This window comes from Candidatus Pantoea symbiotica (assembly GCF_056491525.1).
In genome coordinates, this window is record NZ_JBSZHR010000002.1 from 288,358 (window position 1) to 519,043 (window position 230,686).

Sequence of the window (230,686 nt, forward strand, 5' to 3'; positions counted from 1 at the left end):
TACTCGTCCACCACTTCGCTAAACGGAATAAACGGCGTCGGTTCAGCGGCTTGCTGCTGTACGGCTGCGGTATAGAGATTGGCGATGCGGCGCGTCAACGCGGTAAAGCTGAAGCCATCCACTACCAAATGGTGATAGCGCTGATACCAGAACCAATGCTGATCGTCGAGACGGAACAGGCGGTGATGCCACAGTTTTGCGCCGCTTAATACGCGCAGATCGCCATTCATGTCGTCACGCATCAGTGCACGCGCTGTGGCGGGCGCATCGGCCTCAGCACGCAAATCGACAATCTGCGGCAGGCTAAAGGAGTGTGGCTGCGGCCACTGCAACGCTTCGCCTTCCACTTCGCCAAATGCCATGTTCAGCGTGTCGGCTTCCTGCATGCCCGCCACGATCGACTGGGCCAACAGGGCGCTATCAATCTCACCGCGCAGTTCGACAAAGTGCGCCACTGCGTAAGCGTTGTGGTGCGGTGACAGCTGATCGGCAATCCAGATGCCGGGCTGTGCCGCGACTAACGGCAAGGTTTTTTGGTCGGTCATAGGCATGTTCATCAGAGATTCGGACATGGATGCTCCGGTTTGCTCCACAGCGCTTGCAGGCCATTCAGCAGGCCGCCGCGCCAACAGAGCGCGTCATGGCCGCCTTCCACCGGCTGGTAATTTACCTGATAGCCGGCAGCGCTAAGCTGCTGTTGAAGTTGTTGATTAGCTTGGAGAATCAAGCCTTCGCGTTTGCCGGCTTCGAGCCAGAAACGCAGCGGTTGGCGCGGCGCGAGACCGCTATCCAGCGCCTGCAGCAGCCAGCCGTGCGGATTGCCGCGTTCCGGCCACCAGAAGGACCCGGACAAGCTGAGCGCGTTGCCGAAAGTTTCCGGCCAGTGCAGCGCGGCAAACACCGACGCCAGGCCGCCAAAGCTTTGTCCGGCGACGATGGTGCTGTCCGCCTGCTGGCGATAAGGCGTTGATTGTGCGATTTGCGGTAACAGTTCTTGCTGCATGGCTTGCCAAAACTGCGCGTTGCACGGCAGCTCGCGGCTGCGGTGTTCACTGTCGATGATGTCGATAAACAGATACACCGCCGGCGGCAAAGAACCGGCATCGGTGAGCTGCTGCAGCGGTCCGGCAATCGGCATGCTGTGCGCCCAGAATTGCCCGTCGAGCATGATGGCCAGTGGACGCTGTGCAGGATTGGCCTCGCCGGTGGTGTAAATCCATACCTTGCGACTGTTGCCTAATAGTGCGCTATCCCATTGCTGCTGTTGCAGTTCAATGGCTGGCGCTGTGCCGTGATCCACCGCTTGCCACAGTTGTTGATTGGGCGCGTGCGGCAGATGCAGCGGCGATACGACCATGCCGCGACCACCGGACCAGCCACGTAAGTGATTCAAAGGATCGGCCTGCGCCGTCGGGAATTTGTCGCGCCACCAGTTGCGCAGTGTGGACATCTCGGCAACGCCGGTGAAGTCGGTGGCCTGTTCATCGGGCATCAAACAGTAACTGCCGCGCCAGTTGGCGGGCAGCGAAGTCTGCCAATACCAGACGTTAGTGCCACTCACACGCATTAACGACTGCGGCGGGCGGCGCTGGTGGTGATCGGTCACGCCGGTGATGTTGATCCACACGCGCTGGGTCGACGATTGCGTTTCATCGCCTTGCGGGTCACGCCAGAAGAAGGTGACCTGGCATTGGCCATCGTCTGCTAACTCAATGCGGGGAATGCCTTGGGATTGTTGCGCCTGCCACCAGGCTTCACTGCCGGTTACATCATTTCGCCAGGTCATAGGGCTGCCAGTCGGTGTTTACGCGGAGATTTACATAAGCTTGATGAATAATACTATTGATAATAATTTGCATTTGCAATAGGGTGACTGCGCTCAAAAATGAGCACGCCTGTTCCGCCTGATGCTTACCGTTCGGTAAGGTTGCGCTACGGATGGTTTGAAGGGTCTGGAACTGGGCGCGATATGGACAGGGATCTTCTCACCGGCTCGCCAGTTAAGCATCCAACGGCTTTTCGCTGGCCATCCAGGAACGTATAAAATGAAAAATTACTCACGGTTATCATTAGCCATTCTGATTGAACTGGGGCTCAGCGCCTCACTGCTTTCCAGCAGCGCCTGGGCAGCAGAGACTTCTTCCAGCAAAACCTCAGCCAGCACCACTGACGCACAATCAATGGACGGCGGCACCTTGATGGTCACCGCGCAGCAGCAGAACCTGCAAGCGCCGGGCGTTTCAACCATTACCGCCGACGAGATCAAAAAACATCCGCCAGCACGCGATGTATCCGAAATTATCCGTACCATGCCTGGCGTTAACCTGACCGGCAACTCCACCAGCGGCCAGCGCGGAAACAATCGCCAGATCGATATTCGCGGCATGGGCCCGGAAAACACCCTGATCATGGTGGATGGCATGCCGATCACCAGCCGCAATTCGGTGCGCCTTGGCTGGCGTGGTGAACGTGATACGCGTGGCGATACCAACTGGGTGCCGCCGGAGATGATCGATCACATCGACGTGATTCGCGGACCGGCAGCGGTGCGTTACGGCAACGGTGCAGCGGGCGGCGTGGTGAATATCATCACCAAAAAACAGACCGATCAGCAGTGGCACGGTTCCTGGAACACCTATTTCAACGTGCCGGAACATAAAGCGGAAGGCGCGACCAAGCGCACCAACTTCAGTCTCGAAGGGCCGCTGGGCGATGATTTCAACTTCCGTTTGTACGGCGGTTTAGCCAAAACCCAGGCCGATGCCTATGACATCAACGAAGGGCATGCGGCTGCACGTACCGGAACCTATGCGGGCAGCTATCCGGCGGGTCGTGAAGGCTCGGTTAATAAAGATATCAATGCATTGCTGAGTTGGGCGTTTGCGCCGATGCAGACGCTGGAGCTGCAGGGCGGTTTCAGCCGTCAGGGCAACCTGTATGCGGGTGACACGCAGAACACCAACACCAGCGCGCTGGTGAAAAGCATGTACGGCGACGAAACTAACCGCCTGTATCGCCAGAACATTTCATTGAAATGGACCGGCGCATGGGATAACGGCGTCAGCACCAATACCTACGCGCGCTACGAGAAAACCCGCAACTCGCGCATTAACGAAGGTTTGGCGGGCGGCACCGAAGGCATCTTCTCCAACAGCGGTTTCAGCACTATTCAGCTGGATGACGTGCTGCTGCATAGCGAAGTCAGCATTCCGTTTGAGCTGCTGTTTAACCAAACCGCGACGCTGGGTACCGAATGGAACCAGCAGCGCATGAAAGACGGTTCTTCCAACACGCAGGCGGCGAACTACGGTTCGGTGCCGGGCATCGATAACACCGGCCGCAGCCCGTATTCCCAGGCAGAGATTTTCTCGCTGTTTGCGGAAGACAACATGGAGCTGACCGACAGCACCATGCTGACGCCAAGCCTGCGTTTCGATCATCACTCAATTGTTGGCAATAACTGGAGCCCGTCGCTCAACCTGTCGCAAGGTTTGGGCGATGACTTCACGCTGAAGATGGGGATTGGACGCGCTTACAAAGCGCCGAGCCTGTATCAAACCAACCCGAACTATCTGTTGTACAGCAATGGTCAGGGTTGTGCGGCCAGCACCGGCGCGTGTTATCTGCAAGGCAACAGCGATCTGAAAGCAGAAAACAGCATCAACAAAGAGATCGGGCTGGAGTGGAAACACGAAGGTTATCAGGCCGGTTTGACCTGGTTCCGCAACGATTATCGTAACAAGATCGAAGCCGGTTACTCGCCAGTCAGCAAAGCATCCAATGGCACCACCGATATTTATAAGTGGGAAAACGTACCGAAAGCGGTGGTGGAAGGGCTGGAAGGCACCGTCAACGTGCCGTTCTCCGACAGCGTGACGTGGAACAATAACTTCACTTATATGCTGCAGAGTAAGAACAAAGAGACCGGCGATCGTTTATCGGTGATTCCGGAGTACACGCTGAACTCGACGCTGAGCTGGCAGGCGACGCAGGATCTGTCGCTGCAAACCACGCTGACCTGGTACGGCACGCAGACGCCGAAGAAGTATGATTACAAAGGGAATCTTTCTACCGGCAGCGCAACGGATAAAGTGAGTCCTTACTCAATTATCGGCATGAGCGGTACTTACGATATCAACAAGTACGCCAGCGTCACGGTGGGCATCGATAACCTGTTCGATAAACGTCACTATCGCGAAGGTAATGCGCAAACCACCGGTAACGCCAACACCAACTCTTATCTGTATGGTGCCGGCGCCAATACTTACAACGAATCCGGTCGTACTTACTTTATGAGCCTGAATACCCACTTCTAACGGCGTTTAGCCAATTAGTTGATGCGGTAAATAGCAGCGGGCAATCAGCCCGCTGCGATCTTCACGATTGACCAATTCCAGCCTGCCGCGATGCATCTGCACGATGCGCAGTACGATATTCAGACCCAAACCGCTGCCGCCGTAACGCTGATCGCGACGACGAAACGCCTGCGTGAGCTCTTCCGCCGCGGCGGCTTCAATGCCCGGACCTTGATCCCATACTTCGATAATCACCTGCTGCTTGTCCTGCTGCATCTTCACTGCGACTTCACTGCCTTCCGGGCTATAGCGCGAGGCGTTTTCCAGCAGATTGCGCAGCATCAGGCGCAGCAGCACCGCTTCGCCTTGCTGCGGTACATCGTTATTCTGCGGCCAATGCACAATTTGCTGACGCTGTTGATACATCTCGGCCATTTCTGGTTTCAGCGGTTGCATGATGTCTTGTTGCCACTGCAACTGCTGATAGTGACCGCCCGCCAGCGCTTGTCCGGCGCGCGATAACATTAAAAGCTGTTCCACGGTGTGCATCAGCTGATCGATGCGTTCAATCAGCATCTCGCTCTGCGGCACGTTCTGCTGGTGGAGCAGCTCGAGATGCAGGCGCAATCCGGCCAGCGGCGTACGCAACTCGTGCGCGGCATCGGCGGTAAACAGGCGTTCCTGCTGTAAGGTGTGATCGAGGCGTGAAAACAATTGGTTGATCGAAGTGGTTACCGCCACGATCTCATCCATTTCGGAGTAGATCGGCAATGGCGTTAGATTATCCGCTGAACGATGCGCAAGGCTGTCTTGCAGCGATTTCAGCGGACGGATAATCCAGTTTATCGCCCAAAACGACAGCATCAAAGTGAGGGCGACCATCACTAAGGAAGGCAGCAGCAACGAGGCAATCGCCTCACGAATCTCGTTTTCCACGCGATCGTTTCGCGCCTGCGCCGAGAGCGTTTCGTTGACCAAAAAACTGATCTGCTCGCGGCTTTCATGCCACAGCCAGATGGCGCTCATCACCTGACAGGTGAGGAGAATCAGCGCCAGCATAATCAGTAACCGCTGACGCATGCTGTTCATTCGCGGATTTCCAGACGGTAACCGACGCCGCGCACGGTTTTGATGCGATCTTTCCCGAGCTTGCGACGTAAATTGTGGATGTGAACTTCAAGGGTGTTGGAACCGGGATCGTCATTCCAGCTGTAGAGATCCTGCTGCAGCGTTTCGCGGTGCACGTTTTGCCCCACGCGCATCAGTAAGCGGGTGAGCAACGCGAACTCTTTTGGCGTGATCTCCAGCGGGATCGCTTCCAGCAAGACCTGCTGCGAACTGAGATTGAGCGTCAGATCGCCTTGCTGCAGCAGGTTATCGCTGTGGCCCTGATAACGGCGAATCAGCGCTCGCACGCGTGCCTGTAACTCGACCAGTGCAAACGGCTTCACCAGATAATCATCAGCGCCGGCATCCAGACCATCAACGCGATCCTCCAGCGCATCGCGCGCCGTGAGGATCAGCACCGGCACCGCAATGCCGTCGCGTCGCCATTGACGCAGCAGCGAAGCACCATCGCGATCCGGCAAGCCGAGATCGAGCACGATCAGGCTGTATTGCCCGCTACGCAGCAGCGCATTGCTCTCTGCGGCCGTGCTGGCGCAGTCGATGGCGTAGCCCTGAGAGGTTAGTGCCTGCGCAAGGCCCGATTGCAATAGTGCGTCATCTTCAACAATTAGCAGTTTCATCAGTTGTTCTTGTTGATATCCGTATAGAGGCGGCTCTCAAAACGTACCAGCGGAATGCGGCGCGTTTTCTGATCTTCCGGCGGCACAGCATAGCCGGACAGGAACTGGACAAAGGCGACGCGCGCGCCGCTGGAGGTGGTGATGAATCCTGCCAGATTATAGACGCCCTGCAGCGAACCGGTTTTCGCCGATACTTTGCCATCCAGTCCTGCTTCGTGCAGACCGCCGCGATATTGCAGCGTGCCGTCGTAACCGGCCAGCGGCAACATCGAAATGTAATTCAGCGTTGAATCATTTTTCGCAATGTATTGCAGTACTTGCATCATGGTGTCTGGCGCGATCAGGTCATGACGCGACAGGCCGGAACCATCGACCTGAATGCTGTTGCCGAGATCGACACCGGCTTTTTCGCGCAGAATGCGACGTACCGCATCCGAACCCGCGCGGAAGGTGCCCGGCACGTTGAAGTAGTGATGGCCGATGGTGCGGAACACGGTATCGGCAATCATATTGTCCGACTTCTTCAGCATGGTGTGCAGCAGCGTGTGCAGCGGCGCAGATTGCGTTGAAGCCAACACGGTTCCCGGCGACGTCACTTGCGACTGGCGAACCAGATGCCCGCTGTAATCAATGTCGGCGGCGCGCAATTCGGCTTTAAGAATCTCACCGGCCCACGCAGCACCATCCTGCACGGCAAATGCCAGCGGCAGCGGCTCTGAACGTTGGCGCATGCAGCCGGTTAAGGTGTAGCGATTGAGCTCGCCTGGTACGACATCCAGCTCGCAATATTGTCCGTCACCGCTGTTGCGACCGATGGTGCGCACCTGACTAAACATGTGGGCCGGATAATAGGAAGCGATACGCACAAAGGCGTTTTCGCCCGGCGTATTGGCGCTATACAGCGAAACCGAGAAACAGTTTTTATCGACGATTGCCGCGCCCGGCGGCGCGCTGAAGCACTGTGTCAGATCGTTCCACGGCCAGCCTGGCGCCATATCGTGGCTGGCAAACACCGAGGTGTCGATCACCAGGTTGCCCTTGATATGGGTGATGCCCTGCTTTTTCAGCGCGGCAACCATGTTGCGCAGATCCTGGCGACCCAGCGTGGGATCGCCGCCAAAACGCGCCACTAAATCGCCATTCAAGGTGCCATCGTTAACTGCACCTTTGGTCTCCATGGTGGTCTGGAAACGGAAATCGGGTCCGAGTTCTAACAAAGCCGCCAGCGCTGTCACCACTTTCATGGTGCTGGCCGGTAACGCCATCTGTTTGCCGTGATAATCGATTATTGGGGTGGATGCGCCCACTTTTTGTACCATCAGCGCCAGGTTTGCGCCGTCTGGCAAATACTGCATGTATTCATCAACGGGGGCTGCTTGTGCCTGCAGCATAAACGCACAGGTTAATCCGGTAACAAGTCGTGAAAATCGCATAATCTCGCGGTAACTGACGGGTGAGGGCGTCAATACTACGTCCCCGGACGGTGCAAAGTAAACGATGACCCACAGGGAACTCTGGGGTAAAATACGTATCAAAATGCAAAACCGAACCTGACCCGGAAAGCTTTCCCGGTCAGGCTTCTTTTGCTTGTGAAAAGAGGTAACGCGCCGCAGAAGCAGTTTTCTGCTGTCACCGGTCAGGATGACGCCGTTAACCAGGATAGATGACGAGGAGCCAAAATGAATCAGATTCCGATGACGTTGAAAGGCGCTGAGAAGCTACGCGAAGAGCTGAACGAACTGAAATCCGTGAAGCGTCCGCGCATTATCGCCTCCATCGCCACAGCCCGTGAGCACGGCGATTTGAAAGAGAATGCCGAATATCATGCGGCTCGCGAAGAACAGGGTTTCTGCGAGGGTCGTATTCAGGAGATCGAAGCCAAGCTTTCTAATGCGCAAGTCATTGATGTGACTGCCATGCCGAAAACCGGTCGCGTGATTTTTGGCGCTACTGTGACCATCCTCAATGTAGATACGGATGAAGAGTTCACCTATCGCATCGTGGGTGACGATGAAGCGGACTTCAAACAGAACCTGATTTCGGTGAACTCGCCGATGGCGCGTGGATTGGTTGGAAAATCAGCAGACGATGTCGCGATTGTGAAAACCCCGGGCGGGGATGTGGAATATGAAGTCCTGAAGGTGGAATACCTTTAAGATATTGCTACGCTTTGCAATATGTCGCTGCATTTTGTAAAGAAAGGAAAAAGGCCGCATTGCGGCCTTTTATCACATGCAGGAGCGTGGCACTTTCTTTGCCCGTCGCCGCCTTTAAAGGCATGATTAACGCGGAAGAGTAATTTTACGCTCTTTGGCAGGGCGATACAGCACCAGCGTGTTGCCGATTACCTGTACGTTGCCTGCTTTAGTCTCACGCACGATAGCGTCCACGATCAGCTGCTTAGTTTCACGATCTTCCGAGGCAATTTTTACCTTGATCAATTCGTGATGCTCGAGCGCCAGTTCGATTTCGGCGAGCACGCCTTCGGTCAGGCCATTACCGCCCAGCATGACAACCGGCTTAAGCGGATGGGCAAGGCCTTTCAGGTGCTGTTTTTGTTTGGTACTCAGATTCATCGTATTTTTTGCTTACTCAGGGATTGAAAACGGTTCATTCTACCGCCATCTCGGGTATATCGCCAAATCAACGCGACCATTGCGTGCTGATTTATCGCTACGATGACGATTTAATTGGAAAAATTATGACGGGTAAAAAGCGTTCGGCCAGTTCCAGTCGCTGGCTACAGGAACACTTTAGCGATAAATATGTGCTGCAGGCACAGAAAAAAGGGTTACGTTCGCGTGCCTGGTTTAAACTTGAAGAAATTCAGCAGGGTGACAAGATTTTCAAACCCGGGATGACAGTTGTTGATCTCGGTGCGGCACCCGGCGGTTGGTCGCAATATGTGGTTCAGCTTATCGGATCAAGTGGTCGTATCATCGCCTGCGATCTGTTACCAATGGATCCAATTGTCGGCGTTGATTTTTTGCAGGGCGATTTTCGAGATGAGGCGGTACTTAACGCCTTACTGGAGCGCGTAGGCGACCAAAAGGTGCAGGTGGTGATGTCTGATATGGCACCCAACATGAGCGGTACACCTGCGGTTGATATTCCACGTTCGATGTATTTGGTAGAATTGGCGCTGGAAATGTGTCGGGATATCCTGGCCCCAGGCGGCAGTTTTGTCGTGAAAGTGTTTCAGGGAGATGGCTTCGATGAATACCTGCGGGAAATTCGCTCCCTGTTTACGAAAGTGAAAATTCGTAAGCCGGACGCTTCGCGATTACGTTCGCGCGAAGTGTACATTGTGGCGACGGGGCGCAAACTTTAGCCCGAATTGCCGGAATCAAAGCAAGACGACCAATGCGTTTACTCTGATGTGTAATTCTGAGTTTCAGGGTAAACAAGCAAAATCATCCGCACTGCGATTCCAGGTATGAAGGAACTATAGTACCCTACGCTGTCTGTTAACATCGTTGTAATATGAGGTTAATCCCTTGAGTGACATGGCGAAAAACCTGATTCTCTGGTTAGTCATCGCGGTCGTGCTGATGTCTGTATTCCAGAGCTTTGGGCCCAGCGAGTCGAATGGCCGTAGGGTTGATTATTCAACTTTCCTATCGGAAGTGAACCAAGATCAGGTCCGCGAGGCACGAATTAACGGGCGTGAGATTAACGTTGTCAAAAAAGACAGCAATAAATACACCACCTATATCCCCGTCAACGATCCTAAGTTACTCGATAACCTGTTGACCAAAAACGTCAAAGTAGTTGGCGAACCGCCTGAAGAACCAAGCCTGCTGGCTTCCATCTTCATCTCATGGTTCCCAATGCTGCTGCTGATTGGCGTGTGGATCTTCTTTATGCGGCAGATGCAGGGCGGCGGCGGCAAGGGCGCGATGTCCTTCGGCAAGAGCAAAGCCCGCATGCTGACCGAAGATCAGATCAAAACCACTTTTGCTGACGTGGCCGGTTGTGATGAGGCCAAAGAAGAAGTGGGTGAGCTGGTTGAGTATCTGCGTGAGCCGAGCCGTTTCCAGAAACTGGGCGGTAAAATCCCGAAAGGCGTCCTGATGGTCGGCCCTCCGGGTACCGGTAAAACGCTGCTGGCGAAAGCGATTGCTGGCGAAGCCAAAGTACCGTTCTTTACTATTTCCGGTTCTGACTTCGTTGAAATGTTTGTCGGTGTTGGTGCATCTCGTGTGCGTGACATGTTCGAACAAGCGAAGAAAGCTGCGCCGTGCATCATCTTTATCGATGAAATCGATGCGGTTGGCCGTCAGCGTGGCGCAGGTTTAGGCGGTGGTCACGATGAACGTGAACAAACGCTGAACCAGATGCTGGTTGAGATGGATGGCTTTGAAGGTAATGAAGGCATCATCGTTATCGCGGCAACTAACCGTCCAGACGTACTTGACCCGGCGCTGCTGCGTCCAGGCCGCTTTGACCGTCAGGTTGTCGTCGGTCTGCCAGACGTGCGTGGTCGTGAGCAGATTCTGAAAGTCCATATGCGTCGTGTGCCGCTGGCAACCGATATGGATCCTTCAGTCATCGCACGTGGTACGCCTGGCTTCTCCGGTGCGGATTTGGCTAACCTGGTCAACGAAGCTGCGCTGTTTGCTGCTCGCGGCAACAAGCGTGTGGTTTCGATGGTTGAGTTTGAAAAAGCCAAAGACAAAATCATGATGGGTGCAGAACGTCGCTCCATGGTGATGACCGAAGAGCAGAAAGAATCGACGGCCTATCATGAAGCGGGTCACGCGATCGTCGGTACGCTGGTTCCGGGTTACGATCCGGTGCACAAGGTCACCATCATCCCGCGTGGTCGTGCTCTGGGTGTGGCCTTCTTCTTGCCAGTGGGCGATGAAATCAGCGCCAACCGTCAGAAGCTGGAAAGCCGTATTTCTGTGGCTTACGGCGGACGTCTGGCGGAAGAGATCATTTATGGTCCGGACTATGTTTCTACCGGTGCTTCATCTGACATTAAAATGGCAACCAGCGTAGCGCGCAACATGGTTACGCAGTGGGGCTTCTCTGAGAAGCTGGGTCCATTGCTTTACGCTGAAGAAGAGGGTGAAGTATTCCTCGGTCGTTCAGTGGCGAAAGCAAAACACATGTCAGATGAAACGGCGCGCATTATCGATCAGGAAGTTAAACACCTTATCGATACCAACTATCAGCGTGCACGCCGTATTCTGAATGAAAACATGGACATCCTTCACGCGATGAAAGACGCGCTGATGAAGTATGAGACCATCGATGCACCGCAAATCAGCGATCTGATGGCACGCCGTGAAGTGCGTCCACCAGCAGGTTGGGAAGAGGCGAAAGTTGCTGTGGGTAATGGCGACTCTACGCAGGCTCCACGTCCTGTTGATGACCCGAAAACACCGGGTTCAGACAAGATCATGTGATAGCGTCCTGGCGGGATGCGTTGCTCTGCGCCAGATTTGCAGCCGCAATACTTGTTACAATGCAAACCCCGGCAAGTCCGGGGTTTTTTACATTCTGCGATTCAGTGATTCCTCAAGGAGATTCTCGCCATGAAGTTGTTCGCCCGTGATTCCCATCTCGATCTCTCTTTTCCCCATGTGATGGGCATTTTGAATGTCACGCCGGACTCTTTCTCTGATGGTGGAAGCCACAACACGCTGATCGATGCGCTGACGCACACCAATGAAATGGTGAACGCCGGTGCCACCATCATTGATGTGGGCGGTGAATCAACGCGTCCGGGCGCTGATGAAGTCAGCGTGGAGGAAGAGCTGGCACGCGTCATTCCGGTGGTGGAGGCCATCGCGCAGCGTTTTGAGGTGTGGATTTCCGTCGATACTTCCAAACCAGAAGTGATTCGTGAAGCGGCGCGAGTGGGCGCTCACATCATCAATGACATTCGTTCCCTGTCCGAACCGGGCGCGCTGGCAGCGGCAGCAGAAACCGGTTTGCCGGTGTGTTTGATGCACATGCAAGGTGAACCGCGCACCATGCAGCAGGCACCGGAATATAGCCACATCGTGAGCGAAGTGGACGCTTACTTCGCTGCGCAGATTGCGCGATGTGAAGCAGCCGGTATCAAAAAAGATAATCTGCTGCTCGATCCTGGCTTCGGTTTCGGTAAGAATCTCAGCCACAACTATGAACTGCTGGCCAATCTGAGCCATTTCCACCATTACGGCTTACCGCTGTTGGTCGGGATGTCGCGGAAGTCGATGGTTGGTCAGTTGCTAAATGTCGGTCCGGCGCAGCGCCTGACCGGAAGCCTCAGCTGTGCGGTAATTGCCGCCATGCAAGGGGCGCAAATTATTCGCGTGCATGATGTGAAAGAGACTGTCGAAGCGATGCGCGTCGTCGAAGCGACACGGAGAGCAAAAGGATAAAGGCATGAGTAATCGTAAATATTTCGGTACAGATGGTATTCGCGGCAAAGTCGGTGAAGCACCGATTACCCCTGATTTTGTTCTCAAGTTGGGCTGGGCGGCCGGTAAGGTGCTGGCGCGTCAGGGTTCACGCAAAGTATTGATTGGTAAAGATACGCGTATTTCAGGCTATATGCTGGAATCGGCGCTGGAAGCGGGTCTGGCGGCGGCGGGATTATCTGCAGCCTTCACCGGTCCGATGCCGACACCTGCTATTGCTTATCTGACACGCACTTTCCGCGCTGAAGCCGGCATTGTGATTTCGGCTTCGCATAATCCCTTCGACGACAATGGCATCAAATTCTTCTCTGCTGAAGGCACCAAGCTGCCGGACGAAGTCGAAGAAGCCATTGAGCTGGAGATGGAAAAGCCGATCACCTGCGTGGAGTCAGCTGAACTGGGCCGCGCCAGTCGCATTGTCGATGCTGCAGGTCGTTACATCGAATTCTGCAAAGGGACGTTCCCCAGCGAGCTGAGCCTGAATGGGCTGAAGATTGTGGTTGATTGCGCTAACGGCGCGACTTACCACATTGCGCCGAATGTGCTGCGTGAGCTGGGTGCGACGGTGATTGCTATCGGCGTGCAGCCGGATGGCATGAACATCAACAAAGATTGCGGTGCGACCGATTTGCGTCTGCTGCAGCATCGCGTGTTGGAAGAGAAGGCCGATCTCGGACTGGCTTACGACGGCGATGGCGACCGCATCATGATGGTTGACCATTTAGGTCACAAAGTCGATGGCGATCAGATTCTCTACATCATTGCACGCGAAGGGCTGCGTCAGGGCCAATTGCGCGGCGGCGTGGTCGGCACGCTGATGAGTAACATGGGTCTGGAACTGGCGCTGAAACAGCTGGGTATTCCATTTACCCGTGCGAAAGTGGGCGACCGCTACGTGCTGGAAAAAATGCAGGAGAAGGGCTGGCGTTTAGGCGCGGAAAACTCCGGTCATGTGATTCTGCTGGATAAAACCACCACCGGCGACGGCATCGTGGCAAGTTTGCAAGTGCTCACTGCAATCGTGCGCAACCATATGACGCTTCACGATCTGTGCAGCGGCATGAAAATGCTGCCGCAGATTTTGGTCAATGTGCGTTTCGCTGGCGAGCACGATCCACTGGAAAGCGAGAGCGTGAAAGCCGTGACCGCAGAAGCAGAAAAAACGCTGGCGGGGCGTGGTCGTGTGTTGCTGCGCAAATCCGGCACAGAGCCACTGATTCGTGTGATGGTAGAAGGCGAAGATGAGGCGCAGGTCAGCGCGCTGGCGCACAAAATCGCGGATGCAGTAAAAGCGGTTTAAGGTGTTTCAGGCGGAGAGATTTTGTACTTTCCGCCTGCAAAATCACCGGGGTGGTGCTTTTTTCCGCAATCGAAAGCGATGGTGAAAATTGCACTTGCAGAGGTATGTGCCTTTGGTTAGTATTCACACCCGCTTCTGATGGGTGATGACGAGACTCCCCATCGATATTGGTTGAAGCTTTAACTGTGCAGATAACGCGCAAGGAAACAGGTTGATTATGTACGAAGCTCTGTTAGTTGTTTTCCTTATTGTAGCGATTGGCCTCGTAGGTTTGATCATGCTGCAGCAAGGCAAAGGCGCTGATATGGGAGCCTCATTCGGTGCGGGCGCTTCTGGTACGCTGTTCGGTTCTAATGGGTCTGGCAACTTTATGACTCGCATGACCGCGGTACTGGCTACGTTGTTCTTCATCATCAGCTTGGTTCTGGGTAACCTGAACAGTAATAAAACAGCCAAAGGTAGCGAGTGGGATAACCTCACTGCGCCGGTGCAGTCTGAACAGCAGACTCAGCCAGCTAAACCGGCAACGCCGGGCAATGATATTCCGCAGTAAGATCGTCAACGCTGTAGTGCGATAAAACAACGTCGCAGTCTAGTGATGTACCGAGGTGGTGAAATTGGTAGACACGCTACCTTGAGGTGGTAGTGCTCGAAAGGGCTTACGGGTTCAAGTCCCGTCCTCGGTACCAAATCTCAGTTTAACTTGCATTTTTTGCAAGGTCGGCGTATTATTCGCCACGTTTTCGGACGCGGGGTGGAGCAGCCTGGTAGCTCGTCGGGCTCATAACCCGAAGGTCGTCGGTTCAAATCCGGCCCCCGCAACCACTTTCCCTTAGAGTTCTTTTTCAAATATACTGTATGCATCGACGGACGCAATCTCAGTGATTTTTGAAAAAAATTCTTTTGGATTGTGCTCCGAAGCCGCTATGCGGCGTACAGGGTCCAGTCACAAAAAGCCCCGAATATTCGGGGTTTTTTGTTATCAGGAAATCGAAACACTGGGCTATAGGCCCTTTTTTTATGTCTTGGGGGTGGGCTTGTCCACATTAGAGCAAAAATTGACAGAGTTGATCTCTGCTCCAGTAGAAGCGCTTGGCTACGAATTAGTCGGTATTGAGTTTATTCGTGGTCGCACATCAACCCTGCGCATCTATATTGATAGTGAAGAGGGTATCAATGTTGATGATTGCGCCGATGTTAGCCACCAGGTTAGCGCAGTAATGGATGTGGAAGATCCAATTACCGTGGCTTACAACCTTGAAGTTTCCTCGCCGGGTCTCGAACGTCCTCTTTTCACTGCTGAACACTATGCACGTTTTGCCGGTGACGAGGTGAGCCTGGTACTACGCATGGCCGTACAAAACCGCCGTAAATGGCAGGGTATCATCAAGTCTGTTGAAGGCGAGATGATCACGGTGACCGTTGAGGGTAACGATGAAGTGTTCGCGCTGAGCAACATTCAGAAAGCGAACCTGGTCCCCCACTTTTAAAAGTCCGGATTGAGGCTAACCAGGATGAACAAAGAGATCTTAGCTGTAGTAGAAGCCGTTTCTAACGAAAAAGCCCTGCCGCGTGAGAAAATCTTCGAAGCGCTGGAGAGCGCTTTGGCCACTGCGACCAAAAAGAAGTATGAGCAAGAGATCGAAGTGCGTGTCAGCATCGATCGCCGCAGCGGCGATTTCGACACCTTCCGTCGCTGGCAGATTGTGGAAGAAGTCACGCAGCCGACTCGCGAGATCACGCTGGATGCAGCTCGTTATGAAGACGAAGCGTTCAATCTGGGCGAATTTGTCGAAGATCAGATTGAATCTGTCACCTTCGACCGTATCACCACCCAAACTGCTAAGCAGGTTATCGTACAAAAAGTACGTGAAGCTGAGCGCGCGATGGTGGTTGATCAGTTCCGTCAACACGAAGGTGAAATCATCACCGGCGTGGTGAAGAAAGTGAACCGCGACAACATTTCACTGGACCTCGGCAGCAATGCTGAAGCCGTGATTGTGCGTGAAGACATGCTGCCGCGTGAAAACTTCCGTCCAGGTGACCGTATCCGCGGCGTGCTGTACGCCGTTCGCCCTGAAGCGCGTGGCGCGCAGCTGTTTGTCACCCGTTCTAAGCCAGAGATGCTGATCGAGTTGTTCCGCATTGAGGTGCCAGAAATTGGCGAAGAAGTTATCGAGATCAAAGCGGCAGCGCGCGATCCGGGTTCACGCGCCAAAATCGCGGTGAAGACCAACGATAAACGTATTGATCCAGTGGGCGCTTGCGTCGGTATGCGCGGTGCGCGTGTCCAGGCGGTTTCAAGCGAGCTGGGTGGCGAGCGTATCGACATTGTGCTGTGGGACGACAACCCGGCGCAGTTCGTTATCAACGCTATGGCGCCAGCCGATGTGGCGTCAATTGTGGTGGATGAAGACAATCACACCATGGATATCGCTGTTGAAGCCGGCAATCTGGCTCAGGCGATCGGCCGTAACGGCCAAAACGTGCGTCTGGCTTCCCAACTGAGCGGTTGGGAACTGAACGTGATGACCGTCGATGATCTGCAGGCCAAGCACCAAGCTGAAGCCCATGCAGCGATCGATATGTTCACCAAACATCTCGACATCGACGAAGAGTTCGCCACCATTCTGGTGGAAGAGGGCTTCTCTTCGCTGGAAGAATTGGCTTATGTGCCAATCAACGAGCTGCTGGAAATCGACGGCCTCGATGAAGAGACCATTGAAGCCCTGCGTGAACGAGCAAAAAATGCGTTAACTACCTTGGCATTAGCGAAAGAAGAGAGCCTTGGTAATCAGGAGCCCGCTGAGGATCTTCTGAATCTTGAGGGCTTGGATCGTGCGCTGGCGTATCGCCTGGCGGCGAAAGGCGTTTGCACGCTGGAAGATCTCGCTGAGCAAGGTGTTGACGATCTGACAGATATTGAAGGGCTGGATGACGAGAAAGCCGGTGCGCTGATTATGGCTGCACGTAATATCTGCTGGTTCGGCGATGACGCGTAATAACAGGAAGGAACAGCATGACAGATGTAACCGTAAAATCGCTGGCCGCCGAAATTCAGACCCCGGTCGATCGCCTGGTACAGCAATTTGCTGATGCAGGGATCCGTAAGTCTGAGAACGATGCGGTGTCCCAGCAAGAGAAAGAAACCTTACTGTCTCACCTGAATCGTGAGCACGGTCAGACCGGTTCAAGCAAGCTGACTTTGCAGCGCAAGACGCGCAGCACCTTGAATATTCCCGTCACCGGGGGTAAAAGTAAGTCGGTACAAATTGAAGTCCGCAAAAAGCGCACATACGTGAAAGGCGACGCAGAGTCTGAGCAAGCTCAGGCAGAAGCGGAAGCCGAGGCGCAGCGTGAAGCGGAAGAGCAGGCGCGTCGCGAGGCGGAAGAACAAGCCCGTCGCGAAGCTGAACAGAAAGCGCAACGTGAAGCCGAAGATAAAGCCAAGCGCGAAGCCGCTGACAAGGCCAAACGTGAAGCAGCGGAAAAAGAGAAATTGACTAATCAACCTACCGACGTAGTAGCCAAGGCTGCGCAGTCTGATAAAGCCCGTCGTGAAGCAGAAGCTGCCGAACTGAAACGTAAAGCAGAAGAAGAAGCACGCCGTAAGCTGGAAGAAGATGCGCGCCGCGTGGCTGAAGAAGCCCGCCGCCTGGCTGAAGAAAAAGCTGTTGAATGGGCCAAACCTGAAGAAGAGGATAAAGGCGACTATCACGTCACTACCTCAACTCACGCCCGTCAGGCTGAAGACGAGAACGATCGCCAGGTTGAAGCTGGCCGTGCACGTGCTCGCACCACCAAAGCAGCTCGCCCGGTGAAGAAAGGCAACAAGCATTCTGAAGCCAAAACCGATCGCGAAGAAGCGCGTGCGCAGGTTCGTGGCGGCAAAGGCGGCAAACATCGTAAGCCAAGCACCCTGCAGCAGGGCTTCAACAAGCCAGCTCAGGCTGTTAACCGCGATGTCGTCATCGGTGAAACTATCACCGTTGCTGAACTGGCCAACAAAATGGCGATCAAAGGTTCTCTGGTCGTTAAAGCGATGATGAAGATGGGCGCCATGGCGACCATCAACCAGGTTATCGATCAAGAAACCGCTCAGATGGTCGCGGAAGAGATGGGTCATAAAGTGATCCTGCGCCGCGAGAATGAGCTGGAAGAAGCGGTAATGGACGATCGTGATACCGATGCTGCGCAAGAGTCTCGTGCTCCGGTCGTGACTATCATGGGTCACGTTGACCACGGTAAAACCTCTCTGCTTGACTACATTCGTTCAACGAAGGTGGCATCAGGCGAAGCGGGTGGTATTACCCAGCATATCGGTGCTTACCACGTTGAAACTGACAACGGTATGATCACCTTCCTCGATACCCCGGGCCACGCCGCGTTTACCGCAATGCGTGCTCGTGGTGCGCAGGCCACGGATATCGTTATCCTGGTTGTTGCTGCTGATGATGGCGTGATGCCTCAGACCGTTGAAGCTATCCAGCATGCGAAAGCAGCCGGTGTGCCAGTGGTTGTTGCGGTCAACAAAATCGATAAGCCAGATGCTGATCCAGACCGCGTTAAGAACGAACTGACCCAATACGGAATTCTTCCGGAAGAGTGGGGCGGTGAGAACATGTTCGTTAACGTATCCGCGAAAGCCGGTACCGGTATTGACGACCTGCTGAATGCAATTCTGCTTCAAGCAGAAGTACTGGAACTCTCTGCTATCCGTGAAGGTATGGCGAGCGGCGTGGTCATTGAATCGTTCCTCGACAAAGGTCGTGGTCCGGTTGCTACCGTGCTGGTACGTGAAGGTACGCTGAATAAAGGCGATATCGTGCTGTGCGGCTTCGAATACGGCCGTGTACGTGCGATGCGTGACGAACTGGGTCGTGAAGTGCTGGAAGCGGGTCCATCCATTCCAGTGGAAATCCTGGGTCTGTCCGGTGTGCCGGCCGCAGGTGATGAAGCGACTGTCGTACGTGATGAGAAGAAAGCGCGTGAAGTTGCACTGTATCGTCAGGGCAAATTCCGTGAAGTTAAGCTGGCGCGTCAGCAGAAGTCTAAGTTGGAGAACATGTTCGCCAACATGACTGAAGGCGAAGTGTCTGAGCTCAACATCGTACTGAAATCTGACGTACAGGGTTCTGTTGAAGCCATCTCTGATTCGCTGCTGAAACTCTCTACCGACGAAGTGAAAGTGCGCATCATCGGTTCAGGCGTAGGTGGTATCACCGAAACCGACGCAACGCTGGCTGCAGCATCCAACGCTATCATTCTCGGCTTCAACGTGCGTGCTGATGCTTCTGCTCGCCGCGTGATTGACGCTGAAAACGTTGACCTGCGTTACTACTCCGTCATCTATAATCTGATCGACGAAGTGAAAGCAGCAATGAGCGGTATGCTGGCTCCAGAGTTTAAACAGCAGATTATCGGTCTGGCTGCGGTACGTGACGTGTTCAAATCACCGAAGTTTGGTGCCATCGCGGGCTGTATGGTCACCGAAGGTAACATCAAACGTCACAACCCAATCCGCGTATTGCGTGACAACGTGGTTATCTATGAAGGCGAGCTGGAATCTCTGCGCCGCTTCAAAGATGACGTTAACGAAGTTCGTAACGGCATGGAATGTGGTATCGGCGTGAAGAACTACAACGACGTTCGCGTTGGCGATATGATCGAAGTGTTCGAAGTGATTGAAATTAAACGCACCATCGATTGATCATCATTTGATGTGTTGCAATTTGGGAGGCCTCTGGCCTCCCGAATTATTTGGGAGAAAGAAATAATGGCAAAAGAATTTGGCCGCCCACAGCGCGTTTCTCAGGAGTTGCAGAAAGAGATTGCAATCATCCTGCAGCGCGAAATTAAAGATCCACGTCTTGGTATGATGGTGACAGTTTCGGGCGTCGAAGTGTCGCGCGATCTCGCCTATGCTAAGGTGTTTGTGACCTTTTTGAATGACAAAGATGAAGAAGCGGTACAAAACGGCCTGAAGGCGCTGAAAGAAGCCTCTGGCTATATCCGTACGCTGGTGGGCAAAGCTATGCGTTTGCGTATCGTGCCGGAGCTGACCTTCTTCTACGACAACTCGCTGATCGAAGGTATGCGCATGTCGAACCTGGTCAGCAATGTCATTAAGAGCGATGTTGAGCGTCGTGGCGATAGCCCGGCGGAAGATGACAAGGGGGACTAATGAGTCGTCCTCGTCGTCGCGGTCGCGACGTCCACGGTGTGTTTCTGCTGGATAAGCATCAAGGCGCCTCTTCCAATGATGTGCTGCAGAAAGTAAAGCGTCTGTTCAATGCGAATAAAGCGGGCCACACCGGCGCCCTCGATCCACTGGCGACCGGCATGCTGCCGGTTTGCCTCGGCGAAGCCACCAAGTTTTCGCAGTATCTGCTCGATTCTGACAAGCGTTATCGCGTCATTGCTCGCTTGGGTGAACGCACCGATACGTCTGATGCCGACGGCAATATTGTTGAGACGCGTGCGATTACTTTTGATCAGGCGGCACTGGACGCGGCGCTGGACTATTTTCGTGGCGACACCATGCAGGTGCCGACCATGTTCTCCGCGCTGAAGTACCAGGGACGCAAGCTGTATGAGTACGCACGTGAAGGCATTACCGTGCCGCGTGAAGCGCGCCCGATCAAAGTGTTTGAGCTGCAGTTTATTCGCTGGGAAGGTGATGAGCTTGAGCTGGAGATTCACGTCTCTAAAGGCACTTACATCCGCACTATCATCGATGATCTCGGTGAGCGCCTTGGCTGCGGTGCGCACGTTATCATGCTGCGTCGTCTGCAAGTGGCGCGTTATCCGATCGAAAGAATGGTGACGCTCGAGCAGCTGCAGGACGTGGCGGCCACCGTCAATATGGCAGAAACGCCAGATTACAGCGCGCTCGATGCGTTATTGCTGCCGATGGATAGCCCGGCAGAAGAGTTCCCGATTGTGAATTTGCTGCCTGCGGTGGCGGCTTATTTTAAACAGGGTATGCCGGTTCAGGTGGCGGATGCGCCGGAACAGGGATTGGTGCGCGTGACTGAAGGTAATGAGCACAAATTCATTGGTATGGCCGAAATCGCCGAGGATGGGCGCGTGGCGCCGCGTCGTCTGGTGGTAGAATTTCCTGCGTAATCAATCCTCTCGCATTTGACCTAACGGCGCATTTGCGTTGCTATCAGGCGAAGAGTAGAATGGCGCGGCTTTAAAAGCGGGCTGCTGAATTAGAGATCGGCACCCATACATTCATTATTTACTGGAGTTTATTATGTCTCTAAGCGTAGAAGCTAAAGCAGAGATCGTTGCTAAATACGGTCGTGGTACCAACGACAGCGGTTCAACTGAAGTTCAGGTTGCTCTGCTGACTGCTCAGATTAACCACCTGCAGGGTCACTTCTCTGAGCACAAGAAAGATCACCACAGCCGTCGCGGTCTGCTGCGCATGGTATCTCAGCGTCGTAAGCTGCTGGACTACCTGAAGCGTAAAGACGTTGCTCGCTACACCGGTCTGATCGAAAGCCTGGGTCTGCGTCGCTAAGTCTGAAGAATCTGATCAAGGGTGTAGCGCATGCACTATGCAAAAAAACGCATCTGACGATCAGATTTGTGCGAGTTTCGCGAAAAGGGGGCCTTTATGGCCCCTTTTTTCGAGCAATCCGCAGCAATCCGGACCAAACTCATGTATTGTTGCAGAGAGTGATCTTTGCTTGCAGAGGTTCGCGCGGCTAATGAGAGGCTTTACCGCATGGGCGGTTAAGGTTGTCATTAGTCGCGAGGATGCAACTGAAGATCGGTAATCCCCGGCGCGCCAGAGTGGGCTGCGCCCCTGAATTTAAGGACTTAAATTTTGCTGAACCCGATCGTACGCAAATTCCAATATGGTCAGCATACCGTCACGCTGGAAACCGGCATGATGGCGCGCCAGGCTACCGCTGCAGTAATGGTGAGCATGGATGACACTGCTGTATTCGTTACCGTTGTTGGCCAGAAAAAAACTAAACCAGGTCAGGATTTCTTCCCGCTGACGGTTAACTATCAGGAGCGTACTTACGCTGCTGGTCGTATCCCGGGTAGCTTCTTCCGTCGTGAAGGCCGTCCAAGCGAAGGCGAAACCCTGATCTCACGCCTGATTGACCGTCCAGTTCGTCCGCTGTTCCCGGAAGGCTTCATTAACGAAGTTCAGGTTATTGCGACCGTGGTTTCAGTTAACCCACAGGTTAACCCAGACATTGTTGCGATGATCGGTGCATCTGCTGCACTGGCTCTGTCTGGCCTGCCGTTCAATGGTCCAATCGGTGCAGCGCGCGTCGGTTATATCAATGACCAGTACGTGCTGAACCCAACTGCTGATGAAATCAACGAATCACGTCTGAACCTGGTTGTTGCCGGTACCCAGAACGCGGTGCTGATGGTGGAATCAGAAGCTGACATCCTGACTGAAGAGCAGATGCTGGGTGCTGTGGTATATGGCCACGACCAGCAGCAGATCGTTATCGAAAACATTAATGCGCTGGTTGCCGAAGCCGGTAAACCACGTTGGGATTGGCAGCCACTGCCAACTAACGATGCACTGATCGCACGCGTTACTGCACTGGCAGAAGCGGGCATCAGCGATGCCTATCGCATCACTGATAAGCAAGAGCGTTACACTCAGGTTGGCGCAGTGAAAGACGCAACAATTGCGGCACTGCAGGCTGAAGATGAGACGCTGGACGCTGGCGATATCGCTGACATCGTACACGATCTCGAGAAGAGCGTTGTTCGTAGCCGCATCATCCGTGGCGAACCGCGTATCGATGGCCGTGAGAAAGATATGATTCGTGGTCTGGACGTGCGCACTGGCGTACTGCCACGTACGCACGGTTCATCACTGTTCACCCGTGGTGAAACGCAGGCGCTGGTTACCGCAACGCTGGGTACCGCACGTGATGCGCAGAATCTGGATGAGTTGATGGGCGAGCGTACTGATAGCTTCCTGTTCCACTACAACTTCCCTCCGTATTGCGTGGGAGAAACCGGTATGGTTGGCTCACCGAAGCGTCGTGAGATTGGTCACGGTCGTCTGGCGAAGCGTGGCGTGCTGGCAGTAATGCCTAAGCAAGCTGACTTCCCATACACCGTGCGTGTGGTTTCAGAAATCACCGAATCTAACGGTTCTTCTTCAATGGCTTCCGTGTGTGGTGCTTCTCTGGCACTGATGGACGCTGGCGTACCGATCAAAGCAGCCGTAGCCGGTATTGCGATGGGTCTGGTTAAAGAAGCCGACAACTTTGTGGTTCTGTCTGACATCCTGGGTGACGAAGATCACCTCGGCGACATGGACTTCAAAGTAGCAGGTAGCCGCGATGGTATTACTGCGCTGCAGATGGATATCAAAATCGAAGGCATCACCCGCGAAATTATGCAGGTTGCTCTGAATCAGGCTAAAGGTGCGCGTCTGCACATCCTGAGCGTGATGGAACAGGCAATCAGCACGCCGCGTCAGGAAATCTCTGAGTTCGCGCCGCGCATTTACACCATCAAAATCAGTTCAGACAAGATCAAAGATGTCATCGGTAAAGGCGGCTCGGTTATCCGTGCGCTGACCGAAGAAACCGGCACCACCATCGAAATCGAAGATGACGGCACCGTGAAGATCGCTGCAACTGATAGCCTGAAAGCTAAAGAAGCCATTCGTCGTATCGAAGAGATCACTGCTGAGATCGAAGTTGGCCGCATTTACTCAGGTAAAGTGACACGTATCGTTGATTTCGGTGCCTTCGTGGCAATCGGCGGCGGTAAAGAAGGTTTGGTTCACATTTCTCAGATCGCCGATAAGCGCGTAGAGAAAGTGACCGACTATCTGCAGATGGGCCAGGAAGTTCCAGTGAAAGTAATGGAAGTGGACCGTCAGGGCCGTGTACGCCTGAGCATCAAAGAAGCGACAGAGCAGAAACCAGCGGAAGAAGTTGCTACCGCTGCATCTGATGCATCTGACGCCGAGTAAGCGTTTACCGATTTACCTCTCCCTGCTTTGCGGGGAGAGGTGTTTAGATCATCGCGAGGGCGGGAATCCTTGTGCACAGCAGGAGGATGACAGGATGGTTGTCCCAATGTTTGTATTCGGGAGTGGGAAATGAAGCCTTTTTTGCGCTGGTGTTTTGTTGCGACAGCTATCACGCTGGCAGGATGCAGCAACTCCAATTGGCGTAAGAACGAAGTTCTGGCAGTACCTTTGCAGCCCACACTGCAGCAAGAGGTGATCCTAGCGCGCATGGAACAAATTCTTGCCAGTCGTGCCCTGACCGATGATGAACGCGCACAGCTATTATATGAGCGCGGAGTGTTGTATGATAGTTTGGGTCTGAGGGCACTAGCGCGGAACGATTTTTCGCAAGCGCTGTCTATAAGACCAGATATGCCTGAGGTATTTAACTATCTCGGTATATACTTAACGCAGGCAGGCAACTTTGATGCTGCCTATGAAGCGTTTGATTCTGTACTTGAGCTTGATCCAACTTACAACTATGCGCATTTAAACCGTGGTATCGCCCTCTATTACGGCGGTCGATACAAGTTAGCGCAAGATGATCTGCTGGCGTTTTATCAAGACGATCCTAACGATCCATTCCGCAGCCTTTGGCTCTATCTCGTTGAAAGCGATATGGATGCCGACAAGGCAAAAGTTACGCTGAGACAGCGTCATGACAAAGCGGTTCGCGATCAATGGGGATGGAATATTGTCGAGTTCTACCTTGGCGACATCAGTGAAAAAACGCTGATGGAACGTCTCAAGGCGGACGCAACGGATAACACCTCGCTCGCTGAACATCTCAGTGAAACCAACTTCTATTTAGGTAAGTACTACCTAAGTCTGGGGGAGAAGGACGACGCGAAAGCGTTGTTCAAACTGGCGGTGGCCAACAACGTAAACAACTTTGTTGAGCACCGATACGCATTGTTGGAACTGGCGCAACTCGGCCAGACACAAGACGATTTATCAGAATCTGACCAGCAATAGCTGACGAACTTTTATTGCCTGAATACCTGTAAAGTCATCATCTTCAGAGATGAGGGCTTTTCTGTTCGTCAAAACTTCTAATTTGAGCCGGTTCACACTTTTTGATGAAAATGACTGAAAGTTTTCACGACGAGTTATGTAGACTGGCCGCCGCAATCTAAGAGGCACGTGTACTACATGACTGATATTCAAACCACTTTTGCTGACCTTGGCCTGAACGCCGACATCCTCGAATCACTGAACGGTATGGGCTACGTTAAGCCTTCTCCAATCCAGGCTGAGTGTATTCCTCACCTGCTGGCTGGCCGTGACGTGTTGGGTATGGCGCAGACCGGTAGTGGTAAAACTGCGGCTTTCTCACTGCCGCTGCTAAACAACATTGATCCTACTGTTAAAGCACCGCAAATTTTGGTGCTGGCACCGACCCGCGAATTGGCGGTACAGGTTGCTGAAGCCGTCACAGAATTCTCTAAACACATGCGTGGCATTAACGTTGTAGCCCTGTACGGCGGCCAACGTTATGACGTTCAGCTGCGCGCACTGCGTCAGGGACCACAAGTTGTTGTGGGTACACCTGGTCGTCTGCTGGATCACCTGAAGCGAGGCACGTTAGATCTGTCTAACCTGCGCGGTCTGGTGCTGGACGAAGCTGATGAAATGCTGCGTATGGGCTTCATCGAAGACGTTGAAACCATCATGGCGCAGATTCCAGACGGTCATCAGACCGCGCTGTTCTCAGCAACCATGCCAGAAGCGATTCGTCGTATCACCAAGCGCTTCATGAAAGATCCACAGGAAGTGCGCATCCAGTCAAGCCTGACTACGCGCCCAGACATTTCTCAGTCTTACTGGACCGCTTACGGCCGTAAAACTGACGCACTGGTTCGCTTCCTGGAAGCAGAAGATTTCGATGCAGCCATCATCTTCGTGCGTACCAAAAATGCCACGTTGGAAGTGGCCGAAGCGCTGGAGCGCAGCGGTTATAACAGCGCAGCACTGAACGGTGACATGAACCAGGCACTGCGTGAGCAGACGCTGGAGCGTTTGAAAGATGGTCGTCTTGACATCCTGATCGCGACCGACGTTGCCGCACGTGGTCTGGACGTTGAGCGTATCAGCCTGGTCGTAAACTTTGATATCCCAATGGATGCAGAGTCTTACGTTCACCGTATCGGTCGTACCGGCCGTGCAGGTCGTGCAGGTCGTGCGTTGCTGTTCGTTGAGAACCGCGAGCGTCGTCTGCTGCGCAACATCGAACGCACCATGAAGCTGACCATTCCAGAAGTTGAACTGCCGAATGCAGAACTGCTGGGTGAGCGTCGTCTGGCTAAGTTCGCGGCTAAAGTACAGCAGCAGCTGGAAAGCAGCGATCTGGACCAGTACCGCGCACTGCTGAGCAAAATGCAGCCGGGCGAAGATCTGGATATCGAAACTCTGGCCGCAGCACTGCTGAAAATGGCTCAGGGCGAACGTCCACTGATTCTGCCACCAGAAGCACCACGTCCAGCGCGTCGTGAGTTCAGCGATCGTCCTGACCGTGGTGAGCGTCGCGATTCACGTGATTCTCGTGGTCCACGCGAAAGCCGTGACAGCCGCGATGGCGATCGTCCACGTCGTGAACGTCGTGACGTTGGCGAAATGCAGCTGTACCGCATTGAAGTAGGCCGCGATGATGGTGTTGAAGTTCGTCACATCGTTGGCGCGATCGCTAACGAAGGCGACATCAGCAGCCGTTACATCGGTAACATTAAGCTGTTCGGTACTCACTCAACTATCGAGCTGCCGAAAGGCATGCCGGGCGAAGTACTGCAGCACTTCACTCGTACGCGTATTCTGAACAAGCCGATGAATATGCAGCTGATGGGTGATGCACCGGTGCACGAGCGTAGCGAACGTCGTCCATCTGCTGGCGGCGAACGTCGTGGCAATGGCGCACCGCGCGGTGAGGGTGCTCCACGTGGCGAAGGCGCTCCACGTCGCTTCTCCGAGCGTCGTGAAGGTGGCCGCGAAGGCGGACGCTTCAGCCGTGAAGGTGGTCGTGGCCCGCGTCCAGAAGGCGCAGCTGCACCTCGTCGTCGTGACGCATAAGCGTTAAACGCTAAAAGTAAAAAGGGACGCTGATGCGTCCCTTTTTTTATGCTTGTGGAAAGTAAAGTTTACACGCCGCCAGCAATCAGCACGCGTTCACCGCTAACATATGCCGCCTCTTCCGATGCCAGAAACAGCGCGACTTGCGCCACATCTTCCGGCAAGCCAAAGCGTCCAAGCGGCGTAGCGGCAATCAGCTGTGCCTTCAACTCCGGATGCATCTTCTTCGCCGCCAGCAAACCTTCGGTCAAAATAATGCCGGGTGCTAACGCATTGACGCGAATATTGCGTGGCCCAAGTTCCCGTGCGAGGCCTTGCGTCAAGGTATCGATCGCGCCTTTGGTTGCCGCCCACAGCACCGAACCGGGCGTGCTGCGTTGGCTGTTTAAGGCGCTTAGATTGATGATGGAACCGCCGCGTGCGGGGAAATGTTTTGCCGCCTGCTGACACACCAGCAAGGTGCCCAGCAGATTCACATTCAGCTGCTGCTGCATTTCGCTGATGCTAAGGTCAGTAAAGTCACCGTGGTGAAAAATGCCGGCGTTATTCACCACAATATCGGGTGCGCCAAACTGCTCAATGCTGCTAGCGAACAGGCGCTGCACATCGGCCTCGCGTGAGATATCCGCCTGTACGGCGATGGCGTCGCTACCCAGCGCCTGGATGTCGGTCACCACATCCGCCGCACCCACTTCGTCCTGAAGATAATTCACCACCACCCGAGCACCGGCCGCCGCGAAAGTCATGGCGATGGCGGCACCAATGCCTTTCGAAGCGCCCGTCACCAGCGCAATTTTGCCTTCAAGTGTTTTCATCGTATCTCTCCACCTGAGATTTCGGGGAAGATAAAGCATGCGCTGTCCATACAATCGGGTGGTAGCGCAATCCTGCAAGCTTCTTGCACGATCCTGCAAATCTGCTGCTCAAGGACTAGGCGCAACGCCAGCGACAAGCGAGAATATCAACTCAGTGATTTCTTATCGCGGAGCGCAGAACGCATGATTCATCAGGAACAATGGCAGCAGTTGGTGGCAATCATTGCCCGCCATGCGCCGCAGGATGGTCGTCACTATTGCCCGATCGATTTTCTCTCTTTCGGCCGCAGCTCTCAGCCCACCAGTTTGGCGCATGTGGCGACCTGGGCCAGCTTTGCTCTGATCGCGCAGGGGCAAAAAGCGCTACGCATGGGCGATGAAGTGATGCATTACGGACCGGGCGATTTGCTGCTGGTGACGCTCGATATGCCGGTGCAATCTTGTGTGGTCATGGCGACGCCAGAGAAGCCAAATCTTGGCGTGGGCATCACCATCAACGAAACGCGGCTGATGCGTTATCTGGAACACTTTCCACACCATCATCTCGGCAGCACGGCGGTTAGCGAGCGCGGTATCGCCGTGCATAAAGTTGCGCCACCATTGGTGGATGCAGTGATGCGTTTGGTGGAGTTGCTGGATCATCCGCAGGACATTGCCGCGCTGGCACCGTTAATTGAGCAGGAGATTTTCTATCGTCTGCTGACCGGGCCAGAAGGGCCGCGTATTCTCAACATGGCGTTGACGGAGCGGCCAGGCAACAAAGTGGCGCGTGCTGCACGCTGGCTACGGGAAAACTTTCATCATCCATTGAAAATGGATCATCTGGCGAGCAGCGTGGGAATGAGTATTTCATCGCTGCATCATCACTTTAAAGCGGTAACGGCGATGACGCCGATGCAGTATCAAAAGCAGCTGCGGCTCAACGAGGCGCGTCGTTTGATGTTGATTGAGAAGCTGGATGCCGGTACGGCGGGTTATCGGGTGGGCTATCAAAGTGCTTCGCAGTTCAGTCGCGAATACAGCCGCTTTCACGGCCAGTCACCGGCGCGTGACGCGCGAACCATTGCGGTGGGTCCAGAGTGGGTAAACCCACCGCAATGAGGTTTACAGCGTGCGTGCCGCTTCCATTGCCAGCGCGAAGGAGCGCAGACGCGCCTGCGAATCGTAAATCTGGCCGTTGACCATGATTTCATCCGCCTGGGTTTCACGCATTAGCGCGGCAAGGCCGCTGCGGACTTTATCGCTATCGCCGACAATCGACATGCTCAGCGCCTGCTGCACGCCATATTGCTCGGAAGGTGACCACAGATTATCCATGTTCTCCACCGGCGCGGGCAGTGGACCCGGCTTGCCGCGACGCAGATTAATAAACTGCTGCTGCATCGAGGTGAACAGGAAGCGCGCATCACGCTCGCTATCGGCCGCGACCACGTTGACGCACACCATCGCATACGGCTTCGCCAGACGCGCCGAAGGTTTGAATTTCTCACGATAAACATGCAGCGCCTGGAACAGCAGATCGGGTGCGAAATGCGAGGCAAACGCAAACGGCAAACCAAGCTGAGCGGCCAATTGCGCGCTATACAGGCTGGAACCGAGCAGCCATACCGGAATTTTCAATCCTAAACCCGGAACCGGTTGAACTGGCGGATGTTCACCCTCTTCGGCGTCAAACCAGCGAATCAGTTCAGAAACATCTTCCGGGAAGCTATCTGCCTGGGCGCTGGAAAGATGACGACGCAACGCCAGCATGGTGCGTTGGTCCGAACCGGGCGCGCGGCCCAGTCCCAAATCGATACGGCCAGGATAGAGTGATTCGAGGGTACCAAACTGTTCGGCGATCACCAGCGGCGCGTGGTTGGGCAGCATGATGCCGCCTGAGCCGAGGCGCAGCGTTTCGGTATTGGCGGCTAAATAGCCGATCAAGACTGAGGTCGCGGCGCTGGCAATCCCCGTCATATTATGGTGTTCAGCCAGCCAGTAGCGGTGGAAACCCAGCGCTTCAGATTGACGGGCCAGCGCCAGCGAATTATGGAACGCATCGCGTGCAGCGGAACCTTGTGGAATAGGCGCCAGATCCAACACGGACAGGCGAACAGTTTTTTTCTCAGACATGGGCACTCCAAATAGGGATGGCGCAGGTGTTTAGTCGGACCTGCGCTTGTGAGTATCACTCATCGTTACCCATATTAAAACTGCTAATAACCGCAGGAATATAGCCGGAATGTGCCTTTACCGCTCGCCTTCAAGCGCCATCCCGGCCAGGCGACGCCAATATCCGTTGCAGTCGCTGCCGCGCGCCATCATTAGCGGGGCCTGACCGGCTTCGTTGGCGCGGAAGCGATCCACTTCGGCGAGCGTGCTTTCGCCCTGTGGCGACAGACGCACAATGTCGATCCAGTTATGCATGCCGCTCAAATCATTGCCGAGGTTGTAGCAATAACCGCTCATGGTCTGAATGCCATTGAGGACAAACACCTGCTGGCCTTCCTGTGAAAGCACGCGGCGGCCGGTTGGGTAATTGATGCAGCAGGTTTGGCAATCATCTTTGCCGCGATTCTCGGCGCGTGCGGTGAAGCAGCGGGCCGACAACGCCAGCGGCAGATGGCCATAACCGAGCACTTCCACCTCAAATTGCTCGCGCACGCCCGCCGCATCGCACTGCTGCAGCAGCTGAATTAGCCAGTCGCGAGACATCTCCACCGGAATGCACCAGCGCGTCATGCCTTCTTGCAGCAACAGTTGCAGCGTCTGCGCGTTATATACGTTGAGCGTTGGTCCGGCGACAAACGGCAATTTGCGTTCTGCCGCCATGTTCACGGTGCCGATGTCATTGGCTTCCAGCAGGAACTCACCGTTCTCGACATAGCGTCGCAGCTCCTTAACTTCCGAGGGCGACTGCAGCAGTGCCAGCGTACTCAGCACCACTTGCTTACCCTGCAGCGCCAGCATGCGCGCAATCTCCATCCATTGATTGAACGACGTCGCGCGTCTCTTGCTGCACACTGCTTCGCCGAGATAGATGATTTCGGCACTGCTCTCGGCGGCGCGTTGATAAAAGGTTTCCAGCGTTTCTGTTGGCCAGTACCACAGCACCGGCCCGATGGCGTATTTCATGCGATCTCCTTATTGCCAGTCGCGGTGATAAGCACCGAGCGTGGTTTGGCTGCCTTCTGATAACTCGCCCAGCGCCTGCATCCAGGGTTCCTGCACGACATACTGCTCAGGCGATGCCATGCAGCGATCGATGGCCTGACGCCACACTTTTGCCACCTGCGCCACATATGCCGGGCTGCGCTGACGACCTTCAATTTTCACCGAGGCAATGTTGGCGCGCAGCAGTTCAGGCAGCAGCGACAAGGTGTTCAGACTGGTGGGTTCTTCCAGCACGTGATAGAGCTGGTTATCCACTTCATAACGCCCTTTACACAGCGTGGGATAGCCCGCGCTCTCGTCGGGCGCATAGCGGTCAATTAGCACTTCATTCAGCCGTGATTCCATGCCTTTGGGCGTCTGTTGCCAGCGGACAAATTTCGCTGGCGAGCAGGCACCTGCGCTGTTAGGCGACTCGCCGGTCAGCCAGGATGAGAGATAGCAGCGGCCTTCGGCCATAATGCACAGGCTACCGAAGGCGAATACTTCCAGCGGCACCGGCGTCTCACGCGCCAGCTGTTTGACCTGATGCATCGATAGCACGCGCGGCAGCACAACGCGGCTAAGTTGAAAGTGACGATGATAAAAATGAATGGCCTGCAGATTGGTGGCGGAGGCTTGTACCGAAAGATGACGCTCAACCTGCGGATAGCGTTTTGCCGCGTACTCCAGCGTGGCAATATCCGCCAGAATCAGCGCATCCGCACCGTTCTGGGCGGCAACATCAATCGCGCTTTGCCAGCGATTCATCCCATCAGGATGGGCGAAGGTGTTGATGGCCACATGCAGTTTGCGGCGATGCTGATGCAGATAGCGCGCGGCTTCAGCCAGTTTCTTATCGGTAAAATTGAGGCCAGCAAAGTGGCGGGCATTGGTATCGTCTTTCAGGCCGACATACACCGCGTCAGCACCATGCTCCACCGCCGATTTCAGCGCAGGCAAATTCCCCGCCGGACACAGCAGTTCCATACATTTTCCTCCCCGGATTCTGAAGCCGAAGAGTGTAAATAACTGACCCGACAGCAATGTTGATTTAAGGCAGTGAAAGCGGCATTGATGATCGGGAGTGAAGCTTTTTCGTCCAGCCAGGCGGCGATTTCCTTGATCTCAGTGGAGGCGACGCCGGTCAGATGTGGCAAAATAGATGAAATTTTCTGAAGGGAATGTCGATGATGTTTGCGCGCTTACGCGGTCTGATTGTGGAAAAAGGCCCAGAATTCCTTGCTTTACCCGTTTCCATTACCCCTTTCCCGCTAAAAAAAGCTATTCTGCAACAACTCCTAAACTGGCAATTTCGTCATGCTTTGTCTGAAGGTGAGTTAGACTTTCTGGAAGGGCGTTATCTGGGGATCGAGGTTGCCGATGTGAATCTGCGCTGGATCACCACCCTGCAAGCAGGGCGCCTGACCGTTTCGCGCGACACCGAGGCTGATGTCTGGTTTCGCGGTGAAGCCAACGATCTGTTGCTGGTGGCAGCACGCAAAGCGGATCCCGATATGTTGTTCTTTCAACGCCGTCTGGTGATTGAAGGTGACACGGAGCTGGGACTTGAGGTGAAAAACCTAATGGATGCCATTGAACTGGATGCCATGCCCACGCCATTACGCACGGGATTGCAGCAGCTCGCTGCTTTTATTGAGGCAGGAATGAAACAGGACGCGAAGGCCGCTGAGGCGCGCGCGGGGATCTCATGTTGATTCGTACTGAAATTGGCGTTGATGCAGCAGGCATCGATAGCCTGTTAAAGCGCAGTTTTGCTACCGCTGCCGAAGCGGAACTGATACAGCAACTGCGCGAAGATGGCTTGCTGACTCTTGGTGTCGTTGCCACGGATGATGAAGGTCAGGTGCTGGGTTATGCCGCTTTCAGTCCGGTGACCCTGCAAGGAGAAGACCGCAACTGGGTAGCGTTGGCGCCGCTCGCCGTGGATGAATCGGTGCGCAAACAGGGCCTTGCTAAACAGCTGGTGTATGAAGGATTGGATTCACTTAATGAGTTCAGCTACAGCGCCGTGGTGGTGCTGGGCGATCCTGAGTTTTACAATCCACTCGGCTTTGAACCGGCGGCACGTCATGGTTTGCACTGTCGTTGGCTTGGCAGCGAAGCGGCTTTTCAGGTGTACAAACTGGCAGACGATGCGTTTGTCGGTGCTGAAGGGCTGATCGAATTCGCCGAACCGTTTAATCGTTTCGACTAAACCAGGCCACTAAGCAGGGCGGCTGCTGCGCAACCAGCAGCAGCTTTTGCGCGCGGCTAAGCTGCTTCACCTGATACTCAAGGCGTGACGCCGCCGCGCGATCGCCGGCATCGCAATGAAACACCAGCGTTAAGGGCCCTTTGCCGCGTAGCGAACGCGCGCCGCGTCCCAGCTGATGCTGTTGCAGGCGACGGTTAACATCGGTGGTGATGCCGGTATACAGCATGCCCGCGGCGGTTTGTAGCAGATAAAGCTGCCAGCCTTGTTCCATCATACTCATCTCGAAAATTAGCTGGCAGGCAGTGTAGCGCGCTTCAGGCCGCATCGCTATTCGCCGCACGGAGTCCGATTTTGTCTGACCATGCTCATCTGATTCGCTATTTAAAAAAACAGCATGTGCTGTCGTTATCTGCCAGCCACGGCGACGATCTGTGGTGTGCCAACTGCTTCTATGTGTTTGATGCCGCAAACATGGCGTTCTGGCTGATGACCGAGCCGGATACGCGCCATGGCGCATTAATCCAGGCAAATCCTCGCGTGGCGGGTACCGTGAATGGCCAGCCGAAAAGCGTGTTGTTGATCAAAGGCGTGCAGTATCGCGGCGTGATTCAGCTTCTAAGCGGAGAGCGGGAGGCGCTGGCGCGTCACGCCTATCAGAAGCGTTTTCCGGTGGCGAAGAAAGTCACTGCACCGCTGTGGGAAATCATGCTCGACGAAGTGAAGATGACCGACAATGCGCTGGGCTTTGGCAAAAAGATTGTCTGGCACCGCAGCGACATGTAGGTGCAAGAGGTAAATTTCCGCCCCGGATCAAGTTTGAGCGATTTCCACATGGCGGAATGAAATGACCTGAATAACACTAAGGCCTATCCGCCGCGTATCCCAACGCGGCATCGTTATTCAGTTGAATACGGAATTCTGTGATGACCCAACTCTCTTCTCACGCCCCAGCGACACGCTTCGCCTGGTGGAAACCGCTGCTGTTCCTCGCCGTGGTGGTGATCGGCCTGTGGTATGTCAAATGGCAGCCTTATTACGGCAAAGCCTTTACGGCCGCCGAAACTCACTCGATTGGTAAATCGATTTTGGCCAATGCGGCGGACTCACCGTGGCGCGCAGCGCTTGATTACGCCATGGTCTATTTCCTCGCCGTGTGGAAAGCGGCGGTGCTCGGCGTCATCCTCGGATCGCTGGTGCAGGTGCTGATTCCACGTGCCTGGCTGCTGCGTCTGATGGGCAGCTCGCGCTTTGGCTCGACGCTGATGGGCACTGGATTAGGTTTGCCAGGCATGATGTGCAGCTGCTGTGCAGCGCCGGTGACAGCTGGCTTGCGTCAGTCGCAGGTTTCCAGCGGCGCGGCAATGGCGTTTTGGCTGGCGAATCCGCTACTCAATCCCGCCACGCTGATTTTTATGGGCTTTGTACTTGGCTGGAATTTTGCGGCGATTCGGCTGGTGGCAGGTTTGATGATGGTATTGGGCATCGCGTGGCTGGTGCAGCGCAGCGTGCCGGATCAGGCCGTTGCCGCGCCCGTTATCCCGGCTCGCGATGAGCAGCCGTTTCTGACGCGCTGGCTGCGGGTGATGTGGCGACTGTTCTGCAACACCATTCCGTTGTATATCGTCGCGGTATTGTTGCTCGGTGCCGCCCGCGTTTGGCTGTTCCCGCACGCGGATGGCGCGGTGGGCAATACGTTGTTTTGGGTGATGTTGATGGCGATCGCTGGCTGCCTGTTTGTGATTCCCACCGCTGCGGAAATCCCGATTGTGCAGACCATGATGCTGGCGGGCATGGGCGTTGCGCCCGCGCTGGCGTTGTTAGTCACGCTGCCCGCCGTGAGTGTGCCGTCGTTATTGATGCTGCATCGCGCCTTTCCCGCGCGGGCGCTGTGGATCGCGCTGATCGGCGTGGCAGGCAGCGGCATGCTGCTCGGCGTGCTCGCCTTGTGGCTGGCGTAACCACCAAATCTTCTGATTGCGGCTGCCGCGCCACAGCAGCCGCGCATCTTTTTCCGCTTCGATAAAACGCCCGTCAATCAGCACATCAATTTCATCCACCACTTCGCGCTGCGCCGCACTGAGTTCCGCCATTTCGTAGCCGGTCCACAGCCAGATATCCTTATCCGGACATTCACGTCGCACGCGTTTCACCAGGCGGCGCACATGCGGCACGTTATGCGGATGCAGCGGATCGCCGCCGCTCAGCGACAAGCCCTGACGCGGAATGCGCCGATCGTTAAGATCGGCGATCAGCTGCTCTTCCATCTCCAGCGTAAAAGGCACGCCGGAATCCAGCCGCCACGTGCTTTGGTTATAGCAGCCGCGACATTGATGTTCACAGCCCGCGACAAACAGCGTGCAGCGCGTGCCGGGCCCGTTAACGATATCGACCGGATAATAGCCGTGGATGCGCATCATCCCAGCTTTCCTGTCTCCAGATGTTTAACGCGCCGCTGCACCTCTTCCTGTTTACCGGCGTTAAACGGACGCGCATCCGGGCTGCCGAGATAGCCGCACACGCGGCGCGTTACCGATACGCGCGCCGGATCGTGATTACCGCAGCATGGGCAGGTGAACCCTTTGCTGGTGCAGCTGAACTCGCCGCTAAAGCCGCATTCGTAGCACTCATCGATCGGCGTATTGGTGCCGTAATAGGGCACGCGGTGATAGCTGTAATCCCAAACGTCTTCAAGCGCTTTGAGGTTGTGCTGGATGTTGGGGTATTCGCCGTAACAGATGAATCCGCCGTTAGCGATGGCGGGATAGGGCGCTTCAAAGTCGATCTTGTCGTAGGGATTGACCTTTTTCTCCACGTCGAGATGGAAGCTGTTGGTGTAATACCCTTTGTCGGTCACGCCTGCCACCACGCCAAATTCCGCGGCATCGAGACGACAGAAGCGGTCGCACAGATTCTCGCTCGGCGTGCTGTACAAGCTGAAGCCGTAGCCGGTTTCCTCTTTCCAGGCATCCACCGCGTTACGCAGATGCGTGACAATCGCCACGCCTTTTGCCCGCAGGTATTCGGCGTCATACGGATGCACTTCGTTGCCGCTCAGCGCATTCAGCGTCTCATGCAGGCCGATGTAGCCAAGGGAAATCGAGGCGCGGCCGTTGCGGAAAATGGCGCCCACTTCGTCATCTGCCTTCAAGCGCACGCCGCAGGCACCTTCCATATATAGAATCGGCGCCACGCGCGCTTTGGTTTTTTCCAGCCGGGCGATACGCGTCATTAAGGCACGCTTCGCCAGCGCCAGACGTTCATCCAGCAAGCGCCAGAACTGCACTTCGTCGCCTTTGGCTTGCAGCGCGATACGCGGCAGATTGAGGCTGATGACGCCAATATTGTTGCGGCCTTCATGAATCTGCTCGCCGTTCTCCTCATAGACGCCAAGGAAGCTGCGGCAGCCCATCGGCGTTTTAAACGAGCCGGTGACTTCCACCACTTTTTCGTAGTTAAGGATATCCGGATACATGCGTTTGCTGGCGCACTCCAGCGCCAGCTGTTTGATATCGTAGTTAACTTCGCCAGGCCGACGATTCACCCCTTCACGGATAGCAAACACCAGTTTTGGGAACACCGCCGTTTTATGATTTTTACCCAGTCCGGCAATGCGGTTGCGCAGAATGGATTGCTGGATCAGCCGCGCCGCCCAGTCAGTGCCGAGGCCAAAGCCAAAGGTGACAAACGGCGTCTGGCCATTGGCGGTGTGCAGCGTATTCACTTCATACTCCAGCGACTGAAACGCGTCGTAGCACTCTTTTTCGGTGCGTACGCGCGCATAGGCTTCGGCATCGGGAATCTGCCACTGTTGCGCCACCGCGCGGTGTTTTTCCAGGCTGAGCGTGACGAACGGCGCCAGCACTTCATCAATGCGGTTGATGGTGGTGCCGCCGTAAATATGGCTGGCAACTTGCGCGATGATCTGTGCGGTCACCGCGGTAGCGGTAGCGATCGATTTGGGCGGCTCGATCTCGGCATTACCCATCTTGAAACCGTTAGTCAGCATGCCGTGCAGATCGATCAGCATGCAGTTAAACATCGGGAAGAACGGGGAATAGTCGAGATCGTGATAGTGGATGTCACCGCTCTCATGTGCCAGCACCACATCGCGCGGCAACAGTTGCTGCTGAGCGTAATGTTTAGCGACGATACCGGCCAGCAGGTCGCGCTGGGTTGGGATCACTTTGCTGTCTTTATTGGCGTTTTCGTTGAGCAGCGCCGCGTTGGTTTGCTCCACCAAACCGCGAATGGCGTGATGCAGTTTACCGCGCTGTTCACGCGCTAGATCGCGGTCATGGCGATATTCGATATAGGCGCGTGCCAGTTGCGGCCAGCGTCCGCTCATCAGCGTCTCTTCCACCGCGCACTGAATGTCGCGGATATCCACTTCGGCCTGTTCAGCCAGCTGCTGGCTAACCTGCGCCGCCACTTGCCCGCACCAGGCCGCATCATCGATTTGTGCCGCACGCGCGGCGGCGCTTACTGCCGCCTCGATCCGTTGCGCATCAAACGGCACTCTGCAGCCGTCACGCTTAATCACCACCGTCGCCATTTCTTCTCCATGAAACTATATGTAGATAATTTTAAGGAGTGTAATCGCTATATATGGTGTTTGCGCGCTAATTAATCGCAGGCGGTTTGACCTACAGCAAGGAAGCCACAACCAAGATTGAAAGCCGCGCAATGGTTACTCTAATGCTCGTCAGTTAAGCGTCTTTCGGTCACCATAAATGGCGACCCTACAAAGGATTGGCGCGATTTTCGTAGGGTGCGCATTCATGCGCACCTGCATGCATATGCAAATTAATGTTTAACTGAGCGGCATTACGCAATGGTTACTCTGGTTAAAATACAAAAGTTTTAACCTGCCTTGATTTCAGTCTACGGCCACTTGCTTTGCAAAGCGAAACAGGTTTAATGGGCCTTTTGCCCATTTTGGTCCGCTGTTTCATTTACAAGGATGCCCAGATGCCATTGCAGAGAACTTTGCTTGCCTGTTGTTTATCCATGACTTTTTCCGCCTTAGCCGCGCCCGCCGGAGATTTACCGCTGATGCCGTGGCCACAAAGCGTGGTGCAGCCGAGCGGCGGCGGGGCGTATGCGTTAACACCGCAGCTCACGTTGCATATCTCGGGCGATCATCTGGAAGGTGCTGAATCGCGCTGGCGCGCGCGCATTGCGCGGCAAACCGGCTGGCCGCTGCTGCCAGCCAGCGCATCCAGCGATCATCCCAGCATTCAAGTGCAAATCGCGCAGGCGGTTGATCCGATTCCCCAGCCGGACAGCGACGAAAGTTATCATCTGCTGGTTAACAGCGACGGCGTGTTTCTGAAAGCCAATACGCGCTTTGGTGCGATGCGCGGCATGGAAACCGTGCTGCAGCTGATTGAAAACACCGAAAAAGGCACCGAAATTCCCTACGTCACCATTGACGATAAACCGCGCTTTCCGTGGCGCGGTGTGCTGATTGATTCGGCACGCCACTTCCTGCCGATTGAAACCGTGAAGCGGCAAATCGACGGCATCGCCGCTGCGCGTATGAACGTGTTTCACTGGCACTTAACCGACGACCAAGGTTGGCGTTTTGCCTCCAGCCACTATCCGCAGCTGCAGGAAAAAGCCAGCGACGGCTTGTACTACACGCAGCAGCAGATGCGTGATGTGGTGCACTATGCCACGCAGCGCGGCGTGCGCGTGTTACCGGAAATCGATCTGCCCGGTCATGCCTCAGCGATCGCGGTGGCGATGCCGGAGCTGATGAGCGCGCCGGGCCCGTATCAGATGGAGCGCGGCTGGGGCGTGTTTAAGCCGCTGCTCGATCCCAGCAACGACGCGGTGTTTCGCTTTATCGACACCTTAATGGGCGAAGTAACGGCGATCTTCCCCGATCCCTACATTCACATTGGTGGCGATGAGGTCGATCCAAGCCAGTGGAATGATTCCACGCATATTCAGCAATTTATGCGCGATCACGGCCTGAAGGATACGCATGCGCTGCAAGCCTGGTTTAACCAGCGCGTTGAGAAAATCCTCGAAGCGCATCAGCGCCGCATGATCGGTTGGGATGAGGTTTACCATCCTGATCTGCCAAAAAGCATTCTGATTCAATCGTGGCAAGGACAGGATGCGTTGGGCACCGTGGCGAAAAACGACTTCCGCGGCATTCTCTCCACCGGTTTCTATCTCGATCAGCCGCAAACCGCCGCCTATCACTATCGCAATGAACCCTGGCCGCAAGGGCTTAACGGCGCGGATCAGGTGCAAGCCGGTGAGCAGACGCAGAGCTGGCAATTCACCATGCCGCGTCTTAAAGGCATCGCGCTAAAAGGCAGCTTTACGCTGATTGAGGGGAAAAACGGCTGGCGCGGCTTTATCGATTTCAGCGGCAAAGCACGTCGCATGGTCAGCGATATCCGCTGGCTGTCGCCAACGCAGCTGACCTTCAGCGTCGATACGTGGATGGGGCCGTTCCAGCCGATGGTGACGCTGACGCAAGACAAGCTGACCGGTTATATGCTGGTGGGCAACGTACGTTATCCCACGGAAGGCAGCAAGCTGGCGCAAGTGCCAACCGGCATTGCGCCATCATTGCCGACGCCGGAGCAGATGCAAAACAACCTGATTGGCGGCGAAGCGGCGCTGTGGGCGGAGAACGTCAATAGCCGGGTGATTGATACGCGCCTGTGGCCGCGCGCTTTTGTGGTGGCTGAGCGGTTATGGTCGGCAAAGGATGTCACCGACAGCGATAACATGTATCAACGCCTGAGCGCGGTGGATCGCTGGGGCACCATTTCAGTCGGTTTGCAGCAGCATCAGCAGGCTGAAGTGCAGATGATGCGACTGGCGAACAGCAGCGACATCACGCCGTTACGTATATTGGCCGAAGTGCTGGAACCGGCGCAGTACTACACGCGCCAGCATCTGAAATTCCAGGCGGGACATTACGACTATTTTGAACCGCTCAATCGTTTGGCGGATGTGTTGCCTGCCGAGAGTAACGCGGTGCGTTTGCTGGATAAGCAGGTTGATCGCTTGATCGCCAATCGCGCCGATCACGCGGCGGCGCATGCCATCCGTCAGCAGCTGCAGCGCTGGCAGAACAACAGCGATGCGGTGATGCCGCTGATTCTGGGTAGCTATCAGCTCAAGCCGCTGCAGCAGCAGGTGCAGCAAGTGACAGAACTGAGCCGGATGGGGCTGGATTTGGTCAACGCGATGGAGCGTAATCAGGCGTATGGCGCAGGCGAAGTGGCGCAGATGCATACGCAACTGGATGCGGCAGCGCAGGTGCAGGATGAAACTGTGCTGGCGCTAGTGCGGCCGCTGGAGAAGTTACTGCGATCGTTTAAATAACAGAGGTCGCCATTAATGGCGACCCTACGAAAAGCGTAGGGTGCGCATTTATGCGCACCGCGATCAATCAACGACGAACCGCAATCGCCTCAATCTCAATCTTCACATCTTTCGGCAGACGCGCCACTTCCACGCAAGAACGCGCTGGGAAGCTGGCGTTGTGCTCGGTGAAGAACGCTTCGTAAGTTGCGTTCACCGTGGCGAAGTCATTCAGATCCTTCACAAACACGGTGGTTTTCACGATATCGCCCACTTTCAGGCCTGCGGCTTCGACAATCGCCTTCACATTTTCCAGTGACTGACGTGCCTGTGCAGAAACATCATCGGCAACAGCGCCGGTAGCCGGATCAACCGGGATCTGGCCTGAAGTGATGATCATACTGCCGAGATCCACGCCCTGCACGTAGGGGCCAATCGCTGCGGGTGCGTTTGAAGTACTGATTTCGCGAGACATTGTTTCTCCTTGAAAGTGCGCGGCCGACCGATGTCCGCCGCGAAATGAATCGTCCCATTATAGGGACGACGCAGGCGATTACCAGTGACCGAGCACCACGTGGCGCGCGAACTCTTTCTCGCAATATTTGCACTTCAGATGTACATCATCTTCGCGCTTTTTCACCGCAAAGCTGGTGAACACCGGCTCGTTGCGGCTGATGCAGTTGCTGTTCGGACAGGTCAGCACGCGGTCAATACGATCCGGCAAGGTTGGGGCGATCTTCGCCACCACTTCGTATTCGTCAATGCGGTTCACCGTGGCAAGCGGCGCATACACCGCCAGCTGATTGATCTGATCGTCGGTCAGAAAAGTGTTTTCGATTTTGATCAGATCTTTGCGGCCCATCTCGCCCGATGGCAAGTTGAGGCCGATGGTGATGCGCTGATCGGTTTCGGTCAGACGAAACAGCGACAGTAACTTAAAGCCGACCTGCGCCGGGATATGGTCAATCACCGTGCCGCGTTTAATGGCTTCAACCTGCAATTTATTATCGTGTGTCATCGCTTTGCTCCTTACAGTGCCAGTTCGCGATTCAGTACCAGCGCCAGCAGTGCCTGGCGAGCGAAGATGCCATTTCCAGCCTGCTGGAAATACCAGGCGTGCGGCGTGCTATCCACGTCGGTGGTGATCTCGTCGATACGCGGCAGCGGATGCAGCACTTTCATGTTGTCGCGCGCACCGGCTAAATCGGCGGCGCGCAGGATGAACTGTGCTTTGACGTTGGCATATTCCGACGGATCGAGGCGCTCTTTCTGCACGCGCGTCATATACAGAATGTCGAGTTCTGGCATCACTTCTTCGATGGTGTCGTGGCGCGACCAGGCAATGTTCTGCTCATCCAGCATATCTGTGATGTACGACGGCATCGCCAGCGCATCCGGCGCGATAAAGAAGAAGCGGTTGCCATCAAACTTCGCCAGCGCCTGCGTCAGTGAATGCACGGTGCGGCCATATTTCAGGTCGCCGACCATTGCCACATTCAGGTTATCGAGGCGATTTTGCGTTTCGCGGATGGTAAAGAGATCGAGCAGCGTTTGCGTCGGATGCTGGTTGGCACCGTCACCCGCGTTGAGAATCGGAATGCCGCCGGAGAATTCCGTCGCCAGACGCGCCGCGCCTTCCTGCGGATGACGCATCACGATGGCATCGACGTAAGTACCAATCACCGAAATGGTATCGGCGAGGGTTTCTCCTTTCTTGCCGAGCGAGGTGTTGCTGCCGTCGGCGAAGCCCACCACCGACGCGCCGAGACGATGCATCGCGGTTTCAAACGACAAGCGCGTGCGCGTTGAAGCTTCAAAGAAGCAGCTGGCGATCACGTTGTGTTTCAGCAGCTCCGGTTGGGGATTGGCTTTCAACTGGGCGGCGGTATGCAGCACCAGCTCCAGTTCGTCGCGGTTGAGATCGTTAATGGAAATAATGTGCTTGCGATATAGCGGGTTGGCCATAGCGTTCTCCTCTGCGCTGCCGGATTGCGGACAAAAAAAAGCCCCTGCTTAAGGGGCTTTTTTTACGATCGATTGATGACGGAAAGAAACAGATGCGCCGCCCGCTGTCAGGCGTCGTTGAGCGTCAAATTGTGCGCTGCGCTGTTGCATGTTTCCTCCGGCAAATTGGGCCGCATTATACGCATTCACTGATTTGCATCAAGCAAATATCGCGCACGAGGTAAACGTTTGCGGCGCGACCAATCATAGCTTGCCGAGTGTCGCCACCATCACCGCTTTAATGGTGTGCATGCGGTTTTCAGCCTGATCGAACACGATGCTGTGCGCAGATTCAAACACCTCATTACTCACTTCCATGCCATCCTGCAAACCGTACTGCTCGGCCATTTGCCGGCCCAGCGTGGTTTTGTCGTCATGAAAGGCAGGCAAGCAGTGCAGGAACTTCACCTGCGTATTGCCGGTCAGTGCCAGCATCGCGCTGTTCACCTGATAAGGACGCAGCAGAGCGATGCGATCTTCCCACACCGATTTGGCTTCGCCCATCGACACCCACACATCAGTGTAGATGAAGTCGGCACCTTGCACGCCTTCGGCGATATCTTCGGTCAGGGTGATTTTGCCACCGGTTTGCTGCGCGGCCACGCGGCATTGCTCGACCAGTTCCGCTTCCGGCCAGCAGCCTTTTGGTGCCACCAGACGCAGATCCAGGCCGACCAGTGCAGCGGCTTCCAGCATGCTGTTACCCATGTTGTTACGCGCATCGCCAACGTAAACCAGCGTCATTTCATTCAGCGCTTTACCCGGCAAATGTTCCTGCATCGTCAGCAGATCGGCCAGCAGTTGCGTGGGGTGGAATTCGGTGGTCAGGCCATTCCATACCGGCACGCCAGCGAATTCTGCCAAGGTTTCCACCAGTTCCTGGCCGTAGCCGCGATATTGAATACCGTCATACATGCGTCCCAGCACGCGCGCGGTGTCTTTCATTGACTCTTTATGGCCGATTTGGCTGCCACTTGAGCCGAGATAGGTAACGTTAGCGCCCTGATCGTAAGCGGCAACTTCGAAAGAGCATCGGGTGCGAGTCGAGTCTTTTTCGAAGATGAGCGCGATGTTTTTGCCTTTCAGGTACTGCGTTTCGCTGGCATTTTTCTTTGCGTGTTTTAATTCACCTGCCAGACTCAGCAGAGAATCGATTTCGGCTGGGGTGAAATCCAGCAATCTCAGGAAATGTCTTTGATGTAGCTGACTCATACAGCGCTCCGGGTGCCCACATTAAAATGAATTAAAATTCAATCTAACCGTATGAATATGCATTTTCAACCCCAGCGTTAAGAAACTTGTTGTTTTGTGTAGTGGCGCGCGAGGCAGTGTGGGAAAATAATTGTATTCAGCCGAATATTTGAGGACACACCCATGGCATATGAAGCATTGCTGGAAGAACAGCGCGAAGAGACGCGACTGATCATTGAAGAGTTGCTGGAAGACGGCAGCGATCCAGATGCGCTTTACACTATCGAACATCATCTCTCCTGCAACAACTTTGACTCGCTGGAGAAGGTCGCGGTTGATGCCTTCAAACTGGGCTACGAAGTCAGCGAGCCAGAAGAGCTGGAACTGGAAGACGGCACCACCGTGATGTGTGTGGATATCCTGAGCGAAGGCGCGTTGAAGCCTGAGTTGATTGATGCGCAGGTTGAGCAGTTGGTGAATCTGGCGGGCAGCTACAACGTCGATTACGACGGTTGGGGCACCTACTTTGAAGATCCTGATGCCGAAGATGAAGACGACGATGGCGAGTTCATCGACGACGAAGAAGACAACGGTGTGCGTCACTAAGCATTAATGGGCGGCGCTCGCCGCCCTGAAACCTCTCCCCGTAAGACAAAGACTGCCCATGAATTACGCTCCGCTATTAGAACCGATCTATCAATTCCTGCATTGCCGCACGCCACAAGCGTGGATTGATGAAGCGCGCAAGCCGGAAAATCTGACGTTGCTGCTCACCGATCACATGGTTTGCGAATTGAAAGCCGCGCAAACTGCGGTGTTTATCATCCGTAAATACGTGGCGGATAAGCCGAGTGGTGATGCCATTCTGGCGTGGCTCAAGCCGTATGAAGATTTTATCTATCGCGATGAGCAGGACAGTAACTTCATCAATGCCCACAAGAATCTGACCAAAAGCATTATCGTGCGCAACGAACTGCCTTGGGCCGACGATCTGGTGGAGATGATGGTGCTGCTGGTGAAAGAGGAATTGCATCACTTCTATCAGGTGTGGGAGATCATGCAGTCGCGCGGTTTGCCGTATCGCAAAATCACCGCCAGCCGCTATGCCAAAGGGCTGATTCGCGAAATTCGCACTTACGAGCCGGAAGCGCTGGTGGATAAGCTGATTTGCGGGGCGTACATCGAAGCGCGTTCCTGCGAGCGTTTCGCCAGCCTGGCGCCGTATCTGGATGAGCAGCTGGAGAAGTTCTATATTTCGCTGCTGCGCTCGGAAGCGCGTCACTATCAGGATTACCTGAAGCTGGCACAGCAGATTTCGCCGAAGGACATTGCGCCGCGCGTGCAGGTGTTTGGTGAAACAGAAGCGCGCTTAATCAGCGAACCGGATGGCGAGTTACGCTTTCATAGTGGGGTGCCGGCAGTTTGGTGCGCATGAATGCGCACCCTACAAAAAACCGGCGACTAAACCGTAGGGTCGCCATTCATGGCGACCTCAATCATCACAACACCTTCAACATCCGCACTTCGCAATCCACATGCCCGGTACAACCCATCGCGTTATCAATCAGCTCAAACCCCAACGACTCATACAGCTTAATCGCACGCGTCAAACTGCCGGTGGTTTCCAGATAGCAGCGCTGAAAACCCTGCTGACGGGCAAATTCCATTGCGCGCAGCGCCAGATCGCGCGCCAGGCCTAAACCGCGCACCTGCGGCAGGAAATACATCTTCTGCAGCTCGCAGATATCCGGCGCGCTACACGCCAGCGGAGCAACGCCGCCGCCGCCCACCACCACACCATCATGTTCCACAATCCAGTAGGCGCTATTGGCTTCGCTGTAGAGTTCGAACAGGCGATCGAGATGGGGATCGGACACGGTGTAGCCTTTGTCCGCCGTCAGGCCAAATTCAGCTGACACATCACGGATCACCTGCGCGATCAGCGAGTTATCAGCAGCGGTAATGGGGCGCACCTTTAAATTGATGGAGGCGTCGGTGGTCATCATTATCTTCCGGTATAAAAAAGCCGGGCAGTGCCCGGCTTCGATTAAGCAGTTGGACTGAAGCGCTTACAATGCCGCAATCACGCCCTGCTGTTCAAACAGTTTTGCTTTTGATTGCTCAAGCTCAGCCACGCGCTCACGCTCTTTCGCGACAACCGCTTCCGGCGCACGTGACACAAAGCCTTCGTTCGCCAGCTTGGTCTGGATCTTCTCGATTTCGACATCAAGTTTCACCAGCTCTTTCGCCAGACGCTCCAGCTCGGCTTCTTTGTTGACCAGATCCGCCATCGGGATCAGCAACTCAGCGCCTTCAACAATCTTGGTGACCGAAACCGGACCTTTCTCGCCAGCAGGCAGAATGGTCAGGCTTTCCAGGCGCGCCAGACGCGACAGGAAGGTGCGGTTCTCTTCTACGCGACGCTGAGCGGCGGCAGAGCAGTCACGCAGCAGCACGTCGAGCGGCTTGCTTGGTGCGATGTTCATCTCAGCACGGATATTACGCACCGCGACGATCGCCTGCTTCATCCACTCGATATCGGCCTGCGCCTCGGCATCCTCTTTCGCCGCTTCATACTGCGGGAACGGCTGCAGCATGATGGTATCGTGGTCGATGTTTTTCAGGCCTTTCACACGCTGCCAGATGGTTTCGGTGATGTAAGGAATGATTGGATGCGCCAGACGCAGCAGCGCTTCCAGCACGGTGACCAGCGTATTACGCGTACCGCGCAGTTCCGCTTCGCTACCGCTGGTCATCACCGGCTTGGTCAGTTCCAGATACCAGTCACAGAACTGGTTCCAGGTGAAGTCGTACAGAATGTTGGCCGCGATATCAAAGCGATAGCTATCCAGCGCTTCACGATAGGCTTTCACGCTGCGGTTGAATTCGCTCAGGATCCAGCGATCCGCCAGAGACAGCTTCATTTCGCCGCCGTTTTGGCCGCAATCCTGCTCTTCGGTATTCATCAGCACGAAGCGGCTGGCGTTCCACAGCTTGTTACAGAAGTTGCGGTAACCTTCGAGGCGCTTCATATCCCAGTTGATATCACGACCGGTAGACGCCAGCGCGGCGAGGGTAAAGCGCAGCGCATCGGTACCTGAAGGCACGATGCCGTCCGGGAATTGCTTCTCGGTACGTTTGCGGATCTTCTCAGCCAGCTGCGGCTGCATCATGTTGCCGGTACGCTTCTCCAGCAGATCTTCCAGCGAAATACCGTCAATCATATCCAGTGGATCGATGACGTTGCCTTTCGACTTGGACATCTTCTGGCCTTCTTCATCACGGATCAAACCGGTCATGTAGACAGTTTTGAACGGCACCTGCGGTTTGCCGTTTTCATCTTTGATGAAGTGCATGGTCAGCATGATCATGCGCGCAATCCAGAAGAAGATGATGTCGAAGCCGCTCACCAACACGCTGGTTGGGTGGAAGGTACGCAGCGCTTCGGTGTTCTCTGGCCAGCCCAGCGTCGAGAAGGTCCACAGACCGGACGAGAACCAGGTATCCAGCACGTCGTCGTCCTGGCGCAGCGCCACGTCGGCGGCCAGATTGTTCTCCTGACGCACTTCGTCTTCGGTGCGGCCAACGTAGACGTTGCCGTCGTTGTCGTACCATGCTGGGATGCGATGTCCCCACCACAGCTGACGTGAAATACACCAATCCTGAATGTCGCGCATCCATGAGAAGTACATGTTTTCGTACTGCTTCGGCACGAACTGGATGTCGCCGTTTTCTACCGCTTCCACCGCGACTTTCGCCAGCGGTGCGGTGCGCACATACCATTGGTCGGTCAGCATTGGCTCGATCACCACGCCGCCGCGATCGCCGTAAGGCACGGTCAGGTCGTGCGGTTTGATCTCTTCCAGCAGGCCGATCTCATCAACGGCAGCAACAATCGCTTTACGCGCGGCGAAACGCTCCATCTTCTGGAACTGTGCCGGGATATCGTCGGCGCACTCGTCGCTGACTTCACCATTGGTGTCGAACACTTCCGCGCGCTCGCGGATGTCGCCATCAAAGGTCAGAATGTTGATCATCGGCAGCTTATGACGACGACCCACTTCGTAGTCGTTGAAGTCATGCGCAGGCGTGATCTTCACGCAGCCGGTGCCTTTTTCCATGTCAGCGTGTTCATCGCCAACGATCGGAATGCGACGGTTCACCAGCGGCAGGATCAGCTCTTTGCCGATGAGATCTTTGTAGCGTGGATCTTCCGGGTTAACTGCCACTCCGGTATCGCCCAGCAGGGTTTCCGGACGCGTGGTCGCCACCACCAGATAATCTTTGCCTTCCGCGGTTTTCACGCCATCAGCCAGCGGATAGCGGATGTGCCACATCGAGCCTTTGCTCTCACGGTTTTCCACTTCCAGATCGGAGATGGCGGTACGCAGTTTTGGATCCCAGTTCACCAGGCGCTTGCCACGGTAAATCAGGTTCTCTTTGTACAGGCGGACAAACACTTCGCGCACCGCGTTGGACAGACCTTCATCCATAGTGAAGCGCTCGCGCTCCCAGTCAACCGAGTTACCGAGACGACGCATCTGGCGCGTAATGGTGCCGCCGGATTCCGCTTTCCACTGCCAGATTTTGTCGATGAACGCATCGCGGCCATAATCCTGGCGCGTTTTGCCCTCTTCAGCGGCGATTTTGCGTTCTACCACCATCTGCGTAGCGATACCGGCGTGATCGGTACCGGCCTGCCACAAGGTATTTTTACCCTGCATGCGCTGGTAGCGAATCATGGTATCCATGATGGTCTGCTGGAAAGCGTGACCCATATGCAAGCTGCCGGTGACGTTCGGCGGCGGGATCATGATGCAAAAGCTTTCCTGGCTGGTATCGCCATTCGGTTTAAAGTAGCCCTGCTGTTCCCAGTGCTCGTAGAGCGGCTGCTCGATATCTTGCGGGTTATATGTCTTTTCCATTTCTACACTGTCGTTTGCGGCGAGGGTGGCGTCGCCGTATTCAATTGGAAACCAACGCTGCGATAGGCTTTGTAGCGATCGCGCGCCAGTTGTTTTAGGGATTCTTCATAAGGAACGAAGTCTATCACTTCATGGAAACCAGTAGCAAAATCTGCGAACTGTGGCAGAAGGCTGATCAGTAGATCGCGCGGTGAACTGCCGCGACGCTGTGGCCAGGCCAGCTCAACCGGTGCGCCGTAGCGCGGGCCTTCACCGGCGAGGTTATGCGGCACAAAGGCGTTGGCCGGAAGCTGCCAGAGCGCTTCATCCAGCCGATTGGCTTGTTCTTCGTTTTCGCAGGCAATCAGGATGCGTTTGCCGTCACGCCAGCGTGTTTCGGCAAGAGAGCACACCAATGCTTCGATGGCGGTTAGGCCGTCGCTGGCGCTCTCAGACTCCATCACATAGAAAGTGGCGTTTTTCATGGCGGACTCATTTCCATAAATGACAGTGGGGCGCATTGTGCGTCATCGGGTTTCGTGCGTCCAACAATAAGGTCGCCATAAATGGCGACCCTACGGAGTAAGGTGCGCATTCATGCGCACCGTTTCAATGACCGCATTGCGACAACTTAATCGTCGCCGTTCAACCCTGCGCGATTCAGCAGGAACTGCGACAGCAGCGGTACCGGACGACCGGTTGCGCCTTTGGCTTTACCGGAACGCCATGCGGTACCGGCGATATCCAGGTGGGCCCAGTTAAACTTACGCGCAAAGCGCGCGAGGAAACAGGCCGCAGTAATCGCACCGCCAGGACGGCCGCCAATGTTCGCCATATCAGCAAAATTGGATTCCAGCTGCTCCTGATACTCATCCGCCATCGGCAGACGCCAGGCGCGGTCGCCGGACTGCTCAGACGCGCTAATCAGCTCGTGCGCCAGCGGATTGTGGTTCGACATCAAACCGCTGACATGATGACCCAACGCAATCACGCAGGCGCCGGTCAGCGTGGCGACGTCAATCACCACTTCTGGCTCGAAGCGTTCAACGTAGGTCAGCGCATCGCACAGCACCAGACGGCCTTCGGCATCGGTATTCAGCACTTCAACAGTCTGGCCTGACATGGTGGTCAACACGTCGCCCGGACGCATCGATTTGCCATCTGGCATGTTTTCACAGCCCACCAGCACGCCCACCACGTTCAGCGGCAGATTCAGTTCCGCCACCATGCGCATCACGCCGTACACCGACGCCGCGCCGCACATGTCGTACTTCATCTCATCCATCGCTTCGGCGGGTTTGATCGAGATACCGCCGGAATCGAAGGTTAACCCTTTGCCGACCAATACGATTGGACGTGCTTCGGGATCGTTATTGCCTTTGTACTCAATCACCGACATCAGCGATTCATTGTGGGAACCGGCACCGACCGCCAAATAGGCGTTCATTCCCAATTCTTTCATCTGCTGTTCGCCGATAACGCGGGTAGTTACATTTTTGCTGTACGCATCCGCCAGCTGACGCGCCTGCGACGCCAGATACGCGGCGTTACAAATATTTGGCGGCATATTGCTGAGGTCTTTTGCGGCTTTCACACCGGCAGCCACAGCCAAACCGTGCTGAATAGCACGTTCGCCGCTGGTGAGTTCACGGCGGGTCGGCACGTTGAACACCAGTTTACGCAGCGGACGGCGCGGCTCGACTTTGTTGCTTTTCAGCTGATCAAAGTTGTAGAGCGCTTCTTTCGAGGTTTCGACCGCCTGACGCACTTTCCAGTAAGTATTGCGACCTTTCACGTGCAGTTCAGTCAGGAAGCACACCGCTTCCATCGAGCCGGTGTCATTCAAGGTATTGATTGTTTTCTGAATCACCTGCTTGTACTGGCGCTCATCCAGCTCGCGCTCTTTACCGCAGCCGATCAGCAGGATGCGTTCGGAGAGGATATTCGGCACATGGTGCAGCAGCAGCGTTTGGCCCACTTTTCCTTCCAGTTCACCGCGGCGCAGCAGGGCGCTGATGTAGCCATCGCTGATTTTATCCAGCTGCTCAGCAATGGGTGACAAACGGCGCGGTTCGAAAACGCCAACAACAATGCAGGCGCTACGCTGTTTTTCCGGGCTACCGCTTTTTACACTGAACTCCATGCACTCTCCTGAATCTTAAAGACAACGGCCTAAGCTGTCGTTAGAATGTAGCGCGCTCGTAACTCATTAATTCGTTACGACGCCATGACAATTCAACGCCGGTAGTCATAATGAGTTGTGGTGACAAGTATGTTGTTTTTTCACCACGCTAACGCGTTCGTCATACTATTTTAGCTACGATGACGGCCATTGATGAAGAAAAATGGCTGATAAGCGTTGAAACTAGCGATTTTCCTGCAAAAAGACAAGTTATCACAGGCGTACTAAGCGTGATCATCATTAGATATCTGGTTCGGGAAACGCTCAAAAGCCAGCTGGCTATCCTCTTCATCCTGCTACTTATCTTCTTTTGCCAGAAGTTAGTGCGGATTTTGGGAGCTGCGGTGGATGGCGAAATTCCAACAAACTTAGTTCTGACATTGTTAGGACTTGGCGTGCCTGAAATGGCACAACTTATCCTGCCCCTAAGCCTGTTTCTGGCGATTTTAATGACCCTTGGGCGGCTGTACACCGAAAGTGAAATCACGGTGATGCATGCCTGCGGCCTGGGGAAAAGTGTGCTGATCAAAGCCGCGATGATTCTGATGCTGTTCACATCGATTGTGGCGGCGGTCAACGTCATTTGGTTAGGGCCATGGTCCTCACGTTATCAGCAGGAAGTGACGCAAAACGCCAAAGCGAACCCAGGCGCGGCGGCGCTGGCAGCTGGACAGTTCCAGACCTCCAGCGACGGTAATGCGGTGCTGTTTGTTGAAAATGTGAAGGGCAACCATTTCGGTAACGTGTTCCTGGCGCAGTTGCGTCCGAAAGGCAATGCGCGTCCATCGGTGGTGCTGGCTGATAGCGGTCACATGGAGCAGCATAAAGATGGCTCGCAAGTGGTAACGCTGGATAAAGGCACGCGTTTTGAAGGCACGGCGATGCTGCGTGACTTCCGCATCACCGACTTTGTGAATTATCAGGCGCTGGTGGGCTACAAAGAAGCCACGCTCGATCCGAACGATGCCGATCAGGCGGATATCAGCACGCTGTTCCAGAACAAAACCCCGCAGTTCCAGGCTGAGCTGCACTGGCGCTTAACGCTGGTGTTTGCGGTGCTGATTATGGCGTTGATGGTAGTGCCGCTCAGCGTGGTGAACCCGCGTCAGGGCCGCGTGCTGTCGATGCTGCCTGCCATGCTGCTGTACCTGATCTTCTTCTTGCTGCAGAGTTCGCTGCGTTCCAACGCCGCGAAAGGCCGCTTCGATCCGGCCATCTGGATGTGGGTGGTGAACTTCTCCTATCTGGCGCTGGCGGTGCTGCTGAACCTGTGGGATACCGTGCCGATGCGTCGCATCCGTGCGCGCTTTAGCCGTGGAGGATCGGTCTGATGTTTAAGGTTCTTGACCGCTATATCGGCAAAACCATCTTCAACACCATCATGCTGACGCTGTTCATGCTGGTGTCGCTGTCGGGCATTATCAAGTTCGTTGATCAGCTGCGTAAAACCGGGCAGGGCGCATATACCGCGCTGGACGCCGGTTACTACACGCTGCTCAGCGTGCCGAAAGATATCGAAATCTTCTTCCCGATGGCGGCGCTGCTGGGCGCATTGCTGGGTTTGGGCACGCTGGCGCAGCGTAGCGAACTGGTGGTGATGCAGGCATCGGGCTTCACCCGCATGCAGGTGGCGCTGGCGGTGATGAAAACGGCGATTCCGCTGGTGCTGTTAACCATGGCGGTGGGCGAGTTTGTTGCGCCGCAGGGCGAACAGATGGCGCGTAACTACCGCGCACAGCAGCTTTACGGTGGCTCGCTGGTCTCGACGCAAAACGGTCTGTGGGCGAAGGACGGCAACGACTTCATCTACATCGAGCGCATCAAAGGTGATAACGAAATTGATGGCGTCAGCATCTACAAGTTCAGCGATCAACGCCGTTTGCTGAGTGTTCGCTATGCGGCGAGTGCTACCTGGAATGCGGATAAAAAGCTGTGGGCGCTGTCGCAGGTCGATGAATCGGATCTGCAAGATGCGAAACAGATTACCGGCTCGCAAACGCTGAGCGGCGAATGGAAAACCAACCTTACGCCCGATAAGCTTGGCGTGGTGGCGCTGGATCCGGACGCGCTGTCGATCACTGGCCTGTATAACTACAGCAAATACCTCAAGCAGAGCGGTCAGGTTTCAGGACGCTACCAGCTGAATATGTGGAGCAAAATCTTCCAGCCGCTGTCAGTGGCGGTGATGATGCTGATGGCGCTGTCGTTTATCTTTGGCCCGCTGCGTAGCGTATCAATGGGCGTGCGCGTGGTGACGGGGATTAGCTTTGGCTTCCTGTTCTACGTGCTGGACCAGATCTTTGGTCCGCTGAGTCTGGTGTACGGTTTGCCGCCGATTCTGGGCGCGATTTTGCCAAGCGGCGCGTTCTTCGCCATCAGCTTGTTCCTGCTGATGAAACGCCGATAAGCCTTGTAGGGTCGCCATTTATGGCGACCTTTTTAATGCAACTGCTCGATCAACCCCGGCACCTGCGACAACAAATACAAAATCAGCCCAATTGTCCCGCCAACCAGCGTGCCGTTAATGCGGATAAACTGCAGGTCGCGACCAATATTCAGCTCAATTTGCTGTGACATATCGCGCGCATCCCAGCTTTTCACCGTATCGCTAATGTGGCGCGTCAGGAAGGCAGCAAACTCCGGCGCCACGCTACGTGCAGCGTCTTCGAGATGCTGATTCATAGAAGCGCGCAGCGCTTCGTCGGCCGCCAGAGTTTCGCCCAGCCACAGCGCGGCCAGCCGGACGCGCTCCTGCACCCGCGAATCCTCGCTGTTCAGGTCGTCTTTCAGCCAGCCACGTAAATCCTGCCACAGCTCGCCAATATAGCGATTGAACGACTCATCTTCCTTCAGCCAGCTCTTGATGGTTTCGGCGCGTTCCGCCATCTCGGGATCGCTTTTCAGTCGCTCAATCAGGCGCTGCACCGCGCGGTCAAAGCCGAGACGTAACTCATGTCCCTGATCGAGCGCCACCTGATCGAGTATCGAATCCACCGCATTCGCCACCAAATCGGCGCTGTGCTCGCCAAGCCATTCGGTCGGCAACATTTTGGCTTTAATCGGATGCTCGCGCTTCAGCCAGCGCACAATCTGCGCGGCGATAAACTCGCGCGTACCGGGCTTGTGCAGCAAGCGCAGCAGCTGTTGTACTGCCGCATCCAGCAGCTCCTGATGACGATTATTTTTCGTCAGGCTATCCAGCAGCAGCGCGCTGGATTGGGTGAGATCGACCTTATCCAACGCGCGATGCACTGCACGGCGCAGAAAACGCTGAATGCGTTGATCATCGGTGAGATCGAGAAAACCGCGCATCACCTGCAACAGATGGCGACCAATGCGATCGGCGTTGCCCGGCGTGTTCAGCCACTGCGCCAGCATCTGCGACGGATCGTGGCGGCGAATCAGCGCCAGCAGCGAATCGGTATCGAGGAATTTCTCCTGCACGAAGCGCCCCAGATTCTCGCCAATGCGATCTTTATTGCGCGGAATAATCGCCGTATGACGCGAGATAAACGGCACTGGCACGCGGCGGAACAGCGCCACCACGGCGAACCAGTCGGCTAATGCGCCGACCATCGCCGCTTCGGCAATCGCCTTCAGCCCGAGTACCCAAAAGTTGGGGGGCAAAAACAGCGTTACCACAAAAGTCGCTGCCGCAATCAGCAGCAGCGACAGCGCCAGACGCTTGCTACGTTTGAGTTGTTGATATTTATCCATAAATCCTTTGTAGGGGAGGCATTCATGCCTCCCATTTTAGAGGGTCGCAAAGAGTTTCTAGCGGCGACGTCCGCCTAACAAACTGCCGAGCACACCACGAATGATCTGATTGGTGACCTGACGCGCGGCACTTTTCGCCACGCTCTGCACCACGCCGTCACGCTTGCCGCCGCGCGGACCGGTGCTGCCGAACAAGATGTCCTTCAAGCCGCCGAGAATGCCATCATCGACGGCAACATTGTTGCCTTTGGCTTCCGGCGCATTGGCTTGCTGCGTGGTGGCCTGCACGCCTTTTTGCAGCATTTCGAACGCTGATTCGCGATCCACTTCGGTGTCGTATTTACCGTACAGCGGCGAGTTGTTGATCAGGCCGTTACGTTCATCCTGGCTTACCGGCCCCATGCGCGAGCCGGGCGCAATCACCATCGCCCGCTGCACCATCGATGGACTGCCTTTTTCATCGAGGAAGGAGATCAGTGCTTCGCCAGTGCCGAGCGCCTGAATCGCCTCGACGGTATCAAACGCCGGATTGGCGCGCATGGTTTCGGCGGCGCTTTTTACCGCTTTCTGATCTTTCGGCGTAAAGGCGCGCAGCGCGTGCTGCACGCGGTTGCCGAGCTGGCCCAGCACGTTGTCGGGAATATCGGCGGGATTTTGCGTAACGAAATAGACGCCAACGCCTTTCGAGCGGATCAGGCGAATCACCTGCTCCACTTTCTCCAGCAGCACCGGCGGCGCGTCGGTAAACAGCAGATGCGCTTCGTCGAAAAAGAACACCATTTTCGGCTTATCAAGATCGCCAGCTTCGGGCAAGTGCTCATACAGCTCGGCCAGCAGCCACAGCAGGCTGGTGGCGTAGAGTTTCGGCATTTGATAGAGCTTTTCCGCCGAGAGGATGTTGATAAAGCCTTTGCCGTTGCTGTCGCAGCGCATCCAGTCGCGGATATCCAGCATCGGCTCGCCAAAGAAGTGCTCGGCGCCTTGCTGCTCCAGCGCCAGCAATCCGCGCTGAATCGCCCCAACGGATGCGCTGTTGATGTTGCCATATTGCGTCTGGAAGGCTTTGGCGTTGTCGCCGATGTACTGCGTCATTGCGCGCAGATCTTTGAAATCCAGCAGCAACAAGCCCTGATCGTCGGCGATGCGGAAGATGATTTGCAGCACGCCCGATTGCACCTCGTTGAGGTTGAGCAGACGCGCCAGCAGCAGCGGGCCGAGATCGGATACCGTGGCGCGCACCGGATGGCCTTGCTGACCAAAAATATCCCACACCATCACCGGATTTTTCTGCGCCTGCCAGTCGGTAACGCCAATCTTTGCCAGACGCGCCAGCAGCTTCTCCGAACCTTCACCCGCGGCGGAAATGCCGGTGAGATCGCCTTTCACATCGGCCATAAACACCGGCACGCCGATATCGGAGAAGGATTCCGCCAGCTTTTGCAGCGTGACGGTTTTGCCGGTGCCGGTGGCGCCGGTGATCAAACCGTGGCGGTTGGCCATGTTGGAGAGAAGATGCAGTTGAACGTCAGGCGTTTGGGCAATCAGTAACGGAGTGGTCATGATTTTTTCGCTCTCAGGCAATAGGTTATGCCAGAAAGGATAGCAAGCGGCGCGTGAGGAGGGAGGAGGATTGTGTCGAAAAAGGCGGAATTATGTGCCTGCTGTCCCCCATCCCGGCCTTCCCCCGTAAACGGGGGAAGGAGACGCTGCCACATGCAGCTTCCAAACTCACATTTTGCAGCATCTTCCTCCCCCATTCATGGGGGAGGACCGAGGAGGGGGGATGCGAGCACGCTCTAAATTACTTCTGCACCGTATCAAAAAACAGCAAACTCACGCCGATTCCTTGCTGCACGTGATTCACGTTATTACGCACTGCCACCTGCTGCGCACCTTGCAGCATCACTACGAACGGCGAATTCTGCTGCACGGTTTTTTGCAACTCGGTATACAGCGCGCGACGTTTTACCGCATCGCTTTCACCGGCTGCAGCACGGGTTTTCGCACTCAGATCCGGAATATCCCAGCCGACGCGCCACGCCAGAGTTTTGGAACCGCCCGGCACGTTATACGCAAAGGCGCTGGCGTTGGTGTTTGGATCGACATAGTCCGCGCCCCAATAGATGAAGATCGACTGGAAATCGCGACCGCGCATTTTGCTCCACAACTCGGATTCCGCCACCGGCTGCAACTCAATCTGCACATCAGCTTTGGCGAAGCTGGCCTGCAGCGCCTGTGCTACGTCAATGTAGGGCGGCTGATTGATCACCGTCAGCGCAAACTTCGTCCCCGGCTTGATGCCACCTTTGGCTAAAATCTCTTTGGCTTTCGCCACATCGTAGTGGAACGGTTGATCGTCCAGCGCGCCGTCAAAGCCCTGCGGCAGGAAGCTCTGATGAATGCGGTACTGACCTTTCAACAAATCCTTCGAGATGGAATTGTAATCCACTAGCCAGCGCGCGGCTTGCCACAGCGCCGGGTTGCCTAATGCCGGTTGCGCTTTGTCTTTGGTATTGAAACCGAGGTAGTAAACCAGGCTGGATGGGAAGGCTTCAATGCGCAGGTTTTTGTCGCTCTTCAGCGCATCAATCTGGTCCGGGCCGAGCTGGTACGCCACATCGACATCGCCTTGCTGAATCAGCAAACGACGCGCACCGGCATCCGCCACGCCTTTCAGCAGAATGCGTTTCAGCTTCGGCTGCGGATTAGCTTGTTGGTTAGCGCTCAGCACCAGCGCTTGCTGCGGTACATATTGCTGAATGGTAAAGGCGCCGCTGCCGGCGGAATGGGTATGCAGCCAGCCGTTGCCGAGATCGTTATTGGCGACGTGTTGCTGCACGGTTTTGCTATCTACCACCGAGGCAACCGGCGCCGTCAGCAGACGCAGCGCCAGGTTCTGACCAATCTGCGCCGGCCACTGAATCTCCAACTGATGGTCATTCAGCACTTTAAACTGGCTGGCGATGTTTTCCCTGGTCCAGCCAAATTCGGCGAGGATAAAAGAGGGCGCTTTGTTCAGTTGCACCGCACGCGTCAGTGAGAAGATCACATCCTGCGCCGTCACCGGATTGCCGCTGGAGAAGTGTGCATCGGGTTGGATGTTGAACACTAAGCTGTGCGGCGTGCTGCCTTGTTGCCAACTGGTGGCCAGCAGCGGTGCCAGTTTTTGTGGATCATTACGATCCGCCTCCACTAACGTTTGATAGATGTTGCGCTGTACGCTGTTACTAACGGTTTCGAAGCTTTCAGCGGGATCGAAGCTAATAATGCCGTCGAGCGGGACGGCGACGACAAGGGTATCTTTCGGTGTGGCGGCGTGCAGTGCAAAGCTGCTGCCCCATAAAGCGACGAGCAAAATCAGTGAGCGCATTATTATTGTCCTGAGTGATAGATAAATTCACTCTATCTCTGCCGTCGCGTTGGCAAAATGCCGGTTTGTTCTGAGCTGTGCCGGAAAATAACAATTGATTACCTTGAGGTATTATTACGTTTATTTTGTGCGCGACTTGTCATTTCCACGAAATAGATCGTTCATCTGCTGGTCAATAAAGTAAATAAGATGTTATAAATGAGAATAATTCTCTGGTATGGAAGTATGATTTTTTTTCATTGATTCATCTTTGCGATTATTTCCTTTCGCGATAATACCTGGTCAAATGCCCACTGATTAGTGCCAATATCCCATCAAATGTACGGTTAAAACCGTGTTTTTCGCCTCGAAAGCCTTTTACCAAGCCTTAACCTAAATTCAACATGATGATTGAATTTCATCAAAACACATCCTTAATTGAATTTTTACATTCAGAAATACCTATATCCCTAAGATTGCCAGGTTATTTACCGATTTATAAAGCTATTAACAAAAATAATTATCTTTCTTAGCAAGTGAGAGTCGTCGCGCCATGCTTCTAAATAAACCGACCACCAGACGTAAGTTTTTACTTGGGTCGCTTCTGGCTTTGCCATTAAGTGACCTGGTATTTAAGGGATTGACTGCGGCGCAAGCTGCGGAAATGGCAGCACCTGAGCTCGCCGACTATAAACCGATCTTTTTCAGTGCCGATGAGTGGCAATTTATTCTGGCCGCAGCCGATCGTCTGATCCCCGCCGGCGGCAAAGGTAAAGCGCCAGGTGCACTGGAAACCAACGTACCGATCTTTATCGATCAGCAGTTGCACAGCCCGGAGTTCGGGGCAGAGATCTACATGCAAGGTCCTTTCAACGTGCATGCGCCTGCCACCATGGGTTATCAAATCCCGTTCACGCCACAGCAGATGTACCAAACCGGTATCAAGCTGGTGAATCAATGGACGCAAAGCAACTTCCAGAAACCGTTCCATGAGCTGTCACTGGAAGAGAAAGATGCCGTCCTCACCAAAGTGAACAAAAACGACGGTATCGACTTCGCCGCGCTGGGCGAAGAGAACCTGAAAGCCTCGCAGTTCTTCGGCCAACTGCTTGCAGATACCAAACACGGCTACCTCGCTGACCCGATGTACGGCGGCAACAAAGGCATGAAAGCCTGGATTGCCATCGGCTTCCCGGGCGCACGCGCCAGCTTTACCGAATGGGTGAAGCAGCACAACGTGCCGTACCCGCTGGGACCGGTCAGCCTCTTGGGTGAAAGCGCGTAAGCACACCCCCGTTTTTGGTATGTGAGACAGGATTAACATGGCACAGATTACAAAGAAAGAAGTCGACGTCGTCGTTTGCGGCCTCGGCTGGGCCGGCTCGTTGATGAGTATCGAACTGGCGATGGCGGGACTCGAAGTGCGCGCATTAGAGCGCGGCGGCGAGCGTGATTACCCGGATTTCGCCTATCCGAAACCGGCCGATGAATACGCCTACAACGTGCGTAACAAAGTGTTTGCCACCCCGAAAGAAGTGGCAGTCACGGTGCGTTACAACAGCAGCCAGACGGCGTTGCCCACCCGTAAATGGGGCGCGTTTGCGCCGGGTACCGGCGTGGGCGGCGCGGGCATGCACTGGACGGCGGTGCTGATTCGTCCCACCCCAACCGACCTGAAGCTGAAAACCTACGTCGATGAGGCCTACAAGCCGGGCATCCTGCAGGAAGATATGCGCGTGATGGACTTCCCGTTTACCTGGGAAGAGATCGAGCCGTATTACTACAAGTTTGAGCTGATCTGCGGTCAATCGGGTAACACCGGCAATCTGCGCGGTCAGATTCTGCCGGGCGGCGATCCGTTTGAAGGCCCTCGCTCTGAACCTTATCCGTTGCCTGCGCTGGAAGACACGCTGAACAACGTGATGTTCAAAGAAGCGGCTACCAAGCTGGGTTATCATCCGTTCCCGAACCCTTCTGCCTGCGTATCGCGCGCGTGGAAAAACCCGTACGGCAACCAGATCGCGCCGTGTAACTACTGCGGCTACTGCTCGAAATATCCGTGCCTCAACTACTCAAAAGCCTCACCACAAACTGCGGTGATGGATGCGCTGAAGCGCATGCCAAACTTCTCTTACGAAGTGCATGCCGAAGTGGTGAAAGTGGTGCTGCACGACGACCAGAAAACTGCCAAGGGCGTGATTTATTACGATGTGGACGGCAACGAAGTATTCCAGCCGGCGAAGATCGTGGTGCTTTCCAGCTTCCAGCTCTACAACGTGCGCCTGATGCTGCTCTCCGGTATCGGCAAGCCGTATAACCCAATCACCGAAGAGGGTGTGGTAGGGCGTAACTACGCGTTCCTGTCGAACGGCGGCGCAACCCTGTTCTTCAAAGACAAAAACTTCAATTCTTACGCCACCGCAGGCGCCACCGGCCAGATGTTCAACGACATCTCACCAGGCAACTTCGACGGTCCGGGCCTTGGCTTCCTGGGCGGCGCCAAGATCCACAGTTCGCAGGCCACCGGTACGCCAATGGCCGCTGCGTTGCCGAAAGGCACACCGAGCTGGGGCATGGGTTACAAGGAAGGTCTGGAGGAGTGGTACAACCATTCCATGAAGATCAGCATCACCACCACGTGCCAGTCGTACCGCGATATCTATCTGGATCTGGATCCAAACTACACTGACCATCGCGGTCAGCCGTTGCTGCGTATGACGTTCAACTGGAAAGAGAACGAACTGAAGCTGCAACAGCATCTGAAAGGCATCGTTGGCAACATCGCCAAAGAGCTGAACCCAGACAGCATGAGCATGAGCTTCCTGCCGATGGGCGCGGACTTTGACCTCACCAAATACGTTTCGACCCACAACGTGGGCGGCGCGGTGATGGGCGATAACCCGAAAACCTCTGCACTGAACAAGTACCTGCAGAGCTGGGATGTTCATAACGTGTTTGTGCCGGGCGGCAACGCCTTCCCGCAAAACTTCCAGGCGAACCCGACCGATACCATCGGCGCGATCACCTTGATGGCGGCACAAGCGATTAAAGAACATTATCTGAAAAATCCCGGTCCACTGGTACAGGCATAAGCGCATGAAATTAAAATCATTGTTAATCGCCAACGCCGTGCTGCTGGGCAGCTTTGCATTGCAGGCACACGCGGAAGATGAAGCTCAATTGATCAAGCAGGGTGAATACCTGTCGCGTCTCGGCGACTGTATGGCGTGCCATACGGTTTCTGGTAAAGGGGATTACGCCGGTGGTTTGGCGATTGAGTCGAATCTCGGCACCATTTACTCCACCAACATCACGCCGGACAAAGAGCACGGCATCGGCAACTACAGCGAGCAGCAGTTCTCGGACGCGGTGCGCAAAGGCGTGTTGCCGAACGGGTCGCGTCTCTATCCGGCGATGCCGTATCCGGATTACGCCAAGATTTCCGATGCCGATATGCACGCGCTGTATGTCTACTTCATGAAAGGCGTGAAGCCGAGCAGCGAGCAGCCGCCGGAAACCGATCTGAGCTTCCCGTTCAGCCAGCGCTGGGGCATGCGCTTCTGGAACTGGGCGTTTACCTCTGACAAGCCGTTCCAGCCGATTGGCGGTGCGTCAGAAGAGGTCAATCGCGGCGCTTATATCGTAGAAAGCCTGGGTCACTGCGGCAGCTGCCATACGCCACGCGGCCTCGGCATGAACGAGAAGGCGCTGGATAGCGGCGACGATCAGTTCCTTGCCGGTGGCAGCCTGAACAACTGGGATGTGCCGTCACTGCGTGGCTTGCCGCGCTGGAGCGAGCAGGAGATCGTCGATTACCTGCAAACCGGTCGTAACGACAAAGCAGCGGTGGGCGGTGAGATGAAGTCGGTGATTGAGCACTCGAGCTCGCACATGACAGATGCTGACCTGAAAGCGGTTGCCTCCTACCTGAAGTTCCTTGGCGGCAACCCGGCGCTGCAGGCGTATGACGTGAAGAAACAGCAGGCGACGGAAGCGAAACTGACTGCCGCGAAAGGTTTGTCGGAAGGTGAGCGTCTGTATATCGACAACTGCGGCGCTTGCCACTTTGTCACCGGTAAAGGCGCGCCGGGGATCTTCCCGGAGCTGGATCAGGCGACGATCGTCAATGCCAAAGATCCAAGCGGTTTGATCCACACCATTCTGGCCGGTGCGCAGCAGCCATCGACCGAGAAGGCGCCATCAACGCTGGCGATGCCAGGTTTTGCTAAGCGTCTGGATGATGATCAAGTGGCTAAACTGGCGACCTTTATTCGTCAGGGCTGGAGCAACAATGCGCCAGCGGTGACGAAAGATCAGGTAGCAGAAGTACGTAAAACGTTGAAATAAAACCGTAGGGTCGCCATTCATGGCGACCTTTCTTTATGCCACGACCGAATGATAATTGTGAATCACTTCTAACACGCCGTTAATCACGAACTGCACGCCCATACATACCAGCAAAAAGCCCATCAAACGTGAAATCGCTTCGATCCCGCCCTTACCTACCAGCTTCATGATGGCGCCGGAACTGCGCAGTGAAATCCACAGAATCACCGACACGGTCAGAAATATCAGCACCGGCGCAACGGCAACTACCCACGCCGGGAAGTCCACACCCGATTTAACCGTCGACGCGGAACTGATGATCATCGCGATGGTGCCCGGCCCAGCGGTGCTCGGCATCGCCAGCGGTACAAACGCGATGTTGACGCTTTCGCGGTTGTTATCGGTCGCGTCCAGCTCATCCTGCTTATGCTCGGCTTCGACCGAATGCCCCACCGGTTTCGCCGGAAACAGCATACGAAAACCGATAAACGCCACAATCAATCCGCCCGCCATGCGCAGGCCGGGAATCGAGATACCAAAGGTGTGCAGCACCGCGCTGCCGGCGTACCACGCCACCATCATGATCAGGAACACGTAGATCGAGGCCTGCATTGCCTGGCGATTACGCTCCTGGAAGTTCATCTCACCGGCCAGGCCGAGAAACAGCGCCACGGTAGTCAGCGGATTGGCGAGCGGCAAAAGCACCACCAATCCCAGCCCGATGGCTTTAAACAATTCCAGCATGAAATGTCCTCAGAATTCCAGGTCGCCATAAATGGCGACCCTACAAATGCGGCGATGCCCTCCGTAGGGTCGCCATTTATGGCGACCGTGTCAGACGTCGCACCTACCCGAACATCAATGCTTCGGCGTATCCAGTGCCTCGATCAGCTCGGGGAAGAAATCCTGCAGCAGTTCCGGCGTCATCAGTTCGGGATAGTTGATCAAATGCTCACGAATGCGCTCATTCACATCGGGCAGCAAACGCTGGGCGGCGTCTTGCGCGCTGATCTTCTTCTGCTTCATCAGGCGCAGCACATCATCCGGCAGATTGTCTTCATCTTCGACTTCATCCACACCTTCGAGATCGTCCAGCTCATCCAGCAGATCCATCAAGGCTTCAATCTGCGGCGTGCGTGACTGGTATTCGGATGGCTGCTCATTCTCCAGATAACGCAGCAGCGCGCGCACCGGTGAACCATCGGGTTCGGCGGGCGGTTCGTTGGCGAACCAGGTCAAAAGGTCGTGCTGAGTGACCTGATGGACGTGATAACCGTTATCCACCAACTCATCGGCGAGGATATCGGCGGTATCGTGCTCAATCAGGCAAATGTGGGTGCGATTAGGCGTGAACTGTTCCAGCCACTGATAAATCTCTTCAATTACGCTGTCGTCGTAAATAAAGGTTTGGCTGAGATAGCTGTCATCCTGCTGGTGAACGCAGATGTGAATCTGGTCGGGATCGAAGTAAATCGCAATGTTGATGCCTTTCATGTGCGCTGTCCTGTGTGGTGCAAAATCTCACTATAGCCTCAGGCAGCGCAGATGAACATGGTGGTGCCAGCAGCATCGGCTACTGGCGGTAAAAATTAACGTAAATCAGCACGATCCAACCCATAAGCGCTGTCCAGTGCGCCCGGCGTCATCTGCGACAGCACCATCAGGCGGTTCCAGGTGTTGATCACCGCGATGCAGAATGTCAGCTCGCTGGTCTCCACTTCAGAGAAGTGCGCGCGCACCTCGTTGTACAGCGCTTCGTCGATGCCGTGATCGCCCAGACGCGTCAGCGCTTCGGTCAGCGCCAGCGCCGCTTTCTCTTTGGCATTGAACAGCGGGGATTCGCGCCAGATCGCCACGTGATGCAGACGCAACTCGCGCTCGCCGTGCAGTTTGGCCTCTTTCACATGCATATCGACGCAGAACGCACACTGATTGAGCTGCGAGGCGCGCAGATCGACCAGATGCTTAATGGTGGTGTCGAGTGACGATTTCCCCAGCGCAGCGGTGGCGTCGCCTAAGGTTTTCACCAGCGTGGGAATGTTTTTGAAATGGTTAACGCGTGAAGTCATGGTGTTGTCCTCTCTGTTCAAAATAGACGTTCAATGGATTGCAGGGCATGCGGTAAAGCGGTGGCGCGACTGACGGGATCGTGTGTGCCGTCAACGCGGATAAACGCCACATCGGTGATGCCGATGTATTCGAGCGCCACGCGGATGTAAGGCGTGAACTGGTCATCCTGCACAAACGGACCGTGGGCAAACATGCTGCCGCTGGCGACGACGCTATACACTTTTTTGTCGTTCACTAATCCGACTTTGCAGCCCTCTGGCGTGAAGGCGAAGGTGCGTCCGGCGCGGGTGATATGGTCAAACCAGGCTTTCAGCACTGAAGGCAAACCGAGGTTCCACATCGGCGATGAGATCACCAGCGTGTCGCAGGCAAACAGCTGATCGACTAAACGCTCCGACGTCTGGATGGCGGCACGTTGCGTTTCATCGCGCTGATCCGGCTGAGTAAAGAAAGCGCCAATCGTAAAGGCATCCAGATGCGGCAGCGGATGTTGCGCCAAATCCAGCACCGTCTCTTCGAGGTCGGCATGCTGCGCCCGCAGCTTCTCCACTAAATGTGCCGAAGCGATGCGCGATGCCGAACCCGCCAAATCGGGGCTGACTTTGATGTGCAGCAGTTTCATTCAATTGTTCCTTAAGCGAGATGGCGATGCATTGCGTGGTTGATGCGTGCATCTTAAACTTCTATGTCTGAGTGAAAAGGGTCAAAAACCGTGAAAACAGGTAGGACATGGTGTGGGATATAAAGAGATTTATGCGCGATATCGCCAGCAGATTCTCGCAGGGCAACTGAAGCCGGGTGACCGCGTCCCGGCGATCCGCACGCTGGCGAGTGAGTTGCGGGTGGCGCGAAAAACGGTGGAAGCCGCCTATGAAATCCTGATCGGCGAAGGCTATTTCGTCAGCCAGGGCGCGAAGGGCACGCGCGTTAATCCAGAATTGATTCTGGCGGCAGCGGCCGAGGAAGCAGTGCTGCCAGCGCCGCCAGCCAGTGATGCTTCACTGCGTGAACCAAAAGGCGAGCTGCGGCTTGGCATCCCGGCACTGGATGAGTTTCCGCATAAAAAGTGGCTGCTGATTTCCGGCAAAGCAGCGCGAACCTTGCGTGCGGATGAGATGATTTTGCCGCCGATCATGGGTTATCAGCCGCTGCGCGAAGCCATCGCCAGCTATCTGAACATCTCGCGTGGGCTCAACTGCCAGCCGGAACAGATCTTTATCACCAGCGGCTATCGCGCCAATCTGCGACTCATTCTGGCGGTGCTGGCGCAGCCGAGCGACAAAGTGATGTTTGAAGATCCTGGCTACTTCTTCGGGCAAAAACTGCTGAAGCGCATCGCGCCGAATCTGCATTACGTGCCAGTCGATCGGCAAGGTATGGATGTGGATTATCTGCTGCGCTATCACGCCGATGCGCGTTTCGCCATCGTCACACCTACGCATCACAGCCCGCTGGCGGTAACCTTATCACTGCCGCGCAAGCATCAATTACTCGAGTGGGCGCAGCACAACGATAGCTGGATCATTGAAGATGATTACGACGGCGAGTTTCACTACACGCGCAAAGTGATTCCGGCGCTGAAAAGCCTCGATGTGTACGATCGGGTGATTTACACCGGTACCTTCAGCAAAACCATGATGCCGGCGATGCGCGTGGGTTATCTGGTGATGCCGAAAGAGACCATTGCGCGCTTCAACGAGCTGGGAGAAATCCTCGAAACCGGCATGTCGCTGCTGCCGCAAAAGATTCTGTCACAGTTCCTGAGCGAAGGGCATTTCTATCGCCACATCAAAAAGATGCGCACTCTTTATCAGCAGCGACGCCGCATGATGCTGGATGCCTTACAGGCGTGTTTCCCGGATGTGTTTGATTTTGAACTGACCGATGGCGGCATGCACATTGTCGCCTTCCTGCCACGCGGCACGCAGGACGCGGCGCTGGCGGAGATTTGGCAGCGGCATCAGCTGCGCGTATTACCGCTTTCCGGCTGGTACATGCAGACGCAGAAACGCTATGGCCTGGTGATTGGCTATACCAATATTCGATCTGTGGAGCAGGCGCGGGAGTTGTTGCAGAGAACGGTGCAGGAGACGCGAGCGTTATTGGGTTAAAGAAAAGGCGCGAGGGACAGCTCGCGCCTTGATAGCGGCGCGTCCTTACATGCCGATATATTTTTTGCCTTGCTTCAGAACCACGTCGCAGGCTTTGGTTTTCAGCTTCTCACCCATCGGCGAGTTGCTCAGACTCTGCAAGTTCAGCTGCTGACCGTTGCCGGTGTTCAGCAAGCCTTGCAAACCCTGCTGGTAATCAGTTTTCTGTGCTTGTGCCGTCGGCGTGCTTAAACCGAGTTTGCTCAGCACCTGGTCCTTCACCGATGACACATTGTTATCCACCACGTTGTGCTGCACGCAATACGACATCACGCCTGCGGCGTTGGTCATGCTGTTGGAGCTCACCGCTTTATCGCCGCCGTTCAGCAGGCCGGTGAGCGATGAGAGCGACATGCCGCCGTTCTGCGTGGTGCTGGTGTTGCTGGTGCTGTTGTTCTGCTGCGACAGCTGCGATGCCGCGCTGCTCAGCTGATCCTGCCAGCTTGCCGCCGATGCGCTTCCCGCAACCATGGCTGCCGCGATGCCCCATCCCCAAATCATGCCTTGTAATTTCATCTCAACCTCGTTGTCTTTTATGTTCTGACTGCGTCAGTTTTGGTTAAGAGAGGTTTGGCAGCGGAAAGTTCCAGTTAAGCGGGCGGATTGGGGCAAATTGGGACCGTTCTGGGTTTTGGTTTTTGAACTTTGGTTAGCGTGATTGACGGTATAACAAGCAGTTATCTGCGAAACGCTGTTTTTTTCAACGCTTAGCACACATCCCCAACGATTCCGGTTGCGCACTCTGCTCGTAACGGTATAATCCCCAACGTTTTCCGCATCCTCTTCAGTGCCGAAGTGGCGAAATCGGTAGACGCAGTTGATTCAAAATCAACCGTAGAGATACGTGCCGGTTCGAGTCCGGCCTTCGGCACCATCGATTGATGCAAAATTAAGTCGCTTATGAGCGGCTTTTTTTGTGTCTGAAATCTGGCTTTTTACCTAATCTCGCTTCCTTAGCTACATAAACAAATTATTGCGATCGCGTTCTCATCGTGGACAATGTTCAACCATGGGTTGCGTTAATATCAATTAAATCAATAATTTTATTATATCAAGGGATGGATAATGGACAGGAATACTCAGGGATTCACATCATACTGGCGTAATTCTTTAGCCGATGCCGAATCAGGGAAAGGGGCATTTGAGCGTAAGGATGCGGATAAATTTACTCGTTGGGTGGACATCAGCACGGGACGGCTGGATGAAGAGACTGTTAATGCGTTTTTTGAGGGTGAAGGTGACACGGTAAAAACCGTTGAGGTAGTGCTACGACCTAAAGCCTGGTTACGTTTGCTACAGCACGGCAAAGAGCGAACGGCAGGCGCTCCTGGAATAGTCACACCGCTGGTATCATCTGCGCTACTTAATCGCGAAGGTTTTTTGTTCCCTACTTCATCGGCCACTATCCCCCGTGACCTGTTAGAGCCTCTCCCAAAAGGCACCTTCTCAATTGGCGAGATGGCGCAATATGATAGATACAAAACCACGCATAACTCGACCACCTTTGAAGTGGATTACGAACAGCAATACGAAGAGGAAAATGACGAGCAGCGAGCCCAGCGGTATGAGAAGCATCAGCTGCAGTGGCAAAAGTTTCAGACTGAAATAAGCAATTTGCTGGAATACGTAATCGGACAATGGGTCGCCACCCACGAGCAATATGAACTCGCCGCATATGGTTATGTTATAAAAGCCAACCAGCCCGGCGGTGCCAGCCGCCATATCCTCCCTCTGTATGATCATCTTCGGGTGTGCAAGAAAGAGGTTCCGCTATTAACACGCTTTGCTTCGACTGCCAGGCCGATCCTGGAACCGTTGCTTGCATCTAATGCGAAATTCAGCGAGCGATTAGGCCATTCAGGAAATGAATTCCCGCTTGCTGTGGCGCAGCGCGACGCTCTTAGCCATTATCTCACGCAGCAGTCGGGCGATATCCTTGCCGTCAATGGTCCGCCGGGAACTGGAAAAACTACACTTGTTCTCTCTATCATTGCTACTGAATGGGTTAAAGCGGCATTTAACAAATCTGAACCACCGGTAGTGATTGCCACCTCAACCAACAACCAAGCCGTTACCAATATCATTGAGGCCTTCGGTAAAGACTTTTCCACTGGAACAGGGGCTATGGCAGGGCGCTGGCTACCGGAACTAAAAAGTTACGGTGCTTATTTCCCTTCTCAAATGCGTGAAGCTGAGGCCGCTAAAAAGTACCAGACTGAAGACTTTTTCAACCGTGTGGAATCTACCGAATACGTTGAAGATGCGCTGGTACTTTATCTTGAGAGGGCAAAAGTAGCGTTCCCATCTGCGGAATGCCGTTCTCCAGAACAAGTTGTGAATCTACTACATGAGCGTTTAACCGCGCAGTTAGCTCAGCTTAAACATATTGAGCAGGCCTGGAGGAATTTGATCCGCATTCGCGAGGAGCGGATCCACCTTAGCGAAGACCTCGACCTTTATATTCACGATAAAAGTAAGCTACTGCTCGATAGCATAAAAGACATTGCGTTGTTAACTCAGGGTAAAAAGCAGTGGCAACAGTATCGTGCCAGCGAGTCGATGCTCTATGCGATCTTCTCATGGATTCCCGCGGTTCGTACAAAGCGCCACTATCAGATTAACCTCTTACTCGACACTACGTTTGGTGCAAGGATGGCCGAGTTTAAGGGCTCAGCGCCGGAAGATGTTGATGCTTATATCGACGGGCTTATTGCTCGCGCCCAAAAAGAGCAGGCCGAGTACCAGCAGCAGATTGATTTTGCTCAGGAGGTTTCCAGACGTGAAAGCGAAGCTCTGCGAGTTTGGCATGGTTTTTCGGTTTCCTTGGGACATGCGGGCAAAGATGAGATAACCCTTGCTGTGGCTGATGCGCTCGCCGATACGGCTATCCGATTCCCGGCATTTCTTACTGCATCTCACTACTGGGAGGGGCGATGGCTGATGGACATGGCCGCCATTGGCGATCTTCGAAAGGAAAAAGGTCGTAAGGGGGCGAAAGCTACCCTGGCTCGCTGGCATCGAAGAATGAAGCTCACCCCTTGTGTGGTGATGACCTGTTACATGCTGCCTCGTCATATGGTCATTAGCGAACATGTTGGCGGCGCTAAGAAATTTGAATCCGGATATTTTTATAATTTTGCCGATTTATTAATTGTTGATGAAGCGGGGCAGGTATTGCCGGAGGTAGCCGCAGCCTCCTTCGCATTAGCAAAAAAAGCGTTAGTAATTGGCGATACGGAACAGATCGCACCCATCTGGAACAGTTTGCCGGGCATTGATATTGGCAATATGGTTGAGGAGAACCTCCTCCCTGTCGGCACTCAGGAAGCGCTAGCGGAGGCTTATGCGCTTATATGTGATTCAGGGAAATGCTCGGCATCGGGCAGCGTGATGAAAATCGCCCAATTTAGCTCGCGCTACCAGTATGACCCGGATCTGGCCCGCGGCATGTATCTGTATGAGCATCGTCGCTGTTTCGATAACATCATCGGTTACTGTAACGCGCTCTGCTACCACGGCAAGTTACAGCCAAAACGGGGCGGTGAAAAAGAGACACTTTTTCCAGCGATGGGTTATCTGCATATTGATGGGTTGGGTAAACGGGCAAACGGTGGCAGCCGATACAACACTTGTGAAGCCGAGACAATAGCGGCTTGGCTGGCGACCCATAAAGAAGAAATAGAGCATCATTATGACAAACCACTGCATCAAACGGTGGGAATCGTAACGCCATTTTCGGCGCAGGTGAACGCTATTAGAGCCTCATTGAGTAAGCTGGGTATTAACTGTGGTGGAGATGATGATTCACTGACAGTCGGCACTGTTCACTCCCTGCAAGGTGCAGAAAGAGCAATCGTGATCTTCTCCCCAGTTTATTCCAAACATGAGGATGGTGGATTTATCGACAGCGACAGCAGCATGTTGAACGTCGCGGTCTCCCGCGCTAAAGATAGTTTCCTGGTTTTTGGGGACATGGATTTATTTGAGATCCAACCTGCCTCTTCGCCAAGAGGATTATTGGCAAAATACTTGTTTGCACAAGACAGCAACGCATTAGCGTTTGAATTTCAGGTACGTAAAGACTTGAACGCAGCCCAGATGCCCGTTTCTACGCTACATGGGGTAGATCAGCATGATGCATTTCTGAATCAGACATTGGGTACAATCGAGAAGAGCATTACCATTGTCTCTCCTTGGTTGACCTGGCAAATGCTTGAGCAAACTGGCTTTTTAAACTCAATGATTCAGGCACGTGCTCGCGGTGTTGATATTACTGTGGTGACGGACAAGCATTACAATACCGAACATAGCGATTATGAAAAGCGTCAAGAAAAACAGCGGCGGCTTCACAGCGCACTGGAAAAACTGAATGAGTTTGGTGTTACTACTAAGCTGGTCAATCGCGTTCACAGTAAAATCGTAATTGGGGACGAGCGTTTACTGTGTGTTGGTTCGTTTAATTGGTTTAGCGCCACACGAGAAGATAAGTATCAACGGTACGATACGTCGATGGTGTATCGCGGAGATAACTTAAAAGGTGAAATTAAAACGATTCACACGAGTTTGATTCAACGCCAATTGTGAGACGGAGCCACATCATTTCCGAGGTGAGTTTGGCGTTATGTGTATCAAATTAATAGCGCCAAGCCTTTTTTCGCCGTCAAACGGCAGCTTAATGGAAACGGCTTAGTAAGTTGCTTGCACCTTTAAGATCCTCTTAAGAACTCTTCGTATAATAGCGCCCATCAACTTAAACCTAGAGTTCATCATGAAAAACACCCTGATTTCCCTTTCGATTCTTTTCTCTGCTTTGACTGTGACTTCGGTTCAGGCTGCCAACCCAGCCACCGGCTGTGACGCCAAAAAACAGGATATCCAGCAAGAACTGGCGATGGCGCGTGACCACGGTAATCCAGCGCGCATCGCGGGTTTGGAGAAAGCGTTGCGTGAAGCTAGCGAACATTGCACGGACAGCGGCTTACTCAAAGCGCGCCAGGAAAAAGTGGCCGAGAAGCAGTTGAAAGTGCAGGAGCGTGAGCAGGATTTACAAGAAGCGCAGGACAAAGGCCGCAGCGACAAAATTGAGAAGCAGCAGCGTAAACTGGCCGACGCGCGTGAAGAGTTGAAACAAGCACAGGATGCATTGACGCAATAAACCGGGCGTCCCGCCCAGAAAATTCGCGCTTTGTCTCAAAATTCTCCCGCAGAGATTTTTTTCATCCAACTGTCGGGATTGCATGGCAGAATGGCGCTCCGGTGAAATCAGTGGAGTGCAGAAGCGATGACAGTTGAAATTGAGCAGCGTATCTACGAGCTGGTGCGACGTTACGACGGCGTTTACCTGTTTAAGCAAAAAACGCTGACGCCGCAAATTGATATCGATAGCGATCTCAACTTCGAACGTGAAGAAGCTGCTGCGCTAATGGATGAGTTCTTCGGCGAGTTCAGCGTCGATCGCGGCGGATTTGTCATCGAAACCTACTATCCCGATGAGCCCTCGCTGGCGCAGATTCTCAATCCATTCAATAAGCGTGAAGTGCCGGTGGTACCCGATTTCACGCTGGGAATGTTGATTGAATCGGCGAAAGCGGGGCGCTGGCTGTACGAGTAACAGCAGGCTCAGCGCCGAGCCTGCCGCCTTTCACCGCTTCACGTGCACGCCAAAGCCGCTCTCTTCCGCTACAAACTCCGCTTTCAACGTCAGCTCAGGAATCTCATAGTCGCCGCCGTTCTGCTGACGGTAGGCAATTGGCGCCGTTTCTGCCAACGTATCCAGTCTCGTGGCCAGCGCATCGCACCAACCAGCAAAACGTTCTGATGCCGACTTTTGTACCCGATAGAAAACCAGCGGCGGCAGCACGCTAAAGCCGGGATAAAACAGCATGCCGTGCTGAATCGGGAACAGCAGATCGTTAATCGGGCCGTTAATGCCGCGCGGGCTGTAATGCGATTCCCATCCACCTGTCGTCACCACCAGCATCGCGCGTTTGCCGCTGAGATTGCCTTCGCCGTAGCGATCGCCCCAATGCTGTTCATTGTGCTCGCCCACACCGTAGGCAAAACCGTTAGCGTAAACCCGGTCAAACCAGCCTTTCATGATGGCGGGCATCGAAAACCACCACAGCGGAAACTGGAAAATTACCGTATCGGCCCAGCGTAATTTTTCCTGCTCGGCGGCGATATCGCCAGCCTGCAGCTGATGATCGTAGGCGAAGCGTGAATCCACTGTCGCATCGTAATGGTCACCCACTAATGGGGCGCGCGTGTCATCAGCATCGAGCTGCACTTTCCACTGCATCGCATAGAGATCAGAGACCTGCACCTGATGTCCGGCATGCTGCAAATGCTGCACGGCAAAGTCTTTGAGTGAACCGCTCAGCGAACGCGGTTCCGGATGGGCATACACAATCAATACATTCATGGGCTTAATCCTGTGAGATGAAAACCACTGCAGATTAAGTCGGTGCTGGCTATAGTAGAAATCAATTGCTGATATCTCAGGTATAGACAGAGTGAATATCAACTCACTGGATTTGAATCTGCTGCAGACGCTCAACGTGCTGTTAACCGAACTCAACGTCACGCGCGCGGCGCAGCGCCTGCATCTCTCGCAGCCTTCTGTCAGCGCTCAGTTGGCGCGATTGCGTGGACATTTTGACGATCCGCTGTTGTTGCCCGGACCGCGCGGCATGCTGCCGACGGCGCGTGCAGAAGCGTTGCGTGAGCCGCTGCGTCTGGCGCTTGAGGCGGTAGAACGTGCTGTCGCGCCGCCCGATACCTTTAATCCGGCCAATGCCGAAGTCACCTGGCGCATCGCCGCCACCGATTACACCTCGTCGGCTTTGGTGCTGCCCGCCCTCAACTTGATTCGCGCTGCTGCACCGCAGAGTCGTATGGCGATTCTGGCGCTCAATCCGCCGCTGATAGCGCAGCAGTTGGAAAAAGGTGAGCTGGATGTGGTGTTTCATACCGGCGATAACGCGCCGCCGACGTTGCATCAACGCAAACTGTTCAGCGAGCGCTACGTGCTGGCGGGACGGCGCGATCACCCACAATTGCAACGTCCGCCGACGCTGGATCAATTCTGCCAGCTGGAATTTGTCATGGTGTCGCCGGATGGCGGCGGCTTCAGCGCCGCCACCGATACTGCACTGGCGAAGCTGGGACGTTCACGCCGCGTAGTGTTGTCGGTGCCGCATTTCTTGTTTATGCAGGAAACGCTGGCGAACAGCGATTTGGTGGCAGTGCTGCCCGAGCGGCTGGTGCGTCATGCTTCGCAGCTTAAGGTAATCGATCTGCCGCTGGAGGTGCCGGGCTTTGATATTTTGCTGCTGTGGCATGAACGCCTGCATCGCGACCCGGCTCAGCAGTGGTTGCGGCAGCAGATTGTGGCGGCGCTTTAAATCAGCTTCGCCGCAAAAAATTCACTTCTCCCGCATCACAAAAATCATCACACTAGCCACCTTTACCATTATGGAGAGATGGCATGATTACCCGATTGCTGCTGGCGATATCGCTACTTGCCAGCCTGAGTGCGCCGCTGTTAGCAGATCAAGACGGCGTCTCCTTTAGCCACAAAGACTGGGAATTGGCCTGCGATAACACGCTGACCTGTCGCGCCGCCGGTTACAGCGCCGAAGAGGGCGCGGGCGGCTCGGTGCTGCTGGTGCGTGCCGGTGGCCCCAATGCGGTGACGCACGGTCGCGTGGTGCTGGCCGATACCGGCGATGATGATTCTAAAGTGGTGAACAACTTAGCGCTGTGGATTGATGACCGTGCGCTGGGCGACGTGGCGAAAGCCGACAACGACGAATGGACGCTGACGGATGAACAAACCCAGGCGCTGATCAACGGTATTAAAGGCAGCGGCAAAGTGGAGTTTCGCGGTGGCGAGGAGCCTTTCGATCTCTCCAGCAATGGCGCGTTTGCGGTGCTGCTGAAGATGGATGATGCGCAAGGTCGTCTTAGCACGCCGGGCGCGCTGGTGCGTAAGGGCAATAAACCGGAAAACAGCGTACCGGCAGCGGTGGCGATGCCGGTGATTCAACAGGTGAAAGTGGTGAAGGCTGATGCGCGTCCGTTGACGGCCGATGAGCTGGCGCTGTTGAAGCCGAAGCTGATTGCCTCGCTCACCGATGACGACAGCTGCGACAATCTGGCACCGTCCGACGATCAGCCGGAAGAGGGCGCGGAGCCGCTGACGTTAACGCCGGTCGATGATGCGCACGTGCTGATCGCCGCATTGTGCTGGCGCGGGGCGTATAACGAAGGTTATGGCTATTGGCTGATCGATAAAGCGTTGCAGGGCGCTCCGCAACTGGTGACGGATTCCGGCTCTGATTACAGCGAAGGTGTGATCTCCGAAGCGCAGAAAGGGCGCGGCATCGGTGACTGCTGGAGCACGGCGGCGTGGGTGTGGGATGGCAAAGCGTTTGAGCAGAGCAGCGATGCTACCACCGGCATGTGCCGCGCGATTCGCGCGGGCGGTGCATGGCAGTTGCCAACCTGGGTGACCGAGGTGAAAGCGGCATCGCTGCCGTAGGGTGCGCATTTATGCGCGCCTGGTCGGCATTAATGGCGTAATGCCGCTCAGTTAAGCACCGAGCGACTTTCGTTCGCCCTATACTGAGGCAGTTGCAGTAACTTCGTGCGGCGACCGAGCAAAGGGCGTCTGGCCACGCCCTCTGCACTCCCGGGCCTTGCGCCAGCCCAACCCGCCGCTTCGCGGTACCTTCACTCATTCACGATTCCTGACGGACCGGCGGCGATTCGCTCCTGCTCAGCGCCACCTCTCGCCGCATCCATGCGGCTCGCCCTGGAATCCTTCATTCGCTCAGCGGTTTAGGATGTCGCCTCAACACCCACGCTGCAGCAAAAATGCATTATTGGCACCCACAATTGCTGCAAATCTTGTAGGGGCGCCATTCATGGCGACCTGGTGCGCATGAATGCGCACCCTACGAATAACTAATTCGGCGACCCTACTTGCCGCAGCACTGCTTATATTTTTTACCGCTGCCGCATGGGCAAGGATCGTTGCGGCCGGTTTTCGCGCCAGCAAAGTGCGGCAGCTGAGGTTCTGGATCGGGCTGCGCCATGCGCTGTTCCTGCCAGTATTCATGCAGCTCCAACGCCGCAGGGCGAATCGCCTCAATGCTGGCTTCAAACTCGTCCGGCGTGAAGGCTTCGCGCTTCGCCAGATGATCTTCGCTGCCGTGCAAGGCAATCGCCTCCATCATCGGCTGCAGTGATTCTGGCAGCAGCGACCAATCTGCATCCAGCGCCACGCCGCGCAAATAGCCGTAGCACCAATCTTCCACCACGGTGAATTCCTGGCCTTCCATCTCTTGCGTGCCAAACAGCGGATCAAACTGCTCCGGGAATTCGGCCAGGCGTTCGGCAATGTCGTTGAGATGCTGGAACGTCAGCGTCATAAAGCGATCCATCTCGCGCTCATTCGACCATTTTGGAATGTGCTTTTTGCCGCCCCACATCGCCACCAGCCATTCGCTCGGTTCGATGTCGTTCGGACCCGAGAGCAGCGCCGTCAGCATGCCGTCCAGCTCAGCGGTGTCCACCACCGAGTGTTCGTTGCCGTATTTCTCCAGCATATCTTCAAGCCAGTTCAGCTCTTTTTCAGTTAACGGACCCTGGTTCATACGGCATCTCCTGCTTTCATTGATGGGCAATGCCCAAAGTTAATTGGCGGCGATTATAGCGGGAAGCGGGCGCGATTTATCGCTTTTTGCATATCGATTGCTGAACCTCTCCTAAAAATGATTCGCCATAACTTATCGCGCAACAGTATTGGCTGCTTTTGTCGACAGATGGCAGCGTAAAGGCAGAATTTTTCTGCATAAAGGATGCAAATTATGGCCAGCACATTGCCGGTACTGGATTTAGCCCTGCTGGAACTGCCGGATGCGGAACAGGCGCAATACCTTGCCGAACTGCGCGAAACCGCGCGTGACGTCGGCTTCTTTTATCTGGTGAATCATGGCATCAATCCGCAACTGCTGCAGAACGTGCAAAGCATCACGCGCGCGTTCTTTGCCTTGCCGGATGAAGAGAAGCAGCGCGTTTCGATGATCCATTCGCCGCATTTTCGCGGCTACAACCGCGCGGGCGTGGAATATACCCGTGAGCAGCGCGATCAGCGCGAGCAATTTGATATCGGTGCAGAACGCGCCGCGCTGCCGTTGCAGCCAGACGATCCAGCATGGAAGCAGCTGCAAGGGCCCAATTTGTGGCCGCAGGCGCTGCCGCAGCTGCGTCCGGTGATCCACGCGTGGCAGCAGGCGATGACCGACGTGGCGCTGCGTTTACTGCGCGCCTTCGCCAAATCCCTGGCGCTGCCGCCGGACGCTTTTGATGCGCTGTACGGCACGCATCCCAACGAACATGTGAAGCTGATTCGCTATCCGGGTCAGGATGCCGCTGCCAGCCAGCAAGGTGTCGGCGCGCATAAAGATTCCGGCTTTCTGACCTTTCTATTGCAGGACGATCAGCCTGGATTGCAGGTTGAAGTCACGCCGGATCAATGGGTTGATGCGCTGCCGAAAGCGGGCGCTTTTGTGGTGAACATCGGCGAACTGCTGGAAATCGCCACCAACGGTTATCTGCGCGCCACCGTGCATCGCGTGGTGTCGCCGTCGGCAAATCAGCAGCGCATCTCCATCGCTTTCTTCCTCGGCGCGCAGCTTGATGCCGAAGTGCCGCTCTATCAATTACCGCCGCAGCTGGCGGCAGAAGCGCGCGGCCCGACCAGCGATCCCAGCAATCCGCTGCTGCGTGAAGTGGGCTGGAACTATCTCAAAGGGCGTTTGCGATCGCATCGCGACGTGGCGCAGCGTTATTACGCTGACACTCTCAATAGCGTTAAATCATAAGAAACTAAGGGAAGCAGATGAATAAAAAGGTGATAGCCGCGTTAGCGATGGTTTCGGTGTTCAGCAGTTACGCCTCGGCAGCCGCGCTGCGCGTGGCGGCAGATGCCGTGCCGCACAGCGAAATCCTCAACCACATCAAACAGACCGACAAGAAGCTCGACCTCAAGGTGATTGAACTCAACGGCAACCTCAACGCCAACGAACTGCTGGCGCGCGGTGACGTCGATGCCAACTACTTCCAGCATGTGCCTTATCTGCGCGATCAGGAAAAAGCGCTGGGCGAGAAATTTTCTGTGGTCGCCACCGTGCATATTGAGCCACTTGGCATCTACTCGCACAAAGTGAAATCACTGAAAGATCTGCCTGACGGCGCGCAAGTGGCGGTACCGAATAATGTCACCAATCTGAGCCGCGCACTTTATCTGTTGCAGGCCAATGGGTTGATCAAACTGAAGAGCAGCAGCGCCAATACGCTGGTGACCTCCGCAGACATTACTGACAACCCGCACCATCTGAAGATTATCGAAGTGGAAGCGCCGCAGCTGCCGCGCGCGCTGGATGATGCGCAGTTGGCGATCATCAATGGCAACTACGCGTTGCAGGCTGGTTTAGTGCCGTCGAAAGATGCGCTGGCGCTGGAACAGGCGAAGGATAATCCATATGCGAACGTGCTGGTCACCACGCCGAAACTGGCGCACGATCCGCGCATTCTGGAATTAGCGAAAGATCTGGAGTCAAAGCAAACCGCTGAATTTATTAACCAGCACTACAAAGGATCGGTTATTCCCGTTAATCAATAATCCCCGCCGCCACCTGGTTTTGGCAGGTGGCGCTGACTTTCTTCTGTGTTATATTTCGCCACCAACACCCGTCGCACCCACTATAAAACATAAAAATTCGCTCAATCCATTGCCATGATTATCTTTGCCAGGAATAAACGGGTGCTGTGCCATCGTTTAATAACATGCATCATTCTGCTGGGCATGAGCGTATTGCTCAGCGCCTGCGGCACCTTGTCGCAAACCTCCGCGCCCGTCAGCGATAAAGTCTATCTTTCGCACGCGACCTTTAATGAAAACGTCGATGACATCGTGCGCCATTACATGCAGCAAAAGCAGGTTTCCGGCATCAGCATCGCCATCATCCATCAACGCAGCCATCCTAAATTTTACAGTTTTGGCGTCACCGATGCGGTGCACCGTTATCCCATTACGCCAGACACCTTATTTGCGCTTGGTTCGCTGAGTAAAGGCATCACCGCTGAGGTGATTATTGAGCTGGTGGATCGCGGCGAACTGCACTGGAACGATACGCTCGCGACGCTTTTGCCGCCCAACGTGCCGCTGAGCGCTGATGCCAAACGCATCACGCTGTTGCAGCTGGTGACGCACACCTCGGGCTTGCCGCGTCAGGATATGGATTTGCCGATGTTCATGAAATTTATGGGCTATCTGCGTAGCGGCGAGAACTTTTACGGCAACCTCGACAGCGACGCAGTGCTGGATTATCTGGCCGACTTTGACGCGCCCGCGCATCCCACCGCGCGCTATTCCAATCTCGGCTATGCGCTGTTGGGCTACATCCTCAAACATCGCTTCCATCAGGACATCGAAACGCTGGCGCAGCGCAATCTGTTCCAGCCGCTTGGCATGACCAGCAGCAGCTTCAAGCCGCAGAGTCTGCGCGGTTATCCGTGGCGTGCACTCGGCCATGCGGGCGATCAGCCTAAGCTGATTCCTCGCGGGCAAATCACGCCGGATTGGGCGTTTAACAACAATATGGTGGCGGCCGCCAGCCTCTACAGCAACGCGCGCGATTTGATTCGCTATCTGGATGCGCATCTGCATGACGGCGCGGGGGCTTCGCTCAACGCAGCCTTTGCGCAGGTTAATCACGGCTACGAGCAGCACGGCAATCAGTCTCAAAATATCGCCTGGGTAACCGATACCTACGGCGATCAGCAGATCACCTATCAGGTGGGTTATATCGGCGGCTACTCGAGTTTTATTGGCTTTGATAAGCAGAACGGCAATGCAATTGTGGTGCTGCAGAACGCGTTTAACTGGAGTAACTATCTGGGCATCGCGTTATTGATGGATCTGGCGCAGAAAGCGCACGACAAAAACTAACATGGTTGCTTGCAATTTTACTGCGCCAAAAAACGCGTGAGCTGAGGTATGCTGAGCAGCGAAATTTGACGCGCTAAGCGCGCCGGGGGAACCTTCTGCGTGCTTAACTTGTCAGTTAAATGGACAGTTAATAATTAACCAGAGTGGAAATCACCAATGCGCAGGACACACGTCAATCTTCTTTCTGCAGGAATTTTTCTGGGCGCTTTAAGCCTTACTCCGGCCGCGCTGGCGGAAGGCGAGCAAACAGACGCCGTACCGATGCCGCCACAAGTGCAGCAAACCGCACCCGACGCGCAAACCCAGGCGCCGGCCGCAGACCCGCAAACGCAGGCTCCGGCAGCCGATGCGCCAGCCAGCAATGAACCCGCTGAATCCAGTGGCGATGTCGCGCCAATTCGTCCACCGCAAAGCGGCAATGCGACGGCTCCGAATAACTACGATCTGACTACCATCATCATCGACTACAAAGAGTACAAAGTGGGCGATGTGGTGCCAGATGAGTATCGTAAAAAGCAGTACACCATTGTTGAGTGGAAGCCACGTCATCTGCCAGCGCCGCAGCCAGGCACGCACTGGGCGTACATCAATGCCAACTACATCCTGATCACCGATGACAGCGGTAAGATCGTGATGGGCAAATCAGGCGAAATCTTCTTCCGCGGTTAATTCCCGCGTAGCAGACGCGCTAACTGCGCGACGCCCGCCGTAATTTGGCTGGTGCTGGTGTTACCGTAACCCAGCACCAGCCCTTGTTGCTTCTGCTCACCCGAATAAAATCCCGACAGCGCGCCCGGCGCGTAGCCGCTCTGGATCAGCCGATCCACCAACCTCATATCGTTTTGATCCGCTTCCAGTGATAACACCAGATGCATGCCGCATTCGCCGCCCAGCAACGGAACCTGTGCGCCAAACGTTTGCTGCAAAGCCTGCCGCAAAGTTGCCTGGCGTTGACGGTACAGACGGCGCATTTTGCTCAGATGACGGCTAAAATCACCGCTGCGTAAAAACAGCGCCAGCGCCTGCTGCTCAGGACGATTACCGCCGCGCAGCAGTTCATGTAGCGCAGGGCGCAACGGCGCGACCAGCTGTGGCGGCAACACCATAAAGCCGAGGCGCAGCGCCGGAAACAACGTTTTGCTGAACGAGCCAACGTAGATCACCGGCGTTGGTTGCGTCATGCCCTGCATGGCGGCGATCGGCTCGCCGCTGTAGCGAAAATCGCTGTCGTAATCATCTTCAATAATCCACGTTTGCTGTTGCCGTGCGGCCGCAAGCAGCGCCAGACGACGCGGTGCGCTCATGATCACACCGGTGGGATATTGGTGCGTTGGCGTAGTGTAAATCAGGCGCGGCGCACGCTGCTGCCAGTCCTGCGGCTGCGGTGCCAGCCCTTGTGCATCAACCGCTATAGGTTCAATACGCATATCTCCCAACCGCATCGCCGCTTTCGCGCCGCGATATCCCGGTTCCTCCACCCAACCAATGTCGCCTGGGCTGCTGAGCAGCGCCACGCACAGCGTTAATGCCTGCTGCGCGCCTTCGGTAATCACGATTTGTTCGGGCGTACAGCGCACGCCGCGCGCCAATGCCAGATGCTGCGCCAGCGCTTCACGGAGCGTGCGTTCACCGAGCGGGTCGCCGTAGCCCAGCAGTTGCTGCGGCTGATGCAGCATCACGCGGTTCAACCCCCGCCGCCACTGAGCCAGCGGGAAATGTGCCAGCGAAGGAACGCCGGGGCGCAGCGCCATCTCCTGACTGAAGCTGCGATGGCTGGAACGTAGCTGAGCGATGCGCGGCGACAAGGTGATTTCGCTGCTGGTGTGCGGCTGATTTTCCTGCGGTAGCTGCGCCATATTGCTGATGCGGCTGCCCTGGCGATCGCTCAGCAAAAATCCTTCCGCCTGCAGCTGCGCCCAGACGGCGATCACCGTATTGCGCGAAACCGCGAGATCCAGCGCCAGCTGGCGTGTCGCGGGTAAGCGCGTTCCGGCGGCGAGTTTGCCTGTCAGAATCGCCTGCCTGATACGCTGAAACAGTTGTTGTTGCAGCGTCTGCTCGCCGTTGGTTTCCAGCGGGGCCAGTAATAATCGATGCAGCTCAATGTCACTCATTTACGCAGTTCCGTGGATCCATCAATTTCGGGCATTGTGGCGCTTTTTAACACGCCAGCAAAGTGGCACTCTGCATTTCTGGTCCTGACTGATAAAGGAATTGAGGAATGTCGCAACACAGCAATGCTTACGGACAACCGGTAGGATTTCCGCTGCCAGATTGGCAACCCCGCGCCTGGCCGAACTATGAAACCTTCACCGGTGACTATTGCCGCCTGGAACCGCTGAGTGCCGAGCGCCATGGCCGCGAACTTTATGCTGCCTATGCGCTGGCTGCAGATGGGCGTGACTGGACCTATATGTTCGCCGAACCTTTTGCCGATGAAGCAGCCTATGTTGCCTATGCGCGTAAGCTGGAAAATGGGCGCGATCCCCTGCATTTCGCGGTGATCGATCCGGTTAGCAATCGTGCGGTCGGCAGCCTGGCGTTGATGCGCATTGATGCGACAAACGGATCGGTGGAGGTCGGCCACGTCGCCTTCTCGCCGCTGCTGAAGCAAACGCGCATGGCCACCGAAGCGCACTATCTGCTGATGCGCTACGCATTTGAGCAGCTGGGCTATCGTCGCTACGAGTGGAAGTGCGACAGCTGCAATCAGCCATCACGCAACGCGGCGCTGCGTTTAGGGTTTCAGTTTGAAGGCACCTTCCGGCAGGCGATTGTCTATAAAGGCCGCAGCCGTGATACCTGCTGGTTCTCGATTATCGACAGCGACTGGCCGCAGGTGAAACAAGGCTTCGAACGCTGGCTGGCGGCAGAGAACTTTACGGCGGAAGGGGCGCAACGCGAAAAACTGGAGGCGCTGCGCGCGTAGGGTGCGCATTCATGCGCACCTGGTCGTCATGCACCTGGTCGCCATAAATGGCGACCCTACGTTAGGTTTGCGGAATTATTTTTATATCCACCATGCCGATCCCCAGTTTGCGCGGATCCTGACCGATGATATTGCCGACATTCGACTCCTGCGGCTCCGGTGGCGCAATAATCAAATTACGGCTGCCGGTTGGATTGGTGAAATGCAGCGTGGTGGTGGAGAACTCATCACCCAAATTCAGTTGCTGCTCTTGATCGCCAACGCGCACGGGAATTGGACGATGCGCATTCGGACCGAACGCCCGCGCGGTGATCACCACATCAAAGCGTTCAGGCAGCGGATCGGTGTACTCAATATTCACTTCAGGAGCAAGATTAGCATTCGACCAGCGTCCCCAATCTTCCGGACGTGATATCCCCTTAAAACTCTTCACGCTGTTTGGCGCGCCGGGCACCGTTAACAGGAAGCTGTCGGCGTTGTAGCGAATCGCATTGTCTTCGATGCGTATTTGCTGCTCGTTGAGCTGGAAGGTTGCCGCACTGACTTCTGCTTTAGGGATGCTAACTTTACCTTTCCACTGCGCTTTATCGATGCGGGTTACGCTGGGTTTGGCGCCCATTTGTCCCATCGACACACACAAATCGTTCGACAGCGCCAACTCTGGCTGCCACAGGCGCGCCATCTTAAAGCAGCGATCGACCCAAACGAACTTGTCGGCGGCAGCAAAACTCGCCAGCTGATAACGCAGCGGTTCGGAGTATTCCCCCTCCGGCAGCGGTTCGACATGTTTGTCGGATACGCGGAACAGAATCGGTAATTTGAAGGTCGCACCAGAGAAGCTGAAGGTGTTTTTCTGTTGATCGACGGTGAAGCTATCCATCTTGCTGGGGAAATTCCACAGCTGAATAATGTCCGCTTTCCACATTGTGACGCGCTTTGCCATGTCGTCGAATTCGGTTGACAGCGATTTCGAAGAGAGGCCGCTGCGACCGAGTCCAATCGCGTTATCCCCGCCGAGAATATCCAGCACCGTGGCACCGTTATCCAGCGTGCTGCGTTTGCCATCGAGCACTTCCGCCTGTGGCTGATCGCCACGAATCACCATAAACAGGTCATGGCGCGGTTGTTTGATCAGGTATTGATGCGCGGTGTTGTTCATCGCCAGATGATCGGAAGTCACCACGATGATGGTGTTTTTAAACCACGGTGACGCTTTGATGCGTTCAATCAGCCGCGCCACATGCTCCTGCGAACAGGCCACCGCGCTAAAGGATTGATTGGGTTTGCCATCATAGCTGTAGCTTTTGCGCTGGCAGCTGCGCGAGATAAAACCATCCGGATGATGGGTGTCGACGGTGAGCGTGAACAATGCGAAGCGTTTTTGCGCGCGCGACAGCTCCTCGTATTTCTCAAACACCTCGTCCATCACCGTGTCATCGTAGTAGCCCCAGTTATTACGATAGCTGGGATCGGCGACGCGACTCTTCAGCTCCTGCGAGCCATACATATTGGCCGCATCAAAGCCATGCGACAGCAGGAAAGTGTCTTTACCGGCGAAGCGTAAATCTGCGCCCTGAATAAACCAGTTCTCGTAGCCAGAGTTCTTCAGGATGTCGCCCAGACAAATGTTCTGGGGATAGAAACTGGAGAGCGAAGCCGAGGCATTGCCATCAAAAGGCGCAAACAGCGGGATGCCACACTGTGAAGCCACCATGCCGGCGATGGTGTAATCGGTGCCGGGCAGCTGTTCGGTTTGGCTGAAATCGATGCTGTTATCTTTTTCCCGGCTGAGTTCCGGGGCCAGACCGGGAAATGCCTGTTGATCGAAATAGGTCCGTTCAAGACTTTCGCCATAAATGTAGACCAGATTGAGCTTGGGCTCAGCGATCACCCTGTTAGGCGTTTTGTAATAGCTTTCGAAATCCGAATCGGCGAGGCGCGAATGTGAGGCGATAAGCTCTTTCACCTGGCGAAACGCAGGCGTGGTTTGTACCGAACCCGCGGCACAGGCAATCGCCAGCAAACTCCAGCCGAGGTGATGCGGCCGCTTACGGCGGCGCAGTAACCACGAAAGCAGGCAAAATAGCGAGAACAGCGCGATGATCAGTCCGATGGCCGGCACCACATATTTGCTCACGCCCGCCCCGGTCAGGCTGTTGGTCAGGGTATACAGCACCGCGTCATTAATGCCATCGCCGGTAAAATAGTTACTGGCGACCAGCGTGACGTTAAGCACGATAAACAGCGTGAGCAGCAGCAGGATCAGACTAAACCAAAATTTATTTCGCCCGGCTTTAGAGGAGTAGACCGCAATCGCAGCCAAAAAGAGTACAACCGAAACCAATTCGGACAACGTTAGATCCTCATGTTGAATGAATACGCAATCCTTGCGCCAACGACCCTCTGCGGGGATTTTGCGTCAATCTATATTGGGTGTCACAAGGCTGCAACACATCCAACCAGATTTGTGCGATGCATTCCGATTCGTTTAAGGCGGGTTAAGGCTGACTGTGGTTTCGCCTGGCAGCAACGGATGCGCTGCTGCCAGTGAGGGCAGAGAAGGGGGATTAGAGTTTTCCAGTGAGGTATTGCGCTTCGCCGTCGGCAAAGCTCCAGTCGCCTTTACTGTTGGTGATAAAACTAATCATCAAATCAGTGCCCTGAACGCCACAATTTTCCAGCAGCTCGCGCGCTAACTCTGCCATAAACAGGCACTTCTGTTCTTCACTTCTCGGGCTGGTATACACGCGCACCATCACCAGATTGTCGGTTCGCTCAAAGCCTAGGCCGGTGTCCTGAAAGACCATCTGATAACCTTTGTTTTCATGAACAATCTGATAACGATCGCGGGCCGGGACTTTAAATGCGGTTAACACCGCGCGATGTGCGGCATCCAGCAATGTGCGTATTTCTGATTCTGAACGGCCCTGAATAACGTCGAATGTCAGTAACGGCATAAATAAACCCTCGTTTTTGCTCACATGAAAAGAGTAGGATGTGGCTCTATGCTGCCGCTTGCTGCCGGAAAGAAAAAGCGCGCTGGTTGAAATGATTATTTATTATTTTGAACAATCGATATGAAAGAAATTAAAACAGATAGCCTTTGGGTCCATTTGCACTGGTTAACCGTGCTGGCTGAGCTCGGCAGTTTTACGCGCGCGGCGGAACGATTAGACGTCAGCAAAGCGGCAATGAGTCAGAAGATTAAAGAGCTGGAAAAGATGGCGGGTGTGGCGTTGGTGCAGCGCACCACGCGCAGCGTGCGGCTGACCTCTGCCGGTGAAAAGCTGGTGGATGAGCTGCGCGATCCCTTTGCGCGTATCGCACAGAGCTTTTTCAGCGTACGTGATGAAGCGGGTCCGGTGCGTGGCATGGTGCGCGTGACGGCGCCGGTGGCGTTTGCGCGTCAGCAGCTGGTGCCGATCATCGGCGATTTCTTGCGCGACTATCCGCAGGTGCGTTTGCAGCTGGACGTCACCGATCGTCTGGTGTCGCTCGGCAGTGAAGGGTTTGATCTGGCGATTCGCCACAGCGATAGCCTGCCGGAAACACATGTTGCGTTGCCGCTGTGTGAAACCCGCGCGCTGCTGGTGGCATCGCCGGCGTATCTGGCGCAGAACGGTTTGCCGGATTCACCGCAGGCGTTGCAGCAGCACAATTGTCTTTATTACCCGCGCGGACTCGAGTCGCCGCAGTGGCGCTTTCGATTAGCGGACGGCGGCAGCGAAACCGTGCAGGTAAAGATTCAGGGTAATTTTGCCACCAACAACAGCGAGTCGATCCGTGATGCTGCATTGCAAGGTTTGGGCATTGCGATGCTGCCGGACTTCAGCGCCAGCGCGGCATTAGCCAGCGGCACGCTGCAGCAGGTGCTGCCGCAGTGGCAAGCGGTGGATGCCTTCGCCGATCGGTTGTGGGTGGTACGCCCGTATGCCGCACAGGTGCCACGGGCGGTGACCACCCTTATCCATTGGTTACGCGCGCGCTTTGTTGATGGGTGAAGCCAGTGCGATCGGCGCAGGCGTTTGCATCATCTGGCCCAATAAACTGCTGCGGTTGTAATGGCCGAGCCGCAGGTTGAAGTCGAGGTGCAGCTGCTCATTGCCGCTGAGTTTAATCACCGGCGGTGGCGTGAGTGGACGCTGGTGAAACAGCACCGCGTGGGCAAACGCCTCGCTCTTCCAGCCGCTTAAACGCTGATAGTAATAGGCGTTAGCCTCGCATTTACGCAGGTAGAGATTCACCCGGCGATGTTCGCGCATGGCGATCTGCTGCGCCAGTGAACCTAATTGCTGCTCCGGCTGCGCAATCTTCTGCGTCAGCAGGGAATAATCATCGCGCTTGGTCAATTCACTGAAGTAATTCTGTTCGCCGAGATGTTTGATCGGCGCGTAATGTTTTTGCCATTCGCGGATAAAGGGATTATTGGCGGTCGCCGCCAGGAACCAGCTCTCAATCACCGGCGCGAGATAGTTGACGGTGGCGTTTTCGTGATAATAACCAATCACATCCATACAACGTTCCTGATGCGCGCGATGCACCCAGGAGAGATCTTCAAATAATAAGGTGCTGCAATCAATGGCAATGCCGCCATAGCGCAACAGCAATTCCAGGCGAATCACTTCGCTTCTTTGCTGGGCGGTTAATTGGGTCGAGGTGAATATAAAATCCGGTAAAACTTCTTTTACCGTTAAACGATTTAATAAATGGATTTCATGGTCGGGATTATCCTGACGAATCTTTTTAATATTTAATGCCAGTGATTTCGGTAAATATTCATTATCCCAATACATCCAGACTTTCTTTGGAATCTCTGGCAGATCTTTTTCGCCAGAAAGTAACACGATATTGTCCTCTTCGCTGGGATCGTATTCCGGCGCACAGAGCGCAGTATGCTGTTTTTTCTGCAGGAAAGTCTGGCTGGTAAACGCGAGTCTTTTCCAGTTATGCCAGAGGGTTAACGCTGGCTGAAGGCGTTTTTTATTCATGATGCACCTGATTATTGTGATTATGGTGGCAAGGCGTCCCTGATCGTGGCGCTGAGCGCTCTTGATTGTCCTTTAGGCTGTGTGTAAAAAAAGTACTCTCCTATGCTTAATAAAACATTCTGTGCGATGCGGCTATCACTTTTTGATCCTTTCAGATAAACCGGAAAATCAAGGATCCGTTAAGCTTTAAATTAACGATAAATAATCGCGTGAATTGTTGGTTATTCTATTTTCTCCCATTAAGACTATTCCTAATAAAATAAGCAGAGCGTGGCGTAAGTCGCGGGTGAGATTAAAAAGTGCGCGTGAGATCACTTGTTAACCTGGCTGCATTTTTCGCTGGTCTGCCGGGAAAATCCCACCCTGAGTGAGGGTTAGCTACGCTTAAAGCAGGTGATCAACAAAAGGAGACACTATGCAGCGACACAACCGTGGATTACTGGCGGTCGATAAGCAGGGCAATCGCGTGCTGTTTCTCAATCCCGAAACCTTTGCCGTTGAGCAAGAGTTAAATGCTTTTCCGCCGCGTCCACACGAGCTTCTGATGCTGCCGCAGCTGGAGAAAGCTTACGTACCCATCTACGGCGACGGCATTCACGGCGACAATCCGCATCCTGGCCATAAAGTGGCGATCATCGATCTACGCCTGCGGCAGATCAGCGGTTTTATCGATCTGTCGCCATTAAAAGCACCGCACAGCGGCCAGTTAGGACGTGACGGCAAAGTTTATCTCTGCTGTGAAAACAGCGCGGTGGTGGCAGTGATTGATCCGGTTAGCGATCGCGTGGAGAAAACCATTCAACTGCCTTCGCACAATGCGCACCGGCTCACTTTATCGCCCAGCGGTCGCAAGCTGTTTACCGAAAATGAAGAGGACGCCAGCATTACCGTGGTGGATCTGTGTGAGGCGGAAGGGCGGATTATCGACAACATCCTGATGCCAGGCCCGATTTCCGGTATCGCCGCCTCACCTAAACATCCTTATCTGGTGGCGAGCGCCGCCGATGCGCCGCTGCTGTATGTGGTGGATCGGCAAAGTCATCGCATCCGCCAGCGCCTGACATTGCCGGGCCATCAGCAACCTTGTCAGGTAGTGCGCTTTAGTGCCAACGGTGAGCGGCTGGTGGCGATTGGCGATCAGGAGCCGGTGGTAACGTTGTTTGACGATCTGCTCAATCCGCTCGGCGATATTCAGGTTGGCAATAAGCCGATGGATGGCTGCTTCAGTGAGGATAATCGCAGCTTGCTGATTGCGAATGAGGGCGACGGTTCGCTCAGCGTGATTGATTTGCAGCAGATGAAGGTGATTGCCACGCCGCAGGCCGGTACCGGTTGTGAGGTGCTGAGCTACTTCCAACTTAAATGAATGGACGATGATAAATCGCACTGCTCCAGTGGCGGCTGCTGGCATGTTTTTCGGCCTGCCAGCCGCGCTTGCGTAACTCACGCGCAATCAGCTTGTTCATGATGCCGTGACCAACCAATAACACCGTGCCTTGCTGCGACAGCGTCACCAGTTTATCTGCCGCCAGACGGGCGCGTTGACGCGCATGCTGCACCGATTCGACATGGCCGCTATAGCCGCACAGCCATAACAGGCGTAATAGCGCTAGCCAGACGTTGAGCGGCAGATGCAGGCGCTCAAACGGCAACGTCGGTATCGCGACTTCGCTAAAAACCTCATCCACCGCGTGCGGCTGTAAACCCAGACGCGTTAACGACGAACGGGCGCGCGGCAGCGGGCTGGTGGCGATCACACTCGCGAGTCGCGCAATGGTCTGACTGCGCGGCGGCGGGGAGTCGCAAATATCAGCCTGATCGTAACCTTCACACCAGTCAGCCAATGCCCGCGCCGAAAAGCGCCCATTGACTGGATGATCGGGTTTACCGTGTCGCATAAGAATAATGGTCATAGCGCTCCTGAGTGGTATTGCTCCAGTGTAATGCAGACGTTAAGTAAGTCGCGCATCCATGACGGGATTTAAGAGTATTGCCTGTTTGTCATTAAACCTTAACTGAACTGTGCGAAAAACAGCGCGATGAAGAGTTAGCCTGCGCCGTTAAATGGTAAGCAATAATCGTCAATCAAGCTTCAATAAGACAATTCTTGCGCCATGCATTAGATGTAATGTCATGATTTGACGCCATTTTTGCCTTGTTTTCATGAGTTATAGTGAAGTTTATCTAATAAATTTCTCTATTATCACTTGATTTATCTACGCGCGTAGATAGACTATCTCCATAGTGATAACTCACGGTGCCAGAGACGAAGTTGGCCTTGAGATGACCCAGTTACATTTGCCTCATTAATGCGATCGATGAAAATTACATCGGCGGGAACAGGCGAAGAAGCGGATTCCAACACCAGGGAATTCATTACTGATTTTTCATCCAGGTTTGCCTACTGAACGTCGCCACCGGGGAGTTCCGCTTGTTGCAAGGGAACTGACCCACGGAAGGGCGTTTACTGTTTTTACCTCTTTCAGGGAATGGGTTATGACGGTTTCGCAACAAAGCTCACTGACATCCTCCTCAGCTGCCGACGCGCGGTTTGAAACATCTTCCGGCCGTAAAGATTTCTGGCGCGCCACGTTCTCCTGCTGGCTTGGCACCGCGATGGAATATGCGGATTTTGCGCTCTATGGCCTCGCCGCCGGCATTATCTTTGGTGACGTCTTCTTCCCCGAAGCCACGCCTGCTATCGCCTTGCTCTCGAGTTTTGCCACCTGGTCAGTCGGCTTTATTGCTCGCCCGATTGGTGCCTTGCTGTTCGGCTGGATTGGCGATCGCAAGGGCCGCAAAACGGTAATGATCTCGACCATCATTCTGATGGGCGCCTCCACAACACTCATTGGTTTGATTCCTTCCTATGCCAGCATTGGCGTCTGGGCTCCCGCATGTCTGGTGCTGCTGCGCTTTACGCAAGGTTTGGGGGCGGGCGCAGAGTTGTCTGGCGGTACGGTGATGCTGGGCGAATATGCACCGGTTGAACGTCGCGGTTTGGTTTCGTCGGTGATTGCGCTGGGCTCAAACAGCGGCACGCTGATTGCGTCGCTGGTATGGCTGGCGGTGATCCAGATGGACAAAGAGAGTTTGCTGGCGTGGGGCTGGCGTATTCCGTTCCTCAGCAGCGTGCTGATTGCGGTGGTGGCGTTGTGGATTCGTCGCAATCTGCGTGAAACGCCGGTGTTTGAACGCCAGCAGGCGGAATTGCAGGCCGAACGTAACGCCACGCTGGCACAGGCGAAAGAAGAAGTGGATACGCGCAGCTTCTGGCGCCGCACCCGCGCTTTCTGGACCATGGTCGGTTTACGCATCGGCGAAAACGGTCCTTCTTATCTGGCGCAGGGCTTTATTGTCGGTTATGTCGCCAAAGTACTGATGCTCGACAAATCGGTGCCCACCACGGCGGTATTCATCGCCTCTTTACTTGGCTTCCTGATTATTCCGTTTGCCGGCTGGCTGTCGGATCGCTTTGGTCGCCGCATTACCTACCGCTGTTTCTGCTTATTGCTGATGTTCTACGCCTGGCCTGCCTTCAGTCTGATGGACAGCCGCGATCCAGCGATTGTGATGGCGGTAATTGTGGTCGGTATGGCGCTGGCATCGCTGGGTATTTTCGGCGTGCAGGCAGCGTGGGGCGTCGAGATGTTTGGCGTGAAGCGTCGTTACACCAAGATGGCGGTAGCGAAAGAGCTGGGGTCTATCCTTTCAGGAGGCACCGCGCCATTAGTGGCGGCGGCGCTGCTGTCGTTTACCGGACACTGGTGGCCGATTGCAGTTTACTTCACGGCGATGGCCAGCATCGGTTTTCTCACCACTTTCGTGGCGCCGGAAACGCGCGGACGCGATCTCAATCTGCCGGAAGATGCCATCTGACCAGCAGGATCGCGTAAACCATCATCACCATTGGCCGGCGATTCCGGCCAATGGCATTTACGCAGGGGCAAAGGAATGGCGAAATCTCCAACCGGAAACGTAACGCGCACGGACGTGGCAAAAATTGCCGGCACCTCGGTGGCGGTGGTTAGTTACGTGATCAATAACGGCCCGCGACCGGTGGCAGAAGCCACGCGTCAGCGCGTGCTGGAGGCGATCAAGCAGACCGGCTACCGCCCCAATGCGGTGGCGCGCGCGCTGGCTTCGGGCAGCACCAAAACCTTTGGTTTAGTGGTGCCGAACATCGGTAATCCCTTTGTTGCTTCGATGGCGCACATGCTGTTGCAGGAGTCGATGAATCACGGCCACGTCATGTTGCTGGGTGATGCCGGTGACGATCGCAAACGCGAGCTGGAGATTATTCAGGGTCTGTTAAATCGTCAGGTTGATGGTCTGTTTTATAACAGCGTCGATCGCCATCCCTATATTGATGTGATTCAGGCCAGCGGTACGCCGCTGGTAATGCTGGATCGCATTGAGCCACGTCCAGGCGTCAGCATGCTGCGCGTTAATGAACGCGAAGCGGCGTGCCAGGTGACGGCGCATCTGCTCAGTCACGGTTATCAGCAGGTGGGCATGATCAGCGGCCCGTTGGATATGCTTAACGCGCAGGATCGTATTCAGGGCTGGCGCGATGCGCTGGCGCAGAAAGGATTGCTGGCGGATGAGGCGATGATTTTTCCGGCCAGCTACACGCGGCAGGGCGGTTATGACGCCGCGCAGCGCATGGTAGCCAGCGGTCGTGTGCCGCGCGCGCTGTTTACCAGTAATGAAGGCCAGGCGATTGGCTGCATTCGTGCGCTGTCGGAGCATGGACTGCGCGTGCCGCAGGATGTCGCGCTGGTGTGTTTTAACGGTACCGATCAGTCGGCGTTTCATGTGCCGACGCTCACCACCGTCCGTCAGCCGCTGCGTGATATGGCGCGCAGTGCGATTGCCATGCTCAAAAATTGGGATGGCGACGCGAAGCTGGCGGAGTTCCCTCACCACTTAGAAATCGGTGAGTCCTGTGGCTGCCAGCTTACTCAACAACAATAAAACTATAACACTATGAAAAGATTGATTATCGATTGTGATCCGGGAAACGGTATAGCGGGCGCCAACACCGACGACGGCCTTGCGCTGGCGTTAGCATTGGCTTCGAAGTCGCTGTCGCTGGAACTAATTACCACCGTCACCGGCAACACGCCGAGCGCGGTCGGTGCGCAGGTCGCCAAAGATCTGCTGCAGCGATTGGGACGTAACATTCCGGTGGTGCAGGGCGCGTTGCAGGCGCTGCGCGAAGATCCTGCGCCGTGGCGTGCGCGTCTTGATCACGTAGCCGATGAAAAGCTTGGTGAACTGTGGCGCGGCGTGCGGCAGCCGCAGCGCATTCCGGCGGATGGGCATGACGCGGCTGGCGTAATGGGCCAACTGATTTGTGACAATCCCGGCGAGTTTACGCTGGTGGCGATCGGCCCGCTGACCAACGTGGCGCTGGCGCTGCAGCGTTATCCGGCCATGGCGGAATCGGTGGCAGAGATTGTGATTATGGGCGGCGTGTTCGCGCTGGATGATTACATCAAAGACACCAATTTTGGCCTCGATCCGGAAGCGGCGCATCAGGTACTGCACAGCGGCGCGACCATCACGCTGGTACCGATGGATGCCACCACGCAAACCTTGATGACGCAGCAGGATCTCACGCGGCTTACCGCTAACGATCATCCATTGCCACAGTTTGTGCGCGAGACGTTACGTCCGTGGATCGATTATTCGATTCGCACCCGCCATTTGCCCGGCTGCTGGATTCATGATGCGCTGGTGGTGGCGTGGTTGCTGAATCAGCGAGTCGCCGACGGCGTGGATTATCATGTGGATATTGAGCTGCGTCCCGGCGCCACGCGCGGCAAAAGCTGGCGTTATCGCACGCCGCTGCGTTTGGATATCGGCGTGCCGCCGCAGACCGGCGCGTTGGTGCATGTGATTCAAACCGTCAATAACGCGCTGCTGCTGGAGATGATCGAAAAGGCGTTTAATCAGTTGTAACGTCCGTCACTGTAGGGTCGTCATTTATGGCGACCTTCCTCTTCAACATGACACGCTTTTTTACACCGCGAATCACTCGCTGACAATTCCCGTCCCAGTCCGCCTTTCTGACATGCTATATACAAATAGTTAACATAATAGTAACTCGTGAAATTATTCGCGCGGTAACTTCTACTATAAATCCGGCCAACGATCCGGAAGCTAATCAGACAGGATAACAACATGTTCAACTGGACTGCGACCCAGCGCAACGTGGCTTTTGCCAGTTTCGCGAGCTGGACGCTGGATGCGTTCGACTTCTTTATCTTAGTGTTTGTCCTCAGCGATCTTGCCCAGTATTTCCATACCAGCGTCTCCGATGTATCCCTCGCCATCATGCTCACGCTCGCCGTGCGTCCGATCGGCGCGCTGCTGTTTGGTCGGCTGGCGGAGAAGTATGGCCGCCGACCGATTCTGATGCTCAATATCGTGATGTTCTCGGCGTTTGAACTGCTTTCGGCGTGGTCGCCCACCTTCACGGCGTTCCTTGGTTTCCGCGTGATTTACGGCGTGGCGATGGGCGGCATTTGGGGCGTGGCGTCGTCGCTGGCGCTGGAAACCATTCCGGATCGCTCGCGCGGCTTGATGTCCGGCATCTTCCAGGCCGGTTATCCATGCGGCTATCTGCTGGCGTCGGTGATTTTTGGTTTGTTCTTCGAAACGGTCGGCTGGCGCGGCATGTTCCTGATTGGCGCGTTGCCGATTCTGCTGCTGCCGTTTATCTACTTCAAAGTGCCAGAATCGCCGGTGTGGCTGGCGGCGCGCGAGCGTAAAGAGAGCAATGCTCTGCTGCCGATTATCCGCCAGCACTGGAAAATCTGTATCTATATGGTGCTGCTGATGGCCTGCTTTAACTTCTTCAGCCACGGTACGCAGGATCTCTATCCCACCTTCCTGAAAGTGCAGCATCAGTTTGATCCGCACACCGTCAGCATTATTGCTATTAGCTACAACATCGCGGCGATGCTGGGCGGCATCACCTTTGGCGCACTCTCCGAGCGCATTGGCCGTAAGCGCGCGATTATTCTGGCGTCATTCCTCGCGCTGCCGGTGCTGCCGCTGTGGGCCTTCTCCAGCGGTTCATGGATGATCGGTATCGGCGCGTTTCTGATGCAGTTTATGGTGCAGGGCGCGTGGGGTGTGGTGCCGACCTATCTCACCGAACTGGTGCCCGCCAACGCGCGTGCGGTGCTGCCGGGCTTTGTCTATCAACTGGGGAATTTAATTGCCTCAGTGAATGCGACGGTGCAGTCGCGTATTGCCGAGGCACACGGCGGCAATTATGGTTTGGGGATGGCGATTGTCGCCGGAACGGTGGCGGTGCTGATTTGCGTGTTGGTGGCTTTTGGTCGGGAGACGCGCGGCATCGAAATCTCCGGTGCTGCCGCGCGCGAGTCGCGTTAAAGCGCCTCGCAGACGTCAACCCATTTCGCCGCAGTGAGTTCTGCCATGCGCTGCGGCGAAATGCGTACCGCGCTATGAATCGATCCTGCTGCTGGCAGCACTTCGTCAAAGCTGCGCAGCGACACATCGCAATAAATGGTCAGCGGATTTTCCAGCCCGAACGGACAGACGCCGCCGACCGGATGCCCGGTCCAGTTCACCACTTCATCCACGCTTAACATGCGCGCCTTGGCGCCGAGCGCAGCTTTCAGCTTGCGGTTGTCGAGACGCGCATCGCCGCGCGTGACGATCAGCACGATGGCATCCTTCACTTTCAGCGACAGGGTTTTGGCGATTTGCCCAGGCTGAACGCCATGAACGCGTGCGGCCAGCTCAACGGTGGCGGTGCTTTCCGGCATCTCGATGATGTCGATATCCGGTGCATGTTCGGCAAAGAAGTGCCGTACCGACTCCAGGCTCATTGTTATCTCCGGTAAAAACAGAGCCAAAAAAATGCCATAAGCCTGGAAAAGTGTAAACGGGAGAAAAGGAGAATCTGTAACAGAATGCGCGGGTGCTACACCGCTTTTAACGTGCAGTTACCACAACGTTCTACATCGGGGATGCGATAGCGCTGGCAGCAGCTGCGTCGCTCCATTTCGCCATTGCGCGGGATCATGGTGCGATACAGCGGGTTATCGCTGCCATCGAGCAGTGACTGAGTGAAAAATAGCGCCTGCTCTAACTGCAAAATCGTCTCTTCCGGCAGCTGGTTTTTCAGCTCACCGAGGAACCAGTAAAACGAAAAGCCCATGTTGTTCCAGATGAGCTTCGCATTGATATCACCGTGCTGCGTCATGCCGTTCACTGCCGGAATCAGGCATTGCTGAATCAGGCGATCGATACGCTGCTGGGCATTGAAGTAGCGCGCATCGTCATCTTCCTGCACATCCAGCCAGAAAGCGCACGGATGGCCGTTTTCGTGGAACTCAACGTGAATCAGATGCGGCGAGCAGTTCAGCGCACGCGGTTCCTGTAATAACGCCATCATCAGCGGTGGCAGCAGCAGACCAAAATACCATTGCGCCCACAGCGACTGCAGCGGCTTAGCTTCCTGTTGCACATCGGGGTGATCGCGATAGAGATAGTCGCTGTAGCGCTGCGTCAGGCGGCGATAGTGAAGCGGATTTGACCACTCGGCCAGCGTTAACGTCCCGGCGGGTGCCGGTTGGCCGAGCTTGAGGTTGTCCAGCATGTAGCTGCGTTGATCGCGCATCAGATCTTCCAGCGCGCTCGCTAAACTGCGATCGCTCTGCATAAAGATCAGCGGATGCTCGCTGAAGCGATGATCCTGACGCGTGATGATGGCCATGCCGGTCCTGAGTGATAACGGGAATCGAGAGACAAATGATAATCGTTCCCGTCGTTTTGAACAACATTTCTGCACATGTTGCAAATCTTGACGAGGTCTGCGTAGGGTCGCCATTCATGGCGACCAGCAAAACCTTACGCCAGGTTGTCACTCGGCTGGGTCAATTTCGGCAAATCTTCCCACGCTAAAATGGTGTTACGTCCCTGATTTTTCGCCACATATAGTGCGCGATCGGCATTGGCCACCGCCTGATCAAAATCCTCATCGAAGATGGGCGCAATCCCCGCGCTGATGGTGACGTGCGTCGACACTTTCTCATTGAAGCGATGCGGAATTTCCAAATCCACCACGTACTGACGAATGCGCTCAGCCAGTTTCATCGCAATTGAGGCGTTCACGTTGGTCATCAGCACCAGAAACTCTTCGCCGCCGTAGCGCGTGACCACATCGCGCGAGCGTACCGCGTCGCGGATTGCTACGGACACGCGTGCCAGCGCCTGATCGCCCATCGCATGGCCGTAATTGTCGTTGTAGGCTTTGAAGTGGTCGATATCCAGCAGCAGCACAAAGTGGCTGCCGGCGTGGTTTTCCATAATGGTATCAAGGCGATTCTTCAATCCACGGCGGTTGTACAAGCCGGTAAGCGGATCCAGCATGCTCAAATCGCTGAAGCTCTCTTTTTCCTCATATAGTTGGCTCACCAGCCGACGGGTAAAGGTATCAAAGCGACGACGCATTAAATGGTGCAGTGAAAAGCCGATTAACGGCAGTGTAATAGTGAATAAGATCATCATTAAATGCTGACCATCATCCAATAACAGCACGGTTAATACCGGCGGCGTGATGTGTAAACAAAATGCGATCAAATAATCACTCAGCGCAATTGCACTGATAAAGAAAACGCTTAACAGGCTGATAATTAAAAAGCTGCCATCAAAATAGTAAACCAGATGATATCTGTGGTTAATATGCCACGCCCACAGCGCACCCAATATAAAAGCGACAGGATTTAATAGCGGTAATTTTTGTTTTGACGCCATTAAACAAATAACCAGCAGCGTGGAGCTGAAGCCCGCCACAACGGCAACCGGCAGCGAGCGGATTGGGCTGTCGCTGCCTAAAATCGGCAGCAGGCAAAAAAGCGAAACGGCGACATTAAGAAACAGAAATAGCATCAGCGACAGCCGATATTTACTCTGTTTCAACTCATCATAAGATTGTAATTTCATTATTATTCTCGTGACAGCCCTGATATATCAAAGCGCTACCCGTAAGTAATAGTTTACCTACCCGGATAGAGAGCACGTTATTGTTGTGTTAGCGATATTGTTATCGGCGGCAATTTAGCATTTTCCAGTAATTCTGTCATCCGGCATGGCTTGCGACAAAAAATTCGCTGCAAGATGAGAAATATTGTCATATGATAATGCGAATATTTATCATCTGAGGGTTGCGCAATGATCATGGCGATAATGGCCGCCTGCGGACTTTGGGGCGTGAGCTGGATTATGGGTAAACGTCTGGATAGCGGCTGGGGCGTGTTATTACCCTGCGCGGCTATGCCGGTTTTTGCGTTATGGGAACCGAGTTTCAGCCAATGGCGGGTGGTGATGATTGTGGCGCTGCTGCTGACCGTGGTGATGCTGTTTCATCATCGTCTGCGTCACTATCTCTTGCTGCCGTCTTGTCTGGCATTGGCGGGCGGATTAGCGGCAGTGTCGGTCAATTTCCACGTCATCTGATCAAATCGCAGAAACGACAACATCACGCTGAGAGCGTGAAGTTCGTTGAAATCTTTTGGGAATTTACTGCTCGAAAGGAGTGACAACTGTTGGTGCGAAGGGAGGGACTTGAACCCTCACGTCCGTAAGAACACTAACACCTGAAGCTAGCGCGTCTACCAATTCCGCCACCATCGCATCTTAGTTGTCTGTTTATATCGTCGCATTGGTGCGAAGGGAGGGACTTGAACCCTCACGTCCGTAAGAACACTAACACCTGAAGCTAGCGCGTCTACCAATTCCGCCACCATCGCTCAGTGCGCAGATATAAACTGTGTGATTTTAGTTTGGTGCGAAGGGAGGGACTTGAACCCTCACGTCCGAAAGAACACTAACACCTGAAGCTAGCGCGTCTACCAATTCCGCCACCATCGCAAACTAACAACACCCTAAAGTATTGCTAACCACGGAGGCGCATTTTAGAGATTTTACTCATTGCGTCAACACATATTTCGCGACGGCAAAACGATCGCTGTAAAAAGCAACGTTTCTGCCGCCGCGCTTGAATTAACGCGTTTTGGCACCGCGACCATATACGGCGCGATAGACTTTGAAGCGTCCGGTTTGCGCCAGCACTTCGTGATTGCCGAAGGTTTCATCGAGAATTTGCGGATACGGCAGGAAGGCGTTAGCCACGATACGCAGTTCGCCGCCGCTGTTCAGATGCTTAAGCGCACCGCGAATCAGCGTGTTGGCCGCTTCGAGGCTGGTTTGCAGGCCATCGTGGAACGGCGGGTTGGAGATGATCATGTCAAAACGGCCGGTAACGTCAGAGAACACGTTACTGGCAAACACTTCACCTTCCAGTTCGTTGGCGGCCAGTGTGGCTTTACTCGCTTCAATCGCGGCAGCGTGCACATCACACAGCCACAAACGTACGCGCGGCGACACTTTCGCCATTACGGTCGCCAGCACGCCGCTGCCACAACCGATATCCAACACTTTGCCACGGAAGTGCGGCGTCAGCGTGGAGAGCAGCAGATCGCTGCCGATATCCAGGCCATCGCGGCTGAACACGCCTGGCAAGGTATGGATGGTGAGATCCTCGAGCTGATAGGTATTGCCGTAGCTGCTGGCATCAAAGGTCGGCTGCTTATCGAGACGACCGTGATACAGGCCGCAACGACGCGCGCTGTCGACTTTCTCCAGCGTTGCCCACTCTTCCAGCATGCCTTCGGCGCTGCGCACGCCGCTGCGGTTTTCACCCACCACGAAGATATCGCAGCCAACCGGCAGCAGAGAGAGCAGGTTTTGCAGCTGGTACTGCGCTTCGGGTTTGTTCTTGGACCAGTAATAAACCAGCGTATCGCAGCCTTCAACATCGGCAGCGGTTGCGACCATGCTGTAAACCGCACGTTCACCAAGGCGATGGCTAAGGTTCTGCCAGTGATGATATTGCTGGGTATGCACGCGGCTCGACGCGGTTTCTAGCTGGGCGGGCAGGTCATCCTGCAGGTCGCCAGCAAACAACACGTGGCGGGCGGTAAATTCATCACTGTGGCGCAGAATCACTTCGCTGGCCGGGGTAAAAGCAGACATGGAACGCTCCTGTTAAATCAGAGCGTGGATTATATACACGTCATACTTCAAGTTACAGGTGCGTTGGCTGCTCTCGCTCACCCGAATCACTTACCTGAAGTAAGCTCATCGGGCCTCACTCGTTTGCCGCCTTCCTGAAACTCGAATTATTTTGTGTATGGTGCTTTGTTGGCGCATGTTCGATGGGTTTGCTAGCATAGCGTCGCATTCTGGCAGCATAACGGGTAATAGCATGAGTACAAGGCGCGACTGGCTTCTACAGCAAATGGGGATTACGCAGTATCAGCTGCGGCGTCCGCGCGTGCTGCAAGGGGAAATTGCCGTCACGCTTTTGCCCGACACACGTTTGGTTTTGGTGGCCGAACAGGCGCCAACGCTACAAGAACCGCTAATTCGCGACGTGCTGCGCGCGCTGAACCTTCAACCCGCGCAGGTGATGGCGTTAACGCCAGACCAGCTGCAAATGCTACCGGAGCAGCTCGACTGCGCTGGATGGCTGCTGGGCGTCGAGAGCGAACATCCCTTTAACGGCATTACCTTTAACACCGCCGTTTTCAATGAACTGATCAGCAGCGGCGCCGCAAAACGCGCCCTGTGGCAACAGATGTGTAACCATGACAGCCATCTCTTTAATCACCCCTGAAGACCAGCAGCAGCTGCTGGCGATTGAGCGCCGCGCGCATGCTTTCCCGTGGAGCGAGCAGACGTTTAGCAGCAACCAAGGCGAACGTTTTGTTAATTTCCGCATTGAAGATGAAGGTAAGCTGGCCGGCTTCGCCATCACCCAGGTGGTGCTGGATGAAGCGTCGCTGTTCAACATTGCGGTGGATCCCGATTTCCAACGTCGCGGTCTGGCGCGCCAGCTGTTACAGCATCTGATTGCTGAGCTCGAGCAGCGCGACGTCATGACGCTGTGGCTGGAAGTGCGCGCCTCAAACACGCCAGCGATTGCATTGTATGAGCAGCTGGATTTCCATCAGGTGAGCGTACGCCCCAACTATTATCCCACTGCCAGCGGACGAGAAGATGCCATCATTATGGCGCTAACCCTTTAAGGAGCACCATGCTAAACGATTGGGACTGCATCCTGTTTGATGCAGACGACACGCTTTTCCATTTCGATGCTTACGCCGGTTTGCAGCGCATGTTTGCCCGCTATGACGTGCAATTTTCCGCGCAGGATTACACCGATTATCAGGCGATCAATAAACCGCTATGGGTCGATTACCAGAACGGCACCATTTCCGCGCTGCAGTTGCAAACGCGCCGCTTCACCTTGTGGGGCGAAAAGCTCAGCGTCGCGCCGGAAGTGCTTAACAGCGATTTCCTCAGCGCAATGGCCGATATCTGCCTGCCGCTCGAAGGCGCAGCGCATCTGCTGGAGACGCTGAAAGGCAAGGTGAAGATCGCCATCATCACCAACGGTTTCACCGCGTTACAGCAGGCGCGCCTTGAGCGCACTGGTTTCCGCGATGTGTTTGATGCGCTGGTGATTTCTGAAGAAGTTGGCGTACCGAAACCTGACGTGGCGATCTTCGACCACACGCTGGCCTTGCTGGGTAATCCGGATCGTAGCCGCGTGCTGATGGTCGGCGATACGCCGGAATCGGACATTCTCGGCGGCATGAATGCCGGCCTGAAGACTTGCTGGATCGATCATGGTACGCGTCCGTTACCGGATCACATCACGCCAACCTGGCAGGTTAAGACGCTGGCCGAGCTGGAAGCGATTATTACTAAAGATTAAAAGTATCTATTCATCGTTACCATCGTGATGATGCTAAGAAGCCCGCTGTGCGGGCTTTTTTGTGCAAAAAATCTATTCAAGTATCTATTCACGAATCTATTCATGAAGGTGCTGAGGAGGTAAAGCGGAGATATCGTTAACGCTCTTTTTCTGTCTCTGATATTGCCGTCTGCGCCTCTTCTTCCTCTTTCTCTTTATCCTCTTTCACCGTGCGGCTCGCCGTCAGCAGGAAGGGCGATTGCTGCCAGCGGGTGCGGCGGTCACGCAGCAGGGTACGCGTCAGGATAATGCCGATGGCTAGCGCCAGTAACATCATCAGGCGCAGGATGTTGGTGGTGTTATCCACCTGACGCGATTCCGTTACCAGCACGTGGGTATCCAGCGTGACGCGCAGGAAGCCTTGCGGGCCATCTTTGCCTTCCAGCGGTTGCACAATTTGATGGTTGAAGTAGCTGCCGGCGCGTTTGCCATCCAGCGACAGGCGATCGCGCACATTAATGCTTTCGCCGCTATGCGCCACCAGGCTGCCATCATCGGCGTAAACGGAGGCATCAAGAATGCGGCTGTTGTCGGTCATCTGATTGAGGATCGCGGCAATCTGCGTGCGGTTATCGTCGCTATTATCCATCAACGGTTTAAGGCTAAACGCCACCTGTTTAGTCAGCGTGCGCGCCAGTTCTTCCACTTGTTCAGAGCGTGCCATTTGATGGCCGAGGCTAAACCAGGATGCACCTTGCATCAGAACCACTAACAGAGCCAGCGAGATAAGAACAATCACCGTGCGATGCAGGCGAAATTTCAGTGCGGTTTTAACCATCAGAAACCCGTGTGATGTAACAGCAGAAAGGCTGGCAATTATGTTGCCAGAACCCGCGCAGACAAGGTAGCCTCTTGCGTGGTTTTGTTGTCCCTACAGGAGCTGTAATGCCAAATCGTCTTACCTGGTGCGATCTGCCCGCCGATGTTTCACTTTGGCCGGGTTTACCCCTTTCCCTCAGCGGTGATGAAGTGATGCCGCTGGATTACCGTGCCGGTCGAACTGGCTGGTTGCTGTATGGGCGCGGGCTCGATAAACAAAAACTCACCGATTATCAGCATAAGCTGGGTGCGGCGATGGTGATCGTTAGTGCCTGGAATGTCGATGAGTATCAGGTGATACGTCTGGCAGGCTCGCTGACGCCGCGCGCCAGCAAACTGGCGCATGAAGCCGGTTTTGATGTGGCGCCGCTTGGCAAAATCCCGCATCTGAAAACACCTGGCTTGCTGGTGATGGACATGGATTCCACCGCGATCCAGATTGAGTGCATCGATGAGATCGCCAAACTGGCGGGCTGCGGCGAGCAGGTGGCGGAAGTCACCGAGCGCGCCATGCGCGGCGAGCTGGATTTCAAAGCCAGCCTGCGCGAGCGCGTCGGCACTTTAGCGGGCGCCGATGCCAATATCCTGATGCAGGTGCGCGACGCGCTGCCGCTGATGCCAGGCTTAACCACGCTGGTGCAGAAACTGCAGGCGCTGGGCTGGCAGGTGGCGATCGCCTCGGGCGGCTTCACCTTCTACGCCGACTATTTGCGCCAGACGCTGCATTTAGCTGCGGCGGTAGCCAACGAGCTGGAAATTCGCGACGGCAAGCTGACCGGCCAGGTGCTGGGACAGATTGTCGATGCCCAATTTAAAGCCGATACCCTGAACGATCTTGCCGAGCGCTTTAATATTGCCCCGGAACAAACCGTGGCGATTGGCGATGGTGCCAACGATCTGCCGATGATTAAAACGGCGGCGCTGGGTATCGCCTATCATGCTAAACCTAAAGTGAATGAGCAGACGGAAATCATCATCCGCCATGCTGACCTGATGGGCGTGTTCTGCATCCTGACCGGCAGCCTGATTCACGAAGAGCGTTAACAGAGGATTTGATTTGGCCAAAGCGGCAAAACGCGCCTTCGTTTGTAACGAATGCGGCGCTGATTATCCGCGCTGGCAGGGGCAATGCAGCGCCTGCCATGCGTGGAACACCATCACCGAGGTGCGCATTGCCGCCTCGCCTGCGGCGGCGCGTAACGAGCGTCTGAGCGGCTATGCCGGCGGCAATGCAGGCGTTAGCCGCGTGCAGAAGCTATCGGAGATCAGCCTCGAAGCCCTGCCGCGTTTCTCCACCAGTTTTAAAGAGTTCGATCGCGTACTGGGCGGCGGCGTGGTGCCGGGCAGCGCCATCTTGATTGGTGGTAATCCGGGCGCCGGTAAATCGACGCTGCTGCTGCAGGTGATGTGCAAGCTGGCGGAAGGGATGAAAACCCTGTACGTCACCGGCGAAGAATCACTGCAACAGGTGGCGATGCGCGCCCATCGTCTGGGATTACCCACCGAAAACCTCAACATGTTGTCGGAAACCAGCATCGAGCAGATCTGTCTGATCGCCGAGCAGGAGCAGCCGAAACTGATGGTGATCGACTCGATCCAGGTGATGCACATGGCAGAGATCCAATCTTCGCCAGGCAGCGTGGCGCAGGTGCGTGAAACGGCCGCTTACCTGACGCGCTTTGCCAAAACGCGCGGCGTGGCGATCATTATGGTCGGTCACGTCACCAAAGACGGTTCGCTGGCCGGTCCGAAGGTGCTGGAACACTGTATCGACTGTTCGGTGATGCTGGATGGCGATGCCGATTCCCGTTTCCGTACCTTGCGCAGCCATAAAAACCGCTTTGGCGCGGTGAATGAGCTCGGCGTGTTCGCCATGACCGAACAAGGCATGCGCGAAGTCAGCAATCCTTCAGCCATCTTCCTGTCGCGCGGTGATGAGATCACCTCGGGCAGCTCGGTGATGGTGCTGTGGGAAGGCACGCGTCCGCTGCTGGTCGAGATTCAGGCGCTGGTGGACCATTCGATGATGGGCAATCCACGCCGCGTCGCGGTTGGGCTGGAGCAGAATCGCCTGGCGATCCTGTTAGCGGTGCTGCATCGCCACGGCGGCTTGCAGATGGCGGATCAGGATGTGTTTGTTAACGTGGTCGGCGGCGTAAAAGTCACCGAAACCAGCGTCGATTTGGCGCTGCTGATGGCGATGGTATCGAGCTTCCGCGATCGTCCGCTGCCGCAGGATCTGGTGATCTTTGGCGAAGTGGGCCTTGCCGGCGAAATTCGCCCGGTGCCGAGCGGCCAGGAGCGGATTTCCGAAGCGGCGAAGCACGGCTTCAAGCGCGCCATCGTACCGGCCGGTAATGCACCGAAGAAGCCGGTAGAAGGGATGAAGGTGTATAGCGCGAAGAAGCTGGCGGATGCGTTAGCGATTCTGGATGAGTTGTAAGTTTTACCGGTCGGCATGAATGCCGACCCTACGTTTGTAGGGTGCGCATTTTTGCGCACCGTCTTTAAGGCCGCACCGCCCTTTATTCCACGCAGGAGGCACGCAATGTCATCATTTGACTACCTGAAAACAGCCATTCGCCAGCAAGGCCACACGCTGCAGCAGGTTGCCGATGCCAGCGGAATGACCAAAGGCTACTTAAGCCAGCTGCTCAACGCCAAAATCAAAAGCCCGAGCGCGCAGAAGCTGGAAGCGCTGCACCGTTTTCTTGGCCTGGAATTTCCGCGCCGCGATAAAACCGTTGGCGTGGTGTTCGGTAAATTTTATCCGCTGCATACCGGCCATATCTATCTGATCCAGCGCGCCTGCAGCCAGGTCGATGAATTGCATATCATCATGGGCCACGACGATCCGCGCGATCGCGAACTGTTTGAAAACAGCGCCATGTCGCAGCAGCCGACCATTAGCGATCGATTACGCTGGCTGCTGCAAACCTTCAAATACCAGAAAAATATCCGCATCCATTCGTTCGATGAAGAGGGAATCGAACCTTATCCGCACGGCTGGGATGTGTGGAGCGGCGGCGTTAAAACCTTTCTGGCTGAGCAGGGCATCGAGCCGAATTGTGTCTACACCAGTGAAGAACCCGATGCCGCGATGTATGAGCAGCACCTTGGCATTCCGGCGGTGGTGATCGATCCCAATCGATCCTTTATGAATATCAGCGGCGGCCAGATTCGTCAGGATCCGTTCCGTTACTGGGAATATATCCCGACCGAAGTGAAGCCGTTCTTCGTGCGCACCGTGGCGGTGCTGGGCGGCGAGTCAAGTGGCAAATCAACGCTGGTGAACAAGCTGGCGAATATCTTCAACACCACCAGCGCCTGGGAATATGGCCGCGATTATGTTTTCTCGCACCTCGGTGGCGACGAGATGGCGCTGCAATATTCCGACTACGACAAAATCGCGCTGGGCCAGGCGCAGTACATCGACTTCGCCGTGAAGTACGCCAGTAAAGTCGCCTTTATCGATACCGATTTCATCACTACGCAGGCGTTTTGCCTCAAGTACGAAGGACGCGAGCATCCGTTTGTGCAGGCGTTAATTGATGAGTACCGTTTCGACCTGGTAATTTTGCTGGAAAACAACGTGCCCTGGGTGGCGGATGGATTGCGCAGCCTCGGCAGCTCCATGGATCGCCGCGAGTTCCAGACCATGCTGATCACCATGCTGCGTGAAAACAATATCGAGTTTGTTCACGTCAAAGAAGATGACTACGACACGCGCTTCCTGCGCTGTGTAGAGTTAGTGAAGCAGATGCTGGGCAGTTAAAACACACACTCAGGCGGTGTTAAAGCCGCCTGAATCAAGTCTCTGGCAAAACAAACACATGCTGCAAGAAAAGCGCATTTAGCGCTTCCGGCCCGATCTCATACGCCAAAATATTGGCTTTTAGCCAATCCTCAATCCGCAATTCAGACCAATCAATACGAAAACCGGCATGCAATGCTATGTGTTCAAACAGGATGCGCAGCGTTCTGCCATTACCTTCGCGAAACGGATGCAGAATGTTGAGTTCACCGTAATACCATGCCAGTCGCTGACAAAACTCGCGATGACCAAGGCCACTGAGCCAGGACTCTATTTCCATTTTACGGAAAAGCTGTTCAGCTTCGCGTCGAATAAACATGGGCTGACAGAAGCGTGTATTGCCTTTGCTAATAGCAATATCGCGAATGTCGCCGGCCCATGAATATAATTCAGCAAATAACGTACGGTGAATGGTGCTCAAAGTATTCAACGAAAAAGGAGGATGAAACAGGGTGATATGACTAATAGTGAGGGCAGTGACGCTGCGTTCGGCCGCTTCGAGTTGCTCGCTATCACGAATGTTATAGCGGTTAATCAGCACTGAAGAATCGGGATAGCAATAGTGATCGCGCCAGGAAGAGTAGCGATCCATGGTGTCTAACTCCGCTGAAAATGCTTACGCACTTGCGCCAGCGAAGTAAACGCAGGTTCTTTTGGGATCTCAATGCCTTCCAATGAAGAACTGGCAATAAAATTGGCGTGCTTAGTTTGCTCGTAAATCATCTCTTCACGCTTCATGGAGCGACTTTTTTGATCTTTTCTCATTGCGCACCTCTTAGTGAGTAAAAGGTGCCATTGCTGGCACCTTTGAAACAATTACTTCGTCATACGCTTGTACTTGATACGCTTCGGCTCCAGCGCGTCGGCGCCGAGGGTGCGTTTCTTGTACTCTTCGTACTCAGTAAAGTTGCCTTCGAAGAACTCCACCTTACCTTCATCCTGATAATCGATGATGTGGGTGGCGATACGGTCAAGGAACCAACGGTCATGCGAGATCACCATGGCACAGCCAGGGAATTCCAGCAGGGCGTTTTCCAGCGCGCGCAGGGTTTCGATGTCGAGGTCGTTGGTTGGTTCATCGAGCAGCAACAGGTTGCCGCCGACTTGCAGCAGCTTGGCGAGGTGCAGACGACCGCGCTCACCACCTGACAATTCACCTACGCGTTTGCCCTGATCGGTGCCTTTGAAGTTGAAACGACCAACATAAGCACGGCTTGGCATCTCTGTGTTGCCCACGCGCATAATGTCCTGACCGCCAGACACTTCTTCAAACACGGTTTTGGAGTTGTCCATCGCGTCACGGAACTGATCAACCGATGCCAGCTTGACGGTTTCGCCCAGCTCGATGGTGCCGGAATCCGGTTGCTCCTGACCTGACATCATGCGGAACAGCGTAGATTTACCCGCGCCGTTCGGACCGATGATGCCGACAATCGCGCCTTTCGGTACCGAGAAGGTCAGATCATCGATCAGCACGCGATCGCCATACGATTTCTTCAGGTTGGTCACTTCCAGCACTTTGTCGCCGAGGCGTGCGCCAGGTGGAATGAAGAGTTCGTTGGTTTCGTTACGCTTCTGGTAATCGGTGTTGTTCAGCTCTTCAAAGCGTGCCAGACGGGCTTTGCCCTTGGACTGACGGCCTTTCGCGCCTTGACGCACCCACTCCAGCTCTTTCTCGATAGATTTGCGACGCGCCGCTTCAGAAGACGCTTCCTGCGCCAGACGCTGATCTTTCTGCTCCAGCCAGGAAGAGTAGTTACCTTCCCACGGAATACCTTCGCCGCGGTCCAGCTCCAGAATCCAGCCAGCCACGTTATCCAGGAAGTAACGGTCGTGCGTGATCGCCACAACGGTGCCTTCGAAGTCGTGCAGGAAGCGCTCGAGCCACGCCACGGATTCAGCATCCAGGTGGTTGGTTGGTTCGTCGAGCAGCAGCATGTCTGGCTTTTCCAGCAGCAGACGGCACAGCGCCACGCGGCGGCGCTCACCACCGGAAAGGGTAGCGATTTTGGCATCCCAGTCTGGCAGACGCATCGCATCAGCCGCACGGTTCAGTTGCGTATCGAGGTTGTGACCATCATGCGCCTGGATCACTTCTTCCAGACGGCCCTGTTCAGCGGCCAGCTTATCGAAATCCGCATCGGGATCGGCATACAGCGCATACACTTCGTCGAGACGCTTCAGCGCGCCAACCACTTCTGAAACCGCTTCTTCAACGGATTCACGCACGGTGTGCTCCGGGTTCAGCTGCGGTTCCTGCGGCAGATAACCCACATTGATGCCCGGCTGCGGGCGAGCTTCCCCTTCGATATCGGTATCGATACCGGCCATGATGCGCAGCAGCGTCGATTTACCCGAGCCGTTCAGGCCGAGTACACCGATTTTTGCTCCAGGGAAGAAGCTAAGAGAAATATTCTTCAGGATGTGACGCTTCGGCGGAACGACCTTGCCGACGCGATGCATGCTATAGACGAATTGAGCCACGTTGGATTGAGCCTTTTGGTCTGTGAGTTATGAACTTTAGGTACAGAAGTTTAGCTGTTTTCACCCTTTATTCATACCCGTCATACATCGGCTTGCCGCGGTCTTTATCGGTCACCATAAATGGCGACCCTACAACACATCTGCACGCTTTTGTAGGGTCGCCATTTATGGTGACCACATGCAATATCATCAACTTATGGCAAACGCAGCGGGATGTTTTGTTGCGCCAGCCAGCTCTTCAGCGCCGGTTCGGGCGCGCTATCGCTGACCAGCAAATCAAAACGGCGCAGTTCAGCAATGCGTGCCGGCAGCACTTTGCCAAATTTACTGCTGTCCGCCACCAGCACGCGCTGACGTGCGCGCAGCATCGCGTGGTGCTTCATCGCCAGCTCGTTGATGTTGTAGCAGGTGGCGCCCTGTTCCTGATCGATACCTGCAGCAGAAATAAACGCCAGCGTCGGGCAGAGATCGTCGAGGATCGAATGCGCGCCAATCGGCGTAAACAGCGCGTTGTCGGCGTGGAACTCGCCGCCGCTGAGGATCACGTTACAGGCCGGTTTCTCTTTCAGCGCCAGGAAAGTGTTCATCGCGCAGCAGATGGCGGTGAACGGCAAGGTGTCAGGGATCGCATCCACGATGTACGGCAGCGTAGTGCCGCAATCAAAAAATACCGTGTCATTTTCACTGATCAGATCCGCAGCAGCCTGCGCCAGGCGCTGTTTGCGTGCGGCGTTCTGACCGTGCTGATCGGAGATGAAATAGTGTCCAGCGTGGCTTTTCGGATCGCTAACGATATAGCCGCCCAGCAGCACCACGGTTGAAGCCGGTTCGGTGAGATCGCGGCGGATAGTCATTTCCGATACGCCCAGCAGCTGCGCCGCGTCTTTCAGATGCAGTTTATCGGTGCGTTTCAGCGCCTGAGCCAACTTGTGAATACGTTCGTCGCGCCGGGTTTCCATGATCATCTCTGCGTAATTAATCCTGAAGTCGAAGTAGCCTGGTCAAAAATCACGATAAATCTCACATATTTTAATGATTTGCGACGTATGCAGCAGGCCAGTTTTCAATCTTACCTGTAATGAGATCGGCCCGCAAACCTCACGCAGTGCCGCCAATGTGATGCCTTCTAGCCGCTTCGCTCGCCGCCAGGTTGCCTTACCAATGTTGTTGCATTGTTAGAATAATAACATTCATTTCTATGAATGAATGGCTGTTTATCGGCTTTTTGTCATGATGTTGAGGTGTGAAATTTATCACATAATTAACTTTATTAACCTGATATTGTGATTTTAATAACATTATAAAGCTAAAAATTCACCGGGAGAAAACAATGGATATTGCGGTTATTGGGTCAAATATGGTGGACCTCATTACCTATACCAATCAGTTGCCGAAAGCGGGCGAAACACTGGAAGCACCTGATTTTGCTATCGGCTGTGGTGGCAAAGGTGCCAATCAGGCGGTGGCAGCGGCGAAGATGGGCGCCAGCGTGATGATGGTGAGTAAAGTCGGCGACGATCTGTTTGCGCCGAATACCGTGGCCAATCTGCAACAGCAGGGCGTTGATACCCGTTTTGTCACCACCGCGCCAGGCACCTCCAGCGGCGTGGCGCCGATCTTCGTTGACGATCAGTCGCAGAACCGCATTCTGATTATCAAAGGTGCCAACCAGCAGCTGAAACCGACGGATATTGATGCCGCCGCCGAGGCGCTGAAAAGCTGCCAGCTGATCATCCTGCAACTGGAGATCCCACTGGAAACCGTGTACTACGCCATTGATTTTGCTCGTCAGCACCACATCAAAGTGATCCTCAATCCGGCACCGGCGGTAGCGGCTCTCAATATCGAATACGCCTGCAAATGCGACTTTTTCATGCCGAATGAAACCGAGCTGGAGATCCTCACCGGTATGCCGGTCACCACCGATGAAGAGGTGAAGCTGGCGGGGCAATCGCTGCTTAAACGTGGGCTGAAAAACCTGATCATCACGCTGGGCGGACGCGGTTCGCTGTGGATGTCTGGCGACAATGTGCATCAGGTTGCACCCACTGCGGTAAAAGCGGTGGACACCAGCGGCGCGGGCGATGCCTTTATCGGCTGCTTCGCCCACGAGCTGGTGAAAAGCGGCGATATCCCGGCCGCGATGGCGCAAGCCTCTGCTTATGCCGCCTGCAGCGTGACCGGTCGCGGCACGCAGCGCTCCTATCCCGACGCGGAAACCTTCCAGCGTTTTCTCAACGTTCACTGAGGTCGAGTTATGCAACCGAACATTGTTCAGCAATCTGATGGCTATCTGAATAAAACGCCGCTGTTCCAGTTCATTTTGCTCTCGTGCCTGTTCCCGTTGTGGGGCTGTGCGGCGAGTCTGAACGACATCCTGATCACCCAGTTCAAAAGCGTGTTCGCGTTAAGTGATTTCGCCAGCGCGCTGGTGCAGAGTGCGTTCTACGGCGGCTACTTCCTGATCGCCATTCCGGCCTCGCTGGTGATCCGCAAAGCCACTTATAAACTGGCGATTTTGCTGGGACTGGCGCTGTATATCGTGGGCTGCGTGCTGTTCTATCCCGCTTCGCACATGGCGACCTACACCATGTTCCTCGCGGCGATTTTTGCCATCGCCATCGGTTTGAGCTTCCTTGAAACCGCTGCCAACACCTACAGCTCGATGATTGGCCATCGCGATCACGCCACGCTGCGCCTGAATATCAGCCAGACGTTCTATCCGGTCGGTGCATTGATGGGCATCGTGCTGGGCAAATATCTGGTGTTCCAGGAGGGCGACAGTTTGGAAAGTCAGCTGTCGGGCATGAACGCTGAACAGGCGCATGCGTTCCGTCTCACCATGCTCGAGCACACGCTGGAACCGTACAAATATTTGGTGATGGTTTTGGTGGTGGTGATGCTGCTGTTCCTGTTCACTCGCTATCCGCGCTGCAAGCCGGAAAGCAGTGAAAAATCCCTGCCGTCGCTTGGTGAGACCTTCCGCTATCTGGCGGCGAATCGTCACTTCAAACGCGGCATTGTGGCGCAGTTCCTGTATGTCGGCATGCAGGTGGCGGTGTGGTCGTTCACCATTCGTCTGGCGCTGACGCTTGGCGCGATCAATGAGCGTCATGCTTCTAACTTCATGATTTATAGCTTCATCGGCTTCTTTATCGGTAAATTTATCGCCAACTTCCTGATGACGCGCTTCCGTGCAGAAAAAGTGCTGATTGCCTACTCGCTGCTGGGGGTTCTCGCGCTGGCGTATGTGATGTTTGTGCCGAACTTTACCGCTGTCTATGCCGCGATATTTGTCAGTGCGCTGTTTGGTCCATGCTGGGCGACGATCTACGCCGGTACGCTGGCGACTGTCGATAACAAATACACCGAAGTGGCGGGCGCGTTTATTGTGATGTCGATTGTCGGTGCCGCCTTTATTCCAGCGATTCAGGGCTTCGTCTCCGATCATCTGGGATCGATGCAGCTGGCGTTCGGCGTTTCGCTGCTGTGTTTCGCCTGGGTCGGTTACTTCTTCTGGGGCGAGCTGCGTCATAAAAAACAGGCGGAAGCGGCCGGTCGTTTAGTCGAGGAGATGCCATGAAAACCCGTTTACCGTTACGTCGTGAGCAGTTTCACGAAACGCCCGCCACGCTGCTGCGCAACGAGACGTTTCACGTCGAGCTGTTTCGCTATCCAGCCGGCGTGGAAGCGGTGCGCATCAGCAACCCACGCGGCACGGTGATCGTGCTGCCGTTTTACGGTCAGATGGTGTGGGACGCCAACTTTGACGGCCACTCGCTGACCATGGGCCACAGCTTTAAACAGCCGCTGCCCGGCAGTTCGATTATTGATACCTACGGCTGTTTTGCTTTCCACTCCGGGCTGCTGGCCAACGGTTGCCCGGCGGAAGACGACGATCATCCGCTGCACGGCGAAATGGCCTGCGCGCGCATGGACAGCGCATGGATGGTGCTGGAGGAGGATCGCGTGTCGCTGGAAGGCGAAACCGAGTATGTGAAGGGCTTCGGCCATCACTATCTTGCCGCACCGGCGGTGCGCCTTGAGGCCAATGCGGCGCGCCTGCACATTGAGATGAACGTCACCAACCTGGCGGGTGCGCCGATGCCGCTGCAGTATATGTGTCATCTGAACAGCGCCTGGCTGGATCAAGGCCGTTTCCAGCAGTCGATCCCGACCGATGCGTTCCAGCTACGCAGCTCGATCCCGGCGCACGTCAAGCCCACGCCGCAGTGGCGCGCGTATACCGATCAACTGGCGCGCGATCCGCAGGCGTTTCAGCAGCTGGATCAGCCGGAGATGTGTGACCCTGAGATCGTGTTCTTTGCTGATGATCTCCAGCAGTACGGCGATGAGTTGCAGTTTGAGCTGCACTCACCGCAGGGATTTGCCCTGATGACACGCTTCTCCAGCCAGCAATTCCCGCACGCCACGCGCTGGATGCTGCATAACCGCGATCAGCAGGTCGCCGCCTATGTGCTGCCGTCAACCTGCCGCCCGGAAGGTTTTAAAGCAGCGCAGCGCGCCGGCACGTTGATTGAGTTGGCTCCGGGTGAGCAGCGTCACTTCAGCGTTGAAACAGGAATATTGTAATTCCATTCCATACACAATTCGTTGGGTCGCCATTTATGGCGACCAGGTCTCCAGGTGCGCATTAATGCGCACCCTACATAAACCGCACCTCAGGTTTGTAGGGGCGCCATTTATGGCGACCTGGTTTCCAGGTGCGCATTAATGCGCATCCTATAAACCGCACCTCAGATTTGTAGGGGCGCCATTTATGGCGACCTGGTTTCCAGGTGCGCATTAATGCGCACCCTACGAAAAACGGTGCAACTAAATCGCCACTAACCCCCGTACACCATCGGCTTCCATGCTTGAACCGGCGCCGCGCTGCACGATCTCGCCGCGCGACATCACCAGATAACTGTCGGCCAGTTCAGCGGCGAAATCGTAGAATTGCTCCACCAGCAGGATCGCCATATCGCCGCGCTGCGCCAGTTGGCGGATCACCGCGCCGATCTCCTTGATCACCGACGGCTGGATCCCTTCGGTTGGTTCATCGAGGATCAACAGCTTTGGTGAACAGGCGAGGGCGCGGCCAATCGCCAATTGCTGCTGTTGTCCGCCCGACAGATCGCCGCCGCGGCGTGCTTTCATCTCACGTAGCACCGGGAAAAGTTGATAGATCTCCTCCGGCACCGCTTTGGCCTGTGCGCCAGAAAAACGCGCCAGCCCCATCAGCAGATTCTCTTCCACCGTCAGACGCGGGAAAATTTCGCGCCCCTGCGGCACATAAGCGATACCCGCCTGCACGCGCTGGTGCGGCTTGCGGCTGTTGATCACTTTATCCTGCCAGCGAATCTCGCCGGACTTAGCCGGAATCAGCCCCATCAAACATTTCAGCAGCGTGGTTTTGCCCACGCCGTTACGTCCCAGCAGGCAGGTAATTTCACCCGGTTTCGCTTCAAACGACAGGCCGCGCAGAATGTGGCTGCCGCCGTAATATTGATTCAGTTCCGCGACTTGCAGCATGTTAGCGCCCCAGATAAACGTCGATAACCCGATCGTCCGCCTGCACTTCGCGTAACGATCCCTCGGCCAAAACCTGGCCCTGATGCAGCACGGTGACGTGATCGGCAATGGTTTCAACAAAGCCCATGTCATGCTCGACCACCATCAGCGAATGCTTCCCGGCGAGGCTGCGAAACAGCTCGGCGGTGTACTCGGTTTCGGCATCGGTCATGCCGGCCGCCGGTTCATCCAGCAGCAGCAAATGCGGGTCCTGCACCAGCAACATGCCAATCTCCAGAAACTGCTTCTGACCGTGCGACAGCAAACCGGCTTTGCGCTGGCGTTCGCCGCCCAACCGCAGCAGTTTCAGCACCTCATCAATGCGATCCTGCTGCTCGCCGTTCAGTCTCGCACGCAGGCTGGCCCACACCGATTTGTCGTTTTTCAGCGCGATTTCCAGATTCTCAAATACTGTTAGCGCTTCGAAAACCGTGGGTTTCTGGAATTTGCGTCCAATACCGGCGCGCGCGATCTCCACCGGCGACATTTTGCTGAGATCGGTATCCTGGTCGTAGATCACCTGGCCATTATCCGGCCGGGTTTTACCGGTGATCACATCCATCAGCGTGGTTTTTCCCGCGCCGTTGGGGCCGATCACGCAGCGCAGTTCGCCCACGCCGATCTTTAGTGAGAGATCGGTTAGCGCGCGGAAACCGTCGAACGACACGTTGATCTTCTCCAGCTGCAATACCGGATCGGTTTGTTCACGATGACGATCCGAGGGATGAGGTTGGGTAAACAGTTGTTCAGTCATCACGCCTCCGGCGCAGCAGGCCAATCACGCCACGCGGCAGGAACAGCGTGACCAGGATAAACATCAGGCCAAGGAAGAACAGCCAATATTCCGGGAAGGCGACGGTAAACCAGCTTTTGGCCCCGTTGACGATGGCGGCACCGAGCAACGGACCAATCAGCGTGCCGCGTCCGCCCAGCGCCACCCAAATCGCCGCTTCAATCGAGTTGGTCGGCGACATTTCGCTGGGATTGATAATGCCGACCTGCGGCACATAGAGCGCGCCCGCCAGCCCGCACAGCACCGCCGAAAGCGTCCAGACAAACAGCTTGAAGCCTTTGGGATCGTAACCGACGAACATCAGGCGGTTCTCCGCATCGCGCACGGCGGTCAGCACGCGGCCAAACTTGCTGCGTGCCAGCGCGAAGCCAATGCCGAGGCTGACCAGCAGCAGCAGCACCGTGGCGACAAACAGCCCGATGCGCGTGCCGGTCGCGGTGACGTTAAAGCCGAGCAGCGTGGTGAAGCCGGTGAAGCCGTTGTTGCCGCCGAAGCCGGTTTCGTTGCGGAAAAACAGCAGCATGCCAGCGTAGGTCAGCGCCTGCGTCATGATCGAGAAGTAGACGCCTTTAATTTTCGAGCGGAAGGCGAAGAAGCCAAACACCAGCGCCAGCAAACCCGGCACCAGCATGATCAGGCACAGCGCCCAGGCAAAATGTTGCGTGCCCGCCCAGAACCACGGCAGCTCGTTCCATGAGAGGAAAGACATAAACGCGGGTAAGCCGTCGCCGGAGGCCTGACGCATCAAATACATGCCCATCGCATAGCCGCCAAGCGCGAAGAACAGGCCGTGACCCAGCGACAGCAGCCCGGCGTATCCCCACACCAAATCCAGCGCCACCGCGACCACGGCGTAACAGAGAATTTTGCCGACCAGCGTCAGCGTGTAGGTGGAGATCGCCAGCGGATGCGTGGCCGGCAGCAGGGCGCAGAACGGCAGCACCAGCAGCAGCGCGGTGATCACCACGCCAAGGCTGATAGTCAGGCGCGGCGCTTTACGCGCGATGGTTAACGTCATTGGCTGGCTCATCAGTCAATCACCCTCCCTTTGAAGGCAAACAGGCCCTGCGGACGTTTCTGGATAAACAACACGATCAGCACGAGGATGAGGATTTTGCCGAGCACTGCGCCAATCTGCGGCTCCAGCACTTTGTTGAGAATGCCGAGGCCAAAGGCAGCCACCACGGTGCCCGCCAGTTGGCCGACGCCGCCCAGCACTACCACAAGGAACGAGTCGATGATGTAGCCCTGACCGAGCTCCGGCCCGACGTTGCCAAGCTGCGACAGCGCCACGCCGCCGAGTCCGGCAATGCCAGAACCGAGGCCAAATGCCAGCATATCGATGCGTCCGGTCGGCACGCCGCAGCAGTCGGCCATCGCGCGGTTCTGCGTTACGGCCCGCACGCTGAGGCCGAGGCGGGTTTTATTCAGCAGCAGCCAGGTGAGGCCCAGCACGGCAAACACAAACAGGATCACCGCGATACGGTTGTAAGGCAGCACCAGATTCGGCAGCAGCTGCAACCCGCCGGAGAGCCAGCCTGGGTTAGCCACCTCCAGGTTCTGCGCGCCAAAAAGCATGCGCACTAGTTGAATCAGCATCAGGCTGATGCCCCAGGTTGCGAGCAGTGTTTCCAGCGGACGTCCGTACAGATGGCGGATGATGGTGCGCTCCAGCAGCATGCCCATACAGGCGGTGACCAGAAACGCCACCGGCAGCGCCAGCAGCGGATACCACGCCAGCCACTGCGGTGCGAATTGCTGGAACAGGCTTTGCACAAACCAGGTCGCATAGGCGCCCAGCATCAGCATTTCGCCGTGCGCCATGTTGATCACGCCAAGCAGGCCGTAGGTGATGGCGAGGCCCAGCGCCGCTAATAACAAGATCGAACCCAGCGACAGGCCGGTAAACGCCTGACCGAGCAGATCGCCCCACATTAGACGCTGTTTAATCTGCTTCAGGCTGGCTGCGGCGGCGTCACGTACGTTGGCATCGGGTTCATTGCTGGCCTGAGTTAAGCGCGTGAGGCTGGCCTGCATATTGGGATCGCTGGATTCGCCGAGCAGTTTGACGGCTTTGAGGCGCAGCGCGGCATCCGGGCTGGCGAGTTGCAGGTTGGCCGCTGCCATGAGCAGTACGTCGTGCACTTTCGCGTCTGTTTCCTGCACGAGACGCTGTTCAATCAGCGGCAGCATGTCAGCGACGCCATCGTTTTGCAGTTGTTGTGCGGCACGTAAACGGATCGCGGCATCGTCGCTCACCAACTGGTGGGCGGCGAGGGCGCTGGCGATCAGCACGCGCAGGCGGTTATTCATAAACAGCTTTTTGGTCTCGCCGCTGGGCTGTTGCGCGCTGTCGAGCGGCTGCAACATCTCGCCCTGTTTGCTGAACGGCTGCTGTTTTTGGTCGATGACCACGGTTTCATTGCGCAGCGCCTGCAGCAGCGGCAGGCGATTAGCCTGCGGTGCGGCGGCCCACTGCTGGAGCAGCGTGGCTTGTTGCGTGCGGCTGGCGGCCGCGAAGTCTGCGCCATCGCCCGCCTGGGCGAGCCAGGGCAGCAGTAACAGCAGACAGCAGAGATAACGGCGGATTGTCATGGTTCTGGCCCTGATGGTGAGAAGTTGTGTTGGGTTTGGATTGGTGTGGCTGTCCCCCTCCTCGGTCCTCCCCCATAAATGGGGGAGGAAGACGTTGCCCAATGCCAGTAATGAACATGTATATGGCAGCGTCTCCTTCCCCCATTTATGGGGGAAGGCCGGGATGGGGGACAGCCAGCACAACCTCTTACTGCGTTGATTTCACCGGATGATCAGGCTTCTTATCGTTACCCGCGATGTACGGGCTCCACGGCTGGGCGCGAACCGGTTGCTGGGTCTGCCACACTACGTTGAACTGACCGTTCTCTTCCACTTCGCCAATCATTACTGGTTTGTGCAGGTGATGGTTGGTTTTATCCATGGTCAGGGTGAAACCGTCTGGCGCTTTGAAGGTTTGTCCCGCCATCGCCGCGCGCACTTTATCCACATCGGTGGTGCCCGCTTTCTCTACCGCCTGCGCCCACATATGCAGGCCAACGTAGGTCGCTTCCATCGGGTCGTTGGTCACCACGGTGTTAGCGTTCGGCAGGTTATGCGCCTTAGCGTATGCGCGGTAATCCGCAACAAATTTGGCGTTGGTTGGGTTATCCACCGACTCGAAGTAGTTCCACGCCGCTAACTGTCCGACCAGCGGTTTGGTATCGATGCCACGCAATTCTTCCTCGCCGACCGAGAAGGCGATCACTGGAATATCCGTGGCTTTAATGCCCTGGTTCGCCAGCTCTTTGTAGAACGGCACGTTGGAATCGCCGTTGATGGTGGAGATCACCGCCGTTTTGCCACCGGCAGAGAACTTCTTGATGTTGGAGACGATGGTCTGATAATCGCTGTAACCAAACGGCGTATAGACCTCTTCGATGTCTTTATCCTGTACGCCTTTGGTGTGCAGGAAGGCGCGCAGAATCTTGTTGGTGGTGCGCGGATAGACGTAGTCGGTGCCCAGCAGGAAGAAGCGTTTTGCGCTGCCGCCATCTTCACTCATCAGGTATTCCACCGCCGGAATCGCCTGCTGGTTCGGCGCGGCGCCGGTATAGAACACGTTCGGCGACATCTCTTCACCTTCATACTGCACCGGATAGAACAGCAGGCCGTTCAGCTCCTCAAACACCGGCAGCACCGATTTACGCGATACCGAGGTCCAGCAGCCAAACACCGCCGCCACTTTGTCCTGGGTCAGCAGCTGGCGCGCTTTCTCAGCAAACAGCGGCCAGTTAGAAGCCGGATCGACCACCACCGGTTCCAGCTTTTTGCCCAGCACGCCGCCTTTGGCGTTGATCTCATCGATAGTCATCAGCGCCACATCCTTCAGCGGCGTTTCGGAGATCGCCATGGTGCCGGAGAGCGAGGACATAATGCCCACCTTGATGGTGTCAGCAGCCTGCGCCGCAAAGGCAAAGCCCATGCTGGCAACAGAGGCAGAGAGCGCGAAAGCTTTGAGCAACGAACGTCTTTTCATCAGTAAACCCCTCACTATGTTTGTATTGTTATTCAATGGGTTGAAGTCGAGCCTGCTGTAACATATGCAATGTGATCTTTCTGACCTCTGCCTTACTGACGGCGATGTGGTCGGTTAAAATGCGCTGCGCCTCCTCGGTTTGTTGCTGGAAAATCGCCCGTAAAATCTGAGCGTGCTCGCGGTATGTCGCCTCCATGCGGTCGTCACGGGTAAAATCGAGACGGCGAATGATGCGGATTTTTTCGGTCAGTTCGGCGTGGATGCGCGCCATCTCCTGATTGCCAGCGGCGGCCACCAGCGCCATGTGAAAGGCTTCATCCTGCGCCGAAACCGCTTTGCCATCGGCCAGCGGCGGCGCATCGATCCAGAAGCTTTGCAGCGCGGTCAGCATGTCGGTGCATAGCGGTGCGGGCAGCGCGCACAAGCGGCGCACCGCCTCGCACTCCAGCACGGTGCGAAAGTCGTACAGCTCTTCGAAATATTCGAAGTCGAACGGCTTCACCTGCCAGCCGCTGCGAAACCACACTTCGACGTAGCCCTCACGCTCCAGCCAGAACAGCGCCTGACGCACCGGCGTGCGGCTCACTTCCAGCCGATCGGCGATTTCGTTTTCGCTGAAGCGGTCGCCCGGCATCAGTCGGAACTCAAAAATGTCCTGCTTCAGCGCCTGGTAAACCTTCTCGGCCAGCGCTTCCGGACGACCTTTGCTACGAGGGCTCGTGTTCATGCAAACTCCTTATTCCAGCCACAGCAGGGCATCGCCCGGACTCACCGGACGTCCTGCCTGGCAGGCAATGCGTTTCACCGTGCCTGCCTGCGGCGCGACAATCGCCAGTTCCATTTTCATCGCTTCCACGATGATCAGCGTTTGACCGGCTTCCACCGCGTCGCCCGGCTGCACCAGCACTTTCCAGATATTGCCGTTCATATCGGCGCACACCGCCAGCGCATCGTCGTCGGCTTCGGCCACCACCAGGGTCTCCTCGCTGGTGAGCGGCGCGTTCTGCTCTTCCTGCGCCCACAGCGTCACTTCCTGCTCGAAGGCGGCGGACTGACGCTGACGGAAATCGCTGATTGACGCGGCGTTTTCGGCGAGGAATTGATGATGAGCGGCGAAGTCGAATACCGTTTCTTCGATGCGCACCGTGGCGCGGCCTTCACGGAAGTCATCGCGCAGCTGCGTCAGTTCGTCTTCCGTTACCGGGTAGAAGCGCACCTGATCGAAAAAGTGCAGTAGCCACGGCTCGTCGGCCGCGAACTGATGGTTTTTGAGGAACTTGTTCCAGATTGGCAGCGTGCGGCCTACCAGTTGATAGCCGCCGGGTGAGTCCATGCCGTAGATGCACATGTACATGCCGCCAATGCCGACCGTGCCTTCGGCGGTAAAGGTGCGCGCCGGGCTGTATTTGGAGCTCAGCAGGCGATGGCGTGGATCGATCGGTACCGCGCACGGCGCGCCGAGATAGACATCGCCGAGGCCGAGAATCAGATAGCTGGCATCAAAAATCGTGTCGCGCACCGCTTCACGGCTCTCTAAACCATTAATACGCTGGATAAAGTCGACGTTATTTGGCAACCACGGCGCACTGGCACGCACGGTTTCTTTGTAACGTTCGACCGCGCCGAGCGTGGCGCTGTCTTCGAAGGCCATCGGCATCCAGACAATGCGTGATGGCACTTTCAGCTGGCTGACATCGCCGAGTCCGGCTTCCAGTTCCAGCAGCAGCTGCATCAGCTGTTTCTGGCTGAGAATCAGGCTGTCGTAGCGCACCTGCAAAGAGCGCACGCCCGGCGACAACTCTTCCACGCCCGGCACCGCGCGTTCACGCAATGCATTCATCAACAGATGCACGCGCAGACGCAGCGCCAAATCCAGTACGTTATCGCCGTACTCAATCAGCACATATTTGTCGCCCGCCTGACGATAAACCGCCGCTGGCGTGGTTGCCGTGGCGGGGAGCGCAGCCAGCAAGGTGGCGGAACCGATAGCGCTGGCCGCTAAAGAGGGCACTTCAAAGGCTGGCGCGTGGCTGCTGCGCAGGGTGGCCACGCTGTGCGCCTGGGCTTTTTCCAGCGCCACCGCTTCGTCGGCGCTGATCGGGTGGAAGCGGATTTTATCGCCCGGTTTCACCTGACCCACTTTCCACAGTTCAGCTTTGGCGATGGTTACCGGGCAGACGAAGCCGCCGAGACTTGGGCCGTCGTGCGTCAGGATCACCGGGAAGTCGCCGGTGAAGTTCACCGCGCCGATGGCGTATTCGCAGTCATGCACGTTGGAGGGATGCAGACCGGCTTCGCCACCGTTGGCGCGCGTCCACGTTGGTTTCGGGCCTACCAAACGCACGCCGAGGCGGTTGGAGTTGTAGTGCACCTGCCAGTCGCTGGCAAAGAACTCATCAATCGCCGCCTGGGTGAAGAAATCCGGTGCGCCGTGCGGTCCATATAGCACGCCGATGCGCCATTCCGTACCGTAATGCGGCACCAGCGCATGATCGAGCGCCTGCGGTGCGCTGACCGGCGCGGGCGTGGTGCAAGCGGCGAGCTGCGGCTGGGAGATTGGCAGCATGTCGGCGACGCGCAAGGTGCGTCCGGCGTGGCCGCCAAACTGGCCGAGCGAGAAGGTGGAGCGGCTGCCGAGATATTCCGGCACGTCGAACCCGTTGCGCACCGCTAAGTAGGTGCGACAGCCGCTCTGCGCGCGGCCCAGCGTCAGCGTTTGTCCTGCTTTGACGCTAACGGGCTGCCAGTACGCAATGCTTTCGCCATCGACGTCGGCTGGGCAATCTGCGCCTGTTAAGGCAATCACCGCATCGCTGTGGAAGCGCAGCGTGGGGCCTTGCAGAGTGAATTCCAGGCCGGCGGCGCTGTCGTGGTTGCCGACAATGCGGTTGGCGAGGCGGAAGGCGAAATCGTCCATTGGGCCGGACGGCGGCACGCCGATATCCCAGTAGCCGAGGCGGCCAGGGAAATCCTGAATGCTGCTGAAGGTGCCGGGTTGCAGTACTTCAATCACGCTGGCGGCGGGCGTGAAGCTATCAAGGAAGCGCGTCCAGACTTTGCCGCTGCGGAAGGCGTCGATGGCGACGATCTGGCGCAGATAATCGAGGTTAGTGGCGATGCCATGCAGTTGGGTAGCGGCCAGCGCCTGCTGCATCTTTTCCAGTGCGGCTTCGCGCGTGTCGGCATGCACGATTAGCTTGGCGACCATCGGATCGTAATACGCCGAGACTTCGGTGCCGGTATCGATCCAGCCATCGACGCGCACATCATCCGGGAAACAGACGCCGGTCAACACGCCCGGACTTGGCTGGAAGTTTTTCAGTGGATCTTCAGCGTAGATACGTACTTCAATCGATGCGCCTTGCGGAGCCTGTTGCAGACGCGCCCAGTCGATGGCATCGCCAGCGGCCACTTTCAACATGCACTCAACCAGGTCGAGGCCGGTGACGCATTCGGTGACCGGATGTTCCACCTGCAAGCGGGTGTTCACTTCAAGGAAGTAGAACGCATCTTGCTCGGCGTCGTAGATGTATTCCACCGTACCGGCGCTGCGATAGTTCACCAGTTCGCCGAGGCGAACGGCGGAAGAGAGCAGCGCTTCACGCGTTGCCTGCGGCAGATTGGGTGCCGGCGTCTCTTCCACCACTTTTTGGTTGCGGCGCTGCAACGAGCAGTCGCGTTCGCCGAGCGCGATCACTTTGCCGCTGCCGTCGCCAAAAATCTGCACTTCAACGTGGCGCGCGCGGTCGATGCAGCGTTCTAAAAACACGCCTGCATCGCTGAAGAACTGCTCGCCCAGACGGCGCACGCTTTCCCACGCATTGCCCAGCGCATCGGCGTCGGCGCAGCGCGTCAGGCCAATGCCGCCGCCGCCTGCGGTGCTTTTCAGCATCACCGGATAGCCGATGGTGTCGGCGGCGCTCAAGGCTTCATCCAGCGAACTCAGCAGCGGCGTGCCTGGCGTCATCGGCACGCCCGCGCTGGCGGCTAACTCTCGCGCGCGGTGTTTCAGGCCAAACTCGCCAATCTGCTGCGCGGTTGGGCCGACAAAGGCGATGCCGGCTTTTTCACAGGCGTCGGCAAACGGCAGGCTTTCTGACAGGAAACCGTAGCCCGGCCAGATGGCTTCCGCGCCGGTTTCCTGTGCGGCGGCGAGGATTTTATCGATGCGTAAATAGCTGTCGCTGGCTTTGTCGCCGCCGAGGGCGATGGCGACGTCAGCTTCTTTGACGTGGCGCGCGTTGCGATCGGCATCGGAATAGACGGCAACGCTTTTCACGCCGAGGCGTTTTAAGGTGCGGATGGCGCGGCAGGCGATTTCGCCACGGTTAGCAATCAGAACGGTGCTGAACATGCTTATTTACTCCCCTGAGAAGCCAGCCAGTTGCGCCAGCCGCCAAATTCGGTAATTTCCAGCGCCTGCGACAGCACCGCTGGTTCACAGATAAAGCCTTTGACGATGCGTCCGTCGGCCAGCGTCAGCGAGCCAATGCCGAGCGGCGCCGGGATTTCCGCCACGAACTCGCCAAAGCGCGCCAGCGGGATATCCCACAGTTCCACGGTGATCGCTGCACCGCTTTCGCCACGCAGCAGGCCCGGCTTCTTAATCGGGCCATCAAGCAGGGCGAACAGGCGGTAATTGCTGGCGGTTTGCGTCTCTTCTACTAAAACCGCCTGGCGTGTAGTGAGCTGGAAGTTGAGCGGCATGCCGGTGAGATGCGCGCCCACCACCGCCACGCGGACGTGATCGGCGGACACTGGCAATGCGCCTTGCTGAGCAGGCTGCGCTTTGCCGGTGGCACCGAGCGGCAGCGCCATCTGCTGCTGCCAGCGCAGGCCAAAACCGGCCAACGCACGATCCTGCCAGGCAGGCGCAATCAGCGTGATGCCGGCGGGCAAACCATCGGCACGGAACGGCGCAGGCAGCGCCAGCGCGCTGAGATCGGCGAGGTTGGTGAAGTTGGTGTAGGTGCCGAACTGCGAGTTGTAATGCACCGGCTCCTGCTGCATCTCGGCCAGCGTATGGATGGTTGGCGAGGTGGGCACCACCAGCGCATCGAACTGCGCCAGCGTTTGCTGAATCTGGCGCGTCAGTTCGGCGCGCAGATATTCCGCCTGATAGGCTTCGACCGCAGTGTATTTCAGGCCGCTGCTGACGATGCCGTACACCACCGGATCCATCTCTTCCGGACGATTGATCATCTCGCCCACCGCCACGGTGCGTTCGGCAACCCACGGACCGTAATAGAGCTGCTCGGCTAATTGATGGAACAGGGAAAAATCGATCGGATGCAGTGTTGCGCCGCCAGCCTGCAATTGCTCCAGCGCCGCCAGCCATGCCGCTTCGGCCTGCTTGTCGCCGAAGAACTCGGGCGTGGCGGGAATGGCGAAATCGGGCTGCGCTTTGAAGCTGGCTGGCGCGGTGTGCGGATTGCTGCGCGAATAGGCATCGCCCGCGTCATAGCCGCCCGCCGCCGTAGCCACCGCGAAGGCATCTTCGACCGTTAACGCGAACACGGAAATGGTGTCATTGAGGCGGCAAGCCGGTACCACACCGCTGGCGGAGAACCAGCCTTTAGTCGGTTTGAGGCCAACGATGTTGTTGAAACCGGCGGGCACGCGGCCCGAACCGGCGGTGTCGGTGCCGAGCGAGAAGCCCACCAGACCGCGCGCCAGCACCGACGCTGAACCGGAGCTGGAGCCGCCGCTGACGTAATCAGGGTTGAAAGTGTTGCTCACCGCGCCAAATGGCGAACGCGTGCCGACTAAGCCGGTGGCGTATTGGTCGAGGTTGGTTTTGCCAATCACCACCGCGCCTGCTGCTTTGAGCTGCGCGACGACAAAGGCATCGGCATCGGCGGTGTAGGTGAAGGCGGGGCAGGCGGCGCTGGTTGGCCAGCCAGCGACATCAATATTATCTTTTACCGCAAACGGCACGCCAAACAGCGGCAGTGCGGCTGGGTTACGCTGATAACTCGCCAGCAGCGGTTCAATTTGTGCCTGCAGCTGCGCGGGCGTGGCGAGATAGAGCCAGGCGTTATCCTGCGCGTCGATTGCGTCGAGATGGGCCGCCAGCAAGGCGGTAATTTGTTGTGGATCCTGTTGGTAACTGCGTTGCCAATCCTGGAGCGTAAAGCCAAAGGTCGATGCCATGAGTGAATTCCAACTGGTATACAAGATGGAATTCAACAGAGCAAAGCGCGTGCCATTTTTGTAAGCCGATGAAACCGCGTAGTTAATTGATGTGTAATAAGTTTTCCTGATGATAAATTGCACAACGGCGGCGCAAAGGCTGCGCAATGGCGGTGCGCGAGCGTAAATTTTGTGAAGAACATGGCAAGAGACGGTTGGCCTGGTTAGCATGAAGGATGTCTGGCATGAGCTGGATCGCAGCACTGAGAGGAGAGCGTAATGGAGAAGTGGCGTTACTGGATGCTAGGGATCTGTCTGGTCAGCACGGCCAGCAGCGTATGGGCCGATTCGCTGGATCAGCAGCGACAGCGCTATGCGCAAATCAAGCAAGCCTGGGATAACAAACAGATGGACCAGGTGACGCAGCTGATGCCGACGCTGCAGGATTATCCGCTCTACCCGTATCTGCAATATCGCCTGCTGGCGCAAGATCTCGATCAAGAGACGCCGCTGGCGGTGAAGAACTTTATTCAACAGTATCCCACGCTGCCACCGGCGCGCTCGCTCTCAACGCGCTTTGTGAATGTGCTGGCGAATCGTCAGGATTGGCAGGGCGTGCTGAGTTTCAGCCCGGATGAACCCAAGCCGGTGCAGGCGCGCTGTAACTGGTATTACGCCAAGTGGGCCACCGGCCAGCAGCAGGCGGCGTTTGCCGGTGCGAAAGAGATTTGGCTGCGCGGCACCGCGTTGCCGAACGACTGCGACAAACTGTTCTCGGTATGGCAGGCCAGCGGGCAACTCTCGCCGATCACCATCCTCGAGCGCATTCGTTTGGCGATGAAAGCCGGTAACGACAGCCTGGTGAATTACCTGGCGAAAATGCTGCCGGCGGATTATCAAACCACTGCCAGCGCGCTGATTGCGCTGCAGCAGAATCCGCAAACCGTTACCACCTTTGCCAGCACCATGGGGCCAACCGATTTCACCCGCATGGCAACCAGCTACGCTTTCGCCCGCGTGGCGCGTGAGGACATGGACAACGCGCGCATGATGATCCCGCAACTGGTGCAGGCGCAGAAGATGAGCCAGGCCGATGAGCAGGATCTGAAAGAGACTGTGGTGTGGCGCATGATGGGCGCGGATCTCACCAGCGAGCAGGCGCGCTGGCGTGATGCGGTGGTGATGAACAGCGAATCTACCGCGCTGGTGGAGCGTCGCGTACGTCTGGCGCTGAGCCAGAACGATCGTCGTGGTCTCAATACCTGGATCGCGCGGTTGCCGGTGGAAGCCAAAGAGAAAGATGAGTGGCAATACTGGCAGGCGGATTTGCTGATTTCGCAGGGCCGCAAAGAGGAAGCCAACGATATTTTGCGTAAGCTGATGCAGGCGCGCGGCTTCTATCCGATGGTCGCGGCGCAGCGCTTGGGTGTGGAGTATCCGTTGCAGGTCGATAAGGCACCGGCAGCTGACAGCACCGTGACGCAAGGCGCGGAAATGGCGCGCGTGCGTGAGCTGATGTATTGGGGATTGGATAACCTGGCGCGCAGTGAATGGGCCAATCTGATCTCCAGCAAAACCCGTTCGCAGCAGCAGATGCTGGCGCGTTACGCCAACGAGCAGGATTGGTGGGATCTCAGCGTGCAGGCCACCATTACTGCAAAAATGTGGGATAGCCTGAAAGAGCGCTTCCCGCTGGCGTGGCAAAACCTTTATCAGCAATACACCAGCGACAAAGGCATTCCGCAGAGTTATGCGATGGCGATTTCGCGTCAGGAAAGCGCGTGGAACCCGAAAGCGCGTTCACCAGTGGGCGCCAGCGGATTAATGCAGGTGATGCCTGGCACGGCGACACATACCGTGAAGATGTATAACATTCCCGGCTATGTGAACAGCAGCCAGCTGCTGGATCCGCAGACCAATATTCAGATCGGGACGCAGTATCTGGAGTACGTCTATCAGCAGTTTGGTCAGAACCGCATCTTCTCTTCGGCCGCCTATAACGCTGGTCCGGGACGCGTGCGCAGCTGGCAGAAAACCAGCGGCGGTAATCTGGATGCGGTGGCGTTTATCGAAACCATTCCGTTCTCAGAAACGCGTGGCTACGTGAAAAACGTGCTGGCCTACGATGCCTATTACCGCTACTTCATGGGCAAGCCGGACAAGATTCTCGCCGACAGTGAGTGGAATCGCCAGTATTGACTGTGCTATGCTTCCGTACTCGTTAATGAGTACGGAAGCCCTTCATGAGCCAACCCCTTTCTTCCCAGCCGGAATCGGCTCAGCCTGTTGAAGATAACTGGCTGCGTTTTATCGAACTGATGCAAAACGCTTTTGCCGATGGCGTGGCGCTGCCGTTATTGCAACTGATGATGACGCCGGATGAACGTGAATCCTACGGGACGCGTTTGCGCATTATTGAAGAGTTGATGAGCGGCGAGATGAGCCAGCGTGAACTGAAGAATGAGTTGGGCGTGGGCATCGCCACCATTACGCGTGGCTCTAACAGCCTGAAAGAGGCGCCGCCAGAGCTGAAACGCTGGCTGGAAGCGCGTCTCGGTCGCGATTAACGCTGGCTGTAGAGCGGATGCGTGAACGGACACAGCGCCAGAATCAACGCCTGATGGTAGACGCTGGAGCGGCTCAGCAGGCCGTGGGTTAAGGCTCCAATCGCGCCGCCTTTGTGTTTGATATTCTCCACGCCGGTTAAGCGTGCCATCTCATCACCCAATTCATTCCCGGCAGCTAAGCCTGTCACGACAATCGGCGGCAGCGTAAAGCTGGCTGAACGTGATTCACCGCGCTGCTGCGCGTTTTCAATCACCATCCACGCAAAGGCGCAATCGCCTTCAATGCCCGCTTCAATCGCCACCCAGTAATCGGCCTGTGGACGCGCCTGACGCGCGTTCTCTACCCGCTGGCGTGCGCCAGTTCGCGTTTCAACATCACTAAGTGGCTGGGCTGGGACGCCGCTCTCGACCTCAACCCCTTCGATGTGGCAGGATCCTTCGCCGAAAACGTCGTTGAACGCCTGAGCAATCGCGCGAATTTTTGCCGGGTTGATGGTGGCTGCGACAACATGGTACATAATTGTTTGAACCCTCGAGGCAAATTTGTCGCAGTATAACGGAAATTAAGCATGCTACAGGTCTATCTTGTTCGTCACGGTGAAACGGTATGGAATGCGGCCCGACGCATTCAGGGGCAGTCTGACAGCCCGTTAACGGAAAAAGGTGAGCAGCAGGCGCATCAGGTGGGCGAGCGGGTGAAATCGCTGGGCATTACCCACGTGATTGCCAGCGATTTGGGACGTACGCGTCGTACGGCAGAAATTATCGCCGACGCGTGTGGCTGCACCGTTACGCTCGATGCGCGGCTGCGCGAGTTGAATATGGGCTGCCTGGAACAACGTCCACTCGACGGCTTGACCGAAGAAGAGGAAAACTGGCGAAAAACGCTGGTGGATGGCACCACGGCTGGGCGCATTCCGGGTGGCGAATCGATGGCGGAAATGGCCGCGCGTATGCACGAAGCGCTGAATGCGCTGCTCGAGCTGCCTGTAGGTAGCCGTCCGCTGATTGTCAGCCACGGTATGGCGCTGGGCGTGCTGGTCAGCACTATTCTCGGTTTGCCTGCGCATGCGGAGCGTCGTTTGCGTCTGCGTAACTGCTCGATTTCACGCGTGGATCATCAGCAGAGCGCGTGGCTGGCGGCCGGTTGGGTGGTTGAGACGGCGGGCGATGTGTCGCATCTGGATGCGCCAGCGCTGGATGAGTTGCAGCGTTGATCGGATGTGATGAATAAAGAGGTCGCCATGAATGGCGACCCTACGAAAGGATTAATGGTTCTGTGGGCGAATCGGAATCAGGTATTCGCAGCGGATTTCCGTTGGCGGCTCGCTACGCTTCTTACCACCGTGCGTGAAGAAACGCTCGATATCCTGTCCCTGACGACGCACTAATCCCAGCGTCGGCATGCAGGTGCCGTACAGCAGCAGGATGAATTCACCCAGCGCGCTGCGCGCACCGTTGTAGGTGAACTGCACATAATCTCCTGCTTCCAGCACTACGCTCTGATTCGACTGCATGCTTTTTGCCAGCTGATCGGCGGGCACCGCAGTGGTGTAGAGAATCTCCTGCTCATCATCCTTTTCATGGCTGGCACGCACCTGATGCAGGCCGTACAGCACCGGCGGCACCGTGTCGGTTTCCAGCAGGAACTGCTTCCAGAAATGCATGCGCATCTCATCACGGTAGCTGGAAATCTGCTCTAGCGTGCAGGAGTAACTCTGCGTTTGGCCGACCAGCACCGTTTCAGGCAGCGTAACAAACTGCGCTTCCGGAATGCTGTTATCGTCGAGACGAATCGGTGGGCGAATGCCAAACGAGTTCCACTCCGATGAGCGACGATACCAGGCGGGCGTTTGGTTGAACTGCTTTTTAAACGCACGGGTAAACGTCTGCTGCGAATCGAAGCGATATTGTAGTGCGATGTCGAGGATGGGGCGGCTGGTCAGGCGTAGCGCCACCGCGGCTTTCGACAGCCGACGCGCGCGAATATACGCACCAATCGCGTGGCTGGTTACTTCCTTGAACATCCGCTGCAGATGCCACTTGGAATAGCCTGCTTTCTGCGCAACGTTATCTAATGAAAGCGGTTGATCCAGATGGCTCTCCAGCCAGACAAGCAAATCGCGAATGATACCGGCTTGGTCCATAAAACATCCTCATAACTCTCTGGTGGCGCAACTATGAAGTCGTCGAATAATAGCACGAAATGCACAAAAGCGTGGGGGCGGTTTGCTAATCGAGTGTGCTAAGTCAATGCGGGTTAAAACCCGTTTAGGTTTGGTTCTGTGTTCGATTGACAGTACATTACATTCTCATCTATTCGATTGGCAATGGTAACTCAATGACAATAGCTCGTATTCTTATAATCACGTTGGCAACATATGTATTCAGTGCTGGCGTTCAGGCCGAAGAGATCGGCTCGGTAGACACGGTGTTCAAGATGTTTGGCCCCGATCATAAGATCGTGGTGGAAGCCTTCGATGACCCGGACGTAAAAAATGTAACCTGTTATATCAGCCGGGCCAAAACCGGCGGTATCAAAGGCGGATTGGGTTTGGCGGAAGATACGTCCGACTCGGCCATTTCCTGCCAACAGGTTGGGCCGGTAGAGCTTAGCGATAAAATCGCACAAGGCAAGGCGCAAGGTGAAGTCGTGTTCAGGAAACGCACATCGCTGGTGTTCAAGAAGCTGCAGGTGGTGCGCTTCTTTGACCAGAAACGTCATGCGCTGGTGTACCTAAGCTATTCCGACAAAGTAGTGGATGGATCGCCGAAGAATGCGCTGAGCGCCGTGCCGATTATGCCGTGGCATTAATGCAGACATAAAAAAACGCCCTGACGGGCGTTTTTTCTTTCAACTCTTAATCCTGCAGTTCGCCGCAGAAGCGGTAACCTTCGCCGTGAATAGTGGCGATGATTTCAGGCGTGTCTGGCGTGGATTCAAAATGCTTACGGATGCGGCGGATGGTGACATCCACGGTACGGTCATGCGGCTTCAGCTCGCGACCGGTCATCTTTTTCAGCAAGTCACCACGCGTTTGAATTTTGCCTGGATTCTCACAGAAGTGCAGCATGGCGCGGAATTCACTGCGCGGCAGCTTATACTGATCGCCGTTCGGGCTGATCAGTGAGCGGCTGTTAATATCCAGCTCCCAGCCATTAAAGCGATAGCTTTCAACCGTACGGCGCTCTTCACTTGGCATCGCCAGGTTCATGGTGCGCGACAGCAAGTTGCGTGCACGAATCGTCAATTCACGCGGGTTGAACGGTTTGGTGATGTAATCATCGGCACCGATTTCCAGACCGAGGATTTTATCCACTTCATTATCACGGCCGGTCAGGAACATCAGCGCGACGTTTGCTTGCTCACGCAGTTCGCGTGCCAGCAGCAAACCGTTTTTACCTGGCAGGTTGATATCCATAATCACCAGGTTGACGTCATTTTCCGTCAAAACCTGATGCATCTCGGCGCCGTCGGTGGCTTCATAGACCACGTAACCTTCTGCCTCAAAGATACTTTTGAGGGTGTTACGCGTGACCAGTTCGTCTTCAACGATAAGAATGTGCGGGGTCTGCATGTTTCGCTACCTAAAATTTGCCAACAAATCGAAAACAGGGCGTACGTCGGTTACGCAATTTTGCTGCAACCGGTATACGAAATAATCTTCGGAATACACCATCCATCTACGTCAACTTCAGTGTTAGCTCAGCCAGTCAGGATGGATATTTGCACGCCCCGAGGATATCGGACAGGCGCTCATCCTAACCGTATTAACAGCAACCTAACAGCACCAACAACAACCGATAAGCATAAAAACAACGCTTCGTTGACTTATATCAAATGCAAGTGTAGCACGTTAACACTTTTATGAAAAACTTCTCCAGGATTGCTAGTTTAGCTCACAAAATGCAGCATTTTTGCTACATTTATCCCTTATGCAACCAAAACTAAAACACGCAGGAAATTATATTTCAATGATATGAAAGAAAAGGGTTTTATATTAAATATGTCATATAATTTTGCTTATGCCTGCTAATTTCCACTACAGCTGGATTTATCCCTCTTTTAACATCATTAACATCTTATTTTCTCTGCTAGCCGCAGTTGGTATTTTCTCTCCTGCATGCCAACATAATGCGAGTTGTTAACAGTTCGATGGAAAAATCATGCATTTCCCCTTAATCCTTGTCTCTCCCGCCCGTCCGGAAAATATCGGTGCGGCTGCCCGCGCTATGAAAACCATGGGTTTTAGCGAGCTGCGCATTGTCGCCAGCGATGCCTGGCAAGATCCGGCAGCACGCCGCGTGGCGCACGGCGCCGGTGAGATCCTCGATAACGTCAAAACCTACGCCACGCTGAGCGAGGCGCTAAAGGATGTCGATTTTTCCGTGGCGACCACCGCGCGCAGCCGTGCGAAATTCCGCTATTACGCCACGCCTGCGCAGGTTGAAAACATCCTGCAGGAGAAGCGCCAATGGCTGAGCCGCATCGCGCTGGTGTTTGGCCGTGAAGACAGCGGTTTAACCAATGAAGAGCTGGAGCAGGTAGATCTGTTGACCGGCATCCCGATGGCCAATGATTATCCGTCGCTGAATCTCGGTCAGGCGGTGATGGTATATTGCTATCAACTGTCAGCGCTCAATCAGATAGCGGCTGAGACCGCGGAAGTGGCGAACGAGCTCCAACTGCAGGCATTGCGCCAGCGCTTCCATCAGTTGCTGGTTAAGCTGGACGTCAGCGATGACGTCAAAATGGCCGACTGGATCGATCAGCGTATTGGCCTGCTGGAACAGCGTGACAGCGCCATGCTGCATCGCTTGTTACATGACGTAGAAAAAAAACTTATAGATAATTGCTCGGATAAATCCTGAGTTGCTAGTGACTGATGCGGGAATCCGCCGCATCTCCTGAACGATCGCAATAATTTTTGCTTCAGCAAGCGCAGCACTGCGCAGCGCCAGGGATGGCGCGGCTAAGACAAATTCGTTGACTTAACGTGCGCTTTGCTTTACTTCTGGAAGGCAGACGGACAAGACAAAGACAGACAGAAAAAAATCTAAATGCGTAAACTCAGCCTGAACACCACAATTATTATTACCACCACCATTACCACAGGTAACGGTGCGGGCTGACGCATACAGGAAAAACAAAGAAAAAAGCCCGCACCTAAACAGTGCGGGCTTTTTTTTCGGCAAAAATTCAGGAGAGCTTTAACTATGCGAGTGCTGAAATTCGGCGGAACCTCAGTAGCCAATGCGGAACGTTTTCTCCGTGTGGCGGACATTCTGGAAAGCAATGCACAACAGGGACAGGTTGCGACCGTACTCTCTGCACCAGCAAAAATTACCAATCATCTGGTGGCGATGATTGAGAAAACCATCAGCGGCCTCGACACCTTGCCGAATATCAGTGATGCCGAACGTATTTTTGCCGACCTGCTGCAAGGCTTGCGTGACGCGCAGCCGGGCTTTGATTATGACGGACTGAAAACCCGCGTTGAGCTGGAGTTTGCGCAGCTGAAACAGGTGCTGCATGGCATCAGCCTGCTGGGCCAATGCCCGGACGCCGTTAATGCTGCCATCATTTGCCGTGGCGAGAAGCTGTCGATTGCGATTATGGAAGCGCTGCTGCAGGCGCGCGGCCACAAAGTCACTGTTATCGATCCGGTGGAGAAGCTGCTGGCGATTGGTCATTACCTCGAATCCACCGTTGATATCGCCGAATCTACGCGCCGCATCGCCGCCAGCCAGATCCCAGCCGATCACTTTATCCTGATGGCCGGTTTCACCGCCGGTAACGAGAAGGGCGAACTGGTGGTGCTGGGCCGTAACGGCTCTGATTACTCCGCTGCGGTGTTGGCTGCGTGTTTGCGCGCTGACTGTTGTGAAATCTGGACCGATGTTGACGGCGTTTACACCTGCGACCCGCGCCAGGTGCCGGATGCGCGCTTACTGAAATCGATGTCATATCAGGAAGCGATGGAGCTCTCTTACTTCGGCGCCAAAGTGCTGCATCCGCGTACCATCGCACCCATCGCCCAGTTCCAGATTCCTTGCCTGATCAAAAACACTGCTAACCCACAAGCGCCGGGCACCTTAATCGGTGGCGAAGGCGAGCTGGATGAAAATCCGGTTAAAGGCATCACCAACCTGAATAACATGGCGATGTTCAACGTGTCAGGTCCGGGCATGAAAGGCATGGTTGGCATGGCGGCGCGCGTATTTGCGGCGATGTCACGCACCGGCATTTCAGTGGTGCTGATCACCCAATCCTCTTCGGAATACAGCATCAGCTTCTGCGTACCACAAAGCGAGCAGGCGCGTGCGCGTCGCGTGCTGGAAGAGGAGTTCTATCTGGAGTTGAAAGATGGCTTACTCGATCCGCTGGACGTGCTGGAACAGTTGGCGGTGATCTCGGTGGTCGGCGATGGCATGCGCACACTGCGCGGCATCTCGGCGAAATTCTTCTCGGCGCTGGCGCGTGCCAATATCAATATCGTGGCGATTGCGCAGGGTTCGTCTGAGCGTTCCATCTCGGTGGTGGTGAGCAACGATGAAGTCACTACCGGCGTGCGTGTGGTGCATCAGATGCTGTTTGCCACCGATCAGGTGATCGAAGTGTTCGTGGTTGGCGTTGGCGGTGTCGGCGCGGCGTTGCTGGATCAGCTGCATCGCCAGCAGACATGGCTGAAACAGAAGCATATCGATCTGCGTGTGTGCGGTATCGCTAACTCGCGTGCGCTGTTAACCAACGTGCACGGTATCGATCTTAGCAACTGGAAGGCAGAACTGAACGAAGCCAAAGAGCCGTTCAATCTCGGTCGCCTGATGCGTTTGGTGAAGGAGTATCATCTGCTGAACCCGGTGATCGTCGATTGTACTTCCAGCCAGGCGGTCGCCGATCAGTATGCCGATTTCCTCGCCGAAGGTTTCCACGTCGTCACGCCGAACAAAAAAGCCAACACCTCGTCGTGGAATTACTACCAGCAGATGCGAGCAGCGGCAGCGAAATCGCGCCGTAAATTCCTGTACGACACCAACGTTGGCGCCGGTTTGCCGGTGATCGAAAACCTGCAAAACCTGATGAACGCCGGTGATGAACTGATCAAGTTCTCCGGTATTCTCTCTGGCTCGCTCTCCTTTATCTTCGGCAAGCTTGATGAAGGCGTTTCGCTGTCTGAAGCGACCAAAATGGCGCGAGAAATGGGCTTTACCGAGCCAGATCCGCGTGACGATCTTTCTGGTACCGATGTGGCGCGTAAGCTGCTGATTCTGGCACGTGAAGCGGGACATCAGCTGGAACTCAGCGATATCGAAATCGAACCGCTGCTGCCTGCCAGCCTGACCGAGATCGCCGACGTTGAGCAGTTTATGGAACGTCTGCCGGAACTGGATAACGCCTTTGCCGCGCGCGTTGCCAAAGCGCGTGACGAAGGTAAAGTATTACGCTTCGTCGGCGCGATTGAAGAAGGTGGCGTTTGCAAAGTGAAGATTGATGCGGTGGACGGCAACGATCCGCTGTACAAAGTGAAAAACGGTGAGAATGCGCTGGCATTCTACAGCCGCTACTATCAGCCAATCCCGCTGGTTCTGCGTGGATATGGTGCAGGGAATGATGTCACAGCAGCAGGCGTGTTTGCTGACCTGCTGCGTACGCTGTCGTGGAAGTTGGGAGTTTGATGATGGTAAAAATTTATGCACCGGCCTCGATAGGTAACGTCAGCGTCGGCTTTGATGTGCTGGGCGCGGCGGTTTCGCCGGTGGATGGTACCTTGTTGGGTGACTGCGTTTCCGTAGAAGCCGCCGACAGCTTTAGTCTGGTGAACTCCGGGCGCTTTGTCAGCAAACTGCCGACTAATCCGCAGGAGAACATCGTTTATCAGTGCTGGGAGCGTTTTTGCCAGGCGATTGGTAAACAAGTTCCGGTGGCGATGACGCTGGAAAAGAATATGCCGATCGGTTCCGGGCTCGGCTCAAGCGCCTGTTCGGTGGTTGCTGGCTTGATGGCGATGAACGAATTCTGCGGCAAACCGCTCAACGATACCGAACTGCTGGCGTTGATGGGCGAGCTCGAAGGGCGTATTTCCGGCAGCGTACACTTTGATAATGTTGCACCGTGCTTCCTTGGCGGCGTGCAGCTGATGATTGAAGAGAACGGCATCATCAGTCAGGACGTGCCGTGCTTTGATGAATGGCTGTGGGTGATGGCGTACCCGGGGATTAAAGTCTCCACCGCCGAAGCGCGCGCCATTCTGCCGGCACAGTACCGTAAAGAGGATGCCATTAAGCACGGTCGCCTGCTGGCGGGCTTTATTCACGCCTGTCATACGCGTCAGCCTGGGCTTGCGGCTAAACTTATGCAGGATGTTATCGCTGAGCCGTATCGCACCAAACTGCTGCCAGGCTTCGCCGATGCGCGTAAAGCGGCGCAGGATATTGGCGCGCTGGCCTGCGGCATTTCGGGTTCCGGCCCGACACTTTTCGCTGTTTGCAACGAGATGGCAACGGCACAGCGGATGGCGGACTGGCTGAGCCAGCACTATCTGCAGAATGAAGAAGGTTTCGTCCACATCTGCCGTCTTGATACGGCTGGCGCACGTAAATTGGGATAACGCATGAAACTCTACAACCTTAAGGATCACAACGAGCAGGTTAGTTTTGCTCAGGCCGTTAAACAGGGCCTCGGCTCGCAGCAAGGGCTGTTTTTCCCGCTCGAACTGCCGGAATTCGAACTGACCGATATCGATGCCATGCTGGAGATGGATTTCGTCAGCCGCAGCAGCAAAATTCTCTCTGCCTATATTGGCGATGAAATTGCGGCGCATCAGTTGGCCGAGCGCGTGAAAAACGCCTTTGCTTTCCCGGCGCCAGTGGCGAAGGTCAGCGATGATGTGGCTTGCCTCGAGCTGTTCCACGGCCCAACGCTGGCGTTCAAAGATTTCGGCGGCCGCTTTATGGCGCAGATGCTCTCCTATGTGAGTGGTGCGGATGAGCAGATCACCATTCTGACCGCCACGTCCGGCGATACCGGCGCAGCGGTGGCGCATGCCTTCTACGGCATGGAAAACGTGCGCGTGGTGATTCTCTATCCGCAGGGCAAAATCAGCCCGCTGCAGGAGAAACTGTTCTGTACGCTGGGCGGCAACATCGAAACCATCGCGGTTGAAGGCGATTTCGATGCATGCCAGGCATTGGTGAAACAAGCGTTTGATGATGAAGAGCTGAAGAAGGCGATTGGCCTGAACTCGGCGAACTCCATCAACATCAGCCGTCTGCTGGCGCAGATTTGCTACTACTTCGAAGCGGTAGCGCAGCTGCCACAAGAGAAGCGCAATCAGCTGGTGGTGTCGGTGCCGAGCGGAAACTTCGGTGACTTAACGGCTGGCCTGCTGGCGAAATCATTGGGTCTGCCAATCAAGCGTTTTATCGCTGCGACCAACGCGAACGATACCGTGCCACGCTTCCTCGGCAACGGTGCATGGCAGCCAAACGCCACGGTAGCAACGCTGTCGAACGCCATGGATGTCAGCCAGCCAAATAACTGGCCGCGCGTGGAAGAGCTGTTCCGCCGTAAAACCTGGCGCTTGACCGATCTGGCGTACGGCGCAGTAACGGATGAAACCACCAAATCCACCATGCGCGAGCTGGCTGAGATTGGCTACATCTCTGAACCGCATGCGGCGATTGCTTATCGACTGCTGCGCGACAACCTGCAGGAGGGCGAATACGGCCTGTTCCTCGGGACTGCGCATCCGGCGAAGTTCAAAGAGAGCGTGGACGAGATTTTAGGTCAGGATCTGCCGCTGCCGAAAGAGCTGGCCGAGCGCGCCGACTTGCCGCTGCTGTCGCATAATCTGAAAGGCGATTTCGCTGAACTGCGCGCGTTTTTGTTGAAGTAATGTAGGGTCGCCATTCATGGCGACCTCGATCAAGCCGCCATCATGGCGGCTTGCTTATTTCTGCTCGCGACGCTTAAACACCAATTCGTTCTCGCTGCTTTCCGCACCATCCAGAAAATACCCATCCACATCGAATTTCTTCAGCTGTGCTGGCTTGGTCAGACGGTTCTGAATCACATAGCGGCTCATCAATCCGCGCGCTTTCTTGGTGTAGAAGCTGATGACTTTAAACTTGCCATTCTTCTCATCGAGGAACACTGGCTTGATCAACTCGGCGTTGAGTTTCTTCGGCTTGATGGTTTTGAAATACTCATCGGATGCCAGATTGATCAGCACATCGTCGCCTTGCTCAGCAATCGCTTCGTTTAACTTCTCGGTCAGCAAATCGCCCCAGAAGCCGTAGAGATCTTTAGCGGCTGGATTCGCCAGCTTAATGCCCATCTCCAGACGATAAGGCTGCATCAAATCGAGCGGACGCAGCAGACCGTATAACCCGGATAACATGCGCAGGTGCTGCTGGGCAAAATCGAAATCGTTGTCGCTAAAGGTTTCGGCCTGCAAACCGGTATACACATCGCCTTTGAACGCCAGAATTGCCTGACGCGCGTTCTCCAGCGAGAAGGGTGGCTGCCATTGGTTAAAACGATCGGCATTCAGGTGCGCCAGTTTGTCGCTGATGCCCATCAGTGAACTGATCTGCGACGGTGAAAGATCGCGCGCAACGTCAATTAATTGGTGTGATTTTTCTAACAGCGCCGGTTGGGTAAAACGTTGTGTCGCCAGCGGGCTTTCATAGTCCAGTGTTTTCGCTGGCGAGATAACCATCAGCATCGTGTACGTCCTCTTTGACCCGCAGGTTTATCAGGGAATTGAAGGGAAAAATGTTGCAAGGAGTGTAGCAAAAAAGCGGCATGGATCGGCAAATCGCTCCCATTTGTTAGCGCTATCGTAAAGGGCACTTCGTGGTGTTGCGCCGTCACTTGTGCGTGATATTATCGCAACAGCCTTTTACACCCTGACAGTCAACCTAAGAGAAAGAGAACCATGACGGACAAACTTACTTCCTTGCGTCAGCTGACTACTGTGGTCGCCGACACCGGTGATATCGCGGCAATGAAGCTTTACCAGCCGCAAGATGCGACCACCAACCCTTCTTTGATTCTCAACGCCGCTCAAATCCCTGAATACCGCAAACTGATTGATGAAGCCATTACCTGGGCGCGTCAGCAGAGCAGCAATAAAGAAGAACAACTGGCGCTGGTATCTGACAAGCTGGCCGTCAACATTGGTCTGGAAATTCTCAAACTGATCCCAGGTCGCATCTCGACTGAAGTGGATGCGCGTCTCTCCTACGACACTGAAGCGAGCATCGCTAAAGCGCGTAGCCTGATCAAACTGTACAACGATGCTGGCATCAGCAATGACCGTATCCTGATCAAACTGGCGTCAACCTGGCAGGGTATCCGTGCTGCTGAGCAGCTGGAGAAAGAAGGCATCAACTGTAACCTGACGCTGCTGTTCTCCTTCGCGCAGGCGCGTGCGTGTGCCGAAGCCGGCGTGTTCCTGATCTCTCCATTCGTTGGCCGTATCCTCGACTGGTACAAGCAGAACACCGATAAAAAAGAGTACGCAGCACACGAAGATCCAGGCGTGGTGTCTGTGGCTGAAATCTACAACTACTACAAGCAGCACGGTTATGAAACCGTGGTGATGGGCGCGAGCTTCCGTAACGTTGGCGAGATCATTGAACTGGCGGGCTGCGATCGTCTGACCATTTCTCCGGGCCTGCTTAAAGAGCTTGCTGAGAGCGAAGGTACTGTTGAGCGTAAACTGAGCTACACCGGCGAAGTGAAAGCGCGTCCAGCGAAGATGACTGAAGCTGAGTTCTTCTGGCAGCACAATCAGGATCCAATGGCCGTTACCAAACTGGCTGAAGGTATCCGCAACTTTGCCATCGATCAGGGCAAACTTGAGAAGATGATCGCCGAACTGCTGTAAGGTGCCAGGCCGTGGCGGCGACAGGCTGCCACGGTTTTACGTTTTTCCCCCGCTTCCTGTATTATCCTTTTACTTCCCACATCATTTGCTGCCTTGCAGCCAACCACAGCGATAACTCTATGGATACTTTACGAATTGGATTAATTTCCGTTTCCGATCGTGCTGCTAACGGCATCTATCAGGATCAGGGCATTCCGGCGTTAGAGAGCTGGCTCGCCGCCGCGCTGGCTACGCCATTTGAAATCGAAACGCGCCTGGTGCCGGATGAACAACCCATGATTGAGCAGGCGATCTGCGAGCTGGTCGATGAGCTGTTCTGTAACCTGGTGCTCACCACTGGCGGTACCGGACCGGCGCGACGTGATGTGACGCCGGATGCCACGCTGGCGGTCGCCGACCGTGAAATGCCGGGCTTCGGCGAGCAGATGCGTCAAATCAGCCTGCAATTTGTGCCGACCGCCATTTTGTCGCGTCAGGTTGGCGTGATTCGCAAACAATCATTGATCCTCAATCTGCCGGGTCAGCCAAAATCCATTAAAGAGACGCTGGAAGGACTGAAAGCGGAAGATGGTACGGTAAAAGTGCCAGGGATTTTTGCAGCTGTACCTTATTGTTTACAGCTGTTGGAAGGGCCGTACGTTGAAACTCATGCCGATGTGGTAGCAGCTTTTCGCCCCAAAAGCGCCCGTCGTGAGACAAATGACTAAAAATCGGCATTTTCAGGCATAAAATCCAGCGGCACTGGTGTGGCAAAATATTGACGGTATAGTAATCCAATCTTTACATAAGTTGTTTTGCCTCTGGATACCGCTGGATTATGGATACGCACGCAACGCGTCGACTCAATGGACAGGATTACAAAACCCTGTCGCTGGCCGCCCTTGGTGGGGCGCTGGAATTCTACGACTTCATCATCTTCGTCTTCTTTGCAGCTGTGATCGGCGAGCTGTTCTTCCCACCTGACATCCCCGAATGGCTGCGTCAGGTGCAGACCTTCGCCATCTTTGCTGCCGGTTATTTGGCGCGTCCGTTGGGCGGCATCATCATGGCGCACTTTGGTGACAAAGTGGGGCGTAAGAAGATGTTCAGCCTCAGTATTCTGTTGATGGCGCTGCCGACGCTGGCGATGGGCGCATTGCCCACTTATGCCAGCATCGGCATCGCTGCGCCGCTGTTGATGTTGCTGATGCGTGTGCTGCAAGGCGCGGCTATTGGCGGTGAAGTGCCTGGCGCGTGGGTGTTTGTCGCCGAACATGTGCCCGAAAAACGCATCGGTTTTGCCTGCGGCACGCTGACGGCGGGCTTAACCGCCGGCATTCTGCTCGGTTCGCTGGTGGCAACGGTGCTGAACACCACGCTATCACCGGCTGCGATTCGCGATCACGGCTGGCGCATTCCCTTCTTCCTCGGCGGGGTGTTTGGCCTGCTGGCGATGTATCTGCGTCGCTGGCTGCATGAAACGCCGGTGTTCCAGCAGATGCAGCAGCGCAAAGCGCTGGCAGAAAAAATGCCGCTGCAAACCATTCTCGCCAGTCACAAGCGCGGCATCGTAATTTCGATGCTGCTTACCTGGCTGCTGTCAGCCTGCATTGTGGTGGTGATTTTGATGGCGCCAACGCTGATGCAGAAACAGCACGGCATTCCTGCTGCGCTCAGTCTGCAAGCCAACAGCTTCGCCACCATTATGCTGCTGCTGGGCTGCGTTATCGCCGGATGGCTGGTGGATCGCTTCGGCGCGGCGCGATCGCTGGTGGTCGGCTCATTATTGCTGGCGATCGGCAGCTGGAACTTCTTCCATCAACTGGGCAGCACGCCGGAAATGCTGTTTGTCTGGTATGGCTTAGCGGGCCTTAGCGTTGGCGTGGTAGGCGTGGTGCCGTTTGTGATGGTACGCGCGTTCCCAGCGGCGGTGCGCTTTACCGGCATCTCGTTCTCTTACAATGTTGCTTACGCGATTTTTGGTGGCCTGACGCCAATTAGCGTGACGCTGATGATGAGCCTGACGCCAATGGCACCGGCCTGGTATGTGCTGGCGCTGGCGGTTATTGGCTTTATGGTGGGCATTTGGCTGTGGCGCGATAGCCGTCAGCAGCATGCGCAGTTGGATATGTCGCTGCACTCGTCATAAGGCAAAAAGCGGAGCCAAACAGCTCCGCTTTTTCTTTTCTTACTCGCCAATCGGCAATACCGTGCGGCCAAATTTCTCGTTCAGCACTTCGCCCATCGCCAGATAGAACGCGCTCGATCCACAAATAATGCCAATCCAGCCAGCAAAGCGCAGCAGCCCCGCGTTATCGGTCAGATGGCCGATGGCCAGCAGCGCAAACAGCAGCGTCAGACTGGCGAAGATGAACTGCAGCATTTTCGGCGACTTCAGCGTGCCGAAGAACAAAAACGCGGTGAACACGCCCCACAGCGCGAGATAGGCGCCAAGGAAGTGGCCATCGGCCGCCTCTGCCAGCCCTAGTTTCGGCAACAGCAGAATCGCCACCAACGTTAACCAGAAGCTGCCGTAAGAGGTAAAGGCGGTCAGCCCGAAGGTGTTGCCTTTCTTATACTCCAGCAGCCCGGCAAAAATTTGCGCGATGCCGCCGTAGAAAATACCCATCGCCAGGATGATCACATCCATCGCAAACAGGCCAGTGTTGTGTAAGTTGAGCAGGATGGTGGTCATACCGAATCCCATCAGGCCCAACGGGGCGGGATTCGCCAGCGTGGTATTGCTCATAATTCCTCAGAAGCAGCGTTGAAGATGTTGTTAGTGTTTTACCCCCGCGCAAACCGCTGGTGGCGCGAGGCGCTGCATAATAAGCGGCCTCTTTTTGGCCAACTTTGATCTGAATCGACCAGAGAATGAAATTTTTTTTAGTTTTAACCCTTGATGCGCATCGAACCGGCCCCATTTACTTGTCATCGAGCGTTGTGAGGCAGCAAAAAAAGCCTGCTTCAGCAGTTGAAAGTGGTCAGTTTGACCGCATCTCTGTTTCACAACCCTAATTGGCAAAGAATTTAAGTGGGAGATGTTTAGATGGGTAAGATTATTGGTATTGACTTGGGTACAACCAACTCATGTGTTGCAGTTATGGATGGTGGTAAAGCGCGCGTGCTGGAAAACGCCGAAGGCGACCGCACCACGCCGTCGATTATTGCGTATGCACAGGATGGCGAAACTCTGGTTGGTTCACCGGCTAAACGTCAGTCTGTGACCAACCCGCAGAATACCCTGTTTGCGATCAAGCGCCTGATTGGCCGTCGCTTCCAGGACGAAGAAGTACAGCGTGATATTAAAATCATGCCTTACAAAATCATCGGCGCGGATAACGGCGACGCATGGATTGATGTGAAGGGCCAGAAAATGGCACCGCCGCAGATCTCTGCTGAAGTGCTGAAAAAGATGAAGAAAACCGCGGAAGATTTCCTCGGTGAAGCTGTAACTGAAGCGGTTATTACCGTTCCAGCTTACTTCAACGATGCGCAGCGTCAGGCGACCAAAGACGCCGGCCGTATCGCAGGTCTGGAAGTAAAACGTATCATCAACGAACCAACCGCAGCAGCACTGGCTTACGGTCTGGATAAAGGTCAGGGCAACCGCACCATCGCGGTATACGACCTGGGCGGCGGTACTTTCGATATCTCAATCATTGAGATCGATGAAGTTGATGGCGAGAAAACCTTTGAAGTTCTGGCAACCAACGGTGATACCCACCTGGGTGGTGAAGACTTCGATAGCCGTCTGATTAACTATCTGGTGGCCGAATTTAAGAAAGATCAGGGCATCGATCTGCACAACGATCCGCTGGCGATGCAGCGTCTGAAAGAAGCGGCAGAGAAAGCCAAAATCGAGCTCTCTTCAGCGCAGCAGACCGACGTTAACCTGCCGTACATCACGGCGGATGCGACCGGTCCTAAGCACCTGAACATCAAAGTAACGCGTGCGAAGCTGGAATCTCTGGTTGAAGATTTGGTATCTCGCTCAATCGAGCCGTTGAAAGTGGCTCTGCAGGATGCGGGTCTGTCGGTTTCAGACATCAATGACGTGATCCTGGTGGGCGGTCAAACGCGTATGCCAATGGTTCAGGCCAAAGTAACTGAGTTCTTTGGTAAAGAGCCACGTAAAGACGTGAACCCGGACGAAGCGGTAGCCGTTGGTGCTGCGGTTCAGGGCGGTGTGTTGGCAGGTGAAGTGAAAGACGTTCTGCTGCTGGACGTTACCCCGCTGTCGCTGGGTATCGAAACCATGGGCGGCGTGATGACTTCGCTGATCAGCAAGAACACCACTATCCCAACCAAGCACAGCCAGGTGTTCTCGACTGCTGAAGATAACCAGTCTGCCGTGACCATTCACGTGCTGCAGGGTGAGCGTAAGCGTTCAGGCGATAACAAATCACTGGGCCAGTTCAACCTCGACGGTATTCAGTCTGCACCGCGCGGCATGCCGCAGATCGAAGTGACCTTCGATATCGATGCGGATGGTATCCTGCACGTGTCGGCGAAAGACAAAAACAGCGGTAAAGAGCAGAAGATCACCATCAAGGCGTCTTCTGGTCTGAACGAAGAAGAGATCGAAAAAATGGTGCGTGACGCGGAAGCGAACGCCGAGTCTGACCGTAAGTTCGAAGAGCTGGTTCAGACCCGTAACCAGGGCGATCAGATTTCGCACAGCACCCGTAAGCAATTGGACGAAGCGGGCGACAAACTGTCTGCTGAAGATAAAGCACCAATCGAAGCGGCGTTGACCGAGCTGAACACCGCGCTGAAAGGCGAAGACAAAGCAGACATCGAAGCCAAAATGCAGGCATTGATGGAAGTGTCCAGCAAACTGATGGAGCTGGCACAGCAGCAAGGTCAGGCAGCTGACGCAGGCGATGCAACTGCACAGAAAGATGACGACGTTGTCGACGCTGAGTTCGAAGAAGTTAAAGACAAAAAATAATTGCCCCTGACCGGGCGCGACGGCTGGCCTGACAGCCGTTGAAACCAGCACGGGCGTAGGAGATCTCTCCACGCCCGTGCGATCATGTTAAGGGCAGAACAAATATGGCTAAGAGTGATTTATACGAGATCTTAGGCGTCTCTAAATCCGCAGATGAGCGTGAAATCAAAAAGGCTTATAAGCGCCTGGCGATGAAATACCATCCGGACCGTAATCCGGACAATAAAGAAGCCGAAGCGAAGTTTAAAGAAATTAAGGAAGCCTACGAAATTCTGACCGACGCACAGAAGCGTGCGGCCTACGACCAATATGGTCATGCAGCCTTTGAACAAGGTGGCATGGGCGGTGGTGGCGGCTTCGGCGGCGGCGGTGCTGACTTCAGCGATATCTTTGGCGACGTCTTTGGCGATATTTTTGGTGGTGGCCGCCGTCAGCGTGCCTCACGTGGCGCCGATTTACGCTACAACATGGAGCTAACGCTGGAAGAAGCGGTACGCGGCGTGACCAAAGAGATCCGCATTCCAACTCTGGAAGAGTGCGATGTCTGCCACGGCAGCGGCGCGAAAGCGGGAACCAAACCGCAGACCTGTCATACCTGTCATGGTGCTGGTCAGGTGCAGATGCGTCAGGGCTTCTTCACCGTGCAGCAGGCGTGTCCGACCTGTCACGGTCGCGGTTCAGTGATCAAAGATCCGTGCAATGCTTGTCATGGTCACGGTCGCGTTGAGCGCAGTAAAACCCTGTCGGTGAAAATCCCTGCAGGCGTGGATACCGGCGATCGCATTCGTCTGACCGGCGAAGGTGAAGCGGGCGAACACGGCGCACCAGCGGGCGATTTGTACGTTCAGGTTTCGGTGAAAAAACACCCGATCTTCGAACGTGAAGATAACAACCTGTATTGCGAAGTGCCGATTAACTTCGCGATGGCAGCATTGGGCGGCGAGATTGAAGTGCCGACGCTTGATGGACGCGTGAACCTGAAAGTGCCTTCTGAAACGCAAACCGGCAAGCTGTTCCGCATGCGCGGTAAAGGCGTGAAATCGGTGCGTGGCGGTGCGGTGGGTGATTTGCTGTGTCGTGTAGTGGTGGAAACGCCAGTCAGCCTCAACGACAAACAGAAAGCGCTGCTGCGTGAACTGGAAGAGAGTTTTGGTGGCCCAAGTGGCGAGAAAAACAGTCCGCGCTCCAAAAGCTTCCTCGACGGTGTGAAGAAGTTCTTTGACGATTTAACGCGTTAATTCCAGCAGTTATGCAGTCAGAAAGCGGAGAGGAAACTCTCCGCTTTTTTTATGTTTTGCCGCCAACGCGTCGCTCCTGATATAAGCTCAATCTGCCTGGCGTTTGATATGAGCTAAAATGCCCTTGGAATGCATCGGCATTACCGAGCAATTAACGAGACATAAGCTGCTTTTAACGAGGTGTCTGAATCGCTACACTTCTCAGCCTAAATGTCTCTACTCAGGAGGAGTTGTGAACAAATCCCGTTCTATTCGAAGCTTGCTGAAAAGCTTTATCGCCAGTGACGCCAGCAACGGCATGGTGCTGATTCTGGCGGCCGTTGCGGCGATGATTTTGGCGAACAGCGCAGAAACTGCTCAAGGTTATCAATCGTTTCTTGCCGAGCCGGTGCAGATTCGCTTTGGCGCATTAGACATCAGTAAAAACCTGCTGCTATGGATCAACGATGCCATGATGGCGCTGTTTTTCCTGGTGATTGGTTTGGAAGTGAAACGCGAGCTGATTACTGGCGAGCTCGCCAGTCGCGATCGCGCCATTTTCCCGGTCATCGCGGCAATTGGCGGTATGGTGGTGCCAGGACTGATTTTCCTGTTCTTCAACCACGGCGATCCTATTGCGCGTAACGGCTGGGCGATTCCTACCGCCACCGATATTGCTTTCGCTTTGGGCGTGTTGGCGTTGCTGGGCAGTCGCGTACCGACTGCGCTGAAAGTGTTCCTGATGGCGCTGGCGATTATTGATGATCTTGGCGCTATTGTGATCATCGCGCTGTTCTATACCAGCGATCTTTCGGTGTTGTCATTGAGTGTTGCCGCCGGTGCGATTGTGCTGCTGGCGATTCTTAATCGCTGCGGCGTACGTAATATTGCCATCTATATGTTGGTCGGTATTGTGCTGTGGACGGCGGTGCTCAAGTCTGGCGTCCACGCAACGTTGGCGGGCGTGATTGTTGGCTTCTTTGTGCCGCTGGAAGAGAAGAACGGCCATTCTCCGGCCGAGCATCTGGCGCATGGTTTGATGCCGTGGGTCAACTGGCTGATTCTGCCGCTGTTCGCTTTCGCTAACGCCGGTATTTCGCTGGCCGGTATTACCTTTATGGATGCGCTGTCGCCAGAGCCGCTGGGCATCATTCTCGGCTTGCTGATTGGTAAACCGTTGGGCATCACGCTGTTCTGCTGGCTGGCAGTGAAGTGGCGGCTGGCGGTGCTACCGGGAGGCACCACCATACGCGATATCATGGCGATTGGTGTGCTATGCGGTATCGGCTTCACTATGTCTATCTTTATTAGTTCGCTGGCGTTTGATGCCGCCCATGAGCAACTGGTGACCTTCTCCAAACTGGGGATTCTCAGTGGCTCGCTGCTTTCGGCGGTCATTGGCTACACGCTGCTGCGCATCAAACTGCGTTAAAAGAGGAAGGAGGCGAAAGCCTCCTTTTTTTGCCGATGAATCAGCTCAATTTTAATCATCTCTACTATTTCTGGCAGGTGTGTAAAACCGGCTCGGTGGTGCGTGCGGCGGATGTGCTGTGCCTGGCGCCACAGACGGTTACCGGCCAGATTAAATCGCTGGAAGAGCAACTCGGCGGCGTGCTGTTTCGCCGTCAGGGACGCGGTTTGGTGCCCAATGAGCTTGGGCAACTGGTGTTCCGCTATGCCGATCGCATGTTCATGCTGAGTCAGGAGATGCTCGATATTGTTAACTACCGCAAAGAGTCGCATCTGCTGTTTGATGTTGGCGTGGCGGATGCGCTGTCAAAGCAACTGGTGAGCAAGGTGCTGGAGGCGGCGGTGGTGGCTGAAGAGAGAATCCATTTGCGCTGTTTTGAATCAACGCACGAGATGCTGCTGGAACAGCTAAGCCAGCACAAGCTGGATATGATCCTTTCCGATTGCCCAATTGATTCCACTCAGCAGGAAGGGTTGTTTTCGGTCAAGCTGGGCGAATGTCCGATCAGCTTCTGGTGTAACACGCCGTTACCGACGCTGCCGTTTCCCGCCTGCCTGGAAGAGCGGCGCTTGCTGATTCCGGGCCGTCGCTCGATGCTGGGCCGCAAACTGCTGAACTGGATCCACAGCCAGGGCTTGCAGGTGGAGATTCTGGGTGAGTTTGATGATGCGGCACTAATGAAGGCATTTGGTGCGCTGAACAACGCGATATTTGTGGCTCCCACATTATATGGGGACGAGATTTACCGTGATGATGCTATTAAAGAGATTGGGCGTTTGGATGCGGTGATGGAGGAGTATCACGTGATCTTTGCTGAGCGGATGATTCAGCATCCGGCGGTACAGCGGATCTGCCATCGCGACTTTAGTGCGCTGTTTACCACTGAATTGCAGGCATAAAAAAACCGGCTAAGCGCCGGTTCTTTTTTACAAAGCGATTAACAGACGGGCGATTAAGCCAGTTTGTTGATCTGTGCAGTCAGGTTTGCTTTATGACGTGCAGCTTTGTTTTTGTGGATCAGACCTTTAGCAGCCTGACGGTCCACGAGTGGTTGCATTTCGTTGAATGCGTTCTGCGCAGCAGCTTTGTCGCCTGTTGCGATAGCCGCGTATACTTTCTTAATGAAAGTACGCATCATTGAACGGTTGCTTGCGTTATGCTTGCGACGTTTCTCAGATGTTACGGCGCGTTTCTTAGCTGATTTGATATTAGCCAAGGTCCAACTCCCAAATGTGATCTATATGGACAAATCAAAGGCCGAGGACTATGCCTTTTGCGCCTTCTTATGTCAATGGATTTGTGCAAATAAGCGTCGTTTTAAAAACAACACTCGATTACGTAATTGATGGCGCAGGATTCTACCAGCAACGCGGCGTTGAATACAGTATTTCGCAGCAAAAATCTTCAGATCCTTGCTAAGCAACTGGCTACGCGTGGAATAAGCCGCGCCAGAAGCAGGAAAGGCACGTATACGGGTTAACCTAAACGCCATTCAAGGGTATAATCCGCCGATTTCCACCGGTTTGAGTCAGCCATGAAGTTTATCCGCGGTATTTATAATCTGAAAGAGCAGCATCGCGGCTGCGTCCTGACCATTGGTAATTTCGACGGCGTACATCGCGGCCACCAGGCTTTGATGGCTGAATTAATTGCTGAAGGACGAAAACGCAATCTGCCGGTGGTGGTGATGGTATTTGAGCCACAACCGCTTGAGCTGTTTGCCGGCGATAAAGCCCCGGCGCGCCTTACGCGTTTGCGTGAAAAGCTGAAGTACCTCGAACAAGCGGGCGTTGATGCCGTACTCTGCGTACGTTTTGATCGTCGCTTCGCTGCGCATTCGGCGCAGAGTTTTATTTCTGAATTGCTGGTGGACAAGCTGAACGTCAAGTTCCTGGCCGTCGGTGATGATTTCCGCTTCGGCGCTGGTCGCCAGGGGGATTTCCTGTTATTACAGAAAGCCGGTGCGGAGTATGGCTTTGAGGTCATCAGCACCCAAACCTATTGCGATAGCGGCAAGCGCATCAGCAGCACCGCCGTTCGTCAGGCGCTGGCGCAGGATGATTTTGCGCAAGCCGAAGCGCTGCTGGGCCATCCGTTCAGCATCTCAGGTCGCGTAGTGCACGGTGATGCACTTGGGCGCACCATCGGTTTCCCAACGGCTAATCTCCCTTTGCGTCGCACCGTTACGCCGGTTAAAGGCGTGTTTGCGGTGGAAGTGTTAGGCCTCGGCGATCAGCCGCTGCCCGGCGTGGCCAATATTGGTACGCGCCCAACGGTAAAAGGTTTACGTCAGCAGCTTGAAGTTCACCTGCTCGACACAAATATGAATCTCTATGGGCGTCACATTGAAGTGGTGCTGAAACAGAAGATTCGCGATGAACAGCGTTTCGCTTCGCTGGACGCGCTGAAAGAACAAATTGCGAAAGATGTGGTGACGGCCCGCCAATTCTTTGGGCTAAAAACACCGGTTTAATGACCGAAATACGGAATCGAGAATCTGATGAGTGACTATAAATCTACCCTGAATTTGCCGGAAACGGGGTTCCCGATGCGTGGCGATCTGGCCAAGCGCGAACCGGGAATGCTGCAACGTTGGTATGATGACAACCTGTACGGCATCATCCGCGAAGCCAAGAAAGGGAAAAAAACCTTTATTTTGCATGATGGCCCTCCTTATGCGAACGGCAGCATTCATATTGGTCACTCAGTTAACAAGATTCTGAAAGACATTATCGTCAAGTCGAAAGGCATGGCGGGCTTTGACTCGCCGTACGTTCCAGGTTGGGACTGCCACGGTTTGCCGATTGAGCACAAAGTTGAGCAGATGATTGGTAAGCCGGGCGAGAAAGTCAGCGCGGCTGAATTCCGTGCCGCTTGCCGCCAATACGCGGCGGAGCAGGTTGAAGGTCAGAAAAATGACTTCATCCGTCTCGGCGTGCTGGGTGACTGGGATCGTCCTTATCTGACGATGAACTTCCAGACTGAAGCCAACATCATTCGTGCGCTGGGTAAAATCATCGGCAACGGCCATCTGCACAAAGGCGCGAAGCCGGTGCACTGGTGCATGGATTGCCGCTCGGCACTGGCTGAGGCGGAAGTGGAGTATTACGACAAAACTTCGCCATCCATCGACGTGATGTTCAATGCCGTTGATGCCGATGCGGTGCGCGCGAAGTTTGGCGTCGCTGCTTCAGAAGGCCCGGTTTCACTGGTGATCTGGACCACCACGCCGTGGACCATGCCAGCCAACCGCGGTATTTCGTTGCATCCGGAATTTGAATATCAGCTGCTGCAGATTGAAGGTCGTAGCCTGATTCTCGCCAAAGAGATGGTTGAGAGCGTGATGAAGCGCGCCGGAATCAGCGACTGGAAAGTGCTGGGTGAATGCAACGGCGCGGCGCTGGAGCTGCAACTGTTCCAGCATCCGTTCCTCGAGCAGATCCAATCGAAAGTGGTGCTGGGTGAGCACGTGACGCTGGAAGCGGGTACCGGTGCGGTACATACCGCGCCAGGCCACGGCCCGGATGACTATGTTATCGGTCAGAAATACGGCCTTGAAACCGCTAATCCTGTGGGTCCAGATGGCGCGTATCTGCCAGGCACCTACCCAACGCTTGATGGCGTAAACGTCTTTAAAGCCAACGATATGATCGTTGAGCTGCTGAAAGAGAAGGGCGCGCTGCTGCACGTTGAGAAACTGCTGCACAGCTACCCGCACTGCTGGCGTCACAAAACGCCGATCATCTTCCGTGCCACGCCACAATGGTTCATCAGCATGGATCAGAAAGGCCTGCGTGCACAGTCGCTGAAAGAGATCAAAGGCGTGCAGTGGATCCCGGATTGGGGCCAGGCGCGTATCGAAGCGATGGTGGCGAACCGTCCGGACTGGTGTATCTCACGTCAGCGTACGTGGGGCGTGCCGATGGCGCTGTTCGTGCATAAAGAGAGCGAGCAGCTGCATCCGGATACGCTGGAGCTGATGGAGAAAGTCGCCAAGCTGGTTGAGCAGGACGGCATTCAGGCGTGGTGGGATCTCGATCCGCGCGATCTAATGGGCGATGACGCTGACCACTACGTTAAAGTGCCAGACACCTTAGACGTGTGGTTCGACTCCGGATCCACCAGCTACGCGGTAGTGGATGCGCGTCCGGAATTCGGTGGCCATACGCCGGATATGTATCTGGAAGGTTCGGATCAGCATCGCGGCTGGTTCATGTCTTCTCTGATGATCTCCACCGCGATGAAAGGCAAAGCGCCTTATCGTCAGGTACTGACGCACGGTTTCACCGTGGATGGTCAGGGCCGCAAGATGTCGAAATCGATCGGCAACACCGTGGCGCCACAGGATGTCATGGATAAGCTGGGCGCGGATATTCTGCGTCTGTGGGTCGCCTCTACCGATTACTCCGGTGAGATGGCGGTCTCCGACGAAATCCTCAAGCGTGCCGCAGACAGCTATCGTCGTATCCGTAACACCGCGCGTTTCCTGCTGGCTAACCTCGCGGGCTTCAACCCGGCGACCGATTGCGTCAAGCCGGATGAGATGGTGGTGGTGGATCGCTGGGCGGTTGGCCGTGCGCTGGCAGCGCAGCAGGATATCGTGCACTCCTACGAAAACTACGATTTCCACGAAGTGGTGCAGCGTCTGATGCACTTCTGCTCTATCGAAATGGGCTCGTTCTATCTCGATGTGATCAAAGATCGTCAGTACACCGCGAAAGGCGACAGCCTGGCGCGTCGCAGCTGCCAAACCGCGCTGTGGCATATCGTTGAAGCGCTGGTGCGCTGGATGGCGCCAATCATGTCCTTCACCGCAGACGAAATCTGGGGCTACCTGCCGGGCGAGCGCGCGAAATACGTGTTCACCGAAGAGTGGTATCAGGATCTGTTTGGTCTGGCGGATAACGAAGCGCTGAACGACGCCTATTGGGATGATCTGCTGAAAGTGCGCGGTGAAGTGAACAAGGTCATTGAGCAAGCGCGAAGCGACAAACGCATCGGTGGCGCGCTGGAAGCGACGGTCACGCTGTATGCGGATGCCGAGCTGGCTGCTAAGCTGCAGGCGTTAGGTGATGAGCTGCGTTTCGTGCTGTTAACTTCAGGCGCAACCGTGGCGGATTACGCCACTGCCAGCGATGAAGCGCAGCAGAGCGAACTGTTCAAAGGTCTGAAAATCGCGCTGCACAAAGCAGAAGGCGAGAAATGTCCGCGCTGCTGGCATTACACTACTGACGTTGGCCAGAATCCTGAGCACGCTGCGGTATGTGGCCGTTGCTACACTAACGTGTCCGGTAACGGCGAGCAGCGGAAATTTGCCTGATGAGTAAAGCTATTTGTTCGACCGGTTTGCGCTGGCTCTGGCTGGTGCTGGTGGTGATCGCCATCGATTTTGGCAGCAAAATGTGGGTCATGGATAACATGATGCTGCATGAAACGCAGCCGCTGATGCCGTTCCTGAATCTGTTCTACGCGCACAACTATGGCGCGGCGTTCAGCTTCCTGGCCGACAAAGGCGGCTGGCAGCGCTGGTTCTTTGCCGGCATCGCCATTGCTATCGTCGTGGCGCTGTTGGTGATGATGTATCGCAACGCTGCCAGCAACAAATTAACCAATATTGCTTACGCGCTGATTATTGGCGGGGCGTTGGGTAACCTGTTTGACCGTTCGTATCACGGCTTTGTGGTCGATTTTATCGACTTCTATGTCGGAGACTGGCACTTCGCGACCTTCAACATCGCCGACTGTGCCATCTGTATCGGCGCGGCGCTGGTGGTGCTGGAAGGTTTTCTCAGCCCGAACGGCAAACCGGCAAAAGATAAAGGGTAAAAAATGAGTGAGTCTGTTCAGCGCGATAGCGCGTTGCTGGTGCATTTTACGCTGAAGCTGGAAGATGGCTCGACGGCGGAATCCACGCGCGCCAACGGCAAACCTGCGCTGTTCTGTCTGGGCGATGGCAGCCTTTCAGCCGCGCTGGAACAGCAACTTCTGGGGCGTAAAGTGGGCGATAAGCACGCCTTTACCCTCGAGCCGGAAGATGCCTTCGGCGGTACCAGCCCGGATCTGGTTCAGTACTTCTCGCGTCGTGACTTTAACGACGCGGGCGAACCGGAAGTCGGCGCCATCATGCTGTTCAGCGGCCGTGGAGGCAGCGAAATGCCTGGCGTGATCCGTGAAGTTTCCGGCGACTCAATCACCGTAGACTTCAACCATCCGCTGGCGGGTCAGCGCATTCAGTTTGATATTGAAGTGCTGGAGATTGATCCGGCGCTGGAGGCCAACGATGCAAATCCTGTTAGCTAACCCACGCGGTTTCTGCGCAGGCGTTGATCGCGCCATCAGCATCGTTGAGCGCGCGCTGGAGATGTACGGCGCGCCCATCTACGTACGTCACGAAGTGGTGCATAACCGCTACGTGGTGAGCAGCTTGCGCGAGCGCGGGGCGATCTTTATTGAAGAGATCGCTGAAGTGCCGGATAACGCCATTCTGATTTTCTCTGCACACGGCGTATCGCAAGCAGTTCGCGCCGAAGCTAAAGCGCGTAACCTCACCATGCTGTTTGATGCTACCTGTCCGCTGGTGACAAAAGTGCATATGGAAGTCGCGCGCGCCAGTCGCAAAGGTGTTGAAGCGATTCTTATTGGCCACGCGGGACATCCGGAAGTGGAAGGCACCATGGGCCAGTACAGCAATCCCAATGGCGGTATGTATCTGGTGGAATCGCCGGAAGATGTGTTCAAGCTGAACGTCAAAGATGAGCGCAACCTGTGCTTTATGACGCAGACCACGCTGTCAGTCGATGATACTTCGGACGTGATTGATGCACTGCGTCAGCGCTTCCCGGCGATTATCGGTCCACGTAAAGATGACATCTGCTACGCCACCACCAACCGTCAGGAAGCCGTTCGCGTGCTGGCGCGAGATGCTGAAGTGGTGCTGGTCGTAGGATCGAAAAACTCCTCTAACTCGAACCGTCTGGCCGAACTGGCGCAGCGTGCTGGTAAGCTGGCGAAGCTGATTGATTCGGCTGATGACATTCAGGAAGAGTGGGTCAAAGATAAGCAGATCATCGGCGTCACTGCGGGCGCATCTGCTCCAGATATTCTGGTGCAGCAGGTGATCCAGCGTCTGCGTGAGCTCGGCGGTGAAGCGGCGATTGAGCTGATTGGCCGTGAAGAGAACATTGTGTTTGAAGTACCGAAAGAGCTGCGCGTCGATGTGCGTAATGTGCAGTAAGCGGTTCACTCCGCAGTAAAATCAGGCCGACATTGTTCGGCCTTTTCTTTGCCTGTCGCAGCAAGAAATCCCACTTCCAGCATGCGGGATTGCTTTTACTGATAATGTTTAGCGGCTGGCATAAAATTCTTATATCCCTTTATTATTGTGGCGTGACTGTTATCTGACCGTTAACCTGTTTACGCTTTACATGCATAGATTTGTATCAGGAATGAATAATTATGAGTGAAATCCGCATTGCTATCGTTGGTGCGCCGGGTCGCATGGGACGCAATTTGATTCAGGCTGTACAGCAGGCGGAAGGTGTTGCGCTCGGCGCGGCACTGGCACGTAGCGGTTCGTCATTGCTGGGCGTTGATGCTGGCGAACTGGCGGGCATCGGCAAAACGGGCGTAATCGTCTCTGACGATCTGCAAAAGGTGGTTAATGACTTCGATGTCCTCATCGATTTCACTCGTCCGGAAGGCACGCTGGAGTATCTGGCATTTTGTCGCCAGCACAACAAAGCGATGGTGATCGGTACCACCGGTTTTGATGAAGCCGGCAAAGCGGCGATTCGCGCGGCAGCCGAAGAGATTGGCATCGTGTTCGCTGCCAATTTCAGCGTGGGCGTCAACCTGGTGCTGAATCTGCTGCAGCAGGCGGCGAAGGTGATGGGCGACTACGCGGATATTGAAATTGTAGAAGCGCACCATCGTCATAAAGTTGATGCACCATCAGGTACAGCGCTGGCGATGGGCGAGGCGATTGCCGATGCCATGAAGTGGAATCTGGATGAGCACGCGGTATATGCCCGTGAAGGTCATACCGGTGAGCGTAAAGCGCAAACCATCGGATTTGCTACCGTGCGCGCCGGCGATATCGTCGGTGAACATACCGCGATGTTTGCAGATATTGGTGAGCGTGTAGAGATTACCCACAAGGCTTCCAGCCGTATGACCTTTGCAAATGGTGCAGTTAAGGCGGCAAGTTGGTTAAAGAACAAGAAATCCGGCCTTTATGATATGCGTAATGTGCTGGATTTATCGATGTTGTGAGTGTTGTGAACCATCGTGATGTGGTTATTTCAATCGGTAAGACCTTGATTGACGAGGGCAATGTGATCATTGCCCTTTATTTTATTTGTAAATGGACGGTTTAATTGTTTTTCACTGCGAAGGGTTAATTTGTTGCAGTTAATGAGCATTTATCAGGCTTGTGATGGCTATTTTTGACCATTTGGTCAAAAATTTATGCGCGCTAGCAGCACTTTGCCATTATCGCCGTCAGGCAACCGATTATTTTTCCGAGTTATCTCACTCTTTTGTCGCCTTTCACCGTTTTTAACATTCAGTTGCCCGAAATATACAAAAAAATAACCACATGTTGTAGACAAGGTGCGGGGCGATCATTAGAATGCGCGCAATTTGCCAAAATTCGAGTACTCAGGCGGGTTTTGCATTGATTCTGGCACTGCTTTTGAATTAATATGCAAATATTGTGACTGTTTATTCCCTGGAGGATGTTTTGATTAAGTCAGCGCTCTTGGTTCTGGAAGACGGAACCCAATTCCACGGTCGTGCCATCGGGGCTACGGGGTCGGCAGTGGGAGAAGTTGTTTTCAACACTTCAATGACCGGTTATCAAGAAATCCTCACTGATCCTTCCTATTCCCGCCAAATCGTTACCCTCACTTATCCCCATATCGGCAATGTTGGCGTTAACGCCGCCGATGAAGAATCCAGCCAAATCCATGCTCAAGGCCTCGTTATTCGCGATCTGCCGCTGATTACCAGCAACTTCCGCAGTGAAGAAAGTCTGTCAGCTTACCTGCAGCGCAATAACATCGTTGGCATCGCCGATATCGACACGCGCAAACTGACCCGTTTGCTGCGCGAGAAGGGCGCACAGAGCGGCTGCATTATTGCGGGCGATAATCCGGATGCCGCACTGGCGCTGCAGAAAGCGCAGGCGTTCCCGGGCTTGAAAGGCATGGACTTGGCGAAAGAAGTGACCACCGCTGAAACCTACGCGTGGCAGCAAGGTAGCTGGACACTGGAAGGTGACCTGCCGGAACAGAAAACGGCGGAAGAGCTGCCGTTCCATGTGGTGGCGTACGATTACGGCGCCAAGCGCAACATCCTGCGCATGCTGGTGGATCGCGGCTGTCGCCTGACGGTAGTACCGGCGAAAACCCCGGCGGAAGAGGTTCTGGCACTTAATCCAGACGGTATTTTCCTGTCGAACGGTCCTGGCGACCCGGAACCGTGCGACTACGCGATTAACGCCATTCAGGCATTCCTGAAAACCGATATCCCGGTATTCGGTATCTGTCTTGGCCATCAGCTGTTAGCGCTGGCGAGCGGTGCCAAAACCATCAAGATGAAACTCGGCCACCACGGCGGCAACCATCCGGTGAAAGATCTCGACAACAATACCGTGATGATCACCGCGCAGAACCACGGTTTTGCGGTGGATGACGGCCAGTTGCCAGCCAATCTGCGCGTGACCCATGTGTCGCTGTTCGACCAAACCGTGCAGGGCATTCATCGTACTGACAAACCGGCCTTCAGCTTCCAGGGACACCCGGAAGCGAGCCCAGGCCCGCACGATGCGGCGCCACTGTTCGATCACTTTATCGAACTGATCGAAGCATACCGTTCTAACGCGAAGTAATCAGGAGCCCACGATGCCAAAACGTACAGACATAAAATCCATCCTGATTCTTGGTGCTGGCCCGATCGTTATCGGCCAGGCATGTGAATTTGACTACTCCGGTGCGCAGGCGTGTAAAGCGCTGCGCGAAGAGGGCTACCGCGTCATTCTGGTGAACTCGAACCCGGCAACCATTATGACCGACCCGGAAATGGCCGATGCGACCTACATCGAGCCGATTCACTGGGAAGTAGTGCGCAAGATTATCGAAAAAGAGCGTCCGGATGCGGTGCTGCCAACCATGGGCGGCCAGACAGCGCTGAACTGTGCGCTGGAGCTGGAGCGTCAGGGCGTGCTGGCTGAGTTCGGCGTCACCATGATTGGTGCGACTGCCGATGCCATTGATAAAGCCGAAGACCGTCGTCGTTTCGACGTGGCGATGAAAAGCATTGGTCTGGGCACCGCACGTTCCGGTATCGCGCACACCATGGAAGAAGCGCTGGCGATTACCGAAGTCGTCGGCTTCCCGTGTATCATCCGTCCTTCCTTTACGATGGGCGGCACCGGCGGCGGTATCGCTTATAATCGCGAAGAGTTCGAAGAGATTTGCGAACGCGGTCTTGACCTGTCGCCAACCAATGAGCTGCTGATTGATGAGTCGCTGATTGGCTGGAAAGAGTACGAGATGGAAGTGGTGCGTGATAAAAACGACAACTGCATCATCGTCTGCTCGATCGAAAACTTCGATGCGATGGGCATCCACACCGGTGACTCCATCACCGTGGCACCGGCGCAAACCCTGACTGACAAAGAATACCAAATCATGCGTAACGCCTCGCTGGCGGTACTGCGTGAAATCGGTGTTGAAACCGGCGGTTCTAACGTCCAGTTCTCGGTGAACCCGAAAGATGGCCGCATGATCGTCATCGAGATGAACCCGCGCGTATCGCGTTCGTCAGCATTGGCTTCGAAAGCGACCGGCTTCCCGATTGCCAAAGTGGCGGCGAAACTGGCGGTGGGCTTCACCCTCGATGAGCTGATGAACGACATCACTGGCGGCTTGACGCCTGCGTCGTTCGAACCTTCTATCGACTATGTCGTCACCAAGATTCCTCGCTTCAACTTTGAGAAGTTCGCCGGTGCCAACGATCGTCTGACAACGCAGATGAAATCAGTGGGTGAAGTGATGGCGATTGGCCGTACCTTCCAGGAATCGATGCAGAAAGCGCTGCGCGGTCTGGAAGTGGGTGCCAACGGTTTCGACCCGAAAGTCAGCCTCGACGATCCAGAAGCGTTAACGCGCATTCGTCGCGAACTGAAAGATGCCGGTTCTGACCGTATCTGGTACATCGCCGATGCGTTCCGTGCAGGAATGTCGGTTGATGGCGTGTTCAACCTCACCAACATCGATCGCTGGTTCCTGGTGCAGATTGAAGAGCTGGTGCGTCTGGAAGAGCAGGTTGAGCGCGAAGGTGTGAACTCGCTGAACGCGGAATTCCTGCGTGCGCTGAAGCGTAAAGGCTTTGCCGACCTGCGTCTGGCTGCATTGGCGGGCGTATCTGAAGGCGAAATTCGTAAGCTGCGTCAGCAATTTAACCTGCATCCGGTTTATAAGCGCGTTGATACCTGTGCGGCTGAGTTCGCCACCGACACCGCTTATATGTACTCAACCTACGAGGAAGAGTGCGAAGCCAATCCAAACCAGGATCGTGAAAAAATCATGATTCTGGGTGGTGGTCCAAACCGTATCGGCCAGGGCATCGAGTTTGATTATTGCTGCGTGCATGCGGCGCTGGCGCTGCGTGAAGACGGTTACGAGACCATCATGGTTAACTGTAACCCGGAAACCGTATCAACCGATTACGACACCTCTGATCGCCTCTACTTCGAGCCGGTCACGCTGGAAGACGTGCTGGAAATCGTACGCATCGAGAAGCCGAAAGGCGTCATCGTACAGTACGGCGGCCAGACGCCACTGAAACTGGCACGCGCGCTGGAAGCGGCTGGCGTTCCGGTGATTGGTACCAGCCCGGACTCGATTGACCGTGCAGAAGACCGCGAGCGTTTCCAGCAGGCGGTTGATCGCCTGAGCCTGAAGCAACCGGCTAACGCCACTGTTGCCACGCTGGAGCAGGCCGTTGAGAAAGCGGCTGGCATCGGCTATCCGCTGGTGGTGCGTCCTTCTTATGTGCTGGGCGGCCGCGCAATGGAAATCGTCTACGACGAAATCGACCTGAAGCGTTACTTCCAGACGGCGGTTTCGGTCTCTAACGATGCGCCAGTGTTGCTGGATCGCTTCCTCGATGATGCGGTTGAAGTGGATGTTGATGCAATTTGCGATGGCGAACGCGTGCTGATTGGCGGCATCATGGAGCACATCGAGCAGGCGGGCGTGCACTCCGGTGACTCGGCCTGTTCACTGCCAGCTTACACGCTGAGCACTGAAATCCAGAACGTGATGCGTCAGCAGGTGGAAAAACTGGCCTTCGAGCTGAATGTTCGTGGCCTGATGAACGTACAGTTCGCAGTGAAGGACAATGAGGTTTACCTGATTGAGGTGAACCCACGCGCCGCGCGTACCGTACCGTTCGTGTCTAAAGCCACTGGCGTGGCGCTGGCGAAGGTTGCCGCGCGCGTGATGGCAGGTAAAACGCTGGCTGAGCAGGGCGTCACCAAAGAAGTGATTCCACCGTATTACTCGGTGAAAGAAGTGGTGCTGCCTTTCAACAAGTTCCCAGGCGTTGACCCAATCCTCGGCCCAGAAATGCGCTCTACCGGTGAAGTGATGGGCGTAGGTCGCACCTTCGCTGAAGCCTTCGCGAAAGCGATGCTGGGTGCGCAGAGCAACATGAAGAAAACCGGTCGTGCGTTGCTGTCAGTGCGTGAAGGCGATAAGAAACGTATCGTCGACCTGGCAGCAAAACTGCAGAAGTTTGGTTTCGAGCTGGATGCGACGCACGGTACCGCAGTGGTGCTGGGCGAAGCGGGCATCAATCCACGTCTGGTGAACAAGGTGCATGAAGGTCGTCCGCACATTCAGGACCGTCTAAAGAACGGCGAATATACCTACATCGTCAACACCACGGCGGGACGTCAGGCAATTGAAGACTCCAAGCTGATTCGTCGTAGCGCGCTGCAGTACAAAGTGCATTACGACACCACGCTGAACGGCGGCTTTGCCACGGCGATGGCGCTGAACGCGGATCCGACTGAGCAAGTGATTTCAGTGCAGGAAATGCACGCGCAAATTAAATAATCACTCGTTTGATAGTAATAAAGCGGCTCCTGCGGGAGCCGTTTTTTTTTGCCCTTTATCTGCAGCTGAATATCCTTATCTGTAAAAATCCTATTGATTTGACATATGTTTTATCAGTTGATGCGGAAAGGCTTACACCTCGGAATATCCGCACAAATTTATAAATAAGATCCCAGTGAGCGCACCGTACTATTTCGCTCGCTCATCAATAGAGCGCTCACCTTAACTGGGATATAAAAAATGCAAATGCGTGCTTTCACTCTCAGCGCTATTGCTGCGTTACTCGCAGCGGCGCCACTCGCCAGCCAGGCGGAAATTACTTTACTCAAGCAGGATCCACAGGCGGGCGATCCGCTGAGCCGTCTCGACTTCAAAGTGGGCGGCAGTATTCGTCCGCAATACCTGCATCAGAATGGCGTCAACGACAAGTCGTACAAACGTAATGGCTATGACGGCGGATCACGTTTCCGTTTCACCGCCAATTATTACCTGTTCGACGATGTTAGTTGGGTGGGTTACTACGAGCTGGGCGTTAACTTCCCAGCCTGGTGGGGTTGGGACAATCATCATGCGGATGGTGCGAATAACACCTCGCGTCGCCAACTCTATACCGGCTTCAAAAGCGCCACCCTGGGTGAACTCTACTTTGGTCAGCAGAACAGCGTTTACTACGATGTAGTTGGTGCGAAAACCGATATCTGGGATTACGACATGCTGGCCCAGGCACCGGGCAACGGTATCAATGGCGACTATGACGGCTCGTACCGTTCGCGCAAAATGCTGAAGTACAAAAACACCTTCGGCGATGCGGATGTGTATGCGTCTTACCTGTTTGAAGATAACGAATTCCTGCCAGGCAACGGCCTGCGCTATAAGCGTAAAGGCGGCGGTTCGCTGGGGGTGAACTACCACATCACCAAAGATCTGGCATGGGGAACCGCGTGGAACTACACCCGCGCCGATATCCGTAATCCAGGTAACGGTGACAGCAAACGTTATGACCAGAATATCTATGGCACCGCGCTCAGCTGGACGCCGGATAACTGGACGCTGTCAGCTGGTGCCGGTTGGTATGAGAACTTCTCACCAACCAAACGCAACACCGTTAACAACTACTTCGCGGATGACGCGTGGGGCATCGAATACTTTGCTGGCTACAAATTCCCAATCGGTCAATATGCAGTGAAATCCATCCAGCCTTACTTCATGGGCGACCGTCTGGAGTTCGTCAACGGACGTGACTACAAACGTATTGATAACGGCGTCGGCGTGAGTGCGCAGCTGGATTACGGCTTCCGTGTTGACTACGAATATGTCATCACCTCCAGCACCGACAAGTCACTGGGCAACGTGAACCTGGTGCGTCTGCGCTACGATTTCTAAAGCGTCTCAACGGCTCCTGCGGGAGCCGTTTTCTTTTGTCGCACAGAGTGCGCTTTTCTTTACACTGCGATACCGACAATGCGACGTTTCGCGCGGAGTTGTGCCGCCTCGTCAGCAATTTCTGGCTCCTCGCCCCGCTATTGCCGGGAAAGTCGGTGTAAAACTCTGTCCAATAACAAAAGTGCGGTGGCATCGGAGCTTTACGCAAATAGCGGGGTCGGCCTATCGACGAAAGTTTCGCCTTTACGTATGATGGCGCCAATTTTTTCCAGTAGGTCTTTTAACATGATTAGTCTGATCGCGGCACTGGCAGCGGATCGCATTATTGGTATGGAAAACGCCATGCCATGGAACCTGCCAGCAGATTTGGCGTGGTTCAAACGTAATACCCTGAATAAGCCGGTGATTATGGGTCGTCTGACCTTTGAATCGATTGGCCGTCCGCTTCCCGGACGCTTGAACATTGTGGTCAGCAGCCAGCCGGGCAGCCACGAAGGCGTTACCTGGGTGACATCGCTGGAAGAGGCGGTAAAAGCGGCAGGTGATGTTGAAGAGATGATGGTGATTGGTGGTGGACGCGTTTACGAGCAGATGCTGGATCGCGCGGATCGTCTTTACCTGACCCATATCGATGCGGAAGTGGAAGGGGACACGCAGTTCCCGGATTACGAGCCGGACGAATGGCAGTCAACCTTCAGCGAATTCCACGACGCTGATGAGCAGAACTCGCACAGCTACTGCTTCGAGATTCTTGATCGCCGTTGATCACCCGTTACGCATATGATCGCCATTGATGGCCTATGTAGGCAGGTGCGCATAAATGCGCACCCTACGAAAGTCCTGCCAAATAACTGTAGGGTCGCCATTAATGGCGACCTTTTTTATTTACGGCGTATCACTTAACGGCGGATGCGCACTCACTGCGCTCTCGGCCATCGCCTGTTCGCGGTTGGATGCCTGCACGTAATACTGTTTGGTTTCCCAATGCAGCAGCGTCAATGTTCCGCCCCAGCAGCAGCCAGTATCCAGCCCAATCACATGTTCCGGTGTGCCTTTACCTTCCAGCGATGCCCAGTGACCAAAGATCTGCGTATAGTCGGTGTCGATTTTGCCCGGCACGTTAAACCACGGCTTAAGCGGTGGCGGGGCCGATTCAGGCGACTCTTTGCAGATCATATCCAACTGGCCATTCGGGAAGCAGAAGCGCATGCGCGTCAGCGCATTGGTGCTAAAGCGCAGTCGCGCCAAGCCGCTGAGCTCTGGCGTCCAGTTGTTTGGCATGTCGCCGTACATCGCATCGAGAAACAGCGGATAGCTATCGCTGGAGAGCACCGCTTCTACTTCACGCGCGCACATCTGAGCTGTCTCCAGATCCCACTGCGGCGTAATGCCCGCATGCGCCATCAACAGCTTTTTCTCTTCATCCACCTGCAACAGCGGCTGACGACGTAACCAGTTGATCAACTCATCGGCATCATCAGCTTCCAGCAGCGGCGTCAGGCGATCTTTCGGCTTATTGCGGCTGATACCGGCAAACACCGCCAGCAAATGCAGGTCGTGATTACCTAGCACGAGGCGCACGCAATCACCCAGCGATTTCACATAGCGCAGCACATCGAGCGAGCCGGGGCCGCGCGCCACCAAATCGCCGGTAAGCCATAAGGTGTCCTGCTGCGGATCGAAATCAACCTGCGCTAACAGCGCACGAAGCTCGTCATAACAGCCATGAACATCGCCAATCAGGTATGTACTCATTGTCAGTCCGATTAAAACGCGCCGCCCGGACGGGCCGGGCGGAGGAGGATTAGTGAATGTGGGTTTGCACCGCGAGTCGGAACACCGGAATCTCGACGTGGAACTCTTCGCCCGCATCATCGACCATCACATAGTGACCTTGCATGGTGCCCATCGGCGTCTCCAGAATCGCGCCGCTGGTGTACTGATACTCGCCGCCGGCAGCAATGTGCGGCTGCTCGCCGACCACGCCTTCACCTTGCACTTCAGTCTCGCGACCGTTGCCGTTGGTGATCAGCCAATAGCGGCTGCGCAGCTGTACGTTGCTGCGCCCCAAATTGCGAATGGTGATGGTGTAGGCAAACACGTAGCGATCCTCGTCGGGCAAGGATTGCGACTCCACATACTGACTATGTACATGGATACAGACGCGGGCCAGTTCACTCATGCACTCAACTCTCCGGAGTTTCAGCCTGATGCTTGCTCAACCAGTTTGCCAGTTGGCAATATTGCGCCACAGAGACGTTCTCTGCACGCAGCGAGGCATCGATTTCTAATTGATCCAGCGCACCAGCCGCAAACATATGAGCAAGGCTGTTGCGCAGCGTTTTACGGCGTTTACCAAAGGCTTCAGTGGTAATGCGGCTCAGCAGACGAATATCGCTAACCGGATGCTGCGGTTGCATATACGGCACTAAACGCACCACGGCCGATTCCACTTTCGGTGCTGGCGTGAACGATTCTGGTGGCACTTCGAGCACAGGAATCACCTGGCAATAGTACTGCGCCATCACGCTCAAACGACCGTAGGCTTTGCTGCCCGGACCGGCGACTAAACGATTCACCACTTCTTTCTGCAGCATGAAGTGCATGTCTTTAATCGAACCAGTATAGCTGAAAAGGTGGAACATCAGCGGCGTCGAGATGTTGTACGGCAGGTTGCCGAACACGCGCAGCGGCTGGCCTTTCTCTTGCGCCAGCGCAGAGAAATCAAAGGTCATCGCATCCTGCTGGAAAATGGTCAGCTTGGGGCCGAGGAACGGGTGCGTTTGCAGACGCGCGGCAAGGTCGCGGTCCAGCTCGACCACGGTCAGCTCATCCAGACGTTCACCTACCGGCTCGGTTAATGCGCCAAGGCCGGGGCCGATTTCCACGATAGCTTCACCTTTTTGCGGGTGAATGGCGGAGACGATGCTATCGATAATGTACTGATCGTTCAGGAAGTTCTGCCCGAAACGTTTACGGGCGTAATGCCCCTGATGGACGCGATTATTCATTACTGCTCTTGATCATAGTGATGGCGAGATTAAGCGCCGTGATAAAGCTGCCCGGTTCTGCCTGGCCGAGACCGGCTAATTCAAGCGCGGTGCCGTGATCGACAGAAGTCCGGATAAAGGGCAGGCCAAGTGTGATATTCACCGCGCGGCCAAACCCCTGAAATTTTAGCACCGGTAAGCCCTGGTCGTGATACATCGCTAGAACCGCATCGGCATGTTGCAGGTATTTCGGCTGGAACAGCGTATCGGCTGGCAGAGGTCCGGTGAGTTGGATGCCTTGCTGGCGCAGTTCGTTGAGAGCCGGAATGATGGTATCAATCTCTTCGCGGCCCATATGGCCGCTTTCGCCAGCATGCGGATTAAGGCCGCAGACGAAGATATGAGGATTCGGTAAACCAAACTTCTGCTGCAGATCACGGTGCAAAATGGTGATCACTTCATGCAGCGTGTCGCGGGTAATCGCGGCAGAAACATCTTTCAGCGGCAGATGCGTGGTAGCCAATGCTACGCGCAACTCTTCCGTTGCCAGCATCATTACCACTAAATTGCCACCGGCGCGATCGGCAAAAAACTCGGTATGACCGGTAAACGGAATGCCAGCATCGTTGATCACGCCTTTGTGCACCGGACCGGTAATCAGCGCGGCAAATTCGCCGTTAAGACAGCCGTCACAGGCGCGTGCCAGCGTTTCCAGTACATAGTGGCTGTTCGCAACGTTGAGTTCACCGGCGGTCACCGGCTGAGCGGTATCGACCTGCAGCAGCGTTAGCGTTCCGGCCTGCTGCGGTTGCGCTGCTGCAGGTTGATAATCACGCAGCGTCAGCGGCAAACCCAATAAAGCAGCGCGACGGCGCAAAAGCTCGCCGTCGCCGCAGACCACCAATTCAACTGGCCAGTTTTGCTGCGCCAGTTGAACGGTGAGGTCGGGACCAATCCCGGCGGGTTCGCCGGGCGTGATCACCACACGATAATTACTGACCATTGTTATCCAGAATCTTCACGTAAGCACTGGCGCGCTGTTCCTGCATCCAGGTTTGCGCTTCTTCCGCGAATTTACGATTGAACAGCATGCGATAGGCGCGCTCTTTCTGCGCGGCATCGGTCTTATCAACCTGACGCGTATCCAGCAACTGAATCAAGTGCCAGCCAAATGAGGAGTGAACCGGCTGACTGACCTGGCCTTTCTGCAGCTTCAGCAATGCATCGCGGAATGCCGGATCGTAAATCTCTGGAGATGCCCAACCGAGATCGCCGCCCTGGTTCGCTGAACCAGGATCGTCCGAGAACTGTTTGGCCGCTGCGGCAAAAGTGGTTTTGCCACTTTTAATGTCGGCCGCGATCTGTTCGATCTTCGCCTGCGCCTGTGCGTCAGTCAGGATCGGTGACGGCTTCAGCAGAATGTGACGCGCATGCACTTCCGTTACAGAGATGCTTTTGCTTTCGCCACGCAGGTCGTTCACCTTCAGGATGTGGAAGCCAACACCCGAACGGATTGGACCAACGATATCGCCTTTCTTCGCGGTGCTCAGCGCCTGCGAGAACAGCGTTGGCAGTTCTTCGATTTTTCCCCAGCCCATGTTGCCGCCTTTCAGCGCCTGCGGATCGGCCGAGTAAGTCACTGCCAGCTTGCCGAAGTCGGCGCCGCCTTTCAGCTGAGCAACCAATTGGCGAGCCAGCGTTTCCTGGTCGTCAACCTGCTGCTGCGTCGGGTTTTCTGACAGCGGCAGCAGAATCTGGCTGATATTCAGTTCAGTACCTTGCGTGTTCTGCGCGCCGACCTGCGAAGCCAGCGTATCCACTTCCTGCGGCAGGATAGTGACGCGGCGACGCACTTCGTTGTTACGCACTTCGGCAATTGTCATCTCTTTACGGATCTGCGCACGGTAAACGTTGTAGTTCATACCATCGTAGGCCAGACGGCTACGCAGCTGGTCGAGACTCATGCGGTTTTGTGCGGCAATGTTCTGAATCGCCTGATCCAGTTGCTGATCGTTAATCTGCACGCCCGCTCTTTCACCCATTTGCAGAATGATGGCATCCATGACCTGGCGCTCAAGGATCTGATGACGCAAAGTTTTGTCATCCGGGAGTTGCTGGTTTGCCTGCTGCGCCTGTGATTTCACGGTGCGCATCATGTTATCAACGTCACTTTCCAGTACCACGCCGTTGTTCACGACAGCGGCAACTTTATCAACCACTTGTGGGGCTGCGAACGCAGTGTTAGCGGTAATCGCTACACCAAGAATCAGCATTCTCCAGTTCTTCATACTTTATCCATTGTTGTTTCCGCACTGCGGGAGAGCCTGTCAAACATCACAACATCAGAAAGCGCGCTGGTAAGGAATGATGCCCTGACGCAGCATTTCATTAGTGCCTAAGCCATAGTTGGAACTCAGACCACGCAGCTCAATGTTGAATGAGATTTGGTTGTCATACTTACTGTCGTTGTTTTCCCAACCGTTGATCTTGCGTTCGTAACCCAGACGAATGGCATAGCAGCACGAGCTGTACTGCAGGCCAACCAGCTGTTCAGCCGGACGACTGTTGCGGGTATCGTAGTAATAACCGCCCACCAGTGACCAGGCATCCGCAATCGGCCAGCTGGCAGTGGCGCCAACCTGTGAAATCCCGTTTTTGTAGATCGGGTCAGTCACCAGGTTAGAGTTATTCAGCGCCTGCGCCACGTATTCCGGGCTGCTGTAGCGATAGCTCAGCTGCACCATACGATCGGCATCCTGACGATACTCGACCACTGCATTGCCCTGCGCGACGTTATCAAGACGGGTGTCATATTGCAGACCGCCACGCGCGCCCCAACGATCGCTGATTTTCCAGTAAGTGTCGCCGGCCCAAACGAGGCTGCCGGTGTCATCTTCTTTGTTCGTCTGGTTTACGCCGGTACGAGACGGGGTAAACGAGTAGATTTGACCCACAGAAACGTTAAAACGTTCCACCAGATCGTTATCATAAATACGTGAGGTTACGCCGGTCGCCACTTCGTTAGACGAAGCGATGCGATCGAGGCCGCTGTAAGTACGATCGCGGAACAGGCCAGTGTAGTCGGTTTGCAGCAGCGTCGAGTCGTACGGATAGATATTGCTCTGGTTACGATACGGGACGTAAAGGTACTGAACACGCGGTTCCAGCGTTTGCGTGTAGCCTGGTTCCCAGTCCATCGCGCGGTCAAACACTAAGCGGCCATCCACTTTGAACTGTGGCAGCGTACGGTTGACGGAATCGTCAAGGCGTCCACTTGCACCACCGACGTTTGGAATCTCGCCATTATTATAACTATTGATATTCTCTTGCTGGTAATGGGTTGCCAGGAACTTAGCTTCAGTATCAAGGCTTGCCCATCCGTTTGATAGCGGCAGATTTAATGTTGGCTCAATATGCAAACGTGTTGCTTCCGGCATACGGCTATTAACATTAGTGAATTTCACTGCCTGGGCAAAGACGCGACCATCAAACGGCCCCATATCGTTCTGATAAAAGTTCAGATCGAGCTGTGGCATTGCACGATAGACGTTGCTGTTGCTGGTATTGCCAAATACCTGGAAGTCTTTGGTCGAAAGCGTCGCGTCCCAATTGGTATCAGCGTAACCAAAGCTAAATTTCTGCGTGGCATAGCCATCGGTAGAGCTGTAGTACTTCGAGTCGAGATCGTTGAAGTAGTAAGGATCGCTTACCTTGGTGTAGTCAGCGTTGAAGCGCCAGTGTTGATCGTAAACACCTGAATGACGCCAGAAGAATAGCCAGCGATCATCGTTAGTATCATTTTGGACTAAAGGACGAGAGGCTTTATCTTTGTTGTATTGATTGTCCGATTGCAGATAATCCAGCTCCATCAAGCCCGCACCAAACACCGTCAAATAACGGAATTCGTTCTGCAACTGCAGGCCACGTTTTTCCATATAGTGCGGCGTGATAGTGGCATCGGCCTGCGGCGCGATGTTCCAGTAATACGGCAGCATGAATTCGAAGCCGTTATTACTGCCGTATTTCGCATTCGGGATCAGGAAACCCGAGCGGCGACGATCGCCAATCGGTAACTGAAGATAAGGGCTGTAGAACACCGGCACATTGCCGAGCTTAAAGCGGGCGTTCCAGATTTCCGCGACTTCTTCTTCACGGTCCTGAATCACTTCGGAACCGACCACGCTCCAGCTGTTGGAACCCGGCAAACAGGAGGTAAAGCTGCCGTTTTCCAGAATGGTGTAGCGATTATTACCGCGCAGTTTCATCTGATCGGCATCGCCGCGGCCCTGACGGCCAACCATCTGATAATCACCGTTCCACACGTTAGTGTCTTTGGTGTTCAGATTCGACCAGGCTTTCGGACCTTTGAGGATGACCTGATTGTCGTCATAGTGCACATTACCCAGCGCATCCACGGTACGAACCGGCGTGGTTTGGCCATCTTGCTGACGCTGATGTAACTGCATTTCGTCGGAACGCAGGCGGCTGTTGCCCTGCTGCACGTCGACATTGCCGGTGAACACCGCATCATTCGGATAGTTGCCTTTGGCGGAATCAGAATGGATGGTGACCGGCAGCGAGTTGGTGTCGCCATTGACCAGCGGGCGGTTGTAACTCGGCACGCCCAGCATGCACTGCGACATCAGATCGTCGGCGAGTGATGACTGGCTATAAAGCGCTGCACCAATCATGGTAGCCAGCAAGGTAGGTATACGTTTTTTCATACGCGGTTTCGATAATTCCATGAAAACTGGCATCATGCCGACAATCCGGTCAGAGACTAACTTACTGCCCGGCGTTGCGCCAGTGTTAATCCTTGTCTGTCCGCGTTGCCGTTAGGCGCTGAGATAAATGACAGGTATGATAATGCAATTTTCAGCCGCAAGCATGGCGAATTGAGGAGTTTATGCGCTACTGGGGAAAAGTAATTGGTCTGGCGCTCGGGATATTTTCCGGGGCAGGCTTTTGGGGCATTGTACTGGGTCTGATCATTGGTCACATGTTTGACAAAGTGCGCAGCGTAAAAGGACAGGGCTACTTCGCCAATAATCAGGCGCGCCAAACTCTGTTTTTCAGTACCACCTTCCAGGTGATGGGCCATTTGACCAAGTCAAAAGGGCGCGTCACCGAAGCGGATATCCAGATTGCTTCCTTATTTATGGATCGCATGCAGCTGCATGGCGATGCACGTACTGCCGCGCAGCGTGCGTTCCGTGAAGGCAAGCAGAGCGACTATCCGCTGCGTAGTAAACTGCGCGAACTGCGCAGCGCCTGCTTTGGCCGATTTGATCTGATTCGGATGTTTCTGGAAATCCAAATCCAGGCCGCCTTTGCCGATGGTTCACTGCATCCCAACGAGCGTCAGGTGCTGTATGTAATAGCTGAAGAGCTGGGCATTTCACGCGCGCAGTTCGACCAGTTCCTGCGCATGATGGAAGGCGGTCAGCAATTTGGCGGCGGCGGTTCTTCACGTGGCGGCGCCTATCAGCAGGCGCAACGCGGTCCAACGCTGGAAGATGCCTGCAGCGTGTTGGGCGTGAAAAGCAGCGATGACGGCACCACCATTAAGCGCGCCTACCGCAAGCTGATGAGTGAGCATCACCCTGACAAGCTGGTGGCGAAAGGTTTACCGCCAGAGATGATGGAGATGGCGAAGCAGAAAGCGCAGGAGATTCAGGCGGCTTACGATTTGATCCGTAAGGAGAAGGGGTTCAAATAATCGTCTTCCGGGACGATTATTTTGTAGGGTCGTCATTTATGACGACCTTTTTTATGGCTAAAATTCCGCCGGCTGCCTGAACGTCATGCTATTGCCAAACGCCGGATGCGTGATCGTCAGCGACTCCGCATGCAGCTGTAAACGCGGCGCCATCGCTAGCGCCTCTTCATGCGCATAAAAGCGGTCGCCAAGAATCGGATGCCCCAACGCCAGCAGATGCACGCGCAGCTGGTGTGAACGTCCGGTAATTGGCTTGAGCTTGACGCGCGCACTGTTCGTCGCTTCATACTCCAGCACCTGATACTCGGTCTGCGCCGCTTTGCCGTTCTCGAAACACACCATCTGCTTAGGCCGATTCGGCCAGTCGCAAATCAGCGGCAGATCGATCAAACCCTCTTCTGCCGCCGGATGTCCCCACACGCGCGCCACATAGTATTTAGAGGGCTCGCGTTCACGGAACTGGCGCTTGAGCTCACGCTCAGCCGCTTTATTCAGGGCCACGACGATCACGCCGCTGGTGGCCATATCGAGACGATGCACCGATTCCGCCTGCGGGAAATCACGCTGGATGCGCGTCATCACGCTATCCTTGTGCTCCTCCAGGCGACCCGGCACCGACAGCAACCCGCTCGGTTTATTCACCACCATAATGTGCTCGTCCTGATACAGAATATGCAGCCAGGGTTCGAGCGGCGGGTTGTAAGCTTCCATCAGCATGATGTCGCGGTCCTGAACATTATTGGTGCGTGACAACGATCAGGCGCAGCGCATCAAGACGCCAGCCTGCATCGCCCAGGCTTTCCAATACCTGCTCGCGATTGCTTTCCAGCGCTTCAACCTCATCATCACGGATGTTGGGGTTAACCGCGCGCAGCGCTTCGAGACGTGACAGCTCAGCGCCGAGCTTCTCTTCGGCTTCCACTTTCGCTGCCGCGATAATCGCCTGTGCTTCCGGTACGATCGCTTTCTCCGCCTGAGTCAGAATCTCGTGCACATCTTGCTGCACCGCATTCACCAGCTTGCTGCCGGTATGGCGATTCACCGCATTCAGCTGACGGTTAAAGCTTTCGAACTCAACTTTGCCCGCCAGATTATTGCCCGCACGATCCATCAGCAAACGCACCGGCGTTGGCGGCAGGAAGCGGGTGAGCTGCAGGCTTTTTGGCGCTTGCGCTTCAACCACATAGATCATCTCGACCAGCAGCGTACCGACCGGCAGCGCCTTGTTCTTCAGCAGCGACAGCGCACAGCTGCCAGTATCGCCCGAAAGAATCAGGTCAAGACCGTTGAGGATCAGCGGATGTTCCCAGGTAATAAACTGGGTATCTTCGCGTGACAGCGCCTGGTTGCGGTTAAAGGTCACGGTGCAACCCTCTTCCGGCAAGCCAGGGAAATCAGGCACCAGCATGTGATCGGATGGCGTCAGCACAATCAGGCTATCGCTGCGGTCTTCCTGATTGATACCGACGATATCGAACAGGTTCAGCGCAAAGTTAACCAGATCGGTATCGTTGTCCTGCTCGCCGATGGCATTCGCCAGCTCCTGAGCCGCATCTCCGCCGTTGGAGTTCAGTTCCAGCAGGCGATCGCGGCCCTGTTCCAGCTGTGATTTCAGCGCATCGTGCTGCTTACGGCTTTCGCTGACGAACTCATCGAGCCCCTGCGGGTTTTCCGGCGCGGCAAGATATTCAATCAGCTGATTGTACTCTTTGTCATAAATCGCGCGGCCGGTTGGGCAGGTGTGCTCAAACGCATCCAGCCCTTCGTGATACCAACGCAGCAGCACCGCCTGCGCGGTTTTTTCCAGCCACGGCACCAGAATCTGGATGTCATGCATTTGTCCGATACGATCGAGACGGCCAATACGCTGCTCCAGCAGATCCGGGTTGAACGGCAGGTCGAACATCACCAAACGGCTGGCGAACTGGAAGTTACGGCCCTCAGAACCGATTTCGGAACACAGCAACACCTGTGCGCCATCCTCTTCGGAGGCGAAGAAGGCCGCTGCGCGGTCGCGTTCGATAATCGACAAGCCTTCGTGGAACACGGCGGCGCGGATGCCTTCGCGCTCACGTAATACCTGTTCCAGCTGCAGCGCGGTGGCCGCTTTGGCGCAGATCACCAGCACTTTCTCTTTGCGGTTGCTGGTGAGATAACCCATCAGCCACTCAACGCGCGGATCGAAGTTCCACCACGTGCCGCTATCGCCTTCAAATTCCTGATAAATCTGCTCGGGATACAGCATGTCACGTGCGCGCTCTTCTGCGCTTTTGCGTGTGCCCATGATGCCGGAGACTTTAATCGCGGTTTGATACTGCGCGGGCAGCGGCAGACGAATCTGGTGCAGCTCACGTTTCGGGAAGCCTTTCACGCCGTTACGGGTATTACGGAACAGCACGCGGCTGGTGCCGTGGCGATCCATCAGCATCGAGACCAGCTCTTTACGCGCGTCTTCTTTGCCATCGCGATCGCTGTTAGCCACTTGCAGCAGCGGCTCGATATCCTGTTCACCGATCAGATCGTTAATCAGGTTCATCTCATCTTTGCTGATGGCGTGATCGGCCAGCAGCGAGCTCACCGCATCAGCCACCGGACGATAATGCTGCTGCTCTTCGACAAACTGGCCGAAATCGTGGAAGCGATTCGGGTCAAGCAGGCGCAGACGCGCAAAGTGGCTCTCTAAGCCCAGTTGTTCTGGCGTTGCAGTCAGCAGCAGTACGCCAGCGGTTTTCTCTGCCAGCTGCTCAATAACCTGATATTCACGGCTCGGTGCGTCTTCGCTCCATGCCAGATGGTGCGCTTCATCGACCACCAGCAGATCCCACTCGGCATCGGCCAGCAGCTCAAGACGCTGCTTGTTACGGCGCACAAAATCGAGCGAACAGATAATCAGCTGCTCGGTTTCAAAGGCGTTGTCGCTGTCGTGCTGCGCTTCGGTGTAGCGATCGTCATCAAACAGCGCAAAGCGCAGGTTGAAGCGACGCAGCATTTCCACCAGCCACTGATGTTGCAGCGTTTCCGGCACCACAATCAGCACGCGCTCGGCACGACCGGCCAGCAGCTGTTGCTGGATGATCATCCCGGCTTCAATGGTTTTACCTAAACCCACTTCGTCCGCCAGCAGTACGCGCGGCGCATGACGACGGCCGACATCGTGGGCGATGTGCAGCTGATGCGGAATCAGGTTGGTACGCATACCGCGCAGGCCGCTGATCGGCAGGCGGTATTGCTCGCTGTGATATTTGCGCGCGCGGAAACGCAGCGCAAAGCGGTCCATGCGGTCGAGCTGGCCGGCGAACAGGCGATCCTGCGGCTTGCTGAACACCAGTTTGCTGTCCAGCATCACTTCACGCATGACGACGCCGGTTTCTTCGGTGTCGAGACGCGTGCCGATGTAAGTCATTAAATCGTTTTCGTTGCGGACTTCATCGACGCACATCTGCCAGCCTTCGTAGCTGGTGATGGTGTCACCCGGATTGAAAATCACACGAGTAACCGGAGAATCATTTCGGGCATACAGGCGGTTTTCGCCGGTTGCCGGAAAAAGCATGGTGATCATGCGCGTATCGATCGCGACCACCGTGCCCAATCCCAGTTCACTTTCCGTATCACTAATCCAGCGTTGACCCAGTGTAAAAACCATATATTTTTTGCTCGACTCTCTGACATGCCATAAAGAAGTTCACCTGTACTCAGGCAATACCCAACCGCCAAACGGGTGTTTGGTCAGATTGTGTGTGCGGTGAGAATCAGGAAGGGCGCTATGGTACTGGATGGCAAGGCATTCGTCACCTGTCAAAAAAGCCCCAGCTGCCCAGTAATGAGTGTAGCAAAGTCATCACCGACGAACGGTAAAATGCCGTCAGCCACCGGCTGCAGCTGTTTAGTGACGTAATGATCGTAGTCGAGGGGCGTATTCCGCGCCTCAAGCGGTTCCGGGCCGGCTGTTGCCATCACATAGCGAATTGAGCCGCCATTTTGATACTGCAACGGGCGCTGCAGCTTGCGGTTGTGCTCATCGGCGAGGCGCGCAGCGCGCACGTGTGGCGGCACATTACGCTCATAATCTTTCAGCGCGCGACGCAGGCGTTTTTTATATACCAGCTGATCGTCGAGTTCCCCGGCCAGCAGCTGCGCGACCGTTTCGCGAATGTAATCCTGCCACGGCTCGCCACGGAAAATGCGGCCATAGAGAGTTTGCTGGAACTGCTGCGCCAGCGGCGTCCAGTCGGTGCGCACCGATTCGAGGCCTTTAAACACCAGCCGCTCACCGCCATCACTGCGAATCATGCCGGCATAACGCTTTTTGCTGCCCTGTTCGGCGCCGCGAATGGTTGGCATCAGAAAACGGCTGAAGTGGGTTTCATACTCCAGCTCCAGCGCGCTCTCCAGCCCATAAGTCGATTGCAGATGCTGCTGCCACCAGCCATTAACCTGTTCAGCGAGGTGACGACCAATCGCTGTCGCCTCTGCTTCACTGCGCGCGCCTTTTAGCCAGACGAAGGTGGAATCAGTATCGCCGTAAATGACATCAAAGCCTTCAGCTTCAATCAGCTCGCGCGTTTGCTGCATGATGGCGTGGCCGCGCAGGGTAATGGATGAGGCGAGGCGCGGATCGAAGAAGCGGCAGGCGCTGGTGCCGAGCACGCCATAAAAAGCATTCATGATGATCTTCAGCGCCTGCGACAGCGGTTTGTTGTTGTCGCGCTTGGCGGCTTCACGGCCTTGCCAAATCTGCTCGACAATCGCCGGTAAGCAGTGTGTTTGGCGGGAAAAGCGCGCGTTGCGAAAACCTGGCACCGAATCGGCGTCATCCGGATGCGCCAGGCCTTCGACCAGCCCAACGGGATCGATGAGGAAGGTACGAATAATTGAGGGATAGAGGCTTTTGTAATCCAGCACCAGCACCGAATCGTACAGGCCGGGCCGCGAATCCATCACGTAGCCGCCGGGGCTGGCTTCCGGCGCCACTTCGCCGAGATTCGGCGCCACGAAACCGGCGCGATGCATACGCGGGATATAGAGATGACCAAAGGCCGCCACCGAACCGCCGTGACGATCCACCGCTAAACCGTTCACCGTGGCGCGTTCCAGCAGGAACGGCATGATGGCGGTGTGCTGGAAGATGCGCGTCACCAACTCGCAATCTTTGAGGTTATATTTCGCCAGCGCCGGCTTATCGTTGGCAAAGCGCCAGTTGATCTCCTCCATGCGATCCCATGGATTGTCGATGGCTTTGCCTTCGCCCAGCAGCTGGCGCGACACCGCTTCAAGGCTGAAAGAGGGGAAATCCCAGAAGGCGGATTTGAGCGCGTCGATGCCATCGATAATCAAGCGGCCCGTCGCCTGCGCGAAGAACACGCCGGGTTTGAAGCCGTGCTCGCGCCACTCCAGCGCCTGCTTGTGACGTCCTAAACGCAGCGGAATGCCGTAGCGATCGGCGTGTTTCTGCAATACGCGCAAATCGAACTGCACCACGTTCCAGCCGATAATCACATCCGGTTCATGTCGCTCAAACCATGCGTTGAGCTGCTCAAGCAGTTGCGGGCGGCTATCAACATAAATCAGCTCAAAATCGAGCGTGCTGGCATCGCCGTTGGGCGGACCAAGCATGTAAACCTGGCGCTGGCCGCAGCCTTCCAGCCCGATGCAGTAGAGCTCGCCGTGCTGAGTGGTTTCGATATCCAGCGATACCCATTTCAGCTGCGGACGGTAATCAGGATGCGGCTTCAGGCGCGCGTTGACCACGCTGTCGCCGCGCGTTTCACCGCTAAACCACACCGGCGCGGTGATAAAGCGCTCCATCAAATAGCGTTCAGGTGGACGAATATCCGCTTCATACACCGGAATACCGTTTTCACGCAGGCGCTTTTCCAGATTTTGCAGCTGGCGATTGCTGCGACAATAGAGGCCAAACACCGGGCGGCGGCGGAAATCCCTCAGCTCCAGCGTTTGCAGGCGTGTGTGTCGCTCATCGCGGATCAGCGCTTCGGTTTGCGCGCGAAACTCCTCGGGCACAAACGCCACGGATTCCTGGGCAGGCAGCACCAGCCGCTGCGGGCCGCTGTCGGTTGCCAGCCACAGCACCACTTCGCTGCCGGTCGGCGTATCTCGCCAATGTCGGGTAAGCAGAAAACCTGCGCGCGGATCGGTCACGTGAACTCCAGAGAATGAATTGCATTGAGTATAACATGGATGTTTATACAGTGTCCCGGCGGGCGAAATTGTCACCACTTTGTCAACATCGTTCTACAATTCTTGCCTTGACGCTGGCTCCCGTGCTCTGGACAATCCAGCCTCTATATTCCGCAGAGGATATTTATGGAAGCCTGGATTCAACACCTGTTTTCGCAATCGCTGGAGTACGCGCTGATCGCCGTTGCGCTGGTGACTTTCCTTGAGTCGCTGGCCTTCGTGGGATTGCTGTTGCCGGGCACGGTATTAATGGCCAGCCTTGGGGCGCTGGTTGGAAGTGGACAAATTGGTCTTTACCCGGCGTGGGCGGCAGGTTTTGCTGGCTGCCTGATCGGGGATTGGGTTTCGTATGGCATCGGCTGGAAGTTTCAGGGGCCGCTGCATCGTTGGAAATACATCCAAAAATACAAGGGTTTGCTGGATAAAACCGAACATGCATTGCACCAGCACAGCATGCTCACCATTTTGGTAGGGCGTTTTGTTGGGCCGACGCGTCCGCTGATTCCGCTGGCGGCCGGCATGCTGGAGCTGCCGGTGCGCAAGTTTCTGCCGCCTAACCTGATTGGTTGTATTCTCTGGCCACCCGCTTATTTGATGCCGGGCATTCTGGCGGGCGTGGCGATTGACGTGCCGCAGGCCGCGCAGGGCGGCAGCTTTAAGTGGTTGCTGTTGCTGGTGGCGCTGCTGCTGTGGATCGGTGGCTGGCTGCTGTGGCGCTGGTGGCGCAGCGGAAAAACCGTCGATTGGGCAACGAAATATCTGCCGACTGCGCGCCTGCGCTGGCTGGCTCCGCTGATGGCGGCAATTGGTTTGGGCGCGTTTATCGCTATCCAGTTCCATCCAATGATGCCGATCTTCCGCCACCTGCTGTGGAAAGTCTTCTTCGCTTAACGCGATGTCACGCCAAGGATGGCGGCCGCCTCACTTTCACCACGCACCAAACTCTCAGTGCTGCCATCCCAATAGATGCGCCCATCGACGATCACCAAACTGCGCGGCGCAATTTGCTGAGCATCTTCCAGACTGTGCGACACCATCAATAAGGTGATGTTGCGGCTTTCGCATACCGAACGAACCAGTTGCAGCATCTCGTTGCGCAGCGCCGGATCCAGCGCTGAGAAAGGCTCATCCAGCAGCAAAATCGGCTGATTGCGCAGCAGGCAACGCGCCAATGCCACGCGCTGACGCTGGCCACCGGAAAGTTCGCCAGGCAAACGCGCGAGCATTGTCTGCAGGCCAGTTTGCTCGGCGATAGCCACGACTTGCTGCTGCTGTTCACGCGTCAGTTTCAGGCCCGGATGTAGCCCCAGCGCCATGTTTTGCTGCACCGTCAGATGCGGAAAAAGGTTGTTCTCCTGGAACAGCATGGAAACCGGACGCGCCGACGGCACGCTGTGAGTATGATCGACGTCGTTCATCACCAGCGCGCCTTGATTGATCGGCAAAAAACCGCCAATTAGACTCAGCAAGGTACTTTTCCCCGCGCCGCTCGGACCGAGGATCGCCAGACGTTCACCGGCCTGCGCCGCAAAACTGAAGCGCATCGGCAGATGCTGATAAAGGTAAGTGAGGTTATTCAGTGTCAGCACGGCGACCCGGTAATTTTTCCATCAGAGTAAAGAGTAGCAAGCAGAGCAGCAGCAGCAGTAGCGCAGTGACGGCGCCGTCCGCACCGCGATAGGCGCCAATCTGCTGGAACAGATAGAAGGGCAGCGTGCGGAAATCGGCGCTGCCAAACAGCGCGACCACGCCGAAATCGCCAATCGACAGCACGCAGGCAAACGCCAGCGCCTGAGCAATTGGACGTTTCAGCGCGCGCAGCTCAATCAGCCGCAAACGGTTGAAGCCGGAGATGCCGAGTGAAGCGCAGAGCTGGCTGTAACGGGCGCTGATATCGCGCATCGGATTCTCCAGCACTTTCATGGCGTAAGGGATGGCGATCAGGGCATTAGTAAAGATCACTAAACCATCGGCGCGCTGCGGCAGACCGACGGTGGCGTTGAACAGCAGGAAGAAACCGCTCGCCAGCACAATGCCCGGCATCGCCAGAATCAGCATGCCGCTCATCTCCATCGCCTGCGCGGCGACCACGTTGTGGCGCTGTCGCAGTTCGCGGCTGCTCCACAGCAGCATCATGGTCAGCACCACGCAGAGCACGCCGGCTCCCACGGCGATGCGTAGCGAGGTAAAGGTGGCTTGCCACAGCGCCGCTTGTTGCAGTGCACCGGCGACGCCGCCGCGCAAACCATCGACGATTACCGCCGCCAGTGGCGGTAACAGCAGCAGCAGCGCCAGGCCAATCAATACAGTATCGCTGATGCGCGCCTGCCATGAATCCTGCGGATCGCGCCAGCCGCGAATGTTCTGGCTGCCGGTGGGAATGGCTTTGCTAAAGCGCTGGCTCAGCAACACCAGCAGCAAACAGCAACCGAGCTGTAACAGCGCCAGCAGCGCCGCGCGGCCCGGATCGTAGTCGAAATTCAGCGCCTGATAGATCGCCAGTTCCAGCGTGGTGGCCTGCGGTCCGCCGCCCAGCGCCAGCACCGTGGCGAAGCTGGCGAAGCAGAGCATAAAGATCAGCGCCGCCGTCGGCAGAATCTGACGGCGTAGCCACGGCCATTCCAGCCAGCGAAACAGATTCCAGCCACGCAGGCCAAGCTGGGCGGCGACTTGCCGCTGCTCGCCGGGAATGCTCTCCAGCGCCTGTAACAGCAGGCGCGTCGCCAGCGGCAGGTTAAAGAAGACGTGCGCCAGCAGAATGCCCTGCAGGCCATACGGTGAAAAGTGGTAGTCAAAGCCAATGGCCGCGCACAGTTGCGCCAGCCAGCCGCTGCGACCGTAGACGCTGAGCAAGCCAAACACCGCCACCAGCACCGGCAGCACCAGCGTCATGGCGCACAGGCGCAGCAACAGATTGCGTCCCGGAAAACGGCGGCGATAGAGCGCGCGGGCCAGCAAGATTGCGGGCAGCACCGACAGCAGCGCCGACAGCAGCGCCTGCTCAAACGAGAACAGCAGCACATGATGCAGATAACTGTCGTCGAGCAGCGCACGCCAGTCGGTGGCCGGCGCAACCATCACCAATGCGCCAAACGCCAGCAGCGCCACCGCGCACAGCAACAGCGCGATGGCGCTACCGGGAATTAACCAGCCGGGCATTAACGGCTAACGGCGCTTTGCCATGCGCTGATCCACGCAGCACGATGGTCGGCCACTTCGGCTGGCGTGAATTGCAACGCCTTGGCGGGCACCTGCAGAGATTGATAACCGGCTGGCAGATCGCTTTTGATCACTGGATACATCCAGTTGCCGGTCGGAATGGTCTGCTGGAAGGCCGGAGAAACCATAAACTGCATGAACTGCTGCGCCAGCTTGGGCTGTTTGCTGCTGGCGAACTGTGCGGCAACTTCCACCTGCAAATAGTGGCCTTCGCTGAATTCGGCCGCAGCATAGTTCTCTTTCTTCTCTTCGATAATGTGATAAGCCGGAGAGGTGGTGTAGCTCAACACCAGATCGCCTTCGCCCTTCAGGAACAGGCCGTAAGCTTCGCTCCAGCCTTTGGTGACGGTAACGGTTTTTTGTGCCAGCTTCTGCCACGCGTCAGGCGCGTTATCGCCATAAACTTTTTGCATCCACAGCAGCAGGCCAAGGCCCGGCGTGCTGGTGCGCGGATCTTCATAAATCACGCGCCATTTTTCCGGGCTTTCGACCAGTTCCTTCAGGCTTTTCGGCGGATTCTTCATTTTGTTTTTATCGTAGACGAAGGCGAAGTAGCCATAATCGAACGGAATGAAGGTGTCGCTGTGCCAGCCATCTGGCAACGTTAATGCTTTGGTATCAACGCTGCTTTTGGCAAATAGCCCGGTTTTCTCCGCTGCCTGCACCAGATTGTTATCTAGTCCCAGCACCACATCGGCTTTGCTGTTTTTGCCTTCCATGCGCACACGATTAAGCAGTGATACGCCATCTTCCAGCGCTACGTAATTCAGTTCGCAGTCGCACTGCGCCTCAAAGGCTTTTTTTACCGCCGGGCCGGGGCCCCAATCGGCAGAGAACGAATCGTAGGTGTAAACGGTGAGAACCGGTTTGGCAGCGAAAGCCGGTGCCGCAACCAGCAGCAACACAGGCAGAACTTTGTTTAACACTTTGCGCTCCTTGAGGAGAAGATAAGTTGAGTCGCAAAGGATCTGAGGAGTGAGACATCTCAAATCCCTACGCCGGTATTAGCCGGATCAGGTTCGACGGGTTTCTCTCAGCCCTGATAGCAAGGCACCCCGTTGAGAACGGCTCATTCTAGTCATTTATGTGACAGCGCGAAAGGATCACTGGCTGGAAGTCTTAACGTATCCGAGTTGCGCACCTGGTCACCATAAATGGCGACCCTACAGATTTTGCTGCGTATCACAGCTCCGGAGGCGCAAACCAGGCTGATTTGAAGTCAAACCAGCCGAGCGTATTGAGGCGCACGCCGCGCATACTGCGCTGTCCTTCCAGCAGCAGCCAGTGATGGAACAGCGGATGCAGATAGTCGCTGTCGATCAGCTGTTTACTCCAATCCGCCAAGGGTAAATCCTTTTGCCGCCAGCGCGCGGCATCGGCTTGCCAGTCAATGGGGATGCAGTGATGCATCAACGGCAGCTCAAACAGTTGGGCGAACAGCGCGTACTCGAGCGGCAAGGTAAAGTTGACGCTGCCGAGCCAGATGTCACTTTCACCTTCGCCCTCGAACCACTCTTCGTAGCTCACAACGCGGGTGATTAGCTCAACACCTTGCTGCGCCAGCAGCGGTCGCAGCGCGTTGGCGATACCTTCATGCTCAACGTGATGGCTGTACCAGCTCAGCGTCAGTTGGGTTAAACCTGCTGGCTTGTCGGCGGGCGTGAGATCGCGGCGATGGTGCCAGCGTGGCAGCAAGCCATAAGCGGGGAACCAGTAACGCTGATAGCCGACGCCAGCATGATTCAATAAGGCGATTGGATTAAACAGATAACTCACCCAGCGGCGGAAATGCGCATCGCGGCCCAATGCGGAGCGCTGATCGTAAAGCAGAAAGTAGCAGCCTTCTTCCAGACGGCTCTCTTCCGATTTTTCATCGGCGGTTTCGCCTTGCAGTTTGACTCCGGCGTACACCAGTTCATCGCTGATCTCCGGCAGCACCCAAATTGACACATCGTCAATCAGCGCGCGATAGCCAAAGTAATCATCGAAAGCGGCGATCTTCAGCTGCGTTTGCTGATTGCGCACCACGCTGTACGGGCCGGTGCCAATCGGCTGGCGGGCAAACTGACGCAGCGTTGGCCATTCGCGCGGCAGGATCATCGCGCTGACGCTGGCCAGCAGCCATGGCAACCAATCGTCCGGCTGGCTCAGATGGATATCCAGCGTCCAGGGCGCGGGCGAATCCAGTTTACTGATGTGAGAAAACAGCGGCTGGCTGCGCACGCGTTCCAGCGAAGCAATCACATCCTCCATTTCCAGCTCACGACCATGATGAAAACGGATCGCCGGGCGCAGGAAGAAGCGCCACTGCAGCGGCGAGGTTTGCTGCCAGTGATGGGCGATATCGGGTTCGATTTCCCCCTTTTCCTCATTTATGCGCATCAGGCCGTTGAAAATTTGTCGCGCCAGATGGGTTTCCGAGCGGCGCAGCGGCGAACCGGGCAGCAGATTGGGCAGCGGACGGTAATAGAGTACGCGCAGAATGTGTTTGCCCTGGCGGAAGCTGCGACCTAAATGCGCCGCGATCATTTGGCGCACCTGATTTTTATCACCCACCAGCTGCACTAACTGTTCGATGCGATCCTGCTCCAATAGATCCTCAGCACGCTGCTGCTGGAGCGCCAGGCCGGTATAGCAGAAACTCAGCATCGAGCGCTTGCCGCGTCCCGCTTCCGCCTGCCAAATCAGCCAGCCTTCACTCTGCATGGCGTTAAGCAGGTTACGCATATGCCGGCGCGAGCAGTGCAGCAGATCCGCCAGCTCGTTGAGCGTGGTTTCCTGATCCTGCCCCTGACAGCTTTGCCATAAGCGGATGAATTGCTGCTGCAAACGTGATGAGGACATAAAAGGGGAACTCCTTGTCAGAATCGCTCAGTTTTTCCTGCCTCATATTAGAGGCATACTGCACGGTAATGGAAGAGCGGGAGGCATTCAGCAACGAATGGCGCTCTGCCAGCGGTTCCGCCGACGTGGAACCTCTTTCTGAGTAGGGTGCATTTTCACCGCCAGCAGCGCTTTATCTGCTGGCTTTTTTCGTTTTGCTGTAGAATCTTCTACCCTCATTTCTCTACCTTTTTTTATCCGCAAAGGGATTTCTGCATGAAATCGCTGTTAACGCGTCAACGTCGCATCAATCCGGTCTATCTCTCATTTATGGCAGTGTCGTTTATGACCGGCGTGGCCGGTGCGCTGCAGGCGCCGACGCTGAGCCTGTTTCTGACGCGTGAAGTGCAGGTGAGTCCATTCTGGGTCGGCTTATTCTTTACCATCAATGCGATCGCCGGGATTGTGATTAGCCTGCTGATGGCGAAACGCTCCGATAACCAGGGCGATCGCCGCAACCTGATTCTGTTTTGCTGCCTGATGGCGACGCTGAATGCGCTGCTGTTTGCCTTCAATCGCCACTATTTAACGCTGGTGACGCTGGGCGTGTTTTTGTCGGCGCTGGCCAGCGTGTCGATTCCGCAGGTGTTCGCCCTCGCGCGGGAATATGCCGATCAATCAGCGCGCGAAGTGGTGATGTTCAGCTCGGTGATGCGTGCGCAGCTGTCGCTGGCGTGGGTGATTGGGCCGCCGCTGTCGTTTGCGCTGGCGCTCAACTACGGCTTTGTGACGCTGTTTTGCGTGGCGGCGGGGATTTTCCTGCTGAGCATGCTGCTGATCTGGCGTACCTTGCCGTCGGTGCCGCGCGTGGTGGCATCGCCTGAAGAGGTGCTGACGCAGCTGAGCCCGTGGAAAGACAGCCAGGTGCGGTTGCTGTTTATCGCCTCCGTCACCATGTGGGCGTGCAACACCATGTATATCATTGATATGCCGCTGTATATCAGCTCTACGCTTGGCCTACCGGAGAAGCTGGCGGGATTGCTGATGGGCACTGCCGCCGGGCTGGAGATTCCAATCATGCTACTGGCCGGGCATTACGCGCGGCGCACCGGCAAACGCAAACTGATGCTGCTGGCGCTGGCGGCGGCGATTGTGTTTTATCTCGGATTGGTGATGTTCCAGTCGCGTACTGCATTGATGGTGCTGCAACTATTCAACGCTGCCTTTATCGGCATCATCGCCGGGATTGGCATGTTGTGGTTCCAGGATTTAATGCCGGGCCGCGCGGGTGCGGCGACGACATTGTTCACCACCTCGATTTCCACCGGCATGATTATCGCCGGCATCATTCAGGGCACCATGAGCGAGCGCTTTGGTCATGAATCGGTTTACTGGCTGGCATTGGGGCTGGCGGTGCTGGCGTTGGGATTGGCGTCACGCGTGCGGGATGTATAAAGGAGAAGGGCGACATCACATCGCCCTTGTTGCCTTAGCGTAAGAACGCGGGCTGGTTGGTTTCGTAGCTGGAAATTGACGCTTCGTGTTGCAGCGTCAGGCCAATGCTGTCGAGGCCGTTGATCATACAGTGACGGCGGAAGCTGTCGATTTCAAAGCTATACGTTTTATCGCCTGCAGCAACAGTTTGCGCTTCCAGATCCACAGTGAAGCTAACGCCCGGCTGCGCGGCAACCAGTTTGAACATCTCATCCACTTCTTCATCGCTCAACTTCACCGGCAGCAACTGGTTGTTGAAGCTGTTGCCATAGAAGATGTCGGCGAAGCTTGGCGCGATCACCACATGGAAACCGAAATCGGTCAGCGCCCACGGCGCGTGCTCACGCGATGAGCCGCAGCCAAAGTTCTCACGCGCCAGCAAAATGCTGGTGCCTTTGAACTCGGGTTTGTTCAGCACGAAGCTGGCGGTTGGCACGGTGCCCGCATCATCTTCAAAACGCCAGTCGTGGAACAGGTGCGCGCCAAAACCGGTGCGCGTCACTTTCTGCAGGAACTGCTTTGGAATGATGGCATCTGTATCGACGTTGGCCGCATCCAATGGCGCCACAATTCCGCTGTGTTGAGTAAATTTGTTCGCCATGGTTTACGCTCCCTGAGTCAATTCACGAATGTCGGCAAAACGACCGGTCACGGCAGCCGCAGCGGCCATCGCCGGGCTCACCAGGTGCGTACGTCCACCGCGGCCCTGACGGCCTTCAAAGTTACGGTTGCTGGTTGATGCGCAACGTTCGCCCGGATTGAGGCGGTCATTGTTCATTGCCAGACACATAGAGCAACCCGGTAAACGCCATTCAAAACCGGCTTCGAGGAAGATTTTGTCCAGACCTTCGGCTTCGGCCTGTGCTTTCACCGGACCTGAACCCGGCACCACCATCGCTACTACGCCCGGTGCCACTTTGCGACCTTTGGCAATTGCGGCAGCGGCACGCAGATCTTCAATACGTGAGTTGGTGCAGGAACCGATAAACACTTTATCGATCGCCACGTCAGTCAGTTTGATGCCTGGCTGCAGATCCATATACGCCAGCGCTTTCTCAGCAGAAGCGCGCTCAACCGGATCGGCAAAGGATTGTGGATTCGGGATCGCTTGATCTACCGCCATCACCTGGCCTGGATTGGTGCCCCAGGTCACTTGCGGGGCGATATCTTCGGCGTGCAGCGTGACGATACTGTCGAATTTGGCATCGCTGTCGGACTTCAGCGTGCGCCAGTAAGCGACCGCTTGTTCCCACTGCTCGCCCTTCGGCGCGAACTGCTTGTCTTTGAGGTAAGCGAAAGTGGTGTCATCCGGCGCAACCAGGCCCGCTTTGGCACCCATTTCAATCGCCATGTTACACAACGTCATGCGGCCTTCCATGCTCAGCGCTTCAATTGCTGGGCCACAGAATTCGACAACGTGACCGGTACCGCCAGCGCTACCGGTTTTACCGATGATCGCCAAGACGATGTCTTTGGCAGTGATGCCCGGCGCAGCTTCGCCCAGCACTTCAATCTTCATGGTTTTCGCGCGGCCCTGTTTCAGGGTTTGCGTGGCAAACACGTGCTCAACTTCGGAAGTACCGATACCGAATGCCAGTGAACCGAACGCGCCGTGGGTGGCGGTGTGGGAATCGCCGCACACAATGGTCATGCCCGGCAACGTCATGCCTTGCTCTGGCCCAATCACGTGCACGATGCCCTGGAACGGGTGATTCAGGTCATACAGCTGAATGCCGAACTCAGCACAGTTCTTGATCAGCTCTTGCATCTGAATACGTGCCATCTCGCCAGACGCATTGATATCTTTGGTCTGCGTCGAAACGTTATGATCCATGGTGGCAAAGGTTTTCGACGGCTGGCGCACTTTACGGCCGTGCGCGCGCAGGCCATCAAAGGCCTGCGGTGACGTCACTTCATGGATCAAATGGCGATCGATATAGAGTAACGGCGTTTCGTTAGGCGTTTCGTGGACGACATGTGCATCAAATAACTTCTGGTATAAGCTTTTCATTTTATTATTTTTCCTCGGCGATGAAACCGGCAATGATGCTGCCCATCTCATCTGTGCTCACGGCCTTGCCGTCACCGGCCAAATCACGGGTGCGATAACCCGCTTCCAACGCGCGGCTGACAGCGCGTTCAATGCTTGCGGCTGCTTCATCCGCATTCAGGCTGTAACGCAGCAGCAGTGACAGCGACAGAATCTGCGCAATCGGGTTGGCAATGTTCTGACCAGCGATATCCGGTGCGGAACCGCCCGCAGGCTCAAACAGGCCAAAACCTTCTTCGTTCAGGCTGGCAGAAGGCAGCAAGCCCATCGAACCGGTAATCATCGCGCATTCATCTGACAGGATGTCGCCAAACAGGTTAGAACACAGCAGCACGTCAAACTGTGATGGATCTTTAATCAGCTGCATGGTGGCGTTATCGATGTACATGTGGCTCAACTGCACATCCGGATAATCTTTTGCCACTTCGTTGACAATCTCGCGCCACATCACGGAAGTCTGCAACACGTTGGCTTTATCGATTGAGGTAACGATGTTGCGGCGCTTACGCGCTGATTCAAACGCGATACGCGCAATGCGCTCGATTTCGAAACGGTGATAAACCTCAGTATCGAAAGCGCGCTCATGTGGGCCGCTGCCTTCACGGCCTTTCGGCTGACCGAAGTAGATGCCGCCGGTCAGTTCACGCACGCACAGGATGTCGAAACCGCGCTCGGCGATATCGCTGCGCAACGGGCAGAACGCTTCCAGACCCTTATACAGCGCGGCAGGGCGCAAGTTGCTGAACAGCTTGAAGTGCTTACGCAGTGGCAGCAGCGCACCGCGCTCAGGTTGCTGTGCAGGCGGCAGATGTTCCCACTTCGGGCCACCTACCGAGCCAAACAGAATCGCATCCGCTTGCTCTGCGCCGGCAACGGTAGCCGGTGGCAGCGGTTCACCATGACGATCGATGGCGATACCGCCAACATCATATTCGCTGGTGGTGATACGCATGTCGAAACGCGTACGAATTGCGTCGAGAACTTTCATGGCCTGCGCCATCACTTCCGGACCAATTCCGTCGCCTGGCAATACCGCGATATGAGAAGACTTAGACATAGTTACACCGTTTCCTTCTGATCTTTAAATTTACGCTGCAGTTCTTTTTCCACCTGCTTAGCACGCCAAATATTGTTCAACGCGTTCACCATCGCTTTCGCCGATGATTCGACGATATCGGTCGCCAGGCCAACGCCGTGGAATTTACGACCGTTGTAGTTGACCACGATATCGACCTGACCCAGCGCGTTCTCGCCGTGGCCTTTTGCCGTCAACTTGTAGTTGATCAGTTCGGCTTCAAAGCCGGTGATGCGGTTGATCGCCTGATAAACCGCATCAACCGGACCGTTACCGGTTGCGGCGTCCGCTTTGGTCTCTTCACCGCAGCCTAACTGCACGGAGGCCGTCGCGGTCACGCTTGAGCCGGTCTGCACGTTGAATTCGTTCAGCTGGAAATATTCTGGCTCTTCGTTCTGCTTGTTGATGAAGGCCAACGCTTCCAGATCGTAATCGAAGACCTGACCTTTCTTGTCGGCCAGCTTCAGGAAGGCGTCGTACAAGGTGTCGAGGTTGTAATCAGACTCTTTGTAGCCCATCTCTTCCATGCGGTGTTTCACCGCGGCGCGGCCAGAACGGGAAGTCAGGTTCAGCTGGATTTTGTGCAAGCCGATAGATTCCGGCGTCAGGATTTCATAGTTTTCGCGGTTCTTCAGCACGCCATCCTGGTGAATACCGGAAGAGTGGGCGAAGGCGTTAGAACCGACCACAGCTTTGTTGGCTGGAATCGGCATGTTGCAGATTTGGCTAACGGTTTGGCTGGTGCGGTAGATTTCCTGATGATTGATATTGGTGTGGACGTTCATGATCTGCTGGCGGGTTTTGATCGCCATGATCACTTCTTCCAGCGCACAGTTACCGGCGCGCTCACCTAAACCGTTTAATGTACCTTCAACCTGACGCGCACCGGCCAATACTGCGGCGATGGCGTTGCCGGTCGCCATACCCAAATCGTCATGGGTATGAACGGACAAGATGGCTTTATCGATGTTGGGAACACGTGCCACCAATTGGCCAATGATATTGGCGTATTCGCCTGGCAAGGTGTAGCCAACGGTGTCCGGGATGTTAATGGTGGTTGCACCGGCATTGATCGCGGCTTCAACCATGCGGCACAAATCGTCGATTGGCGTACGACCGCCATCTTCACAGGAGAACTCAACATCGTCGGTGTAGTTGCGAGCGCGTTTGATCATGTGCACCGCGCGTTCAATCACTTCCGGCAGCGTGCTGCGCAATTTGGTGGCGATGTGCATCGGCGAAGTCGCGATGAAGGTGTGAATACGGAACGCTTCAGCCACACGCAGTGATTCGTATGCGGCGTCAATGTCCTTCTCAACGCAGCGTGCCAGTCCGCAGACGCGGCTGTTTTTAATGGTACGAGCGATGGTTTGTACGGATTCAAAATCGCCTGGAGAGGAAACGGGGAAGCCCACTTCCATCACATCCACGCCCATACGTTCCAACGCCAGAGCGATTTGCAGTTTTTCTTTAACACTCAGGCTGGCCTGTAAAGCCTGTTCGCCATCACGCAGAGTGGTATCGAAAATAATAACTTGCTGGCTCATCGTAATCTTCCTTATGCATTAACGTTGCCGGTGCTACGAGCATAAAAAAACCCGCGCATTGGCGCGGGTTTCTTAAACTTCAGCAGGTTCGAATCAGTTATTGATTCCGCCCACGAGTCTACCGCGCAAACTGGATGCGTTTAGTAGTAGACCGAGTAGGCGGAAAGAATGAAACATGATTCAAACCTCGTAAATTTTTGGATGCACATATTGGTACTGGAATTGACGTGTGAAGTCAACCTTAAGTGCAAGGGTATTTCTGTGAGGTAAGAAGGGAGATGTGCTGTGATTTTTCAGCTGCGCAGAGCAATGGCATTAATTAGTAACAGGATAGGTGAGTCCCTCCATTTAAAAAATCGTTTAGAAAATAGAATTTATTTTAACTGATTGATAATTATTGCCTTATGTCAACAATGCACATTGCTGGTAAAACAAGATTAGGCTTGTTGTTAAGAACAATATGATGTGAACAGGCCGTTTTATAGCTAATCACGCCAGAAAGTAATTATCACAAAAGATTGTGGACTGAGTGGTCAGGCAATATGAAAATCATATTTCTTAGAACACGCTGCAAATAATCTCTAAACCAGCATTTTCCTCTGTGGTTATGACAAAGCATTAGTTTAATCCTCGCAGGCAATAATCACGCATCAGTGCCTTTATTGCCGGATTGGGCGCGACGTGGCGTCCTGGCGTTTGCAGGTCGGGTTGTCTGCGGTTATGGTAATCGACCTACTCTTAAAAGAATTAACTCAAGTAGATTCCCTGTACCTGGAAGGCGGACAGAACGCCGCCTTCTGAGCATAAACATAAGGTTTTGATCTTAATTGGCGATCGGGGGCCGGATATCAGTGGCGTGCGGGAAACGCGAACGTCAGTGGATTCAGTCCCTCAAGCCTGGAGGCAGAAAATGGAGATGTTGTCAGGAGCCGAAATGGTCGTCCGTTCGTTAATCGATCAGGGCGTTAAGCAGGTATTCGGTTATCCGGGCGGAGCGGTGCTCGATATTTACGATGCGCTGCAAACGGTCGGTGGTATTGACCACGTATTGGTCCGTCATGAACAAGGCGCGGTACACATGGCCGATGGCCTTGCGCGTGCGACCGGTGAAGTGGGCGTGGTGCTAGTGACTTCCGGTCCGGGCGCCACCAACGCGATTACCGGTATTGCAACCGCCTATATGGATTCGATCCCGATGGTGATTCTGTCGGGTCAGGTGCCTTCGTCACTGATTGGTTACGATGCGTTCCAGGAGTGCGACATGGTCGGCATCTCCCGTCCGGTGGTGAAGCACAGCTTCCTGGTGAAAAACGCCGAAGAGATCCCAACCGTGCTGAAAAAGGCCTTCTGGCTGGCAGCCAGCGGTCGTCCGGGGCCGGTGGTTATCGATCTGCCAAAAGATATCCTGAACCCAGCCAACAAACTGCCGTACGTCTGGCCGGAAACGGTGAGCATGCGCTCTTACAATCCGACCATTCAGGGCCATAAAGGACAGATCAAGCGCGCGCTGCAAACGTTACTGGCAGCACACAAGCCGGTGATTTACGCCGGCGGCGGGGCGATTATGTCGGGCTGCGAAGCAGAATTGTTGCAGCTGGCTGAGCAACTGAATATTCCGGTGACAACCTCGCTGATGGGCCTGGGCGTGTTCCCTGGCACCCATCGCCAGTGCATTGGCATGCTGGGTATGCACGGCACTTACGAAGCCAACATGACCATGCACAACGCCGATCTGATTTTCGGTATTGGCGTGCGTTTTGACGACCGCACCACCAACAATCTGGCGAAGTACTGCCCGAACGCCACCATTATGCATATCGATGTCGATCCAACGTCGATCTCCAAAACCGTCAGCGCGGACATTCCGATTGTCGGCGATGCGAAGCAGACGCTGGCGCAGATGTTAGAGCTGCTGGCGCAAAGCGATGCGAAGCAGGAACTCGATAGCCTGCGCGACTGGTGGCAGACCATTGAAGGCTGGCGTGGCCGCAAGTGTCTGGAATTCGATCGCACCAGTGACAAAATCAAGCCGCAGGCTGTCATCGAAACCATCTGTCGTTTGACCAAAGGCGAAGCTTACGTCACCTCTGACGTCGGTCAGCATCAGATGTTTGCCGCACTTTATTACCAGTTCGACAAGCCGCGTCGCTGGATCAACTCCGGTGGCTTGGGCACCATGGGCTTCGGCTTGCCTGCTGCGCTGGGCGTGAAGATGGCGCTGCCGGATGAAACGGTTATCTGCGTGACCGGCGATGGCAGTATCCAGATGAACATTCAGGAACTGTCGACCGCGCTGCAGTACGATTTGCCAGTGCTGGTATTGAACCTCAACAACGGCTTCCTCGGCATGGTTAAGCAGTGGCAGGACATGATTTACTCTGGTCGCCACTCGCAGTCTTACATGCAATCACTGCCTGACTTCGTGCGTCTGGCCGAAGCTTATGGTCATGTGGGCATTTCCATTGCGCATCCTGCGGAGCTGGAAGAGAAGCTGCAGCTGGCACTGGATACGCTGGCGAAAGGCCGTCTGGTGTTTGTGGATGTGAATATTGACGGCAGCGAGCACGTTTACCCGATGCAAATTCGTGGTGGTTCTATGGATGAGATGTGGTTGAGCAAAACGGAGAGGACTTAATTATGCGTCGTATTTTATCAGTTCTGCTGGAAAACGAATCCGGCGCATTGTCCCGAGTAGTGGGACTGTTCTCTCAACGTGGTTACAACATCGAAAGCCTTACTGTCGCGCCAACCGATGATCCGACCTTATCACGCATGACGATTCAAACGGTTGGTGACGCGAAAGTGCTGGAGCAGATCGAGAAGCAGCTGCACAAGCTGGTGGACGTGTTACGTGTCAGCGAGCTGGGGCAGGGCGCTTACGTTGAGCGTGAAATCATGCTGGTGAAAATCCAGGCCAGCGGTTACGGCCGTGAAGAAGTGAAGCGCAGCGCGGAAATTTTCCGTGGTCAGATTATCGATGTCACGCCAACGCTTTACACGGTTCAGCTGGCAGGCACCAGCGATAAACTCGACGCGTTTCTTAACACCGTTCGCGACGTAGCAGAAATTGTTGAAGTGGCTCGTTCAGGAATCGTGGGTGTATCGCGCGGCGATCGCGTAATGCGTTAATCACCTTAAGTAACGATTTCATCTGATTCTAACCCGGCGAAATGCCGGGTTTTTTTATTTTATGCGCTTATCCAGGATGCGAGAGAAAAGCGGTTGCTCGGCGTAGTGTTCTGCGGTTAGATGTTACAAATGTTTTACCCATAGCTACTCTGCGGATATTTTCGCCAGCGCTGGCTTATCAGAATTAAGGTGTCACCGTGAAACTGGATGAAATTGCGCGCCTGGCAGGCGTGTCGCGCACCACGGCCAGCTATGTAATCAATGGCAAAGCGCGGCAGTATCGTGTCAGCGAAAAAACCGTCGAGAAAGTGATGGCGGTGGTGCGTGAACACAACTATCACCCGAATGCCGTCGCGGCTGGGCTGCGTGCCGGACGCACGCGTTCAATTGGTCTGGTGATCCCTGATTTGGAAAACACCAGTTACACGCGCATTGCCAACTATCTGGAACGTCAGGCGCGTCAGCGCGGTTATCAGCTTTTGATTGCCTGCTCGGAAGATCAGCCGGACAACGAAATGCGCTGCATCGAGCATCTGTTACAGCGTCAGGTTGATGCCATCATAGTTTCAACTTCTCTGCCGCCAGAGCATCCGTTCTATCAGCGTTGGATCAACGATCCTTTACCGATTATCGCGCTGGACCGCGCGCTGGATCGTGAACACTTTACCAGCGTAGTCGGTGCCGATCAGGATGATGCGCAGGCGCTGGCGGCTGAATTGCGTCAGCTACCGGTGAAAAACGTGCTGTTCCTTGGGGCGCTGCCGGAATTGTCGGTGAGTTTCCTGCGTGAACTCGGCTTCCGCGATGCGTGGAAAGACGACGAACGGCCCATTGATTACATCTATTGCAACAGCTTCGATCGTGCCGCCGCTGCCACGCTGTTTGAGAAGTACCTCGAAGATCATCCGATGCCAGAAGCGCTGTTCACCACGTCGTTTGGGCTGCTGCAGGGCGTAATGGACGTTACGTTGAAGCGTGATGGCCGCCTGCCAACCGATCTGGCAATTGCCACCTTTGGCGACCACGAATTGCTGGATTTCCTCGAATGTCCGGTACTGGCGGTGGGGCAGCGTCATCGCGACGTGGCTGAGCGCGTGCTGGAACTGGTTTTGGCCTCGCTGGATGAACCGCGTAAACCGAAACCGGGTTTAACCCGCATTCGTCGTAATTTATTCCGCCGCGGACAATTAAGCCGCCGCGCTAAATGAAATGTTGGGCAGTTCGCTGCCCAGCGTTAATTTAACCTGCAGATATTTCCTGCGAACCTTCCGGCGTAAATAAGCGTAAATAATCGCCAATCCAGCTAACAATTTAACCTTGCTGACTTTTCTTAATTGTTTACATCTCCAGCAGCGAGGCGTAGCAGAGCTGGCGCGATGATGCTGGGCTTCCTTTCAGAAATCCCCTAAAATGCCGCCGTCGTCGCAGATTGCAGGGCAAATATAATTCCGCGTAAAAGCGCTTTATTTTTCGCCATTTTACAATGTGCGAAAATTTTTATTCAATTATTCATCAGGTTAATTTTTTATTTTGCGAATCCATGTCGATTAATTCCCTCACTGATTAATTTCACCCGATGTAAATAGTGATATTCACTTGCCGTTGCGGCTTGACAAGGATTTCATCGGCTCCGTAAACTCGTTTCGTGGTAAAAAGTGGGATAAAGTGGTGAAAACGGGTGATTGAGGGGTAAGGCTGGCATGTTCCGTGGAGCAACGTTAGTCAATCTCGACAGCAAAGGACGATTAGCAGTACCAACGCGCTATCGTGAATTGCTTGTCGCAGAGTCTCAGGGGCAAATGGTATGCACCATTGACCTCCACCAGCCATGCCTGCTGCTTTATACCCTGCCCGAATGGGAAATAATTGAGAAAAAGCTGTCTCGCTTATCCAGCATGAATCCAGCCGAGCGTCGCGTACAGCGACTGCTGTTAGGACATGCCAGTGAATGCCAGATGGATAATGCGGGTCGTTTGTTGTTGGCGAACACGTTACGCCAACACGCCGGCCTGACCAAAGAAGTGATGCTGGTTGGACAGTTCAACAAGTTTGAGCTGTGGGATGAACAGACCTGGTATCAACAAGTTAAGGATGATATTGACACAGAACAGTCGGCTCAGGAGCCTTTATCTGAGCGGTTGCAGGACTTGTCGCTATAGCTATGCAGGAAAATTTCAAACACACCACAGTGCTGCTGGATGAGGCGGTAAACGGCCTCAATATCAGGGAAGACGGCATTTATATCGATGGCACTTTTGGTCGCGGCGGTCACTCGCGCTTAATCCTTTCTCAGCTTGGCGAGAAAGGGCAACTGATAGCGATTGATCGCGATCCGCAAGCGATAGCCGCAGCCGCTGAGATAAACGATCCGCGTTTTTCGATCGTGCACGGACCGTTTTCGGCATTAGCGGAATACGTCGAAGAGCGCGGGCTGACTGGCAAGATCGATGGCGTTCTACTCGATCTGGGCGTCTCTTCACCGCAATTGGATGATGCCGAGCGCGGTTTTTCCTTCATGCGTGATGGGCCGCTGGATATGCGTATGGACCCAACGCGCGGGCAATCAGCCGCTGAATGGCTGATGAGCGCGGAAGAGGCAGATATCGCTTTCGTGATCAAAACCTACGGTGAGGAGCGTTTCGGTAAACGTATTGCGCGTGCCATCGTTGAGCGCAACCGTGAACAGCCGATGACGCGCACTAAAGAGCTGGCAACGGTGATTGCCGCCGCGATGCCCGTCAAAGACAAATTTAAGCATCCGGCAACGCGTACTTTTCAGGCGATTCGTATCTGGATCAACAGTGAGCTGGAAGAGATCGATACCGCGCTGAAAGGGGCATTATCGGTTCTCGCGCCAGGCGGCAGGTTGTCGATCATCAGCTTCCACTCACTGGAAGATCGCTTAGTGAAGCGCTTTATGCGCGATCAGAGCCGCGGTCCGCAGGTGCCAGCAGGCATTCCGATGACCGAGTCGCAGCTCAAAGCTTTAGGCGGACGTGAACTGAAAACGCTGGGCAAGCTGATTCCTGGTGAAGCTGAAGTGAACGAAAACCCACGTGCGCGCAGTTCGGTATTACGTATCGCGGAGCGAACGGCGTCATGATTGGCAACGAGCGCCACAGCTTACCCGGTGTTATCGGTGGAGACCTGCTGCGATTTGGCAAGATCCCGCTGTTGCTGCTCATAGCAGTGCTGGTGTCTTCGGTGATCGTCGTGACCACCACGCACAAGACGCGCCTGTTAACGGCGCAGCGTGAACAGCTGGTGCTGGAGCGTGATGCGCTCGATATCGAATGGCGCAACCTGATTCTTGAAGAGAACGCACTGGGCGATCACAGCCGCGTAGAGCGGATAGCAACCGATAAACTGCAAATGCAGCATGTTGATCCTTCGCAGGAAAATATTGTGGTGCAGAAATAAGGAATCGCAGAACTCAATGAGTGGCGCAGGCAAAACGCTGAAGTTAAAAAAACAAGAAGATAAGGCCAGCTTTGTAAGCTGGCGCTTTGCGTTACTGTGCGGGTGCATTTTACTGGCGCTGGGCGGACTGCTGTCGCGCGTAGCATGGCTGCAGGTGATCAACCCTGACAAGCTGGTGAAAGAGGGCGATTTGCGTTCGCTGCGCGTGCAATCGGTGCCAACCGCGCGCGGCATGATCAGCGATCGTGCCGGTCGTCCACTGGCGGTGAGCGTGCCGGTAAATGCGATCTGGGCCGATCCGAAAGAGCTGACTGAACACGGTGGCGTCTCGCTGGATAGCCGCTGGAAAGCGCTGTCTGATGCGTTATCGATTCCTCTTGATCAACTCGCTGCACGCATCAACGCCAACCCGAAAGGGCGCTTTGTCTATCTGGCACGCCAGGTAAATCCGGCGATTGGCGAGTACGTGAAAAAGCTTAAGCTGCCGGGCATCTATCTGCGTGAAGAGTCGCGCCGCTACTATCCGGCGGGCCAGGTTACCGCACACCTGATTGGTTTCACCAACATTGATGGTCAGGGCATCGAAGGCATAGAAAAGAGCTTCGACAAATGGCTGACTGGCGCACCGGGCGAACGTACGGTGCGTAAAGACCGCAACGGCCGCGTCATTGAAGATATCTCCTCGGTAGACAGCCGCGCCGCGCACAACCTCACGTTGAGCATTGATGAACGTCTGCAGGCGCTGGTGTATCGCGAACTGAACAACGCCGTAGCGTTCAACAAAGCCGAATCAGGCACCGCCGTGCTGGTGGATGTGAACACCGGCGAAGTGCTGGCGATGGCGAACAGCCCCGCTTACAACCCGAATAATCTCAGCAATACGCCGAAAGACGTGATGCGTAACCGCGCTATTACCGACATCTTCGAGCCAGGTTCCACCGTGAAACCGATGGTGGTGATGACGGCTTTACAGCGCGGTGTGGTGAAAGAGAACAGCGTACTGAACACTGTGCCGTACCGCGTCAATGGTCATGAGATCAAAGACGTGGCGCGCTACAACGAATTGACCCTTACCGGGGTTTTACAGAAGTCGAGTAACGTCGGGGTTTCACGTTTGGCGTTAGCGATGCCCTCCTCAGCACTCGTAGATACTTACGCGCGCTTTGGGCTGGGTAAACCGACCAATTTGGGGCTGGTCGGGGAAAGTAGTGGCTTATACCCTCAAAAACAACGGTGGTCTGACATAGAGAGGGCCACCTTCTCTTTCGGCTACGGGCTAATGGTAACGCCGTTACAGTTAGCGCGAGTCTACGCAACCATTGGCAGCTACGGCATCAATCGCCCGCTGTCGATCACCAAAGTTGACCCGCCGGTAGCGGGTGAACGCGTTTTCCAGGAAGACCTGGTGAAAACGGTGATGCACATGATGGAAAGCGTTGCGTTGCCTGGCGGCGGTGGGGTTAAAGCCGCCATCAAGGGCTATCGCATTGCCATCAAAACCGGTACCGCCAAGAAGGTTGGACCGGATGGACGTTACGTCAACAAATACATTGCTTATACCGCAGGCGTTGCGCCTGCCAGCCGTCCTCGTTTTGCGCTGGTGGTGGTGATTAACGATCCCCAGGCCGGTAAATATTATGGTGGTGCGGTTTCAGCACCGGTGTTTGGCGCCATCATGGGCGGCGTGTTGCGTACCATGAATATCGAACCTGATGCGCTGCCGACAGTTGATAAGAACGAGTTGGTGAAGAATAGAAGTGAGGAATCAAGTGACAGATCGTAACCTGCGCGACTTACTGGCCCCGTGGGTGCCGGGTGCGCCGGCGCGTCCACTCCGTGACATGACACTAGATAGCCGCGCTGCGGCTTCTGGCGATCTGTTTATCGCCGTGGCGGGCCATCATGCTGATGGACGTCGTTTTATTCCGCAGGCCATTGCACAAGGCGTAGCGGCAGTGATTGCCGAAGCCGAAGGTGAAGCCAGCGATGGAGATATCCGTGAGATGCATGGCGTCCCGGTTATCTATCTGGCGCAGTTGCAGCAGCGTCTCTCTGCCCTGGCCGGGCGCTTTTATCAGCAGCCTGCAAGCAAACTGAAATTAATTGGTGTCACCGGCACCAACGGTAAAACCACTACCACGCAACTGATGGCGCAATGGGCCAATTTGCTGGGTGAAACCGGCGCCGTGATGGGCACCGTCGGCAACGGCCTTTACGGTCAACTGGTGGCAACCGAAAACACCACCGGTTCTGCGGTGGACGTGCAGCACGTTCTGAATGATTTAGTCGTGCAGGGAGCAACCCTAACGGCGATGGAAGTCTCCTCACACGGTTTGGTGCAGCATCGTGTTGCAGCCTTGCCGTTTGCGGCCGCAGTGTTTACTAACCTGAGCCGAGATCACCTTGATTATCATGGTGATATGCAGAGCTATGAATCCGCTAAATGGTTACTGTTCTCTGAGCATCAGGTCGCTGAAGCCATCATCAATGCTGATGATGAAGTGGGCCGTCGCTGGCTGGCAAAACTGCCAGATGCAGTAGCGGTCACCATGGAAGACAATCTGCAATCAGGCTGTCATGGCCGCTGGCTCAAAGCCACGGCGGTGGATTATCACGATGGCGGTGCACATATCCAGTTCAGCTCCAGCTGGGGCAACGGCGAGTTCGATAGCCGCCTGATGGGTGCTTTCAACGTGAGCAACTTGTTGCTGGCGTTGGCTACGCTGCTGGCGCTGGAGTATCCGCTTGATGCGCTGGTTGCCACTGCACCGCAGCTGCAGCCGGTGTGCGGGCGTATGGAAGTGTTTACTGCGCCAGAAAAACCTACCGTGGTTGTCGATTACGCTCACACGCCAGATGCGCTGGAAAAAGCGCTTGAAGCGGCGCGTCTGCACTGTAAAGGCCAGCTGTGGTGCGTGTTTGGCTGCGGTGGCGATCGTGACAAAGGCAAACGTCCGCTGATGGGCGCGATTGCTGAGCAGTTCTCCGACATCGTGGTGATCACCGACGATAATCCGCGTAGCGAAGAGCCGATGGCGATTGTGAATGACATTCTCACCGGCTTGCTCGATCCGGGCCGCGCGCGCGTGGTTTCCGGTCGTGCGCAGGCGGTCACCAACGCTCTGATGCAAGCCGGCGCCGATGACATCGTATTGGTGGCTGGAAAAGGCCACGAAGATTATCAAATTATTGGTAACCGTCGTCTGGATTACTCCGATCGCGACACCGTCGCCCGTTTGTTGGGGGTGATGGCATGATTCCCGTTTCTCTCAACACACTGGCCGAAATCAGCGGCGGTCAACTGCACGGCGCGGACTTAACCATTGCCGATGTCACCACCGATACACGTAAAGTCACCGCCGGCAGCCTTTTTGTGGCGCTGGTGGGTGAACGTTTTGATGCTCACGATTTCGCTAATGATGCCATTGCTAACGGCGCGCAGGCGCTGCTGGTAAGTAAGCTGCTGAAGGTTTCTGTACCGCAGGTGGTTGTTGCTGATACGCGCATTGCTTTCGGGCAACTCGCTGCGTGGGTACGCCAACAGGCGAAAGCGCGCGTGGTTGCGCTGACTGGTTCATCCGGCAAAACCTCGGTCAAAGAGATGACCGCCGCGATTCTGCGTCAGTGTGGTGAAACGCTTTACACCGCAGGCAACCTGAACAATGACTTCGGCGTGCCGATGACGTTGCTGCGTCTCACCAAAGAACATGCTTACGCAGTGATTGAGTTAGGCGCTAATCATCAAGGCGAAATTGCTTATACCACCGATCTGGTGCGTCCGGAAACCGCGTTGGTAAATAATCTGGCCGCCGCTCATCTGGAAGGCTTTGGTTCACTGGCCGGTGTGGCGAAAGCTAAAGGCGAAATTTTTGGCGGCTTGCCGGTACACGGTACTGCGATCGTCAACGCTGACAGCAACGATCTGGTCAACTGGCAATCACAGTTTGTGGATAAAACCCTGTGGCGTTTCTCGCCGCAGCCGATGGCTGATGCAGAGTTCCGTGCCAGTGAAATCGTGCTGCGTGCCGATGCCACGCTGTTCACGCTGCATACGCCACGCGGTGATATCGCCGTGGAGTTGCCGCTGCCAGGCCGTCATAACATCGCAAATGCGTTAGCCGCTGCAGCGCTGGCATTGTCAGTAGATGCCCCGCTAACGGCGATTCAGGCGGGCCTCAAAACCTTGCAGCCTGTTCCTGGTCGACTGTTCCCGATTCGTCTGGCGGCCAATCAACTGTTGCTGGATGACAGCTACAACGCCAACGTCGGTTCTATGACGGCTGCCGCGCAGGTGCTGGGCGATATGCCGGGTTACCGCGTGATGGTGGTGGGCGATATGGCTGAGCTGGGCGATGAAGCCGAACTGTGTCATCGCCAGGTGGGCGATGCGGCCAAAGCAGCAGGCATTGATTGCGTGCTGAGCACCGGAACTCTGAGCCAGTTGATTGGCGAAAGCAGCGGCAAAGGCGAGCATTTCGCCACTAAAACCGCGCTGACTGAACGTTTACGCACATTGCTGTCCGAACATCAGGACATCACTATTTTGGTTAAAGGTTCACGTAGTGCCGCCATGGAGCAGGTAGTACAGAGCTTACAGGAGAAAGGAACATGCTAGTCTGGCTGGCCGAACATCTGGTCGCATTTTATTCCGGCTTTAACGTCTTCTCGTATCTGACGTTTCGCGCCATTGTCAGCCTGCTGACCGCCTTGTTCATTTCTCTGTGGATGGGTCCGCGCCTGATTGCCTGGCTGCAGAAACTGCAGATCGGCCAGGTGGTGCGTAACGACGGTCCAGAATCACACTTCAGCAAGCGTGGCACGCCAACCATGGGCGGCGTGATGATCCTCACCTCCATCACCATCTCGGTGCTGATGTGGGCCTATCCGTCTAATCCATATGTCTGGTGCGTGCTGGTGGTACTAGTTGGTTTTGGCATCATCGGCTTTGTGGATGACTATCGCAAAGTGGTGCGCAAAGACACTAAAGGGCTGATCGCGCGCTGGAAATACTTCTGGATGTCGGTGATTTCGCTGGCCGTTGCATTCGCGCTGTTTATCGCCGGTAAAGATACGCCTGCGACGCAGCTGGTGGTGCCGTTCTTCAAAGACATCATGCCGCAGCTGGGCCTCTTCTACGTGGTGCTGGCTTACTTCGTGATTGTCGGTACCGGCAACGCGGTTAACTTAACGGACGGCCTTGATGGCTTAGCCATCATGCCAACGGTGTTCGTGGCAGCTGGCTTTGCGCTGGTTGCGTGGGCGACCGGTAACGTCAAGTTTGCCGAATATCTGCACATTCCTTATTTACGGCACGCGGGTGAATTGGTGATTGTCTGCACCGCGATTGTCGGAGCCGGACTCGGATTTTTGTGGTTCAACACCTACCCAGCGCAAGTGTTCATGGGCGATGTCGGCTCACTGGCGTTGGGCGGCGCGCTCGGCACTATCGCCGTGCTGCTGCGTCAGGAATTCTTGCTGTTAATCATGGGCGGTGTGTTTGTGGTCGAAACGCTGTCGGTGATTCTGCAGGTAGGATCGTTCAAGCTGCGCGGTCAACGCATTTTCCGCATGGCGCCGATTCACCATCACTATGAATTGAAAGGCTGGCCGGAGCCGCGCGTCATCGTGCGCTTCTGGATTATTTCGCTGATGCTGGTGCTGATTGGCCTGGCAACGCTGAAGGTACGTTAATCATGGCTGACTATCGGGGCAGAAAAAGTCGTCATCATTGGATTAGGCATTACTGGCCTCTCCTGTGTTGATTTCTTCCTCGCGCAAGGCGTAACGCCACGCGTGATGGATACCCGTGTCTCGCCGCCGGGGCTGGACAAACTGCCAGCCTCGGTGGAGCGCTATGTTGGCGGTATTAATAGCGATTGGCTGCTGGCGTCCGATCTGATTATCGCTAGCCCAGGCATCGCGCTGGCGCATCCTGCATTGAGCGAAGCCGCCGATGCCGGGATTGAAATCATCGGCGATATCGAGTTGTTCTGCCGTGAAGCGCAGGCACCGATTGTGGCGATTACCGGTTCGAACGGCAAAAGCACCGTGACGACGCTGGTAGGTGAAATGGCGCGTGCCGCAGGTTGGCAGGTAGGCGTGGGCGGCAACATCGGTTTGCCGGCGCTAACACTGCTGAAATCGCCAGCACAGCTTTATGTACTCGAGCTCTCCAGCTTTCAGCTGGAAACCACGCACAGTTTGAAAGCGGCCGCCGCGACGATCCTTAATCTCACCGAGGATCATATGGATCGCTACCCGCTGGGCATGCAGCAATATCGTGCCGCCAAGCTGCGCATTTACGAAAACGCCAGCGTCTGCGTAGTGAATGCCGACGATGGCATGACCATGCCGGTACGCGGTGTTGATCAGCGCTGCGTGAGCTTCGGCATCAACCTTGGCGATTATCATCTTAATCAGCAGCAAGGCAGCACCTGGCTGCGAGCGAAGGGCGAGAAAGTCCTGAACACCGATGAGATGACCCTGGTAGGTCAACACAATTACACCAACGCGCTGGCAGCGCTGGCATTAGCCGATGCGGTGAACATCCCGCGCGCTTCCAGCCTGAAAGCCTTAACCACCTTTACCGGCCTGGCGCACCGCTTCCAGCTGGTGCATGAAGCCAATGGCGTGCGTTGGATCAACGACTCCAAAGCCACCAACGTTGGCAGCACCGAAGCGGCGCTTAACGGCCTACAGGTAAAAGGCACTTTGTGGTTGCTGCTGGGCGGCGACGGCAAATCGGCTGATTTCAGCCCGCTGACGCGCTATCTGCAAGGCGACAACGTGAAGCTGTTCTGTTTTGGTCGCGATGGCGATGCCTTAGCGGCACTGCGTCCGGAGATTGCCACGCGCACAGAAACCATGCAGCAAGCGATGACGCAAATTGCCGCACAGGTAAAAGCGGGCGATATGGTGCTGTTATCACCGGCCTGCGCCAGCCTCGATCAGTTCCGTAATTTTGAACAGCGCGGCGATCAGTTCGCGCAACTGGCGAAGGAGTTGAGCTGATGCGCATTCCTGGAGCCGGTATCGCCAATTATCTGTCAGTGCGCCTGCGCGATTGGGTGATGGGCGCGCGCGACAATGATGATGCGCCGGTGGTGCTGTATGACCGCACGCTGCTGTGGCTGACCTTTGGTCTGGCGCTGATCGGTTTTGTGATGGTGACGTCGGCGTCGATGCCGGTTGGCCAACGTCTGAACGAAGATCCGTTCTACTTTGCCAAGCGTGATGCGTTCTATATCGCTTTGGCCTTCGGCATGGCGCTGGTGACCTTGCGTATCCCGATGGATTTCTGGCAGCGCTACAGCAACGTGATGCTGATGGTTTCAGTGGTGATGCTGCTGATCGTGTTGGTGGTCGGTAGCTCGGTGAACGGTGCATCGCGCTGGATTGCCCTTGGCCCGCTGCGTATTCAGCCGGCTGAGCTCTCGAAGTTGACGCTGTTCTGCTATCTCGCCAGCTATCTGGTGCGCAAAGTAGAAGAGGTGCGTAACAACTTCTGGGGCTTCTGTAAGCCGATGGGCGTGATGGTGGTGCTGGCCGTGCTGCTGCTGGCGCAGCCAGACCTCGGTACCGTGGTTGTGCTGTTTGTTACCACGCTGGCGATGCTGTTCCTCGCCGGGGCGAAAATGTGGCAGTTTCTGGCGATCATCGGCTCCGGCATTTTCGCCGTGGTGCTGCTGATCATCGCGGAACCGTACCGTATGCGCCGTGTAACGTCCTTCTGGAACCCGTGGGAAGATCCGTTCGGTAGCGGCTACCAGCTGACGCAATCTTTGATGGCGTTTGGGCGCGGTGAGTTCTGGGGACAGGGCTTAGGCAACTCGGTGCAGAAACTGGAATATCTGCCAGAAGCACATACCGACTTTATCTTCTCCATCATCGGTGAAGAGTTGGGTTATGTCGGTGTGGTTTTAGCGCTGTTGATGGTATTCTTCGTCGCTTTTCGCGCGATGTCGATTGGTCGCCGTGCTCTGGAGATCGATCAGCGCTTTTCAGGCTTCCTCGCTTGCTCAATTGGCGTGTGGTTTAGCTTCCAGGCGCTGGTTAACGTCGGTGCGGCAGCGGGCATGCTGCCGACCAAAGGTCTGACATTGCCGCTGATCAGTTACGGTGGTTCGAGTCTGATCATCATGTCGACCGCCATCGTGTTTTTATTGCGCATAGATTATGAAACGCGTCTGGCGAAAGCGCAGGCGTTTACCCGAGGTGCTAGATGAGTGGCAAACGGCTGATGGTCATGGCAGGCGGTACTGGCGGACACGTATTCCCCGGTCTGGCCGTTGCCCATCACCTGATGGAACAAGGCTGGCATGTTCGCTGGCTGGGAACCGCTGACCGAATGGAAGCGGATTTGGTGCCGAAACACGGCATTGAAATTGATTTTATCCGCATCAGCGGTTTACGCGGTAAAGGCGTGAAAGCGCAGTTGCTGGCACCGGTGCGCATCTTCAATGCCTGGCGCCAGGCGCGTCGCATCATGAAGAGCTGGCAGCCGGATGTGGTGCTGGGCATGGGCGGATACGTTTCGGGGCCCGGCGGTTTAGCCGCGTGGAGCTGCGGTATCCCGGTGGTGCTGCATGAGCAGAACGGTATTGCCGGACTGACCAACAAGTGGCTGGCGAAAATCGCCACCAAAGTGATGCAGGCGTTTCCCGGTGCGTTTCCAAATGCTGAAGTGGTTGGCAATCCGGTGCGTACCGATGTGTTAGCGCTGCCGTTACCGGCAGAACGTCTGAGCGCACGATCCGGCCCGATTCGCGTGCTGGTGGTCGGCGGCAGCCAGGGCGCGCGTATCCTCAACCAGACCGTGCCACAAGTGGCTGCAGAGTTGGGTGAAGCCATTACGGTTTGGCATCAAACCGGCAAAGGTGGACTGGAAACCGTGCAGCAGGCCTACCGTGCAGCGGGCCAGCCGCAGCACAAAGTCACCGAGTTTATCGATGACATGGCCGAAGCTTACGCCTGGGCCGATGTGGTGGTGTGCCGTTCGGGCGCATTGACGGTGAGCGAAGTGGCCGCCGCAGGTTTACCGGCGATTTTCGTGCCGTTTCAGCACAAAGATCGTCAGCAGTACTGGAATGCGTTGCCGCTGGAAAAAGCGGGCGCAGCCAAAATTTTCGAGCAGCCGCGCTTTACCGCAGCTGTGGTAGCGGACACGCTGCGTCACTGGGATCGCACCACATTGTTGGCGATGGCTGAAAAAGCCCGTCAGGTCGCTATTCCCGATGCAACCGAGCGGGTTGCAAATGAAGTGGCGCGCGTCGCGAAGTAATTAATCGGCCAGTTGATTTGGCCCGTACCTTTAGCAGGTACAAACGGGAAAAACAGGTAATTGAAACAGATGAATACACAACAATTGGCAAAACTGCGTTCTATTGTGCCCGAGATGCGTCGCGTCCGGCACATTCACTTTGTCGGCATCGGTGGTGCTGGCATGGGCGGTATTGCCGAGGTGTTGGCGAACGAAGGCTATAACATTAGCGGTTCTGATCTGGCACCGAACGCGGTGACACAGCATCTGGCAGCGCTGGGCGCGACGATTTATTTCAATCATCGTCCGGAAAACGTCACTGATGCCAGCGTTGTCGTAGTGTCGACAGCCGTTGCGCAGGATAACCCTGAGCTGGTTGCCGCACGTGAGCAGCGTATTCCCGTGATTCGTCGCGCTGAGATGTTGGCAGAACTGATGCGTTTCCGTCACGGCATTGCCGTTGCCGGTACGCACGGTAAAACCACCACCACCGCGATGGTGACCAGCATTTACGCGGAAGGCGGACTGGATCCGACCTTCGTTAACGGTGGATTGGTTAAAGCCGCAGGTACGCATGCGCGCCTGGGCAGCAGCCGTTACCTGATTGCAGAAGCAGATGAAAGTGATGCGTCCTTCCTGCATCTGCAACCGATGGTGGCGATTGTCACTAACATCGAAGCCGATCATATGGACACCTATCAGGGCGATTTTGAGAACCTGAAACAGACGTTTATTAACTTCCTGCACAACCTGCCGTTCTACGGACGCGCGGTGATGTGCGTGGATGATGCGGTGATTCGTGACCTGATTCCGCGCGTAGGTCGTCAGGTGACAACCTATGGCTTCAGCGATGACGCGGATGTGCGTATCGAGAATTATGAGCAGCGTGGCGCACAAGGGCACTTCACCATTATTCGTCAGGATAAGCCGGTGCTGAAAGTGACGCTGAACGCGCCGGGCCGTCATAACGCTCTGAACGCGGCTGCCGCGGTAGCTGTCGCCAGCGAAGAAGGTATTGAAGATAACGCGATTCTGGTCGCGCTGGAGAGCTTCCAGGGCACTGGACGCCGCTTTGACGTGCTGGGCGAGTTCGATACCGCCGCCGTTAACGGTAATCCAGGCAGCGCGATGCTGGTCGACGATTACGGTCATCATCCCACCGAAGTGGATGTCACCATCAAAGCCGCACGTGCAGGCTGGCCTGACAAGAAGCTGGTAATGGTGTTCCAGCCGCATCGTTATACGCGCACGCGTGACCTGTTTGATGATTTCGCTAATGTGCTGTCGCAGGTGGATGTGTTGCTGATGCTGGATGTCTATCCGGCGGGTGAAGCCGCGATTCCGGGCGCTGACAGCCGTTCGCTGTGCCGCGCGATTCGTAACCGTGGCAAGGTTGATCCGATTCTGGTCTCTGAGCATGACGCGCTGCCAGACGCGCTGGCGCCGTTGCTGTCGGGCGACGATCTGGTGATCGTGCAGGGCGCAGGCAACATCGGCAAGATTGCTCGCAAGCTGGCCGAAAACGAATTGCAGCCTGCCGTTAAGACGGAGGCGCGCCATGACTGAGAAGGTTGCAGTATTGATGGGCGGCACTTCGGCAGAGCGCGAAGTTTCGCTGATGTCCGGTGCGGCGGTGCTAGCTGGACTGCGTGAAATGGGCATCGATGCGCATGCGGTCGATACGCGTGATGTGTCGGTGCTGGATCTGAAACAGCAGGGCTTCGCTAAAGCGTTTATTGCTTTGCACGGTCGTGGTGGTGAAGACGGCACGCTGCAAGCGGTGCTGGAGTTCCTGCAACTGCCCTATACCGGCAGCGGCGTGATGGCTTCCGCCATCACCATGGACAAACTGCGCAGCAAATTGCTGTGGCAGGGCAGGGGATTACCCTCAGGCAAATTTGTCTGGCTGACGCGTCAGCAGCATGAGCAAGGTTTAGACGCCGATACCACCGCCGCCATTGAGGCGCTGGGCTTACCGCTGTTTGTGAAGCCAAGCTGCGAAGGTTCTAGCGTGGGTATCAGCCGCGTGAACCATGCGGATGCATTACCCGCAGCGCTTGAAGAAGCTTTTCGTCATGATGATGACGTACTGATCGAAGCTTTTCTGAGCGGCGCGGAGTACACCGTGGGCATCGTGGGTGAGCAAATTCTGCCTTCCATCAGAATTAAAACCGCCAGCGAGTTCTATGACTATGAAGCTAAATACATTTCTGACGATACTGAATACTTCTGCCCGAGCGGATTAAGCGCCGAGCAGGAAGTAGAATTACAGACGTTGGTGTGGTCAGCCTGGCGCGCATTGGGTTGCAGCGGCTGGGGTCGTGTCGACGTGATGGCTGACGGCGAGGGCAACTTCCAGTTGCTGGAAGTGAATACTTCGCCTGGCATGACCAGCCACAGTTTAGTGCCGATGGCCGCGAAGCAAGCGGGATACAGCTTCCCGCAGCTGGTAGCGCGTATTCTGGAGCTGGCTGACTGATATGTCTCAGGCGGCGATACGAGTACGCAATCGTGAACCTCAGGAGCGGACACGCTCCGGGCGTAGCAACGGTGCGCGACTGTTTGGCATGGTGTTCCTGCTGATTGTGCTGGGCATTATGGTGGCGGGCGGCCTCGTGGTGCTGAAGTGGATGAATGACGCGTCACGCTTGCCGTTATCGAAGCTGGTGGTGACCGGGCAAACCCACTACACCACGCATGATGATATTCGCCAGGCCATTTTATCGCTTGGCGCGCCGGGAACCTTCATGTCGCAGAACGTGGATATCATCCAGCAGCAGATTGAGCGTTTACCCTGGATTAAGCAGGTCAGTGTGCGCAAGCAGTGGCCTGATGAGCTGAAGATAAATCTGGTGGAGTACGTTCCGGTGGCACGCTGGAACGACTCACACATGGTGGACGCCGATGGCGTCTCCTTCAGCGTCCCGGCCAGTCACGTTGGCAAAGAAGCGTTGCCAATGCTGTACGGCCCGGAAGGCAGTGAAAACGAGGTGTTAGCTGGCTATCACACCATGAGTGATGTGTTAAAGGCTAACAAGTTTACCCTGAAGGTCGCGTCGATGACGGCGCGGCGCTCGTGGCAATTAGTGACCAGTGACGATGTGCGCATCGAATTAGGTCGCAGCGATACCATGAAGCGTCTGAACCGTTTTATTGAGCTTTATCCGGATTTGCAGCAGCAGGGCCAGAGTCAGAACCAGCGCATCACGTATGTTGATTTGCGCTACGATTCAGGCGCCGCAGTAGGTTGGGCCGCTGCACCGATAGAGCCACAGGACAGTAATCAGCAACAGAACCAGGCACAGGCTAAACCACAATGATCAAGGCAACGGACAGAAAACTGGTAGTAGGACTCGAAATTGGCACCGCGAAGGTGTCCGCCCTGGTTGGGGAAATTCTGCCCGATGGTATGGTCAATATTATTGGGGTGGGCAGTTGCCCGTCTCGCGGCATGGATAAAGGCGGCGTAAACGATCTGGAGTCGGTGGTGAAATGCGTACAGCGCGCCATCGATCAGGCTGAATTGATGGCGGATTGCCAGATTTCATCGGTCTACCTTGCTTTATCGGGCAAACATATCAGTTGTCAGAACGAAATCGGGATGGTTCCGATTTCGGAAGAGGAAGTGACTCAGGATGATGTAGAGAACGTGGTGCATACGGCGAAATCCGTTCGCGTGCGTGATGAGCATCGTATCCTGCATGTCATTCCGCAGGAATATGCCATCGATTATCAGGAAGGCATCAAGAATCCAGTGGGACTTTCCGGCGTGCGTATGCAGGCGAAAGTACATTTGATCACCTGCCACAACGATATGGCAAAAAATATTGTCAAAGCCGTTGAACGTTGTGGCCTGAAAGTTGACCAACTGATTTTTGCCGGCCTGGCATCCAGTTTCTCAGTGTTGACAGAAGATGAACGTGAGCTGGGCGTCTGTGTTGTTGATATCGGTGGCGGTACAATGGATATCGCTGTTTATACTGGCGGCGCATTGCGTCATACCAAAGTGATCCCGTATGCCGGGAACGTGGTAACCAGCGATATCGCCTACGCTTTTGGTACACCGCCGACCGACGCAGAAGCGATTAAAGTGCGTCACGGTTGCGCATTGGGCTCGATTGTCGGCAAAGACGAAAATGTCGAAGTGCCGAGCGTAGGTGGACGTCCACCACGTAGCCTGCAGCGTCAAACGCTGGCTGAAGTGATTGAGCCGCGTTACACCGAACTGTTGAATCTGGTCAACGACGAGATTCTGCAATTACAGGAGCAGCTGCGCCAGCAAGGCGTGAAACATCATCTGGCGGCCGGTATCGTGCTGACCGGTGGTGCGGCGCAGATTGAAGGTTTGGCAGCCTGCGCACAGCGCGTGTTCCATACGCAAGTGCGCATCGGACAGCCGCTTAACATCACCGGCCTGACAGATTATGCGCAGGAGCCGTATTACTCTACGGCAGTTGGCCTGCTGCATTACGGCAAAGAGTCACACATGAACGGTGATGCAGAAACGGAAAAACGTGCTTCAGTGGGCAACTGGTTTAAACGAATCAATAGCTGGCTGAAGAAAGAATTTTAATTTTTGAAAAAGGAGATCATGCTGGCAATGTTTATGATCTCCAGGCGACAGGCACATAACGGAGAGAAATCATGTTTGAACCTATGGAATTAACCAATGACGCGGTGATTAAAGTCATCGGCGTCGGCGGTGGCGGTGGCAACGCCGTAGAGCACATGGTACGCGAGCGTATCGAAGGTGTGGAATTCTTCGCTGTAAACACCGACGCGCAAGCGTTGCGTAAGACAGCGGTCGGCCAGACGATCCAGATCGGGACCAATATCACTAAAGGTCTTGGTGCAGGTGCGAACCCAGAAGTGGGTCGTAACTCTGCAGAAGAGGATCGCGAAGCACTGCGTGCTGCGCTGGATGGTGCAGACATGGTGTTCATCGCAGCAGGCATGGGCGGCGGTACCGGTACCGGTGCAGCGCCAGTTGTGGCTGAAGTGGCAAAAGATTTGGGTATCCTGACTGTTGCGGTGGTGACTAAGCCATTCAACTTTGAAGGCAAAAAGCGTATGGCTTTTGCTGAGCAGGGTATCGCAGAACTGTCGAAGCATGTCGATTCACTGATCACTATTCCAAACGACAAGCTGCTGAAAGTTCTGGGTCGCGGTATCTCTTTGTTGGATGCGTTCGGCGCAGCTAACGACGTATTGAAAGGCGCAGTGCAGGGTATCGCTGAACTGATTACGCGTCCTGGCCTGATGAACGTCGACTTCGCGGACGTGCGTACCGTGATGTCAGAAATGGGTTACGCCATGATGGGTTCAGGCGTGGCATGTGGTGAAGACCGTGCAGAAGAAGCGGCAGAAATGGCGATCTCTTCTCCACTGTTGGAAGACATCGATCTGTCTGGCGCGCGCGGCGTGCTGGTCAACATCACTGCGGGCTTCGACCTGCGTCTTGATGAGTTCGAAACCGTGGGTAACACCATCCGCGCCTTCGCATCTGACAACGCAACCGTGGTTATCGGTACTTCTCTGGATCCAGAGATGAACGATGAACTGCGTGTGACTGTGGTTGCAACCGGCATCGGCATGGATAAGCGCCCTGAAATCACTCTAGTGACCAACAAGCCGGCCACTCAGCCAGTGATGGATCATCGCTACCAGCAGCACGGCATGGCGCCGCTGCCGCAGGAGCAGAAACCGGCTGCGAAAGTGGTAAATGACCAACCGGCGGCATCCAGCAAAGAACCCGATTACCTTGATATTCCAGCCTTCTTGCGTAAGCAGGCAGACTAAGAATATCCCGAGAATTGGGATTCTCCGCTCTTTGTGCTAAAGTATTCGCCCGCTGGTAATTTATACTAGCGGTCGGACAGGTAATATTGCGAGATAAAGCGATGATCAAACAAAGGACATTAAAACGTATTGTTCAGGCGACTGGTGTCGGTTTACATACCGGCAAGAAAGTCACACTGACGTTACGCCCTGCGTCGGCTAACACCGGGGTCATCTATCGTCGCACTGACTTGAATCCACCGGTAGATTTCCCGGCTGATGCAAAATATGTGCGCGACACCATGCTGAGTACTTGCCTGGTGAATGATGAAGGCGTGCGTATTTCAACAGTTGAACATCTGAACGCCGCATTGGCGGGCTTAGGTATTGACAACATTATTGTTGAAGTTGATGCACCGGAAATCCCGATTATGGATGGCAGTGCCGCGCCTTTTGTCTATCTGCTGATGGACGCAGGCATCGAAGAGCTGAACAGCGCGAAGAAATTCGTGCGCGTCAAGCAAACGGTGCGTGTGGAAGATGGCGATAAGTGGGCCGAGATCAAACCGTATAACGGTTTCTCACTCGACTTTACTATCGACTTCAAACATCCAGCGATCGACTCAAGCTCGCAGCGTTACCAGCTCAACTTCTCGGCTGAGAACTTTGTCCGCCAAATCAGCCGTGCGCGCACTTTTGGCTTTATGCGTGAAATCGAATATCTGCAGTCTAAAGGCCTGTGCCTGGGCGGTAGTTTAGATTGTGCGATTGGCCTCGATGATTTCCGCGTATTAAACGAAGACGGTCTGCGCTTTGAAGACGAATTTGTTCGTCATAAAATGCTCGATGCGATCGGCGACCTGTTCATGTGCGGCCACAATGTTATCGGCGCGTTTACCGCCTTTAAATCTGGCCATGCGTTGAACAACAAGTTGCTGCAAGCGGTTCTGGCTAAGCAGGAAGCCTGGGAATGGGCGACCTTCGAAGATGAAGCTGAACTGCCGCTGGCATTCAAAGCACCAAATTTAGTTCTGGCCTAAGTCAGACATAAAACGGCAGGTTTCGCTGACACCCTCTCCGGTCAGTTGAACTTGCCGTTTTTTATTGCCTCGCTTTTAATCCTGCCAAACCGATCTCAATTCGCTGTAGTGAGTGGCGAAACCCTGTACAAAAAAACGTGAATTCCGCCGAAGCCCCTTTAATCACTGGTGTCGAAGCCCCACATAAGTGCTATCATCTGGCGCTCATATAAGCTGGGTAACGCTAATTTTGGCGACCGCTTTATCACTTTATTCAATGCATTGTGGACGGATTGTGATCGGGATTTTCTCACGCTGGCGACAATTAGGCAGACGCTATTTCTGGCCACATCTCCTGTTGGGGATGGTGGCGGCCAGTCTAGGTTTGCCTGCCTGCGCGCAAAGTGCTGAGCCCAAAGCAAATGATTCGCCGATCAGCAGCCTGTTTGTCGGCAATGTTGTCCACTTTGATCATCTGATTCGTCTGCAGGAAAGCGCGCGTCGACCTAACTTCAACGTCGATTACTGGCACCAGCATGCGATTCGCACGGTTATTCGCCACCTTTCGTTTAGCATGACGCCGCCCGCTCAGGCGGAGGCCGATCAAGCTGTGCCGCTGGCGGCACAAAAGCTGGCGCTGATTGGTTCGCTTCAGGCGCTGCTGACTTCTCCCGCGCAAGCGCTAACTGTTGTTGAGCCGCAACAAAACCTGCGCCACAACGAACCACAAATCCATTCCTCTGCTGATTGGCAGGCTGCTATTCATGGCATCCGCGCCGGGCCTTTCATTGCTTAACTGCTAACGTTTTTTCCACATCCTGTATCAGATTTTGCAGTCCGTGAGACCACGGCTGAATTGAGAAAAATTTATCATGTTAATCAAATTGTTAACTAAAGTGTTCGGCAGCAGCAATGATCGTACTCTGCGCCGTATGCGTAAAATCGTAGATGTCATCAATAAGATGGAGCCGGATTTCGTTAAGCTCTCTGACGATGAACTGAAAGCGAAAACTGACCTGTTCCGTGAGCGTCTGAAAAAAGGCGAGAGCCTTGAAAGCCTGATCCCAGAAGCCTTTGCCACCGTACGTGAAGCGAGTAAACGCGTATTCGGTATGCGTCACTTTGATGTGCAGCTGATTGGCGGCATGGTGCTCAACGAGCGCTGCATCGCAGAGATGCGTACCGGTGAAGGTAAAACCCTGACCGCGACCTTACCCGCTTATCTGAATGCGCTGAGTGGCAAAGGTGTGCACGTTGTTACCGTCAATGACTATCTGGCGCAGCGTGACGCCGAAAATAACCGTGCACTGTTTGAATTCCTTGGCCTGACCATCGGCATTAACCTGCCAAACATGCCGGCCGTGGCGAAGCGTGCAGCTTATGCCGCTGATATTACCTACGGCACCAATAACGAATACGGCTTTGACTACCTGCGCGACAACATGGCGTTCAGCCCGGAAGAGCGCGTGCAGCGTAAGTTGCATTACGCATTGGTGGATGAAGTCGACTCAATCCTGATCGATGAAGCGCGTACGCCACTGATCATCTCTGGTCCAGCTGAAGACAGTTCTGAGCTGTATACCAAAGTTAATAAGATCATCCCGCATCTGGTGCGTCAGGAAAAAGAAGACTCTGAAACCTTCCAGGGCGAAGGTGATTTCTGGGTCGATGAAAAAGCGCGCCAGGCACACATGAGCGAGCGCGGTCTGGTAAAAGTTGAAGAGCTGCTGGTAAGCCAAAACATCATGGTAGAAGGCGAGTCACTCTACTCACCGACAAATATCATGTTGATGCACCACGTTACTGCGGCGCTGCGTGCTCATGCACTCTTCACTCGCGATGTTGATTACATCGTTAAAGATGGCGAAGTGATCATCGTTGATGAGCACACCGGTCGTACCATGCAAGGTCGCCGCTGGTCAGATGGTCTGCATCAGGCGGTTGAAGCGAAAGAAGGCGTGGAAATCCAGAATGAAAACCAGACGCTGGCTTCCATCACCTTCCAGAACTACTTCCGTATCTACGAGAAACTGGCCGGTATGACCGGTACCGCAGATACAGAAGCATTTGAATTCAGCTCCATTTATAAGCTCGACACTATCGTGGTGCCAACCAACCGTCCGATGGTGCGTAAAGATATGGCCGATCTGGTCTACATGACCGAGAAAGAGAAGATCGACGCCATTATCGAAGACATCCGTGCCTGTACCGCCAAAGGGCAGCCGGTGTTGGTAGGTACCATTTCGATTGAGAAATCGGAAGTCGTTTCCAACGAACTGACGCGCGCGGGCATCAAGCACAGCGTGCTGAACGCCAAATTCCACGCCAGCGAAGCGGATATCGTTGCTCAGGCGGGTCAACCTGCAGCGGTTACCATCGCAACCAACATGGCCGGTCGTGGTACCGATATCGTGCTGGGCGGTAGCTGGCAGGCTGAGCTTGCCGCGATGGACGAGCCAACCGAAGAACAGATTCAGGCGATGAAAGAGGCGTGGAAACTGCGTCACGATGCGGTGCTGGCTGCGGGCGGTCTGCACATCATTGGTACTGAACGTCACGAATCTCGCCGTATCGATAACCAGCTGCGTGGTCGTGCGGGTCGTCAGGGTGATGCTGGTTCTTCACGCTTCTACCTGTCGATGGAAGATGCATTGATGCGTATCTTTGCTTCAGATCGCGTATCAAACATGATGCGTAAACTGGGCATGAAGCCAGGCGAAGCAATTGAACATCCATGGGTGACCAAAGCGATTGCCAACGCTCAGCGTAAAGTGGAAAGCCGCAACTTCGATATTCGTAAACAGCTGCTGGAATACGATGACGTTGCTAACGATCAGCGTCGCGCCATCTACAGCCAGCGTAACGAACTGCTGGATGTGTCTGATGTGTCTGAAACCATCAACAGCATTCGTGAAGACGTCTACAAAACCACCATTGATACCTACATTCCGCCGCAGTCACTGGAAGAGATGTGGGATGTTGCCGGTCTGGAAGAGCGTCTGCGTAACGACTTTGATCTGAATCTGCCTATTGCTGAGTGGTTGGATAAAGAGCCTGATCTTCATGAAGAGACGCTGCGCGAACGCATCATGACTCACGCTGCGGAAAACTATGCTGCCAAAGAAGAAGTGGTCGGCGAAGAGATGATGCGCAACTTCGAGAAAGGCGTGATGCTGCAAACGCTGGATTCGTTGTGGAAAGAGCATCTTGCGGCGATGGATTATCTGCGTCAGGGTATTCATCTGCGCGGTTATGCGCAGAAAGATCCGAAGCAGGAATACAAACGTGAATCCTTCTCTATGTTTGCGGCGATGCTGGAGTCACTGAAATACGAAGTGATCAGTACCCTGAGCAAAGTTCAGGTGCGCATGCCAGAAGAAGTGGAAGCGATGGAGCAACAGCGCCGTGAGGAAGCAGAGCGTTTAGCGCAGCAGCAACAGCTGAGCCACGTTGATGATGCCACCGCCGCAGCCGAAGCGTTAGCCGCACAAGGCGGAGAGCGTAAAGTGGGGCGTAACGATCTTTGCCCATGTGGTTCCGGCAAAAAATACAAACAGTGCCACGGTCGTCTGGCCTGATAAAAAAGGAGCCTTCGGGCTCCTTTTTTTGCTTACGATTTAGCGTGTTATCGCCATTAGTTTCTCTTCGTTTAGGCGTACGCCATGATACGGTAGCGTCACTAGCAGACCATCCGGCAAGCCAGCTCGCTTCAACAGCGCCCGACTTTGGAACAGTAGCTGATGGTAATTGTTGTCGCTAATGCTCGGATAGCTCTCATTCCATACCGTGGCAATAATCTGACGCTTTGAGGTAATACGCAGCAGCAGGCAGGAGAAAAATCGTTTTTGCGCTTCATTCAACGAAATAACTTTGTGTTCAGGCCACCATGTTAAGGTGTTCTTAGCACTGTCTAACGTCAGGATGTCATGAAATACCAGATGGCGTAGGGCTTGTAATTGTTCCGGCGTATTTTGCGCCAGAAACGTTGTTTCTTTGAATTCCATAGGTAATCGGGTTTGGCAGAAGAAAGTGGCTGCGAGTATTCCCAACATTCCCGGTTGCGATCATTACGACATGTCTTAATCACTGGCTTTTGTGCGGCGCGGGACGTCACTTTCCTCTCAACGGTTAACATCACTCGATGTCTGATTTACACTCAGCGCTCATTTATTAAAAGCGGAATCCAGCTTATGAAACACCTGCAGGTTGCGGTGGGCATCATTCGCAATACAGAACGTCAAATCTTCCTTGCCCAGCGTGCGGCAAGCTCCTATATGGCGAATAAATGGGAGTTTCCTGGCGGAAAAATTGAACAAGATGAATCTGCCGAGCAGGCGCTCAAGCGTGAGTTGATGGAAGAAACCGGTATTGAAGTCACATCGGCAAGCGCAATTGGTCAGGCCGATCACAGTTATGAAGATCTGCGCGTTACGCTGCATTTCTTTCTGGTTGAAGGCTGGAACGGCGAGCCTTATGGCCGTGAAGGTCAGCCACAGCGTTGGGTCGAACAGCAGGATTTGATCGCGGATGAATTTCCGCCTGCGAACCATGAACTGATTAGCAGATTAGTGGCTGGCGAAGTTTAAGTGAAGGGGCGGAAAGCCCCTTACTTTTTACTGCTGTTCTTCGCTCCAGTCATCGCTGTCCATCTGGTCACCGCTGCTGGGAATGCGTTTCTCTTCTGCTGCCCATTCACCTAAATCAATCAGCTGGCAACGTTTACTGCAGAATGGCCGCCACGGGCTCAACTCATCCCAAATCACATCGCGACGACAGTTGGGGCAAGGTACGGTAATAATCTCTTCCGGCATAACTTCCTCTAACAACAAGCTAATTCAAAATTCAGTCGCGCTGGTACTTCTCCGCGTTCGCTGTCTAACGGCAGAAAACGAATCGCATAACGGCTTTTGTGGCCCGAGACTTGCGGATAGAGCGCGTCTTCCAGCGTCAATTGCAGGCGCAGCAAATCAGATCCTTCGGCGTTATCCTGATAAAAGCCGTTGAGGCTGGTTTGATGACGAAAGATGCCAGACTGACGCACTAAATCGAGGATCATCGTCAAACTATTACGCAACGGATTCAGTGATTCCAGCCAGCCATTGACCTGAACATCTCGCACCGCTTGCTCCTGATGCAGCCAGATATGCAGGCTTGGTAGATCGAAACTGCAGCAGCCGCCGGGAATGCTCAGACGCTGACGCACCAGAGCAACCAGGCGATCTTCTCGCAACTGTTGGCCCATGCGCGGTGCCGCCATCAGTTCGCTTGAGTATTGCTTCAACTGCTGACGCAAATTATTCACGCGCAGTTCGTCAATGCCCGGCACATCCAGCCATGCGCGTAACTTTTGCTGTTGGCGCTCCAGTTCTTTTAGCAATTCAGTGCGCATATCGCCGCGCTCAAAAATATCCAGCAAATCACTGAGGATGCGGAACACGCCAAGTGCTGATACCGAACCGCTAACCGGCACCGTTTCATGCAACTGATCAATCAGATATTCGACGCGCAGCCAGGTACGCATCTTCTCATTCAAAGGGTGTTCAAACAGAACCACTGTGCTCATGATGTTAATCCTTTCCGGTTGCTGCCATGCGCAGATAGCGCTGGTGAAGCTCAGCAACGCGCGGTAGCACCTGCTCAGGTGTACCGCTGTTATCAATGATGTCATCCGCACAGGCTATGCGCTGTTCGCGACTGGCCTGTGCGGCAAGAATTTTTTTCGCCTGACTCAGCGAAATGCCATCCCGCTGTTGTGTGCGTTGCAACTGCGTGGCGGTATCCACATCCACAACCAACACGCGATCGGCCTGATGCTGTAAGCCGTTTTCGACCAACAGCGGCACCACCCAAAGCACATAAGGTGAAGTAGCCAGTAACTTTAATTGTTGCGTGCGGGCATTAATAAGTGGATGAAGCAATTGATTGAGCCAGTTTTTCTCATGTGGCTGCTGGAAAATAATTTCACGAAGCCGTGCACGATAGAGCGTGCCTTCTGCCGTCAGAATGGTGTCTCCATGACGCTGAGCAATCGCCTTTAAGGCCGGCGTTCCAGGCTCAACAACTTCTCTGGCAATGACGTCAGCGTCAATAATATCAACGCCTAGCGCTGCGAAAGCGTTGGCAATAGTGGTTTTACCACTGCCAATGCCGCCGGTGAGCGCAACGGTATAAGGCATAACGTTCTCGCAAAATTTATATCGTGAGCGGCGATTAACCACAGCAAGATGAGAGCATGATCACAATCAATTTTCTCAGCTAAATTTAAGGGATTGTAGCCTAAATAAAGTGAAATTCGCAGTCTTGTCGCGGAACGAATGGCGCGTATGATAACGACACTGGAGCCGTGAGCGCTACCCGAACCGCGGTTCGTCGTCACTAACCAGGATAATCAGCTATGCGCATTGAAGAAGATCTAAAATTGGGCTTTAAAGATGTTTTGATCCGCCCAAAACGTTCCACATTGAAAAGCCGTTCCGAGGTTGAACTGGAACGCACCTTCACCTTTAAACACTCAGGCTTGAACTGGAGCGGCATACCGATTATTGCCGCCAACATGGATACCGTCGGTACTTTCACGATGGCTGAAGCCCTGGCGAGTTTTAACGTACTGACCGCAGTGCATAAACATTACAGCGTGCAAGAGTGGCAGACATTTGTGCAGCGCATGCCAGCGGCGGTGCTGAGTCATGTAATGGTCTCATCCGGTACCTCAGAATCAGATTTCACCAAGTTATCCGCCATTCTGGCGCTATCACCGCAGCTTAACTTTATCTGCATCGACGTTGCTAACGGTTACTCTGAGCACTTTGTTCAGTTCCTGCTGCGCGTGCGTGAAAGCTTCCCGGGTAAAACCATCTGCGCAGGTAACGTGGTCACCGGTGAAATGGTGGAAGAGCTGATTTTGTCTGGCGCAGACATTGTCAAAGTGGGCATTGGTCCCGGCTCGGTTTGCACCACACGCGTTAAAACTGGCGTTGGCTATCCTCAGCTTTCGGCAGTTATCGAGTGCGCCGATGCGGCACACGGCTTAGGCGGACAGATCGTCAGCGACGGCGGCTGCTCGGTTCCGGGTGACATTGCCAAAGCTTTTGGTGGTGGCGCAGACTTCACCATGCTCGGCGGCATGCTTGCGGCCCACGACGAGTGCGAAGGAACCGTCGTTGAAGAGCAGGGCGAGAAATTTATGCTGTTCTACGGCATGAGCTCCGAATCGGCAATGAAACGCCACGTTGGCGGTGTTGCGCAATACCGTGCGGCGGAAGGAAAAACCGTGCGCCTACCGGTGCGCGGCCCGGTTGAGGAGACGGTTAAAGATATCCTCGGTGGCTTGCGCTCAGCCTGTACCTACGTCGGTGCCGAACGATTGAAAGAGCTGACGAAACGCACAACCTTTATCCGCGTCGCTGAACAAGAGAACCGCGTGTTCACTCGCTGATCTCAGACATCGGGCGCGCATCGCGCGTGCCCGTTAGCGAATTGCATCGCCAAGACCAAATACCGGCAGATACATCGCAATCACTAACGTGCCAACAATTCCGCCAATTACCACCATCATCATCGGTTCCAGCGATGCCGCCAGAGCATCAGCGCGCGCTAACGTTTGTGCTTCATGCCATTCCGCCAGACGTGCCAGCATCACATCCAGCGCACCCGCTTCTTCGCCCACTCGGATTAGCTGGGCACAAAGGGGAGTGAACAGCAGATGTTGTTGCAGCGCCTGATGCAGCGGCGCACCCGCAGCAATGTGCTGCTGCAACTGAATGATGGCATCGCGCCACAACCGGGAAACCAGCGTCACCTCAACTGCCTGCAGACTTTGCAGCAAGGTTAAACCGGATTGCTGCGTAAGTTGCAGGATGGCGTATATCTGGCTGAGCTGCCCGCCGCGCCACAGCGGCGATAACAGCGGCATGCGCAGCAGCCATTGATGGACGCGCTTTTGCCACGCTACTGAACGACGATAAATTTGCTGCACAATCCCGATAAATACGGCGCATATCAGCGACAGCGGCAGTGCAGCTTTTTGCAGCAGTTCTGAGAGCGACATCACTGCGGCAGTAAAAGCGGGCAGCGGTGCATCAAAGCTGGCATAGACGGAGACAAACTCCGGCAAAACAAACAGCAGCATGCCAGCACTGACCGCCAGCGCCACCAGCAAAATAAACAGCGGATAACGCAGCGCCTTGACCACTTTCTGCCGTAAGTATTGCTGTTTACTTTGCTGCTGTGCCAACTGGCGACAGCACTCATCGAGCTGGCCGGTTAGCTCACCCACTTGCATCAAAGCGGGAAACAATGGTGGAAAGATCTGCGGCCACTCCTGCAAGGCTTGCGAGAAGGGCTCACCGGCGATAACGCGGCGCTGCAATCCCTTAAGTAATACCCGCCAACCGGCATGGGGATGGCCTTCTGCCAACAGAATCAAACTTTCCGCCAGCGGCAAGCCGGCCTTCAGCAGCGTCGCCAGTTGCCGCACCAGGTCGATTTTCTGCTGCCACTTCCAGTCGCGCGAACGCCAGCATTTTCCACGCTGCCAGCTCACCGGCAGCATGCCGCGATCGGAGAGTTGATTGAGCAACGTATCCTGGCTGGCATTGAGTGATTCGCCTTCCTGCAGCACGCCCATGGTATCGAGCGCCTGCCAGCGGAAATGATAGAGATTAGCCATCGCCCAATCCCACCACGCGCTGCATCTCTTCAAAGGACGTATCGCCGCGACTTACCGCTTCCAGCCCCGCAGCCAGCAAGGTTTTCATTCCCTGTTCATTTGCCAGCATGAGCAGATGTTCCAGCGGCATATCAGCCGATATAGCATTTTGCAATTTGCTGGTTACCGGCAAGACTTCAAACAGCGCCAGCCGCCCGTAATAGCCGGAGAAGCAGTGATCGCAGCCGGGCGCTCGCCAGGTTTGCAGCGTACCCGGCCAGAGTTCGGCTGGCAGATGGGCGATAGCTTGTCCCGGCTGGCGACAATGCACGCACAGGCGCCTGACCAGACGCTGCGCCACCACCAACTGCAAAGCGGGACCCAGCAGATAGCCGGGAATATCCATCTGGCGCAGGCGCGTCAACGTTTCGGCGGTTGAGTTGGTATGCAGTGTGGAAAGCACCAGATGGCCGGTCTGCGCGGCTTTGACGGCGATGCTGGCCGTTTCGGCATCACGAATTTCCCCTACCATAATCACATCAGGATCCTGGCGCAGCAGGGCGCGCAGTACACGATTGAAATCAAGCCCGCTGCGCGGTTGGATCTGCGTTTGATTGATGCCATCCAGCGGGATCTCAACCGGATCTTCCACGCTGCATACATTCTTTTCCGGCACGTTCAGCGCGCTTAATCCGCTATAGAGCGTGAAGGTTTTACCGCTGCCGGTCGGGCCGGTGACCAGAATCAAACCCTGCGGTTTCGCCAGCGCACTTTTCAGCAAACGCAGCTGGGCGGCGGGCATGCCGAGTTTATCGAGCGTGATGGCGCTGTTTTCACTTTGCAGCAGTCGCACCACGGCTTTTTCACCCTGGCTTACCGGCAGCGTTGAAAGACGGAACGCTGCCAGTTTGTCGTCTATTTCCAGCGTAAACTGTCCGTCCTGCGGTAGACGTCGTTCAGCGATGTCCAATCCACCGAGGATTTTCAAACGCGCCAGGATCGCAGCGGGTTGTGTTTCAGAGGGCGGAGGCAGTTTGTGCAACACGCCATCGATGCGCAGACGCACCCGCAATCCATGGCGCTGCGGTTCGAAATGCACATCTGAGGCGCGGCGCTGAATGGCCTGGCGCAAAATCTGATCGACCGCGTTAATCGCGGACTCTGCGCTGGCGTGTTCTCGCGGTGCGGCGACGGCATCCGGTTCGTGCAGTAACTGCTCAAGACGTGCTGCAGGCCAGCACTCGACATCCACCTTGCACTGGCTGGCGAACTGTAACGCCTCCAGCAGCAGCGGGTCGGGCGTGTCGGCTACTGCAACGCGCAGCAGCGTAGCGTCGTGATGCAGAATCACCGCCTGATAACGTGCGCACAACGCATTCAGCGCACTATTAGGATTGTCCATCAGTTGGCATCCTTATCAGCAAAGCGGAACTGCTCGAGGCAGCTATCGCGCAGGCTGCTGTTATCGCTGGTGCAGCTGCGTTGCCAGCTCAACGTGCCATCGGTTGCGCTCCAGATTGGCAGCATTTCAACCGTCAATCCGCTGAGACTTTCCTGGCCGGTCAGGCTGATGGTTCCGTTAACTACGCTGAGCGTTGCCACATAGCGCGAACCTTTGGCCACCGGAATACCGCGTTGTCCTGCCTGACACTGCGCAGGTCCGCCACGCTCAATGGCGCAGAGTTCTACGGCTGTTTTGTACGAAACCATGGTTTGCAGCATGTCGGTGAGTGCTGCGCGTTGCAGGTAGTTTTGGTAGGCCGGTAAACCGATGGCGCTGAGAATGGCGACGATGCCAATCACAATCATCAATTCGATTAGGGTAAAACCGCGTTGTCTGTCCATAGTGAAGCTCCTTGTTGTGGAGCCGCTACGGTAGAAAAGGGCGAGGGAAAGCGGTAGTCAGCCCTGCGCGAGGCTGGAAAGCATCACGCAGAGAATCGTCAGGATTACAGCGGAGATAACAGCGTTTTGGAAGCCATCTCGCATATTTGCCGCGCTAACAGGCGGCAGAATTAGAGCATTACAGCTCGCGAAAACGCATCGACAGATCCAACGCACGCACATGTTTGGTCAGCGCGCCGACAGAAACATAATCAACGCCGGTCTGGGCAATTTGCGGCAGCGTGGTTTCGGTTACGTTGCCAGAGACTTCCAGCAGCGCGCGCTTGTTGGTTAGCGCAACCGCTTCATGCATCATTTCAAGGCTGAAGTTATCGAGCATGATGATGTCCGCTCCAGCATCGATGGCATCCTGCAGTTCCGTCAGCGATTCGACTTCAACTTCTATCGGCACATCAGGCGACAGCCACAGCGCTTTTTCTACGGCGTTACGCACCGAGCCGCTGGCGATAATGTGGTTCTCTTTGATAAGAAAAGCATCCGACAGGCCTAAACGATGGTTATTACCGCCACCGCACAGCACTGCATATTTCAGCGCGGTACGCAGGCCTGGCAAGGTCTTGCGCGTATCAAGCAGCTGCGTTTCGCTGCCTGCCAGCAGGGCGACATAACGGCTGACCTCGGTGGCCACGCCGGACAGCGTTTGCACGAAATTGAGCGCGGTGCGTTCTGCGGTTAACAGCAGACGCGCCGGGCCGGTAAGCTCGAACAGCAGCTGATCGGCAACCAGCGTTTGTCCATCTTCAACATGCCAGGTAAGGGTGACTTTATTACCAAGCTGGATAAAGACTTCTTCCACCCAGCGTTTACCACAAAAAACACCGGCTTCACGGGTGATGACTTTTGCCACCGCCTGTTTTTCAGCCGGCAGCAGCAACGCGGTGATATCGCGATCTGCATCTACTTCGCCGCCTAAATCTTCCTGAAGCGCACGGGCAACGGCTTCCGGAATATCCTGTTCAATACGTTTAATCAGTTCCTGACGGCGATGATCGGGATCGTAACGACGCGTTGCCATGGTTTTGCCACTCCACAAGACGAGATTTCGTGCGCTCACCTTAGCCTGATTTATCGGTCATTGCCAGTTGCTCGCGGTGAAATGTTTAGTATCCTGAACTCACCTGTAGCGGCGCATTAAGTCGCAAGTCTGCTGGGTGAAACATGTTATTCTCAGCCTGATTTTGCTTAGGATTTAACAGCATGAAACTGGAAGAGGGCTGGATTACCAGCGCACGTAAAGTACCTTCACCACACTTCAATCAGCGTCCAAATGATGAAGTGCCCTCGCTGTTGGTGATTCATAACATCAGCTTACCGCCCGGTGAGTTTGGCGGGCCGTGGATCGATCGTTTGTTTAGCGGCACGTTGCCTGCCGATGCGCATCCCTATTTTGCGGACATCGCCCATTTACGCGTGGCGGCGCATTGTTTAATCCGCCGCGACGGTGAGCTGGTGCAATACGTCTCTTTCGATCAGCGCGCCTGGCACGCCGGCGTGTCGCAGTTTGAAGGCCGCAAAAGCTGCAACGATTTTTCCATGGGCATTGAACTGGAAGGCACCGACACGCTGCCCTATACCGATGCGCAGTACGCGACATTGCAACAGGTGACGCACCTGCTGTTGCAGCACTATCCGTTGACGCCTGCGCGCATCACCGGCCATAGCGATATCGCACCAGAGCGGAAAACCGATCCCGGTTCCTCTTTTGACTGGTTGCGCTATAAAGAATCCATCAGGCAGGAGAATCCCTGAGACAGCAGGAGCAGGTATGACGTTGTTTAGCTTGTTATTAGTTTTAGGTTGGGAACGCCTTTTTAAGTTGGGTGAGCATTGGCAACTGGATCATCGGCTTGAGCCGCTGTTTCGTGGCCGCCAGCGTTTTTCCCTGCTGCGCACGCTGATGATGACAGTGATAGCGATGCTGATCGTCTGGCTGGTGGTGTGGAGCCTGAAAGGCATTCTGTTTGGCGTGGCGCAACTGTTGTTCTGGATTGTGGTGGGATTGCTGTGTATCGGCGCGGGTTCGGTGCGACTGCACTATCACAGTTATCTCAAAGCCGCGAGTCATGACGATGAAGCGGCGCATCAGGCGATGGCGGCCGAACTGACGCTGATTCACGGTGTGCCGGTCGAGTGCAGCGAGCGCGAGTTCCTGCGTGAACTGCAAAACGCGCTGATTTGGATTAACTTCCGTTTCTATCTTGCTCCGCTGTTCTGGTTTGTGGTCGGCGGACCTTACGGCCCGGTGCTGCTGGTGGGTTATGCGTTTCTGCGCGCCTGGCAGAGCTGGCTGGCCAAACATCATTCGCCGCTGGAGCGCTCGCAGTCTGGCGTTGATCGTCTGCTGCATGTGCTGGACTGGATCCCTGTGCGTTTGGCTGGCGTGGCTTACGCGCTGCTCGGCCACGGCGAACGTGCGTTACCAGCCTGGTTTGCCGCGTTGGGCGATCTGCATCGCCCGCAATATCAGGTGCTGACCAGCCTGGCGCAATTCTCTCTGGCACGCGATCCGCACATGGATAAAGTCGAAACGCCACGGGTTGCGGTGGCGTTAGCGAAACGTATTTCATTGGTGCTGGTGGTGGTGGTCGCGCTGTTGACGATCTACGGCACGCTGGTATGATCGGCGGGCGGCACGCCGAAATCCGGTGTGCCGTCTTCGCGCCAGTCAAAGTATTTCAAACGCGTATGGCGATTCGGATCCCATAGCGGATCGCCCTCAATTTCGGTGTAATTGCGCGCGTGATACACCAGCACTGCTCTTCCCGCCTCATCCACCGTAAAGCTGTTGTGTCCCGGTCCGTATTGCTGATTATCCCAGCTGGTGGCAAATACCGGCCGCGCGGACTTATGCCAGGCGCTGATGTTGAGCGGATCGGCTAACACATCAATGCTTAATATTCCCAGGCAATAATTTTCATCAGTCGCGCTAGCGGAATAGGTGACAAACAGCTTGTCGCCATGCTGAATTACCGCCGGTCCTTCGTTGACGCTGAATCCCGCGCACTCCCATTCATACTCCGGTCGGCTCAACATCAGCGGGGCGCTTTTCAACGTCCACGGATTGAGTAACTCAGCGAGATACAGGTTGGAGTTTCCGGGAATCGCCGGGTCTTTTTGCGCCCACAGATACCAATGTTTGTGTTGATGCTGGAAATACGTCGCATCGAGAGAGAAGGAGTCGATGGGCGTGTGTACGCGGCGGCAGGGCTGCCAGTTACCGCTTAGCGGGTCGGCATCATTACATACCAGCGCATACATGCGGTGCTGGAACAGGCCATCTTTAATTGCACGCGTCGGTGCGGCGGCGAAATAGATCACCCATTGCCCGTTGATGTGATGCAACTCCGGCGCCCAAATCAGCGCGCTGAACGGGCCGGTATCCGGCTTGTGCCACACCGTTACCGCTTCTGCCTCAATCAGGCCAGCCAGCGTCGAGGCATAGCGAATCTCCAGTCGGTCATATTCCGGCACCGAGGCGATAAAGTAGTAGCCATCGGCATGGCGCAGAATAAAGGGATCGGCGCGTTGAGTAATAAAAGGATTGGGCCAGCTCATTTGATCTCTCCAGGTTGCGCAGTCGCAGAGGACGCGATAGGGGATTCGTGGTGTGAATGGGCACGGCGCAGCGCCAGATCGGCCTGAATCGTACGCATTAAGTTGCGATCCACTTTCATTAAACGCACTACGCCGGCGGTAATCAGATATCCCACACCCGGAATCACCGTGAACAGCAGCATGATGCCGTTAATGGCGTTGGGTGCCTGCTGTTTTGCGCCAGCATCGTAACCGTAAATTGACAGCAGGAAACCGACCATCGCCCCGGCAACCGCCAGCCCCACTTTGAGGAAGAACAGGTTGCCGGAGAAGCTCATGCCGGTGATGCGTTTGCCGGTTTTCCATTCGCCGTAATCATCCACGTCGGCCATTAGCGACCAGTGCAGCGGCGACGGAATTTGATGCAGGATATTCAGCAGGAAGTAGGCGATCACCACCGCAACAGTGGCGTGCGGATCAATCCAATAGAAGCCGCAGGAGAACAGCGCCAGCGCGATGTTGGTCCAGAAGAACACCTTGAGCTTGCACCAGCGATCGGTGAGGATTTTCGCCAGCGTGCTGCCGAACATCATGCCGATCACGCCAAGGCTGATAAACAGCGTGGCAAAGTGCGTTGATTGCCCCATCACCCAGGTGACGTAATACATGGTGGCGGCCATGCGGATAAAACCGGGGCAGACGTTGCAGAAGGTCAGCAGCAGAATGCGCACCCACTGATCGTTTTTCCATACGTCGCGCAGGTCTTGTTTCAAATCATCGTTGCTTGGCGTGGCAGGGCGAATACGCTCACGCACCGTGGCAAAGCAGAACAGGAACATCACCAAACCAATCAGCGCCAGCACGCTCATCGCCAGTTGATAGCCGCGTGCTTTGTTGTCGCCGCCAAACCATTCAGCCATCGGCAGCAGCGAAAGTGAGAGGATCAGCGTGGCAATGCCCACCATCACAAAGCGATAAGACTGACAGGAAACGCGCTCACCCGGATCGTTGGTAATCACGCCGCCCAGCGAGCAGTAAGGAATGTTGATGGCGGTGTAAGTGAGTGACATCAGGAAGTAGGTGACAAACGCCCAGATGACCTTGTTGTCGTAGCTCCACTCCGGCGTGGTGAACATCAACACGCTAAACAGCACGTAAGGCACGGAAACCCACAGCAGCCACGGGCGGAAACGGCCCCAGCGGCTTTGCGTGCGGTCGGCAATCGCGCCCATGATCGGATCGGTGATGGCATCGAGCACGCGTACCGAGAGCAACAGCGTGCCGACCAGCGCCGGGGCTAAACCGAATACATCAGTGTAGAAATAATTGAGGAACAACATGATGGCACCGCCAATCATGTTACATCCGGCATCGCCCATGCCATATCCCAGTTTCTCCCTGAACGAGAGGGCAGCTCCTTTCATTGATCGTCTCCAGCGATATGATGAGCACAAATTATCTGTGCAAAATCAGTAATCTGCTGGGGAGCAAATGGTCGGGTAGATGGACAAAACGCGCGGGCGGGGAAAAGTGTGAGCCAGATCCGAAGTGCTGCCCGGCAACCGCGTGCCGGGCAGGGAACAACATTACGCTTTCTGTAGTTTGTTCTTGATGGTGTAACCGATAGCCAGAATCACCAGCCAGACCGGGATTAACCATACCGAAATCGCCATACCCGGCGTCATCAGCATGATCACCAGCACACCGGCGAGGAACACCAGGCAGATCCAGTTACCCAGCGGATAGAGCACCGCTTTGAAGCGTGTGGTCACACCTTGCTGGTCTTTCTTCTTACGGAACTTCAGATGCGCGAGGCTGATCATCGCCCAGTTGATCACCAGCGCAGAGACCACCAGCGCCATCAGCAGGCCAAAGGCTTCGCCCGGCATCAGGTAGTTGATCAGTACGCACAGCAGGGTCGCTACGGCTGAGACCAGAATGGTCGCGACCGGCACGCCACGGCTATCAACTTTCAGCAGCGCTTTCGGCGCGTTGCCCTGTTGCGCGAGGCCGAACAGCATGCGGCTGTTGCAGTAAACGCAGCTGTTGTAGACCGACAGCGCCGCCGTCAGGATCACCACGTTCAGTGCGTTGGCCACAAAGGCATCGCCCAGCTCATGGAAGATCAGTACGAACGGGCTGGTATCCGGCGTTACGCGCGTCCACGGCAGCAGCGACAGCAGCACTGCCAGTGAACCGATATAGAAAATCAGGATACGCCACAGCACCTGATTGGTGGCTTTCGGAATGCTCTCTTGTGGATTATCCGCTTCCGCAGCGGTGATACCCACCAGCTCCAGACCACCAAACGAGAACATGATAATCGCCATCATCATCACTAAGCCGGTCATACCGTGTGGCAGGAAGCCGCCCTGATCCCACAGATTGCTGACGCTCGCTTGTGGGCCGCCGTTGCCGCTAAACAGCAACCAGCCACCAAACAGGATCATGCCGATGACCGCGACCACTTTGATAATCGCGAACCAGAACTCCATCTCACCAAACACTTTCACGTTGGTCAGGTTGATGGCGTTGATCAGCACAAAGAAGATGGCAGCCGTGGCCCAGGTTGGGAAATCTGGCCACCAGAACTGCACGTATTTACCGACGGCGGTCAGCTCAGCCATCGCCACCAGCACATACAGCACCCAGTAGTTCCAGCCCGAGGCGAAACCTGCGAAGTTGCCCCAGTATTTGTAGGCGAAGTGGCTGAAGCTGCCGGCAACCGGCTCTTCAACCACCATTTCGCCCAGTTGGCGCATAATCAGAAAGGCAATAAAACCGGCGATCGCGTAACCGAGAATCACGGCAGGACCGGCCGATTTAATCACTGACGCGCTGCCCAGAAACAGGCCAGTACCTACGGCTCCGCCCAGCGCAATCAGCTGAATATGGCGATTCTTTAAGCCGCGATGCAGCGTGTCGCCATGCTGTTGTTCCATACAAACCTCGTGATGTTGTTATTGTGCACCTGCAGTGCGCGCACTGTAAGGCTGTTTACCCTAATGTATTCTTTTCTTTACGGTATCTGGCGTGCTGTGTGCATGCATGAGCTACCACGGCGTTCAGAATAGTGATAAGCGCGCCGCTTTGCACCTGCTTTTGCTTTTTGTGCTGAGAGATGACTGAAAAAGCAGCAGCATCCTCTGCGCGCCCGTCGCATTATTTCTGCCATGAAAAAACCGTGAACACGAATAGCTTTCGCTTATGGTTATGTCGCATTGACTTCGCTAACTCAGTGTAAGGTTTGGTAAAAACACAATTATTTAACATTTGCCGCAGGCCAACATTTTCCTCCCTTATTCCGGTAAGTTAGTGCAGCGCCATTGCTATCGCCCCCGGAAGTGTGAAGCCCGCCATATAGACACAAGGTGAATACTTTGTTACTTTACCGGCACCATTTTTCAATTGGTATTACCAATTTACTCCGGACGTTTGGCTGATAAGAAGGGAAGATGGCCTACAGTAAAATTCGCCAACCCAAGCTCTCCGATGCGATTGAGCAGCAGCTGGAATCCCTCATTATGGAAGGGACGCTCCAGCCGGGTGAAAAGCTGCTCCCTGAGCGTGAACTGGCGAAACAGTTTGATGTCTCACGTCCATCCCTGCGCGAAGCAATTCAGAGCCTGGAAGCCAAAGGCCTGTTGCTACGTCGTCAGGGTGGCGGCACCTTCGTCCAAAAAAATCTCTGGCAAAGCCTGAGCGACCCGCTGGTCGGTCTGCTTGCCGAACATCCAGAATCTCAGTTTGACCTGCTGGAAACCCGCCACGCGCTGGAAGGCGTTGCTGCCTATTACGCGGCACTGCGTGGCACCGATGAAGATCTGCAGCGCATCCGCGACTGCCATGTTCATATTCAGCAGGCACAGGACAGCGGCGATCTCGACGCCGAAGCCGATGCAGTGATGAAGTATCAGATCGCTGTCACAGAAGCGGCCCATAATGTGGTGCTGCTGCATCTGCTGCGTTCCATGGGCCCTATGCTGGAACAAAACGTCCGTCAGAATTTTGAATTGCTCTACGCTCGTCGGGAAATGCTGGCGAAAGTGAGCGGTCACCGCGCCAGTATCTTCGAGGCGATTGTGGCGCGTGAGCCAGAACAAGCACGCGAGGCATCTCATCGTCACCTGGCGTTCATTGAGGAAATCTTGCTGGATAGAAGTCGGGAGCAGAGTCGTCGTGAACGCTCCCTGCGTCGTTTACAGCAACGTAAGGAATAACGCACGGCAACGAACGTGCGGAAAACACGACGGGCCTGTCTTCTTGTGCTGTGAACCAGAAGCAAAGCACAAGCAGACAGGCTCCTGATAATTTCAACGTATTAGACACAGATAAGGAATACACCCCATGTCAGAACGTTTACAGAATGACGTGGATCCGATCGAAACTCGTGATTGGCTACAAGCGATCGAATCGGTCATCCGTGAAGAAGGTGTTGAGCGCGCGCAGTATCTGATTGATCAGGTAATGAGTGCAGCACGCAAAGGTGGCGTGAAAGTTGCCGCAGGTTCCTCTGCAATCAGCAACTACATTAACTCTATTGCTGTTGAAGATGAGCCGGACTATCCGGGCAACACCTCTCTTGAACGTCGTATCCGTTCCGCAATTCGTTGGAACGCCATCATGTCGGTGCTGCGTGCGTCGAAGAAAGATCTGGAGCTGGGCGGCCATATGTCCTCCTTCCAATCTTCCGCGACCATTTATGAAGTGTGCTTTAACCACTTCTTCCGCGCACGTAGCGATAAAGACGGCGGCGATCTGGTCTTCTTCCAGGGTCACATTTCTCCAGGTATCTACGCGCGCGCCTTCCTTGAAGGTCGTCTGAGCGAAGATCAAATGAACAACTTCCGTCAGGAAGTGCAGGGCAAAGGTCTCTCTTCTTACCCGCACCCGAAACTGATGCCGGACTTCTGGCAGTTCCCAACCGTTTCGATGGGCCTGGGTCCACTGAACGCGATCTATCAGGCGAAATTCCTGAAGTATCTGGAACACCGTGGTCTGAAAGACACCTCAGCACAAACCGTTTACGCCTTCCTTGGTGATGGCGAGATGGATGAGCCGGAATCCAAAGGTGCGATCACCATCGCCACCCGTGAGAAACTGGACAACCTGGTGTTCATCATCAACTGTAACCTGCAGCGTCTGGATGGCCCGGTCACCGGTAACGGTAAGATCATCAACGAGCTGGAAGGCATCTTTGCCGGTGCTGGCTGGAACGTGATCAAAGTGATTTGGGGCGGTCGTTGGGATGAACTGCTGCGTCAGGACACCAGCGGCAAGCTGATCCAACTGATGAACGAAACCGTTGATGGCGATTATCAGACATTCAAATCCCGTAACGGCGCGTACGTGCGTGAGCACTTCTTCGGTAAATATCCGGAAACCGCAGCTCTGGTGAAAGACTGGTCAGACGAAGAGATCTTCGCGCTGAACCGCGGCGGCCACGACCCGAAGAAAGTCTACGCTGCACTGAAAAAAGCGCAGGACACCAAAGGTCAGCCAACGCTGATTCTGGCACATACCATCAAAGGTTATGGTATGGGTGACACTGCCGAAGGTAAAAACATCGCGCACCAGGTTAAGAAGATGAAC

General features: G+C 55.2%; 200 protein-coding genes, 6 tRNA genes, 1 pseudogene, 1 riboswitch and 1 other annotated feature (2 of these 209 running past the window's edge). Of the genes and pseudogenes, 116 read left to right on the forward strand and 91 right to left on the reverse strand.

The genetic code is table 11. The features are described from left to right. Both ACXIZX_RS01945 and fes read right to left on the reverse strand, forming a co-directional pair. Positions 1–572 carry the 5' portion of an amino acid adenylation domain-containing protein gene (locus tag ACXIZX_RS01945; protein WP_479403512.1) on the reverse strand. The gene continues 3,340 nt to the left of window position 1, outside the view, so only the first 572 of its 3,912 coding nucleotides appear in the window; the start codon lies at positions 570–572; the stop codon falls past the left edge of the window. Then, positions 557–1,786 carry an enterochelin esterase gene (gene fes, locus ACXIZX_RS01950; protein ID WP_479403513.1) on the reverse strand — a complete coding sequence of 410 codons (1,230 nt, stop codon included), beginning with the start codon at positions 1,784–1,786 and terminating at the stop codon, positions 557–559. Before fes ends, ACXIZX_RS01945 begins: the two co-directional genes overlap by 16 nt. Before the next feature lie 259 nt (positions 1,787–2,045). On the opposite strand from fes, the gene ACXIZX_RS01955 reads away from it, so the two are divergent. Beyond that, the gene (locus ACXIZX_RS01955) at positions 2,046–4,316 is read left to right on the forward strand and encodes a TonB-dependent siderophore receptor (RefSeq protein ID WP_479403514.1); all 2,271 of its coding nucleotides are present in this window, start codon (positions 2,046–2,048) and stop codon (positions 4,314–4,316) included. Between the two features lie 6 nt (positions 4,317–4,322). On the opposite strand, the gene pmrB is transcribed toward ACXIZX_RS01955, so the two are convergent. The 3 genes from pmrB to dacB are packed head-to-tail and all read right to left on the reverse strand — an operon-like array spanning position 4,323 to position 7,476. Beyond that, the gene (gene pmrB, locus ACXIZX_RS01960) at positions 4,323–5,384 is read right to left on the reverse strand and encodes a two-component system sensor histidine kinase PmrB (RefSeq protein ID WP_479403515.1); all 1,062 of its coding nucleotides are present in this window, start codon (positions 5,382–5,384) and stop codon (positions 4,323–4,325) included. Further along, a complete protein-coding gene (pmrA, locus tag ACXIZX_RS01965; protein ID WP_061718248.1) occupies positions 5,381–6,043 on the reverse strand; it encodes a two-component system response regulator PmrA in 663 nt (220 codons plus the stop codon). The genes pmrB and pmrA overlap by 4 nt, the downstream gene beginning before the upstream one ends. Then, positions 6,043–7,476 carry a serine-type D-Ala-D-Ala carboxypeptidase gene (dacB, locus tag ACXIZX_RS01970; protein ID WP_036648341.1) on the reverse strand — a complete coding sequence of 478 codons (1,434 nt, stop codon included), beginning with the start codon at positions 7,474–7,476 and terminating at the stop codon, positions 6,043–6,045. The genes pmrA and dacB overlap by 1 nt, the downstream gene beginning before the upstream one ends. A gap of 246 nt (positions 7,477–7,722) precedes the next feature. Between dacB and greA the strand changes: the two genes are divergently transcribed. Continuing rightward, positions 7,723–8,199, forward strand: a complete 477-nt coding sequence (gene greA / locus ACXIZX_RS01975) for a transcription elongation factor GreA (protein ID WP_008104312.1) — start codon at positions 7,723–7,725, stop codon at positions 8,197–8,199. Between the two features lie 126 nt (positions 8,200–8,325). Here greA and yhbY read toward each other — a convergent pair whose 3' ends face one another. After that, positions 8,326–8,619, reverse strand: a complete 294-nt coding sequence (yhbY, locus tag ACXIZX_RS01980; RefSeq protein WP_007886683.1) for a ribosome assembly RNA-binding protein YhbY — start codon at positions 8,617–8,619, stop codon at positions 8,326–8,328. 125 nt (positions 8,620–8,744) lie between these two features. On the opposite strand from yhbY, the gene rlmE reads away from it, so the two are divergent. The 17 genes from rlmE to ACXIZX_RS02065 all read left to right on the forward strand — a co-directional run bounded on the left by rlmE (position 8,745) and on the right by ACXIZX_RS02065 (position 26,840). Next, positions 8,745–9,374, forward strand: a complete 630-nt coding sequence (rlmE, locus tag ACXIZX_RS01985) for a 23S rRNA (uridine(2552)-2'-O)-methyltransferase RlmE (RefSeq protein ID WP_007886684.1) — start codon at positions 8,745–8,747, stop codon at positions 9,372–9,374. A 175-nt stretch (positions 9,375–9,549) separates the two neighbouring features. Further along, positions 9,550–11,457, forward strand: a complete 1,908-nt coding sequence (ftsH, locus tag ACXIZX_RS01990; RefSeq protein ID WP_036620266.1) for an ATP-dependent zinc metalloprotease FtsH — start codon at positions 9,550–9,552, stop codon at positions 11,455–11,457. Between the two features lie 129 nt (positions 11,458–11,586). Next, positions 11,587–12,420 (forward strand): dihydropteroate synthase, encoded by an 834-nt coding sequence (folP, locus tag ACXIZX_RS01995; protein WP_479403516.1) that lies wholly within the window; start codon positions 11,587–11,589, stop codon positions 12,418–12,420. Between the two features lie 4 nt (positions 12,421–12,424). Next, a complete protein-coding gene (glmM, locus tag ACXIZX_RS02000) occupies positions 12,425–13,759 on the forward strand; it encodes a phosphoglucosamine mutase (protein WP_008104307.1) in 1,335 nt (444 codons plus the stop codon). A 217-nt stretch (positions 13,760–13,976) separates the two neighbouring features. Next, the gene (secG, locus tag ACXIZX_RS02005; protein ID WP_061718246.1) at positions 13,977–14,312 is read left to right on the forward strand and encodes a preprotein translocase subunit SecG; all 336 of its coding nucleotides are present in this window, start codon (positions 13,977–13,979) and stop codon (positions 14,310–14,312) included. Positions 14,313–14,361: 49 nt separating this feature from the next. Then, positions 14,362–14,448 (forward strand) — tRNA-Leu (locus ACXIZX_RS02010). A gap of 59 nt (positions 14,449–14,507) precedes the next feature. Continuing rightward, positions 14,508–14,584 (forward strand) — tRNA-Met (locus ACXIZX_RS02015). Positions 14,585–14,796: 212 nt separating this feature from the next. Then, positions 14,797–15,249 (forward strand): ribosome maturation factor RimP, encoded by a 453-nt coding sequence (rimP, locus tag ACXIZX_RS02020; protein ID WP_036620302.1) that lies wholly within the window; start codon positions 14,797–14,799, stop codon positions 15,247–15,249. A gap of 24 nt (positions 15,250–15,273) precedes the next feature. After that, the gene (nusA, locus tag ACXIZX_RS02025) at positions 15,274–16,761 is read left to right on the forward strand and encodes a transcription termination factor NusA (protein ID WP_008104302.1); all 1,488 of its coding nucleotides are present in this window, start codon (positions 15,274–15,276) and stop codon (positions 16,759–16,761) included. 17 nt (positions 16,762–16,778) lie between these two features. Then, the gene (gene infB, locus ACXIZX_RS02030) at positions 16,779–19,469 is read left to right on the forward strand and encodes a translation initiation factor IF-2 (protein ID WP_061718245.1); all 2,691 of its coding nucleotides are present in this window, start codon (positions 16,779–16,781) and stop codon (positions 19,467–19,469) included. A gap of 66 nt (positions 19,470–19,535) precedes the next feature. Further along, on the forward strand, positions 19,536–19,943 hold the full coding sequence (gene rbfA, locus ACXIZX_RS02035) for a 30S ribosome-binding factor RbfA (RefSeq protein ID WP_479403517.1): 408 nt from the start codon (positions 19,536–19,538) through the stop codon (positions 19,941–19,943). After that, positions 19,943–20,887 (forward strand): tRNA pseudouridine(55) synthase TruB, encoded by a 945-nt coding sequence (truB, locus tag ACXIZX_RS02040; protein WP_061718244.1) that lies wholly within the window; start codon positions 19,943–19,945, stop codon positions 20,885–20,887. Before rbfA ends, truB begins: the two co-directional genes overlap by 1 nt. A gap of 133 nt (positions 20,888–21,020) precedes the next feature. Next, complete coding sequence (gene rpsO, locus ACXIZX_RS02045; protein ID WP_036620269.1) at positions 21,021–21,290, forward strand: 30S ribosomal protein S15; 270 nt, start codon at positions 21,021–21,023, stop codon at positions 21,288–21,290. 309 nt (positions 21,291–21,599) lie between these two features. Then, positions 21,600–23,738: a polyribonucleotide nucleotidyltransferase gene (pnp, locus tag ACXIZX_RS02050; RefSeq protein WP_008104291.1), complete on the forward strand. Its 2,139-nt coding sequence runs from the start codon at positions 21,600–21,602 to the stop codon at positions 23,736–23,738. A gap of 129 nt (positions 23,739–23,867) precedes the next feature. After that, positions 23,868–24,752, forward strand: a complete 885-nt coding sequence (gene nlpI / locus ACXIZX_RS02055; RefSeq protein WP_008104288.1) for a lipoprotein NlpI — start codon at positions 23,868–23,870, stop codon at positions 24,750–24,752. A 104-nt stretch (positions 24,753–24,856) separates the two neighbouring features. Continuing rightward, positions 24,857–24,913, forward strand: a complete 57-nt coding sequence (yrbN, locus tag ACXIZX_RS02060; RefSeq protein WP_098053093.1) for a protein YrbN — start codon at positions 24,857–24,859, stop codon at positions 24,911–24,913. 16 nt (positions 24,914–24,929) lie between these two features. After that, positions 24,930–26,840, forward strand: a complete 1,911-nt coding sequence (locus tag ACXIZX_RS02065; RefSeq protein WP_008104286.1) for a DEAD/DEAH family ATP-dependent RNA helicase — start codon at positions 24,930–24,932, stop codon at positions 26,838–26,840. Positions 26,841–26,908: 68 nt separating this feature from the next. Here the strand turns inward: ACXIZX_RS02065 and ACXIZX_RS02070 are convergent, their stop codons facing one another. Beyond that, positions 26,909–27,655 carry an SDR family NAD(P)-dependent oxidoreductase gene (locus ACXIZX_RS02070; RefSeq protein ID WP_061718243.1) on the reverse strand — a complete coding sequence of 249 codons (747 nt, stop codon included), beginning with the start codon at positions 27,653–27,655 and terminating at the stop codon, positions 26,909–26,911. Positions 27,656–27,838: 183 nt separating this feature from the next. On the opposite strand from ACXIZX_RS02070, the gene ACXIZX_RS02075 reads away from it, so the two are divergent. Next, positions 27,839–28,756 carry an AraC family transcriptional regulator gene (locus ACXIZX_RS02075; RefSeq protein ID WP_179451901.1) on the forward strand — a complete coding sequence of 306 codons (918 nt, stop codon included), beginning with the start codon at positions 27,839–27,841 and terminating at the stop codon, positions 28,754–28,756. Between the two features lie 3 nt (positions 28,757–28,759). Here ACXIZX_RS02075 and ACXIZX_RS02080 read toward each other — a convergent pair whose 3' ends face one another. From ACXIZX_RS02080 to ubiU, 3 genes are all read right to left on the reverse strand, one after another. Then, positions 28,760–29,770: a luciferase-like monooxygenase gene (locus ACXIZX_RS02080; protein ID WP_179451902.1), complete on the reverse strand. Its 1,011-nt coding sequence runs from the start codon at positions 29,768–29,770 to the stop codon at positions 28,760–28,762. 117 nt (positions 29,771–29,887) lie between these two features. Beyond that, entirely contained in the window at positions 29,888–30,772 is an 885-nt protein-coding gene (locus ACXIZX_RS02085; RefSeq protein ID WP_179451903.1) for a U32 family peptidase, read from the reverse strand. A 9-nt stretch (positions 30,773–30,781) separates the two neighbouring features. After that, the gene (gene ubiU / locus ACXIZX_RS02090) at positions 30,782–31,777 is read right to left on the reverse strand and encodes a ubiquinone anaerobic biosynthesis protein UbiU (RefSeq protein ID WP_061718239.1); all 996 of its coding nucleotides are present in this window, start codon (positions 31,775–31,777) and stop codon (positions 30,782–30,784) included. Between the two features lie 203 nt (positions 31,778–31,980). Here ubiU and ubiT point away from each other — a divergent pair, with 203 nt between their 5' ends. Both ubiT and ACXIZX_RS02100 read left to right on the forward strand, forming a co-directional pair. Further along, positions 31,981–32,505 (forward strand): ubiquinone anaerobic biosynthesis accessory factor UbiT, encoded by a 525-nt coding sequence (gene ubiT / locus ACXIZX_RS02095; protein ID WP_036648365.1) that lies wholly within the window; start codon positions 31,981–31,983, stop codon positions 32,503–32,505. After that, complete coding sequence (locus ACXIZX_RS02100; RefSeq protein WP_061718238.1) at positions 32,499–33,005, forward strand: GNAT family N-acetyltransferase; 507 nt, start codon at positions 32,499–32,501, stop codon at positions 33,003–33,005. Before ubiT ends, ACXIZX_RS02100 begins: the two co-directional genes overlap by 7 nt. Here the strand turns inward: ACXIZX_RS02100 and ACXIZX_RS02105 are convergent. Beyond that, complete coding sequence (locus ACXIZX_RS02105) at positions 32,989–33,276, reverse strand: GIY-YIG nuclease family protein (RefSeq protein ID WP_061718453.1); 288 nt, start codon at positions 33,274–33,276, stop codon at positions 32,989–32,991. The two genes, ACXIZX_RS02100 and ACXIZX_RS02105, sit on opposite strands and share 17 nt — an antisense overlap. 80 nt (positions 33,277–33,356) lie before the next feature. Between ACXIZX_RS02105 and ACXIZX_RS02110 the strand changes: the two genes are divergently transcribed. Both ACXIZX_RS02110 and ACXIZX_RS02115 read left to right on the forward strand, forming a co-directional pair. Further along, complete coding sequence (locus ACXIZX_RS02110; protein ID WP_479403518.1) at positions 33,357–33,788, forward strand: YhbP family protein; 432 nt, start codon at positions 33,357–33,359, stop codon at positions 33,786–33,788. A 140-nt stretch (positions 33,789–33,928) separates the two neighbouring features. Further along, positions 33,929–34,963 (forward strand): permease, encoded by a 1,035-nt coding sequence (locus tag ACXIZX_RS02115; RefSeq protein ID WP_479403519.1) that lies wholly within the window; start codon positions 33,929–33,931, stop codon positions 34,961–34,963. On the opposite strand, the gene nrdG is transcribed toward ACXIZX_RS02115, so the two are convergent. After that, positions 34,856–35,422 (reverse strand): anaerobic ribonucleoside-triphosphate reductase-activating protein, encoded by a 567-nt coding sequence (gene nrdG / locus ACXIZX_RS02120; protein WP_179451906.1) that lies wholly within the window; start codon positions 35,420–35,422, stop codon positions 34,856–34,858. The genes ACXIZX_RS02115 and nrdG overlap by 108 nt on opposite strands. Then, positions 35,419–37,557 (reverse strand): anaerobic ribonucleoside-triphosphate reductase, encoded by a 2,139-nt coding sequence (gene nrdD / locus ACXIZX_RS02125; protein WP_479403520.1) that lies wholly within the window; start codon positions 37,555–37,557, stop codon positions 35,419–35,421. The genes nrdG and nrdD overlap by 4 nt, the downstream gene beginning before the upstream one ends. A 416-nt stretch (positions 37,558–37,973) precedes the next feature. Here nrdD and ACXIZX_RS02130 point away from each other — a divergent pair, with 416 nt between their 5' ends. Beyond that, entirely contained in the window at positions 37,974–40,358 is a 2,385-nt protein-coding gene (locus tag ACXIZX_RS02130) for a beta-N-acetylhexosaminidase (RefSeq protein ID WP_479403521.1), read from the forward strand. Positions 40,359–40,425: 67 nt separating this feature from the next. Here ACXIZX_RS02130 and ridA read toward each other — a convergent pair whose 3' ends face one another. The 4 genes from ridA to argF all read right to left on the reverse strand — a co-directional run bounded on the left by ridA (position 40,426) and on the right by argF (position 43,553). Further along, positions 40,426–40,812 (reverse strand): 2-iminobutanoate/2-iminopropanoate deaminase, encoded by a 387-nt coding sequence (ridA, locus tag ACXIZX_RS02135; protein WP_061718232.1) that lies wholly within the window; start codon positions 40,810–40,812, stop codon positions 40,426–40,428. 78 nt (positions 40,813–40,890) lie between these two features. After that, the gene (gene pyrI / locus ACXIZX_RS02140) at positions 40,891–41,355 is read right to left on the reverse strand and encodes an aspartate carbamoyltransferase regulatory subunit (protein ID WP_007886734.1); all 465 of its coding nucleotides are present in this window, start codon (positions 41,353–41,355) and stop codon (positions 40,891–40,893) included. A gap of 11 nt (positions 41,356–41,366) precedes the next feature. Beyond that, positions 41,367–42,302 (reverse strand): aspartate carbamoyltransferase, encoded by a 936-nt coding sequence (gene pyrB / locus ACXIZX_RS02145; protein ID WP_008104258.1) that lies wholly within the window; start codon positions 42,300–42,302, stop codon positions 41,367–41,369. A gap of 243 nt (positions 42,303–42,545) precedes the next feature. Beyond that, on the reverse strand, positions 42,546–43,553 hold the full coding sequence (gene argF, locus ACXIZX_RS02150; RefSeq protein WP_479403522.1) for an ornithine carbamoyltransferase: 1,008 nt from the start codon (positions 43,551–43,553) through the stop codon (positions 42,546–42,548). 162 nt (positions 43,554–43,715) lie between these two features. On the opposite strand from argF, the gene rraB reads away from it, so the two are divergent. Both rraB and miaE read left to right on the forward strand, forming a co-directional pair. Continuing rightward, a complete protein-coding gene (gene rraB / locus ACXIZX_RS02155; RefSeq protein ID WP_008104254.1) occupies positions 43,716–44,138 on the forward strand; it encodes a ribonuclease E inhibitor RraB in 423 nt (140 codons plus the stop codon). Positions 44,139–44,196: 58 nt separating this feature from the next. Continuing rightward, positions 44,197–44,967, forward strand: coding sequence for a tRNA isopentenyl-2-thiomethyl-A-37 hydroxylase MiaE (miaE, locus tag ACXIZX_RS02160; RefSeq protein WP_479403523.1), 771 nt, complete (start codon positions 44,197–44,199; stop codon positions 44,965–44,967). 64 nt (positions 44,968–45,031) lie between these two features. Here the strand turns inward: miaE and ACXIZX_RS02165 are convergent, their stop codons facing one another. The 4 genes from ACXIZX_RS02165 to pepA all read right to left on the reverse strand — a co-directional run bounded on the left by ACXIZX_RS02165 (position 45,032) and on the right by pepA (position 50,579). Continuing rightward, on the reverse strand, positions 45,032–45,535 hold the full coding sequence (locus ACXIZX_RS02165; protein WP_154181801.1) for a GNAT family N-acetyltransferase: 504 nt from the start codon (positions 45,533–45,535) through the stop codon (positions 45,032–45,034). A gap of 66 nt (positions 45,536–45,601) precedes the next feature. Continuing rightward, on the reverse strand, positions 45,602–48,457 hold the full coding sequence (locus ACXIZX_RS02170) for a valine--tRNA ligase (protein WP_154154416.1): 2,856 nt from the start codon (positions 48,455–48,457) through the stop codon (positions 45,602–45,604). 2 nt (positions 48,458–48,459) lie between these two features. Continuing rightward, positions 48,460–48,921 carry a DNA polymerase III subunit chi gene (locus ACXIZX_RS02175; protein ID WP_008104246.1) on the reverse strand — a complete coding sequence of 154 codons (462 nt, stop codon included), beginning with the start codon at positions 48,919–48,921 and terminating at the stop codon, positions 48,460–48,462. 146 nt (positions 48,922–49,067) lie between these two features. Next, the gene (gene pepA / locus ACXIZX_RS02180; RefSeq protein WP_008104244.1) at positions 49,068–50,579 is read right to left on the reverse strand and encodes a leucyl aminopeptidase; all 1,512 of its coding nucleotides are present in this window, start codon (positions 50,577–50,579) and stop codon (positions 49,068–49,070) included. Between the two features lie 269 nt (positions 50,580–50,848). On the opposite strand from pepA, the gene lptF reads away from it, so the two are divergent. Both lptF and lptG read left to right on the forward strand, forming a co-directional pair. Then, positions 50,849–51,949 carry an LPS export ABC transporter permease LptF gene (gene lptF / locus ACXIZX_RS02185; protein ID WP_036648360.1) on the forward strand — a complete coding sequence of 367 codons (1,101 nt, stop codon included), beginning with the start codon at positions 50,849–50,851 and terminating at the stop codon, positions 51,947–51,949. Beyond that, positions 51,949–53,025, forward strand: coding sequence for an LPS export ABC transporter permease LptG (gene lptG / locus ACXIZX_RS02190; protein WP_008104239.1), 1,077 nt, complete (start codon positions 51,949–51,951; stop codon positions 53,023–53,025). The genes lptF and lptG overlap by 1 nt, the downstream gene beginning before the upstream one ends. Before the next feature lie 32 nt (positions 53,026–53,057). On the opposite strand, the gene ACXIZX_RS02195 is transcribed toward lptG, so the two are convergent. The 3 genes from ACXIZX_RS02195 to ACXIZX_RS02205 all read right to left on the reverse strand — a co-directional run bounded on the left by ACXIZX_RS02195 (position 53,058) and on the right by ACXIZX_RS02205 (position 57,705). After that, entirely contained in the window at positions 53,058–54,335 is a 1,278-nt protein-coding gene (locus ACXIZX_RS02195) for a DUF445 domain-containing protein (protein WP_479403524.1), read from the reverse strand. A gap of 57 nt (positions 54,336–54,392) precedes the next feature. After that, positions 54,393–55,895 (reverse strand): helicase HerA-like C-terminal domain-containing protein, encoded by a 1,503-nt coding sequence (locus ACXIZX_RS02200; protein WP_179451911.1) that lies wholly within the window; start codon positions 55,893–55,895, stop codon positions 54,393–54,395. A 241-nt stretch (positions 55,896–56,136) separates the two neighbouring features. After that, positions 56,137–57,705: an ABC transporter substrate-binding protein gene (locus ACXIZX_RS02205; protein ID WP_479403525.1), complete on the reverse strand. Its 1,569-nt coding sequence runs from the start codon at positions 57,703–57,705 to the stop codon at positions 56,137–56,139. A gap of 532 nt (positions 57,706–58,237) precedes the next feature. Here ACXIZX_RS02205 and ACXIZX_RS02210 point away from each other — a divergent pair. From ACXIZX_RS02210 to ACXIZX_RS02220, 3 genes are read left to right on the forward strand one after another with little or no spacing between them, the layout of a single operon-like run. Further along, a complete protein-coding gene (locus ACXIZX_RS02210) occupies positions 58,238–58,969 on the forward strand; it encodes a gluconate 2-dehydrogenase subunit 3 family protein (protein WP_008104229.1) in 732 nt (243 codons plus the stop codon). A gap of 37 nt (positions 58,970–59,006) precedes the next feature. After that, a complete protein-coding gene (locus ACXIZX_RS02215; protein ID WP_222234463.1) occupies positions 59,007–60,776 on the forward strand; it encodes a GMC family oxidoreductase in 1,770 nt (589 codons plus the stop codon). Between the two features lie 4 nt (positions 60,777–60,780). After that, on the forward strand, positions 60,781–62,031 hold the full coding sequence (locus ACXIZX_RS02220) for a c-type cytochrome (RefSeq protein ID WP_179451913.1): 1,251 nt from the start codon (positions 60,781–60,783) through the stop codon (positions 62,029–62,031). 33 nt (positions 62,032–62,064) lie between these two features. Here ACXIZX_RS02220 and ACXIZX_RS02225 read toward each other — a convergent pair whose 3' ends face one another. The 4 genes from ACXIZX_RS02225 to ACXIZX_RS02240 form a co-directional block, all read right to left on the reverse strand. Then, positions 62,065–62,754, reverse strand: a complete 690-nt coding sequence (locus ACXIZX_RS02225; RefSeq protein WP_179451914.1) for a MarC family NAAT transporter — start codon at positions 62,752–62,754, stop codon at positions 62,065–62,067. A gap of 114 nt (positions 62,755–62,868) precedes the next feature. Further along, positions 62,869–63,504 carry a hypothetical protein gene (locus ACXIZX_RS02230; protein WP_008104221.1) on the reverse strand — a complete coding sequence of 212 codons (636 nt, stop codon included), beginning with the start codon at positions 63,502–63,504 and terminating at the stop codon, positions 62,869–62,871. A gap of 95 nt (positions 63,505–63,599) precedes the next feature. Beyond that, a complete protein-coding gene (locus tag ACXIZX_RS02235) occupies positions 63,600–64,079 on the reverse strand; it encodes a carboxymuconolactone decarboxylase family protein (protein WP_179451915.1) in 480 nt (159 codons plus the stop codon). A gap of 17 nt (positions 64,080–64,096) precedes the next feature. Beyond that, positions 64,097–64,702, reverse strand: coding sequence for an FMN-dependent NADH-azoreductase (locus ACXIZX_RS02240; RefSeq protein ID WP_179451916.1), 606 nt, complete (start codon positions 64,700–64,702; stop codon positions 64,097–64,099). Between the two features lie 112 nt (positions 64,703–64,814). On the opposite strand from ACXIZX_RS02240, the gene pdxR (ACXIZX_RS02245) reads away from it, so the two are divergent. Continuing rightward, the gene (gene pdxR / locus ACXIZX_RS02245) at positions 64,815–66,191 is read left to right on the forward strand and encodes a MocR-like pyridoxine biosynthesis transcription factor PdxR (protein WP_179451917.1); all 1,377 of its coding nucleotides are present in this window, start codon (positions 64,815–64,817) and stop codon (positions 66,189–66,191) included. Positions 66,192–66,236: 45 nt separating this feature from the next. Here pdxR (ACXIZX_RS02245) and ACXIZX_RS02250 read toward each other — a convergent pair whose 3' ends face one another. Next, positions 66,237–66,746 (reverse strand): YjjA family protein, encoded by a 510-nt coding sequence (locus ACXIZX_RS02250; RefSeq protein ID WP_179451918.1) that lies wholly within the window; start codon positions 66,744–66,746, stop codon positions 66,237–66,239. A gap of 273 nt (positions 66,747–67,019) precedes the next feature. Between ACXIZX_RS02250 and ACXIZX_RS02255 the strand changes: the two genes are divergently transcribed. The 4 genes from ACXIZX_RS02255 (at position 67,020) to ACXIZX_RS02270 (ending at position 71,841) form a co-directional block, all read left to right on the forward strand. After that, a tRNA-Leu gene (locus ACXIZX_RS02255) sits at positions 67,020–67,104 on the forward strand. Between the two features lie 191 nt (positions 67,105–67,295). Next, a complete protein-coding gene (locus tag ACXIZX_RS02260) occupies positions 67,296–70,814 on the forward strand; it encodes an AAA domain-containing protein (protein ID WP_479403526.1) in 3,519 nt (1,172 codons plus the stop codon). A 184-nt stretch (positions 70,815–70,998) separates the two neighbouring features. Then, the gene (locus ACXIZX_RS02265; RefSeq protein WP_179451920.1) at positions 70,999–71,385 is read left to right on the forward strand and encodes a DUF1090 domain-containing protein; all 387 of its coding nucleotides are present in this window, start codon (positions 70,999–71,001) and stop codon (positions 71,383–71,385) included. Between the two features lie 126 nt (positions 71,386–71,511). Then, entirely contained in the window at positions 71,512–71,841 is a 330-nt protein-coding gene (locus tag ACXIZX_RS02270; protein ID WP_008107769.1) for a DUF1493 family protein, read from the forward strand. A gap of 30 nt (positions 71,842–71,871) precedes the next feature. Here ACXIZX_RS02270 and ACXIZX_RS02275 read toward each other — a convergent pair whose 3' ends face one another. Continuing rightward, on the reverse strand, positions 71,872–72,651 hold the full coding sequence (locus ACXIZX_RS02275; protein ID WP_154181762.1) for an NAD(P)H-dependent oxidoreductase: 780 nt from the start codon (positions 72,649–72,651) through the stop codon (positions 71,872–71,874). A 91-nt stretch (positions 72,652–72,742) separates the two neighbouring features. Here ACXIZX_RS02275 and ACXIZX_RS02280 point away from each other — a divergent pair, with 91 nt between their 5' ends. Together ACXIZX_RS02280 and ACXIZX_RS02285 are read left to right on the forward strand one after the other, a co-directional pair. Beyond that, complete coding sequence (locus ACXIZX_RS02280; protein WP_179451921.1) at positions 72,743–73,633, forward strand: LysR family transcriptional regulator; 891 nt, start codon at positions 72,743–72,745, stop codon at positions 73,631–73,633. An 83-nt stretch (positions 73,634–73,716) separates the two neighbouring features. Then, positions 73,717–74,772 (forward strand): DUF1176 domain-containing protein, encoded by a 1,056-nt coding sequence (locus ACXIZX_RS02285; protein ID WP_154181763.1) that lies wholly within the window; start codon positions 73,717–73,719, stop codon positions 74,770–74,772. 439 nt (positions 74,773–75,211) lie between these two features. Here ACXIZX_RS02285 and ACXIZX_RS02290 read toward each other — a convergent pair whose 3' ends face one another. Further along, the gene (locus ACXIZX_RS02290) at positions 75,212–75,889 is read right to left on the reverse strand and encodes a YecA/YgfB family protein (protein WP_277966348.1); all 678 of its coding nucleotides are present in this window, start codon (positions 75,887–75,889) and stop codon (positions 75,212–75,214) included. Between the two features lie 210 nt (positions 75,890–76,099). On the opposite strand from ACXIZX_RS02290, the gene ACXIZX_RS02295 reads away from it, so the two are divergent. From ACXIZX_RS02295 to ACXIZX_RS02310, 4 genes are all read left to right on the forward strand, one after another. Beyond that, positions 76,100–77,119 (forward strand): isopenicillin N synthase family dioxygenase, encoded by a 1,020-nt coding sequence (locus ACXIZX_RS02295; RefSeq protein ID WP_479404838.1) that lies wholly within the window; start codon positions 76,100–76,102, stop codon positions 77,117–77,119. A gap of 17 nt (positions 77,120–77,136) precedes the next feature. Then, positions 77,137–77,919, forward strand: coding sequence for a MetQ/NlpA family ABC transporter substrate-binding protein (locus ACXIZX_RS02300; RefSeq protein ID WP_008107753.1), 783 nt, complete (start codon positions 77,137–77,139; stop codon positions 77,917–77,919). 183 nt (positions 77,920–78,102) lie between these two features. Next, a complete protein-coding gene (locus ACXIZX_RS02305) occupies positions 78,103–79,248 on the forward strand; it encodes a serine hydrolase domain-containing protein (RefSeq protein ID WP_218889283.1) in 1,146 nt (381 codons plus the stop codon). A 156-nt stretch (positions 79,249–79,404) separates the two neighbouring features. Then, complete coding sequence (locus ACXIZX_RS02310; protein WP_061718197.1) at positions 79,405–79,917, forward strand: RcnB family protein; 513 nt, start codon at positions 79,405–79,407, stop codon at positions 79,915–79,917. Here ACXIZX_RS02310 and pdxR (ACXIZX_RS02315) read toward each other — a convergent pair. After that, the gene (gene pdxR, locus ACXIZX_RS02315; RefSeq protein WP_179451925.1) at positions 79,914–81,362 is read right to left on the reverse strand and encodes a MocR-like pyridoxine biosynthesis transcription factor PdxR; all 1,449 of its coding nucleotides are present in this window, start codon (positions 81,360–81,362) and stop codon (positions 79,914–79,916) included. The two genes, ACXIZX_RS02310 and pdxR (ACXIZX_RS02315), sit on opposite strands and share 4 nt — an antisense overlap. A gap of 107 nt (positions 81,363–81,469) precedes the next feature. On the opposite strand from pdxR (ACXIZX_RS02315), the gene ACXIZX_RS02320 reads away from it, so the two are divergent. Beyond that, positions 81,470–82,177: a GNAT family N-acetyltransferase gene (locus tag ACXIZX_RS02320; protein ID WP_179451926.1), complete on the forward strand. Its 708-nt coding sequence runs from the start codon at positions 81,470–81,472 to the stop codon at positions 82,175–82,177. A gap of 61 nt (positions 82,178–82,238) precedes the next feature. Here the strand turns inward: ACXIZX_RS02320 and opgB are convergent, their stop codons facing one another. Both opgB and ACXIZX_RS02330 read right to left on the reverse strand, forming a co-directional pair. After that, complete coding sequence (gene opgB, locus ACXIZX_RS02325; protein ID WP_479403527.1) at positions 82,239–84,530, reverse strand: phosphatidylglycerol--membrane-oligosaccharide glycerophosphotransferase; 2,292 nt, start codon at positions 84,528–84,530, stop codon at positions 82,239–82,241. A gap of 214 nt (positions 84,531–84,744) precedes the next feature. Then, positions 84,745–85,134, reverse strand: a complete 390-nt coding sequence (locus ACXIZX_RS02330; RefSeq protein WP_008107739.1) for a tautomerase family protein — start codon at positions 85,132–85,134, stop codon at positions 84,745–84,747. Between the two features lie 120 nt (positions 85,135–85,254). Between ACXIZX_RS02330 and ACXIZX_RS02335 the strand changes: the two genes are divergently transcribed. Further along, positions 85,255–86,178, forward strand: a complete 924-nt coding sequence (locus ACXIZX_RS02335; protein ID WP_101762199.1) for a LysR family transcriptional regulator — start codon at positions 85,255–85,257, stop codon at positions 86,176–86,178. Here ACXIZX_RS02335 and ACXIZX_RS02340 read toward each other — a convergent pair. Further along, complete coding sequence (locus ACXIZX_RS02340; RefSeq protein WP_008107736.1) at positions 86,152–87,165, reverse strand: glycosyltransferase family 32 protein; 1,014 nt, start codon at positions 87,163–87,165, stop codon at positions 86,152–86,154. The genes ACXIZX_RS02335 and ACXIZX_RS02340 overlap by 27 nt on opposite strands. 415 nt (positions 87,166–87,580) lie before the next feature. On the opposite strand from ACXIZX_RS02340, the gene ACXIZX_RS02345 reads away from it, so the two are divergent. Continuing rightward, complete coding sequence (locus tag ACXIZX_RS02345) at positions 87,581–88,531, forward strand: YncE family protein (protein WP_479403528.1); 951 nt, start codon at positions 87,581–87,583, stop codon at positions 88,529–88,531. Here the strand turns inward: ACXIZX_RS02345 and ACXIZX_RS02350 are convergent. Continuing rightward, a complete protein-coding gene (locus tag ACXIZX_RS02350) occupies positions 88,524–89,078 on the reverse strand; it encodes a histidine phosphatase family protein (RefSeq protein WP_154193074.1) in 555 nt (184 codons plus the stop codon). The two genes, ACXIZX_RS02345 and ACXIZX_RS02350, sit on opposite strands and share 8 nt — an antisense overlap. A 583-nt stretch (positions 89,079–89,661) precedes the next feature. Between ACXIZX_RS02350 and ACXIZX_RS02355 the strand changes: the two genes are divergently transcribed. From ACXIZX_RS02355 to ACXIZX_RS02370, 4 genes are all read left to right on the forward strand, one after another. Beyond that, positions 89,662–91,044 (forward strand): MFS transporter, encoded by a 1,383-nt coding sequence (locus tag ACXIZX_RS02355; protein WP_091003759.1) that lies wholly within the window; start codon positions 89,662–89,664, stop codon positions 91,042–91,044. 75 nt (positions 91,045–91,119) lie between these two features. Continuing rightward, positions 91,120–92,142: a LacI family DNA-binding transcriptional regulator gene (locus tag ACXIZX_RS02360; RefSeq protein ID WP_008107730.1), complete on the forward strand. Its 1,023-nt coding sequence runs from the start codon at positions 91,120–91,122 to the stop codon at positions 92,140–92,142. 12 nt (positions 92,143–92,154) lie between these two features. After that, on the forward strand, positions 92,155–93,132 hold the full coding sequence (locus ACXIZX_RS02365) for a nucleoside hydrolase (protein ID WP_008107729.1): 978 nt from the start codon (positions 92,155–92,157) through the stop codon (positions 93,130–93,132). 222 nt (positions 93,133–93,354) lie between these two features. Then, positions 93,355–94,575: an MFS transporter gene (locus tag ACXIZX_RS02370; RefSeq protein ID WP_008107723.1), complete on the forward strand. Its 1,221-nt coding sequence runs from the start codon at positions 93,355–93,357 to the stop codon at positions 94,573–94,575. Here the strand turns inward: ACXIZX_RS02370 and ACXIZX_RS02375 are convergent. The 3 genes from ACXIZX_RS02375 to ACXIZX_RS02385 form a co-directional block, all read right to left on the reverse strand. Next, positions 94,572–95,036, reverse strand: coding sequence for a YbaK/EbsC family protein (locus ACXIZX_RS02375; protein ID WP_061718187.1), 465 nt, complete (start codon positions 95,034–95,036; stop codon positions 94,572–94,574). The genes ACXIZX_RS02370 and ACXIZX_RS02375 overlap by 4 nt on opposite strands. A 95-nt stretch (positions 95,037–95,131) precedes the next feature. Further along, positions 95,132–95,926: a siderophore-iron reductase FhuF gene (gene fhuF, locus ACXIZX_RS02380; RefSeq protein ID WP_479403529.1), complete on the reverse strand. Its 795-nt coding sequence runs from the start codon at positions 95,924–95,926 to the stop codon at positions 95,132–95,134. Between the two features lie 134 nt (positions 95,927–96,060). Next, entirely contained in the window at positions 96,061–97,155 is a 1,095-nt protein-coding gene (locus ACXIZX_RS02385) for a GGDEF domain-containing protein (protein WP_154181768.1), read from the reverse strand. Between the two features lie 228 nt (positions 97,156–97,383). Between ACXIZX_RS02385 and ACXIZX_RS02390 the strand changes: the two genes are divergently transcribed. Further along, entirely contained in the window at positions 97,384–97,668 is a 285-nt protein-coding gene (locus ACXIZX_RS02390; protein WP_008107719.1) for a DUF1435 domain-containing protein, read from the forward strand. Positions 97,669–97,758: 90 nt separating this feature from the next. Here ACXIZX_RS02390 and ACXIZX_RS02395 read toward each other — a convergent pair. The 4 genes from ACXIZX_RS02395 to rsmC form a co-directional block, all read right to left on the reverse strand. Further along, positions 97,759–97,845, reverse strand: a tRNA-Leu gene (locus ACXIZX_RS02395). 29 nt (positions 97,846–97,874) lie between these two features. After that, a tRNA-Leu gene (locus ACXIZX_RS02400) sits at positions 97,875–97,961 on the reverse strand. Positions 97,962–97,995: 34 nt separating this feature from the next. After that, positions 97,996–98,082 (reverse strand) — tRNA-Leu (locus tag ACXIZX_RS02405). A gap of 132 nt (positions 98,083–98,214) precedes the next feature. Then, a complete protein-coding gene (gene rsmC, locus ACXIZX_RS02410) occupies positions 98,215–99,246 on the reverse strand; it encodes a 16S rRNA (guanine(1207)-N(2))-methyltransferase RsmC (protein WP_008101784.1) in 1,032 nt (343 codons plus the stop codon). Positions 99,247–99,478: 232 nt separating this feature from the next. On the opposite strand from rsmC, the gene ACXIZX_RS02415 reads away from it, so the two are divergent. From ACXIZX_RS02415 to yjjG, 3 genes are read left to right on the forward strand one after another with little or no spacing between them, the layout of a single operon-like run. Then, positions 99,479–99,889 carry a DNA polymerase III subunit psi gene (locus tag ACXIZX_RS02415; RefSeq protein ID WP_061718184.1) on the forward strand — a complete coding sequence of 137 codons (411 nt, stop codon included), beginning with the start codon at positions 99,479–99,481 and terminating at the stop codon, positions 99,887–99,889. Beyond that, entirely contained in the window at positions 99,861–100,301 is a 441-nt protein-coding gene (gene rimI, locus ACXIZX_RS02420; protein ID WP_479403530.1) for a ribosomal protein S18-alanine N-acetyltransferase, read from the forward strand. The genes ACXIZX_RS02415 and rimI overlap by 29 nt, the downstream gene beginning before the upstream one ends. 8 nt (positions 100,302–100,309) lie before the next feature. Continuing rightward, complete coding sequence (gene yjjG, locus ACXIZX_RS02425) at positions 100,310–100,993, forward strand: pyrimidine 5'-nucleotidase (protein WP_479403531.1); 684 nt, start codon at positions 100,310–100,312, stop codon at positions 100,991–100,993. Between the two features lie 136 nt (positions 100,994–101,129). Here the strand turns inward: yjjG and ACXIZX_RS02430 are convergent, their stop codons facing one another. Further along, positions 101,130–101,810: a YtjB family periplasmic protein gene (locus ACXIZX_RS02430; RefSeq protein ID WP_008101775.1), complete on the reverse strand. Its 681-nt coding sequence runs from the start codon at positions 101,808–101,810 to the stop codon at positions 101,130–101,132. 107 nt (positions 101,811–101,917) lie between these two features. On the opposite strand from ACXIZX_RS02430, the gene serB reads away from it, so the two are divergent. The 3 genes from serB (at position 101,918) to nadR (ending at position 105,626) form a co-directional block, all read left to right on the forward strand. After that, entirely contained in the window at positions 101,918–102,895 is a 978-nt protein-coding gene (gene serB / locus ACXIZX_RS02435; RefSeq protein WP_061718180.1) for a phosphoserine phosphatase, read from the forward strand. A gap of 13 nt (positions 102,896–102,908) precedes the next feature. Further along, a complete protein-coding gene (radA, locus tag ACXIZX_RS02440) occupies positions 102,909–104,294 on the forward strand; it encodes a DNA repair protein RadA (RefSeq protein WP_007886867.1) in 1,386 nt (461 codons plus the stop codon). 105 nt (positions 104,295–104,399) lie between these two features. After that, the gene (nadR, locus tag ACXIZX_RS02445; protein ID WP_008101769.1) at positions 104,400–105,626 is read left to right on the forward strand and encodes a multifunctional transcriptional regulator/nicotinamide-nucleotide adenylyltransferase/ribosylnicotinamide kinase NadR; all 1,227 of its coding nucleotides are present in this window, start codon (positions 104,400–104,402) and stop codon (positions 105,624–105,626) included. A 34-nt stretch (positions 105,627–105,660) separates the two neighbouring features. Here nadR and ACXIZX_RS02450 read toward each other — a convergent pair whose 3' ends face one another. From ACXIZX_RS02450 to deoR, 4 genes are all read right to left on the reverse strand, one after another. Then, positions 105,661–106,257, reverse strand: coding sequence for a putative adenosine monophosphate-protein transferase Fic (locus tag ACXIZX_RS02450; protein ID WP_479403532.1), 597 nt, complete (start codon positions 106,255–106,257; stop codon positions 105,661–105,663). A 5-nt stretch (positions 106,258–106,262) separates the two neighbouring features. After that, positions 106,263–106,430 (reverse strand): YhfG family protein, encoded by a 168-nt coding sequence (locus tag ACXIZX_RS02455; RefSeq protein ID WP_479403533.1) that lies wholly within the window; start codon positions 106,428–106,430, stop codon positions 106,263–106,265. Between the two features lie 51 nt (positions 106,431–106,481). Then, a complete protein-coding gene (gene ettA, locus ACXIZX_RS02460; protein ID WP_008101764.1) occupies positions 106,482–108,149 on the reverse strand; it encodes an energy-dependent translational throttle protein EttA in 1,668 nt (555 codons plus the stop codon). A 194-nt stretch (positions 108,150–108,343) separates the two neighbouring features. Continuing rightward, positions 108,344–109,108: a DNA-binding transcriptional repressor DeoR gene (gene deoR / locus ACXIZX_RS02465; RefSeq protein WP_008101762.1), complete on the reverse strand. Its 765-nt coding sequence runs from the start codon at positions 109,106–109,108 to the stop codon at positions 108,344–108,346. 371 nt (positions 109,109–109,479) lie between these two features. Here deoR and rbsK point away from each other — a divergent pair, with 371 nt between their 5' ends. Genes rbsK through ACXIZX_RS02480 form a run of 3 tightly spaced genes read left to right on the forward strand, consistent with a single transcriptional unit; the run spans position 109,480 to position 112,742 of the window. After that, positions 109,480–110,397: a ribokinase gene (rbsK, locus tag ACXIZX_RS02470; RefSeq protein WP_479403534.1), complete on the forward strand. Its 918-nt coding sequence runs from the start codon at positions 109,480–109,482 to the stop codon at positions 110,395–110,397. A gap of 9 nt (positions 110,398–110,406) precedes the next feature. Then, positions 110,407–111,732: an L-fucose:H+ symporter permease gene (gene fucP / locus ACXIZX_RS02475; RefSeq protein WP_479403535.1), complete on the forward strand. Its 1,326-nt coding sequence runs from the start codon at positions 110,407–110,409 to the stop codon at positions 111,730–111,732. Further along, the gene (locus ACXIZX_RS02480) at positions 111,729–112,742 is read left to right on the forward strand and encodes an aldose 1-epimerase family protein (protein WP_479403536.1); all 1,014 of its coding nucleotides are present in this window, start codon (positions 111,729–111,731) and stop codon (positions 112,740–112,742) included. The genes fucP and ACXIZX_RS02480 overlap by 4 nt, the downstream gene beginning before the upstream one ends. A gap of 243 nt (positions 112,743–112,985) precedes the next feature. On the opposite strand, the gene urtE is transcribed toward ACXIZX_RS02480, so the two are convergent. From urtE to atzF, 8 genes are all read right to left on the reverse strand, one after another. Then, complete coding sequence (gene urtE / locus ACXIZX_RS02485) at positions 112,986–113,684, reverse strand: urea ABC transporter ATP-binding subunit UrtE (protein ID WP_008108711.1); 699 nt, start codon at positions 113,682–113,684, stop codon at positions 112,986–112,988. A 1-nt stretch (position 113,685) separates the two neighbouring features. Then, entirely contained in the window at positions 113,686–114,477 is a 792-nt protein-coding gene (gene urtD / locus ACXIZX_RS02490; protein ID WP_061718176.1) for an urea ABC transporter ATP-binding protein UrtD, read from the reverse strand. Then, on the reverse strand, positions 114,470–115,546 hold the full coding sequence (gene urtC / locus ACXIZX_RS02495) for an urea ABC transporter permease subunit UrtC (protein ID WP_008108709.1): 1,077 nt from the start codon (positions 115,544–115,546) through the stop codon (positions 114,470–114,472). The genes urtD and urtC overlap by 8 nt, the downstream gene beginning before the upstream one ends. After that, positions 115,546–117,111, reverse strand: a complete 1,566-nt coding sequence (gene urtB / locus ACXIZX_RS02500; RefSeq protein WP_479403537.1) for an urea ABC transporter permease subunit UrtB — start codon at positions 117,109–117,111, stop codon at positions 115,546–115,548. The genes urtC and urtB overlap by 1 nt, the downstream gene beginning before the upstream one ends. Before the next feature lie 187 nt (positions 117,112–117,298). Beyond that, positions 117,299–118,567, reverse strand: a complete 1,269-nt coding sequence (urtA, locus tag ACXIZX_RS02505; RefSeq protein WP_008108706.1) for an urea ABC transporter substrate-binding protein — start codon at positions 118,565–118,567, stop codon at positions 117,299–117,301. 28 nt (positions 118,568–118,595) lie between these two features. Beyond that, on the reverse strand, positions 118,596–119,294 hold the full coding sequence (locus tag ACXIZX_RS02510) for a GntR family transcriptional regulator (protein WP_479403538.1): 699 nt from the start codon (positions 119,292–119,294) through the stop codon (positions 118,596–118,598). 9 nt (positions 119,295–119,303) lie between these two features. Beyond that, entirely contained in the window at positions 119,304–122,921 is a 3,618-nt protein-coding gene (uca, locus tag ACXIZX_RS02515) for an urea carboxylase (protein ID WP_479403539.1), read from the reverse strand. 2 nt (positions 122,922–122,923) lie between these two features. Then, on the reverse strand, positions 122,924–124,720 hold the full coding sequence (gene atzF / locus ACXIZX_RS02520) for an allophanate hydrolase (RefSeq protein ID WP_479403540.1): 1,797 nt from the start codon (positions 124,718–124,720) through the stop codon (positions 122,924–122,926). A 258-nt stretch (positions 124,721–124,978) separates the two neighbouring features. On the opposite strand from atzF, the gene sltY reads away from it, so the two are divergent. Next, positions 124,979–126,898, forward strand: coding sequence for a murein transglycosylase (gene sltY, locus ACXIZX_RS02525; RefSeq protein ID WP_479403541.1), 1,920 nt, complete (start codon positions 124,979–124,981; stop codon positions 126,896–126,898). Between the two features lie 44 nt (positions 126,899–126,942). Then, entirely contained in the window at positions 126,943–127,266 is a 324-nt protein-coding gene (gene trpR / locus ACXIZX_RS02530) for a trp operon repressor (RefSeq protein WP_008108696.1), read from the forward strand. Here the strand turns inward: trpR and yjjX are convergent. Next, a complete protein-coding gene (gene yjjX / locus ACXIZX_RS02535) occupies positions 127,263–127,784 on the reverse strand; it encodes an inosine/xanthosine triphosphatase (protein WP_479403542.1) in 522 nt (173 codons plus the stop codon). The two genes, trpR and yjjX, sit on opposite strands and share 4 nt — an antisense overlap. Positions 127,785–127,835: 51 nt before the next feature. Here yjjX and gpmB point away from each other — a divergent pair, with 51 nt between their 5' ends. Beyond that, positions 127,836–128,483, forward strand: coding sequence for a 2,3-diphosphoglycerate-dependent phosphoglycerate mutase GpmB (gpmB, locus tag ACXIZX_RS02540; protein WP_479403543.1), 648 nt, complete (start codon positions 127,836–127,838; stop codon positions 128,481–128,483). 51 nt (positions 128,484–128,534) lie between these two features. Here the strand turns inward: gpmB and robA are convergent, their stop codons facing one another. After that, a complete protein-coding gene (gene robA / locus ACXIZX_RS02545; RefSeq protein ID WP_008108690.1) occupies positions 128,535–129,413 on the reverse strand; it encodes an MDR efflux pump AcrAB transcriptional activator RobA in 879 nt (292 codons plus the stop codon). A gap of 194 nt (positions 129,414–129,607) precedes the next feature. Between robA and creA the strand changes: the two genes are divergently transcribed. Continuing rightward, a complete protein-coding gene (creA, locus tag ACXIZX_RS02550) occupies positions 129,608–130,081 on the forward strand; it encodes a protein CreA (RefSeq protein ID WP_008108688.1) in 474 nt (157 codons plus the stop codon). Between the two features lie 46 nt (positions 130,082–130,127). Here creA and arcA read toward each other — a convergent pair whose 3' ends face one another. Then, on the reverse strand, positions 130,128–130,844 hold the full coding sequence (arcA, locus tag ACXIZX_RS02555) for a two-component system response regulator ArcA (protein ID WP_008108686.1): 717 nt from the start codon (positions 130,842–130,844) through the stop codon (positions 130,128–130,130). A gap of 589 nt (positions 130,845–131,433) precedes the next feature. Between arcA and ACXIZX_RS02560 the strand changes: the two genes are divergently transcribed. The 5 genes from ACXIZX_RS02560 (at position 131,434) to thrC (ending at position 137,165) form a co-directional block, all read left to right on the forward strand. After that, positions 131,434–132,138, forward strand: coding sequence for a tRNA/rRNA methyltransferase (locus ACXIZX_RS02560; RefSeq protein WP_008108682.1), 705 nt, complete (start codon positions 131,434–131,436; stop codon positions 132,136–132,138). Between the two features lie 189 nt (positions 132,139–132,327). Beyond that, positions 132,328–132,399: a thr operon leader peptide gene (gene thrL, locus ACXIZX_RS02565; protein ID WP_071531027.1), complete on the forward strand. Its 72-nt coding sequence runs from the start codon at positions 132,328–132,330 to the stop codon at positions 132,397–132,399. Continuing rightward, positions 132,335–132,457 (forward strand) — a sequence feature (Thr leader region). Its footprint overlaps the gene before it by 65 nt. 26 nt (positions 132,458–132,483) lie before the next feature. Further along, a complete protein-coding gene (gene thrA, locus ACXIZX_RS02570; protein ID WP_179451946.1) occupies positions 132,484–134,946 on the forward strand; it encodes a bifunctional aspartate kinase/homoserine dehydrogenase I in 2,463 nt (820 codons plus the stop codon). A 2-nt stretch (positions 134,947–134,948) separates the two neighbouring features. Beyond that, complete coding sequence (gene thrB / locus ACXIZX_RS02575; protein ID WP_008108677.1) at positions 134,949–135,878, forward strand: homoserine kinase; 930 nt, start codon at positions 134,949–134,951, stop codon at positions 135,876–135,878. Positions 135,879–135,881: 3 nt separating this feature from the next. Continuing rightward, complete coding sequence (gene thrC, locus ACXIZX_RS02580; protein ID WP_008108676.1) at positions 135,882–137,165, forward strand: threonine synthase; 1,284 nt, start codon at positions 135,882–135,884, stop codon at positions 137,163–137,165. A gap of 54 nt (positions 137,166–137,219) precedes the next feature. On the opposite strand, the gene yaaA is transcribed toward thrC, so the two are convergent. After that, positions 137,220–137,996: a peroxide stress protein YaaA gene (yaaA, locus tag ACXIZX_RS02585; RefSeq protein ID WP_479403544.1), complete on the reverse strand. Its 777-nt coding sequence runs from the start codon at positions 137,994–137,996 to the stop codon at positions 137,220–137,222. Positions 137,997–138,209: 213 nt separating this feature from the next. On the opposite strand from yaaA, the gene tal reads away from it, so the two are divergent. The 3 genes from tal to ACXIZX_RS02600 all read left to right on the forward strand — a co-directional run bounded on the left by tal (position 138,210) and on the right by ACXIZX_RS02600 (position 141,291). After that, a complete protein-coding gene (tal, locus tag ACXIZX_RS02590; RefSeq protein ID WP_061718163.1) occupies positions 138,210–139,163 on the forward strand; it encodes a transaldolase in 954 nt (317 codons plus the stop codon). Between the two features lie 119 nt (positions 139,164–139,282). Next, positions 139,283–139,870, forward strand: a complete 588-nt coding sequence (gene mog / locus ACXIZX_RS02595; protein WP_154154282.1) for a molybdopterin adenylyltransferase — start codon at positions 139,283–139,285, stop codon at positions 139,868–139,870. A 110-nt stretch (positions 139,871–139,980) separates the two neighbouring features. After that, positions 139,981–141,291, forward strand: coding sequence for an MFS transporter (locus tag ACXIZX_RS02600; RefSeq protein ID WP_179451948.1), 1,311 nt, complete (start codon positions 139,981–139,983; stop codon positions 141,289–141,291). A gap of 39 nt (positions 141,292–141,330) precedes the next feature. On the opposite strand, the gene satP is transcribed toward ACXIZX_RS02600, so the two are convergent. Next, entirely contained in the window at positions 141,331–141,891 is a 561-nt protein-coding gene (satP, locus tag ACXIZX_RS02605; protein ID WP_008108667.1) for an acetate uptake transporter, read from the reverse strand. A gap of 300 nt (positions 141,892–142,191) precedes the next feature. Between satP and dnaK the strand changes: the two genes are divergently transcribed. The 4 genes from dnaK (at position 142,192) to nhaR (ending at position 147,683) form a co-directional block, all read left to right on the forward strand. Further along, the gene (gene dnaK / locus ACXIZX_RS02610; RefSeq protein WP_008108665.1) at positions 142,192–144,096 is read left to right on the forward strand and encodes a molecular chaperone DnaK; all 1,905 of its coding nucleotides are present in this window, start codon (positions 142,192–142,194) and stop codon (positions 144,094–144,096) included. A gap of 104 nt (positions 144,097–144,200) precedes the next feature. After that, positions 144,201–145,334, forward strand: a complete 1,134-nt coding sequence (gene dnaJ, locus ACXIZX_RS02615; RefSeq protein WP_008108664.1) for a molecular chaperone DnaJ — start codon at positions 144,201–144,203, stop codon at positions 145,332–145,334. A gap of 232 nt (positions 145,335–145,566) precedes the next feature. Further along, entirely contained in the window at positions 145,567–146,745 is a 1,179-nt protein-coding gene (nhaA, locus tag ACXIZX_RS02620; protein WP_479403545.1) for a Na+/H+ antiporter NhaA, read from the forward strand. A 35-nt stretch (positions 146,746–146,780) separates the two neighbouring features. After that, the gene (nhaR, locus tag ACXIZX_RS02625; RefSeq protein WP_179451949.1) at positions 146,781–147,683 is read left to right on the forward strand and encodes a transcriptional activator NhaR; all 903 of its coding nucleotides are present in this window, start codon (positions 146,781–146,783) and stop codon (positions 147,681–147,683) included. A gap of 53 nt (positions 147,684–147,736) precedes the next feature. On the opposite strand, the gene rpsT is transcribed toward nhaR, so the two are convergent. After that, complete coding sequence (gene rpsT, locus ACXIZX_RS02630; RefSeq protein WP_036619798.1) at positions 147,737–148,000, reverse strand: 30S ribosomal protein S20; 264 nt, start codon at positions 147,998–148,000, stop codon at positions 147,737–147,739. Positions 148,001–148,318: 318 nt separating this feature from the next. On the opposite strand from rpsT, the gene ribF reads away from it, so the two are divergent. The 10 genes from ribF (at position 148,319) to folA (ending at position 162,056) form a co-directional block, all read left to right on the forward strand. Then, positions 148,319–149,257: a bifunctional riboflavin kinase/FAD synthetase gene (gene ribF / locus ACXIZX_RS02635; protein ID WP_061718149.1), complete on the forward strand. Its 939-nt coding sequence runs from the start codon at positions 148,319–148,321 to the stop codon at positions 149,255–149,257. A gap of 27 nt (positions 149,258–149,284) precedes the next feature. After that, positions 149,285–152,104, forward strand: coding sequence for an isoleucine--tRNA ligase (gene ileS / locus ACXIZX_RS02640; protein WP_479403546.1), 2,820 nt, complete (start codon positions 149,285–149,287; stop codon positions 152,102–152,104). After that, a complete protein-coding gene (gene lspA / locus ACXIZX_RS02645) occupies positions 152,104–152,610 on the forward strand; it encodes a signal peptidase II (protein WP_179451951.1) in 507 nt (168 codons plus the stop codon). Before ileS ends, lspA begins: the two co-directional genes overlap by 1 nt. A 3-nt stretch (positions 152,611–152,613) precedes the next feature. Further along, positions 152,614–153,084 carry an FKBP-type peptidyl-prolyl cis-trans isomerase gene (gene fkpB / locus ACXIZX_RS02650; RefSeq protein ID WP_008108656.1) on the forward strand — a complete coding sequence of 157 codons (471 nt, stop codon included), beginning with the start codon at positions 152,614–152,616 and terminating at the stop codon, positions 153,082–153,084. Continuing rightward, complete coding sequence (gene ispH / locus ACXIZX_RS02655; RefSeq protein ID WP_007884958.1) at positions 153,065–154,018, forward strand: 4-hydroxy-3-methylbut-2-enyl diphosphate reductase; 954 nt, start codon at positions 153,065–153,067, stop codon at positions 154,016–154,018. The genes fkpB and ispH overlap by 20 nt, the downstream gene beginning before the upstream one ends. A 221-nt stretch (positions 154,019–154,239) precedes the next feature. Next, on the forward strand, positions 154,240–155,055 hold the full coding sequence (gene dapB / locus ACXIZX_RS02660) for a 4-hydroxy-tetrahydrodipicolinate reductase (protein WP_258144581.1): 816 nt from the start codon (positions 154,240–154,242) through the stop codon (positions 155,053–155,055). A 469-nt stretch (positions 155,056–155,524) separates the two neighbouring features. Then, positions 155,525–156,673, forward strand: a complete 1,149-nt coding sequence (gene carA / locus ACXIZX_RS02665) for a glutamine-hydrolyzing carbamoyl-phosphate synthase small subunit (RefSeq protein ID WP_479403547.1) — start codon at positions 155,525–155,527, stop codon at positions 156,671–156,673. Between the two features lie 13 nt (positions 156,674–156,686). Continuing rightward, positions 156,687–159,908 (forward strand): carbamoyl-phosphate synthase large subunit, encoded by a 3,222-nt coding sequence (gene carB, locus ACXIZX_RS02670; protein ID WP_008108652.1) that lies wholly within the window; start codon positions 156,687–156,689, stop codon positions 159,906–159,908. A gap of 240 nt (positions 159,909–160,148) precedes the next feature. Then, positions 160,149–161,291, forward strand: coding sequence for a porin (locus tag ACXIZX_RS02675; RefSeq protein WP_061718146.1), 1,143 nt, complete (start codon positions 160,149–160,151; stop codon positions 161,289–161,291). Between the two features lie 285 nt (positions 161,292–161,576). Continuing rightward, positions 161,577–162,056, forward strand: a complete 480-nt coding sequence (gene folA / locus ACXIZX_RS02680) for a type 3 dihydrofolate reductase (RefSeq protein ID WP_479403548.1) — start codon at positions 161,577–161,579, stop codon at positions 162,054–162,056. Positions 162,057–162,176: 120 nt separating this feature from the next. Here the strand turns inward: folA and apaH are convergent, their stop codons facing one another. Genes apaH through lptD form a run of 6 tightly spaced genes read right to left on the reverse strand, consistent with a single transcriptional unit; the run spans position 162,177 to position 169,005 of the window. Further along, positions 162,177–163,046 (reverse strand): bis(5'-nucleosyl)-tetraphosphatase (symmetrical) ApaH, encoded by an 870-nt coding sequence (gene apaH, locus ACXIZX_RS02685; protein WP_061718144.1) that lies wholly within the window; start codon positions 163,044–163,046, stop codon positions 162,177–162,179. A 49-nt stretch (positions 163,047–163,095) separates the two neighbouring features. Continuing rightward, positions 163,096–163,473, reverse strand: coding sequence for a Co2+/Mg2+ efflux protein ApaG (gene apaG / locus ACXIZX_RS02690; RefSeq protein WP_061718143.1), 378 nt, complete (start codon positions 163,471–163,473; stop codon positions 163,096–163,098). Between the two features lie 4 nt (positions 163,474–163,477). Further along, positions 163,478–164,302, reverse strand: a complete 825-nt coding sequence (rsmA, locus tag ACXIZX_RS02695; RefSeq protein WP_061718142.1) for a 16S rRNA (adenine(1518)-N(6)/adenine(1519)-N(6))-dimethyltransferase RsmA — start codon at positions 164,300–164,302, stop codon at positions 163,478–163,480. Beyond that, on the reverse strand, positions 164,295–165,284 hold the full coding sequence (gene pdxA, locus ACXIZX_RS02700; RefSeq protein WP_312663938.1) for a 4-hydroxythreonine-4-phosphate dehydrogenase PdxA: 990 nt from the start codon (positions 165,282–165,284) through the stop codon (positions 164,295–164,297). Before pdxA ends, rsmA begins: the two co-directional genes overlap by 8 nt. Beyond that, positions 165,274–166,569 carry a peptidylprolyl isomerase SurA gene (gene surA / locus ACXIZX_RS02705; protein ID WP_061718140.1) on the reverse strand — a complete coding sequence of 432 codons (1,296 nt, stop codon included), beginning with the start codon at positions 166,567–166,569 and terminating at the stop codon, positions 165,274–165,276. The genes pdxA and surA overlap by 11 nt, the downstream gene beginning before the upstream one ends. A 54-nt stretch (positions 166,570–166,623) precedes the next feature. Next, positions 166,624–169,005 carry an LPS assembly protein LptD gene (gene lptD / locus ACXIZX_RS02710; RefSeq protein ID WP_479403549.1) on the reverse strand — a complete coding sequence of 794 codons (2,382 nt, stop codon included), beginning with the start codon at positions 169,003–169,005 and terminating at the stop codon, positions 166,624–166,626. Positions 169,006–169,187: 182 nt separating this feature from the next. Between lptD and djlA the strand changes: the two genes are divergently transcribed. Then, positions 169,188–170,000: a co-chaperone DjlA gene (gene djlA / locus ACXIZX_RS02715; RefSeq protein ID WP_061718138.1), complete on the forward strand. Its 813-nt coding sequence runs from the start codon at positions 169,188–169,190 to the stop codon at positions 169,998–170,000. A gap of 57 nt (positions 170,001–170,057) precedes the next feature. Here the strand turns inward: djlA and rluA are convergent, their stop codons facing one another. From rluA to polB, 3 genes are all read right to left on the reverse strand, one after another. Next, the gene (rluA, locus tag ACXIZX_RS02720; RefSeq protein ID WP_154154246.1) at positions 170,058–170,717 is read right to left on the reverse strand and encodes a bifunctional tRNA pseudouridine(32) synthase/23S rRNA pseudouridine(746) synthase RluA; all 660 of its coding nucleotides are present in this window, start codon (positions 170,715–170,717) and stop codon (positions 170,058–170,060) included. A gap of 19 nt (positions 170,718–170,736) precedes the next feature. Beyond that, complete coding sequence (gene rapA, locus ACXIZX_RS02725) at positions 170,737–173,643, reverse strand: RNA polymerase-associated protein RapA (RefSeq protein WP_154154243.1); 2,907 nt, start codon at positions 173,641–173,643, stop codon at positions 170,737–170,739. A 152-nt stretch (positions 173,644–173,795) separates the two neighbouring features. Continuing rightward, entirely contained in the window at positions 173,796–176,156 is a 2,361-nt protein-coding gene (gene polB, locus ACXIZX_RS02730) for a DNA polymerase II (RefSeq protein WP_479403550.1), read from the reverse strand. 165 nt (positions 176,157–176,321) lie between these two features. Between polB and ACXIZX_RS02735 the strand changes: the two genes are divergently transcribed. After that, positions 176,322–177,086 carry a DedA family protein gene (locus ACXIZX_RS02735; RefSeq protein WP_008108634.1) on the forward strand — a complete coding sequence of 255 codons (765 nt, stop codon included), beginning with the start codon at positions 176,322–176,324 and terminating at the stop codon, positions 177,084–177,086. Here ACXIZX_RS02735 and thiQ read toward each other — a convergent pair. From thiQ to sgrR, 4 genes are all read right to left on the reverse strand, one after another. Next, on the reverse strand, positions 177,083–177,784 hold the full coding sequence (thiQ, locus tag ACXIZX_RS02740; RefSeq protein WP_061723453.1) for a thiamine ABC transporter ATP-binding protein ThiQ: 702 nt from the start codon (positions 177,782–177,784) through the stop codon (positions 177,083–177,085). The two genes, ACXIZX_RS02735 and thiQ, sit on opposite strands and share 4 nt — an antisense overlap. Beyond that, the gene (thiP, locus tag ACXIZX_RS02745; RefSeq protein WP_479403551.1) at positions 177,768–179,354 is read right to left on the reverse strand and encodes a thiamine/thiamine pyrophosphate ABC transporter permease ThiP; all 1,587 of its coding nucleotides are present in this window, start codon (positions 179,352–179,354) and stop codon (positions 177,768–177,770) included. Before thiP ends, thiQ begins: the two co-directional genes overlap by 17 nt. After that, positions 179,354–180,340: a thiamine ABC transporter substrate binding subunit gene (gene thiB, locus ACXIZX_RS02750; RefSeq protein ID WP_479403552.1), complete on the reverse strand. Its 987-nt coding sequence runs from the start codon at positions 180,338–180,340 to the stop codon at positions 179,354–179,356. Before thiB ends, thiP begins: the two co-directional genes overlap by 1 nt. Before the next feature lie 46 nt (positions 180,341–180,386). After that, a riboswitch (TPP riboswitch) is annotated at positions 180,387–180,482 on the reverse strand. A gap of 114 nt (positions 180,483–180,596) precedes the next feature. Continuing rightward, positions 180,597–182,258 (reverse strand): HTH-type transcriptional regulator SgrR, encoded by a 1,662-nt coding sequence (gene sgrR / locus ACXIZX_RS02755; protein ID WP_179451960.1) that lies wholly within the window; start codon positions 182,256–182,258, stop codon positions 180,597–180,599. A gap of 255 nt (positions 182,259–182,513) precedes the next feature. On the opposite strand from sgrR, the gene ACXIZX_RS02760 reads away from it, so the two are divergent. Beyond that, positions 182,514–183,692, forward strand: coding sequence for an MFS transporter (locus tag ACXIZX_RS02760; RefSeq protein ID WP_179451961.1), 1,179 nt, complete (start codon positions 182,514–182,516; stop codon positions 183,690–183,692). Positions 183,693–183,726: 34 nt separating this feature from the next. On the opposite strand, the gene leuD is transcribed toward ACXIZX_RS02760, so the two are convergent. The 5 genes from leuD to leuL all read right to left on the reverse strand — a co-directional run bounded on the left by leuD (position 183,727) and on the right by leuL (position 188,580). Beyond that, complete coding sequence (gene leuD / locus ACXIZX_RS02765) at positions 183,727–184,332, reverse strand: 3-isopropylmalate dehydratase small subunit (RefSeq protein ID WP_479403553.1); 606 nt, start codon at positions 184,330–184,332, stop codon at positions 183,727–183,729. Between the two features lie 3 nt (positions 184,333–184,335). Further along, complete coding sequence (gene leuC, locus ACXIZX_RS02770; RefSeq protein ID WP_008108626.1) at positions 184,336–185,742, reverse strand: 3-isopropylmalate dehydratase large subunit; 1,407 nt, start codon at positions 185,740–185,742, stop codon at positions 184,336–184,338. Positions 185,743–185,746: 4 nt separating this feature from the next. Beyond that, complete coding sequence (gene leuB / locus ACXIZX_RS02775) at positions 185,747–186,838, reverse strand: 3-isopropylmalate dehydrogenase (RefSeq protein ID WP_008108624.1); 1,092 nt, start codon at positions 186,836–186,838, stop codon at positions 185,747–185,749. Positions 186,839–186,840: 2 nt separating this feature from the next. Then, a complete protein-coding gene (leuA, locus tag ACXIZX_RS02780) occupies positions 186,841–188,403 on the reverse strand; it encodes a 2-isopropylmalate synthase (protein WP_008108623.1) in 1,563 nt (520 codons plus the stop codon). Positions 188,404–188,496: 93 nt separating this feature from the next. Continuing rightward, entirely contained in the window at positions 188,497–188,580 is an 84-nt protein-coding gene (gene leuL, locus ACXIZX_RS02785; RefSeq protein ID WP_099686952.1) for a leu operon leader peptide, read from the reverse strand. A 733-nt stretch (positions 188,581–189,313) separates the two neighbouring features. Between leuL and ilvI the strand changes: the two genes are divergently transcribed. From ilvI to secA, 21 genes and pseudogenes are all read left to right on the forward strand, one after another. After that, positions 189,314–191,038 (forward strand): acetolactate synthase 3 large subunit, encoded by a 1,725-nt coding sequence (gene ilvI / locus ACXIZX_RS02790; RefSeq protein ID WP_008108621.1) that lies wholly within the window; start codon positions 189,314–189,316, stop codon positions 191,036–191,038. Positions 191,039–191,040: 2 nt separating this feature from the next. Next, positions 191,041–191,532: an acetolactate synthase small subunit gene (ilvN, locus tag ACXIZX_RS02795; protein ID WP_007885011.1), complete on the forward strand. Its 492-nt coding sequence runs from the start codon at positions 191,041–191,043 to the stop codon at positions 191,530–191,532. A gap of 197 nt (positions 191,533–191,729) precedes the next feature. Further along, positions 191,730–192,740, forward strand: a complete 1,011-nt coding sequence (cra, locus tag ACXIZX_RS02800) for a catabolite repressor/activator (RefSeq protein WP_061718128.1) — start codon at positions 191,730–191,732, stop codon at positions 192,738–192,740. A 492-nt stretch (positions 192,741–193,232) separates the two neighbouring features. Continuing rightward, positions 193,233–193,691 (forward strand): division/cell wall cluster transcriptional repressor MraZ, encoded by a 459-nt coding sequence (gene mraZ / locus ACXIZX_RS02805; RefSeq protein WP_007885013.1) that lies wholly within the window; start codon positions 193,233–193,235, stop codon positions 193,689–193,691. A gap of 2 nt (positions 193,692–193,693) precedes the next feature. Beyond that, positions 193,694–194,635 carry a 16S rRNA (cytosine(1402)-N(4))-methyltransferase RsmH gene (rsmH, locus tag ACXIZX_RS02810; protein WP_008108618.1) on the forward strand — a complete coding sequence of 314 codons (942 nt, stop codon included), beginning with the start codon at positions 193,694–193,696 and terminating at the stop codon, positions 194,633–194,635. Beyond that, positions 194,632–194,952, forward strand: coding sequence for a cell division protein FtsL (gene ftsL, locus ACXIZX_RS02815; RefSeq protein ID WP_008108617.1), 321 nt, complete (start codon positions 194,632–194,634; stop codon positions 194,950–194,952). Before rsmH ends, ftsL begins: the two co-directional genes overlap by 4 nt. Positions 194,953–194,968: 16 nt before the next feature. Continuing rightward, positions 194,969–196,735 carry a peptidoglycan glycosyltransferase FtsI gene (locus ACXIZX_RS02820; RefSeq protein ID WP_008108616.1) on the forward strand — a complete coding sequence of 589 codons (1,767 nt, stop codon included), beginning with the start codon at positions 194,969–194,971 and terminating at the stop codon, positions 196,733–196,735. Then, on the forward strand, positions 196,722–198,209 hold the full coding sequence (murE, locus tag ACXIZX_RS02825; RefSeq protein WP_479403554.1) for a UDP-N-acetylmuramoyl-L-alanyl-D-glutamate--2,6-diaminopimelate ligase: 1,488 nt from the start codon (positions 196,722–196,724) through the stop codon (positions 198,207–198,209). Before ACXIZX_RS02820 ends, murE begins: the two co-directional genes overlap by 14 nt. Further along, entirely contained in the window at positions 198,206–199,567 is a 1,362-nt protein-coding gene (murF, locus tag ACXIZX_RS02830) for a UDP-N-acetylmuramoyl-tripeptide--D-alanyl-D-alanine ligase (RefSeq protein WP_479403555.1), read from the forward strand. The genes murE and murF overlap by 4 nt, the downstream gene beginning before the upstream one ends. Then, positions 199,561–200,643 (forward strand): phospho-N-acetylmuramoyl-pentapeptide-transferase, encoded by a 1,083-nt coding sequence (gene mraY, locus ACXIZX_RS02835; protein ID WP_008108613.1) that lies wholly within the window; start codon positions 199,561–199,563, stop codon positions 200,641–200,643. The genes murF and mraY overlap by 7 nt, the downstream gene beginning before the upstream one ends. A 2-nt stretch (positions 200,644–200,645) precedes the next feature. Then, a pseudogene (gene murD / locus ACXIZX_RS02840) lies at positions 200,646–201,963 on the forward strand (UDP-N-acetylmuramoyl-L-alanine--D-glutamate ligase). Continuing rightward, a complete protein-coding gene (ftsW, locus tag ACXIZX_RS02845; RefSeq protein WP_008108611.1) occupies positions 201,963–203,177 on the forward strand; it encodes a cell division protein FtsW in 1,215 nt (404 codons plus the stop codon). Before murD ends, ftsW begins: the two are co-directional and overlap by 1 nt. Next, entirely contained in the window at positions 203,174–204,232 is a 1,059-nt protein-coding gene (gene murG, locus ACXIZX_RS02850) for an undecaprenyldiphospho-muramoylpentapeptide beta-N-acetylglucosaminyltransferase (RefSeq protein WP_479403556.1), read from the forward strand. The genes ftsW and murG overlap by 4 nt, the downstream gene beginning before the upstream one ends. A 69-nt stretch (positions 204,233–204,301) precedes the next feature. Continuing rightward, positions 204,302–205,777 carry a UDP-N-acetylmuramate--L-alanine ligase gene (murC, locus tag ACXIZX_RS02855; RefSeq protein WP_479403557.1) on the forward strand — a complete coding sequence of 492 codons (1,476 nt, stop codon included), beginning with the start codon at positions 204,302–204,304 and terminating at the stop codon, positions 205,775–205,777. Continuing rightward, positions 205,770–206,690 (forward strand): D-alanine--D-alanine ligase, encoded by a 921-nt coding sequence (locus ACXIZX_RS02860; RefSeq protein ID WP_479403558.1) that lies wholly within the window; start codon positions 205,770–205,772, stop codon positions 206,688–206,690. The genes murC and ACXIZX_RS02860 overlap by 8 nt, the downstream gene beginning before the upstream one ends. 1 nt (position 206,691) lies before the next feature. After that, positions 206,692–207,531 (forward strand): cell division protein FtsQ, encoded by an 840-nt coding sequence (gene ftsQ, locus ACXIZX_RS02865; protein ID WP_154192991.1) that lies wholly within the window; start codon positions 206,692–206,694, stop codon positions 207,529–207,531. Next, positions 207,528–208,784 carry a cell division protein FtsA gene (ftsA, locus tag ACXIZX_RS02870; protein WP_007888634.1) on the forward strand — a complete coding sequence of 419 codons (1,257 nt, stop codon included), beginning with the start codon at positions 207,528–207,530 and terminating at the stop codon, positions 208,782–208,784. The genes ftsQ and ftsA overlap by 4 nt, the downstream gene beginning before the upstream one ends. Positions 208,785–208,855: 71 nt before the next feature. Then, a complete protein-coding gene (gene ftsZ / locus ACXIZX_RS02875; RefSeq protein WP_008108602.1) occupies positions 208,856–210,010 on the forward strand; it encodes a cell division protein FtsZ in 1,155 nt (384 codons plus the stop codon). Positions 210,011–210,111: 101 nt separating this feature from the next. Next, positions 210,112–211,029, forward strand: coding sequence for a UDP-3-O-acyl-N-acetylglucosamine deacetylase (gene lpxC, locus ACXIZX_RS02880; protein WP_007888639.1), 918 nt, complete (start codon positions 210,112–210,114; stop codon positions 211,027–211,029). 274 nt (positions 211,030–211,303) lie between these two features. Further along, complete coding sequence (gene secM / locus ACXIZX_RS02885; protein ID WP_479403559.1) at positions 211,304–211,804, forward strand: secA translation cis-regulator SecM; 501 nt, start codon at positions 211,304–211,306, stop codon at positions 211,802–211,804. A gap of 76 nt (positions 211,805–211,880) precedes the next feature. Beyond that, positions 211,881–214,586 (forward strand): preprotein translocase subunit SecA, encoded by a 2,706-nt coding sequence (gene secA, locus ACXIZX_RS02890; RefSeq protein WP_061718120.1) that lies wholly within the window; start codon positions 211,881–211,883, stop codon positions 214,584–214,586. Positions 214,587–214,625: 39 nt separating this feature from the next. Here secA and ACXIZX_RS02895 read toward each other — a convergent pair whose 3' ends face one another. Next, on the reverse strand, positions 214,626–215,012 hold the full coding sequence (locus tag ACXIZX_RS02895) for a winged helix-turn-helix domain-containing protein (RefSeq protein ID WP_179451973.1): 387 nt from the start codon (positions 215,010–215,012) through the stop codon (positions 214,626–214,628). Positions 215,013–215,198: 186 nt separating this feature from the next. On the opposite strand from ACXIZX_RS02895, the gene mutT reads away from it, so the two are divergent. Continuing rightward, complete coding sequence (gene mutT / locus ACXIZX_RS02900; RefSeq protein WP_479403560.1) at positions 215,199–215,594, forward strand: 8-oxo-dGTP diphosphatase MutT; 396 nt, start codon at positions 215,199–215,201, stop codon at positions 215,592–215,594. A 27-nt stretch (positions 215,595–215,621) separates the two neighbouring features. Here the strand turns inward: mutT and yacG are convergent, their stop codons facing one another. The 3 genes from yacG to coaE are packed head-to-tail and all read right to left on the reverse strand — an operon-like array spanning position 215,622 to position 217,184. Beyond that, positions 215,622–215,819 (reverse strand): DNA gyrase inhibitor YacG, encoded by a 198-nt coding sequence (gene yacG / locus ACXIZX_RS02905; RefSeq protein ID WP_061718119.1) that lies wholly within the window; start codon positions 215,817–215,819, stop codon positions 215,622–215,624. An 8-nt stretch (positions 215,820–215,827) separates the two neighbouring features. Continuing rightward, the gene (gene zapD / locus ACXIZX_RS02910) at positions 215,828–216,571 is read right to left on the reverse strand and encodes a cell division protein ZapD (protein ID WP_061718118.1); all 744 of its coding nucleotides are present in this window, start codon (positions 216,569–216,571) and stop codon (positions 215,828–215,830) included. Between the two features lie 4 nt (positions 216,572–216,575). After that, entirely contained in the window at positions 216,576–217,184 is a 609-nt protein-coding gene (coaE, locus tag ACXIZX_RS02915) for a dephospho-CoA kinase (RefSeq protein ID WP_479403561.1), read from the reverse strand. Between the two features lie 218 nt (positions 217,185–217,402). On the opposite strand from coaE, the gene ACXIZX_RS02920 reads away from it, so the two are divergent. Then, entirely contained in the window at positions 217,403–218,443 is a 1,041-nt protein-coding gene (locus ACXIZX_RS02920; RefSeq protein ID WP_061718116.1) for a GMP reductase, read from the forward strand. A 33-nt stretch (positions 218,444–218,476) separates the two neighbouring features. On the opposite strand, the gene hofC is transcribed toward ACXIZX_RS02920, so the two are convergent. The 4 genes from hofC to nadC form a co-directional block, all read right to left on the reverse strand. Next, complete coding sequence (hofC, locus tag ACXIZX_RS02925; RefSeq protein ID WP_479403562.1) at positions 218,477–219,676, reverse strand: protein transport protein HofC; 1,200 nt, start codon at positions 219,674–219,676, stop codon at positions 218,477–218,479. Next, positions 219,669–221,057, reverse strand: coding sequence for a type II secretion system protein GspE (gene gspE, locus ACXIZX_RS02930; RefSeq protein WP_479403563.1), 1,389 nt, complete (start codon positions 221,055–221,057; stop codon positions 219,669–219,671). Before gspE ends, hofC begins: the two co-directional genes overlap by 8 nt. Further along, positions 221,057–221,500, reverse strand: coding sequence for a prepilin peptidase-dependent pilin (ppdD, locus tag ACXIZX_RS02935; RefSeq protein ID WP_277966311.1), 444 nt, complete (start codon positions 221,498–221,500; stop codon positions 221,057–221,059). The genes gspE and ppdD overlap by 1 nt, the downstream gene beginning before the upstream one ends. 178 nt (positions 221,501–221,678) lie before the next feature. Further along, positions 221,679–222,575, reverse strand: a complete 897-nt coding sequence (gene nadC / locus ACXIZX_RS02940) for a carboxylating nicotinate-nucleotide diphosphorylase (RefSeq protein ID WP_479403564.1) — start codon at positions 222,573–222,575, stop codon at positions 221,679–221,681. A gap of 182 nt (positions 222,576–222,757) precedes the next feature. On the opposite strand from nadC, the gene ampD reads away from it, so the two are divergent. Further along, positions 222,758–223,309 carry a 1,6-anhydro-N-acetylmuramyl-L-alanine amidase AmpD gene (gene ampD / locus ACXIZX_RS02945; RefSeq protein WP_479403565.1) on the forward strand — a complete coding sequence of 184 codons (552 nt, stop codon included), beginning with the start codon at positions 222,758–222,760 and terminating at the stop codon, positions 223,307–223,309. Positions 223,310–223,325: 16 nt separating this feature from the next. Beyond that, the gene (gene ampE, locus ACXIZX_RS02950; RefSeq protein ID WP_008108573.1) at positions 223,326–224,180 is read left to right on the forward strand and encodes a beta-lactamase regulator AmpE; all 855 of its coding nucleotides are present in this window, start codon (positions 223,326–223,328) and stop codon (positions 224,178–224,180) included. Here ampE and ACXIZX_RS02955 read toward each other — a convergent pair. The 3 genes from ACXIZX_RS02955 to aroP form a co-directional block, all read right to left on the reverse strand. Next, positions 224,162–225,115 (reverse strand): glycoside hydrolase family 43 protein, encoded by a 954-nt coding sequence (locus ACXIZX_RS02955; RefSeq protein WP_479403566.1) that lies wholly within the window; start codon positions 225,113–225,115, stop codon positions 224,162–224,164. The two genes, ampE and ACXIZX_RS02955, sit on opposite strands and share 19 nt — an antisense overlap. After that, positions 225,112–226,518 (reverse strand): glycoside-pentoside-hexuronide (GPH):cation symporter, encoded by a 1,407-nt coding sequence (locus ACXIZX_RS02960; RefSeq protein WP_154154170.1) that lies wholly within the window; start codon positions 226,516–226,518, stop codon positions 225,112–225,114. The genes ACXIZX_RS02955 and ACXIZX_RS02960 overlap by 4 nt, the downstream gene beginning before the upstream one ends. Positions 226,519–226,680: 162 nt before the next feature. Then, on the reverse strand, positions 226,681–228,036 hold the full coding sequence (aroP, locus tag ACXIZX_RS02965) for an aromatic amino acid transporter AroP (protein WP_479403567.1): 1,356 nt from the start codon (positions 228,034–228,036) through the stop codon (positions 226,681–226,683). Positions 228,037–228,549: 513 nt separating this feature from the next. Between aroP and pdhR the strand changes: the two genes are divergently transcribed. Together pdhR and aceE are read left to right on the forward strand one after the other, a co-directional pair. After that, on the forward strand, positions 228,550–229,314 hold the full coding sequence (pdhR, locus tag ACXIZX_RS02970; protein ID WP_479403568.1) for a pyruvate dehydrogenase complex transcriptional repressor PdhR: 765 nt from the start codon (positions 228,550–228,552) through the stop codon (positions 229,312–229,314). A 127-nt stretch (positions 229,315–229,441) separates the two neighbouring features. Next, a protein-coding gene (gene aceE / locus ACXIZX_RS02975) for a pyruvate dehydrogenase (acetyl-transferring), homodimeric type (protein WP_008108564.1) crosses the window boundary here: on the forward strand, positions 229,442–230,686 show its start. 1,422 nt of this gene lie beyond the right edge of the window; only the first 1,245 of its 2,667 coding nucleotides appear in the window; its start codon is at positions 229,442–229,444; the stop codon falls past the right edge of the window.

What these genes read in the sequence shown, in the direction of transcription:
- serB (WP_061718180.1), top strand. Translation starts at nt 101,918, where the DNA reads ATGCCAAATCGTCTTACCTGGTGCGATCTGCCCGCCGATGTTTCACTT.
- ACXIZX_RS02480 (WP_479403536.1), top strand. Translation starts at nt 111,729, where the DNA reads ATGAAAACCCGTTTACCGTTACGTCGTGAGCAGTTTCACGAAACGCCC.
- dacB (WP_036648341.1), bottom strand. Translation starts at nt 7,476, where the DNA reads ATGCGATTTTCACGACTTGTTACCGGATTAACCTGTGCGTTTATGCTG.
- rsmA (WP_061718142.1), bottom strand. Translation starts at nt 164,302, where the DNA reads ATGAATAATCGCGTCCATCAGGGGCATTACGCCCGTAAACGTTTCGGG.
- ACXIZX_RS02235 (WP_179451915.1), bottom strand. Translation starts at nt 64,079, where the DNA reads ATGACTTCACGCGTTAACCATTTCAAAAACATTCCCACGCTGGTGAAA.
- ACXIZX_RS02085 (WP_179451903.1), bottom strand. Translation starts at nt 30,772, where the DNA reads ATGAAATACGCCATCGGGCCGGTGCTGTGGTACTGGCCAACAGAAACG.
- murF (WP_479403555.1), top strand. Translation starts at nt 198,206, where the DNA reads ATGATTCCCGTTTCTCTCAACACACTGGCCGAAATCAGCGGCGGTCAA.
- pdxR (WP_179451925.1), bottom strand. Translation starts at nt 81,362, where the DNA reads ATGAGTGACATTGAGCTGCATCGATTATTACTGGCCCCGCTGGAAACC.
- ubiU (WP_061718239.1), bottom strand. Translation starts at nt 31,777, where the DNA reads ATGGAACTGCTGTGTCCGGCGGGGAATTTGCCTGCGCTGAAATCGGCG.
- ACXIZX_RS02345 (WP_479403528.1), top strand. Translation starts at nt 87,581, where the DNA reads ATGCAGCGACACAACCGTGGATTACTGGCGGTCGATAAGCAGGGCAAT.
- nlpI (WP_008104288.1), top strand. Translation starts at nt 23,868, where the DNA reads ATGAAGCCTTTTTTGCGCTGGTGTTTTGTTGCGACAGCTATCACGCTG.
- ribF (WP_061718149.1), top strand. Translation starts at nt 148,319, where the DNA reads ATGAAGTTTATCCGCGGTATTTATAATCTGAAAGAGCAGCATCGCGGC.
- leuA (WP_008108623.1), bottom strand. Translation starts at nt 188,403, where the DNA reads ATGAGCCAGCAAGTTATTATTTTCGATACCACTCTGCGTGATGGCGAA.
- pdhR (WP_479403568.1), top strand. Translation starts at nt 228,550, where the DNA reads ATGGCCTACAGTAAAATTCGCCAACCCAAGCTCTCCGATGCGATTGAG.
- ACXIZX_RS02760 (WP_179451961.1), top strand. Translation starts at nt 182,514, where the DNA reads ATGAAATCGCTGTTAACGCGTCAACGTCGCATCAATCCGGTCTATCTC.
- ACXIZX_RS02200 (WP_179451911.1), bottom strand. Translation starts at nt 55,895, where the DNA reads ATGACCACTCCGTTACTGATTGCCCAAACGCCTGACGTTCAACTGCAT.
- zapD (WP_061718118.1), bottom strand. Translation starts at nt 216,571, where the DNA reads ATGAGCACAGTGGTTCTGTTTGAACACCCTTTGAATGAGAAGATGCGT.
- pmrA (WP_061718248.1), bottom strand. Translation starts at nt 6,043, where the DNA reads ATGAAACTGCTAATTGTTGAAGATGACGCACTATTGCAATCGGGCCTT.
- leuL (WP_099686952.1), bottom strand. Translation starts at nt 188,580, where the DNA reads ATGTTTCATTCTTTCCGCCTACTCGGTCTACTACTAAACGCATCCAGT.
- ACXIZX_RS02560 (WP_008108682.1), top strand. Translation starts at nt 131,434, where the DNA reads ATGCATTTCCCCTTAATCCTTGTCTCTCCCGCCCGTCCGGAAAATATC.
- ACXIZX_RS02920 (WP_061718116.1), top strand. Translation starts at nt 217,403, where the DNA reads ATGCGCATTGAAGAAGATCTAAAATTGGGCTTTAAAGATGTTTTGATC.
- dnaJ (WP_008108664.1), top strand. Translation starts at nt 144,201, where the DNA reads ATGGCTAAGAGTGATTTATACGAGATCTTAGGCGTCTCTAAATCCGCA.
- rbfA (WP_479403517.1), top strand. Translation starts at nt 19,536, where the DNA reads ATGGCAAAAGAATTTGGCCGCCCACAGCGCGTTTCTCAGGAGTTGCAG.
- carB (WP_008108652.1), top strand. Translation starts at nt 156,687, where the DNA reads ATGCCAAAACGTACAGACATAAAATCCATCCTGATTCTTGGTGCTGGC.
- ACXIZX_RS02350 (WP_154193074.1), bottom strand. Translation starts at nt 89,078, where the DNA reads ATGACCATTATTCTTATGCGACACGGTAAACCCGATCATCCAGTCAAT.
- ACXIZX_RS02335 (WP_101762199.1), top strand. Translation starts at nt 85,255, where the DNA reads ATGAAAGAAATTAAAACAGATAGCCTTTGGGTCCATTTGCACTGGTTA.
- yjjG (WP_479403531.1), top strand. Translation starts at nt 100,310, where the DNA reads ATGCTAAACGATTGGGACTGCATCCTGTTTGATGCAGACGACACGCTT.
- ACXIZX_RS02175 (WP_008104246.1), bottom strand. Translation starts at nt 48,921, where the DNA reads ATGAAAAACGCCACTTTCTATGTGATGGAGTCTGAGAGCGCCAGCGAC.
- fkpB (WP_008108656.1), top strand. Translation starts at nt 152,614, where the DNA reads ATGAGTGAGTCTGTTCAGCGCGATAGCGCGTTGCTGGTGCATTTTACG.
- djlA (WP_061718138.1), top strand. Translation starts at nt 169,188, where the DNA reads ATGCGCTACTGGGGAAAAGTAATTGGTCTGGCGCTCGGGATATTTTCC.
- surA (WP_061718140.1), bottom strand. Translation starts at nt 166,569, where the DNA reads ATGAAGAACTGGAGAATGCTGATTCTTGGTGTAGCGATTACCGCTAAC.
- murG (WP_479403556.1), top strand. Translation starts at nt 203,174, where the DNA reads ATGAGTGGCAAACGGCTGATGGTCATGGCAGGCGGTACTGGCGGACAC.
- yaaA (WP_479403544.1), bottom strand. Translation starts at nt 137,996, where the DNA reads ATGCTGATGGTTATCTCGCCAGCGAAAACACTGGACTATGAAAGCCCG.
- ACXIZX_RS02080 (WP_179451902.1), bottom strand. Translation starts at nt 29,770, where the DNA reads ATGTCTGAGAAAAAAACTGTTCGCCTGTCCGTGTTGGATCTGGCGCCT.
- hofC (WP_479403562.1), bottom strand. Translation starts at nt 219,676, where the DNA reads ATGGCTAATCTCTATCATTTCCGCTGGCAGGCGCTCGATACCATGGGC.
- ACXIZX_RS02065 (WP_008104286.1), top strand. Translation starts at nt 24,930, where the DNA reads ATGACTGATATTCAAACCACTTTTGCTGACCTTGGCCTGAACGCCGAC.
- rluA (WP_154154246.1), bottom strand. Translation starts at nt 170,717, where the DNA reads ATGCTGATGGAAGCTTACAACCCGCCGCTCGAACCCTGGCTGCATATT.
- ubiT (WP_036648365.1), top strand. Translation starts at nt 31,981, where the DNA reads ATGTTTGCGCGCTTACGCGGTCTGATTGTGGAAAAAGGCCCAGAATTC.
- ACXIZX_RS02240 (WP_179451916.1), bottom strand. Translation starts at nt 64,702, where the DNA reads ATGAAACTGCTGCACATCAAAGTCAGCCCCGATTTGGCGGGTTCGGCA.
- rapA (WP_154154243.1), bottom strand. Translation starts at nt 173,643, where the DNA reads ATGGTTTTTACACTGGGTCAACGCTGGATTAGTGATACGGAAAGTGAA.
- ACXIZX_RS02385 (WP_154181768.1), bottom strand. Translation starts at nt 97,155, where the DNA reads ATGAAATTACAATCTTATGATGAGTTGAAACAGAGTAAATATCGGCTG.
- ACXIZX_RS02955 (WP_479403566.1), bottom strand. Translation starts at nt 225,115, where the DNA reads ATGAGCTGGCCCAATCCTTTTATTACTCAACGCGCCGATCCCTTTATT.
- infB (WP_061718245.1), top strand. Translation starts at nt 16,779, where the DNA reads ATGACAGATGTAACCGTAAAATCGCTGGCCGCCGAAATTCAGACCCCG.
- ileS (WP_479403546.1), top strand. Translation starts at nt 149,285, where the DNA reads ATGAGTGACTATAAATCTACCCTGAATTTGCCGGAAACGGGGTTCCCG.
- ftsH (WP_036620266.1), top strand. Translation starts at nt 9,550, where the DNA reads ATGGCGAAAAACCTGATTCTCTGGTTAGTCATCGCGGTCGTGCTGATG.
- urtB (WP_479403537.1), bottom strand. Translation starts at nt 117,111, where the DNA reads ATGACAATCCGCCGTTATCTCTGCTGTCTGCTGTTACTGCTGCCCTGG.
- mutT (WP_479403560.1), top strand. Translation starts at nt 215,199, where the DNA reads ATGAAACACCTGCAGGTTGCGGTGGGCATCATTCGCAATACAGAACGT.
- trpR (WP_008108696.1), top strand. Translation starts at nt 126,943, where the DNA reads ATGAGCCAACCCCTTTCTTCCCAGCCGGAATCGGCTCAGCCTGTTGAA.
- pyrI (WP_007886734.1), bottom strand. Translation starts at nt 41,355, where the DNA reads ATGACACACGATAATAAATTGCAGGTTGAAGCCATTAAACGCGGCACG.
- argF (WP_479403522.1), bottom strand. Translation starts at nt 43,553, where the DNA reads ATGAGTCAGCTACATCAAAGACATTTCCTGAGATTGCTGGATTTCACC.
- ACXIZX_RS02100 (WP_061718238.1), top strand. Translation starts at nt 32,499, where the DNA reads ATGTTGATTCGTACTGAAATTGGCGTTGATGCAGCAGGCATCGATAGC.
- leuC (WP_008108626.1), bottom strand. Translation starts at nt 185,742, where the DNA reads ATGAAAAGCTTATACCAGAAGTTATTTGATGCACATGTCGTCCACGAA.
- ACXIZX_RS02375 (WP_061718187.1), bottom strand. Translation starts at nt 95,036, where the DNA reads ATGAGCCTGGAGTCGGTACGGCACTTCTTTGCCGAACATGCACCGGAT.
- uca (WP_479403539.1), bottom strand. Translation starts at nt 122,921, where the DNA reads ATGTTCAGCACCGTTCTGATTGCTAACCGTGGCGAAATCGCCTGCCGC.
- urtE (WP_008108711.1), bottom strand. Translation starts at nt 113,684, where the DNA reads ATGCTGCAAGTCGCGGAACTGAATCAATATTACGGCGGCAGCCACATT.
- ACXIZX_RS02960 (WP_154154170.1), bottom strand. Translation starts at nt 226,518, where the DNA reads ATGAAAGGAGCTGCCCTCTCGTTCAGGGAGAAACTGGGATATGGCATG.
- ACXIZX_RS02860 (WP_479403558.1), top strand. Translation starts at nt 205,770, where the DNA reads ATGACTGAGAAGGTTGCAGTATTGATGGGCGGCACTTCGGCAGAGCGC.
- ACXIZX_RS02075 (WP_179451901.1), top strand. Translation starts at nt 27,839, where the DNA reads ATGATTCATCAGGAACAATGGCAGCAGTTGGTGGCAATCATTGCCCGC.
- aroP (WP_479403567.1), bottom strand. Translation starts at nt 228,036, where the DNA reads ATGGAACAACAGCATGGCGACACGCTGCATCGCGGCTTAAAGAATCGC.
- thrA (WP_179451946.1), top strand. Translation starts at nt 132,484, where the DNA reads ATGCGAGTGCTGAAATTCGGCGGAACCTCAGTAGCCAATGCGGAACGT.
- ACXIZX_RS02285 (WP_154181763.1), top strand. Translation starts at nt 73,717, where the DNA reads ATGATTACCCGATTGCTGCTGGCGATATCGCTACTTGCCAGCCTGAGT.
- mog (WP_154154282.1), top strand. Translation starts at nt 139,283, where the DNA reads ATGGATACTTTACGAATTGGATTAATTTCCGTTTCCGATCGTGCTGCT.
- fhuF (WP_479403529.1), bottom strand. Translation starts at nt 95,926, where the DNA reads ATGGCCATCATCACGCGTCAGGATCATCGCTTCAGCGAGCATCCGCTG.
- ACXIZX_RS02510 (WP_479403538.1), bottom strand. Translation starts at nt 119,294, where the DNA reads ATGAACACGAGCCCTCGTAGCAAAGGTCGTCCGGAAGCGCTGGCCGAG.
- ACXIZX_RS02390 (WP_008107719.1), top strand. Translation starts at nt 97,384, where the DNA reads ATGATCATGGCGATAATGGCCGCCTGCGGACTTTGGGGCGTGAGCTGG.
- tal (WP_061718163.1), top strand. Translation starts at nt 138,210, where the DNA reads ATGACGGACAAACTTACTTCCTTGCGTCAGCTGACTACTGTGGTCGCC.
- greA (WP_008104312.1), top strand. Translation starts at nt 7,723, where the DNA reads ATGAATCAGATTCCGATGACGTTGAAAGGCGCTGAGAAGCTACGCGAA.
- ACXIZX_RS02895 (WP_179451973.1), bottom strand. Translation starts at nt 215,012, where the DNA reads ATGGAATTCAAAGAAACAACGTTTCTGGCGCAAAATACGCCGGAACAA.
- pepA (WP_008104244.1), bottom strand. Translation starts at nt 50,579, where the DNA reads ATGGAGTTCAGTGTAAAAAGCGGTAGCCCGGAAAAACAGCGTAGCGCC.
- ACXIZX_RS02205 (WP_479403525.1), bottom strand. Translation starts at nt 57,705, where the DNA reads ATGCGCTCACTGATTTTGCTCGTCGCTTTATGGGGCAGCAGCTTTGCA.
- rsmC (WP_008101784.1), bottom strand. Translation starts at nt 99,246, where the DNA reads ATGTCTGCTTTTACCCCGGCCAGCGAAGTGATTCTGCGCCACAGTGAT.
- creA (WP_008108688.1), top strand. Translation starts at nt 129,608, where the DNA reads ATGACAATAGCTCGTATTCTTATAATCACGTTGGCAACATATGTATTC.
- ACXIZX_RS02230 (WP_008104221.1), bottom strand. Translation starts at nt 63,504, where the DNA reads ATGAAAGGCATCAACATTGCGATTTACTTCGATCCCGACCAGATTCAC.
- ACXIZX_RS02320 (WP_179451926.1), top strand. Translation starts at nt 81,470, where the DNA reads ATGTCGCAACACAGCAATGCTTACGGACAACCGGTAGGATTTCCGCTG.
- ACXIZX_RS02300 (WP_008107753.1), top strand. Translation starts at nt 77,137, where the DNA reads ATGAATAAAAAGGTGATAGCCGCGTTAGCGATGGTTTCGGTGTTCAGC.
- ACXIZX_RS02265 (WP_179451920.1), top strand. Translation starts at nt 70,999, where the DNA reads ATGAAAAACACCCTGATTTCCCTTTCGATTCTTTTCTCTGCTTTGACT.
- ACXIZX_RS02210 (WP_008104229.1), top strand. Translation starts at nt 58,238, where the DNA reads ATGCTTCTAAATAAACCGACCACCAGACGTAAGTTTTTACTTGGGTCG.
- miaE (WP_479403523.1), top strand. Translation starts at nt 44,197, where the DNA reads ATGAATTACGCTCCGCTATTAGAACCGATCTATCAATTCCTGCATTGC.
- murC (WP_479403557.1), top strand. Translation starts at nt 204,302, where the DNA reads ATGAATACACAACAATTGGCAAAACTGCGTTCTATTGTGCCCGAGATG.
- ACXIZX_RS02355 (WP_091003759.1), top strand. Translation starts at nt 89,662, where the DNA reads ATGACGGTTTCGCAACAAAGCTCACTGACATCCTCCTCAGCTGCCGAC.
- ACXIZX_RS02430 (WP_008101775.1), bottom strand. Translation starts at nt 101,810, where the DNA reads ATGGTTAAAACCGCACTGAAATTTCGCCTGCATCGCACGGTGATTGTT.
- lptG (WP_008104239.1), top strand. Translation starts at nt 51,949, where the DNA reads ATGTTTAAGGTTCTTGACCGCTATATCGGCAAAACCATCTTCAACACC.
- ACXIZX_RS01955 (WP_479403514.1), top strand. Translation starts at nt 2,046, where the DNA reads ATGAAAAATTACTCACGGTTATCATTAGCCATTCTGATTGAACTGGGG.
- ACXIZX_RS02070 (WP_061718243.1), bottom strand. Translation starts at nt 27,655, where the DNA reads ATGAAAACACTTGAAGGCAAAATTGCGCTGGTGACGGGCGCTTCGAAA.
- ACXIZX_RS02455 (WP_479403533.1), bottom strand. Translation starts at nt 106,430, where the DNA reads ATGAGAAAAGATCAAAAAAGTCGCTCCATGAAGCGTGAAGAGATGATT.
- truB (WP_061718244.1), top strand. Translation starts at nt 19,943, where the DNA reads ATGAGTCGTCCTCGTCGTCGCGGTCGCGACGTCCACGGTGTGTTTCTG.
- lpxC (WP_007888639.1), top strand. Translation starts at nt 210,112, where the DNA reads ATGATCAAACAAAGGACATTAAAACGTATTGTTCAGGCGACTGGTGTC.
- gspE (WP_479403563.1), bottom strand. Translation starts at nt 221,057, where the DNA reads ATGGACAATCCTAATAGTGCGCTGAATGCGTTGTGCGCACGTTATCAG.
- rsmH (WP_008108618.1), top strand. Translation starts at nt 193,694, where the DNA reads ATGCAGGAAAATTTCAAACACACCACAGTGCTGCTGGATGAGGCGGTA.
- ACXIZX_RS02290 (WP_277966348.1), bottom strand. Translation starts at nt 75,889, where the DNA reads ATGAACCAGGGTCCGTTAACTGAAAAAGAGCTGAACTGGCTTGAAGAT.
- ACXIZX_RS02105 (WP_061718453.1), bottom strand. Translation starts at nt 33,276, where the DNA reads ATGGAACAAGGCTGGCAGCTTTATCTGCTACAAACCGCCGCGGGCATG.
- leuB (WP_008108624.1), bottom strand. Translation starts at nt 186,838, where the DNA reads ATGTCTAAGTCTTCTCATATCGCGGTATTGCCAGGCGACGGAATTGGT.
- ACXIZX_RS02450 (WP_479403532.1), bottom strand. Translation starts at nt 106,257, where the DNA reads ATGGATCGCTACTCTTCCTGGCGCGATCACTATTGCTATCCCGATTCT.
- ACXIZX_RS02735 (WP_008108634.1), top strand. Translation starts at nt 176,322, where the DNA reads ATGGAAGCCTGGATTCAACACCTGTTTTCGCAATCGCTGGAGTACGCG.
- rraB (WP_008104254.1), top strand. Translation starts at nt 43,716, where the DNA reads ATGGCATATGAAGCATTGCTGGAAGAACAGCGCGAAGAGACGCGACTG.
- ftsL (WP_008108617.1), top strand. Translation starts at nt 194,632, where the DNA reads ATGATTGGCAACGAGCGCCACAGCTTACCCGGTGTTATCGGTGGAGAC.
- ACXIZX_RS02215 (WP_222234463.1), top strand. Translation starts at nt 59,007, where the DNA reads ATGGCACAGATTACAAAGAAAGAAGTCGACGTCGTCGTTTGCGGCCTC.
- ampE (WP_008108573.1), top strand. Translation starts at nt 223,326, where the DNA reads ATGACGTTGTTTAGCTTGTTATTAGTTTTAGGTTGGGAACGCCTTTTT.
- nusA (WP_008104302.1), top strand. Translation starts at nt 15,274, where the DNA reads ATGAACAAAGAGATCTTAGCTGTAGTAGAAGCCGTTTCTAACGAAAAA.
- rlmE (WP_007886684.1), top strand. Translation starts at nt 8,745, where the DNA reads ATGACGGGTAAAAAGCGTTCGGCCAGTTCCAGTCGCTGGCTACAGGAA.
- yhbY (WP_007886683.1), bottom strand. Translation starts at nt 8,619, where the DNA reads ATGAATCTGAGTACCAAACAAAAACAGCACCTGAAAGGCCTTGCCCAT.
- arcA (WP_008108686.1), bottom strand. Translation starts at nt 130,844, where the DNA reads ATGCAGACCCCGCACATTCTTATCGTTGAAGACGAACTGGTCACGCGT.
- robA (WP_008108690.1), bottom strand. Translation starts at nt 129,413, where the DNA reads ATGGACCAAGCCGGTATCATTCGCGATTTGCTTGTCTGGCTGGAGAGC.
- ACXIZX_RS02115 (WP_479403519.1), top strand. Translation starts at nt 33,929, where the DNA reads ATGACCCAACTCTCTTCTCACGCCCCAGCGACACGCTTCGCCTGGTGG.
- ACXIZX_RS02415 (WP_061718184.1), top strand. Translation starts at nt 99,479, where the DNA reads ATGAGTACAAGGCGCGACTGGCTTCTACAGCAAATGGGGATTACGCAG.
- glmM (WP_008104307.1), top strand. Translation starts at nt 12,425, where the DNA reads ATGAGTAATCGTAAATATTTCGGTACAGATGGTATTCGCGGCAAAGTC.
- thrC (WP_008108676.1), top strand. Translation starts at nt 135,882, where the DNA reads ATGAAACTCTACAACCTTAAGGATCACAACGAGCAGGTTAGTTTTGCT.
- ACXIZX_RS02675 (WP_061718146.1), top strand. Translation starts at nt 160,149, where the DNA reads ATGCAAATGCGTGCTTTCACTCTCAGCGCTATTGCTGCGTTACTCGCA.
- ACXIZX_RS02340 (WP_008107736.1), bottom strand. Translation starts at nt 87,165, where the DNA reads ATGAATAAAAAACGCCTTCAGCCAGCGTTAACCCTCTGGCATAACTGG.
- lptD (WP_479403549.1), bottom strand. Translation starts at nt 169,005, where the DNA reads ATGAAAAAACGTATACCTACCTTGCTGGCTACCATGATTGGTGCAGCG.
- ftsA (WP_007888634.1), top strand. Translation starts at nt 207,528, where the DNA reads ATGATCAAGGCAACGGACAGAAAACTGGTAGTAGGACTCGAAATTGGC.
- deoR (WP_008101762.1), bottom strand. Translation starts at nt 109,108, where the DNA reads ATGGAAACCCGGCGCGACGAACGTATTCACAAGTTGGCTCAGGCGCTG.
- nadR (WP_008101769.1), top strand. Translation starts at nt 104,400, where the DNA reads ATGTCATCATTTGACTACCTGAAAACAGCCATTCGCCAGCAAGGCCAC.
- nadC (WP_479403564.1), bottom strand. Translation starts at nt 222,575, where the DNA reads ATGGCAACGCGTCGTTACGATCCCGATCATCGCCGTCAGGAACTGATT.
- pmrB (WP_479403515.1), bottom strand. Translation starts at nt 5,384, where the DNA reads ATGAACAGCATGCGTCAGCGGTTACTGATTATGCTGGCGCTGATTCTC.
- ilvI (WP_008108621.1), top strand. Translation starts at nt 189,314, where the DNA reads ATGGAGATGTTGTCAGGAGCCGAAATGGTCGTCCGTTCGTTAATCGAT.
- urtD (WP_061718176.1), bottom strand. Translation starts at nt 114,477, where the DNA reads ATGACTGAACAACTGTTTACCCAACCTCATCCCTCGGATCGTCATCGT.
- ACXIZX_RS02600 (WP_179451948.1), top strand. Translation starts at nt 139,981, where the DNA reads ATGGATACGCACGCAACGCGTCGACTCAATGGACAGGATTACAAAACC.
- ftsW (WP_008108611.1), top strand. Translation starts at nt 201,963, where the DNA reads ATGCGCATTCCTGGAGCCGGTATCGCCAATTATCTGTCAGTGCGCCTG.
- satP (WP_008108667.1), bottom strand. Translation starts at nt 141,891, where the DNA reads ATGAGCAATACCACGCTGGCGAATCCCGCCCCGTTGGGCCTGATGGGA.
- pyrB (WP_008104258.1), bottom strand. Translation starts at nt 42,302, where the DNA reads ATGGCCAACCCGCTATATCGCAAGCACATTATTTCCATTAACGATCTC.
- fes (WP_479403513.1), bottom strand. Translation starts at nt 1,786, where the DNA reads ATGACCTGGCGAAATGATGTAACCGGCAGTGAAGCCTGGTGGCAGGCG.
- ftsZ (WP_008108602.1), top strand. Translation starts at nt 208,856, where the DNA reads ATGTTTGAACCTATGGAATTAACCAATGACGCGGTGATTAAAGTCATC.
- yjjX (WP_479403542.1), bottom strand. Translation starts at nt 127,784, where the DNA reads ATGTACCATGTTGTCGCAGCCACCATCAACCCGGCAAAAATTCGCGCG.
- nrdG (WP_179451906.1), bottom strand. Translation starts at nt 35,422, where the DNA reads ATGATGCGCATCCACGGCTATTATCCGGTCGATATCGTTAACGGGCCC.
- lspA (WP_179451951.1), top strand. Translation starts at nt 152,104, where the DNA reads ATGAGTAAAGCTATTTGTTCGACCGGTTTGCGCTGGCTCTGGCTGGTG.
- rbsK (WP_479403534.1), top strand. Translation starts at nt 109,480, where the DNA reads ATGGATATTGCGGTTATTGGGTCAAATATGGTGGACCTCATTACCTAT.
- rimI (WP_479403530.1), top strand. Translation starts at nt 99,861, where the DNA reads ATGACAGCCATCTCTTTAATCACCCCTGAAGACCAGCAGCAGCTGCTG.
- nhaR (WP_179451949.1), top strand. Translation starts at nt 146,781, where the DNA reads ATGAATCAGCTCAATTTTAATCATCTCTACTATTTCTGGCAGGTGTGT.
- dnaK (WP_008108665.1), top strand. Translation starts at nt 142,192, where the DNA reads ATGGGTAAGATTATTGGTATTGACTTGGGTACAACCAACTCATGTGTT.
- ACXIZX_RS02260 (WP_479403526.1), top strand. Translation starts at nt 67,296, where the DNA reads ATGGACAGGAATACTCAGGGATTCACATCATACTGGCGTAATTCTTTA.
- ACXIZX_RS02365 (WP_008107729.1), top strand. Translation starts at nt 92,155, where the DNA reads ATGAAAAGATTGATTATCGATTGTGATCCGGGAAACGGTATAGCGGGC.
- ftsQ (WP_154192991.1), top strand. Translation starts at nt 206,692, where the DNA reads ATGTCTCAGGCGGCGATACGAGTACGCAATCGTGAACCTCAGGAGCGG.
- thrB (WP_008108677.1), top strand. Translation starts at nt 134,949, where the DNA reads ATGGTAAAAATTTATGCACCGGCCTCGATAGGTAACGTCAGCGTCGGC.
- dapB (WP_258144581.1), top strand. Translation starts at nt 154,240, where the DNA reads ATGAGTGAAATCCGCATTGCTATCGTTGGTGCGCCGGGTCGCATGGGA.
- fucP (WP_479403535.1), top strand. Translation starts at nt 110,407, where the DNA reads ATGCAACCGAACATTGTTCAGCAATCTGATGGCTATCTGAATAAAACG.
- apaH (WP_061718144.1), bottom strand. Translation starts at nt 163,046, where the DNA reads ATGAGTACATACCTGATTGGCGATGTTCATGGCTGTTATGACGAGCTT.
- rpsO (WP_036620269.1), top strand. Translation starts at nt 21,021, where the DNA reads ATGTCTCTAAGCGTAGAAGCTAAAGCAGAGATCGTTGCTAAATACGGT.
- urtA (WP_008108706.1), bottom strand. Translation starts at nt 118,567, where the DNA reads ATGAAAAGACGTTCGTTGCTCAAAGCTTTCGCGCTCTCTGCCTCTGTT.
- ACXIZX_RS02165 (WP_154181801.1), bottom strand. Translation starts at nt 45,535, where the DNA reads ATGACCACCGACGCCTCCATCAATTTAAAGGTGCGCCCCATTACCGCT.
- coaE (WP_479403561.1), bottom strand. Translation starts at nt 217,184, where the DNA reads ATGCCTTATACCGTTGCGCTCACCGGCGGCATTGGCAGTGGTAAAACC.
- mraY (WP_008108613.1), top strand. Translation starts at nt 199,561, where the DNA reads ATGCTAGTCTGGCTGGCCGAACATCTGGTCGCATTTTATTCCGGCTTT.
- ACXIZX_RS02220 (WP_179451913.1), top strand. Translation starts at nt 60,781, where the DNA reads ATGAAATTAAAATCATTGTTAATCGCCAACGCCGTGCTGCTGGGCAGC.
- ACXIZX_RS02305 (WP_218889283.1), top strand. Translation starts at nt 78,103, where the DNA reads ATGAGCGTATTGCTCAGCGCCTGCGGCACCTTGTCGCAAACCTCCGCG.
- ACXIZX_RS02250 (WP_179451918.1), bottom strand. Translation starts at nt 66,746, where the DNA reads ATGAAATTACAAGGCATGATTTGGGGATGGGGCATCGCGGCAGCCATG.
- apaG (WP_061718143.1), bottom strand. Translation starts at nt 163,473, where the DNA reads ATGAGTGAACTGGCCCGCGTCTGTATCCATGTACATAGTCAGTATGTG.
- ACXIZX_RS02170 (WP_154154416.1), bottom strand. Translation starts at nt 48,457, where the DNA reads ATGGAAAAGACATATAACCCGCAAGATATCGAGCAGCCGCTCTACGAG.
- ridA (WP_061718232.1), bottom strand. Translation starts at nt 40,812, where the DNA reads ATGTCTCGCGAAATCAGTACTTCAAACGCACCCGCAGCGATTGGCCCC.
- ACXIZX_RS02195 (WP_479403524.1), bottom strand. Translation starts at nt 54,335, where the DNA reads ATGGATAAATATCAACAACTCAAACGTAGCAAGCGTCTGGCGCTGTCG.
- secA (WP_061718120.1), top strand. Translation starts at nt 211,881, where the DNA reads ATGTTAATCAAATTGTTAACTAAAGTGTTCGGCAGCAGCAATGATCGT.
- gpmB (WP_479403543.1), top strand. Translation starts at nt 127,836, where the DNA reads ATGCTACAGGTCTATCTTGTTCGTCACGGTGAAACGGTATGGAATGCG.
- nrdD (WP_479403520.1), bottom strand. Translation starts at nt 37,557, where the DNA reads ATGGCGACGGTGGTGATTAAGCGTGACGGCTGCAGAGTGCCGTTTGAT.
- ACXIZX_RS02330 (WP_008107739.1), bottom strand. Translation starts at nt 85,134, where the DNA reads ATGCCGTTACTGACATTCGACGTTATTCAGGGCCGTTCAGAATCAGAA.
- yacG (WP_061718119.1), bottom strand. Translation starts at nt 215,819, where the DNA reads ATGCCGGAAGAGATTATTACCGTACCTTGCCCCAACTGTCGTCGCGAT.
- ilvN (WP_007885011.1), top strand. Translation starts at nt 191,041, where the DNA reads ATGCGTCGTATTTTATCAGTTCTGCTGGAAAACGAATCCGGCGCATTG.
- ACXIZX_RS02225 (WP_179451914.1), bottom strand. Translation starts at nt 62,754, where the DNA reads ATGCTGGAATTGTTTAAAGCCATCGGGCTGGGATTGGTGGTGCTTTTG.
- ACXIZX_RS02370 (WP_008107723.1), top strand. Translation starts at nt 93,355, where the DNA reads ATGTTCAACTGGACTGCGACCCAGCGCAACGTGGCTTTTGCCAGTTTC.
- leuD (WP_479403553.1), bottom strand. Translation starts at nt 184,332, where the DNA reads ATGGCGAACAAATTTACTCAACACAGCGGAATTGTGGCGCCATTGGAT.
- sltY (WP_479403541.1), top strand. Translation starts at nt 124,979, where the DNA reads ATGGAGAAGTGGCGTTACTGGATGCTAGGGATCTGTCTGGTCAGCACG.
- ACXIZX_RS02820 (WP_008108616.1), top strand. Translation starts at nt 194,969, where the DNA reads ATGAGTGGCGCAGGCAAAACGCTGAAGTTAAAAAAACAAGAAGATAAG.
- sgrR (WP_179451960.1), bottom strand. Translation starts at nt 182,258, where the DNA reads ATGTCCTCATCACGTTTGCAGCAGCAATTCATCCGCTTATGGCAAAGC.
- ampD (WP_479403565.1), top strand. Translation starts at nt 222,758, where the DNA reads ATGAAACTGGAAGAGGGCTGGATTACCAGCGCACGTAAAGTACCTTCA.
- ACXIZX_RS02310 (WP_061718197.1), top strand. Translation starts at nt 79,405, where the DNA reads ATGCGCAGGACACACGTCAATCTTCTTTCTGCAGGAATTTTTCTGGGC.
- folP (WP_479403516.1), top strand. Translation starts at nt 11,587, where the DNA reads ATGAAGTTGTTCGCCCGTGATTCCCATCTCGATCTCTCTTTTCCCCAT.
- mraZ (WP_007885013.1), top strand. Translation starts at nt 193,233, where the DNA reads ATGTTCCGTGGAGCAACGTTAGTCAATCTCGACAGCAAAGGACGATTA.
- atzF (WP_479403540.1), bottom strand. Translation starts at nt 124,720, where the DNA reads ATGGCATCGACCTTTGGCTTTACGCTCCAGGATTGGCAACGCAGTTAC.
- ACXIZX_RS02270 (WP_008107769.1), top strand. Translation starts at nt 71,512, where the DNA reads ATGACAGTTGAAATTGAGCAGCGTATCTACGAGCTGGTGCGACGTTAC.
- ACXIZX_RS02360 (WP_008107730.1), top strand. Translation starts at nt 91,120, where the DNA reads ATGGCGAAATCTCCAACCGGAAACGTAACGCGCACGGACGTGGCAAAA.
- urtC (WP_008108709.1), bottom strand. Translation starts at nt 115,546, where the DNA reads ATGAGCCAGCCAATGACGTTAACCATCGCGCGTAAAGCGCCGCGCCTG.
- ppdD (WP_277966311.1), bottom strand. Translation starts at nt 221,500, where the DNA reads ATGGACAGACAACGCGGTTTTACCCTAATCGAATTGATGATTGTGATT.
- ACXIZX_RS02130 (WP_479403521.1), top strand. Translation starts at nt 37,974, where the DNA reads ATGCCATTGCAGAGAACTTTGCTTGCCTGTTGTTTATCCATGACTTTT.
- secG (WP_061718246.1), top strand. Translation starts at nt 13,977, where the DNA reads ATGTACGAAGCTCTGTTAGTTGTTTTCCTTATTGTAGCGATTGGCCTC.
- pdxA (WP_312663938.1), bottom strand. Translation starts at nt 165,284, where the DNA reads ATGGTCAGTAATTATCGTGTGGTGATCACGCCCGGCGAACCCGCCGGG.
- thiP (WP_479403551.1), bottom strand. Translation starts at nt 179,354, where the DNA reads ATGCCCGGCTGGTTAATTCCCGGTAGCGCCATCGCGCTGTTGCTGTGC.
- folA (WP_479403548.1), top strand. Translation starts at nt 161,577, where the DNA reads ATGATTAGTCTGATCGCGGCACTGGCAGCGGATCGCATTATTGGTATG.
- ACXIZX_RS02275 (WP_154181762.1), bottom strand. Translation starts at nt 72,651, where the DNA reads ATGAATGTATTGATTGTGTATGCCCATCCGGAACCGCGTTCGCTGAGC.
- ispH (WP_007884958.1), top strand. Translation starts at nt 153,065, where the DNA reads ATGCAAATCCTGTTAGCTAACCCACGCGGTTTCTGCGCAGGCGTTGAT.